Here is a 230,686-nt window from a genome sequence, read left to right on the forward strand (position 1 = left end):
TCTAATTTTGAGGTACTGCTGAGAGATGGTGGTGGGGGAAGGATTCGAACCTTCGAAGTCGATGACGGCAGATTTACAGTCTGCTCCCTTTGGCCGCTCGGGAACCCCACCACGGGGTAATGCTTTTTACTGGCCTGCTTCCTGTCGGAAGCGGGGCGCATCATATCAAATGAGACGCCCCTGTAAAGCATTCCTTTAGGGAAATGAAGTTGTTTGGCTGCTTTTTATCCGTAAAGGCGCAAAGCTAATCAATTCATTTTCCAAAAGATTAAAGAATGATAGTTCTGTTACCGTAGACGAAGACGCGCTGGGCAAGCACCTGATACAACGCACGGCTTAAGACGTTCTTCTCGACGTCACGTCCCGCACGCATCATGTCTTCTGCGGTATAGGTGTGATCCACGTGAATCACGTCCTGCATGATAATTGGACCTTCATCCAGGTTGTCATTCACGTAGTGCGCAGTCGCACCGATAATCTTCACGCCACGCTCGTACGCCTGATGATAAGGGCGTGCGCCAATAAAGGCTGGCAGGAACGAGTGGTGAATGTTGATAATCTTGTTTGGGAAACGCGCCACGAAGGATGGCGTCAACACACGCATGTATTTCGCCAGCACGACGTAGTCGGGATTATGCGCTTCAATGGCCTGCGCCATCAGGTCGTCGTGCTCTTCACGTGTATGACCTTCATGGCTCACCAGTTCGAACGGAATATCAAAACGCTCAACCAGTGTGCGCAGCGTCTCGTGGTTGCCGATCACGGCAGCAATTTCGACATCCAGGCCACCGTAGTTTGCTTTCATCAACAGATCGCCAAGGCAATGTGCTTCTTTGGTCACCAGAATCACGATACGGCGTCGACCTGCAGGCGTCAGTTCACGTACGGAACCTTCCGGCAACGCGCTGTCCAGATCGGCAAGCAGGGTAGTGTCGTTGAAAATACCTTCCAGTTCGGTACGCATAAAGAAACGACCGGTACGGTGATCAACGAACTCGTTGTTCTGCACGATATTCAGTTCATGTTTGTAACAAATGTTGGTAATTCGTGCGATCAGTCCTTTTTGATCGGGACAGATGGTGCGCAGAACTTTACGTTGTAGTGATTGCATCGCCGGGAAATCCTGTTTGTGTATTTGCGAAGTCTGGGTTGTCAGGCATTACTGCCCGCAACACTTTTTAAATTTTTTACCTGAACCACATGGGCAGGGATCGTTACGACCAAATTGTGGGCGCGTTCCGTCAATATAATACCATTGCCCGCTTTCCTTTAAGAACCGGGAACGTTCGATAATGGCCGCCGTTTTATCGCGCTCGACAAAGCGGGCAACAAAGCTGACGTAGCCTTCGTTGTCGTCGTTTCCGGCCGACGCTTCAAAAACGGTCAGTCCAAGCCACTGCGTGTTGGTGAAGCCAGCTTCAATGTCCTGGCGAAAATCGGCAGCATGGCATGACGGGTGCCTGGTTTTGATCAGATAGTCTGCGTCTTTGATCACAAAAGCAGTGTACCGTGAACGCATGAGGTGTGACGGGTCTGGTGCAACCTGATCGCCAGAAAGATATCGCTGGCAACATAGGCTATACTCCAGAGCGCTACCACAAGGGCAGAGTTGAGACACGATTCTCTTCCTGGAACAAAAAATAAGGGCGTAAAACGCTTCGGGTAGCACTATGTTAACTGAGCAGTTGCGTTGACGCTATGTCAGGAATCCAGGGGACGTAAAACAGGGCTAATGAGAAAGGTTAAAATTGGACTGGCGCTGGGCTCAGGTGCAGCCCGGGGATGGTCACATATCGGCGTGATTAATGCCTTAAACCAGATGGGCGTTGAGGTTGATATTGTTGCAGGGTGTTCAATAGGATCGCTTGTCGGCTCCGCTTACGCGTGCGGAAAGCTTCCGGAACTTGAAACCTGGGTACGTTCCTTCAGCTACTGGGATGTGCTGCGCCTGATGGACCTCTCATGGCAGCGTGGTGGGCTGTTGCGCGGCGAACGCGTTTTTAATCAGTTCCGCCAGGTTATGCCTCTTGAAGACTTCACTGACTGTCAGATGCCTTTCGGCGCTGTTGCGACGAACCTCAGCACAGGTCGCGAGCTTTGGCTTACCGAAGGTGATATCCATCTTGCCGTTCGTGCATCCTGCAGTATGCCGGGATTAATGGCTCCTGTACCGCATAACGGTTACTGGCTTGTCGATGGTGGCGTTGTTAACCCGGTCCCTATCTCCCTGACGCGCGCAATGGGTGCCGACATCGTCATTGCCGTGGATTTACAGCATGACGCCCACCTGATGCAACAAGACCTCATGCCGGTGAATCTCCAGAGTGAAGATGTCGAAGGTGAGAAACTGGCCTGGCATGAACGTTTGCGTGGAAGAATCGGGCGTATGGCCGCACGACGCTCTGTGACTGCGCCGACGGCAATTGAAATTATGACTACCTCTATCCAGGTTCTTGAGAATCGCCTTAAGCGAAACCGCATGGCCGGCGACCCTCCAGATATTCTGATTCAACCGTACTGTCCGCAAATATCTACCCTTGATTTCCATCGAGCTGAGGCCGCCATCGCAGCGGGCTCGATAGCCGTCGAAAAGAAAATGGACGAGCTGTTGCCTTTTGTGCGAACAGCACGTTAAGCACCTTTTTTTGATTACTTCAGCAAAATCTGACAGGCGGTAGTGCTGATAGCATGCCACTATTTAATTACTGTCAGCCAGGGGAGGAACCATGACGCAGCCATTGGCCGGAAAACACATTTTGATTGTTGAAGACGAGGTCGTTTTCCGATCGCTACTGGATTCGTGGTTATCCTCAATGGGAGCAATCACTTCGCTGGCTGAAGATGGTATCGACGCGCTGGAAAAAATGGTCAGCATCACCCCCGACCTGATGATTTGTGACATTGCGATGCCGCGTATGAACGGACTGAAGCTGGTTGAACATTTGCGTAACGAAGGCAATCAGACACCGATTCTGGTGATATCTGCCACAGAGAATATGGCCGATATTGCCAAAGCGCTGCGACTTGGGGTTCAGGATATCCTGCTTAAACCAGTCAAGGACCTGAACCGGTTACGAGAGACGGTGTTAGCTTGTCTTTATCCGAACATGTTTAATTCCCGGGTAGAGGAAGAGGAGCGTCTGTTTCAGGACTGGGATGCCCTGGTAAGTAATCCTCCTGCTGCGGCTAAACTGTTGCAGGAACTCCAGCCGCCCGTACAGCAAACTATTTCACATTGTCGAATAAACTATCGCCAACTGGTTGCGGCGGACCAACCTGGGCTGGTGCTGGATATTGCACCACTGTCTGATTCAGACCTGGCCTTTTATTCCCTGGATGTTACCCGGGCGGGGGATAATGGTGTGTTAGCGGCGTTATTACTTCGTGCGCTATTCAATGGTCTGTTGCAAGAACAGCTATCGCATCAGGGACAACGGCTTCCGGAACTGGGCAGTTTACTAAAACAAGTGAACCAACTTTTTCGTCAGGCCAATTTGCCTGGGCAGTTTCCGTTATTGGTCGGTTATTACCATAGTGGTTTAAAGAATTTGATCCTCGTTTCAGCGGGTCTTAACGCCTCACTGAATACGGGTGAACATCATATTCAGGTAAGTAACGGTGTGCCGCTTGGGACACTGGGAACAGCGTATCTTAATCAAATTAGCCATCGTTGCTCCTCCTGGCAGTGCCAAATTTGGGGTGCCGGGGGACGGTTACGATTAATGTTGTCCACGGAATAAGCAATTGGATCTTAATTTTAAGATTGCTTTACCTGTGTTTTGCGGGGAGTGCTACTATCCCTGCCCAGATTCATGCGTATTTATCCTAATTGATCGGCAACGCGTTCTTTTCAGACCCGAACTGTGGGGCGAGGCTGATATACTCAACGCGTTATTTATTGCATAAAAGTTCAAAACTTGAACAGCTCAGGAGAATTTGAATGGCTGCCCTAAATTCGAAAGTCAGAAAGGCCGTTATCCCGGTAGCGGGATTGGGGACCAGGATGTTACCAGCAACTAAGGCGATTCCTAAAGAGATGCTGCCTCTGGTTGATAAGCCATTAATCCAGTACGTCGTTAATGAGTGTATCGCAGCCGGCATCACTGAAATTGTGCTGGTTACGCATTCATCAAAAAACTCTATCGAAAACCATTTCGATACAAGTTTTGAACTTGAAGCCATGCTGGAAAAGCGCGTTAAGCGTCAGTTGTTACAGGAAGTGCAGTCTATTTGCCCTCCGCACGTGACTATTATGCAGGTTCGTCAGGGGCTGGCTAAAGGCCTGGGTCATGCGGTTATGTGTGCTCACCCTGTTGTCGGTGATGAGCCAGTGGCGGTAATACTGCCAGACGTAATTCTGGATGAATACGAATCAGATCTTTCTCAGGATAATTTGGCTGAGATGATCAAACGTTTTGATGAAACAGGTAGCAGCCAGATTATGGTTGAGCCAGTTGAAGACGTGACCGCTTACGGTGTGGTTGACTGCAAAGGCGTTAACCTTGAGCCTGGCGAAAGCGTGCCAATGGTTGGCGTTGTAGAGAAGCCAAAAGCCGACGTGGCGCCTTCTAACCTGGCAGTGGTTGGTCGCTATGTACTGAGTGCGGAAATCTGGCCTCTGCTTGCTAAAACGCCTCCAGGAGCGGGTGATGAGATCCAACTGACCGACGCCATTGATATGTTGATCGAGAAAGAGACCGTTGAGGCTTACCATATGAAAGGTAAGAGCCATGACTGCGGTAATAAGCTCGGTTATATGCAGGCGTTTGTTGAATATGGCATTCGTCACAATACCCTGGGTGAAGAATTTAAAACCTGGCTCAAAGAGAGCGTAGGTATTAAGAAATAACCAAGGCCGCAAATGTTTGAGACCGGTGAGGCGCTGCCCACCGGTTTTTTTATGCCCACAACAACCACGTATCCCGTTTGTTTGTAAGCGATGGCAATAGCCGAATAAGATTCTATGACAGAGTGTAAGGGGATGTTGGTGATAAAATTGTGGTTAAAAAAAATCCCGCATTAAGCGGGATTTTATGGAATGTGGCTTGATTAATCCTTGATCAGGAAGTCATCCAGCTGTTTACCTTGCTCATCCATAGCTTTCTTGATAACAGCAGGTGTACGACCCTGGCCAGTCCAGGTTTTAGTTTCGCCATTCTCGTCAACGTAGCTATATTTAGCAGGACGAGCAGCGCGTTTTGCTTTGGTGCCGGTTTTAGCTGCAGCCATGCTGTTCAGCAATTCATTCGGATCGATACCATCAGCAATCAGCATTTCACGATATTGTTGCAGTTTACGAGTGCGCTCTTCGATTTCAGCAGCAGCAGCGCTTTCTTCTTCACGACGTTCATTAACTACAACTTCTAATTTTTCCAGCATTTCTTCAAGCGTTTCGAGGGTACATTCTCTTGCCTGCGCACGAAGAGTACGGATGTTGTTCAGAATTTTAAGTGCTTCGCTCATTGTAGTAATCTCAAACTTATAATGGGGGGTGGTTTGTTGACCTAATAATAGAGCCATAAATTCAGTTGTGCAATAGCCAGGAATGTAAGGAATTCAAAAAATACTAAATAATGCCGCTATTATTAATTACGCTAACTTAAATTCCATCACCCAACAATCTTGCTTGTTATCAGCCCAGGCCTGCGCAACCTGCTCGATTGCATCTTTTTTTTGTGACATTTACCGCAGGAATTATAGTTGCTGCGGATAAATATCAGCCTTTCGTATTAGTTTCATTGAGTGATGTTAAGACAGTAATAGTTAATAAATAGTGAATTTTAATGAACATTGATTCCACTATAAAAAGAAGTGTTATGTTTGACTGACCTTATAACATATAGGCCTGACTGATAGCGTTTACTCTCTGTTTTAACGGATTATTTTCGTAGTCGAAGGGCGCTTAACTCCGCTCTGAACCGCATCGTCTGTGCGTTGTGTCGCTGTTGACCAGACAAAATATGGTACAATCAATCATCGGGAATATTACACATTGATTAGGGTTTTACGGCCAATGGCACAACTTTATTTCTACTATTCGGCAATGAATGCCGGCAAATCCACAGCACTGCTTCAATCCTCGTACAATTACCAGGAACGAGGAATGCGTACTGTTGTTTATACGGCCGAAATTGACGATCGCTTTGGTGCAGGGAAGGTGAGTTCCAGAATAGGCCTTTCGTCTCCGGCCCGGCTGTTTAACCCGCAAACTGACCTGCTGGAGGACATTCGTACTGCACATGCCGCACAGCCTATTCATTGCGTTCTGGTTGATGAGAGTCAGTTTCTGACGCGTGAGCAAGTTCATGCCCTTTCAGAAGTAGTAGACGAACTCGATATCCCTGTTCTTTGCTATGGGCTGCGTACAGACTTCCGTGGCGAACTATTTGCAGGGAGTCAGTATTTACTTGCCTGGTCAGATAAACTCGTTGAACTCAAAACTATCTGCTTTTGCGGCAGGAAAGCCAGTATGGTGCTTCGTCTCGACCAGGCCGGCAAGCCTTATGCAGACGGTGAACAGGTGGTGATAGGTGGCAATGAACGCTATGTTTCGGTCTGCCGTAAGCATTATAAAGAAGCGTTAACGACAGGCTCACTGACGGCGATTCAGCACGACAACAGAAAATAATCTTTACCTTGTTCTTCAGACATAAAAAAACCCGCCATTGGCGGGTTTTTTATCAGACTGTCAGTTAAGCGCTTTTCTTCGCTTTCTTGTCAGTTTTGATGGCAGGAGCTTCTGTTTTCACAGCCGCAACGTCACCTTCTTTGAACTCACGACCGTAGTAGGTATCCAGCAGAATCTGTTTCAGCTCGGAGATCAGTGGGTAGCGCGGGTTAGCACCAGTACACTGGTCATCGAAGGCATCTTCAGACAGTTTATCTACGTGGGCGAGGAAGTCAGCTTCCTGAACGCCAGCTTCACGGATAGATTTAGGAATACCCAGTTCAGCTTTAAGGCTTTCCAGCCATGCCAGCAGTTTCTCAATCTTCGCAGCAGTACGGTCACCCGCAGCGCTCAGACCCAGATGGTCAGCGATTTCAGCGTAACGGCGACGTGCTTGCGGACGGTCGTACTGGCTGAATGCAGTCTGCTTGGTTGGGTTGTCATTCGCGTTATAACGGATAACGTTGCTGATCAACAGGGCGTTCGCCAGACCGTGAGGAATGTGGAACTGAGAACCCAGTTTGTGCGCCATTGAGTGGCAAACACCCAGGAAGGCGTTAGCAAACGCGATACCGGCGATGGTTGCTGCACTGTGTACACGCTCACGTGCTACAGGGTTTTTCGACCCTTCATTGTAGGATGCTGGCAGGTTTTCTTTCAGCAGTTTCAGAGCCTGCAGAGCCTGACCATCAGAGAACTCAGACGCCAGTACGGAAACGTAAGCTTCCAGAGCGTGAGTTACCGCATCCAGACCACCGAATGCACACAGTGATTTCGGCATTTCCATGACCAGGTTGGCGTCAACAATCGCCATGTCTGGGGTCAGTGCGTAGTCAGCCAGTGGGTATTTCTGACCTGTTGCATCGTCAGTAACAACCGCAAACGGAGTCACTTCTGAACCGGTACCGGAAGTGGTAGTAACGGCGATCATTTTCGCTTTTACGCCCATTTTCGGGAACTTGTAGATACGTTTACGGATATCCATAAAGGGCAGCGCCAGTTCTTCAAAGTGAGTTTCAGGATGTTCGTACATCACCCACATGATTTTCGCGGCGTCCATTGGGGAACCACCACCCAGAGCGATAATCACATCTGGTTTGAAGGAGTTCGCCAGTTCAGCACCTTTGCGAACAACGCTCAGGGTTGGGTCAGCTTCAACTTCAAAGAAGACTTCAGTTTCGACGCCAGCCGCTTTCAGAACAGAGGTGATCTGGTCAGCGTAGCCGTTGTTGAACAGGAAACGGTCAGTCACGATGAGCGCACGTTTGTGGCCATCAGTAATCACTTCATCCAGCGCAATTGGCAGAGAGCCACGGCGGAAGTAGATAGATTTCGGAAGTTTGTGCCACAACATGTTTTCAGCTCGCTTAGCAACGGTTTTCTTGTTGATCAGGTGTTTTGGACCAACGTTTTCAGAGATGGAGTTACCACCCCAGGAACCACAACCCAGAGTCAGGGAAGGTGCGAGTTTGAAGTTGTACAGGTCACCGATACCACCCTGAGAAGCAGGGGTGTTAATCAGGATACGTGCAGTTTTCATCTTCTGACCGAAGTGAGCAACACGCTCTGGCTGGTTATCCTGGTCGGTGTACAGGCAAGAAGTGTGACCGATACCGCCCATGGCAACCAGTTTCTCTGCTTTTTCTACTGCATCGTCGAAATCTTTCGCGCGGTACATTGCCAGAGTCGGAGACAGTTTTTCGTGTGCAAATGGCTCGCTCTCATCAACAACTTTCACTTCACCGATCAGGATCTTAGTGGTTGCCGGAACGGTGAAACCTGCGAGTTCAGCAATTTTATACGCTGGCTGCCCAACGATAGCGGCGTTCAGTGCGCCATTTTTCAGGATGATGTCCTGAACGGCTTTCAGCTCTTTACCTTGCAGCATGTAGCCACCGTGGCTGGCGAAACGTTCGCGAACGGCGTCATACACAGAATCTACAACAACAACGGACTGTTCAGATGCACAGATAACGCCGTTATCGAAGGTTTTGGACATCAGAACAGAAGCAACAGCACGTTTGATATCAGCCGTTTCGTCGATAACAACAGGAGTGTTACCTGCGCCTACGCCGATTGCTGGTTTACCAGAACTGTACGCTGCTTTAACCATGCCAGGACCACCGGTCGCCAGGATCAGGTTAATGTCAGGGTGGTGCATCAGTGCGTTGGAGAGTTCAACAGAAGGTTGATCAATCCAGCCGATCAGATCTTTTGGTGCGCCCGCAGCAATAGCAGCCTGCAATACGATATCTGCAGCTTTGTTCGTTGCATCTTTCGCACGTGGATGTGGGGAGAAGATGATTGCGTTACGAGTCTTCAGGCTAATCAGTGATTTGAAGATAGCAGTAGACGTTGGGTTGGTGGTCGGAACGATACCGCAAATGATGCCGATAGGTTCTGCAATCGTGATAGTACCGAAGGTGTCGTCTTCAGACAGCACGCCACAGGTTTTCTCATCTTTATAGGCGTTGTAGATATACTCAGAAGCAAAGTGGTTTTTGATCACTTTATCTTCAACGATACCCATACCGGATTCGGCAACGGCCATTTTAGCGAGAGGGATTCGAGCATCTGCAGCAGCCAGAGCGGCCGCGCGGAAGATTTTATCAACCTGTTCTTGGGTGAAATTGGCATATTCACGCTGGGCTTTTTTAACGCGCTCGACGAGGGCGTTCAGTTCAGCGATATTAGTAACAGCCATAATGCTCTCCTGATAATGTTTAAACTCTTTTAGTAAACCAGCGCTCGATACGTCAGACAGTATAGACAGAGCTGATATGACTTGCGTAACACAAAATAAAACAAAGAGTTACTTTCTACACCAGCACACTAATTTACTAAAAGAGCCTTACCTTAGCATCATCCCTTTTTGTCAGGTGACCTCCCTGGGGTGTAACCAAGATTACTCACTTCTGAGTACGGAAATCATGATCTGCGTCAATTTTCCCCCAAGCTGATACCTTTCAGCAGGGTTATTTCTTTGAGATTTTTCCAGTGTTAAATAATTACGTAAGTATTGGAAGTGGCGCTATCATTGATTCTACATATGTTTAACATCCTGAAATGATAACGTTTTGGCACAGATTTCGAGTGAAGTATGCTAATAAAAAGGGTATCTTCAGCGCGATTTCACATGACAAATTGTCAGTCCCGGGCATGCGCACAAGCGGAGCAAAACGTGATCCAAACGCTCTTTGATTTTCCAACGTATTTTAAATTTTTTATTGGTTTGTTTGCCCTGGTCAACCCGGTGGGGATCATTCCTGTCTTCATTAGTATGACCAGTTACCAGACGGCGGCGGCCAGGAACAAGACCAACCTCACCGCTAACCTGTCAGTGGCTATTATATTGCTCACCTCCCTTTTTCTGGGGGACGCCATTCTTCAGCTCTTCGGGATTTCGATCGACTCTTTCCGCATTGCGGGTGGGATCCTGGTTGTGACCATCGCCATGTCTATGATCAGCGGTAAGCTGGGTGAGGATAAACAGAACAAACAGGAGAAGTCAGAAACCGCCATCCGTGAAAGCATTGGCGTGGTACCGCTGGCTTTACCGCTTATGGCTGGCCCTGGCGCCATCAGTTCAACTATTGTCTGGGGCACGCGTTACCATAGCTTGATGCATTTGATTGGCTTTTCCGTGGCCATTGCCATTTTCGCACTCTGCTGCTGGGGAGTATTCCGTATGGCACCCTGGCTGGTGCGGTTGTTGGGCCAGACGGGTATCAACGTCATAACGCGTATCATGGGCTTGCTGTTGATGGCGTTAGGGATCGAATTTATTGTCACCGGTATTAAAAGCATTTTCCCCGGCTTGTTACACTAATATTTCATATGAAAGAACGGAGCTATGGCTCCGTTTTTTTACGTGATTATCAGCAAATCATATAACTAAAGTTGAAATGCTCACATATCATAATAAATTCTACTAATAATGTTCATCTCTTGTATTTCAATAAGTTATTAATTCACGCCTAACCCGCCTGCGCAGAAAACCTTCGATCGCTCTGTTATTTTACTCACATGATACTCTGGGGCTTGCTGAGAGATAACCGAAATGATATTAGTAATTTCAACATTCCCCTAGATGAATGTGCTAAATAATAACCAGTTGTTAAATTTTTGTACAAAAACTCTCGATGATAGCGCAGCGACGCGCTTATAGAGAAGGTTTTCTCTATCTTATTGAATGTCATGATTTTTAGTGGCGTTTGATGTCTGGCAGGGCTGCCCTCAACGATACGGCTCTCACCGTAAAAGAGAATTGCTTAACAAATTTGCAAAATGTATTGGCGTGCGTTTACGCCATTTGATACTTTCCGGCCTACTATTTTGCAGCATAAAACAAGTAGATGAGAATTATTTTCATATGCTTCTCTTCTCAGATATCCAGCGCAGGTCTCAAACAGGGGAGGCCTGTAAAGAATCGACGCAAGACGGCCATACGAGCGGTCAGTAATAAAAAAGTCGGTGATAGCAAGAAGTAAAAAGAAGAACCTGGCAGCAGCAAAAAAAACTCCTGCGCTGTACAGGCCCCAACAGGGGATTACACAGCTGGCGAAAGCCAGTCATTATAATGAGTGGAGTACCAACACAATGTCCATCATCACAAAAAAAAATCTGGTAGCGGCGGGGATTTTAACTGCGCTAATCGCGGGCAACGCTGCAATGGCTGCGGACGTACCTGCAGGTGTTCAACTGGCTGAAAAACAAACGTTGGTTCGTAACAACGGTGCGGAAGTTCAGTCTCTTGACCCGCATAAAATTGAAGGTGTTCCTGAGTCTAACGTTAACCGCGACCTGTTCGAAGGTCTGCTGGTGACTGACGTAGACGGCCATCCTGCACCGGGTGTGGCAGAAAAATGGGAAAATAAAGATTTCAAAGTCTGGACCTTCCATCTGCGTAAAGATGCGAAATGGTCTGACGGCACGCCGGTTACCGCCGAAGATTTCGTTTATAGCTGGCAGCGTCTGGCGAATCCAAATACCGCCTCTCCGTATGCGAGCTACCTGCAATATGGCCACATTGCCAATATTGATGACATCATCGCAGGCAAAAAACCGGTCACCGACCTGGGCGTGAAAGCGATCGATGCGAATACTTTTGAAGTTACGTTGAGCGAACCTGTTCCGTACTTCTATAAGCTGCTGGTTCACCCGTCTGTTTCTCCAGTACCAAAATCCGCCGTAGAAAAATTTGGTGAAAAATGGACTCAGCCTGCCAATATCGTGACTAACGGTGCCTACAAACTGAAAGACTGGGTAGTCAACGAACGTATGGTTCTGGAGCGTAACCCGCAATATTGGGACAACGCGAAAACCGTGATTAATCAGGTGACCTACCTGCCAATTTCTTCCGAAGTGACTGACGTTAACCGCTACCGTAGCGGTGAAATCGACATGACCTATAACAACATGCCGATTGAACTGTTCCAGAAGCTGAAAAAAGAAATTCCTAAAGAAGTGCATGTTGATCCGTATCTGTGCACCTATTACTACGAAATCAACAACCAGAAAGCACCGTTTACCGATGTACGTGTCCGTACAGCACTGAAACTGGCACTGGATCGCGATATCATCGTGAACAAAGTGAAAAACCAGGGCGATCTGCCAGCATACAGCTATACACCTCCATACACCGATGGCGCAAAACTGACTGAGCCAGACTGGTTCAAACAGACGCAAGAGCAGCGTAACGCAGAAGCGAAGAAACTGCTTGCTGAAGCGGGCTACACTGCAGATAAGCCGCTGACTTTCAGCCTGCTGTATAACACCTCTGATCTGCACAAAAAACTGGCTATCGCTGTTGCCTCGATCTGGAAAAAGAACCTGGGCGTAAACGTGAAGCTGGAAAACCAGGAGTGGAAAACCTTCCTGGATAGCCGTCATCAGGGCACCTTTGACGTGGCGCGTGCTGGCTGGTGTGCGGACTATAACGAACCGACCTCCTTCCTGAACACCATGCTGAGCGACAGCTCAAACAACACCGCGCACTATAAGAGCCCGGCGTTTGACAAGCTGATTGGCGATACGCTGAAAACCACTGACGAAGCACAGCGTACTGAACTGTACTCTAAAGCTGAGCAGCAGCTGGATAAAGACTCCGCGATCGTTCCGGTTTACTACTACGTTAATGCCCGCCTGGTGAAACCGTGGGTAGGTGGCTATACCGGTAAAGACCCGATGGATAATATCTACGTTAAAAACTTGTATATTATCAAGCATTAATGGCAATGAGTGGGGCGAGTTTCCTCGCCCCACGGTGTCTAACCAACGTCACAATATATAGGCACACGCCAGAAGGTACGGGCAATGTTGAAATTTATCCTACGTCGCTGTCTTGAAGCGATTCCAACGCTGTTTATTCTGATTACAATTTCCTTCTTCATGATGCGTCTTGCGCCGGGAAGTCCATTTACCGGTGAACGTACGTTGCCGCCAGAAGTCATGGCGAATATTGAAGCGAAATATCACCTGAACGATCCTATCTCCACCCAATACTTCAATTATCTGAAGCAACTGGCTCACGGTGATTTTGGACCGTCATTCAAATATAAAGACTATTCCGTTAACGACCTGGTGGCTTCTAGCTTCCCGGTATCGGCAAAACTGGGTGCTGCGGCGTTCTTGCTGGCCGTTGTTCTCGGAGTATCTGCGGGCGTTATCGCCGCACTTAAACAAAATACTAAATGGGATTATACCGTAATGGGGGTGGCGATGACCGGGGTAGTCATACCCAGCTTCGTTGTCGCGCCGTTACTGGTGATGATATTTGCCATCACGCTGAAATGGCTACCTGGTGGTGGCTGGAACGGTGGGGCGTTAAAGTTCATGATTTTGCCGATGGTGGCATTATCTCTGGCGTACATCGCCAGTATTGCGCGTATCACCCGTGGTTCAATGATTGAAGTGTTGCACTCGAACTTCATTCGCACCGCGCGCGCAAAAGGGCTGCCGATGCGTCGGATTATCTTCCGCCACGCACTCAAACCAGCGCTGTTACCTGTGCTCTCCTACATGGGGCCGGCATTCGTCGGGATCATCACTGGCTCAATGGTTATCGAAACGATCTACGGTCTGCCGGGTATTGGTCAACTGTTCGTTAATGGCGCGCTCAACCGCGACTATTCGCTGGTACTGAGCCTGACCATTCTCGTTGGTGCGCTGACCATTCTCTTTAACGCAATTGTCGATGTGCTGTATGCCGTCATCGACCCGAAAATCCGTTACTAACTGGAGCACGCCATGATGTTGAGTAAGAAAAACAGCGAGGCGCTGGAAAACTTCAGTGAAAAACTGGAAGTAGAAGGTCGTAGCCTCTGGCAAGACGCGCGCCGCCGCTTTATGCACAACCGTGCCGCGGTTGCCAGTCTGGTTGTTCTGGTGATCATCGCGCTGTTTGTGACCCTGGCGCCGATGCTGTCGCAATTTACCTATTTCGACACTGACTGGGGCATGATGTCCAGCGCACCTGATATGGAGTCCGGACACTATTTTGGTACGGATTCCTCCGGGCGCGATCTGCTGGTGCGTGTTGCTATCGGAGGCCGTATTTCGCTGATGGTGGGTATCGCTGCTGCACTGGTGGCGGTGATTGTGGGCACGCTCTATGGCTCACTCTCTGGTTACCTTGGCGGTAAAGTAGACTCCGTGATGATGCGTCTGCTGGAAATCCTGAACTCCTTCCCGTTCATGTTCTTCGTTATCCTGTTGGTGACCTTCTTCGGCCAGAACATCCTGTTGATTTTCGTGGCTATCGGAATGGTTTCCTGGCTGGATATGGCGCGTATTGTGCGCGGACAGACACTGAGCCTCAAACGCAAAGAGTTTATCGAAGCCGCGCAGGTAGGTGGCGTATCAATCGGTAATATTGTGGTTCGTCATATCGTTCCTAACGTGCTGGGTGTGGTAGTGGTTTATGCTTCACTGCTGGTACCAAGCATGATCCTGTTTGAATCCTTCCTGAGCTTCCTGGGGCTGGGTACGCAAGAGCCTTTGAGCAGCTGGGGGGCACTCCTGAGTGATGGTGCAAACTCCATGGAAGTATCACCGTGGTTACTGCTTTATCCGGCGGGTTTCCTGGTTGTCACCCTGTTTTGTTTTAACTTTATCGGCGATGGCCTGCGTGATGCCCTCGACCCGAAAGACCGTTAAGGAGCGCCGTCATGACAATTATTGAAACGGCCACTGCGCCGCAGGCGCAACAGCAGAGCAAACTTCTGCTGGATGTGAAAGATCTCCGTGTAACCTTTAAAACCCCGGACGGAGACGTTACCGCCGTTAACGATCTCAACTTCGATCTGCGTGCAGGTGAAACGCTGGGGATTGTCGGTGAATCTGGATCCGGAAAATCCCAGACCGCATTTGCGTTGATGGGACTGCTGGCTGCAAACGGTGTTATCGGGGGTTCTGCGAAATTCAACGGACGTGAAATCCTCAACCTGCCAGAGCATGAGCTGAACAAGCTGCGTGCCGAGCAGATCTCGATGATTTTCCAGGATCCGATGACTTCGCTGAACCCGTACATGCGGGTTGGCGAGCAGTTGATGGAAGTCCTGATGCTGCACAAAGGTCTGGGCAAAGCGGAAGCGTTTGAAGAGTCAGTCAAAATGCTGGATGCGGTGAAAATGCCGGAAGCCCGTAAGCGCATGCGCATGTTCCCGCACGAATTTTCTGGTGGCATGCGTCAGCGTGTGATGATTGCGATGGCGTTGCTGTGCCGGCCAAAACTGCTGATTGCCGATGAACCCACCACCGCGCTGGACGTCACCGTTCAGGCACAAATCATGACCCTGTTAAACGAGCTTAAGCGCGAGTTCAACACAGCGATCATCATGATCACCCACGACCTGGGCGTGGTTGCGGGTATCTGTGACAAAGTGCTGGTGATGTATGCCGGCCGTACCATGGAATATGGCAACGCGCGGGATGTGTTCTATCACCCAGCCCACCCGTACTCAATTGGTCTGTTGAATGCGGTACCGCGTCTCGATGCGGAAGGGGAATCTCTGCTCACTATTCCGGGTAACCCGCCAAACCTGCTGCGTCTGCCGAAAGGTTGTCCGTTCCAGCCGCGTTGCCCGCACGCGATGGAAATCTGCAACAGCGCTCCGCCGCTGGAAGCGTTTGCACCAGGCCGTCTGCGCGCCTGCTTTAAGCCGCAGGAGGAGTTGGTATGAACGCATTAGATGAAAAACGTAATGTGCTGCTCGAAATTGCTGACCTTAAAGTGCATTTTGACATCAAAGACGGTAAGCAGTGGTTCTGGCAACCACCTAAGACCCTGAAAGCGGTTGATGGGGTCACGCTGCGTTTGTACGAAGGCGAAACCCTGGGCGTGGTAGGGGAGTCTGGCTGCGGTAAATCTACCTTCGCGCGCGCCATTATTGGTCTGGTAAAAGCCACTGGCGGCAAAGTGGCCTGGCTGGGTAAAGACTTGTTGGGGATGAAGCCTGACGAGTGGCGTGACGTGCGTAGTGATATCCAGATGATTTTCCAGGATCCACTGGCATCATTGAACCCGCGTATGACCATCGGTGAGATTATTGCCGAGCCGCTACGTACTTATCATCCGAAGATGGCTCGTCAGGAAGTGCGCGATCGCGTGAAGGCAATGATGATGAAAGTTGGGCTACTGCCTAACCTTATCAACCGTTACCCGCACGAATTCTCAGGCGGCCAGTGTCAGCGTATTGGTATTGCACGTGCGTTGATCCTCGAACCGAAGCTGATTATCTGTGATGAGCCAGTGTCTGCGCTGGACGTGTCCATTCAGGCACAGGTGGTTAACCTGCTGCAGAAACTACAGCGTGAAATGGGGCTGTCACTCATTTTCATCGCACATGATCTGGCCGTGGTGAAACACATTTCTGACCGCGTACTGGTGATGTATTTAGGCCATGCTGTGGAATTGGGCACCTATGATGAGGTGTACCACAACCCACTGCATCCTTATACCAAAGCGCTGATGTCTGCGGTGCCGATCCCCGATCCTGACCTGGAAAAGAATAAAACGATTCAGCTTCTGGAAGGGGAATTGCCCTCACCAATTAACCCGCCGTCGGGCTGCGTCTTCCGTACGCGATGCCCTATGGCCGGGCCGGAATGCGCGAAAACGCGGCCGGTTCTGGAAGGCAGTTTCCGCCATGCGGTTTCCTGCCTGAAAGTAGACCCGTTATAATCGCAAGGGCTGACATCATGTCAGCCCTTATTTTTTGCGAGGTTACTGTGTCGCTTTTATTCACGCCAGCCCGTCGGCGGCTTTACCATTTTTTATTCGATCCTGAAACAGTTTCCGGGAGACGCTTCGAAGGTCTCTGCGGTTTATTTGCGTTGCTCAGCGTGGTTGTGATCTTTATTGAGTCTGGTGTCGGGACGCAATATCACCTGACATTTGACGAATGGCATATTTTTGTCTGGCTTGAGTTAGCGATTACCCTGGTCTTTACCGCTGAATATTGCCTGAGAGTCATTTGCTGGCCCAACCCGGCCAGATACGTTTTCAGCTTTTGGGGATTTATTGATTTAGCGACCATCCTGCCGCTTTATGTGATGTGGCTGTGGCCGGAAATCAGCCTGAGTTACGTCTTTGCCTGGCGGGCGATGCGTGTCATTCGGGTATTACGTATCCTGAAATTACTGCGTTTTATGCCGTCATTGCACGTGTTCTGGCGCGCGATAGTCAGCGCACGTCACCAGCTTATTCTGTTCTATTCATTTATTGCCATCGTCATGATTGTTTTCGGTGCGCTGATGTATTTGATAGAAGGGCCAAAATATGGCTTCACGACGCTGAATGCCTCGGTCTATTGGGCCATTGTGACCGTGACGACCGTGGGTTATGGCGATATCACACCGCATACCCCATTGGGACGTATTGTGGCATCAGTGCTGATTTTGATTGGCTATTCGGTGATTGCCATCCCGACAGGGCTCATTACCACACATATGAGCAGTGCCTTTCAGAGTCGCAAACAGCAGCGCAAATGCCCGAATTGTCATCAGGGTGAGCATGAACACAGCGCACGGTTTTGTAGCCGCTGCGGAAGTGAATTACCGGATTAAATAAAAAAGGCTGCAATCGCAGCCTTTTTACTATTCGCGCCAGAGGATATGGCACAGTTTGTGGTCTTTCTCGCGGCACAGCAGGATGCGGGCGAAGATGTCGTTTATTTCGCCGCCATCTTCATCAGCCAGCCCAATCACCACTTCGGCAAAGAAGTCAGGATTAAGGTCGAAATCCACATGCTCAGCCCAGTCTTCTGAAGGGTCGAACAATTCGGCACCGCCACGCTCTTCGAACTGCAGATTAAAGAGGATCACGTCTGCGGGATCGAGGTTATCAACCGCCAGTTCGAGAAAAATGTCATAGGCCTGCTCGAGCGTTTCGTCTTCGGTCAGGCGATTGTTCAGATCCATTTCCATGATGACTACCTGTTTAACATCGTTGGGCACGTTTTACAGCAACGGACTAAAGAAGTAAAACAGTCGTTCGGCAATTCTCTGCCACAGCGGACGTTTTACCCACAGTCTGGCATCCAGCAGCCGCGAGCGGGAGATATAATCATCCTGCACCGCCGCCAGGTCACCGCCAAAACCGGCGTCATCAATCACCAGTGTGATTTCAAAATTGAGCCACAGACTCCGCATATCCAGGTTGACTGTGCCCACCAGGCTTAATTCACCGTCAACGAGGACACTCTTGGTGTGGAGCAATCCGCCTTCAAACTGGTAAATTTTCACGCCTGCGGCCAACAGTTCGCTAAAGAATGCACGGCTGGCCCAGCCCACCAGCAGTGAGTCATTTTTGCGTGGCAAAATGATACTCACGTCGACACCGCGTTGCGCCGCAGTACAGATTGCGTGCAGCAGGTCATCGCTGGGGACAAAGTAAGGCGTGGTCATGATCAGGTATTCACGGGCAGAGTAGGTTGCTGTCAGAAGCGCCTGATGAATCAAATCTTCAGGGAAACCAGGCCCGGATGCAATCGTATGAATGGTGTGACCACTGGCCTCTTCAAACGGCATAATATTGCCGTCTGGTGGTGGTGGCAGAATACGTTTACCGGTTTCAATCTCCCAGTCGCATGAGTAAACGATACCCATAGAGGTGGCAATCGGCCCCTCCATTCTCGCCATCAAATCAACCCATTGCCCAACCCCTGAATCCTGTTTAAAGAAGCGAGGGTCAACCATATTCATACTGCCGGTGTAAGCAATATAGTTATCGATCATGATCATCTTACGGTGCTGGCGGAGATCCATCCGGCGCAAAAACACACGCAGGAGGTTAACCTTCAGCGCCTCAACCACCTCGATACCGGCATTACGCATCATGCCCGCCCAGGGGCTGCGGAAAAATGCCACACTGCCTGCAGAGTCCAGCATCAGACGGCAGTGAATGCCCCGACGAGCAGCGGCCATCAGGGATTCAGCAACCTGGTCGGCCATACCACCGGGCTGCCAGATGTAAAACACCATCTCAATGTTATGGCGAGCCAGTTGAATATCGCGGATCAACGCCTGCATGACATCGTCAGAAGTGGTCAGCAACTGGAGCTGATTGCCTTTGACACCGCCAATCCCCTGACGGCGTTCACACAGCTTAAACAGCGAAGCGGCAACACTGCTGTTCTCCTCGGCAAAAATATGTTTGCAGGCTTTAAGATCGTTAAGCCACTTCGCGGTCGAGGGCCACATGGCGCGGGCACGCTCGGCGCGGCGTTTGCCCAGATGAAGCTCACCGAAAGAGAGATAGGCAATAATTCCTACCAGCGGGAGGATGTAGATTATCAGAAGCCAGGCCATGGCAGAGGGTACGGCTCTGCGCTTCATCAGGATGCGTAATGTCACACCCGCGATTAACAGCCAGTATCCCAAAATGACCAGCCAACTCACCACGGTGTAGAAGGTTGTCATAGGTTAAAAAATCCTTTTGAAAGCGTATTGTTATGAGTGTACGCATCAGGATTCATCTGGCAAATAAAAACGCCAGGTAAAAGCGCTGGTTTGCTGCAAGGTTGGGTTTATAATGGCGTCTCTGTTAGAGAAAGAGTTGTAGACATGAAGCGCAGTAGAACTGAAGTAGGGCGCTGGCGCATGTTGCGACAGGTGAGTCGTCGCAAGGCACGTTGGCTGGAAGCACAATCCCGCCGCAATATGCGTATACACGCCATCAGGAAATGTGGAATGACCCGGCACCGCAACGCGTTGCTGTTCGCAGTCCAGGATATCTGAGAAACATGAGGGCACCGCAAGGTGCCCACTGATTTTATAGCGTCTGATTTTTGGGAATAGCGTTTTTGCAGCGATATTCCCGTTGTTTCTAGCAAAAGGAGGGAGAAGTGTTTGCGGAGTTTGGTGTACTGAATTTCTGGACGTACGTTGTAGGCGCATTTTTTATCGTGCTGGTACCTGGGCCAAATACTCTGTTTGTGCTGAAAACCGGGATTGGTCACGGCGTTAAAAAAGGTTATCTCGCCGCGACGGGTGTATTTATCGGCGATGCGGTACTGATGTTTCTGGCCTGGGCGGGCGTCGCGGCATTAATCCAGACTACACCGGTACTGTTTAACATCGTGCGCTATCTCGGGGCTTTTTATCTGCTCTGGCTGGGGGGCAAAATGCTCTGGTCGGTGGTGAACCGTCAAAAAAACGCTCATGAGAGCGGGCCTGAACCTGCCAGTATGATCATGAAACGTTCGCTGGTGTTAAGCCTGACCAATCCCAAAGCGATTCTGTTTTACGTATCGTTCTTCGTTCAGTTTATTGACGTGAATGCGCAGAGCACCGGCACTTCTTTCCTGATCCTCGCGACGACGCTGGAGTTAATAAGCTTTACGTACATGAGCTTTCTGATCTTCTCTGGCGCGTTTGTTACGCGTTACCTGAAAACCAAAAAGAAACTGGCAAAGCTGGGGAACGGGCTGATAGGGCTGCTGTTTGTAGGGTTTGCGGCAAGGTTAGCTTCGCTACATTGATGTGAAGAAACAGAAAGGCTCCTGAGGGAGCCTTTTTAATGTTTGACAACTTCCCGCTATTTAGTTGTATAGTACAACTAAATAGCGGAGGCAATAACATGCACATCGAACCCCCTCTTGTCAGCGATATCCGTAGCGCCTCACGTTTGATGGTGCGCGAATTAGGTTTTATGGCCTCGACGCTGGCCTCAACGAATTATTCCCCCTCGGCGGTTCATACACTTGTCGAAATTGATTTGCGGAAAGAAATGACCGCAGGCCAACTGGTGCAACTGTTAGGCCTGGAAAAGTCCAGCGTCAGCCGGATGCTGGCACGCCTTATTGCAGCAGGTGAACTTGAAGAAGTCGTTTCCAGTGAAGACGCCAGAACGAAGTATCTACGACTGACGGCAAAAGGGCTGGAAACCGTCAGACAAATTAATACCTACAGTAGCGCTCGGGTGCTCACTGCAATAAAGCCACTGGATCCGTTGCAACAGAAAACAATATCTCAGGGCCTATCACTTTATGCCAGGGCGCTGCTGGCTGGCCGTGAAACACCGGTTGAGGTTCAATCTGACGTGCTGAAAATTGTACCGGGCTATCTGCCTGGCATGATTGGTCGTATCGCTGAGATGCATGCCAGTTATTATTCCCGGGAACATAATTTTGGTCGTTTCTTTGAGGCCAAAGTGGCTTCTGGGGTGGCCGAGTTTAGTGGGCGCCTGGAGAAGCCGTGTAATCAGGTCTGGCTGGCAATATTGAACGATAAAATTGTCGGCTCGGTGGCTATTGATGGTGAAGATTTAGAACCGGGGGAAGCTCACCTTCGCTGGTTTATTCTTGATGATGGTTGTCGCGGATATGGCGTGGGGAAAAAACTTCTGACCGAAGCTATGGGTTTTTGCGATAACGTGGGCTTTTCTGCTGTGCATTTGTGGACATTCAATAAACTATCCGCCGCACGACGTCTGTATGAATCATTTGGTTTCAGATTAGCCAAAGAGTGGGAGGGTGACCAGTGGGGAAGTCTTATAACAGAGCAGCAATTTACCCGGTGTAAAGACGTCTAACATATAAAAGGCTCCCTGCTGGAGCCTTTTTACATCAGAACACTTTCTTATAAGGGCGAACGGTCACCTTCGCATACACACCGGCCGCAACGTATGGGTCCGCGTCTGCCCAGGCGGTCGCCGTTTCCAGAGATTCAAACTCAGCAATAACCGTGGAGCCAGAAAAACCAGCGGCACCCGGGTCATTGCTGTCTACTGCTGGCATTGGGCCTGCGGTCAGTAATCGACCTTCATCCTGCAGCAACTGTAAGCGTGCCAGATGGGCAGGGCGAACAGACAGACGTTTTTCGAGGGAATCCGCGACATCTTCAGAGTAAATCACGTAAAGCACGGTGAAGCTCCTTAACCGTTAAAAGTGTCAGTTACGTTATGTGAAAGGGCAATTGACTGCAATGCAAAGATAAAAACAATGTTAATACCCTGATCTGAATGCGCCTTTTTTGGCCTCTCCTGCGCTTAAATTGCGCCAGAGCAAAGTGTCTTATTGAATATGATTGCTATTTGCATTTAAAATCAGTGTTCGGTTTTTTAACGTTGATGATTATGACTTCGATGACCCTTGATTTACCTCGCCGCTTTCCCTGGCCGACGCTGCTTTCTGTCGTTATTCACGGTGCTGTCGTGGCGGGTTTGCTCTATACCTCGGTTCATCAGGTTATTGAAATGCCCGCACCCGCGCAGCCGATTTCTGTGACGATGGTATCGCCAGCGGATCTCGAACCACCGCAGGCGGCGCCTGCACCGCCACAGCCAGTTGCTGAACCTGAGCCGGAGCCCGAGCCGATTCCGGAGCCGCCGAAGGAAGCACCGGTGGTGATCCACAAACCTAAACCGGAGCCAAAACCTAAGCCGAAGCCAAAACCGGTGAAGAAAGTTGAGGAACGTCCGAAACGCGAAGAGCGTCCGGTTGAACCGCGTGCTACCCAGGCAGTTGAGAATACGGCACCTTCACGTCCGGCAATGAATAACACGGCGACAACCGCTAAACCGACAGTATCGGCACCCGCGGGCCCACGAGCACTGAGCCGTAACGAGCCTCAGTATCCCCCACGTGCTAAGGCATTACGTATTGAAGGGCGCGTAAAGGTAAAATTCGACGTCACTGCGGATGGCCGTGTTGATAATGTGGAAATCTTATCTGCTCAACCTTCTAATATGTTTGAGCGAGAAGTGAAATCAGCGATGCGCAGATGGCGATACGAAGCCGGAAAACCGGGAAATGGGCTGATAGTGAATATTGTTTTCCGCCTGGATGGCGGGGCACAGATGGAATAAGAGAAGCCTCCGTATGGAGGCTTTTTTTCGGTCTATCAGGCTTGTGGAAGTTGACGAGGTTTCCCTTCACTATCCACCGCGACATAAATAAACAGCGCTTCTGTCGCTTTATAACGCTGCCCAATCGGCTCAGAAGAGACCTTCTTCACCCATACCTCGATGTTGATCGAAATGGAGGTGTTGCCGCGTTTTACGCAGCGCGCGTAGCAGCAAACCACATCTCCAACCGCAACAGGGCGCAGGAAGGTCATGCCATCCACTCTCACGGTCACTACGCGCCCGTGGGCAATCTCTTTTGCCAGAATTGCGCCGCCCATATCCATCTGCGACATCAGCCAGCCGCCAAAAATATCGCCATTGGCATTGGTATCAGCGGGCATTGCCAGTGTGCGTAAAACCAGTTCGCCCTGCGGGGCGTTAGTTGTTGTCATTGTATTAACTCGTAACGGAAGACTTCAGGCGGGATGCTACTATGATTTCACAGCGGAGAGAATAGACCAGAACGCCTGTCGTAGACGTTCTGGTCAGTCATTAATCAGTGCTTGTCGTCCTGCGGCATGTGACGATAGATGTATACACCGCTTAACAGCGTGAAGATAAGCGTCAGCGCAGTCAGGCCGAAGACCTTAAAGTTGACCCAGATATTCTGCGGCAGCCAGAAGGCAATATAGATATTGGCGAGGCCGCAGAGAATAAAGAAGACCGCCCAGGCAATATTCAGGCGAGACCATACTTCCTGCGGTAGTGTCAGCTCTTTGCCCAGCATGCGTTGGATCAGTGGTTTTTTCATTACCCATTGGCTGATCAGTAATGCACCTGCAAACAGCGCGTAAATCACAGTGACTTTCCACTTGATGAATTCATCGTTGTGGAAGAAGAGGGTTAGTCCACCAAATACGGCTACCAGGACAAACGTCACCAGTGCCATCTTTTCCACTTTGCGATAGCGAACCCAGCTGTAGATCAGCACAACAGCGGTAGCAATGATCAACGCCGTGGTAGCGGCATAGATGTCGTATAGCTTATAAAAAGCGAAAAAGACGACGAGCGGTAAAAAATCAAGAAACTGCTTCATTCTGTGATTCCATCTTCTGTGTTGAGCCGGGCCGGTAATGCGCCCGACATCAGGGTTACTGACGAATTAACATATACAGGCGGAACAGATAGACCAGCAGTACCGCTGAAATCAGGTTGCTCAGCGTATTCGCCACCACCGCACCTACATTTGGCGTTAATACTGCAAAATTCGGCGCAAACAATAACAAGAGCGTTTTAGCAAGCAGCCAGCCGATCACGGCCGGAGCGACCAGACGCATATTCGCCCATGCAAGTTTGATGCTGCTGCGCATCGCGGTAAAAATCCCCATTTTATCCTGCACAATCATCACAGGGGCAAAAGAGAGCACGATAGCCAGCAACACACCTGGTACCACGACCAGCATAATTCCCATCTGTACCAGCATGGTGGTTAAGAAGATCAGGATAAACAGTTTAGGCAAGACTGGCGCGCTGGCACCAATCGCCCGTAAAGCGCTGACCCGATGGCCCGCCGACACCAACTGAATCATTAGCAGTACGCCGCCCGCCAGCACTGCATTACCAATAAGACCTGAGAAAGTGGATGCAGCGGAAGCCCGCAGCAGAATTTGTTGTTGCTCAGGCGTCATGTTTTGTACCAGTTCAAACAACCCCACGCTGCCTGCAAGATGGTCGCCCTGGCTCAGGCTGGCAATTTGTTCTTCACTTGGTGAGAACGCATGACCAAGCACCACCGTGATAAAGGCGCATAGCAACGCGATCAGTAAAAAAGTAATGAACTGATTGCGGAAAAAGTTTCCCGTGTCACGGTAGACAGACTTCGCCGTGATAGACATGCACTCTCCTTGAGTATTGCAGGTGTTAATTAGCCGGCAATTGTACACCGGATGCACCTGCTGTGGCAGCATCAAGGCTTGTATGGAAAAGCATATCTTTGTAAAGCGGCGGTAATCCATAGCGAGCACGAGCACGATTACAGGCTTCGTTGACCTGCCCATCCTCTCCCGACAAGGCAAACTCCCGGCATGGGCTGGGGCGATCCTCGTAAATAGAACACCGGGTAGACACCCCGGGTTCCCCTTGTAATGCAGCACACCGGCTCTGTTTTTGGTTCGTGCCGCTCATGCAGCGCAGAAAGGGGGTTAACGGCTCAGTGAGATGAGCCGGAACAGTACCGCCGCCATCGCTGGCTTCGGCCCAGTAGAAAGAGACTCGAAAATACGCACAACAGGCTCCGCACGTCATGCACGGGTTAAGGTCACTCATGGCACACCTGCAAAAGAAGAACGCATCAAATCAACTTGTGAGAGGGTTAAATTATCCAGCCGCCGGAGGAAGGGCAAGAGGGGAAAATAGAAAAATTTTGGCACTGTGAAATGTCAAAAATTGACATGGAAACAACTTATTGCTTTTCAATGCTCCACAAAAAATTAACCCAGATCAATGAATGTTAAGTTATTGGTTTTAGTGTGATCTGTAGCAGATCACTTATTACTCATTTGTGAGTATATTCTCACCCGCGATTAAAACCACAACGATGGAGCGGATATGAAAAAATTAGCGGTGGCAGCCCTTGTATTAAGCAGTCTCTCTGGCGGCGCGTATGCGCATGAAGCAGGTGAATTCTTTATTCGTGCCGGTTCGGCGACGGTTCGCCCTACTGAAGGTTCGGATAATGTGCTGGGGATGGGCGGTTTTAACGTCAGTAATAATACCCAGTTAGGTTTAACGTTTACTTATATGGCGACGGAGAACATCGGTGTTGAGCTTCTGGCTGCAACGCCATTCCGTCATCGCGTTGGCCTGGGGCCAACCGGAGATATCGCCACAGTTCACCATTTACCACCAACGCTGATGGCGCAGTGGTACTTTGGCGATGCCAGCAGCAAAGTGCGTCCGTATATTGGCGCCGGTGTGAACTACACAACCTTCTTTGATGAGAAATTTAACGATACCGGTAAAGAGGCGGGTCTGTCAGACCTCAGTCTGAAAGATTCCTGGGGCATGGCCGGGCAGGTAGGTCTTGATTATCTGATTAACCGTGACTGGTTAATTAACGCCTCAGTCTGGTACATGGATATTGATACGGACGTACGCTTTAAAGCAGGCGGTCAACAGCAAAGTATCAGTACTCGCCTGGACCCGTGGGTATTCATGTTCTCCGCAGGTTATCGTTTCTGATTTCATCTCCTGAGACTGGCCAGAAAACGGCCAGTCTTTCTGCAGTATCTCCTCTAACGTACAACCAGCACCGGACATTTGGCGTGGCGCACAACGACTGCCGCATTTGAGCCTAACAGATAGGTCGTAATATCAGGCCGATGAGAGGCAATAATGATCAGGTCTGCGTTGATACTGTCGGCCAGTTTCAGGATCTGATCTTTAGGTGCGCCAGAAATGGCATGTGTCTGAACGCGGTCAGGTGGCAATTTGAACTGCTTAACCATCTCATTGAGTTTCTCCAGCGCTTCTTGCTGTATTTCCGCCAGTTTTGGCATCTCAACGGAATAGGCCAGCCCAAGAGAAGAGTAGTAGGGGAAAGAGGGAACGACCGTCAGAAAATGAACTTTACCGTTACTGATTGCTGCGTTTGCCTGTACATAAGGAATCACCTGTTCGGTCAGTCGACTCTCAGAGATATCGACAGGAACAAGAATCGAATTAAACATGCCACACCTCCTGTTTGTTTTTTATCCACTTAAAGTGTAGTGCTGTTGTAATGACATTCACTGTATTTGCGATCAAAGTGGGATATAAGGCAGATTTTGAGGCGGGAGAGACACCCCTGAAAGGGGCGTCCGTGGCAGCATTATTTCTGAATCAAATAGCGGATGGTTGGCCCGTCCTGCTGGATATCCAACACCGTGTAACCGTGGTTTTTGGCATCCAGCGGAATATTATTGATGGACTGCGGACAGTCACTCACTACTTCCAGAATTTCACCTTTTTTGAGCTGCGGTAACGCTTCAAGTGTGGCAACCGCCGGATAAGGGCAGGGTTCGCCGACCATATCCAGGCGATAATCAGGCACGATCTCTTTCATGCTGCATTCTCCTGCGTTTGGGTTTTAACAGTGGCTCTGCGAAAGAAACGTTTTTCCTGCGCGATAACCAGTATAAAGGCTGCCAGCAGCAGACCATAAGTGACCAGCAGACCACCGAGGGGGCCGAAGGTGTTCAGCAGGTTCACCTTGTCCCAGTTGGTGGCAAGCACAGGGGACAGGTCATCCCAGAAGTAGGCCAGTATTGTCGAGCCGATAACATTTCCCAGACCCACCCACCAGTAATGCACTTGCCCCTCAACAGCGCGGTACATCCAGCCGGTTTCACACCCGCCAGCAAGCACGATCCCAAAGCCAAACAGCAGACCGCCAATCACTGCATTAGGACCCGCCCACATAATTTTCGGTTCGACACCCAACTGGACATAGCTGAAGATGCCGATGGCACTGACCGCCATCCCGGCGATAATCGCTTTCGCCATCATTGTGCGGCCAGTGATCCACATATCGCGAAATGCCGAAGTAAAGCAGATCTGCGCGCGTTCAATGAGAAGGCCGAAACCCACGCCAAACAGCATCGCCAGACCGAGTTTAGGCTGGTTCAGGGCAGTACACAGCGCCCACGCCAGCATGGCGAAAAAGACCAACATACCCAGGCGGAAGCGGCGACGGGCCTGAGAGGGCTTTTGCGTCAGTGGAGAAGCCGCACTCACCTTGACCATTTTGACCGGAATACGGAACAGCGGGAGAAGGGTAAATTTTGCGCCAAAGTAAGAGCCTATGGCCGTGGCGACAGCAAAAAACCAGGCATGCAGTGAAAATTGCGGAATACCAGTAAAGAAGGCAGCAAGGTTACACCCCATCGCCAGGCGTGCGCCGAAGCCAGCAATCATGCCGCCGACAATCGCCTGCAGAATGCGGATTCGGCTTTTTGGTAGCCTCAGCTTGACGTTATTTGCCCACAACGCAGCCGCTAAACATCCGCCGAACATACCCATGATCATCATCCCGTCAATGCGGGTGAGCGGTGTGCCGTCCAGATGAATAAGTTTAAAGTAACCCCACTCTTCGGTATGCACACCAGCGAGTTGCAGCAGTTGCCCACCCCAGCGGGTAAACTCGCCGGTGACGGCCCAGAAGGTGCCGGTAATGCCGAAATAGTAGGTAGAAAGGATCCCCGCCGCGATGACGGCCGGTACAGGTGACCAGAACTTAACCAGGTAAGTCTGTTTGAAGTAGTGCCATGACATGAGTAAGCCTCTGAACTCAGAAGGTTTAAAGCCGAAAAGAGACCAAATCATACGCTTACGAAAAGGATTGAAAAGCCATTCACACCGAAAATATCGATGAGATCAATTTTGGCATAATCCTTTAGAGATAGCGGGAATGTAGGGGAGAAGACCGTCTGGCTGAATCGCCAGACGGTGAAGGGGTCAGGCTTTACGCGTCGCGGCTTTCATCGCCGTAACAAATGCTTTGAGCTCAGCCAGCATCTGCTCAGGTTTGTCCACGTTCTTCTCGATGATTTTGACAATAGCCGAGCCGGAAATCGCCCCTGCCGCTTTTGCTTCAATCGCTGCCGAGACCTGTTCAGGAGATGAGATCCCGAAGCCCTGCAGCGGTGGTGCAGCATGGTACTCCGCCAGCTTTTCCACCAGATGATGCAGCGGCAGTGCGGCTTTGTTTTCCGCACCAGTCACACCCGCACGAGAGAGCAGGTAGGTATACCCGCGACCGTAAGAGGCAATCTGGCGCAGCAGTTCGTCATCAGCATTCGGTGGGCAGATGAAAATCGGGGCCACGTTGTGGCGCATAGCTGCCTGACGGAACGGTGCAGATTCCTCAACCGGCACATCTGCCACCAGTACGGAATCAACACCAACGCGAGCGCACTCGGCATAGAACTCATCGATCCCACGGTTAAACACCAGGTTGGCGTACATCAGCAGGCCAATCGGAATGGTTGGATGCTTTTGGCGGATGGTAGCCAGCATCTCAAAACACTGGGTTGGCGTTACACCCGCTGCAAAGGCGCGCAGCGTCGCATTCTGGATGGTTGGGCCATCCGCCAGCGGGTCAGAGAAGGGGATACCCAGCTCCAGCGCATCGGCACCCGCTTCAATCAGGGCGTCAATAATCTTCAGGGACTGTTCCGGACCCGGGTCGCCCAGGGTAACGAAGGGAACGAACGCGCCTTCCTGGCGTGATTTCAGTTCTGCAAATGCGTTATCGTAGCGTTCCATCAGATTTCCCCTCGTGCTTTCAGAATATCGTGAACGGTGAAGATATCTTTGTCACCGCGACCGGAAAGGTTAACCACTAACAGCTGCTCTTTTTCCGGGTTTTCTTTCATCATTTTCAGCGCGTGTGCCAGTGCGTGAGAAGACTCCAGCGCCGGGATAATCCCTTCACTGCGACACAATGTTTTAAATGCTTCCAGCGCTTCATCATCGGTAATGGAAACATAATCCGCGCGACCAATGCTGTTCAGGTACGCATGCTGTGGGCCAACAGACGGGAAATCCAGGCCTGCTGAGATAGAGTATGACTCTTCAATCTGGCCTTCGTCGGTCTGCATCATCGGGGACTTCATGCCGAAGTAGATCCCAACGCGGCCATGCTTCAGTGGCGCACCATGCTCACCCGTTTCAATTCCATGACCAGCAGGCTCAACGCCAATCAGGCCAACGCGGGTGTCGTCGATGAAATCGGCAAACATGCCGATAGCGTTAGATCCACCGCCGACGCAGGCGATCACCGCATCCGGCAGACGACCCTCTTTTTCAAGGATCTGCGCTTTGGTCTCTTCACCAATCATACGCTGGAATTCACGTACGATAGTCGGGAACGGGTGAGGGCCCGCAGCAGTACCGAGCATATAGTGCGCCGTTTCATAGCTGCCAGACCAGTCGCGCAGCGCTTCGTTACAGGCATCTTTCAGCGTGGCTGAACCACTGTGAACCGGGATCACTTCCGCACCCATCAGACGCATACGGAACACGTTCGGCGACTGACGCTCAACGTCTTTTGCGCCCATATAAATGCGGCATTTCAGACCGAGCAGGGCGCTGGCGAGAGCAGAGGCCACACCGTGTTGACCCGCGCCGGTCTCGGCGATGATTTCGGTTTTACCCATACGTTTGGCGAGCAGCGCCTGACCCAACACCTGGTTAGTTTTGTGTGCGCCGCCGTGCAGCAAATCTTCACGCTTGAGATACAGCGTTGTTTTGGTGCCTTCGGTCAGGTTACGACACTTGGTCAGCGCCGTTGGACGACCAGCATAGTTTTTCAGCAGGTCAGTAAATTCAGCCTGAAATGCCGGATCCTTCTGTGCGCTGACAAACGCCTCTTCCAGCTGGTGCAGAGCGGGCATCAGGATTTGCGGGACGTACATCCCACCGAACTCACCAAAATAAGGGTTTAGTAATGTCGTCATCTTCTCTTCCTTAATATGCACGCAGAGTTTTAAATACCGAGGCCAGCTTGCTGGCATCTTTGATACCCGGTTGCGACTCTACGCCTGAATTGAAATCGAGGCCTGCGCAGCCCGTTTTGGCGGCTTCAACGCAGTTATCCGGGCTTAATCCGCCCGCCAGCAGGACGTTGTCCAGCTTTTCACCATTCAGCAGCGACCAGTCAAAACGCTGACCTGTGCCGCCCTGGCCGTTATCCAGCACGTATTTATCAACATGAGTAAGATTACGCGCTGGCAGGGTGTCGCCTACGCTCTGGGCTTTCCAGATCTGCACCTGCGGTGCCAGCACGGTTCGCAGAGCGTCTATATACGCCTGATCTTCATCACCATGGAGCTGGACTGCGCTCAGGGATAACGCATCGGCTTTTGCTGCCACATCCGTGATATCCGCATTGCGGAAAACGCCGACGAAACTGAGTGGTGCCGCCGCTATCACCTTGCGCGCCTGTTCTACGCTGACAGCACGCGGGGATGAATCGACAAAAATCAGCCCGCCGTAAATCGCCCCCGTGTCATACGCAGCCCGGGCATCCTGTTCGCGGGTCAAACCGCACACTTTGTTTTCACCCAGCAACACCCGGCGCACCGCCGCATTGAGATCGGCATGCTCCATCATGGCGGAGCCAATCAGGAAACCGTTAGCAAAGTGGCTCAACTCACGAACCTGAGCGTAGCTGTTAATGCCGGACTCGCTGATCACTGTTACACCAGAGCCCAGACGCGGCGCGAGCTGGCGGGTGCGGTTGAGGTCGATCGACAGGTCGCGAAGATCGCGGTTGTTAATGCCGACCACTCTGGCTTCCAGCGCAATCGCGCGTTCCAGTTCTTCTTCATTACTGACTTCTGTCAGCACGCCCATGTTCAGGCTGTGCGCCACGGCAGACAGCTGGCGATACTGTTCATCGTCAAGCACCGAGAGCATTAGCAGGCAGGCGTCAGCCTGGTAAAAGCGCGCCAGCCAGATTTGATACGGGTCGATAATAAAGTCTTTGCACAGAATTGGCTGTGGTGCGATGCCGCTAACAATGGGCAGAAAATCAAAGCTGCCCTGGAAATATTTCTCATCCGTCAGCACAGAAATGGCCGACGCATGGTGCTTGTAAATACCAGCGATACGCGCTGGGTCGAAATCGTCACGGATAACCCCTTTAGACGGGGACGCTTTTTTGCACTCAAGGATAAACGCAGTGCGTGCGCCCTGCAGGGCATCATAGAAACGACGGCTGCTTGGGACGACGTCATTCTGGAAACTGGCAAGCGGCTGTTGTTGCTTGCGGGCTTCCACCCAGATGGCCTTATCGGCAACGATTTTCGCTAAAACGGTCTGCATTCTTTACCCTCTTGCCGCAAGTGCGGTAACGCGATCGTAAGCTGCACCAGAGCGCAGTACATCCAGAACTTTTTGAACGTTGGCCTTCAGGTCTTCCTCACCGTGCAAACGCATCAGCATGGCGACGTTGGCAGCAACGGCGGCCTCATGAGCGACCTCTCCCTTACCTTGTAATAAGCGCGTCAGAATGTCACGGTTTTCTTCCGGCGTACCGCCTGCCAGCGCTTCCTGGTGATATGGCGCTAAACCGAAGTCGGCTGCTTCCAGCTGATAACTCAGGATCTCACCGTCGCGCAGTTCGGCTACCAGCGTTGGCGCATGCAGCGACACTTCATCCATTCCTCCACTGTGAACCACGGCGGCACGTTGATATCCCAGAACACGCAGTGTCTCAGCAATCGGCAGCACCAGTTCAGGGCTATAGACACCTATCAGCGCCAGTGGCGGATGAGCCGGGTTGATAAGTGGCCCCAGTACGTTAAACAGCGTACGGGTTTTGAGCTGCTGACGAACTGGCATCGCGTGGCGGAAACCGGTGTGGTATTTCGGTGCAAACAGGAAACAGACACCCAGGTCATCCAGTGCTTCACGGGAACGTTCGGCGTTCATATCAAGATTTATACCGAAAGCTGCCAGCAAATCAGACGAGCCTGAGCGGCTGGAAACGCTGCGGTTACCGTGTTTCGCGACTTTCAAACCACACGCCGCCGCCACGAAGGCGCTGGCCGTGGAGATGTTGATGCTGTTGCTGCCGTCACCGCCGGTGCCAACAATATCCGCAAACTGATAATCCGGGCGCGGGAACGGGGCGGCATTTTCCAGCAGTGCTGTGGCCGCACCGGCAATCTCCTGCGGGCTTTCGCCACGCACTTTCATGCTGACCAGTGCAGCAGCAAGCTGTTCAGGCTTCAGCTCACCGCGAACCACGGCTGAGAAGAGCTGGTGGCTCTCCTGCTGGCTCAGCGTCTGCGCCTGATACAGTTTTTCCAGAATCGGCTGCAGCGTATTGGTTTGCTCCAGCTTCTGTAACGCCCAGTCGAGAGTTTGTTCCAGCAGACGAGCACCGTTAGAGGTCAGAATCGATTCCGGGTGGAACTGCATACCGCAGACGCGGTCCGCATCATGACGCACCGCCATCACCATCCCTTCAAACGAGGCGTTAATGGTCAGTCCGGCTGGAATATTGCTCCCAACCAGCGAGTGGTAGCGCGCCACCGGGAGTGGGTTAGGCAACCCGGTAAACATCGCCTGACCGTCATGTTCGATGCTGGACGCTTTACCGTGCAGAATTTCGCCCGCCTGGCCGACGTAGCCGCCATAGGCTTCCACAATGGCCTGGTGACCAAGACAGATACCGATAATCGGCAGCTTTCCACGCATACGCGTCAGCAGTTCTGGCATACAGCCAGCTTCACTCGGTGCACCGGGTCCTGGAGAGAGCATCAACACCGGGTTTTGCATGGTGGCCAGTCGGTCAATCAGCGTTTGTGCTGGCACGTGGTTGCGGTAGATAACGACGTTATGACCATTCGCACGCAGCTGATCTGCAAGGTTATAAGTAAAGGAGTCGATATTATCGAGCAGCAGAATGTCAGCCATCAGAAAATCTCCTGTGCATGGTGTGCGGTAGCAATGGCGCGAAGTACCGCACGTGCTTTACTGCGTGTTTCGTCAGCTTCAGACTGCGGAACAGAATCAAGAACAATGCCTGCGCCTGCCTGTACGGTGGCAATACCGTCTTCGACATAGGCAGAACGGATTACGATGCAGGTATCGAGATCACCGTGGGCGGTAAAGTAACCCACCGCACCGCCGTAGCTACCGCGACGACGGCCTTCGGCACCGGCAATCAGCTGCATGGCGCGTACTTTTGGTGCACCACTCAGGGTCCCCATGTTCATGCAGGCGCGATAGGCGTGCAGCACGTCGAGGTCGCTGCGCAGTTCACCCACCACGCGGGACACCAGGTGCATCACAAATGAATAACGGTCGACTTTGGTGAGGTCCGCAACGTAACGGCTACCCGGGGTACAAATGCGCGCCAGGTCGTTACGCGCCAGATCGACCAGCATCAAGTGCTCGGAAAGCTCCTTGTGGTCGGTACGCATTTCGAGTTCGATGCGGCTGTCGAGATCACGATCCAGTGAACCATCAGCACGACGACCGCGTGGACGCGTCCCGGCAATGGGGTAGATCTCAATCTGACGGCTGGTGGCATCGTATTTCAGCGAGCTTTCTGGTGACGCGCCAAACAGGGTGAAATCGTTGTCCTGCATAAAGAACATGTATGGACTCGGGTTGCTTTTCTTCAGCACGTCGTAGGCGGCCAGCGGAGACGGGCAGGGCAGAGAGAAGCGACGGGAAGGGACAACCTGGAAAATTTCACCGGCACGAATCGCTTTTTGCATCTGGCGAACAACGGCACCGTACTGATCATCCGTCTGATTGACGTCGCATGTCATCTTCTCCACGCGCTGCACCGGAAGCGCAGGCGGTGCTTCGGTCATTTGCTGCTGCAGCTGGGTGATGCGATGTTCAAGGCGGTTTTTCTCTGCCGCAGACGGCGTGAACAGGCTAGCCTGAATGCGGGTATATTTTTTCTGATGGTCGATCACCAGCAAGGTTTCCGCCAGGTAGAAGCAGTAGTCAGGGCAGCGGTTGCCTTGCTCTGTTTCCGGCAAATCTTCAAAACCCGCGACCAGGTCATACGCAAACAGCCCACCGAAGAACATCGCCTCACGCTCATCTTCCGGTACGGACACCAGATTTTGCAGCAGGCGGAAAGCATCGAAAACGGACAGAGAACAGAGACGTGCGTCTTCGTCCAGCAACTGGCTGACCGGCGGGAAATGCAGAACCCGCATTTCCGGGTGGCGTTCATTTTCAATTCCGGCAGGCAGGGCGGCATCCAGCAGCGGCAGCAGCGACGCCCCATTTTCTGATAGCGCCTTAATGGTGACAGTGTCACCTAAAGCGGTAATGCGCAACGCGCTATCAACCAGCAGCAGGCTCTTGAGATCGTCTTTGCTGTCGATATCCGCAGACTCCAGCAGCAACGTCGCCGGACGGGCACCGCACACCTGGTGAAACAGCGCGGTGGGATTGTGGCGATAGGCCGCCTCGCGGGTTAGCAATTCGAGGTGTGGTTTGGCTGTTTGCATTATGTTGTTCTCATTTATTCTGTTCAAAAAAAAGCCCGCTTAGTAGCGGGCTGGGTATCTGTTTGCATTTCGCAGACGCGTGACACTGCCCGATGATCAGGAAGTGCGCCACCAACCGTGCAGAGTGAAATGTGCTGTCATTTTCAGATACCTTTCTCGTGTGAACTTGCGTACTAGTTAACTAGTTCGATGGCAGGTTGTCAACCCTTGATTTCAGAATTTCAATGTAAGTCGGTATCATAGGGGTTTTGGATGTCTCCAACCTGTGATGGGAAGTGCTTTGAGCGATACCACCTACGCCAATATTTACGATTTACACAGCCATACTCAGGCCTCCGATGGCCTGCTGACACCCGAAGCACTGGTTAATCGCGCCATTGAAATGCGTGTCGGCACGCTGGCGATAACCGATCACGATACAACGGATGCTATTCAGGCAGCGCGCGCTGAGATTGCCCGCAGTGGACTTGCGTTGAATCTGGTGCCTGGCGTTGAGATATCGACCGTGTGGGAAAACCACGAAATTCATATTGTCGGCCTGAATATCAATATCGAACATCCGGCAATGTGCGCGTTTTTGCAAGAACAAAAATCACGCCGCAATCAACGAGCAGAGATGATCGGTGAACGCCTTGAAAAAGCGCACATCCCCGGAGCACTGGAAGGTGCGCAAAAGCTGGCGAACGGCGGGGCGGTGACTCGCGGCCATTTTGCCCGCTTTCTGGTTGAAGCAGGCAAAGCGACGACAATGGCGGATGTTTTCAAAAAGTATCTTGCTCGCGGGAAAACCGGATACGTTCCGCCACAGTGGTGTACAATAAAACAAGCTATTGATGTGATTCATCATTCTGGTGGCAAGGCCGTGCTGGCCCATCCGGGGCGATATAATCTTTCTGCTAAATGGCTGAAAAGACTACTGGCACACTTTGCCGAATGCGGTGGTGAGGCGATGGAAGTCGCCCAGTGTCAGCAGGCGCCCAATGAGCGCGCACAGCTCGCAACGTATGCCCGCCAGTTCGGCCTGCTTGGGTCACAAGGGTCTGATTTCCATCAGCCTTGCGCGTGGATCGAACTGGGGCGCAAGCTCTGGCTACCCGCAGGTGTGGAACCCGTCTGGCAGCTCTGGGAACAGCCGCAGCAAATTGAAGAGAGGGAAGTATGAGTCAGTTTTTTTATATCCATCCGGATAACCCGCAGGCACGTCTGATCAACCAGGCCGTGGAGATCGTTCGCAAAGGCGGGGTCATTGTCTATCCGACCGATTCTGGCTATGCGCTGGGCTGCAAAATTGAAGACAAAGGGGCGATGGAACGCATTTGCCGTATTCGCCAACTGCCAGATGGCCATAACTTTACCCTGATGTGCCGCGATCTCTCTGAGCTCTCGACTTATGCGTATGTGGATAACGTGGCGTTTCGCCTGATCAAGAACAACACGCCGGGGAACTACACCTTCATCCTCAAAGGGACAAAAGAGGTACCGCGTCGTTTGTTGCAGGAAAAACGCAAAACTATCGGGATGCGTGTACCGTCGAACCCGATTGCACAGGCGCTGCTGGAAACCCTCGGCGAACCTATGCTCTCGACCTCGCTGATGCTGCCGGGAAGTGAATTTACTGAATCCGATCCGGAAGAGATCAAAGATCGTCTGGAGAAGGTGGTCGAGTTAATTATTCATGGCGGCTATCTTGGTCAGCAGCCAACCACTGTGGTCGACTTGACCGAAGATGCGCCAGAAGTGATTCGTGAAGGCGTGGGTGATGTTAAGCCTTTCTTGTAATGGTGTAAGCAGATATACTACGCGGCCATCAAAGTAGGGGTAAGCCCTCTTTTGACCTGATTCGACGCCTGTGAAGGCGACACCTGAGGAAGCTCAATGAGCGAGAAGTTACAGAAAGTGCTGGCGCGCGCCGGCCACGGCTCACGCCGTGAAATCGAAGCCATTATTGAAGCGGGCCGCGTGAGTGTGGACGGTAAAATCGCCACGCTGGGCGACCGCGTAGAAATTGTACCGGGGCTGAAGATCCGTATTGACGGTCATCTTATCTCCGTAAAAGAGTCCGCTGAACAAATTTGCCGCGTGCTGGCTTACTACAAGCCGGAAGGCGAACTGTGTACCCGCAACGACCCGGAAGGTCGCCCGACGGTGTTTGACCGTCTGCCTAAACTGCGTGGCGCTCGCTGGATTGCAGTAGGTCGTCTGGACGTGAATACCTGCGGTCTGCTGCTGTTTACCACCGATGGTGAACTGGCAAACCGCCTGATGCACCCAAGTCGTGAAGTGGAACGTGAATACGCTGTGCGTGTCTTTGGCCAGGTTGACGAGAATAAACTGCGCGATTTGTCGCGCGGCGTTCAGCTGGAAGACGGTCCTGCTGCGTTCAAAACGATCAAATTTACCGGTGGTGAAGGTATTAACCAGTGGTACAACGTGACGCTGACTGAAGGTCGTAACCGCGAAGTACGTCGTCTGTGGGAAGCCGTCGGCGTTCAGGTGAGCCGTTTGATCCGTGTTCGTTATGGCGACATTTTGCTGCCAAAAGGTCTGCCGCGTGGCGGCTATACCGAGTTGGATCTGACCCAGACCAACTATCTGCGTGAACTGGTCGGCCTGACGCCGGAAACCACCTCTAAAGTCGCGGTTGAGAAAGATCGTCGTCGGATGAAGGCGAATCAAATCCGCCGTGCAGTGAAACGCCATAGCCAGGTAAACAGCAACCGCCGCTCTGGCAGCCGTAATAACAACGGTTAAAAAGTGAAGCCCGGTTAATGCAACCGGGCTTTTTTCTTAGTAATCAATTCCAGCTTGCGCTTTGATGCCCGCATCAAACGCATGTTTCACCGGACGCAGCTCGCTGACGGTATCTGCCAGCGCCAGAATATCCCGATGACACCCGCGTCCGGTGACGATCACCGTCTGATGTACTGGGCGGTTCTTCAGAGCATCCAGCACGGCGTCCAGCGGCAGATAGTCATAGGCGACCATGTAGGTGAGCTCATCCAGCAGAACCATATGCAGTGAAGGGTCGGCAAGCATTCTTTTGGCATGTTCCCAGACGGCAAGGCAGGCTGCGGTATCGGTTTCCCGGTTCTGGGTATTCCACGTGAACCCGGTCGCCATCACCTGAAACTCAACGCCATGTGGTTCCAGTAAATTTCGTTCACCATTGGGCCATTCCCCTTTGATAAACTGAATGACACCGACATTCTGCCCGTGCCCGACGGCACGTGTAGCGGTACCAAATGCGGCAGTGGTTTTACCTTTACCGTTGCCGGTGAATACGATGATGATCCCACGTTCGTCCTGGGCTGCCGCGACGCGAGCATCGACCTGTTCTTTCAGACGCTGCTGGCGCTGCTGATGGCGTTCTTCACTCATTGGGAAATTCCTGGTTTACGGCCTGGCTGGGCGTCAAAGGTCATCCCTGTCTTGCGGCGGCTGTCATCGCCCATTAGCCAGAGATAGAGCGGCATAATATCAGCTGGAGTTTTCAGCTTCTGTGGATCTTCGGTCGGGAACGCACTGGCACGCATTTTGGTGCGCGTTCCACCGGGGTTAATGCAATTTACGCGCAGATGGCGGCTCTGATATTCCTCCGCCAGCACCTGCATCATGCCTTCGGTGGCGAATTTTGATACGGCATAAGCTCCCCAGTTCGCCCGGCCTTCGCGGCCCACGCTGGAAGAGGTAAAGACCAGCGAACCTGACTCGGATTTGAGTAATAAAGGAAGCAATGCCTGGGTAAGGAAAAACGTCCCGTTGACGTTGACCTGCATCACCTGCTGCCAGGTATCAGGATCCTGTTCATCCATTGGGCAAACATCCCCAAGCAAACCAGCGTTGTGCAGCACGCCATCCAGTACTGGGTAGCGGGTGCTGATGCGTTGGGCAAGTTCCTGGCACACTTCGGGAGTGCAGGTGAGTAAATCGAGCGTGTACCACGCCGCCAGTGTTCCACCAGCAGCTTCAATTTCCTGCGCGACACCTTTCAATTTCTCTTCGTTGCGGCCAATCAGAATAACGCTTGCGCCATATTCAGCGTACGTCAGAGCCGCCTCGCGGCCAATTCCATCGCTGGCACCGGTAACGAGAATGATCCGGTTCTGTAGCAGGTTTTTTTGTGGTTGATAATGCACGGTGACTCCTCAGGCGTACAGTGACGCGATGACGCCTTCATGATGACTTTTCGGCTTTATGCCCGAATTAGCATGAGAATTCAATCAGTCTACAGGACGCATTACTGTAAAATTAACAATTTGCAAATATTTAAACCACAAGCCGGGGATTCCTGAAGACGGCTCGCAGAGGTAATGTCACGAGCGAGACGCATGGGCAGGGCTGTTGTACACTGCCGTGAAAGATTCGTGGTTAAATCAAGGTGGAACGCGTGGAATTACTTTCTCAATATGGGTTGTTTTTGGCCAAAATCGCGACGGTTGTCATTGCCATCGCAGTGGTTGCCGTTCTGATTGTCAACCTGACGCAGCGCAAGCGTCAGCGTGGGGAGTTACGCATCACCCGTCTGAGCGAGCAGTATAAAGAGATGCAGGAAGATATGTCCCTGGCACTGCTTGATAGTCATCAACAAAAACTGTGGCACAAAGCGCAGAAGAAAAAGCATAAGCAGGAAGCCAAAGCGGCAAAAGCAAAATCGAAGCTCAATGCGCCGCGGGAGAAGGTCACGCCACGTGTCTATGTACTCGATTTTAAAGGTAGTATGGATGCGCATGAAGTTTCCTCTCTGCGGGAGGAAGTGACTGCCGTTCTGGCTGTGGCGACAACGCAGGATCAGGTTGTTGTGCGTCTTGAAAGCCCCGGAGGTGTCGTTCACGGTTACGGGTTGGCTGCCTCACAGCTGCAGCGTCTGCGTGAAAAGCAGATCCCATTAACCGTTGCTGTGGACAAAGTGGCGGCGAGCGGTGGTTATATGATGGCGTGTGTAGCGGACAAAATTGTTGCCGCGCCGTTCTCTATCATCGGCTCAATCGGTGTGGTCGCGCAGATCCCTAACTTTAACCGTTTCCTGAAGAATAAAGAGATTGATATCGAACTTCACACGGCGGGTCAGTACAAACGAACCCTGACGCTGCTGGGTGAAAACACGGAAGAAGGGAGACAGAAATTCCGTGAAGATCTCAATGAAACGCATCACCTCTTTAAAGACTTTGTGCACCGTATGCGGCCTACGCTCGATATTGAACAGGTCGCGACGGGCGAGCACTGGTACGGTATCCAGGCACAGGAGAAAGGGCTGGTGGATGAAGTGGGTACCAGTGACGACCTGCTGTTGAATCTGATGGACGGCCGTGAGCTGGTTGGTGTGCGCTTTACCCAGCGTAAGCGACTGCTTGACCGCTTCACCAACAGTGCGGCAGAAAGTGCGGACCGTCTGTTGCTGCGTTGGTTACAACGCGGACAAAAACCGCTGCTGTAAACAAAAACGCGAGGCATATGCCTCGCGTTTTGCATTAATCGACCAGGTGATATTTCTCTGAAAGCGTATGCGCCAGGTATTTAAACATGTTAAACACGGCGGTGCTTTTCGGGGTCGGTAACCCCTGTTCGTCAAGGAAGTATTCGCCACTGAAAATCAGCACGCCATTGCGCTGCTCCACACCAGTGGCTTCAATGCCCGCCAGCGTATCTTCATGGTCACGGATAAGCTTGTTTGCTTCGATAAGCAGAGAGGCTCGGTCAATAGGTTGGGTCGTATTCTGCATAATCCACTCCTTAAACAGTGACAATAGTCTACGCCGAGGGCGCTTTGGGGGCAAATTTTCCCTGTAATGTGAGGGGGTAAGGTGCAGGGGCCTGGCTGGCGGGATTTGCTTTTGCATGCTAATAAAGTTGCGTAACGAATTTTATCAGGTAGAGTGTGCGCTTTCGTCATTCTGGCAACAGAATTGCTTGACATTCGACCGGGAATTCGTCACGAATTATACGAAATGTGAGAAAAATACCCGATAACTCAATCACCTGGACGTATTTTCTTTGACGTCCGGTAAGACAAAGGGGTTGATATCTCCTGAGGTGGCCGCAATATCATTGGCTCGCCGTCAGCGGAAGGGAAATCAACGTGCGGCGTATTCCTGGAAGAATTAAATTAGGTAAAGGTGAATATGGGTAAAGCTCTCGTCATCGTTGAGTCCCCGGCAAAAGCCAAAACGATCAATAAGTATCTGGGTAATGACTACGTGGTTAAGTCCAGCGTGGGTCATATCCGCGATTTGCCGACCAGTGGCTCAGCCAGCAAAAAGAGCGCAGACTCTACCTCCACCAAAGGGGCCAAAAAGCCTAAAAAGGATGAACGTAGCGCGCTTGTCAACCGCATGGGTGTTAACCCATGGCATAACTGGGATGCACAATATGAAGTGTTGCCCGGGAAAGAAAAAGTCGTTAACGAGCTGAAGCAGCTTGCTGAAAAAGCAGACCACATCTATCTCGCAACCGACCTTGACCGCGAAGGGGAAGCCATTGCGTGGCACCTGCGGGAAGTGATCGGTGGTGATGACAAACGCTACAGCCGTGTAGTGTTTAACGAAATTACGAAGAATGCGATTCGTCAGGCGTTTGAGAAGCCGGGCGAGCTGAATATCGACCGTGTAAACGCACAGCAGGCACGCCGTTTTATGGACCGTGTTGTGGGCTACATGGTTTCTCCACTGCTGTGGAAGAAGATTGCCCGTGGTCTGTCCGCAGGTCGTGTGCAATCTGTCGCTGTACGTCTTGTCGTTGAGCGTGAACGCGAAATTAAAGCCTTCGTACCGGAAGAGTTCTGGGAAGTTGACGCCAATGTGACGACGCCAGGTGGTGATGCTCTGCCGCTGCAGGTGAGCCATCAAAACGACAAACCGTTCCGCCCTGAAAACCGTGACCAGACCATGGCCGCCGTGGCGCTGCTGGAAAAAGCCCGCTATCAGGTGCTGGAACGTGAAGATAAACCAACCAGCAGTAAGCCTGGGGCGCCGTTTATCACCTCTACACTGCAACAGGCCGCAAGTACCCGCCTGGGCTATGGCGTGAAGAAAACCATGATGATGGCCCAGCGTTTGTATGAAGCGGGTTACATCACCTATATGCGTACCGACTCAACCAACCTGAGCCAGGACGCGGTCAACATGGTGCGCGGGTATATCAGTGACAATTTCGGTAAGAAATATCTGCCGGAAAGTGCCAATCAGTTCGCCAGTAAAGAGAATTCTCAGGAAGCGCACGAAGCGATTCGTCCTTCAGACGTCTCTGTGTTAGCTGAGTCGCTGAAAGACATGGAAGCCGATGCACAGAAGCTTTATCAACTGATCTGGCGCCAGTTCGTGGCGTGTCAGATGACACCAGCGCAGTACGACTCAACCACGCTGACCGTAGGCGCAGGTGATTTCCGACTGAAGGCGCGTGGCCGTATCCTGCGCTTCGATGGCTGGACGAAAGTCATGCCAGCGTTGCGTAAAGGTGATGAAGACCGCACGCTGCCGGCGGTTAACAAAGGTGACGAGCTGTCTCTGGTCGAACTGATCCCGGCTCAGCACTTCACCAAGCCGCCTGCGCGCTTCAGTGAAGCCTCCCTGGTGAAAGAGCTGGAAAAACGCGGTATTGGCCGTCCGTCGACCTACGCGTCAATCATCTCGACCATTCAGGATCGCGGCTACGTACGCGTTGAAAACCGTCGTTTCTATGCAGAGAAAATGGGTGAGATCGTCACCGACCGTCTGGAAGCCAACTTCCGCGAATTGATGAACTACGATTTCACCGCGCAAATGGAAGACAGCCTCGACCAGGTGGCCAGCCATCAGGCAGAGTGGAAAAAAGTACTCGACAGTTTCTTCAGTGATTTTACCGGTCAGCTTGAAAAAGCGGAGAAAGATCCTGAAGAGGGCGGCATGCTGCCTAACCAGATGGTACTGACCAGCATCGACTGCCCAACCTGTGGCCGTAAGATGGGGATCCGTACTGCAACCACGGGCGTATTCCTGGGATGCTCCGGTTATGCGCTGTCGCCAAAAGAGCGCTGCAAAACCACCATTAACCTGGTACCTGAGAACGAAGTTCTTAACGTGCTGGAAGGTGATGACGCAGAAACCAATGCCCTGCGCGCCAAACGTCGTTGTAAAAAATGCGGAACGGCGATGGACAGCTACCTGATCGATCCAAAACGCAAGCTGCACGTGTGCGGTAATAACCCAACGTGTGACGGGTATGAGATCGAAGAGGGTGAATTCCGCATCAAAGGCTATGACGGCCCGATTGTGGAGTGCGAGAAGTGTGGTTCTGAAATGCACCTGAAAATGGGACGTTTCGGTAAGTACATGGCCTGTACCAACGACGAGTGTAAAAACACGCGCAAAATTCTGCGCAACGGTGAGGTGGCGCCGCCGAAGGAAGATCCGGTTCCGCTGCCAGAGTTACCGTGTGAGAAATCAGACGCGTACTTCGTGCTGCGTGACGGCGCCGCAGGTGTGTTCCTTGCCGCCAACACCTTCCCGAAATCGCGTGAAACGCGCGCACCGTTGGTAGAAGAGCTGCATCGCTTCCGCGATCGTCTGCCTGAGAAACTGCGTTATCTGGCCGATGCGCCACAGCAGGATCCGGAAGGTAACAAGACCGTGGTGCGTTTTAGCCGTAAAACAAAGCAGCAGTATGTTGCGGCAGAGAAAGAGGGTAAAGCGACCGGATGGTCAGCCTTCTTTGTCGATGGCAAATGGGTTGAAGGCAAGAAATAATCTTCCCTAACCGTAACTTACCTGTAAAAGGGCCGGATATCCGGCCCTTTTTTATTACCTTGTTATTATTTTTTGTTCCGTACTATACAGTCAGGCTATAAATGATATAGTGGTTATAGTTAATCTGTTTTTTATTATTAAATCGTCTTAAGCGATTGACCGCATGCGCTAAATCGGATGGTCTGGCATGAAATTACAGCAGCTTCGTTATATCGTTGAGGTGGTGAATCACAACCTTAACGTCTCATCTACCGCTGAGGGGCTCTACACCTCGCAACCGGGTATCAGCAAACAAGTGCGTATGCTGGAGGACGAATTAGGTATCCAGATTTTCGCTCGCAGTGGCAAACATCTCACGCAGGTAACGCCAGCTGGACAGGAAATCATCCGCATTGCGCGGGAAGTCCTCTCTAAAGTCGACGCGATTAAGTCTGTGGCGGGGGAGCATACCTGGCCGGATAAAGGCTCGCTGTATATTGCTACGACGCATACCCAGGCGCGTTACGCCTTGCCTGGTGTTATTAAGGGCTTTATTGAGCGTTATCCACGTGTCTCTTTGCATATGCATCAGGGCTCACCGACGCAAATTGCTGAAGCGGTGTCGAAAGGCAACGCGGATTTTGCCATCGCAACGGAAGCGCTTCACCTGTATGACGATCTGGTTATGCTCCCTTGCTACCACTGGAACCGTTCGATTGTGGTGACACCCGATCACCCACTGGCGGGTAAAGGGTCGGTGACTATAGAAGAGCTGGCGCAATATCCTTTAGTGACGTATACATTCGGCTTCACCGGACGGTCTGAACTTGATACCGCCTTTAATCGTGCAGGATTAACGCCGCGTATTGTCTTTACCGCCACTGATGCTGACGTTATTAAGACCTATGTGCGGCTTGGCCTTGGGGTGGGTGTTATTGCCAGTATGGCGGTTGATCCGGTTTCAGACCCCGATCTGGTGCGCCTAGATGCGCACGATATTTTCAGCCATAGCACAACGAAAATTGGGTTCCGACGCAGCACCTTCCTGCGCAGCTATATGTATGATTTTATTCAGCGCTTTGCTCCGCATTTAACACGTGACGTGGTTGATACCGCCGTTGCATTACGCTCGAATGAAGATATTGAAGAGATGTTTAAAGACATCAAACTTCCGGCAAAATAATCACTCCCGGTATCTTTCCCTGAGGGAAAGATACCGAAATACCGGCTCAAAGCTAAATTAGAATTATCATCATCTACGCTTCCCCTGCCATATAATGTCATTACCCATTTAATCCGCATGGTTATAATGTCGTGAATTGGCGACAAAAGTAGAAACTAATTTGACGCTTCGCAAATATTTCTTTTCAGTTATTTATTTCTGGTCAAAAGATTGAATATTTCATACCTTCCGATGCATAAATTCACTGGCTTTTCGGCTAAAGTTTCTTTAGGATTTATCTCAACAGATGATTAATTGTACCAATTGTTTGGTCCTAAATGATAAGCGATGTCGATTGTATGAGGTTAGCAATGCCTTCTGGAAGTGAAGAACCGCAAAGGGATCCTGCGCTCAAGCGTAAAGCCTGGCTGGCGGTCTTTCTCGTCTCCGCCTCCTTTTGGGCGGTGGTTGCTTTCCTGGCCTGGAAATATTGGGGTTAACTATGGCACTGACGGTACGAACAGAGACGGTTAAACAGATGCGTCAGCATCGTGACAATGGTCACAAGGTACGTAAAGCACCTGTGAATGCTGTACCTGCATCCTGGAAACTGACACCGCAGCAGCAAGCCTTTATTGATGTGTTCGCGGAAGACGAACCCAAAAAACAATAATTTAGTTGATTGCGTAATGATGCAAATAGTCTGAATAGTGACTCTGCATTTTTGTACTCTTTAATAAATACACATCAGCAATATAGAGCTGAGGGCGACCTCGGAAACTTTTATAAATAATGCCTGGTGTCCCTATGATGAATAACATGACGTCTCATAAATACTGGTCATGGATCGGCGTTTTTACCGTGTCGATTCTGTTCTGGAGTCAGCTTATCTGGTTGGCCTTCCACTAAATTGTAAAACCTCGCTACGGCGGGGTTTTTTGTTTACACCCTCTGAGCACGCCTGAATTTATCAATTCGGGTTGTTATCAAAACGTTACGACATCTTTGTGTTATCTTTAATTACAGCCCTGATGATTGTCAGGACATCTCTGTAATTAAGGAGGAGCTTATGTCGTTAACCCTACGCGAAGCCAGTAAGGACACATTACAGGCAGAAAATAAAACCTGGCATTACTACAGCCTGCCGCTGGCTGCCAGGACGCTTGGGGACATTTCGCGTTTACCCAAGTCCTTAAAAGTTTTGCTGGAAAATCTCTTACGCTGGCAGGATGGTGATTCTGTCACCCTCGACGATATCCAGGCGCTGGCAGGGTGGTTGAAACATGCCCACGCCGACAGAGAAATAGCTTATCGCCCGGCAAGGGTCCTGATGCAGGACTTTACCGGTGTCCCCGCTGTGGTTGATTTAGCCGCTATGCGTGAGGCCGTAAAACGCCTGGGTGGGGATACAGCAAAAGTGAATCCGCTTTCCCCTGTGGACCTCGTCATTGACCACTCCGTCACCGTGGACCACTTTGGTGATAACGACGCCTTTGGCGAGAACGTGCGTCTGGAGATGGAGCGTAACCACGAGCGCTACGTTTTCCTGAAGTGGGGACAACAGGCATTCAGCCGGTTTAGTGTCGTTCCGCCAGGCACCGGAATTTGTCATCAGGTTAACCTTGAATATCTGGGTAAAGCCGTCTGGAGTGAGCTGCAGGATAAAGAGTGGGTGGCATATCCGGACACTCTGGTGGGAACGGATTCACATACCACTATGATTAACGGCCTCGGCGTGCTGGGATGGGGTGTTGGTGGTATCGAAGCCGAAGCCGCCATGCTTGGCCAGCCAGTATCCATGCTTATCCCGGATGTGGTGGGCTTCAAGCTGACCGGCAAGCTGTCAGAAGGTATCACTGCCACCGATCTGGTGCTCACAGTCACTCAGATGCTGCGTAAGCATGGTGTGGTAGGTAAATTTGTTGAATTCTACGGTGATGGGCTGGATTCGCTGCCGCTGGCCGACCGTGCCACCATTGCCAATATGTCCCCGGAATATGGCGCAACCTGCGGCTTTTTCCCCATTGATGATGTGACGCTGGAATATATGCGTCTGAGCGGGCGCAGTGAAGAGCAGGTGGCGCTTGTAGAGGCGTACACTAAAGCACAAGGCATGTGGCGAAACCCGGGTGATGAACCGGTCTTCACCAGCACGCTTGAGCTCGATATGGGCAGTGTTGAGGCGAGCCTTGCAGGTCCGAAACGCCCTCAGGATCGGGTAGCACTGAATGATGTGCCGAAGGCCTTTGCCGCCAGTAATGAACTGGAAGTGAATGTGGCGCAAAAAGATCATCGCCCAATCGACTACGTCCTGAACGGGCATCAGTATCAGCTCCCGGATGGCGCGGTGGTTATTGCAGCCATTACCTCCTGTACCAATACCTCGAACCCCAGCGTATTGATGGCTGCGGGTCTGCTGGCTAAAAAAGCGGTAGAGCTAGGGCTAAAAACTCAGCCGTGGGTCAAGGCTTCATTGGCACCGGGATCCAAAGTCGTGTCCGATTATCTGGCGCAGGCCAAACTGACACCGTATCTTGACGAACTGGGCTTTAACCTGGTGGGTTACGGTTGCACCACTTGCATCGGTAACTCTGGCCCACTCCCTGAACCTATTGAAACGGCGATCAAACAGGGTGATCTGACGGTAGGTGCAGTCCTTTCCGGCAACCGAAATTTTGAAGGGCGCATTCATCCGCTGGTGAAAACCAACTGGCTTGCTTCACCTCCGCTGGTGGTGGCATATGCCCTGGCCGGAAACATGAATATCAACCTGGTGACCGACCCTATTGGTCACGATCGCAAGAATGACCCGGTCTACCTGAAAGATATCTGGCCGTCTTCGCGTGAGATCGCGCTGGCTGTTGAAAAAGTGTCAACCGAGATGTTCCGCAAAGAGTATGCGGAAGTCTTTGAAGGTACGCCGGAATGGAAAGCCATCAACGTCGCGGGGTCGGATACCTATGACTGGCAGGATGATTCGACCTATATTCGCCTGTCGCCGTTCTTCGATGAAATGCAGGCTGAACCTGCGCCGCTTAAAGATATCCACGGCGCGCGCATTCTGGCGATGCTGGGCGATTCTGTCACCACGGACCATATCTCTCCGGCTGGGAGTATCAAAGCCGACAGCCCGGCAGGCCGTTATTTGCAAAGCCGGGGTGTTGAACGGCGTGATTTTAACTCCTATGGATCGCGTCGCGGTAACCATGAGGTCATGATGCGCGGCACATTTGCCAACATTCGCATTCGTAACGAGATGGTACCGGGCGTGGAAGGGGGCATGACGCGCCATCTGCCAGGTACGGAAGTCGTTTCGATTTATGATGCGGCTGTCAAATATCAACAGGAAGGTACGCCGTTGGCGGTGATCGCCGGGAAAGAGTACGGTTCTGGCTCAAGTCGTGACTGGGCAGCGAAAGGCCCGCGCCTGCTTGGTGTTCGTGTAGTCATTGCCGAATCGTTTGAACGAATTCACCGCTCGAATCTTATTGGGATGGGGATCCTGCCACTTGAGTTTCCGCAGGGAGTCACGCGTAAAACGCTGGGCTTGAGCGGAGAGGAGCAGATTGATATTAGTGGTCTGCAAAATTTACAGCCTGGTAAAACGGTGCCAGTGAAATTAACGCGGGCAGACGGAAAAACCGAGGTACTGGAGTGCCGGTGTCGTATTGATACGGCAACAGAGCTGACCTATTACCAGAACGACGGTATTTTACATTACGTGATTCGTAAGATGCTGGATTGACGAAACCAGCCCGGCACATGTGCCGGGCTTTTTGATATTACTCTTTGAGCAGGTGGCCCATTTTCGCGGCTTTGGTATCAAGATAGTGGGCATTTTTAGGATTACGGCCCACAATCAGCGGTACACGCTCAACGATATTGATCCCCGCCTCGGTCAGTATTTCCACTTTTTTCGGGTTATTGGTCAACAGACGAACTTCATCTACACCCAAAAGCTTGAACATATCGGCACACAGGGTGAAGTCACGTTCATCGGCGGCAAAGCCGAGCTGATGGTTCGCTTCAACTGTATCGTAGCCCTGGTCCTGCAGCGCGTAGGCGCGGATTTTATTCAGCAGACCAATGTTACGGCCTTCCTGGCGATGATAGAGCAGAACCCCACGGCCTTCCTCTGCGATGTGAGTCAGCGCTGCTTCCAGCTGGAAACCGCAATCACAGCGCAGGCTGAACAACGCATCACCCGTCAGACACTCCGAATGTACGCGGGACAGAACCGGCGTCTGCCCTGAAATGTCGCCATACACCAGCGCGACATGATCCTGTCCGGTTGCCAGTTCTTCAAATCCCACCATCAGGAAATCGCCCCATGGGGTTGGCAGTTTGGCTTCTGCCACACGTTTAAGCTGCATGTGATTCTCCAGAGTAGGCTGACACGTGTCGTGCCTTTCGCCTGTTTTGCTTTCTGTATCAGTTCATTTTGCCACAAGCTCAGCATGTTCACCTAATGGGCACCATGCTATATGAACGTTAAACGCACGATCCGACATATCCACGTATCGAATAAATTTCAGTTATGATTGTGACGCTTAGCAAAAAAGGAGAAGACATGCTTTCAATCGCCAGACGTACGGCAGCAGGTGCGGCCATTTTACTGATTATGCCTATAGCCGTATGGGTTTCGGGCTGGATGTGGCAGCCCGGGCAGAATGCGACATGCCTGAAAACGTTATACTGGATAACGGAAACCGTCACCCAGCCATGGGGAATTATTACCCACATCCTTCTCTGCGCGTGGTTTCTGTGGTGTCTGCGTTTCCGACTGCGGGCGGCGCTAATGCTTTTTGTGATCCTCGGTGCTGCCATTGTTATTGGTCAGGGCGTGAAATCCTGGGTTAAAGATCACGTTCAGGAGCCACGGCCTTTTGTCGTCTGGCTGGAAAAAGCTCACCATATTCCTGTGGATGAATTCTACAATTTAAAACGTAAAGATCGTGGCGCACTGGTGAAAGAGCAGCTTGCTGAACAGCAGGATATTCCGAAGTTTTTGCGTAAACACTGGCAAAAAGAGACCGGGTTCGCGTTTCCTTCCGGCCACACCATGTTTGCGGCCAGTTGGGCCTTACTGGGTATTGGGTTACTCTGGCCGAGACGTCGAACAGTGACTATCGTGATTTTACTGGTCTGGGCGACAGGGGTGATGGGAAGCCGCTTATTGCTGGGGATGCACTGGCCACAGGACCTGGCGGTCGCTACGCTGATCTCATGGCTGCTGGTCACGCTGGCGACCTGGCTTGCGGAACGACTCTGCGGTCCTTTAACGCCACCGCCAGAAGAGAAAGAAGAAATTGCCGAACGGGAACAAAGTGACGGCTGACAGTTGATAATCCGTCTTTCGCCCATAAATCCATAGCTGGCGCGTTACTTTTTCCGTTTCGCGCTCGTCACTAAAATGGTAATTTATAAGACTGATTGCGGTGAATTGAACACACTTTATTCGCTTGAACCACATAACGGGAAGTAATGTGAAATATTTACTCATTTTCTTACTGGTATTGGCGATTTTTGTCATTTCAGTCACATTGGGTGCACAAAACGACCAACAGGTGACGTTTAACTATCTGCTGGCGCAGGGCGAGTATCGGGTATCGAGCCTGCTGGCGGTCCTGTTTGCTGCGGGTTTTGCCATCGGCTGGCTGGTTTGTGGTCTTTTTTGGTTGAAAGTCCGTGTTTCTCTTGCGCGCGCTGAACGTAAAATTAAACGCCTCGAAAATAACATTGCGCCTGCGTCCGACATTCCGGAAAGCTCTGGTGTACCGGTCGTGAAGGAATAATCGACTATGCTGGAGTTGTTGTTTCTGCTTTTGCCTGTAGCCGCAGCCTATGGCTGGTATATGGGCCGCAGAAGTGCGCAACAAACAAAGCAGGATGAGGCCAACCGACTCTCCCGTGACTACGTTGCGGGGGTTAACTTCTTGCTGAGTAATCAGCAGGACAAAGCGGTAGACCTGTTCCTCGATATGCTGAAAGAGGATACGGGAACCGTTGAAGCGCATCTCACCCTGGGGAACCTGTTCCGCTCACGCGGCGAGGTTGACCGCGCGATTCGTATCCACCAGACCCTGATGGAAAGCGCCTCCCTGACCTACGATCAACGACTCCTTGCGGTACAACAGTTGGGGCGGGATTACATGGCCGCAGGGTTGTACGATCGCGCTGAAGATATGTTCACGCAGCTGGTGGATGAAACTGATTTCCGCATCGGCGCACTGCAGCAGTTGCTGCAGATTTATCAGGCCACCAGCGACTGGCAAAAAGCTATCGATACCGCGGAACGTCTGGTTAAACTGGGTAAAGATAAACAGCGCGTAGAGATAGCTCATTTTTACTGCGAATTAGCCCTTCAGCAGATGGGCAGCGACGACATGGACAAAGCCATGACGTTGTTGAAGAAAGGCGCCGCCGCCGATCGTAATAGCGCCCGTATCTCGATCATGATGGGCCGCGTCTTTATGGCGAATGGCGATTACGCCAAAGCCGTTGAAAGCTTGCTGCGTGTTATCGACCAGGACAAAGAACTGGTCAGTGAAACGCTGGAGATGCTGCAAACCTGCTATCAACAATTGGGTAAGCAGGAAGAGTGGGTGGCATTCCTGCGTCGTTGTGTGGAAGAGAATACCGGTGCGACTGCAGAACTGATGCTTTCAGACGTGGTTGAGCAGTATGAGGGGAGCGACACCGCGCAGGTATATATTACACGTCAGTTGCAACGTCATCCGACCATGCGGGTCTTCCATAAGCTGATGGATTACCACCTGAATGATGCTGAAGAGGGGCGTGCTAAAGAGAGCCTGATGGTGCTTCGCGACATGGTAGGCGAGCAGGTGCGCAGCAAGCCGCGCTATCGTTGCCAGAAGTGCGGGTTTACCGCGTATACGCTCTACTGGCACTGTCCTTCATGCCGTGCATGGTCCACCATCAAGCCAATTCGCGGCCTCGACGGGCAGTAATTTTTTAAAACACCGCATTTTAGTTACAACATACTGATGGTTTTTACCACTTCCTGAACTCCGTGCGGTTTGCCAGCCTGGCAGGAAAGCAAATGGATTCTGTCAATTTGCGGCGGTGGCAGGTAGAATGCTCGCCGTTTATCTGTTCCGCGCCGCTGCGCGCCCATAGACGAAAAGGGCTGGTCATGACGTCTGTTACTTCCTCCACTTCCCGCGTAATTACGGATTCTCCTGTTGTCGTTGCGCTTGATTACAATAAGCGCGACGCTGCACTGGCCTTTGTCGACGGCATCGATCCTCGCGACTGCCGTCTGAAAGTTGGCAAAGAGATGTTCACGCTGTTTGGGCCGCAAATCGTACGCGATCTGCAACAGCGCGGCTTTGACGTTTTCCTCGACCTTAAATTCCATGATATTCCAAATACCACGGCACACGCTGTTGCTGCCGCTGCGGATCTGGGGGTATGGATGGTTAACGTTCATGCGTCGGGTGGGGCAAGAATGATGACGGCCGCGCGCGAAGCGCTTCTGCCGTTCGGTAGTGATGCACCATTACTGATTGCAGTCACCGTGCTGACCAGTATGGACGAGAGTGATTTACGCGACCTGGGTGTGACGTTGTCACCTGCGGAACATGCTGAGCGCCTCGCACGTCTGACACAAAATTGTGGTCTTGATGGTGTTGTCTGTTCGGCTCAGGAAGCGGTGCGTTTCAAATCAGTTCTGGGGCAGGATTTTAAACTTGTTACCCCGGGGATCCGTCCCGCAGGCAGTGAGGTGGGCGATCAGCGCCGTATTATGACGCCTGAACAGGCGCTGGCTGCAGGTGTTGATTATATGGTCATCGGACGTCCGGTGACGCAGTCAGCGAACCCGGCAGAGACCCTTAAGGCTATCAACGCGTCGCTGAAAAAGGGGGCGTAATGACCGATTCCAACAGCCGTCTTGTTTACTCTACCGAAAGCGGGCGTATAGACGAACCGAAAACGAAAGTGGAACGTCCGAAGGGGGACGGTATCGTTCGGATCCAGCGTCAAACCAGTGGACGAAAAGGAAAGGGGGTCTGCCTTATCTCCGGAATTGATCTGGATGATGCGGAGCTGACAAAGCTGGCGGCTGAGCTGAAAAAGAAATGTGGCTGCGGCGGTGCCGTAAAAGACGGCATTATCGAAATCCAGGGCGATAAGCGCGATTTAATTAAATCTCTGCTCGAAGCCAAAGGCATGAAAGTCAAACTGGCAGGCGGCTAATATAAATGAGCCACGGCAATTGCCGTGGCTCGTGTTATATACGTGCGTAAGTCAGACCTGAAAATGCGTTCAAAATATCGCAAGACGCAGGAGGCTTATAGAATGATTATTTGCCAACCTGATGACCGATAATACCGCCGACAGCAGCACCACCTAATGTACCCAGCGTACTACCATCTGTTAAAATTGCACCACCGAGAGCACCCGCACCGGCACCGATCGCGGTGTTGCGGTCACGTTTAGACCAGTTAGAGCAAGCGCTCAGGGACATTGCTACAGTGATTGCCAGAACAGCGGCGGCTAATTTTTTGCTGGTTAAGGTCATAATACTTTCTCCTGAATTATCAATTCACGGAAATAGGTACACATTAAGTTTAGGCGAATCGCATACTTAATTCTGTTCTCCGTGAAAGCTGGTCGCGCAGGTGTTACGTAATCACGCAGGTGATAGTCACTTCCTGTTATATCGCTAACATTAATTTTACGACTTTAGGGCAGCTTAAACAGGTAAAAAATCTTAAAGGGAGGTTAGGAATCATCTCAGAGAATGGGCTGCGTATGCGCCCGAAAGTCGGGCGCACAATGTGCTCAGGCGGGTGTTTTAATAATATTGACGATAAGTCCGTCATCTTCCAGTTTATTACGGTGCGTTTCGCTCAAACGTTCATCAGTAATGACCCGGCTAAAGCGGGAGACTGGCCCCATTGTATAAGGGTGAACAGCGCCAAATTTTGAGCTATCAGTGAGCACAATGGCTTCACACTCTTTTTCGAGTACCGCATTCACCACATCAGAACGCATCATATCCCGGCCGGTGAAGCCTGTCTCCGGTTGCCAGCCGTCGATCCCGATAAAAGCCTTGCTGAAATGGACCTGCTGGACATACTGACGTGTCAGTGGGCCTACCATGCTTTCACTTTTTTTCTGGTAAATTCCCCCCAGCAGAATCACTTCACAGCGTGTTTCTTTGAGTAAATGCGCGATATAGCTACTGACAGTAATGATGGTAACGTCTTTCTGATCGGCAAGCGTACGCGCCAGGAGGGCGTTGCTGCTGCCGTTTTCAATAAAAACGGTCTCACCATTATTCACTAAAGACGCGGCAAATTCCGCCAGTTCACGTTTAAGCGCGTAGTTATTCATCATTCGCGTTTCAACGTCTTCGCTATCCAGCGGGACAGCATATCCATGCGCACGACGCAGGTAACTCTGTTTCTCCAGCAGATTAAGATCCTGGCGGATTGTGACTTCAGAAACACCCGTGGTTTTAGCGAGATCGACCACACTTACGCGTCCCTGATCGATGACCATCTGCAAAATAATTTGTTGTCGGGAATTCATAGCATCCATTTAATAAAGCGAAACGAGGTCGGGAACGCTGGGGTTAAACTTCCCACGGCGCCTTTGGCTGTCGGTTTTCTGGCGCAATGTCGGCGCCATTCTGAGCAAGAAGTTCAGACTTCAGGATCTCAAGATTACGGATCGCAGAGTGATAATCGCCCGCCACCAGGATATCCAGCACGGTATCAATACGTTGTGCTACGGCTTGTGCATCAATAGTAGACATAATCTCACCCCAGGAGTGAAAAGTTAATATTTTCAATGATGCAGAAAATAGGATCAAAAGAGAAGGGAAAAAATGCAATAACTAAATTACATAAACAACAGTGATAAATTTATTCCCTCTCATGCAGTGGGCTTAATGAGTGGATTAGTCTAAAACTGCGCGCAAGGCGCTTTTTTATAAGAGGAATTAGACTATGACAGTTATCAATCAGCCTACATGCACACTCTTTACCGATACTAAACGTTTCACCCAGTTATCAGGGTACTACGAGGCGGAGCGCCATACCGTCTGGATGATGCTGCAGGCTCAGCCACGTCCTTGTTTCAACCATGCATTAATTGAGGAGATCATGAACCTCTCATGGTTGGTTCGTCAGTCCGGTTTTGAGGTCGATTTTTGGGTAACCGGATCGCTGGTTCCTGAAATGTACAATACAGGAGGTGATTTGCAGTTCTTCGTCGAGTGCATTCAAAACGGTCGTCGGGAAGCGTTACGGGCATATGCACGTGCCTGCGTTGATTGCGTTCATGCGGCATCACGCGGGTTTGATACAGGGGCTATCACTCTGGCAATGGTCGAAGGCAGTGCGTTAGGTGGCGGGTTTGAGGCCGCTTTGGCGCACCATTTCGTACTGGCTCAGCGCGATGCCCGTTTAGGTTTCCCCGAGATTGCCTTCAACCTGTTCCCGGGCATGGGAGGATATTCACTGGTCGCCCGGCGTTCAGGTATGAAACTGGCGGAGGAACTCATCTACAAAGGGGAGTCGCATACGGCAGAATGGTACGAACAGCATGGGCTGGTGGATGTGCTGTTTGAACCCGGACAAAGCTATGTCTCTGTCAGGACATTTATCGACACACTGCGGCCAAAACTGAACGGAGTAAGGGCAATGTTACGTGCCCGTACACGCGTTCTGCAGTTGCCCCGCAGTGAGCTGATGGACATTACGGAAGACTGGGTTGATGCCGCGTTCTGCCTCGAGCCGAAAGATATCGCCTATATGGAGCGTCTGGTTATGTTGCAAAACCGCCATCATGCGGCGGGTTTACGCAAAGCCAGTTAACGCAGTTTTCGCGATTGATATCGTTTTAGCCATCGCTCGAATACGGCAGCGGGCATCGGCTTAGCAAAAAGAAAACCCTGCCGTTCGTTGACGCCATTCTTAGTCAGAAAGGCGTCTTCTTTTGCACTCTCCACGCCTTCGGCGATCACCTGCAGGTTTAACGCCTGCGCCACCGCGACGATGGCACGTACCAGGGACTGGGAGATGGATTGCTTATGAATATCCCTGACAAAAGATTGATCGAGTTTAATGGCATCGATCGGGAACCGGGCCAGTTGGGAGAGCGAAGAGTAGCCTGTGCCAAAATCATCCAGATGAATTTGCGCCCCTAACTTGCTGAACTGCTGAATAACAGAGAGCGCCAGCTCTTCGTTCTCGATAAGACAGCTTTCGGTTAACTCAACGTCCACAGGGCAGTATTCAAAGTGCAGATCTTTTAGCGCCTGTTTTAAATCACTGAAAATAGTCTGATCGGCCAGCTGGCGCGCAGAGACGTTCACGGCCACGCGCAGATTAATCCCCTTGTCGCGCCATTTCGCGATCTGGCGAACCACATCCAGCATCACCCAGCGGCCCAGGGGCACAATCAAACCCGACTCTTCGGCATAAGAGATAAATTCCAGAGGAGGGATCAAACCACGTTCTGGTGACTGCCAGCGGACCAGTGCTTCAAGACTACGGACTTCCCCACGCCAGGTTATTTTGGGCTGGTAGTGGATCAGCAACTGATCGTTATCCAGTGCTTTACGCAGGTTGGTGTCCAGCCAGAGATATTCAAATACGCGCTGGTTCATCTCAGGTGAGAAGACACAAAACTTACCCCGACCGTTCTCTTTGGCGGTGTACATGGCAGTATCGGCATTACGAATAACACTTTCCCGGTCATTCCCATGCTGTGGCGCGAGCGCGATACCGAGTGAACAGCCGGTGTAAACCTCAATCAGACCGATTCTGAACGGCTGACGCAGACGGGTTAAAATGCGCGACGCCATCGCTTCCAGAGAACCCTGCGAGGTATTTGTGGCCATGACAATAAACTCATCACCGCCGAGCCGCGCCAGAACCTGGCCTTCATCAAGACAACTCAAAATAGCGAGTGCGACAGCCTGTAGCAGCTGATCGCCAAACATATGCCCGTAGGCATCGTTGACCTTTTTGAAGTTATCGAGATCGAGATAGACCACACCCACCTGCATTTCACCGCGATTGTCGATGGCGTCTGAAATCAGTTCGTGGATCGCATTGCGGTTTGGCAACCCGGTGATGGTATCAGTATTGGCCAGCACGCGCAGCCGCTCCTGAGCACGACGTTCCTCTGTAATATCGGTACCGGAACAGATAAGAAAAATTTCATTTTTACCGCTGCCGCTGTGAACAAATTTGTTTCTGAACAGAAACAATCTTTGTCCTTTGCGCGTTTTGATCCAGCGTTCGACTTCATATGAACTGCCGTTACGAAAGAAACCGGTAATGTTGCGCTTTGAAGCCGCTGCTTCGCTGCGGCTCATAAAGAGCTTAAACACGTTCTGGCCAATGACTTCCTGTTCTTTCAGGCCGGTGTACTCTTCACTCAATCGGTTAAAACGCTGGATATTACCGTTATGATCGAGAATAACGATGACGGAGTTGGCTTCTGAGACCACCTGTTCCGCAAAAGAGAGACCCTGTGCCAGATCGCGGGCTACGGAGGGCGTATCATTCCAGGAGGAGGCGGTGCCGGCCCACTCATTGCGGGTTATTTTGCGCCCGACAAGATGGACAGGGACATTTTCCCCGTACAAAGAGAGCGTCATTGAAATGCTGGAGGTTATGACAGTTAACTGACGGATGAGATCGGCCTGTTCGTCGTCCAGCGACACCACCTGAGTCACATCGGCATTTTCACTGGCGGCAAGGTGCAGAGCATTGCTGTCAGCTGATAATCGCCACCATGGGCTGTGAGTACCCATGTAACGAAACAGCAAATTCTGCTCCAGATCGTCCATCATGTATTCTCCCGCAGCTGCTCATTAGCGCACAAATTATTCATTTGCTGTCGACTTTTCCGTTGTGAAACAGCGGCAAAACCGAAGTGAACTTATTGTTTTTTCCCTGAATTCTTATAATAAAACGAGTCACGCTAAAAAGGATACGTAGCGTATAAAAATTCACGTAACCGAATATAACAACACTCTTTTACTGTAGATAATTATGGCGAGTTTGGGCGGAGGGAGACTGAAAATAGTAAGAAAAAATGATGATTTTGTGGTGGAAGATAAAAAGTAAAAATGTCGGCCTCTCCTGTAAAGAAAGGACCGACATTTTAACAGTTTATCAGGCGACAGGGCGCGCGATAATACTGCGGGTTTCCATGCGAACTTCAGCGATGTTTACGTCAATCACATCTGTGACTTTGTAAACTGTTTCACCTTTAATTTGCACAGTCCCATTTTCCTGACTACAAACCATTTCGTCACGAACAGCGTGCAGGAATGGGGCAGGAATAAAGGCGACAGCACCGTTATCCACCAGACGGACGCGCATACCGCCACGGCTGATATCAATGATCTCCGCAGCAAAGCGGGTATCTGTACCGGTTTTGTCCTGCAGGAAACGCGCGTACAGCCAGTCCCCAACGTCACGTTCTGCCATCCGGTTCAGACGGCGACGATCGGCCATTTGCAGGGTGGTGTCGTCCTGAGGTCGTGCAATCGTTTCGCCCTTGATAATCGCTTTCAGCAGGCGGTGGTTAACCATATCGCCATACTTACGGATTGGAGAGGTCCAGGTTGCGTAGGCTTCCAGGCCCAGACCAAAGTGCGGGCCTGGCTCTGTGCTGATTTCCGCAAAGGACTGGAAGCGACGAATACGGCTATCCAGGAAACCAGAAGGCTGTGCGTCCAGTTCGCGACGAAGCTTGCAGAAACCCGGCAGCGTCAGCACTTCTTCCGGATCAACATGCACATCGTGATTTTTCAGCAGAGCTGCCAGCGCTTCGGTATTGGCCGGATCAAATCCAGTGTGGACGTTGTAAATGCCAAAGCCCAGCTTGTCACGCAGCACGCGAGCGGCACAAATGTTGGCAGAAATCATCGCTTCTTCAACAATGCGGTTGGCAATACGTCGTGGCTCGGCCACGATATCCAGCACTTCGCCTTTCTCACCCAGAACAAAGCGATAATCCGGACGATCTTTGAACACCAGCGCATGGGTTTTACGCCATTCTCCACGGTTCAGACAGATACGGTGCAGCAGACGAATCTGAGCGGCAATAGCGTCTGATTCCGGTTTCCAGCTGCCGGTGTTCTCCAGCCAGTCAGAAACATTGTCATAAGCCAGCTTGGCTTTTGATTCAATGGTAGCGGCGAAGAACTCAATATCATCTTCAATCGTGCCATCTGCTGCGATAGTCATGCGGCAGGCAAGTACCGGACGCACTTCGTTTGGACGCAGTGAGCAGAGATCGTCTGACAGTTCGCGCGGCAGCATCGGGATGTTAAAGCCCGGCAGGTAGTTGGTGAATGCTCGGGTTTTCGCCGTATCGTCCAGCTTACTGCCTTCAGCAATCCACGCGGTTGGGTCCGCAATGGCGACAGTCAAATGCAGTTTGCCATCGGCACTCTCTTCAGCGTAGAGGGCATCATCCATATCTTCTGTACTGGCGCTGTCAATGGTGACAAATTCCAGGGCAGTGAGATCGCGACGAACCAGACCTTCATCCTGCATCTCAGTTGCAACGCCATTAGGCGCTTCTTTTTCAAGATTATGGCGTGCAAGCGTCACCCACCACGGTACAAAATGGTCGTCGCCAAAGGTGATGAACTGGGTCAATTCTGCATAAAAACCGCGATCGCCTTTCAGAGGATGACGGCGCATTTCTGCTACTGCCCAGTCACCTTCTTTAAAATCATGCTCAACGCCACGGGCGGCGCGGCAGGGAATAGCATCTTTCAGCAGGGGATGATCCGGCACAATAGAAAGACGATCCTCTTTTCTCTGTACCTTGCCCACAAAACGGGTCAGGAATGGTTCGATCAGTTCTTCCGGCTCGGCGGACTCACGATCCTTCTCGGTATGAATGACGGCCATGACGCGATCGCCATGCATCACTTTCTTCATCTGCGGTGGCGGAATGAAATAGCTTTTCTGCGCGTCAACTTCAAGGAAGCCAAAACCCTTTTCTGTGGCTTTTACGACCCCTTCTGCACGCGGCGTCTGGGAATGCAGTTGCTGTTTAAGCTGCGCTAGCAGCGGGTTGTCCTGAAACATAATGTTCTATTTTCGTAGCCATTGAGCGGCTGACAGTTTTACGCGATTCTCACTGTATCAGCAAGCGCTCTTTGGGTAATTAGTATGGTTATTCCTCTTTACCAAATGCGACGTTCAGGCGATTGAGCCAGCCATCAAATGCACTTTGGCCAAGCAGTTTGATCGCGCGTACGGCAGGGAGCCCTGCATCTGTGAGCGGGGTAAACTGTGCGGCGCTGAAGCGGTCAGGAGAGCGTGTCAGCAGTTCTGTTGCGGCAGAAAGAGCGGGAGATGTCAGAGAAATCTCCTCGCGAATGCTGATCAGGATTTCTCCCGTCAGGTCGAGTAGCGTCGGTTCATGGCAAAGGACGGGCGTCAGCGCTTCAAGTGCGGGTTCTGCCTGCCAGCGGGAGAGAGACTCAAGCTGATGCGCGCTTGCATAGCGCAGTTCGACGACGGGTAAAAGCGGTACCCACGCATCGTGACTTGTGGGCAGGGTGTGTGGCTGAATATGATGGCCCGGCAACCAGCGAACAGGGTGTCCCATTAGCGCCTGAAATACCGCGACTACGCGAGCCTGAAAACCAATAAAGCCGATAATCTGGTTAATCACCACAATGTCAAACGTTGACAAGCCCACTTCATCAAGCTGGTTCTGGGCTTTATCATCAATGACATCAGGAGAGCTGGCGAGCTGGCGGGCATACTGGGTGATTTGCGCCAGTCGTCGGTTGCTTTCACGCGAGGAGTCCGGGCCGGGAAGCGGGGCGAGGAGGGCAGCGTAATGGTTACAGAGCCGCTGGACGCCACAGGCCTGTGCGACCGTTAGCGCGGTACTGAGCCGATCGTAGGCGCTGAGCGTTTGCAGGCGATTCACGGGTATTGAGAGCGGAAACAGCAGGTGGCATAAGGTTCTGGCAGGAGTAAGCCAGCCAGTACAGGCAGCGACAATCTCATCAGGCAGGGCTAAATCGAGCAAAAAACGATCGTCGACGTTAGCGGCTTCGGGCACCAAAGGCAGAACATCTGTCTGCGCGTGGTTCGACTGGGTCTCGTGGTACCAGTGGCCTTTGCCGGAAAAACGGCGTTGTTCCATGTGCGTTCCTTGATCTCAAAATGGCGATCAATATCCTGGCGTAAGGCAGATAAAGGGAAAAATATTGTTAGGTGATAACAAATAGCAGAACGGAATAACGAAGGGGTGGTGCGGAGGGAAAAACTCTCTTCCCGTGCGGGAAGAGAGTCACAGCTTATTTAATTTCCAGCTCGTTCATTGCAGCGATGTTGAAGCCGCCGTCAACGTGAACCACTTCGCCGGAGATACCAGCGGAAAGGTCAGAGCACAGGAATGCTGCAGAGTTACCCACATCTTCAATGGTAACAGTACGACGAATCGGGGTAACCGCTTCGCAGTGTGCCAGCATTTTACGGAAATCTTTAATACCGGAAGCTGCCAGGGTGCGGATAGGACCTGCAGAGATGGCGTTAACGCGCACGCCTTCAGGACCCATTGCGTTCGCCATATAGCGTACGTTAGCTTCCAGAGACGCTTTCGCCAGACCCATAACGTTGTAGTTAGGGATAGCACGTTCAGCGCCCAGGTAGGACAGGGTCAGCAGAGCTGCGCCTGGGTTCAGCATCGCGCGGCAGGATTTTGCCATCGCAACGAAGCTGTAGGAGCTGATGTCGTGAGCGATTTTGAAGCCATCACGGGTAACCGCGTTCACGTAGTCGCCGTCCAGCTGGTCGCCAGGAGCGAAGCCAATGGAGTGAACGAAACCGTCGAATTTCGGCCATGCTTTTGCCAGTTCAGCAAACATGCCGTCGATGCTTTCGTCTTGTGCAACGTCACATTCCAGAACAATGCTGGAACCCAGCTGCGCGGCAAACTCTTCAACACGGCCTTTCAGCTTGTCGTTCTGGTAGGTGAACGCCAGCTCAGCGCCTTCGCGATGCATTGCCTGAGCGATGCCGTATGCGATGGACAGTTTGCTGGCAACGCCAGTCACCAGAATGCGCTTACCGGAAAGAAAACCCATAGCTTTAATCCTTATATTCATTGTTGTGGCGATTGCCATCATAACGGGACAATCGTCGTTAAAACGCGGCGATAATATCACGTGTCGCGTGCTTAGTTAATCCGACCACTCTTTCAACGCGCGGTTAGCGGTCTTTTCTCCACGCATCAGCCGTCAACGCTTCACCGAAATGACCGGCAATCAGCCGTTTTGTCAGCTCATGAAGCGGAGAGGCCATCACATCCGCCGTGCTGCCGCGCTCGACAACTTCGCCCTGGTGCATGACCATGACCTGGTCGCTGATGTGTTTCATCATTCCCAGATGTTGGGTGACGTAGATATAAGAGATACCCTGTTTTTCCTGCAATTCCAGCATCAGGTTAATTAACTGCGAACGCATCGACATATCCAGCGAGGCAAGAGCTTCGTCGGCGATGATCACTTTCGGGCGCAAAATCAACGCGCGCGCCAGGCCCAGACGCTGTTTCTGACCCGGGGCTAACATATGCGGGTAATAGCTTTCGTGATCGGGTAACAACCCAACCATACGCAGGGTTTCAAAGATACGTTTACGGCGCGCCTCTGGCTCCAGATCAGTATTCAGACGCAGCGGAAAATCCAGAATTTGCGAAATGCGCTGGCGTGGATTGAGCGAGGTCGACGGATCCTGGAAAATCATGCGGATGCGCTGGCTACGGAAAGAATAATCACCGAATTCCAGGGGGTGGTCGTCAATTAACACTTCCCCTGAGGTGGGTTCAACCATGCCGGCGAGCATCTTCGCCAGCGTGGATTTTCCGGATCCGTTTTCACCGATGATCGCCAGAGTCTGTTTTTCACGCAGTGTGAAACTTAGCGGTTTAACCGCTTCGACAGTCTGACGATGAAACAGCCCCGTCCGATAGCGAAAGGTCTTACTCAGGTTACGAACTTCCAGCAAAGTGTCGACCATTTCACTCTCTCTCCATGTTCAGCGGGAAATGACAGGCGTAAAGATGATTTTTGGCCCCGGTCAGACGTGGTGTCTCGATACATTTACGCTGAGCATACGGGCAACGCGGCCCCAGACGACAGCCTATCGGTAAGGATTCCAGCAGCGGAATCGCCCCTGGCAGGGTATTCAGGCGGCTCTTGTGTGGCATGGCACTGCCAAAATCAGGAATCGCACGGATCAGCGCCTGAGTATACGGATGATGCGGCGCGTTGATCAGATCTTCACTGGGTGCCGTTTCGACCGTTTGCCCGCAGTACATGACATCAATTTTGTCGGCCCATTTGCTGAGCATCTGCAGGTCATGACTGATCAGCAAAATAGTGGTGTTGTTATTCTGGTTCAGACGCGACAGCAAACGGAAAATTTGCGCCTGCGTGGTCGGTTCCATCGCGTTTGTCGGCTCATCGGCAATCAGCAAACGCGGCTGATTTGCCAGCGCGATGGCAATCATCACTTTCTGACATTCGCCGTCGGTCAGTTCATAAGGGAAACTGCGCATCGCATCTTTATGATCTTTGATCCCGACGCGGTGCAGCAGCTCAATGGCGCGACGTTTCCGCCAGCCAATGCGCTGCCACCAGCGGCCTTTATAGGTCCAGCCGGGAATGTTCTGCATCAGCTGTTTGCCCACGCGCTCGGACGGATCGAGACAGGATTGTGGCTCCTGGAAAATCATCGAGACGTTATGACCGACCAGCTTACGACGCTCGCGGTGGGAAAGGCGCAGCAGGTCAATATCATCGAACCGCATACGGTCAGCGGTCACGCGCCAGTTATCTTTTGCCACGCCGCAGATAGCTTTAGCAATCAGGCTCTTGCCTGAACCGGATTCTCCCACTAGCCCGCGAATTTCACCTTCAGCGAGTGTGATACTGATGCGATCGACGGCTTTAACCCAGCCTTCACCGGTTTTGAACTCGATAGTGAGGTTGCGAATATCAAGAAGCGGCATTATTGCACCCCCGCGTTAATTGCACGGCGAATACCGTCGCCCAGCAGGTTGATAAGCAGCACACTCACCATAATGGCCGCACCTGGCAGCATGACCACCCACGGTGCAACGTAGATGAGCTCCAGAGCATCGCCGAGCATCGCACCCCATTCAGGTGACGGCAACTGTGCACCGAGGTCGAGGAAACCGAGCGCCGCGATGTCCAGAATCGCCATCGACAGGGCGCGAGTGATCTCGGTGACCAGCCCGGAAGCAATGTTCGGCAGAACGGCGAACCACAGAATATTGAAGGTTGTTGCCCCGTCCAGACGGGCAGCGACGACATACTCTTTTTCCAGCTCATCATGCACCATGCTGTAAACCGAGCGAACGATGCGGGGCAGAATAGCCAGCCAGACGGCGAACATGGCATGCGACAGATGCGGACCCGCAAACGCGACGACAATGATCGCCAGCAGCAGAGACGGAATCGAGAGCAGCGTATCAAGAATGTGGTTCAACACCGCCGAACGCAGGCCATGGGTGGAACCTGCAAAAATGCCGAGCGCCAGACCACAGATCGTCGCCGCAAGGGTCACCACAAATGCGCCACCCACTGTTGGCGCTGCACCGCTCAACAGGCGGCTTAACACGTCGCGCCCAAGGTCGTCTGTGCCCAGGAAGAAAGAGACCTCACCGTAGCGTGACCATGAAGGTGGCAGCAGTTGATAGCCAAGGAACTGCTGGTCAATGCCATACGGCGCAAACCACGAGCCAAAGACGCAAAGCAATACCAGACCGGCGCAGCCATACAGACCGATCATTGCCGTGGTGTCACCATAGAATTTACGCCACACGGTACGCAGCACACCGGGCGTGCGCTTTTCACTGTATACGTTATCGTAAGGCATACCATTCCTTATGCTTCAATGGGTTAGCCATCGCACCCAAAATATCGGAGATCACGTTAACAATAATCACCAGCGAGCCAATCACCATGACACCTGCGGAAATAGCCGCATAGTCCTGCTGGCGGATGGCGTTTATCAGCCAGCGTCCGAGCCCAGGCCAGCTAAAGACCATCTCGGTGATCATCGCCAGCGTTAACATGGTGGAGAACTGTAGCCCCAGACGTGGGATCACAGGCGGCAGTGCATTGTGTAGCACATGACGGCGCAAAATGGTCAGACGTGATAATCCACGTGTGGCGGCGGCTTTGACATAGTTCTGATCAAACACCTCGATGGTGCTCAGACGCATGAGACGGATCACTTCAGTTGTCGGTGCCACGGCCAGGGTCAGCACTGGCAATACCATATGGCGCACCGCACTGACGATCATCTCATGACGCCATACTGAATCGGAGAGCCATGCGTCTATGATTGCAAACCCGGTCACCGATTTAACGGTATAAAGCAGGTCAAAACGGCCTGAGACCGGTAGCCAACCCATGGTCAGTGAGAAGAAAAGCGTCAGCAGTAGTGCCAGCCAGAAGATCGGGATTGAGAAACCGAGCAGAGCGAGAGCGCTAATAAACGTGTCCTGCCATTTGTTGCGGTAAATTCCGGCCAGCATGCCCACGGGAATGCCAACGATTAACGCAAAGCCAAAGGCCAGAATGCACAGCTCCATCGTGGCCGGAAATACCTCTTTCAGTTGATCGGAGATCAACTGTCCGTTAATGCTGGAGACGCCAAAATCCCAGTGCAGGAGACCGTTAAACCAAAAGATCCATGCATCCCACAGTGATGACCCCTGTAATGGGGCATGCGGTGTGAAATAGCTCAGGCTGAAGCCAACAAAATTCAGGAAAAAGAGCGTTACCAGCAACAGAAGAAGCCGACGTAAGGTAAAAATAATCATGGTTTTTTCACCTCTTGTTCTTTTTCGCGCGTCACGCCGGCGAACGAGGCGTTGCCAAACGGACTCAACACCAGACCTTTAATATCATAACGATACGCCTGGAGGCGCAGGGAAGAGGCCAGCGGCAATACGGGCAGCTCCTGAGCGAGGATCTTCTGTGCTTCATCATAGGCGTCAATGCGTGAGGCCAGTTGCTGGGAAGCCAGTGCTTTTTGCAGCACGGCGTCAAATTCCCGATTACACCAGTGGGCGTAGTTGGTTTGCGAGTTTATTGCCGCACAGCTCAGTAACGGGCGGAAGAAACTGTCCGGGTCATTACTGTCGGTGGCCCAGCCTGTGAGGGTTAAATCATGGTTCATGTCCATCAGACGCGCCTCCTGGAAACGCCCCTCAACCGGTACAATGATCACTTTCACGCCCACCTGCGCCATATCCGCCTGTAGCAGTTCGGCAGTTTTCAGTGGGCTGGGGTTCCACGCCTGTGAACTGGTAGGTACCCAAAGTTGCAGCGTCAGGTTTTCCGCCCCCAGCGCCTTCAATTGTTCACGCGCTTTTGCCGGATTGTATTCCGTAATTTTAGCCTCACCGTCATAGGCCCACGAGGCGCGCGGTAAAATTGAGGCGGCGGTTTCCGCCGTGCCGTAGTAGATCGACTGCATTAGTCGCTGATTGTTGATCGCCAGCGCAAGGGCATGGCGGACGGCAGGGTTGTTCAACGGCGGTTTGTCGGTGTTAAACGCCAGATAGGCGATGTTCATGCCCGGGCGCAATGTCAGACGCAGGCGTGGATCGTCGCGCAAAATGGTGAGCTGACTGGCAGCAGGCCAGGCGAGCACGTCGCATTCCCCGGTCAGCAGTTTTGACAGACGTCCCGTCCCGCCAGAACCGAGATCGACCACCACCTGCGGCATCAGCGGTACACCGCGCCAGAAATGTTCGTGGCGCTGCAGGCGAATATATTGACCTGCACGGTACTCGGCCAACTGGAACGGGCCGGTGCCGACCGGTTGACGATCAAGCATCTCCTGACGGTCAGATTTTGTCAGATTCGCGGCATATTCGGCAGACATGACTGACGCATAGTGAGTCGCCAGGTGCCACAGGAAGGAGGCATCCGGGCGCGTCAGCGTAAATTCAACGGTCCGGTTATCCAGCTTGCGTACGCTTTTAACCGTGTCGGCAAACTGCAGGCTATCGAAATAGGGGAAATTCCCCCCATTCACGTTATGCCACGGATAATTGCGGTTAAAGATCCGCTGGAAGGTAAAAACCACATCATCCGCATTCAGCTTGCGTGTTGGGGTAAACCACGGCGTTTTTTGAAACGCGACATCATCACGCAGACGAAAACGGTAGGTGGCGCCGTTATCAAGCACTTCCCAGCTTTCCGCAAGCTCAGGCACCAGACGGTAGGTGTAAGGATCGACATCCAGCAGACGGTCATAAAGCTGTGCGGCAAGCGTATCCACAATCAGACCACTGCCCGCTTTCTGCGGGTTAAAGGTATCCACCTGACCGCTTACGCAATAGACGAAGCCGCTGTCACGAATATCAGGCTGCGTAGTCAGCTCGGGCGCAGCAAAGGCCAGGCTGCTGAACAGGCCGAGTGCAAAAAAGGACGATAAAACCAGACGCATAATTTTTAAGGTTTTTAGGTTCGATCTGCAAAGTGTATCGCACTTACGCCTGCTTCGTAAAAATGTCTGCGGGTAAGTGCTGATATTGTCAGCGCATTTGATGCTTTTTGAGCAATGCCCTTAATTGATGGTAGGTCAGACCCAGGAGTTCAGCCGCTCGTTTCTGGTTATATTTCGCTGCCTTCAGACTTTGCTCAAGCAACTGCTTCTCCTGATGATGCTGAAACTCACGCAAATCAAGGGGAAGAGTGGGGGACTCGCTCGTTAACGACGGTGTGGAAACTGGCTGCATGTTGCGCTGGAAAGGATCGATAATGATGTTATCCAGCTCCGTCTCACTGCTGCCGTGGCGGTAAACAGAGCGCTCCACGACGTTTTTCAGTTCGCGGATATTTCCCGGCCAGTGGTAAGTAAGCAGCGTCTCCTGTGCATAATCGCTGAAGCCGGGGAACAGCGGCAGCCCGAGCTCGCGGCACATCTGAATCGCAAACTGGTCCGCCAGCAGCATGATGTCGCTTTTGCGTTCGCGCAGCGGAGGAAGCTGAACGACGTCAAAGGCCAGGCGGTCAAGCAGGTCGGCACGGAATTTCTCCTCCGCCACCATCTCCGGCAGGTTGGCGTTGGTGGCGCACACCAGGCGCACGTTAACCTGCAACGGCTGGCTACCGCCGACGCGTTCCAGCTCGCCGTACTCAATCACGCGGAGCAGCTTTTCCTGTACCAGCATGGGGGCGGTGGCCAGTTCATCAAGAAAGAGTGTGCCGCCGTCGGCGCGTTCAAAGCGTCCCGGATGGCGTTTTTGGGCCCCGGTAAACGCGCCTGCTTCATGGCCGAAGAGCTCGGTGTCGAGCAGGTTTTCATTCAGCGCCGCACAGTTAAGGGAAATAAAAGGGCCGTCCCAGCGCCCGGATAAATAATGCAGACGGTTGGCTATCAGCTCTTTCCCCGTTCCGCGTTCACCGATGATCAGCACCGGTTTGTTGAGCGGCGCCAGGCGAGAGACCTGTTCCAGCACTTCCAGAAAACTGTTTGCTTCACCGAGTAAATTGTCTTTGTATCCAGGCATGATGAAATTAACCACTCCTTAGCGATATTCACCAGGTAAGCATAGTTCTCTGTTGCATGAAAATCAATCAGATCAAGTAAAATCAATAAGATAAAAAACTGGCATGGTATTTGTATTATCTGTTCAGCAGGGCATTGCCCGATAACAGAAATATGAGGATTAGATTATGGGTATTTTTTCTCGTTTTGCCGACATCGTGAACGCCAATATCAACTCACTGCTTGAGAAAGCGGAAGATCCGCAGAAGCTGGTACGTTTGATGATCCAGGAGATGGAAGACACGCTGGTTGAAGTGCGTTCTACCTCCGCCCGTGCGCTGGCGGAGAAAAAACAGTTAACGCGTCGTATTGAGCAGGCTACCGCTCAGTTGAACGAATGGCAGGAAAAAGCCGAGCTTGCGCTGCGTAAAGATAAAGAAGATCTGGCCCGTGCTGCGTTGATTGAAAAACAGAAGCTGGCAGAGATGATTGCGACGCTTGAGCATGAAGTGACGCTGGTGGATGACACCCTCAACCGCATGAAGAAAGAGATTGGTGAGCTTGAAAACAAACTGAGCGAAACCCGTGCGCGTCAACAAGCACTGGCCCTGCGCCATCAGGCGGCAAGTTCTTCGCGAGACGTTCGCCGTCAGCTGGACAGTGGCAAGCTTGATGAAGCGATGGCGCGTTTTGAATCGTTTGAACGTCGTATCGATCAGATGGAAGCAGAAGCAGAAAGCCACAGCATAGGTAAACAGAAGTCGCTTGATCAACAGTTTGCTGACCTGAAAGCTGACGATGAAATCAGCGAGCAGCTGGCGGCATTGAAAGCCAAAATGAAACAAGATAACCAATAATAATTTATGCGGCACCTGAGCGTGCCGCCATGCATCGTAAGACAAGGAGTACACATGAGCGCGCTTTTTCTGGCCATTCCTCTGACTATTTTCGTGCTGTTCGTTTTGCCGATTTGGTTATGGCTGCACTATAGCAACCGTTCTTCACGGGGTGAGCTGTCCCAGAATGAACAACAGCGTCTGGTACAGCTGTCCGAACAGGCAAATAAAATGCGCGAACGCATTCAGGCACTGGAAGATATCCTGGATGCCGAGCATCCAAACTGGAGGGATCGTTAATGTCTGGACTGAATCTGAATAAAAAATTGTGGCGAATTCCGCAGCAGGGGATGGTGCGAGGTGTCTGCGCCGGGCTGGCCCATTATCTTGATGTGCCTGTAAAACTGGTACGTGTCGTCACGGTAATGTCTATTTTCTTCGGCCTGGCGTTTATCACCCTCGTGGCGTACATCATTTTGTCATTTGTACTCGACCCAATGCCGGAAGGTGAACTGGCTGCGGAAGGTGCGCCAACCAGCAATGATCTCCTGAATACAGTGGATGAACAACTGGCCGCAGGTGAAAAACGGTTGCGGGAAATGGAACGTTATGTCACCTCGGATACCTTTACGCTGCGAAGTCGTTTTCGTCAGCTTTAAGAGAGAGCTTACATGAAGCAAAACTGGCAACAGGCCGGTCAGAAGGTAAAACCCGGCCTGAAAATCGCAGGTAAACTGGTCCTGCTGACGGCGTTACGTTACGGCCCGGCGGGTGTGGCGGGTTGGGCGATCAAATCTGTTGCCCGTAAACCGGTCAGAATGTTGCTGGCCGTGGCACTGGAGCCTCTGCTGCAAAAAGTGGCAAAAAAGCTGTCACGTCGTTATTTATCCCTCTAGTAACCGCTCGTGTTAGCCCTTTCTCTCCCTCCGTGAGAGAGGGCTCGCGACGCTTCACGCTTTTCCCTCATTTTCTTGTGCTTTATTTGCGGCAGTTCACAATCCTGAACATCGCCGCTTTGTAATTGCATTTTTCAGCCTCCCGGTTCGTTGACAGATATTTTTCATGGGAGTAGATTTCCCTTCGTGGGACCGCTACCATGGAAAACTAAAGTGAACGAAAAAATTAAAAAACTCATTACTTATATTTACGGTGAATCATTTTCTGAGGCACATTTTAAAACGTTATTAACAAAGCTTGAGCAAGCTGCTGTTGCTATTACAGAAAAGCGTAAATCAGGATGGGATGAAAAAGATGTTGTCCTGATTACTTATGCCGATCAGTTCACCGCAGCAGGGAGGGACGCTCTGCCACTATTTACCCGCTTTTATAATGAGTGGCTTGTACGCTCGTTTTCCCATGTCCATCTTTTACCATTTTATCCGTGGTCTTCTGATGACGGTTTTTCCGTTATTGATTACCACAGCGTTGCGCCTGAAACAGGAACCTGGCAAGACGTTGCGGAATTAAAAAAATCAGCCAGCTTAATGTTTGATTTTGTATGCAACCATATGTCAGCGAAAAGTGAATGGTTTACTCATTATCTGGCGCAGAAACCAGGCTACGAAGATTTCTTTATTTCTGTTGATCCTGAAACCGATTTATCAGCAGTGACGCGTCCTCGCGCATTACCGTTGCTGACGCCTTTTACGCTGCATGATGGAAGTGTGCGTCATCTGTGGACCACCTTCAGTGATGACCAGATCGATCTCAACTTCGCCTCACCGCAGGTGCTGATTGCGATGGTTGACGTACTGCTTCATTACCTGGTTGAAGGGGCGAGTTATATTCGCCTGGATGCCGTCGGATTTATGTGGAAGATCCCAGGAACAAGCTGCATCCATCTGGAACAGACTCATTGCCTTATCCAGCTTTTCCGCGCGATAACTGAGGCGGTGGCACCGGGCACGGTGATCATTACCGAGACAAATGTCCCACACAAAGACAATATCTCTTACTTCGGTGACGGTGAAAACGAAGCCCAGATGGTCTATCAGTTCTCCTTACCGCCGCTGGTGCTGCATGCTGTTCATCGCCAGGATGTCAAAGCCCTCTGTCAGTGGGCTGGGTCGCTGGTGCTACCTTCGACAAAAACAACCTGGTTCAACTTCCTGGCCTCTCACGATGGTATCGGTCTGAATCCGTTACGCGGTATTCTTCCGGAATCAGAAATACTTTCACTGGTTGAAAAACTTCAGCAGGAAGGGGCGCTGGTCAACTGGAAAAATAATCCGGACGGAACGCGCAGCCCTTACGAAATTAACGTGACCTATCTTGACGCGTTAAGCTCGCAAAACAGTTCGGACGATGAACGCATTGCACGCTTTATTCTGGCGCATGCGGTGTTGTTAAGTTTCCCTGGCGTACCTGCCGTTTATATTCAAAGTATTCTTGGCTCTCGTAACGATTATGAAGGGGTTGAACGCCTCGGATATAACCGTGCGATCAACAGAAAGAAATACGGCCCGGGTGAGATTGATTTTGAACTTAGTAATAAAAATAGCCTTCGTCATAAAATCTATTCCCGCTTAAGCGAACTTATTGCAATTCGTCGTGGGGAGAGTGCATTTCATCCGGATACGCAGGCATTTTTTGAATCATTGGATGAGCAGGTTCTTAAAATTGTTCGCGTTTCTGAATCGGGTGAAAAAATTACAGCGCTATTTAATTTTAGTCATAACGTTCATACCGTTTATGGGGAAACGCTTTCCGGTCTGGAATTACTCTCCGGACAGGTGGTTAACGGTAAGGAATTAACCCTCAATCCATGGCAGGTGATGTGGATTAAAGAAAACTAAAAAGGACCCTAAAATGAAAATGCCCAAAATTGTGCTGTTATCAGCACTGGTTTCGTGCGCCCTGTTATCAGGTTGTAAGGATGATAAAGCGTCTGCGGTGACCATCGAGTTTATGCACTCGTCCGTAGAGCAGGAGCGTCAGGCGGTTATTACGAAACTGATCGAAAAATTCGAGAAAGAGAATCCTGGCATCACGGTGAAGCAAGTTCCGGTAGAAGAGGACGCCTACAACACCAAGGTGATTACGCTCGCCAGAACGGGGGCACTGCCTGAGGTGATTGAAGTCAGCCATGATTACGCGAAGGTCATGGATAAGGAACAATTGCTGGATCGCAAGGCTATCGGCGAAGTCATTAACGCGGTAGGCGAAAACACCTTCTATGACGGGATCCTCCGCGTTGTGCGAACGGAAGACGGCAGCGCCTGGACGGGGGTACCAATGAGTGCCTGGCTGTCTGGCGTCTGGTATCACAAAGATGTGCTTGCGGCAGCAGGTATTGAGGAGCCGCATAACTGGGAGCAACTGCTGAACGCCAGTCAAAAACTGAGCGACCCGGCCAATAAACATTACGGTATTGCGCTGCCTACGGCGGAAAGCGTGATGACTGAGCAGGCCTTCTCCCAGTTTGCGCTTTCCGGCGGTGCGAATGTTTTTGACGCCAGCGGGAACGTCGAAATTGATACCCCTGAAATGGCAAAAGCGCTGGCGTTCTATAAAGCGCTGGCGACGACTACCATGCCGGGCTCGAACGATGTCATGGAGATCAAAGATGCCTTCATGAACGGTTCTGCACCGATGGCCGTTTATTCCACTTACATCCTGCCGGCGGTATTCCAGGATGGTAACCCTGCCAATCTTGGCTTTGTCGTTCCTACAGAAAAATCCTCCGCCGTTTACGGCATGGTCACGTCCCTGACGATCACAACCGGTCAAACCGAAGATGAAACCAAAGCGGCTGAGAAGTTTGTGACCTGGATGGAGCAGGCTCAGAACGCAACCGACTGGGTCATGATGTCACCTGGAGCAGCGCTGCCGGTGAACAAGTTGGTGGTGGGCACGGATACCTGGAAAAACAACGATGTGATTAAAGCGTTCGGGCAACTGCCTTACGAGTTGATTGCTCAGTTCCCGAATGTTCAGGTCTTTGGTGCAGTAGGGGATAAAAACTTCACTCGTATGGGCGATGTTACCGGGTCGGGCATTATCAGTTCCATGGTGCATAACGTCACGGTGGGTAAACAAGATCTCAGCGCCACGCTTAGCAACTGCCAGAAGCGACTGACTGACCTGATTTCACAACGATAGGAGCGCTCTGCGGAAGGAAATTATGAAGACGTTGTTTTCTGGTCGTTCAGATATGCCTTTCGCCATGTTGCTGTTGGCCCCCAGCCTGATTTTGCTGGGGGGCCTGGTGGCCTGGCCAATGATTTCCAATATCGAAATCAGTTTTTTACGTCTGCCGCTTAACCCGCGCATTAGCGCGGTGTTTGTCGGGCTGGACAATTATATTCGCATCCTCAGTGATGCAGCATTCTGGCACTCGCTGTGGATGACGTTCTGGTATACGGCGCTGGTCGTGCTCGGCAGTACAGGGCTGGGACTCGCCGTCGCCATCTTCTTTAACCGTGAATTTCGCCTGCGGAAAACGGCACGTTCGCTGGTGATTTTATCCTACGTAACGCCGTCTATTTCCCTGGTGTTTGCCTGGAAATACATGTTCAACAACGGCTACGGGATTGTGAACTATTTGGGCGTTGACCTGCTGCATCTCTATGACCAGGCACCACTGTGGTTCGACAACCCTGGCAGTAGCTTTGTGCTGGTGGTGCTGTTCGCTATCTGGCGCTACTTCCCGTATGCCTTTATTTCATTCCTGGCGATTTTGCAGACCATTGATAAATCGTTGTACGAAGCGGCAGAGATGGACGGAGCCAATGCCTGGCAGCGTTTTCGTATCGTCACGTTGCCCGCCATCATGCCTGTGCTGGCAACGGTGGTGACGCTACGAACCATCTGGATGTTCTACATGTTTGCAGATGTCTACCTGTTAACGACCAAGGTCGATATTTTAGGCGTCTATCTCTACAAAACTGCATTTGCTTTCAACGATTTGGGTAAGGCGGCGGCAATCTCTGTGGTGCTGTTCGTCATCATCTTTGCTGTGATCCTGCTGACCAGAAAAAGGGTGAACCTCAATGGCAACAAATAAACGCTTACTGGGCCGCATTGGTTTTTATCTGGGACTGGCGGTATTTCTGATTATCACGCTGTTCCCGTTCTTCGTGATGCTGATGACGTCGTTTAAGAGTGCGAAAGAGGCCATATCGCTGAACCCGACTATTCTGCCGCAAGCGTGGACGCTTCAGCATTACGTTGACATCTTTAACCCGCTGATCTTCCCGTTTGTGGACTACTTCCGCAACAGCATGGTGGTGTCGCTGACATCGTCGGTAATTGCGGTGTTTCTCGGCACACTGGGTGCTTACGCGTTGTCCAAACTGCGTTTTAAGGGACGCACGACGATCAATGCGAGCTTCTACACCGTCTATATGTTCTCCGGGATTTTGCTGGTGGTACCACTGTTCAAAATCATCACCGCGCTCGGCATTTATGACACTGAAATGGCGCTGATTATCACCATGGTGACCCAGACGCTGCCGACAGCGGTATTCATGCTGCGTAGCTATTTCGACACCATTCCGGACGAAATAGAAGAGGCTGCGATGATGGATGGTCTGAACCGGCTGCAAATCATCTTCCGTATTACCGTGCCACTGGCGATTTCCGGCCTCGTGTCGGTGTTTGTTTACTGCTTCATGGTGGCGTGGAACGACTACCTGTTTGCCTCCATTTTCCTGTCCAGTGCCAGCAACTTTACTCTGCCGGTCGGGCTGAACACGCTCTTTAGCACGCCAGATTATATCTGGGGTCGCATGATGGCGGCATCGCTGGTGACGGCGCTTCCGGTGGTCATCATGTACGCACTCTCTGAACGTTTTATTAAAAGTGGTTTGACCGCCGGTGGCGTTAAGGGCTAAGGCGGCCAATTTTTTACCAGGAGCAAGTTATGAAAAAGTTAGTTGCGACAGCGCCACGCGTGGCGGCGCTGGTGGAATATGAAGACCGTGCTGTTGAAGCACATGAAGTAAAAATTCGCGCCCGCTTTGGCGCACCCAAGCACGGTACAGAAGTTGTGGATTTCCGCGCAGCAAGCCCGTTCATTGATGAAGAGTTCAACACGGAGTGGCAGATGTTCACCCCGCGTGAAAAGGGCGCAGCACGCGGTATCGAGTTCGGTAAGTTCCAGTTGGGTAACATGATCGTTGGCGACATTATTGAATGTGGTGCAGACGTCACTGAATACCAGATTGGCGACAGCGTCTGCTGCTACGGTCCACTGCAGGAGACTGTGATCGTTAACGCGGTTAACAACTATAAGCTGCGCAAAATGCCGCAGGGCGCGTCCTGGAAAAATGCCGTTTGCTACGATCCGGCGCAGTTCGCCATGAGCGGCGTGCGTGATGCCAACGTGCGAGTGGGGGATTTCGTTGTGGTTGTGGGCCTGGGGGCGATTGGTCAGATTGCTATCCAGCTGGCGAAAAAAGCCGGTGCATCCGTTGTTATCGGTGTTGATCCTATCGAACACCGCTGTGAGATCGCGCGCCGTCACGGTGCGGATCACTGCCTGAACCCGATTGGTACCGACATTGGTTTGCAAATTAAAAACCTGACCGGCAAACAGGGTGCGGACGTGATCATCGAAACCAGCGGTTTTGCTGATGCGCTGCAGTCTGCTCTGCGCGGACTCGCCTACGGCGGCACTATCTCCTACGTAGCCTTCGCAAAACCGTTCGCGGAAGGCTTTAACCTCGGCCGTGAAGCGCATTTCAATAACGCGAAGATTGTCTTCTCACGCGCCTGCAGCGAACCCAACCCGGATTACCCGCGCTGGAGCCGCAAGCGTATTGAAGAGACCTGCTGGGAACTGCTGATGAACGGTTATCTGAATTGTGAAGATCTGATCGACCCGGTCGTGACTTTCACCACCAGCCCGGAAAGCTACATGACGTATGTCGATCAGCACCCGGAACTCAGTATCAAAATGGGCGTCACTTTTTAAGCTAAGGACAGCAAATCATGAAAATCGCAACACAAAACCAGGCCTTTTTCCCAGCCAACATCATGGAAAAATTCGAGTACATCAAAGCGATGGGGTTTGATGGCTATGAAATCGACGGCAAACTCCTGGTAGAAAATCTCGACGAAGTAAAAGCCGCAATCAAAGCCACTGGTCTGCCGGTAACAACTGCGTGCGGCGGATACGATGGTTGGATCGGTGATTTTATCGAAGAACGCCGTATGAACGGCTTACAACAGATTGAACGCATTCTGGAAGCACTGGCAGACGTGGGTGGAAAGGGCATTATTGTGCCTGCTGCGTGGGGGATGTTTACCTTCCGCCTGCCGCCAATGACCTCCCCACGTAGCCTGGACGGCGATCGCAAAGCGGTTAGCGCCTCGCTGCGTTGGCTGGATGAGGTGGCTGCGCGCACCGGTACGACCATCTACCTGGAGCCGCTGAACCGCTACCAGGATCATATGATCAATACTCTGGCCGACGCGCGTCGTTATATCGAAGAAAACGGTCTGAAGCACGTGCAGATCATCGGTGATTTCTATCATATGAACATCGAAGAGGACTCACTGACGGATGCGCTGCATCAGAACCGCGATCTGCTGGGGCATGTGCACATTGCTGATAACCACCGCTATCAGCCGGGCAGCGGAAGCCTCGATTTTGCCAGCCTGTTCGATCAGCTGCGTGCCGATAACTATCAGGGGTATGTAGTGTATGAGTGTCGCGTTCGTGCCGACGATCCGGCTCAGGCCTATCAGGACTCACTCACTTATTTGCGTGAATGCTAAGGATGACGAGCGTGATGAGTGCTTCTACACCGTCGCCTCTGCGTGTCGCCATTATTGGCGCCGGACAGGTCGCGGACAAAGTGCATGCCTCGTATTATGCCACGCGCAGTGATGTTCAAATGGTGGCTGTCATGGACAGCCGCCTTGAACAAGCACAGGCGTTAGCGGAACGTTATGCTATTTCATCGGCATGGCAGGACGCTCACGAGATGTTGCAGGCAGTAAAACCGGATGTGGTGAGCGTCTGTTCGCCTAACCGGTTCCATTTTGAACATGTGATGGCGGCCCTCGACGCGGGTTGCCATGTGATGTGTGAAAAACCCCCGGCGATGACAGCGCTGCAGGCTGATGAGATGCGCATTGCGGCGCGCAAGGCAGGAAAAGTCCTGGCCTATGATTTTCACCATCGCTTCGCCCTGGATACCCAGCTCCTGCGTGATGCGGTAATGAACGGAACACTCGGTGAGGTTTACTTCACGTCGGCGCAGGCGCTGCGTCGTTGCGGTGTGCCGGGGTGGGGCGTTTTTACCAACAAATCGTTACAAGGCGGTGGACCGCTGATTGATATCGGCATTCATATGCTTGATGCCGCCATGTATGTTCTGGGTTTCCCGGCGGTAAAACGGGTGACCGCGCACAGCTTCCAGAAGCTGGGAAACTGTAAAAGTATCGGTCAGTTTGGCGAGTGGGATCCCAGGCTGTTTACCGTTGAGGATGCCCTGTTTGGCACGATTGAATTCTGTAACGGCGGCATTCTGCGTGTGGACACCTCTTTTGCGCTTAACATCCGTGAGCAGTCCATCATGAACGTCTCTTTCTGCGGTGAAAAGGCGGGGGCAACGCTGTTCCCGGCGCACATCTACAACGATGAAGCCGGTGCTTTAGTCACCATCACACAACGTGAAGAGGCTGATGACCAGCGCCATTTACGCAGTATGGAGGCCTTCGTGCGTCATGTGCAGGGAGAGCCCGTGATGATCGCTGATGCAGAACAGGGGCTGGTTATCCAGCAGCTTGTGGCCGCGCTTTATGAATCAGCAGAAACAGGGGAAAGCGTGACATTATGCTGAACGTCTCTGGATTAACCGACCCGGGCTTTTGTCCACACAGTCTGAATAAATACGCCTCTGTCATGGCCTGCGGCAATGGCTATATGGGCATTCGCGCTACGCATGAAGAAGATTATACCCAGCAAATCCGGGGCATGTATCTCGCGGGTCTGTATCACTGTGCCGGGCGCAATGAGACCACTGAGCTGATCAATCTGCCAGATATCACCGGCATTGATGTTGAGCTGGACGGTGTAAATTTGACCCTCCTGTCAGGAGAAATACTTGAGTGGCAGCGCGAGCTGGCCTTTGCCAACGGCGAACTGCATCGTAACGTTGTCTGGCGTTCGCCTGACGGGAAACGCTATCGGCTGGAAAGTCGTCGTTTTGTGTCGCTGGACCAGTTGCCCTTAGTGGCAATGCAGTTCTCGATCACACCGCTTGATGGCGCTGCGCAGGCCGTGCTGAAAACCGGCATAGATGCGACACAAACCAACAGCGGCAGGCAGCATCTGGATGAACTCTCGGTCAGAGTCTTTGACCAGCACTACATGCAGGGTGTGTATGAAACGCAGGACCGGGCGTCTGAGGTTATTATTTCGGCATATTGTCAGCTCTCAACAAAGAGCGACAGCTGTTTCACCGCCAAAAATCGTCGTCTCAGCGTTCATCATTCACTGAAAATTGCTCAGGGTGACACTGTCACGCTTGAGAAAATTGTCTGGGTGACGCATCGCAGCGATAAAGCACTGTCGCAGGCGTCTTTCGCGCACAACGCGCTGGCCGATCTCAAAGTCTGTGCGGCAAGGGGCTACGATGCGTTGCTTGAGAGTTCAGCGTATGCCTGGAAAGCGGTCTGGCGTGATGCCCGGGTGGAAGTCACTTCTGCGGAACATCAGGATCAGATGGCACTGGATTATGCTGTCTGGCATCTGACCGCGATGACGCCAGCCCATGACGAGCGAAGCAGTATCGCCGCAAAAGGGCTGACCGGAGAGGGGTATAAAGGACACGTCTTCTGGGATACCGAAATTTTCCTGCTGCCTTTCCATCTGTTCACCCGCCCACAGGTTGCCCGCAGCCTGTTGCGCTATCGCTGGCTTAATCTTTCAGGCGCTCGGGAAAAAGCCCGGCGTAACGGCTGGCCAGGCGCGTTGTTCCCGTGGGAAAGTGCCGCAAGCGGAGAGGAAGAGACACCAGAATTCGCGGCTATCAACATCCGTACCGGGGTTCGCCAGAAGGTCGCTTCCGCACTTGCTGAACACCACATCGTGGCAGATATTGCCTGGGCCGTGGTCGCTTACTGGCAGGCGACAGGCGATGATACTTTTATGCGTAATGAAGGCCTGACGTTGTTGATAGAAACCGCCTCGTTCTGGATAGGACGCGCGACGGAAATCAATGGGCGTCTGGAAATCCATGACGTGATCGGACCGGATGAATACACCGAGCATGTGAATAACAATGCCTACACCAACTATCTGGCCTGGTACAACGTTGCCTGCGCGCGCCGGTTTATGACGATGTTCGGACGCGAAGATGCGTGTTTTACGGATAATGCCACGCAGTTCCTGTCGCGCCTGTGGCTGCCAGAAGCCAATGCTGACGGTGTGATCCCACAGGATGATACCTTCATGGCAAAACCTGCTATTGATCTGAGCCGCTATAAAGCCAAAGCGGGTAAGCAGACCATTCTTCTCGATTACTCCCGCGCGGAAGTGAACGAAATGCAGATCCTTAAGCAGGCTGATGTTGTGATGCTTAACTATCTGCTGCCGGAACGGTTTACGCCGCAACAATGCGCTGCCAATCTGGCGTTCTATGAACCCCGTACCATCCATGATTCGTCGCTAAGCAAAGCCATTCACGGGATTGTGCTCGCGCGCTGTGGTGACACTGAAGGAGCCTATACCTTCTGGCGTGACGGCATCAGCATTGATTTGGGTGATGATCCGCACAGCAGCGATGAGGGTATACATGCTGCGGCCACTGGTGCGATCTGGTCTGGCGCGATTCAGGGATTCGCTGGCCTGCAAATTATTGAAGGGGAATTGCATCTTGCGCCGAAACTGCCTGCTCACTGGCAGAAACTCGCATTCCCGCTGCGGTGGCGGAATGCAACCATGCACTTCACGTATGAAAACGCAGTGTTAACCCTTGAAACGTCGGAACCTGTCACGCTGACGCTGTGGGACAAAACACTACGTGTATCGGGGCGGAAAGTTTGCGCTTATAAGGATTTTCTTGCATCCGTTGATGGGACCGCTACCACGAAGGTGAGTCATGATGCTTAAGGCTGTTGTTTTCGATCTGGATGGTGTGATCACCGATACCGCACACCTCCACTTTCTGGCCTGGCGCGCCGTGGCGGAGGAAATTGGTATCGGCTTCGATGAAATTTTTAACGAACAGCTGAAGGGGATAAGTCGTATGGATTCTCTCCTGCGCATCCTGAAGCATGGCGGGAAAGAGGGGATGTTTAGCGATGAGCAGTGTCTGGCGCTTGCGACGAAAAAAAATGCGCTTTATGTCCAGTCGCTGGCATCCCTCACGCAGGATTCGCTGCTTCCGGGTATTCGCGAGGTGCTGGCGGAGATCCGTGCGGCGAAGGTCAAAATTGGGCTGGCATCCGTATCGCTCAATGCCCCAGGGATCCTGAACGCGCTGGGTATTCATCAGGCATTCGATTTTTGTGCCGATGCTTCCCGCATTCACCGCTCAAAGCCAGACCCGGAGATCTTCCTTGCCGCCTGTACAGGGCTGAATGTGCGTCCTGAAGAGGCCATCGGTATTGAAGATGCCGCCGCAGGCGTTGAAGCAATCAACAGTGCGGGGATGCTGTCGGTAGGTATTGGGCCTGGTCTCAACCATGCGGGATTACAACTTCATTCAACGCGGGAACTGACCTGGAAATGCCTGACAGAATTCTGGGCGTCCCGGGCGTATTGATAAGGAATAAATTATGGCTCAACTGTCTCTGAAACATATACAGAAAATCTATGATAACCAGGTCCACGTGGTTAAAGATTTCAACCTCGAAATTGAGGACAAAGAATTCATTGTCTTCGTCGGTCCATCGGGCTGCGGTAAATCGACCACCCTACGAATGATTGCCGGTCTTGAGGAGATCAGTGCAGGTGAACTGATTATCGACGGCATTTGCATGAATGATGTGCCAGCTAAGTCACGCGATATCGCAATGGTGTTCCAGAACTATGCGCTTTATCCGCATATGACGGTCTACGACAACATGGCGTTTGGCCTGAAAATGCAAAAAATAGCGCCTGCGGTGATTGAGGAGCGCGTTAACTGGGCGGCGCAGATTTTAGGCTTACGTGAATACCTGAAGCGTAAGCCAGGCGCTTTGTCCGGCGGTCAACGCCAGCGTGTGGCGCTGGGCAGGGCGATTGTGCGCGAAGCGGGCGTCTTTCTGATGGATGAGCCGTTATCCAACCTTGATGCCAAGCTTCGTGTACAGATGCGCGCTGAAATCAGCAAGTTACATCAGAAGCTTAATACCACCATGATTTATGTCACGCACGACCAGACGGAAGCGATGACGATGGCGACCCGCATCGTGATCTTAAAAGACGGCATTATTCAGCAGGTGGGGGCTCCGAAGCAGGTGTACAACGAGCCGGCAAATATGTTTGTCGCAGGGTTCATTGGTTCACCGGCGATGAACTTCATTCGTGGTGCTATCGACGATCGCTATTTCGTGACAGAAACACTACGCCTGGAGATCCCACAGAATATACTCGACATACTGAATGCGAAAGGATACCAGCGCAAAGCGGTGGTATTTGGGATCCGTCCGGAAGACATACTTGCCCTGCAGAGCAGCGGAAATGACATCACGGCGAAGGTCAGTGTTGCAGAATTGACCGGAGCCGAATTTATGCTTTATGCCACCGTGGGTGGACATGAACTGGTTGTCCGGGCTGGGGCGGCGAATGACTACGTTGCTGGAGATAATATCGGCATCCAGTTCGATATGAATAAGTGCCATTTCTTCGACGCCGATACCGAAGCGGCTATTAGATAAGAAGAGTGTTTGCCGGGAATGCAAATTTCCGGTTTTTGTTTGTTAATTATAAAGGGAATATTTAATGAGTACTCTACTAAGAAGTGCTGCGCTTATCCTATGCGCAGGGATTAATTACGCACAAGCTACAGAAACGACAAAGCAGTGGGAATTTAATATCGGTGCAATGTATGAAATTGAAAACGTCGAAGGTCAGGGCGATGATAAAGATGGATTATATGAACCTTCCGTGTGGTTTAATGCGACATGGGATGCGTGGACTATTTCACTAGCGATGTACCAGGAAGGTCCAGTTGATTACAGCAGCATGACGCGCGGCACCTATTTTGATCGCCCGGAATTTGAATTACGCTACCGATTTATCGGCACCGATGATTTTACTTTCGGTCTGACCGGTGGTTTCCGTAATTATGGTTATCACTTTAAAGATGAACACGGCGCCAAAGACGGCAGCGCTAATATGCAGCGCTACAAAGTTCAGCCTGACTGGGATATTAAATTAACCGACGACTGGCGTTTTGGCGGCTGGTTTGCCATGTATCAGTTTGCCAACGATCTCGAAAAAACCGGTTATGCTGACAGCCGCGTTGAAACCGAAACGGGTTTTACGTGGACCATTAACGAAACCTTTGCAGCTAAAGTGAATTACTATTTAGAGCGCGGTTTCAATATGGACAGCTCCCGTAATAACGGCGAGTTCTCCACCCAGGAAATTCGTGCATATCTGCCCATTTTGTTAGGCCAGACCACCTTAACGCCATATACCCGTCTTGGCCTCGATCGCTGGTCAAACTGGGACTGGCAGGACGATCCTGATCGAGAAGGACATGATTTCAACCGATTGGGTATGCTTTATGCCTATGATTTCAATAATGGTTTATCCATGACACTGGAATACGCCTATGAATGGGAAAACCACGACGAAGGTGAGAGCGATCGCTTCCACTATGCGGGTGTCGGTGTGAATTACGCGTTCTGATAATGATCTACCAGGGGCGTTTGCCCCTGGTTTTTAGCGCAAGGAAGCCGCATCCGAAAAATGCGTTTCAACCAATACCTTATGCGGCGCAGGTTTACCCGCAATACGCTGAAACAGCACGTTGCAACTCTCTTCGCCCAGCTTTCTCGTTGGAATATCAAACCCGCCTGGCGCAGGGCTTAAAACGAGAGACAGCATTGGGTCGCTGTATCCCGCCATGGCAACCTGCTCGGGGATCATCAGATTTAACTCATCCGCTGCACGATAAAGGCTTAACAATTTCATGCTGTCAGTGGCGAAAACGGCATCGGGCGGGTTGTCCGATGAGAGAAGTTTGCAGGCCGCCTTTAGGGCACTGTCATGAGTATATCCGCCATCAATGACCCAATCCGGGTTAATAGTTATGCCCTGTTTTTCAAGGCTGGATTTATATCCAGCAAGACGATCGATAGAAACGTGATAGTCTAGCGGAGCATGCAAACAGGCAATTTTTGTGCGTCCATGTTTAATAAATGAATCTGTCAATATGGCGCTGTCGTGGAAATTGTCCGTATCGACAGAATAAATATTCTGATATTCACCTTCCACTTTTCCAATAACGACCACCGGCACTCCGTATTCGTCAAGCGTGGTGAAAAAGGATTCGTTTGCCGGTGAACTCAGCATGATAATCCCTTTGATCATCTTCTGTTTAATTTTACTCACACATTTCAGCAGATCATCTTCACTGCTTTTTGAGGTTTGCAAAATAACGTCAAAACCTTCCTCTTCCGCCTTTGCCGTAATGGCATGAAGGACATCGGAGAAAAAAGGGTTACCGGCAGTGGTTTTGGCCGAGCGGGTCGAAATAACCATAATGGCATCGAAGCCAGAAGAGGTCAGGGCGCGGGCCAGTTTGTTGGGCTGATAATTTAATTCGTCTATTGCCTTCAGCACTTTGTCACGCGCTTCAGGAGAAATATTCGTTTGTTTATTCAGAACGCGGGAAACGGTTGATTTCGATACGCCCGCAACCCGTGCGATATCATAGATGGTGGGTGACATACACCTTACTCACTCCAGACTGACAGCAATACTGTTCATCTTACTGGAGAGAAAACGGCAATAGCAATAAATAAGAATTGATAATCAACGATCTGCCCCCATTTATTGTATTCTGAAGCCATGAATTCCAGTCTTCCGGACAAAAAGGACGGCAATGAAGCGACTTAAAAACGAATTCAATTCACTGGTGAACCGTGGCGTTGACCGTCATCTGCGTCTGGCGGTGACAGGGTTGAGCCGCAGTGGTAAGACGGCATTTATCACCGCCATGGTGAACCAGCTACTTAACCTGCACGCCGGGGCACGCTTGCCTTTGCTTAGCGCCGTGCGGGAAGAGCGTTTGCTGGGCGTTAAGCGCGTGCCTCAGCGCGATTTTGGCATTCCACGTTTCACGTATGACGAAGGGCTGGCACAGCTTTATGGCGACCCACCCACGTGGCCGACACCAACGCGAGGGGTAAGTGAAATTCGACTAGCGTTACGCTTTCGTTCTAATGAATCCCTGATGCGCCACTTCAAGGATACCTCAACACTGTATCTTGAAATCGTCGATTATCCTGGCGAATGGCTGCTCGATTTACCCATGCTGGCACAAGATTATCTCAGTTGGTCTCGTCAGATGACGGGGTTGTTACAGGGGCAACGCGCCGAGTGGTCAGCAAAATGGCGGCAATTGTGCGAAGGTTTAGATCCACTCGCGCCTGCTGATGAAAACCGTCTGGCAGCTATTGCGGAAGCCTGGACGGCGTATCTGCATCAGTGCAAACAGGAAGGGCTGCATTTTATCCAGCCGGGGCGTTTTGTCCTGCCGGGTGATTTAGCCGGAGCGCCCGCGCTGCAGTTCTTCCCGTGGCCGGACGTGGATGGTACCGGAGAGTCAAAACTGGCTCAGGCCGACAAGCACACAAATGCAGGGATGCTGCGCGAGCGTTACAATTACTACTGCGAAAAGGTGGTCAAAGGTTTCTACAAAAACCACTTTTTACGTTTTGATCGTCAGATAGTGCTGGTGGATTGTCTTCAGCCCCTTAACAGCGGGCCGCAGGCATTCAACGACATGCGCCTCGCGCTGACACAGCTGATGCAAAGTTTTCATTATGGTCAGCGGACGCTATTTCGGCGCTTGTTCTCGCCGGTGATCGACAAGTTGCTGTTTGCAGCCACCAAAGCCGATCATGTCACGGTCGATCAACACGCCAATATGGTGTCGCTACTGCAACAACTGGTCCAGGATGCCTGGCAAAATGCCGCTTTCGAAGGGATCAGCATGGATTGCCTCGGGCTGGCGTCCGTGCAGGCGACGCAAAGTGGGCTGATTGACCTTAACGGCGAAAAAATTCCGGCATTACGCGGGAACCGTCTCAGCGACGGCGAGCCACTTACCGTGTATCCGGGCGAAGTACCTGCACGGCTTCCAGGCCCGGCGTTCTGGCAGAGCCAGGGCTTCCAGTTTGAAGCTTTTCGCCCGCAGGCCATGAGTGTCGATCAACCGTTACCGCACATTCGTCTGGATGCGGCACTGGAGTTTTTGATTGGAGATAAATTGCGATGACGGAACCGTTAAAACCACGCATAGACTTTACCGGAACGCTTGAGCAAGAGGATTTGGAAGCGTTTAAAACCGCGCAAACGTTCAGTGGTACGCAGGCTGAGAACTTTGCCCCGGCAGTGACGGAAGAGCCGGGTGTAGAGGAAGGCCTGGCTGAAGCTGTCGTCGAGGCCGCTTTGCGCCCAAAACGCAGTCTGTGGCGCAAGATGGTCACCGCCGGTCTGACGCTGTTTGGCGTTAGTGTGGTTGGGCAGGGCGTACAATGGACGATGAATGCCTGGCAAACCCAGGACTGGGTCGCGCTCGGCGGGTGTGCTGCGGGTGCCCTGATTGTGGGGGCGGGGATTGGGTCGGTTGTAACGGAGTGGCGTCGCCTCTGGCGTCTGCGGCAGCGCGCGCATGAGCGCGATGAAGCCCGGGATCTGCTCCACAGTCACGCTACCGGAAAAGGTCGCGCATTTTGTGAAAAGCTCGCCAGTCAGGCAGGAATTGATCAGTCGCATCCGGCACTTCAACGCTGGTATGCCGCCATCCATGAAACCCAGAATGACCGCGAAGTGGTCACGCTCTATTCTCATATGGTCCAGCCGGTGCTGGATGCCCAGGCACGGCGCGAGATTAGCCGCTCTGCGGCGGAATCCACGTTGATGATTGCCGTCAGCCCTCTGGCGCTGGTCGATATGGCATTTATCGCCTGGCGTAACTTGCGCCTGATTAACCGTATCGCGAGTCTTTACGGCATCGAGCTGGGTTATTACAGCCGACTCAGACTGTTTAAACTGGTTTTGCTCAATATCGCCTTTGCTGGTGCGAGTGAGCTGGTGCGCGAAGTAGGAATGGACTGGATGTCGCAGGATCTGGCGGCCAGGCTCTCAGCCCGTGCTGCTCAGGGTATTGGGGCGGGTTTATTGACGGCGCGTTTAGGTATTAAAGCGATGGAAGTCTGTCGTCCGCTTCCCTGGATTGATGACGACAAGCCGCGGCTGGGAGATTTCAGGCGCGAGTTGATCGGTCAGCTCAAAGAAACGCTCAATAAAAAACCTGCCCCGTGAGGTTTTGTTCATTAATCGTGCTGGCTGTCAATATTTGTTGACAGCCATCTTCCGGATCACCGTGTTCTGACATATCATTTTACTGTTATTGGCTTAAAACGGTGAATTTCCCATGCGTCTTGAAGTCTTCTGCGAAGACCGTCTCGGTCTGACCCGCGAATTACTCGATCTTCTTGTTTTACGTAGCATTGATTTACGTGGCATTGAGATCGACCCTGTCGGGAAAATTTACCTCAATTTTGCCGAAATTGAATTTAATACCTTCAGTAGCCTGATGGCCGAAATCCGCCGTATCGCTGGCGTTACGGATGTACGCACTATCCCCTGGATGCCCTCTGAGCGTGAGCATCTGGCGCTGAGCGCACTGCTGGAAGCGATGCCAGAGCCTTTCCTCTCTCTGGATTTGAAAAGCAAAGTAGAACGCGTTAACCACGCCAGTTGCCAGCTTTTTGCGCAGAGCCAGGAAAAGCTCAGCCACCATAACGCCATGCAGTTGATCCCCGGTTTTAACTTCCAGCGCTGGCTGGACAGCAACCCGCAGAACACCCATAGCGAGCACGTGGTGATCAACGGACAGAATTTCCTGATGGAGATCACGCCCGTCTATCTGAAAGGGGAAAGCAATACCCGCGTGCTGACTGGCGCGGTGATCATGCTGCGATCAACATTACGTATGGGACGTCAGCTGCAAAATCTCTCCAGTCAGGATGTGGGAGCATTCAGCCAGATTATTGCCGTCAGCCCGAAAATGCGTCATGTGATTGACCAGGCCCGCAAGCTCGCGAGTTTGACTGCTCCGTTGCTGATTACCGGCGATACCGGAACCGGAAAAGACCTGCTGGCTCACGCCGTGCACCTGGCGGGCCCGCGTGCAGCAAAACCGTATCTGGCACTTAACTGCGCATCCATCCCGGAAGACGCCGTTGAAAGCGAGTTATTTGGTCACGCCCCGGAAGGCAAAAAAGGGTTCTTCGAGCAGGCCAGTGGCGGTTCCGTGCTGCTGGACGAGATCGGGGAAATGTCGCCACGCATGCAGGCTAAATTGCTCCGTTTTCTTAACGATGGAACGTTCCGCCGCGTGGGTGAGGATCATGAAGTGCATGTGGACGTGCGTGTCATCTGCGCCACCCAGAAAAACCTGGTGGAACTGGTGCAAAAGGGGATCTTCCGCGAGGATCTCTATTATCGCCTCAACGTCCTGACACTCAACATTCCACCGCTGCGCGATTGCCCGCAGGACATCATGCCGTTAACCGAACTGTTTGTGGCTCGCTTTGCCGACGAGCAGGGCGTTCCGCGTCCGAAGCTCTCTGCCGATCTCGGCACGGTATTAATGCGCTATGGCTGGCCGGGTAACATTCGTCAGCTCAAAAACGCCGTTTATCGTGCTCTGACGCAGCTGGATGGATATGAATTACGTCCGCAGGATATCCTGTTGCCAGATTACGACGCCGGGTCAGTATCTGTCGGTGAAGAGGCGATGGAAGGTTCACTGGATGAGATCACCAGCCGTTTCGAGCGTTTAGTGCTGACACAGCTTTATCGCAGCTATCCAAGTACCCGTAAACTGGCAAAACGTCTTGGTGTCTCGCATACGGCGATAGCGAATAAGCTGCGTGAGTATGGTTTAAATCATAAGAAAGGTGACGAATAAACAAAAAGCCTCTGTAAAGAGGCTTTTTACTTTACGCTTATTCCTTAGCAAGAGGCGTGGTTACGATTTCTGTTTTGGTGTCACCCTGAATCGACGCAATTCTGTTTTCCACATCTTTCACCTGTTGCGGGTTGTGGAGCAGGGTATAGGTCAAATCAAACTGCGTGCTGGCTCCAGGCTGCAACTGCTTAACGCGTTTCTGCTCGCGTTCGATGGTGACGGGATACGCGTAGCTGGTACCTGGCTCAATACCTGTGACATAACCCTGTTTCATCGTGTCGGTGTTTTTCCAGAGAGTCAGCACGGGCAACTGGCGAGTATCAAACTGAATTGACGCACCTTTATCACCGGCTTTATTGATCACTGCCGCAAGCGTTTCGTGGTTATTATCCGCGAGCGGTTTGATATTAAAGACCATCTCATCAAAGCCTTTTGTTGGCCCTGCGTAGGTTTGCCATTCGTTAACACCCGCTTTGGCGTAGTCGTTGAATGGGCTCACGCTTACCGCCGGGGCAAGGAATCGCGCGCCTTCTTCGAGGATTGGTGTTCCAAAGTTACTGTGATAGATGATTTGATAATCATGAGGATAATCAGCATGGTTGGTCAGAACATCATGCAGGCTGAACTGGTTGCTTCCTGGAACATAACGCAGTTCGGTCATCGTCTGCAGATCGGCTTTCTTGAACGTGCTCTCTTTGATTAAACCGCGAATGCGAATCTCATGTGGGGCAGCATCAGCAACTTCCACTTCCACCTGCGAGGCAGGTGTATTACCCACCTTACCGTGAAGGGTATAGATTTGTCCATCAGCGGTGACCGGATGGCCTGTCCACTCATAGCCACACCGCACCATCATCTCGTTGAAACCTTCCAGCCAACCGAGCCCGTTTCGACTTTCCAGATTGATATAGGCCGGGTTGACGACCTCTTTGACAGGGGAATTCCACCCCAGTTTGGTACCAAACCCTTCAACATGCAGGAGATCCATGCCACGGGTAGGGCTTAAGGCAATTGTCAGTCCATTTTTGCTGCTAATGATGATGACTTTACTGCCTTCCTGTTTGCCTCCATGTAAGACTTTTTGCTCAATGCTGAACGTTTGCCATTTAACGTTCAGCTCATCGCTCGAAATTTTCCAGTTTCCTTTCTCCACGCTGCTTTCAGCGCTTGTCAGCACCCAAGTTTTAGCCGCGGCTTGGCCAGAGATCAGTACTGCGAGTATCGTAAACGCCAGTTTAATTTTCATATTCCTCCCTTTTTGCTGAAACGATTATTTGTTTTCGTAAGGAAATCTAATGTCTTAACAAAAATGGAAATGTGATGTGCTTCACCAGGCGCAAAAATAGGAGTTTTTGAAGATTATTGTGGGATTATGATCGCTTTATTGATAAGTATAGAGGAGGTTGTTGCACAATAAATGTGAATTGTGACAAGTATAGCTTTAACGATTCAGCTTGTTGGGTAATAAAAAACCCCGCCATCGCGAGGTTTAGAACGTACTGTATAGATTGCTAAGCAATTATTATGCTTTCAGCACGTCCAGCGCAGCAGTGTAATCCGGCTCGGTGGTGATTTCGTTAACCAGCTCGCTGAATACGACATTGTCGTTTTCATCAATAACCAGTACAGCGCGTGCTGCCAGACCTTTCAGTGGGCCTTCCGCGATGCTAACGCCGTATTTCTCAAGGAAATCCTGGCTGCGCAGAGTGGAGAGGGTGATAACGGTGCTCAGGCCTTCGGCACCGCAGAAACGAGACTGGGCAAACGGCAGGTCAGCAGAAATGCACAGCACAACCGTGTTGTCCATTTCAGTCGCCAGCTGGTTGAACTTACGCACAGATGCAGCACAAACACCTGTATCAATGCTTGGGAAAATGTTCAGTACTTTGCGTTTACCCGCAAACTGAGCCAGTGTGACGTCAGACAGATCTTTAGCCACCAGAGTAAAAGCCTGAGCTTTGCTGCCAGCCTGCGGAATGGAACCAGCAACAGCAACCGGGTTGCCCTGGAAATGAACGAGTTGTGACATAGATATCTTCCTGTTTACATATAGTTAACGTCGGGGCTAGTGTATGCCATCAGCGGATAACACGGCAAACCAAATTTTTCGCCTTTCCAGGCCGCAAGGAGTCAGTGATGAGAAGCGTTAAAGTCTATGAAGAAGCCTGGCCATTGCATTCCCCTTTTGTCATCTCTCGCGGCAGCCGAAGTGAGGCCGGTGTGGTGGTGGTTGAAATTGAGGAAGAGGGGGTTAAAGGCACGGGAGAATGCACGCCATACCCACGCTATGGAGAAAGTGCTGCATCAGTGATGGCGGCTATCATGACCCTGGTACCTGATCTGCAAAAAGGGCTCTCGCGCGAGGCATTACAGCAGCGTTTACCCGCCGGGGCGGCACGTAACGCCATTGATTGCGCGCTCTGGGAGCTTGAAGCCGCTAAACAGCAAACATCTCTGACGTCGTTGCTGGGCGTGACCTTGCCGCAATCGGTTATTACGGCGCAAACGGTCGTCATTGGCGAGCCGGAACAAATGGCAGCCAGTGCAAAAGCGCTTTTTGATGCAGGGGCCACCCTGTTAAAAGTGAAGCTCGACGATCGTCTGATTAGCGAACGAATGGTTGCCATTCGCGCGGCAGTGCCGTTGGCTACACTGATTGTTGACGCGAACGAATCATGGCATCCCGAAGGGCTTGCCGCGCGATGTCAGCTGCTGGCTGACCTGGGCGTGGCGATGCTGGAACAGCCTCTTCCGGCGAAAAATGACGCGGCGCTGAAGAATTTTATCCACCCGTTGCCTGTCTGCGCGGATGAAAGCTGCCATACCCGTGAGAATTTGAGTGAGCTGCAGGGCAGCTATGAGATGATCAACATTAAGCTCGACAAAACCGGCGGGCTTACCGAAGCACTGGCCCTGGCGGCCCAGGCCCGGGCTGAGGGTTTTTCATTGATGCTGGGATGCATGCTTTGTACATCCCGGGCAATCAACGCGGCATTACCGCTGGTCAATCAGGTCAGTTTTGCCGACCTGGATGGCCCGACATGGCTGGCGGTTGATGTTTCACCCGCGCTCAATTTTACCAGCGGTGTTCTTCATCTTTGAGGCTGCCAGCGCAGAAGTTCCACCATCGCTTTTAAGTATTTTTCGCTGGCTTCATCGGAAGAGATCGCCGGGAATTCCGCGGTGATACACGGTAAGCTCAAATCGGCGCACCAGCTTCCGAATGAGCCGGGTGTTTCATAGCCAACGCTGGTAACCAGCGGCAGGGCGAAAGCCTCTGCCAGCCACGCACCCAGTTCGGTGTGACGTGGATCTTCAATACAGGCCAGCGGATCATGGAAGGAGACAATCCAGGCAGGGTGGATCTTATGGATAAGCTGGCACAGCGCTTGTGTTTCCGGCTCTGAACCCGGGGTGTCTCCCGTTAGCAGGACCACATCCCGCTCTTCGGCGGCGCTGTTCCAGCGATACACCGTTTCCCCGGCATGCCAGTTTGCTGCCGGGAAATTACGGTTTAAATCGACTCCTCTCGCATTCGCGCGTAATCCAAGCTGGCAGCCATCCGGATTCACCGCCAGAATGACGTGATGACGCCGTAGTTTGGGTGTCAGTGTTCGCAGCGCACATGAAAGCGTGATGATGGAGGAATTCTCATCGCCATGCGTACCGGCAATGATCAAACCGCTGTTGCGATCGGCATCGGGTGCCGGGAACCAGATCAGTGATGCGCCTAAAAATGAGCGGCCATATTGCTCTGCGCCCGGCGGAAAGGCGCCTCGTTCCGCTCTTGGTCGGGTGATTGCCATACGAAATCCTGATAAAGAAGTCTCTACAGGCAGTGTTGTGCAAAATTCGCTGTTAATCAAATAGTTTCCTTATCGGTTGAGAATTGTCGCAAATCACTTTTCCGGACGAAGGGATTTGCATTTCTCTTTTTCGAAACAAATAATTACGCATCTGCTTGTTATCTGAATTCATTAAAGGGGATCGTATGAAGCATCCTGTCTCGCGTCTTTGTGCTGCACTGTGTCTGTGCGGACTCTCAACACTCTCGTATGCTGCTGATGTGCCACAGGGCACGGTACTGGCGCAACAACAGGAGCTGGTCAGACATATTAAAGATGAGCCTGCCTCGCTCGATCCGGCAAAAGCAGTGGGGTTGCCAGAGATTCAGGTGATTCGCGATCTCTTCGAAGGACTGGTTAATCAGAATGAGAAAGGGGAGTTGACTCCGGGGGTGGCGACGCGCTGGCAGAGTAACGAAAACCGTATCTGGACGTTCACCTTGCGCGATAACGCCAAATGGTCAGACGGTTCCCCTGTCACTGCGAAGGATTTTGTCTACAGCTGGCAGCGTCTGGTTGACCCGAAAACCACGTCTCCGTTTGCCTGGTTTGCGGCGCTGGCAGGTATCAACAACGCGCAAGCGATTATTGATGGTAAAGCGGCACCGGATACGCTGGGCGTGACGGCGGTCGATGACAGAACGTTACGCGTTCAACTGGATAAGCCACTCCCGTGGTTTAGCAACCTGACGGCTAGCTTTGCGTTCTACCCGGTGCAAAAAGCCAACGTTGAAAGTGGTAAGGAATGGACGCGTCCCGGAGCTCTGGTTGGAAATGGCGCCTACGTTCTTAATGACCGCGTGGTAAATGAAAAACTGGTTGTCGTTCCAAATACGCATTACTGGGACAATGCAAAAACTGTCCTGCAAAAAGTGACCTTCATTCCAATCAATCAGGAGTCGTCTGCCACCAAACGCTATCTGGCGGGAGATATTGATATTACCGAATCGTTCCCGAAAAACATGTATCAGAAACTCCTGAAGGATATACCGGGGCAAGTTTATACCCCGCCTCAACTGGGTACCTATTATTACGCGTTTAACACGCAAAAGGGTCCGACAGCGGATGCCCGCGTTCGTCTGGCGCTGAGTATGACCATCGATCGCCGCATTATGGCGGAAAAGGTATTAGGGACCGGTGAGAAGCCAGCCTGGCATTTTACCCCTGACGTGACGGCGGGCTTTACCCCGGAGTCTTCACCGTTTGAGCAGATGTCACAGCAGGAGCTGAATGCTCAGGCAAAAACCTTGCTGCAGGCTGCGGGTTACGGCCCTCAGCGCCCGCTGAAGTTGACCCTGCTGTATAACACATCCGAAAACCACCAGAAAATCGCCATTGCGGTGGCTTCCATGTGGAAGAAAAATCTCGGTGTGGATGTCAAACTGCAAAACCAGGAGTGGAAAACCTATATCGATAGCCGTAACACCGGTAATTTTGACGTGATCCGCGCCTCATGGGTCGGTGATTACAACGAACCCTCGACGTTCTTGTCGCTGCTGACGTCAACTCATACCGGCAATATTTCGCGTTTTAATGACCCCGCTTACGATAAGATTGTCCACCAGGCGACGCTGGAGACGACAGCAAAAGCGCGTAATGCGGACTACAACATGGCGGAGAAAATCCTCATGGAGAAAGCCCCCATCGCGCCAATTTACCAGTACACCAATGGTCGTCTGATTAAGTCCTGGGTGAAAGGGTATCCTATCAATAACCCGGAAGACGTGGCGTATAGCCGTACGATGTATATTGAGAAGCACTGACGTATAACCATTACCTAAGTGAAACTGGCGCTAAACTGCGCCAGTTTTTACTTACAGCACTATTCTAACAATGCATTAAATTTCGCCAGCCACTGGGGATGCGCAGGCCAGGCGGGAGCAGTAACCAGATTACCGTCCACATGTGCTTGATCGATGCCAATATTCGCGTAGTGTCCGCCGCTGAGACGGACTTCAGGTGCACAGGCCGGGTACGCGCTACAGGTACGTCCTTTCAGAACACCGGCAGCAGCGAGCAGTTGCGGGCCGTGGCACACGGCGGCAATCGGTTTACGCGCGGCGTCAAATGCCTGTACCAGCTTCAGCACGTCATCATTTAACCGCAGATATTCGGGGGCTCTCCCGCCGGGGATAAGTAGCGCGTCATAATCCTGCTCTTTTACTGCGGAAAAGTCGGCATTGAGCGTAAACGGTGACCGGGTTTCTCACTATAGGTCTGGGCACCGTCAAAATCATGGATTGCCGTCATGATATAGTCGCCCTTTGATTTATCGGGGCAGACAGCATCAACCTGATGACCAATCATCTGTAAAGCCTGAAAGGGCACCATCGTTTCGTAATCTTCGGCGTAATCGCCAACCAGCATCAGGATCTTCTTGCTCATCATTCCTCACCTTTATGTATAAAGATGATTAAGATATAGCCTGGTATGGCTGGAATGCCGGAAATAAAAAAAGCCCGTCAGAGCACGGGCAACATAAGCAAATGATTTAGTGATTTGTTATCAACGTTATTGGATGATAACGCCGCGTATTTTACGTGGCATTCAGGGATTCAGATAGCTGACAAATTCGGTAGGTGAAACAAGAAATTAAACGTGGTTTATAACGCATCGAAGGTGGGGTAGAGACTGTTTTCCAGAATTTCTACGAGATACCAGATTTCACCACTAAAAATAAACCAAAAACCAAATATAATAAGGCTCAAAATAATTAAGATGAGTATTATTTCTGTTTTACTCATTGAAGATGTTACCCACCACTATTCGGTTTATTCGAGGTGGGCATTGTAACGGGGCTTTTCTGGATACTCCAGTTTCATGCTGCAAGGACCTTGTTGCGCCCATCATTTTTCGCGCGATACAGCGCATCATCTACACGCTTAAACAGGTCATCAATACTCTCGCCCGGGCTATGTCGTGCCACGCCAATGCTGACGGTAAACCGAGGTAAACCCGGAATAGTGATACGGGAAACGGCAGAGCGGATTGATTCGGCAATCAGCAAGGCGGTTTCGAGGGAGGTGCGCGGTAGCAGGATGACGAACTCTTCACCACCCCAGCGGAACACCAGATCATCTTTCCGGCCACAGGCTTCCAGCGTTCGGGAGAGGGCGATAAGTACTTCATCACCTTTCAGATGACCAAAGAGATCGTTAATGTTCTTAAAATGATCGGTATCCACCAGCAGCAGACTAAATTGCTGTTGCGCAGGAAGATGATTCTGGCTGGTTTGATCGGTGAGGGTGTAGAACTGGCGACGGTTGAGCAGACCCGTCATGGCGTCACGTGATGCTGCGTGTTCCAGCTCTTGTTCCAGCCTTTTTTGCTCGGTGATATCGTGGATGATGCACAGCATAAGCTTGTCACCGTAGATCTCAATAGGCCCGGCATACGTCTGTACATGGCGGGTGGAGCCATCGGCAAGACGGTGAACGAAGTTGAGAGGTTTATGACCACCGGGCAGCGCGGCGATTTCGGTCATAATGGGTATAACATCTCTTCCCAGAGTATTTATTTCCCAGGTGTGTTTACTGCACATTTCATCATGTGAATAACCATAAAAATTGAGTGCCGCCAGGTTTGCATCAACGATTTGGCCATCCCGAGCAGGATCGATTAACAGCATCGGTGCGCTGTTGGTCAGGAAAAAGCGCGCGTAAAACCCCTGTTTTTTGCGCCGGTAGGTTGCAGAACGGCTGGCTTTCAGCCCGGAGACGATTTGCGAAGAGATCCCTTCGAAAACAATCACATCACCATAGGGTGAGTAGTGGGCCAGCGAGAGTCGACAACTCAGTGGAGCATCTTGTCCATCCCGGTTTATGGTCCAGATTTCGACGATCTCCTGCTCCGTTTTGAGTTCAGAAACGTACATCGACAGCACAGTTTGCGCACTCGCGGAATAAATTCCTTTGCGCAAGTCATCCAGTGTTTTGTCACCCATTACCTGAGCTGCGGCCACATTCGCAAAAATGATCTGTTCCGAAACAGCTGAAATAAGCCACACGGGTGTTTTTATTACATTCAGCGCATCAAAACCATTTTGCGACATAGGCATTTCCTGTTCATCGGCACATTGTGCCTGACAATCATGATCGGATTGACTCGTGCGTGCTCTTTTGAAACATACTCTACTTAACCTCGTCAGGCATGATTTTTTTGCGAAATAAATACGTGTTCTGAATGAATTTTACCAATTGGTATAATTTGTTTGTCTGAGTTCTTCTGCAACAGCAGCCACGGCACTTGTTCGGCAGGTAAAGGACGGGAAAAAAGGAACCCCTGCAGATAATCGCAGCCGAGGCTGGTCAGTACCGCTTGCTGCTCTTCTGTTTCGATCCCTTCTGCAACCACATTCATCTCCATGGTCCGAGCGATGTTGATAATGGTTTCAACCAGCTTGCGGCTTTTTTCATTTTCCAGCATCGACATCACAAAGCTTTTATCAATTTTGAGTTCTTTTGCCGGAAGAACGCTCAGCATCAGCAGGTTTGAATAGCCAGTCCCGAAATCATCAATAGAGACGGTGATCCCCGCATGATTAAACGCATTGAGTAACTCGATACTGCGGTCGAGATTTTTGAGCGCGGTGCTCTCAGTCACCTCAAGGATCAGCCGGGAAGGAGACAGGTTATATTTTTCCAGCATCGACGATACGATATAAAAGATGTCCGGTTGCTCGAACTGAACAGGGGATAAGTTGAATGACAATGTCCACTGGCTAAAACCTTGTTCTGTCCAGAAATGAAGCTGTCGGCATGCTGCTTCAATGGCCCAGTTGCCAACGGGAATAATTAAACCTGTTTGTTCCAGCGAGGGTAAGAACAGATTAGGCAGTAACACCCCTTGCTCAGGATGTCGCCAGCGGAGAAGCGCTTCAAAACCGTGAATCGTTTTCTCTTCGGCATGCCAGGTTGGTTGGTACCAAAGTTCAAATTGATCGCGTTCAAGTGCCTGGGTGAGTTCTTGCAAAAAGCCAGGTTTAGCCGGAACCGCCGTCGACATTTCAGTCCGGTAAATTGCCCAGCCATTACGGCCATCCTCTTTAACGTGATGTAAAGCCGCATCCGCCTTCAGTTTAAGCTCATGCAACGTTTCTCCATCCTGCGGGTAGAGGCTAACCCCCGCGCTGACGGTTGTACTTAACGTGTGTCCACAGATTGAAAGAGGACGACGCATATCCCCGAGTAACGTGGCGAGCAGTGAATTGAGTTTGTCGTCGTCGCATTCAGGAACCAGTAAGATAAAGGCATCCCCTCCCAGCCTGGCCAGGGTCATCTCACGCGTGAGCCGGGCCGTGATGCGTTGTGCAAGCGTGATTAACAACTCATCACCAACGTTATGACCCCAGGTATCGTTGACGCGTTTAAAGTGATCGACATTCAGGAAAATCACGGCAAATTGCTTCTTACTCAGCAACGCGCTGCGCAGACAATCCTGCATGCGGATATCCATCTGGTGGCGATTGGCGAGCCCAGTGAGTGCATCAAAGCGAGCCTGTAGCTCTAACTGGCGGTTGAGTTGTCGCAGATTTTCCGTCAGACGATTGGTGCGCCAGTGAGAATCTACGAGCGAGATAATCAGCATTACGCCGAGCAGGGTGAGCGTAGTAACCGAAACCCAGATAGATAATCCCAGTTCGCTGATCCCGCCCGGGAGGGAATGTGACATTTCAAGAAAATGCGCGGCACTCATACCGGTATAGTGCATTGCACAGATGGCGGCACCCATAATAAAAGCGGCAAGAATGCGACTCACAAAAACCCCTTTGTGAATATCACGCAGGCGGAAAGCCAGCCATAATGCCACGCCGGATGCAATAACGGCTATCAGTACAGATAAACCCACAATGCGCTGATCCCAGACGATGCTGCTGTCCAGCATCAATGCGGCCATACCGATATAGTGCATAGACACCACGCCCGCACTCAGGATCACCGTGGCGAGGGACAGTCGAAAGGGAGAAAGTTTTTTGCCGGTGACGGCAATATTAATGGCCGTGGTCGATGCAACAACTGCCGCACCAAGAGAGGCAAGGGTTAACCAGAGATCGTAGCTCATCATCATTGGCATTTGCATCGACAGCATGCCGATGAAGTGCATGGACCAAATCCCGATACCCAGCGTGACGCCTCCGGCAATGCGCCAGAACATTGCTGCCTTTCGGCTGGAAAGGGGAATTTTCCCGGCGCTGTCCAGGGCGACAAAAGAGGCGATAAAAGCCACCAGATAAGAGACGGCGATGAGTACAGGGTCCCACGATATACTGAGCATTATGCAATCCCACTCCTGAGAGGGTTACCGATTTCGCCTGCCGGACACATCTTTATCTGGCAGCGAACATGCGCATTAAACAATATTAGTTATTTATCGTGAAAAATGGCCAGTCATATTAAAACTCTAAAATAGTAAAGAATATAAAATATATTCCATTTATTAACAAAATTAGCGTTGCTAAACAAATGCGAATAACTCTAGCAAAGCTCCTTAAATATGAGGGCAAACAGAACCCTTCACCGCAGGGGATGGTATCGCTTAACGTGGCAGGAGACCAGTATTGCAGCATGCCACGCAGAACATTTTCACTAATACACTCTTTTTGTCTGACTTAAGCCAAATCTCAGGTAGCTAACGGTAAAACAAAAAACCGACGGTGTTTGTGAGGACAAATTTCAGAGCCGATGCTATAAGTCTAAATGCCGACCAAAATATAAAACGTGGGTATAATCATGCTAAGAAATATTAGTGTCAGAACCTTCATTGCCTGGTTCCTTTTTTGTCTTTTTTTGGTTAATGCAGGTGTCGTTGTTCTATTTTCCAGCAATGTCTCTCTTTTCGTTTCACTTAATTTATTAAATTTCGTTGCGCTATTTTTACTTTGGAGCTATATGACCAGGTATCTTGTGACACCGATCAATACTGTGAAAAAAAGTATTGAAGAAGTGACCGCAGGCAATCTTGGTGTGTCTATTCCTGAGTTCGGTAATAACTGTGCAGGCAGATTAATCCCAGGGATTAATAGCCTGTCCAGCAACATTGCCACGCTTGTCCGCGAGATCAGAGCATCGTCGCAAACCGCTATGACGTTATCGGATCAACTTTCCTCCCGAAGTGCGCAACTCTCGGTGAAAACGGAGCAACAGTCTGCATCTCTGGTGCAAACTGCGGCCAGCATGGAACAGATGGCTGCGAGCACCAAAAACAATGCCGATAACACCCGGCTGGCGAGTGAACAGGCGAATGTGGCGACGTTACAGGCTCGCAAGGGAGGAGAGTTAATGGGGCAGGTCGCCACCAATATGCAATCCATTACCGAATGCGCGCAACAGATGACAGAAATTATCTCGCTCATCGATGGTATTGCGTTTCAGACGAACATTCTGGCGCTTAACGCGGCCGTCGAGGCGGCGAGGGCGGGAGACCATGGAAAAGGCTTCTCTGTGGTTGCGGAGGAGGTCAGAAACCTGGCACACCGTAGCGCGGAGGCCGCGAAAAATATCAAAACGCTGATTGAAGTCACCAGCAGTAACGTCACGCAGGGTGCCACTGTTGTGTCTCAGGCAGAAAAGAATATGCATGAAATCGTGGCGGGGTCGGGTAATGTCAGCCGGTTGATGGACGAAATTTCCGCGTCCACATCAGAGCAGGAGAAAGGCATTTCTCAGATCACCCTGGCGTTGTCCGAGCTTGAACGGGTCACGCAAAGCAATGTGGCGATGGCTGAGGAACTCAATGGTTCATCTGATGTGCTGCGTAATCAGGTGATTGAACTTCAGACCCGGACACGTAACTTCCGGCTGAATAACAGTGACGAGGCAGGCATCACGTTGCCATCACATGCGGGTAATTTGTCGTTCCACCCGCGACCCGGTCACTCCCTGTGACGGAACAATAGAGCCTGGTATGCCAGGCTTTTTTTTATGCTTCTACCCAGCGATTACGTCCTTGCAGCTTCGCCATGTACAGTGCTTTGTCCGCACAGCCAATGACGGATTGGGGCGATTGCCCCTGTGTCCAGAGCGTCAGACCCTGGCTCACCGTTACGTGAGGACTAACTGGGGAAAGGGCGTGAGCGAATGCCTGGCTTTCCAGCATGCGGGAAATGCGTTCCGCAGTCGACCGCACCATGCTGTCATCGGCCTCGGGGAGTAAGACCACAAACTCCTCGCCACCCACCCGGCCAACAATGCCTTCATTTTCCCGGCTCGCCAATTCAAGTACACCCGCAATCATGATCAGACAGCGATCCCCTTGTTGATGCCCGTAATGGTCGTTGTAGAGTTTAAAATGATCGACATCCAGCATAATCAATCCAAATCCTTTTCCATCCTGCTGGTGACTGGCGATTTCCTGATCCATACGCGCTTCAAAACTTCGGCGGTTGGCTAGACCGGTTAGTGGGTCTTTGTTGGCGAGCAGACCTAGCTGATGAATAAGATCGGCGTTTTCTTGTTCACGTTGCAGCGCGAGAATAAACCAGCGGTTAAGGATCCGTCTCCCGGATTCAATTAAACCCGCCAGTAAGACCCATTGCAGGGCGCTCAGGACGGTGAGCTGAGTGGGGTGAAAGAGTGTGGTAACCAGAATCGTCACCCACACTGGGACGATAAAACTTAATAGCACTCTGGGGTCAAAATAGAGGGAAATGAGAGAAGCAAACAGAAGGAGTGCAGCAAACGGGAAGATGATCCGAATATCTTCGCTGGCAATCAATACATAAAAGCACGTCGCCCAGCAGAGGCTTAACCCAACGACAACACCTCTGGCCAGGCTTCTGAGCCAGGGGGCATTTTGCAGTGGTGCCATTCGCAGTATAAAAAGTACGCCAGCCGAGAGGGTAAGAATGATAACCATCATGCCTTCCAACAACCCTGCTGGATGGAGGGAAGGTGTTAACACACCGATCGGTGCAAAGTAACGTCGCCCCAGAATAAACAGCGAGAACAATATGTTCACCCACAGGAACCAGGTCATGCTGGTTTTTATCGCTATTGCGCGCATTTCTGCCAGGCGCAAATCGAATGCGACGCAGTTCTTTTTTATGGTCACGCACTTACCCCAGCATATTTTTAGATCAATCTAGCAGCATTTCATTAACTCTAATGATTTGCCTGCGTCTGTCTACAGGAACCTGTTGCAATACGTTCAATTCCTGAGCGATTTCAGGGCGATGCAGCACATAGTTGTTGCTTAACCCCTGATGAAAGCTAGACTGACATCGAAAGAGCTAAAAAGGTGGAGGCGCTGTGGAGAGCATTAAAGGATCTGAACTTAACGTTCCTGACGCAGTATTTGCGTGGGTGCTGGATGGACGCGGCGGTGCCAGACCGCTGGAAGATAGCGATGTCATTGATAACGAACATCCTTGCTGGCTACACCTGAACTACACCCACCCGGACAGTGCTGACTGGCTGGCCTCGACACCGCTCTTGCCTAACAATGTGCGCGATGCGCTGGCGGGGGAAAGCCTGCGACCTCGCGTGAGCAGAATGGGAGACGGAACGTTGATCACTCTGCGCTGCATTAATGGCAGCACGGATGAACGTCCTGACCAGCTGGTTGCGATGCGCGTCTATATGGATGATGGTCTGATTGTTTCCACCCGTCAGCGTAAAGTCCTGGCGCTGGATGACATTGTTAACGATCTGAAAGAAGGTACCGGGCCGATCGACTGTGGCAGTTGGCTGGTGGACGTCTGCGACGCCCTTACCGATCATGCGAGCGAGTTTATCGAAGAGTTGCACGATAAAATCATCGATCTTGAAGATAACCTGCTCGATCAGCAGATCCCACCGCGTGGATTTCTGGCGTTATTGCGTAAGCAGTTGATCGTAATGCGTCGCTATATGACGCCGCAGCGTGACGTATATGCCCGTCTGGCAAGCGAAAGACTTACCTGGATGAATGACGATCAGCGACGCAGAATGCAGGATATCGCCGACCGGCTGGGCCGCGGGCTGGACGAAATTGATTCCTGTATTGCCAGGACGGCAGTGATGGCAGATGAAATCGCCCAGGTGATGCAGGAATCCCTTGCGAGAAGAACCTATACGATGTCTCTGATGGCGATGGTATTTTTACCCAGCACGTTTCTGACCGGCTTGTTTGGTGTGAACCTGGGCGGAATTCCAGGGAATGCTTATCGCTACGGCTTCACCGCGTTTTGCGTCATGTTAGCTGTTGTGATTGGTGGTGTTGCATGGTGGTTACATCGCAGTAAATGGCTGTAAATTTTCGTTTTTTTCACGTTTTACGCAGTTCAAAACGCTCTTTTAATTGAGCGAAGTCAATAAACATCTACCCCGTAAGGTGCATTATTACTCCCGCAGGTGAATGCAACGTCAAGCGATGGGCGTTGCGCTCCATATTGTCTTACTTCCTTTTTTGAATTACTGCATAGCACAATTGATTCGTACGACGCCGACTTCATAGTCGGCTTTTTTTTGCCTCCTGTTTGCCAGCGACTAACCTAAAAGAGACGACAGCAACTTCTGGAGGGAATGATGAGCATCTTACTCGCTCTTCAACTGCAACAATCGCGTCAGCCTGATCCCATCCCCACCGATCCTGTACCGATGCCCGATCCCATTCCGCGTCCGCAGCCAATGCCGGACCCACCGCCAGATGAAGAACCGATTAAAATGTCGCATCAAACCCCGAGATCTGCGAGGATACGCGCCATCTGACTGCGAAGATGACCACGAGAGATTATTGTGACTGCTTTTTCTACCCTGAATGTTCTGCCTGCCGCCCAACTCGATAACCTTAACGAGTTGGGATATCTCACTATGACTCCTGTCCAGGCGGCCGCGCTGCCAGCCATCCTTGAAGGCCGTGACGTACGCGTGCAGGCAAAAACGGGCAGTGGCAAAACGGCAGCATTCGGGCTTGGGTTGTTGCAGCACATTGATGCTGGTCTGTTCCAGACTCAGTCAATGGTTCTGTGCCCAACGCGCGAGCTGGCAGATCAGGTCGCGGGAGAGCTGCGTCGTCTGGCGCGTTTTCTGCCCAATACCAAGATCTTAACGCTATGCGGCGGACAACCGTTCGGTGCACAGCGTGATTCGCTCCAGCATGCGCCACACATTATTGTCGCGACGCCAGGTCGCCTGCTGGATCACTTGCAAAAAGGCACCGTTTCGCTGGATGCGTTACAAACGCTGGTGATGGATGAGGCCGACAGGATGCTGGATATGGGCTTCAGCGATGCGATTGACGAGGTGATCCGTTTCGCACCGTCCGATCGCCAGACGCTGTTGTTCTCTGCCACATGGCCGGAAGCCATTGCCGCCATCAGCGGCCGCGTGCAGAAAAACCCGCTTACCATTGAAATCGACAGTGTTGATGCCCTGCCAGCCATTGAACAGCAGTTCTTTGAAACTTCGCAGCAGGGAAAAATCCCGCTACTGCAGAAATTGCTTAGCCAGCATCAGCCTGCGTCCTGCGTGGTGTTCTGTAATACCAAAAAAGACTGCCAGTCAGTCTGCGATGCGCTAAATGCGGCGGGGCAGAGTGCATTGTCGCTGCATGGCGATCTGGAGCAGCGTGACCGCGATCAGACGCTGGTCCGTTTTGCCAACGGTAGCGCCCGTGTCCTGGTTGCGACCGACGTGGCGGCGCGTGGTCTGGATATCAAATCGCTTGAGCTGGTGGTGAACTATGAGCTGGCGTGGGATCCTGAAGTCCATGTCCACCGTATCGGCCGTACGGCACGTGCAGGAAACAGCGGACTGGCGATCAGCTTCTGTGCACCGGAAGAGGCGCAACGCGCCAATATTCTCTCAGAAATGCTGCAGATTAAACTGAACTGGATGACCCCACCTGCCGGTGTCAGTCTCGTGCCGCTGGAGGCTGAAATGGCGACGCTGTGCATTGATGGCGGTAAAAAAGCCAAGATGCGTCCAGGTGATGTATTAGGTGCGCTGACCGGAGATGTGGGGCTGGATGGGGCGGATATCGGTAAGATTGCGGTGCATCCGGCACATGTTTATGTGGCGGTTCGCCAGGCGGTTGCTCATAAGGCCTGGAAGCAGCTGCAAAACGGGAAAATTAAAGGGAAAACCTGCCGCGTTCGTCTGCTGAAGTAAAGGATATAGCGTCTCAGAATCTCTTTCTGAGACGCTATCATTTTATTTCACTTCGAGTACGTTGAGACGCAGTTCTTCGAACTGATTGTCATCTTCTTCTGGCTGCCAGCCAGCAGGCTGCATAGGGATCTCTTCCCGATCGAACGCCAGATCACCGCCATTCACCACGTCTGAATCGTGGTTGATACCTTTGAAGTCGAACAGCTCAACATCCGCGAGGTGGGACGGCACAACGTTCTGCATCGCGCTGAACATGGTTTCGATACGACCCGGATAACGTTTGTCCCAGTCACGCAGCATGTCGCCAATCACCTGGCGCTGCAGGTTCGGCTGAGAGCCACAGAGGTTACATGGAATGATAGGGAATTCTTTGGCCTGAGAGAAACGCTCAATATCCTTCTCGCGGCAGTAGGCAAGAGGGCGGATGACAATGTGCTTGCCGTCATCGCTCATCAGTTTTGGTGGCATGCCTTTCATCTTGCCGCCGTAGAACATGTTCAGGAACAATGTCTGCAGGATATCGTCGCGGTGATGGCCCAGCGCAATTTTGGTCGCACCCAGCTCCCTTGCGGTACGATACAGAATGCCGCGACGCAGACGTGAGCAGAGAGAGCAGGTGGTTTTGCCTTCCGGGATCTTCTCTTTCACGATACCGTAGGTATTTTCTTCGACGATTTTGTACTCTACGCCCAGCTTCTCCAGATATTCCGGCAGAATGTGTTCAGGGAAGCCCGGCTGTTTCTGGTCAAGGTTGACCGCCACCAGGGAAAACTTCACTGGCGCGCTTTGCTGAAGATTACGCAGGATCTCCAGCATGGTGTAGCTGTCTTTACCCCCTGAAAGGCAAACCATAATACGGTCACCGTCTTCAATCATGTTGAAGTCTGCAATGGCCTCGCCCACGTTACGACGCAGTCGCTTTTGCAGTTTATTCAGGTTGTATTGCTCTTTCTTTGTATTTGATTGATTTTCTTGCATTTATTACTACCTTCGGAGCCAATAGGGGCATAATAGGGGCAAAATTTTTCAGCGTGCCAGCTTATCGTTAAGCATCAACACCTGTTCGCCATTCATTTCTTCAATCCACGCACCGTAGACTTCATAAACCATTTGCGCGTTTTCATGCCCCATCTGGCTGGCTATGAAAGACGGGTTAGCGCCGGCAGATAAAAGCCAGCAGGCAAAAGTATGCCGCGTATGGTACGGATTCCGGCGGCGAATACCAGCACGTTTTACAGTTGCGTTAAATCTGGAGCCGATACTCGATAAAGAGTAGTAGGCCTTCTGTATGCCCTTGCTCATCCTGGGCATGAAAACAAATCGCAGGCTCTAGCAGATCGCTTCGCCAGTGGCGAGACTTTTAGTATCCATGGAAGAAGTAGCGAATCTTCAAGCCGATAAACTTCAACACTGGCCAGACATAATGCTGGATGAAATATAGGGCAGGTGGAACAACCAATGCCGCACCAGTTGCGCAGATTGCGTATACTGCCGAGTCCTTTGCAATTAATGAATAATTTAGGTTAAGTGTTTCAAGGTTAATTGCATTGGTTGTACTGGAACCTACAAATCCAGAGCCAAAAACAACCAGGAACACATAAAGTGATGCTGTTATGAGCTTTAAAATTAGCCGAATGTATTTCACGATGAACACCTACTGAATGAATCCCCCTTTTTACACATAAGCACCGTGTTTAGCTAGCTCATGGTTTACGTTGTTCTAAATGGTATTCTGAACTTTACACCCGAACCCACAAAGGCTGGCTGTGTTGACCTGTTCTCGCGCAAAGTTATTGGCTGGTCAATGCAACTCCGAATGACAAAAGATAAATATCCTGAGCCTGATACATGCGTGATATCGCGTATAATGCTTCTTCAAAATCGCTTAACATCCACTGGCTTGTACTATGACTCTCAATCGTTTTTGTTATTTACTCCTGATCCTCGCTGCGGTCGGCAGCATTCTTACCTCGTATCCAGTGGTGATGTGGTTGCTGCTGATCAATGTGCTGACGATGGTTATGTATGGCGCAGATAAAATGGCGGCGCGTAAAGGTATGCGCAGGGTTCCGGAAGCGACGTTGCTGGTATTTGGTGTGACAGGGGGCTGGCCAGGGGCCATTTTGGGACAACAACTCTTTCGCCATAAAACCCAAAAGCAACCCTTCAAAACGTATTTTATTATCAGCGTTATTGTCAGCATCGCCGTGATGGCGGCAGCTTACCATTTCTCTCCTTTTGTCTCTTCATGAGCGCAGGCCGGCACGGGTGAAATGCCTGTTGACATCAAGTTAACTTGAGCTTTTAAGATGACTGCCACAAGTTGATAAAGGAGTAACATCTTAATATGAAAGATATTGATGTCGGTTTTACACATGTCGCGTTCATGGTCAGGGATCTTGAGAAGAGCATTGCTTTCTATCGTCGTTACGCGGGTATGGAGGTAATTCATTCCCGTGAACCTGATATTCCTGATGCCCGAAAAGTGGCGTGGCTAAGCGACCATACTCGTCCTTTCGCCCTTGTGCTGGTGCAGGCGGACAACGTAACCGATACACCGCTGGGCTCATTTGGTCATCTGGGGATTGCCTGCGCCACTCGTGAAGAACTCGACAGGAAAACGGAGATAGCAACCGCTGAAGGTGTGTTAAGAAAAGCGCCGGAAGAGCTGGGTGATCCCGTCGGTTACTATGTTTTTTTTGCCGACCCTGATGGTAACACGTTAGAACTGTCTTTCGGGCAGCGCGTTGGGCTTGAGGTAATCCGAACGGCTCATCCTGAAAATAAAGATAACGGGATATAAGAGAGAAAAAATGGAATACAGATTGCCATTACAAACCTCGCGTTTGTTACTACGGCCACTGGCATCCGCCGATTTGCCGGAAATTGCGTGCTACCGCAACCAGCCTGAGGTCGCCCGTTTTCAGAGCTGGGATCGTTACACGATGCAGGATGCAGAAAAATTATATGCTCAGCAGAACTCCCTTGCGTTTAACAGCGATGACACGTGGTATCAGATTATCGTTGAACGGCAAATGGACGGGGCTGTGATTGGTGACATTGGTATTCATTTTTTTGATGAGGGCAGGCAGGCTGAACTGGGTATGACCTTTGATATGAAATATCAGAGTCAGGGTTATGCCCGGGAAGCGATCAGTGCCATAATTACACTGTTATTTACGCACTATAAAAAGCACCGGCTTATCGCCGTTGTGGATACACGCAATATTCGCGCTGTAAACCTTCTGGAAAAACTCCATTTTCGACGGGAAGCCCATTATCTGCAGAACATCTTTTTTAAGGGGGAATGGGGTGATGAATATTGTTATGCCTTGTTAAAAGAGGAACATCTCCAGCATTAACAGAGCGTCAAAAATTTCTAAATACTGGTACCTGCACCGCTAATAGTAGTAGGTTTATTCTCAATGGCTTGCTGTTTTTTGCACAATCTGAATAATAAGTGCAACAACACATAAGACAACATCCCATGAAAATTCAATATATTACACTGGTGGTGATGGCGTTCATCTCTGCGCCTGCCTGGTCCGCGTTTCAGGAGAGGGAATATAATACATGGTATATAAAAAATGCCGTTCTTTATGATATGACACAGACTTCAGAGGGTTTTCCTGTCATGGTGAGTATATCCCAACCAGAGCGGCGTTCTGCCAATCTGCTGGTGTCATATATTTCTGAAGGACAATGTGGTGGAGACAGGAAAGAGCTTAACGTCAATGGCAAAACACTGCCTGCACAATATCACTGCGTTCAGGTGGGTGTGAGCAAAATTGAACATTTTTCAGTGATTGATGCTGATAGTGTGAATGGTATGGTGAATCATCTGAAGGCAGATTTCACTCTGCTTGTGCAAAATGATATTAAGGTATGGGCGGCAAACATCAAGACCCCAAAATATGGGATGACCCCGAGATTCTAAATAATCACTTTACCCATCTGTTTGATACGTTCAACAGATATTAACCAAATCAATCAATGCCGTTCTGTTTTACCGTATTCCTGCTACGCTTTTCTGTTGTAAAAGGGAGCGCGAGTATGCAAAACAAAGATGAACAAACAGGTTTAGTGGGGCTGGCAATTGGTGCCGCCGTCATTGGGCTGGTTTCAGCGCAGAAACCGATTGATCGCGTTAGCATCGTCAATGAACTGGTCAGGCTGGGCAGGCAGAAAGGTGATGGTGTTGAGGATGAAGTTTTCGTCAAAGCTGCCGCACTTGTGAGGAAAGGGGTGTAACCGATGGGTGAAATTCGTCATGCGCAGTGCCATTGTGGCGCGGTGGTATTCACCGTCGAGCTTTCTGATGGCTTTAATACTGCGCGGCGCTGCAGCTGTTCTTTCTGCCGAATGCGGGGGGCTGTGGCGGTATCCGCGCCGTTATCGGGGATTACTGTAACCAAAGGTGAGGATAAGCTCACGGAGTACCGATTTAACACGGGTACGGCCCGGCATTTTTTCTGCTCAATATGCGGGATTTATACGTTCCATCAACGGCGTTCCAACCCGAACGAGTACGGTGTGAATGTTGCCTGTTTTGAAAACGTATCGCCGTTCGACTTCCCGGAGGTTACGGTGATGGACGGAGTTAACCATCCTATGGACGGGGGGAGCGGAGTTTTTGGCTATCTCTCTTTTCGCAAAATCTTTTGACAGGTCTCAAAAAACAGTGAGCCCGCATAATTATGCGGGCTCGGACAATCAGAACTGGTATACCAGGCCTAACGCAAGAACATCATCGGTACCGATGCCGTTGTTCTTGTAGAAACTTTCATCTTCGTCCAGCAGGTTGATTTTATAATCAACATAGGTGGACATGTTTTTGTTGAAATAATAGGTAACGCCGACGTCAGCATATTTAACCAGATCCTGATCGCCCTGACCGTTGCCCAGGTCCTTACCTTTAGACTGCAGGTAGGAAAGGGTTGGACGCAGACCGAAGTCGAACTGGTATTGTGCGGTGATTTCGAAGTTCTGAGTTTTGTTCGCCACGGCGTCGGTATTATCACCATAAGGCGTCATGTTACGGGTTTCAGAATACATTGCCGCCAGGTAGATATTATTGGCGTCATATTTCAGACCAGCAGTCCAGGCATCGGCTTTGTCACCACCAGCCGTGGTATTCATAACCTGTTCATTGGTACGGTCAGAAGAGGTATAGGCCGCACCTGCGCTGATCCCCATACCAAAGTCATAGGTGGTAGAGATACCGAAGCCGTCACCGTTTTCATGGCGTGTGTCACGGCCATTGTTAGTACCTTCCTGGTTGTTGCTGGCGTCTTCATTCTTGCCCTGATACTGCAGCGCAAAGTTCAGGCCCGGTACCAGTCCGTAGAAATCGGTGTTACGGTAGGTTGCTACACCGTTCGCACGACCGGTCATAAAGTTGTCAGCTTTGGTGTAGGAGTCGCCACCGAACTCTGGCAGCATATCCGTCCAGCCTTCAATGTCATACAGAACACCATAGTTACGGCCATAGTCGAAGGAACCGTAGTCACCGACTTTTACACCCGCGAAGGCCAGACGTGTCCAGGACTGGTTATCTGAGCCTTCAGTGTTGTTCGCCTGAATGTTGTATTCCCACTGTGCGTAACCGGTCATCATGTTGTTGATCTGGGTTTCACCCTTGAAACCCAGACGCATGTAGGTCTGATCGCCATCAGCACCTTTATCGTCGGAGAAGTAGTGCAGGCCATCTACTTTTCCGTACAGATCTAATTTGTTACCGTCTTTATTATAAATTTCTGCTGCATGTGCAGCACCAGCCATTAACAGAGCCGGAATCATCAGAGCCAGTACTTTTCTTTGCATTGTGATATTCCTTTGCAGTTGTTTTTATTTAATTACCTGTTGAACTTTCAGAATGAGAAAGTTGTCTCATGCTAAATCACTCCTGTGTAAGAGTAATAAAATATAATTGTTACGAATTAAGTAAAATCTAAACCAAATAAAACCACGGAAATAGTCATTGGTTGTATGAATGATTCGCGGTGAATTATACAAAATAAAAATTATTAATAATGAGTTAAGTAAGCTAATCTCTGTGTCGTTATATGCCTTTAAGATTATTTATCCATAATTTGCATGAATGCTATTTACTCTGCTAAATAGATATTTATTAATTAACTGGATTAGCCCGATGTGAATACATCGGGCTTTTTTTATGGCAAAAAAATGCCCGGGTTTACCGGGCAGGGGGAATTAATCGCTGGTTGATTTTTCGGCTTTACCTGCCATCTGAGCCAGAAAATCATACCGTTTTTGCAGGTCTGCTGCGGCATCTTTCCACAACTGTTCAGCTACCTCAGGCTGTTGCGCATTGAGGCGGCGGAAGCGTTGCTCCTGCATTAATGTCTCGGCCAGGGCATCTGACGGTGGACGTGAATCCAGCGCCAGCGGTAACTTACCCTCGTCCGCACGGCGCGGGTCGAACCGGTACAGAGGCCAGAAACCGGTAGCCGTCAGCTGACGCATCTGATCGTGGCTGAGTGCCAGGTCGTAGCCATGCTCTTCACATGGGCTGTAAGCAATGATTAACGACGGGCCAGGATACGCTTCCGCTTCCTGGATGGCTTTCACCGTCTGGTTAAGTTGCGCACCCAGTGAGATTTGCGCGACGTAAACGTGGCCGTACATCATCATGCTCACACCGAGATCTTTGCGTGCCTTACGTTTCCCGTGTTCACCAAATTTTGTAACGGCGCCCAATGGCGTAGCCTTCGACGCCTGGCCGCCAGTATTGGAATAACACTGTGTATCCAGAACCAGAATGTTGACGTTTTCGGTCAGGCTCAACACGTGATCCAGACCGCCAAAACCAATATCGTAAGCCCAGCCGTCACCGCCGATAAGCCAGATCGATTTTTCAACCAGGGCGTCAGCGTCAGTCAGAAGTTGTTCTGCACCCGCCACCCCCTGAAGGGCATGTCGCAGCTCAGCAACTTGCTCGCGACGAACTTCTGGTGTGGCTTCTGTGTGTAGCGCGTCATTGAGCTCTGCAGGGATCTGCCCGGTAAATTGTTCCAGTAAACGCATCACCCGCGCGCGATGCTGGTCGACGGTCAGACGGAAGCCGAGACCAAATTCGGCATTATCTTCGAACAATGAGTTTGCCCATGCCGGACCTCGACCATTCGCGTCGGTGGTGTACGGCGTGGAGGGCAGATTACCGCCGTAGATTGATGAGCAGCCGGTGGCGTTGGCAATCAACATTCGGTCGCCGTAGAGCTGCGTCAGCAGTTTGATATACGGCGTTTCACCACAACCAGAGCAGGCACCAGAGTACTCGAACAACGGAGTGATAAGCTGCGACGTTCGAATATCAATACGCTCCAGCTTGCTACGATCGATTTCCGGCAAATTCAGGAAGAAGTCATAGTTTACTTTTTCTTCTTCAACGTGCTCCAGACGCGACATCATATTGATGGCTTTGATATTCGGGTCCTGTCTGTCTTTCGCCGGGCACACCTCAACGCACAGATTACAACCGGTACAATCTTCAGGTGCGACCTGCAGAACGTATTTCTGTCCGCGCATATCACGCGATTTCACATCCAGAGAATGGAGACTGGCCGGAGCATCCGCCATTGCTTCCGGGGAAACCACTTTGGCGCGAATGGCCGAATGTGGGCATGCCGCAACACAGTGATTGCACTGGGTACACAGATCTTCTTTCCAGATGGGAATCTCTTCGGCGATGTTGCGTTTTTCCCAGCGCGTGGTCCCCATTGGCCAGGTCCCATCTGGCGGTAGAGCAGAGACGGGAAGGGCATCGCCCAGTCCGGCCAGCATTGCCGCCGTCACGGTCTTAACGAAATCAGGCGCCGCATCAGAGACCACCGGAGGACGATTTGGGCTTGCAGCATTCACCGGTTGCAGCGCTACCTCAAACAGAGATTCGCGAGCGAGTGCCAGCGCCTGCCAGTTGCGTTCGACCAGTTCCTGGCCCTTGCTGCTGTAGCTTTTGGCAATTGCACCCTGCAGTTCCTTGAGTGCACTGTCGCCAGGCAGGATATTGGTCAAATGGAAAAAGGCCATTTGCATCACGGTATTAATACGCGCAGCCAGACCACATTCGCGGGCAATTTTCGCGGCATTAACCACATAAAAACGGGCTTTCTTCTGGTTGAGGACCGCCTGTACTTCCTGCGGCAGACGCGACCAGACTTCGTCTGCACTGTATGGCGTATTCAGCAGGAAAATACCACCGGGTTTCAGGCGCTCAGCCATCTGGTATTTATCAATAAACTGCAGCTGGTGGCAGCCAACAAAATCAGCCTGCGAAATAAGATAAGCCGAGCGGATGGGGTGTTCACTCACACGCAGGTGGGAAACGGTCAGACCACCGGCTTTTTTGGAATCATAGACGAAGTATCCCTGGGCATACCACGGGGTAGAATTGCCGATGATTTTGATGTTGTTTTTGGTCGCCGAGACGCTGCCGTCGCTGCCCAGACCATAGAAAAGTGCCTCAAGTTTGGCATTCGATGGCAACGTGTTTTCTGGCAAAACCAGGGAAAGGTTAGTCACATCATCATAAATGCCGACCGTAAAGCGAGGTTTCGGTTTCGCTTCATTTAACTCGTTAAATACCGCCAGCACGCAGTCCGGTCCAAACTCTTTGGAGGACAAACCATAGCGGCCGCCGATCACGCGCGGTAGCGTTTCACGTTCGCCGTTATTAAATGCTTCAGCCAGCGCGGTCATGACATCCAGATACAGGGGTTCCGCGTGTGCGCCGGGCTCTTTGGTACGGTCCAGTACCGCCACAGCACGTGCGCTTTCAGGTAAGGCAGAAAGCAGATGTTTAGCTGAGAATGGACGATAGAGACGCACCTTAAGCACGCCAACTTTTTCGCCGCGCGTCAGCAGCTCGTCAACCACCTCTTCACAGGTTCCAATGGCGGATCCCATCAGCACAATCACCCGTTCTGCCTGCGGGTGGCCGTAGTACTCGAACGGTTTGTATTCTCGTCCGGTTGCGGCAGCAAAGTCAGCCATCGCCTGTTCAACGTGGTCGTAAACCGCGTTGTACCATGGGTTCGTGGCTTCACGGGACTGGAAATAGGTATCTGGATTCGCGGATGTCCCACGGATCACCGGATGCTCCGGGTTAAGGGCGCGGGCGCGATGCGCGTCGATTTCCGCCTGCGGCAGAAGATTCAGAATTGTGTCGTCAGCCAGCGGGACGATTTTGTTGATTTCGTGAGACGTGCGGAAACCATCAAAGAAGTGAATAAATGGAACGCGGCTTTTCAGCGTGGCGATATGCGAAATTAAGGCGAAGTCTTGTGCTTCCTGCACGCTGCTGGCACAGAGCATCGCGCAACCGGTCTGACGCACGGCCATTACGTCGGAGTGGTCACCGAAGATGGACAGGGCGTGGGTGGCAATGGTTCGTGCCGCAACATGCAGAACGAAGGGGGTGAGTTGACCAGCGAGTTTGTACAGTGTCGGGATCATTAACAACAATCCCTGAGAAGAGGTAAACGACGTGGAGAGCGCACCAGTCTGAAGCGCACCATGTACCGTGGCAATCGCACCGGCTTCAGACTGCATTTCAACCACTCTTGGGACATCGCCCCAGACGTTTTTTAACCCGTTACCCGCCCAGGCGTCTGCCTGCTCAGCCATGGTTGAACTTGGCGTGATTGGATAGATGGCGATAACTTCGCTGGTGCGAAACGCGACTGAGGCAACAGCCCCATTACCGTCAATAGTTTGCATAGGACGACACCCTTACATTGCGCAAAAATAGAGGGGCTGTCATCAGACGACGAGCCCTGAATATTATCTCTTTAGTCTAGCAAACAGGGGATTCGACGATTTTCGCTTTTGTGTCCTCGGTATTCCTGGTATCAATGAGTAGATCAAACTTTTGCCAAAAAAATTGCGAGAAATTGTTTCCGGGGCGCATAAATACGCACTTCCGCTCTCGACGACACGGGATGTGATGCCTATTATGCATAGGTTTCGCATTATTCATGGGGGAGAGAGCATGCGCTCAGCATTTTTGGTAGGGTGTGCCGCGTTATTATTGTCGGCATGTAGCAGTGAACCAGTCCAGCAAGCAACAGCGGCACACGTGGCGCCCGGAATGAAAGCGGCGATGTCCAGCTCCGGTCAGGCCAACTGCGCGATGATTGGTGGTTCGTTGTCTGTTGCCCGCCAGCTTGACGGTTCTGCTATTGGGATGTGCGCCTTGCCAAACGGCAAACGCTGCAGCGAACAGTCGCTTGCCGTTGGAACTTGCGGTAACTACTGATTATTCTGCACGCTTAAACAACAGCGTTTTATCGGCTGTCGCCAGCGTTAACTGGTCTTCTGTCAGGTCGACCTGCGCCCCTTTGCGCAGCATGTCGCCGATGGCGTGATCCAGCTCGTTAAGCTGCGGTTCAGTACAAAGTTTACGTGTCATGGCCAGACCGCTGACTTTAAGTTCGCCTTCGGACAATTTCCCTTGCCCATTGAAGCGATTACACATCTGGCCTGAAACGCGAATGTTATTAACCAGGCTAATATCTGGCAGGGCGCTAAAGCTGATCTCAGGTTGCGTTGTTGTGGCCTTCACGGCTTTGCCGTCCACATTTTCCAGAACAAAACGATGGTTCTTCAGTTGCTCCGGCTGAACGGAAGCTTTCCCCGGATTAACACAACCGGTCAGGACAAGGCTAATAACACTTAACGCAATGAGCTTTTTCATTTTTCTTCTCAAACTATAAATATCGTGAATCTTTTTACAGTGTAACGATACGCTGCCTTGCGTTAATGGGGTTTATCTGAAAGTGCGAGGCGGGTGTCGGGCAACGCAGCGGTTGCCCGACATGAAGATTAGTGAGACTTAAACCCTGCGGCTGTCATCAACATACGAAACAGCATACTGACCGCAGCCAGCGCCAGCACGCTTCCGCCCCAGATAATGGCCAGCCACATCAATCGTTTCCAGACAGGTTGTTGCATCAGTGATAACCCTCCCCATGCTGAACTTTTCCGCGAAACACGTAGTAACTCCAGAAGGTGTAGACCAGAATAATGGGAATGATCAATAACGCGCCCACCAGCATAAAGCCCTGGCTTTGCGTCGGCGCGGCGGCCTGCCACAGGGTGATTGACGGTGGAATGATATGCGGCCAGATGCTGATCCCAAGACCGCTAAAGCCGAGAAATATCAATCCTAACGTCAGGATGAATGGACGATTATGGCTTGCAGGATTATTGAGGCAACGCCACTGATACAGGCTCAGGAGCACCACCAGCACCGGAACAGGCAACAGATAGAACAGATTCGGCAGCGTGAACCAGCGCGCGGCGATGGCTGGTTGCGCCAGCGGTGTCCAGATACTGATTGCGGCAATGAAGGCCAGAAGAGCGATTAACAGTGTTCTGGATACCCCACGCATCCGCTGCTGAAGGGCATTTTCACTTTTCATCACCAGCCATGTAGAGCCTAACAGTGCATAGGCCACCACCAGACCGGCACCGCAGAACAGGTTAAACGCGGTGAACCAGTCAAAGGGCCCGCCAGTATAGGCCCGGCCAGTCACGGTAAAACCGTTGATCACTGCGCCCACCGTTACACCCTGGGTAAACGTAGCCAGAATTGAACCGCCAATAAACGCTTTATCCCAGAACGGGCGGTGGGCCGGCGTCGCTTTAAAACGAAACTCGAATGCTACGCCACGGAATATAAGTCCGATCAGCATTAATGTCAGCGGGATGGTGAGGGCATCAATGATCACCGCATAGGCCAGTGGAAATGCACCGAACAGGGCCGCACCGCCGAGCACCAGCCAGGTTTCATTTCCGTCCCAGACCGGGGCGACGCTGTTGACCATCACATCGCGATCGTCGGCGTTTTGTGTCGCCGGAAACAGGATACCTATCCCGAGATCAAAACCGTCCATCACGATATACATCAGTGTGGCGAAGACGATGATGACAAACCAGATAATGGAAAGATCGATACCCATTATGGCTGCTCCTTATGTTCAGTTGTGACGGCAGAAAGTGGGCGCGCCGGACGTCCATCTGATTCGGTGGCATAAGATTCATGAGGCTGCGGACCTTTCCTGATAAGGCGCACCATATAGCTGTAACCCACGCCAAACACCGAGGTATAAACGACGAAAAAGGCCAGCAAACTCACGCTCATATGCAGGTCACCATGCGCTGAAACCGCATCTTTCGTTCGCTGCAGACCGTAAACAACCCACGGCTGGCGGCCCACTTCGGTGGTGATCCATCCGGCCAGAATCGCAATCAGCCCGGATGGCCCCATCAACAGGGCAAACCACAGGAAAGGGCGAGAAGCGTAAACGCGCTTTTTATAGCGTAACCACAGAGCCACCACGCCAAGCAGAAGCATCAGCATGCCTAAGCCGGCCATAATGCGGAATGACCAAAAGACGATGGTCGAGTTCGGGCGGTCTTCCTTCGGGAACTCCTTGAGAGCCGGTACCTGTTTATCAAAGCTGTGCGTCAGGATAAGACTCCCCAGCGCCGGGATCTCAAGACCAAAGCGGGTGCGCTCCTGTTCCATATCAGGCCAGCCAAACAGCAGCAGCGGGGTGGGTTCACCTGGCGGATTTTCCCAATGGCCTTCAATGGCGGCGATTTTAGCGGGCTGGTGCTTTAGTGTGTTCAACCCGTGCATATCACCGACCATGGCCTGGATGGGGGCGACAATTAACGTCATCCACAGCGCCATAGAAAACATCGCCCGGATGGCAGGAGTATTATTCCCACGCAGCAGATGCCATGCCGCGGAAGCGCCGACAAACAACGCGCTGCTGAGGAACGCGGCTATCGACATATGCAGCAGGCGGTAAGGGAAGGAGGGGTTAAACACCACGGCGAACCAATCCACCGGCACGACCTGCCCGTTGACGATCTCATAGCCTTGCGGGGTCTGCATCCAGCTGTTTGATGAGAGGATCCAGAAGGTGGAGATAATGGTCCCCAGTGCCACCATGCAGGTGGCGAAGAAATGCAAACCAGGCCCGACTTTGTTCCAGCCGAAAAGCATCACGCCAAGGAAACCAGCCTCCAGGAAGAAGGCGGTCAGCACTTCATAGGTTAGTAGCGGGCCGGTAATGCTGCCTGCAAACTGCGAAAAACCACTCCAGTTGGTACCAAACTGGTAGGCCATCACCAACCCGGAGACAACGCCCATACCAAAGTTAACGGCAAAAATCTTCGACCAGAAATGGTACAGCGAGCGCCAGACCGGATTTTTGGTTTTCAGCCACAGGCCCTCCAGCACAGCAAGATAGCTGGCCAGACCGATGGTGATCGCCGGGAAAATGATGTGAAAGGATACGGTAAAAGCAAACTGTATCCGTGCAAGGTGAAAAGCATCCAAACCAAACATGCAAAACTCCGCGATGTAATTATGTCGATGCCATTCTAAGCCGCGCCAGCTCTGGGTTGCAGAAACAGACCTGACCTATTTACCTATAACAGTTTGCCCTACGTAAAATCTAATGTGCTTAGAGCCCACTTTCGGCAGCCGACCTCGCACGGGCAATTGCTCCGGCATTAAATATGGGATGCTCATAGTTATCAGTTACGTCACGTACGCGATAGATTTTCCACTTCCCATCTTCACGACGCATATACACTTCAAGATTAAGAAAGCCGGCATTCTCAATGCCAATTCTGACCGGAAGAACTACTCCATTCATGAATTGACGCGACACACCAACGGCAAGCCCCTTCACCCAGGACGGATCATAATCCTGAATATAGGCGTAATAATCTGACTCCACTATTTCCTGCTCAGGGATAGACTCTATCTCTTTAAGCCGATGCAGAGTATCAGCCGCAACGTACTCTCTCAGCTGAGGATATTCCCCATCACTTTCCGAAAAAAACATAAGATATGAAGAATAAAATTCCTGTGCCCGATCCGCAGCATTCTGCTGAGGCACAGACGTACAGGCGGACAATAATAATGCCAGAGTGATAATAATCCTCCTCATCATCGACTCATCCTGTAAATCTTAAAGGCGGGTTGTGCGCGGCGGTAACCAGGCCCGGGGTACATACTGAGCTGGTTAAAATCAGATATCCACTGTGTGCCGTCATACATGGTCATATGCCCGCTAGAGTTTCCTCCAGAATAAGGCTGAATCACAGCGACATCTCCGCTAAGCAGGGTCGAACCGGAAGGAACCTCTCTAAAACCAGCACGCAAAAGTATTGGTCCGTAATCCTTCGCATCATGTGTACGTTCAAGCTTAATGCCGCCAGCTACTATGGCTCGACGGGTAAACTTTGCGCATTCGTTGTGAGAGTGTCCAAACGCATGCGAACGGAGATAAGAAATAGCCGTGTCTTTATTCCAACTCATTCTTAGTTATCTCAAGTAAAGTAAGAACGAAATTCTTACGTGATTAGTGTTAAACCGCAGGGGTTAAATCGCTTCTGTTGATACTCCATTTTTTGTAAGGGCAGTAGGCAAGAAATGTTATTCAAAATGTTTGTATTTCATGGGGTTATGTTAGTATGAGTGGGGATTCTGTACATCAATATTTAAACCAGGGCTGAGCGTTACGGAATAAAAACACTATTTTTATGAATTTTCCGCATTAAACTGCTTGCTTTGTCTTCAACGTCATGCGTTAATGATCTTCTGGTTTTGAGTCCAAAAAAATATCTGACGTAGTTTTATAAAGCAGTCCTCATCACGTTGTGCCTCTCCGCAGCCGCTCCTGGTTCTCTTTCTACACTCCGATTAGTTTTTGTTTCAAACCACTATCGCCTGAAAGGCCCATTAGCAATTTACGTTTTAACGTTCACAGGAGAATCCTATGACTTCTTACATTCATTTCCGCTGCCCATGCTGTCATGGTTCGCAGTACCGTACCTCAGCCTTTGATGTGTCTGAGAAAAACCCGTTTGGCGCGAAATGCATTTTTTGCAAATCGCCGATGATTACGCTCGATCACCTGGCCGTTGCACATTCAGCCCAGAGCCACGTTATCGAGTACCGCAAGTAATCAACACCGCTTTTCATAACAGTTAGCAAAAACTTCTCTTTTTCTCCTGCTGATATACACTGTCGGCATTAAGGAGAATCTGATGAAAAAATACCAGCGTCTGGCGCAACAAATTATCTCGCAGATTGAGCTTGGCGTATGGTTGCCGGGCGATAAGTTGCCCTCTCTGCGCGAACAGGTGGTGAGCAGCGGCATGAGTTTTATGACCGTTGGCCACGCGTACCAGATGCTGGAAAGTCAGGGGCGCATTGTCGCCAGACCGCAGTCGGGCTATTACGTTGCCTCGCGCCCGACGACACAACAGCCTGCGCCGCCTGCCCAGGTGATGCGTGACGAAGTGGTCGATATCAATACCTATATCTTCGACGTATTGCAGGCCAGTCGCGATCCATCTGTTGTTCCTTTTGCTTCCGCGTTTCCCGATCCCCGACTTTTCCCGCTTCAGCAGCTTAACCGCTCGCTGGCGAATGTCAGTAAAACGGCGACCGCAATGAGCGTCATTGAAAATCTTCCTCCGGGTAATGTTGACCTTCGCCACGCCATTGCCCGGCGCTATGCCCAGCAGGGGATGAATATCTCACCTGAAGAGATCGTCATTACCGCTGGCGCGCTTGAAGCACTGAATCTCAGTTTGCAGGCAGTGACTGAGCCTGGGGATTGGGTGATCGTCGAGAATCCCTGTTTCTACGGCGCATTGCAGGCGCTGGAACGCCTGAAACTCAAGGCACTGTCGATTGCGACGGATGTCCGCGAGGGGATCGATCTGAATGCGCTTGAGCAGGCGCTGAATGAATACCCGGTAAAAGCCTGCTGGCTCATGACCAATGGGCAAAACCCGCTTGGCTTTACGCTGAGTGCCGAGAAAAAAGCGCATCTGGTTGCACTGTTAACGAAACATAACGTCACCCTGATTGAGGATGATGTCTATAGCGAGCTTTACTTTGGTCGGGAAAAACCGCTTCCAGCGAAGGCCTGGGATCGGGAGGACATGACGCTGCACTGCTCATCGTTTTCGAAATGTCTGGTGGCGGGGTTTCGTATCGGCTGGGTGGCGGCGGGAAAACATGCGCGACGCATTCAGCAGTTACAGCTGATGAGCACGTTATCGACCAGTTCTCCGATGCAACTGGCGCTGGTGGACTATCTGGCGACTAAACGTTACGACGCTCATCTTCGTCGCCTGCGGCGCACGCTGGCCGAGCGAAAGCAGCAGGCCTGGCAATCCCTTTTGCGGCATATGCCTGCCGGGGTCAAAATTCACCATAATGATAGCGGCTACTTTTTATGGCTGGAGCTTCCGGCGCAACTGGATGCAGGGCAGCTTAGTGAAAAGGCCTTAATTCACCACATTAGTATTGCCCCGGGAAAGATGTTTTCCACCTCTGACGCCTGGACGCCATTCTTTCGTTTTAATACATCCTGGGCATGGGGGGAGCGTGAAGAACAGGCGGTTATTCAGTTGGGGAAATTAATTAGCAGTATGCTGGAATAAACTTTTCTTACCTTCATTTAAATAATCATTCCTTATTCGTATGGCGGCACGACAAATATTTCGTGGCGCCATATCCCAGTAAATCCGCAAACCGTATGGCATTGCTAACTCCTTGTCTATAATCCAGTTAACGGGGAATGCGCCCTCGGTCACACCTTGATGAAATTTCCTTAAGCCGCACGGTGCGGCGCATTTACGCGGTCTACGTTTAATAAGGGAGATATTTTTACGGCACGGCTGCCGCTAAATTCCATTGCCACTGGAGTAACCCTTATGAGCAAAAAATTTACCCGCAGCAGCCTGTGTGCGCTCGGCATGACTATCATGACAGCGCAAGCCGCAGAACCACCAAAGGCTATCGGTGACGGGGAAGGACGACTGGATATTATTGCCTGGCCGGGATACATCGAACGAGGACAGACGGACAAAAATTATGACTGGGTAACCCAGTTTGAAAAAGAGACCGGATGCGCGGTCAACGTCAAAACGGCGGCCACGTCGGATGAAATGGTGAGCCTGATGGCGAAAGGGGGATACGACCTGGTCACCGCGTCGGGTGATGCTTCACTGCGTCTGATCATGGGGAAACGCGTTCAACCCATTAATCCCGACCTCATTGCCAACTGGAAAACCCTCGATTCACGGATTGTGAAAGGAGAATGGTTTAACGTAGGAGGCAAAGTCTACGGCACACCCTATCAGTGGGGGCCAAACCTGCTGATGTACAACACCAAAACCTTCCCGACACCGCCGGACAGCTGGAGTGTGGTCTTTACCAAACAGGATCTCCCGGACGGTAAAACCAATCAGGGGCGTGTGCAGGCGTATGACGGTCCGATTTACATCGCCGATGCCGCGCTGTTTGTCAAAGCCACTCAACCGCAACTGGGTATCACCGACCCGTACCAGCTCACTGAGAAACAGTATGCCACCGTACTCAAGGTGCTACGCGATCAGCATGCCTTAATCCACCGTTACTGGCATGACACGACCGTACAAATGAGTGACTTCAAGAATGAAGGCGTCGTTGCCTCCAGCGCCTGGCCTTATCAGGCGAATGCCCTGAAAGCTGAGAACCAGCCGATTGCCACCGTCTTCCCGAAAGAAGGGGTCACTGGCTGGGCGGATACCACCATGCTTCACGCCCAGGCAAAACATCCGATGTGCGCCTACAAATGGATGAACTGGTCGCTGACACCGAAGGTGCAGGGCGATCTGGCGGCATGGTTTGGCTCACTGCCTGTGGTTCCTGAGGGCTGTAAAGCCAGCACGCTGCTGGGTGAGAAAGGTTGCGAAACAAACGGATATAACGAGTTCGACAAAATCATGTTCTGGAAAACCCCTATCGCTGAAGGCGGCAAATTTGTGCCATACAGCCGCTGGACGCAGGATTACATCGCCATTATGGGCGGCCGTTAATCGCCCGGGAGCAGAACATGACGTATGCCGTAGAGTTTAATAACGTTTCCCGTCTGTACGGCGACGTACGGGCGGTGGATGGGGTTACCATTGCGATTCGTGACGGAGAATTTTTCTCTATGCTGGGGCCTTCGGGCTCCGGCAAAACCACCTGCCTGCGTCTGATAGCCGGTTTTGAACAGCTTTCGGGTGGTACGATCGCCATCTTTGGCAAAGAGGCGAGCGAACTTCCCCCGTGGGAGCGGGATGTGAACACCGTGTTCCAGGACTATGCGTTGTTCCCGCATATGTCGATCCTCGATAATGTCGCCTACGGGTTGATGGTCAAAGGTGTCGACAAGAAAAAACGCCATGCACAGGCCAGGGATGCTCTGGAAAAAGTAGGTTTAAGCTTTGCCGTAGCCCGTAAGCCCTCGCAACTTTCTGGTGGACAACGCCAGCGCGTTGCGATTGCGCGCGCGTTGGTTAATGAACCACGCGTCTTGCTGCTGGACGAACCTTTAGGCGCACTTGACCTCAAATTGCGCGAGCAGATGCAGTTCGAGCTGAAGAAGCTTCAGCAGGAACTGGGTATCACCTTTATTTTTGTCACCCACGATCAGGGTGAAGCCCTTTCCATGTCAGACCGGGTGGCAGTGTTCAATAACGGACGTATTGAGCAGGTCGATACACCACGCGATCTCTACATGCGCCCGCGCACCCCGTTTGTGGCAGGTTTTGTCGGGACCTCCAATGTCTTTGATGCTTGCCTGGCGCATAAAGTCTGTGGCCTGGAAGGCACTTACTCGCTACGTCCTGAGCATATTCGCCTTAATGAGAGTGGTGAAGTTCAGGTTCAGGGTGTCGTACAGGCGGTACAGTATCAGGGGGCGGCAACACGTCTGGAGCTCAAACTCGCTGATGGGGCAAAACTGCTGGTGAGCCAGGCCAACCTCAGTGATATCACGATGCTGAGTGGAGTTGAGCCGGGGCAGGCAGTGATGGCGTCGTGGTCACGGGATGCCATGATCCGTCTGTCTGAGGAGAGGTGAAATGGATATGAGTGTCGCTCATCCTCCCGCACCACGCAGCCGCTTAAGCCGTATCACGGCCCTGTTCTGGCGAAAGCCATCGCTCGGCTTGTTCCTGCTGCTGCTTGCTCCGCTGATGTGGTTTGGCATCGTCTACTTAGGTTCGCTCCTGACCCTGCTGTGGCAGGGGTTTTACACCTTTGACGACTTCACTATGGCGGTCACGCCGGATCTAACTCTGGCTAACATCCAGGCACTCTTCAACCCGGCAAACTACGATATCATCCTGCGTACGCTGATGATGGCAATAGCGGTCACCATTGCCAGTGCAATCCTGGCATTCCCGATGGCCTGGTATATGGCGCGTTATACGAGTGGTAAGTGGAAAGCATTCTTCTATATCGCGGTGATGCTGCCGATGTGGGCGAGCTATATTGTTAAAGCTTACGCCTGGACTTTACTGCTGGCGAAGGATGGCGTGGCGCAATGGTTTCTCAGCCATTTGGGGCTGGAGCCGATCCTGACCTCAGTGCTTACGCTACCGGCGATCGGTGGAAACACGTTGTCCACCTCCGGGCTCGGGCGGTTTCTGGTCTTCGTCTACATCTGGTTACCGTTTATGATCCTGCCCGTACAGGCAGCGCTGGAAAGGCTACCCGCTTCTTTACTGCAGGCCTCGGCCGATCTCGGTGCGCGTCCCCGTCAGACCTTTCGTTATGTCGTTTTACCGCTGGCAATCCCGGGCATTGCTGCAGGGTCAATATTCACCTTTTCCCTGACGCTGGGGGATTTCATTGTTCCACAGCTGGTGGGGCCGCCAGGCTATTTCATCGGGAACATGGTCTATTCCCAGCAAGGGGCGATCGGCAATATGCCCATGGCCGCGGCGTTTACACTGGTTCCCATCGTGCTTATCTCTCTCTATCTGGCGTTCGTGAAACGTCTGGGAGCATTCGATGCACTCTGAACGCGCACCGCTGTTCCTGAAAGTGGCAGCGTGGGGCGGGGTAATCTTCCTGCACTTCCCGCTGCTGATTATTGCGACCTATGCCTTTAACACCGAAGACGCTGCGTTCAGTTTCCCGCCACAAGGGCTGGCGCTGAAGTGGTTTAGCGTGGCGGCAGGGCGTGGCGATATCATTGAGTCAGTGACGTTGTCACTTCAAATTGCTGCCTTATCTACCGCAATTGCCCTCGTGCTTGGCATGCTTGCTGCAGCGGCACTGTGGCGCAGTGAGTTTTTCGGCAAAAACGCGATCTCGTTGCTGTTGCTGTTGCCGATTGCGCTACCGGGGATCATCACCGGTCTGGCGCTGCTGACAGCATTTAAGGCTATCAACCTCGAACCGGGATTTTTCACCATCGTGGTCGGACACGCTACCTTCTGTGTGGTGGTGGTGTTTAACAACGTCATTGCCCGGTTCAGGCGCACCTCCTGGAGTCTGGTTGAAGCGTCGATGGATCTGGGGGCTGATGGCTGGCAAACCTTCCGGTATGTCGTGCTGCCCAATCTAGGCTCAGCGCTATTGGCCGGGGGCATGCTGGCGTTTGCGCTATCGTTCGACGAGATCATTGTCACAACATTTACCGCGGGACACGAGCGTACGTTACCGCTGTGGTTACTCAATCAGCTCGGGCGTCCACGTGACGTGCCGGTCACCAACGTTGTTGCACTGTTGGTGATGCTGGTGACGACCATCCCCATTCTGGGAGCCTGGTGGCTAACCCGCGACGGTGAGAACATTGCCGGTAGCGGGAAATAACTTTAATTTCAACAGGATAATGCTATGCAAAAACATCTGCTGATAAAGGGTGAACTGGTTGCCGGAGAAGGAGAAAAACAGCCGGTTTATAACCCTGCCACCGGAGAGGTACTGCTGGAGATTGCTGAAGCCTCACCTGCTCAGGTTGATGCGGCCGTTCAGGCTGCGGATCGTGCTTTCAGCGACTGGGGGCAAACCACACCTAAAATGCGTGCTGAGTGCCTGCTGAAACTGGCTGATGTCATTGAGGCGCATGGTGAAGAGTTTGCCCGGCTTGAATCTCTCAACTGTGGCAAGCCGCTGCACTGTGTTCTGGGTGATGAAATTCCGGCCGTCGTCGACGTTTTTCGTTTCTTTGCCGGGGCCGCGCGTTGCCTGAACGGACTGGCCGCCGGGGAATATCTTGATGGCCATACCTCGATGATCCGTCGCGACCCGATTGGTGTTGTCGCCTCTATCGCACCGTGGAACTATCCGCTAATGATGGCTGCATGGAAGCTGGCACCTGCGCTGGCGGCCGGTAACTGTGTGGTAATCAAACCCTCTGAAATTACGCCACTGACAGCTTTAAAACTGGCAGAACTGGCGAAGGATATCTTCCCGGCAGGCGTTCTGAACGTGCTGTTTGGTCGTGGTAAAACGGTAGGAGACCCGCTGACCGGGCATGAAAAAGTGCGCATGGTCTCACTGACCGGCTCGATTGCTACCGGGGAACATATCATCGGGCATACCGCGTCTTCGATTAAACGCACCCACATGGAGTTGGGGGGTAAAGCGCCAGTTATCGTCTTTGATGATGCCGATCTCGATGCCGTTGTCGAAGGTGTTCGTACTTTCGGTTTCTACAATGCCGGACAAGACTGTACGGCAGCCTGTCGTATTTATGCTCAGAAGGGGATTTATGCCCGGCTTGTTGAAAAACTGGGTGCAGCAGTAGCCAGCCTCAAGATGGGTGCCCCGGAAGATGCCTCTACCGAGCTTGGGCCGCTGAGTTCGGCAGCCCATCTTTCACGGGTCTGTAAAGCTGTTGATGAGGCGAAAGCGCTCGGCCACATCCGTGTTGTCACGGGGGGCAGCAAAAAAGAGGGGACTGGCTACTACTTCCAGCCAACCCTGCTGGCGGGTGCAAAACAGGAAGACGCCATTGTCCAGCGCGAGGTGTTTGGTCCGGTGGTGAGCGTGACCGAGTTTGATGATGAAGCGCAGGTGCTGGCATGGGCCAACGACTCGCAATATGGTCTGGCATCATCAGTCTGGACTAAAGATGTCGGGCGCGCCCATCGCCTGAGCGCACGCCTGCAGTACGGATGCACCTGGGTGAATACCCACTTTATGCTGGTGAGCGAAATGCCACATGGCGGCATGAAATTGTCCGGATACGGAAAAGACATGTCGGTTTACGGGCTTGAGGATTATACGGTTGTCCGGCATGTCATGATTAAACACTAGCCACCATGCCCGGTCGCTTGCGCGGCCGGGTGTACTCTCATTTCGCCATTAATGTTGCGTAAAATACCCAATTGTTATTAGCCATGATTTTTAAGTGGTTATTCTGTAACGAAAAAACTTGATCTGTATCAACATATGACGCATATTGCGTGCGGTTATTTTTTCGGCTCTGGTATACAGAATGACGTTGTATCAAAAGATGTTGGTTTTTTACGCAATCATGGCTTCCATCTGCGCATTAATTACCTGGTTCCTCTCTAAAGACCGTAAACGTATACGCCTGCTGAGTGCTTTTCTGGTGGGGTCTACCTGGCCAATGAGCTTTCCCGTTGCGCTGCTGGTCTCGCTTTTCTGAAGCACGCTTCCAATTTTAAAAGATGAACATAGCATTCCAGATGTGATGACTGTATAAATACACAGCGCGTCATAAAAGGAGTGCTTATGAACAGTTTTTACTCACACCAGGCTGGTTGCACTGTGCGCTGGCACGATTTGCCGGGTGCTGACGATCCCGTCGTGTTCATTCACGGGTTGGGTTGCGCCTCTTCCTATGAATACCCCCGAGTCGTTCGTGATCCATTATTTAGCGCGCGCAGAGCCATTCTTATTGATTTGCCCGGTAGCGGTTACAGCGATAAGCCTGAGCACTACAGCTACAAAACCACTGACCAGGCGCGCGTAGTGGCGGAACTGATTGACCATCTTAAACTGAATGCCTTCTGGCTCTATGGTCACAGCATGGGTGGCAGCATTGCTATCGAAGCAGCGGGGCTGCTGGCACCGCTCGTCAGAGGGTTGATGGTGTCAGAACCCAATTTTCACGCAGGTGGCGGAGTGTTCAGCCGGTCTATCGCAGTGCAAACCGAGCAACAGTTTCTGGAGCGGGGTTATGATGCCATGCTCAGCGCAGAAACGACGGCGTGGGCGGGGTGCCTGCAGAGTAATGCCCCTTATGCCGTGTGGCGGGGCGCATCAAGCCTGGTGGAAGGTGTTGAACCCGAATGGGAAGCACAATTCCTGTCTCTGACGTGTCCGGTGACGTTGATTTTCGGCGAGCTGTCGCTGCCAGATAACGATGTGGATAATCTGAAGCAGAAGGGCGTTGAAGTGAAAATCATCCCTGCTGCCGGGCATTCAATGTCCTGGGAAAACCCGTCCGCGCTGGCACAGGCATTAGCAGAGTGCGTGGCAGCGTGATAATAGCCCGCATTGCTGCGGGCTAAAAAGATCAGCGCAATAATGCCTGCAGTGCCTGACGAGAGGCGGGCTGAACATCATGCGGATGCTGGTAATCAATGTTCTCTATCGCGCGGCTATAGAGTGCAACCAGCCAGTCGTAAACATACGCGGTAGCCGCATGTATGGGCTGTTCCCCCAGTCGGGTCAGACGGGGCTCTGCACTGTTCACCACTGGTGTGACAAAGATGGCCTGACCTTTACGGATGCGGCTTGCCGGACGTGCTGTGACAGGTGTCTGGTCGTAACCCAACCAGCCAACGAAATTACCCATCACGGCATGCAGTTGTGCGGCGCTACTTTTATCCGTTTCAACAATGCGCTGAAGTTGCTGAGGCAGGTTAAGCCGGTAGCTGGTTACCACCAGAACATCTGCGATTTGCTGCAACACCCCGGGATCCAGTCCAAGACGGGCAGCCGTGGCCTCATTGCGGCTCCATTGACGCAGATGATTTATCCACACTCTGTGTGCCAGACGCGCTTTGTCTTTTGTCTGGAACATGCCGGCACTTTCCTGCGCGTTATCGGCAAACAGGTCAATGGAATCCGTAAACAACCCATTAACTTGCTCCTCACGGGGTTGCTGAACGGCCAGCAGAGTTTCAAAGGCTTTAAGCGGAGGCAGAAGACCATCCAGCAGTTCGCCGTGGCGGGCGGCGCAGCCCTGTAGAGTACGCACCATACTTTCTGCACGGGTTCGTCTGGCTCCGGGGGCCTCAACCAGTGGCGTCAGATAGCTTTGCATCAGAGACGAAAGCTCCTGCTGCAGCAAGTTTTTCAGCGTACTGAGACGCTTCTGCCGCTGGGCGGGTAATGTGGCCTGAGACAACCACTCGATCACGCGCTGCATGCTGTGGCTGTCCAGTGCCTGGAGAGTGCCCCAACGTAAACCCGGTTTACCGAGCAGATGCTGTACGGCTTCATCGAGATTCTGCCGGGTGGTAAAACGAGCGTCATGAGGGGTAATTGCCCACACCAGACCCGGCAGGGCAGATTCTTCAGCAGGCTGTGTCTCTTTAACCCAGTTAATTAGCACTTTTGCTTTTTTGGCCGTCTGCTCGTGCTGAGCGGTGGCATTGCAAATAACCAGAACATCTGGCTGTAGCTGTTGACGGTAGTGCTCAAGCAGCCACTGTGATTTAGCCTGGCGTAACGGGTCGGCATTATTTTCTTCAAATACCGGGATATCGATAATATCCACATTATCCAGGGCGCTGTTCTCAACCGGTAACACCAGCTCACGGGTCAGGAAGGCAAGCACATCGACGGGTATGCTGATGGCATTGAGCATCTCACCGTTATTCAGTGGATGTAGCAGTGTCTCCTGCGCTTCCTGAAGGGTTAACGTACCGTCGTGCGTCAGGAACCCTTCACCGGGCAGGCCGAAGCTATCCACCAGCAGGCTAAGAGGCGCGGCAAGTTCGCTGGCATGGCTGGTCTGATGCAGCACATGGGCGAGTTTTAACCACTGTTGGGTCAACTCCTGTTGCTCACCCCAAAGCAGTGACCAGACACTGGCTCGCGTGCTGAGATCAAGGGAGGGTACCAGTTGGGCAAACTGATGCCACAGGGCATCATCAATTTGCTGTTTTGCGGCGGGTACCGTGTTCTGCCAGAAGCGGGCAATTGCCCCCACTTCCTGAGTCGTGATGCCAGGCACGCCCTGCGGCTGACGCAGGCCGCGCCATTTCTCCAGGCGCGTCTCAATGACAGCTTTATCCACCGCGCGCATCTGCGGGTGCAGCGTCGTGCGGGCAATAAACAGCTGTACCAGTTCGGCCTCGGTGACCAGGCTCAGACGCAGCGGAAACGCCTCGTCAAAAACATCTGCATGTTCCCGGGTGAAGCGGACGGCCATGTTTGTCAGGGCATGTCCCGGATTGATATGCGAAAAATAGTCAAAGGTACGCTGGCCCGGTGTCACGTTCAGGCGTCCGTTACCGCTACCGCACAGAGACAAAAGCAGGTGTGCTTTGGCACTCTGAGAATGGCCATAAAGCCCAATGCTGCTCTGGCGGGTCAGGGCATGTTCAATGGCTTGTTCCCGCACCTGCACCGCGTTGATGCGAGCAAGTAGGGCGTCGGCATCGTTATCCAGCACAGGGGCGTTCAGGCGCGTCTCATTAATCCACCCGATTAGGGCCTGAGTGGTGGTGATCGTCGCTGTCATTTCAGGTATACGCTCCCGCTGTCGATCCAGTAGTGGCTACCGCTATGACGGCGATCGGCCAGAGTATTCAGTTTGAAGGTTAACGCGTCAGGGGCAACCGGAGTTCCGTCCTGGAGCCAGGCATCGCTCAGCTCGAAGGACTCCGGGCCTTCCTGCTTGCTGCCACCGCAGAGTTTAAGCCGCACATTCAGCACACCATCACCTGCAATCGCTTTGGCCAGTTCAGCCGAGTTGATGCTGAGTGTATAGAGCGGCGTAGCCGGCCAGCGTGCGTTTGCCAGTTGGCGGAAGCCGAGGGTGACGTTACCGCGCAGCGGAAAGTGCAGACGCGCGTCGAGTTTCGCACCGGGTTTATCGAGATCGATATCCTGATACCAGACGTTCTCTTCGCGCAGGGTGTTGACCGTATTATCCAGCACACCCAGATACCGCACGGTTGAATACGCACCGATGTCTGCGGCTTTAAAGTTGAAGCGCGGCAGACGCAGATCAAGCGCCAGGCTGCAAAGCATCGCTCCCACGGCGGCGGTTGATTTGGGGTTGCCAATGCGCCCCTGCTGGCTGAACGGATACCACTCATGAACCTGGTATTTATCCAGCCAGACGATGCGATTGACTGGCACCGGCTGAAGATGACGAATCAACGCCTGAACGCCAGGCAGACAGCCAGGACGTCCGGTGATCAGCAGAATATCGCAGCTGTAATGGGATATCGCCTCACACACCGCGTGGAGCGGTGAGGCCAGCGTAAACTGGCCAGCCAGCATCGCATCCTGCATTTCACGGAAATTCACGTGCAGCGGAACGGTGAACAGATCGAACGTTTCAGAACCCGCTGGCAGGGCATGATCGATCGCCTGTTGCAGATAATTCATCACGTTGCGGGTCGGTTTTTGCGGCAGGAGATCACCAAAGGTGGCATGCAGGCCAGCCAGCGGATCGTCAATATCGCTCGATTCCCACGCGGCAAGAATGGCATGGCCAATCGGCATAAAGAGCTGAAGCGCCGTTTGCTGGCGTAATACTGCCTGGGTGTCAATTCGACCGGAGTCACCGAAGAGTGAAGCCATCAGCAGCGAGGCATCCGCAATACCCGATTTCTGCAGTTGCGTTTGCAGGGCGGGCAGTACATAGCGCTGAATCACATCAAGCAGGGTATCGTCACCCGCGACTTTAAACCCTTCACGGAACAGCAGTTGCGGCGTGATTTTAACGTTGTTACCCGAGCCATCATCAAGCTGATAATGGGTGATCGCCATATCCGTTGTGCCGCCACCAATGTCGATGGACGCGACGCGCAGTGAACGCCCCGGCTGAGCGCCAGGCTCAGGTTCACGATCCGGGCGGGCGAGGGAGGCAAAGAACGCCTCCGTCTGGCCGCCAAAACGAGAAATGGCTTCGTTATACAACCAGACCAGTTGACCGCAGCTGGCTTCATCCCACTCCATCTGGATTTCAGGAACCGGCACCACACTTTTTTCCTGCTGTTTACGGGTGGCGAAATCTTCATCCTGCGGGTGCCATCCCATTGCTTTCCAGACAATGGCGATCGCTTCGAACATGCGACGACGGAAAATCTCCCGCTCCTGCTTTGGCATGGCCGACGGCAGGGTCAGGATCAGGGTTCGTAACTGGCGCGGAGACGCCGGGAAGCCCAGACGTAAGCGCGTGGCGACGCTATTGATCTGCCCAAGTGCCTGCGCCAGCAGCTCGCACAACATGTGTGTCATCAGCGTGCTACGGCTGTACTGCGGTGAGAAGACTGGCAGTCGCTCGTCCTGCGGCAGTGTAAAGAGCGGCTCACCGTCATCGTTCATCAGGTTCATCAGCGGAAACGCGGTCGCCAGAGGTTCACGCTGGGTTTTGCTGTTCATCTGGCTAAAGCGCCAGTCCTGTACCACCGGTGTTTCATCCCACAGGTAGCGACGCGGGCTGGAGATGCCGCTGTTGCCTTCGGTTCCCAGGCGCTGGGTAGCCAGTTTCCGTGCTTCATCGCCGACACGGACAATCGAAGGCCAGACAAAGGCATCTTCACGACCGCTTTCAACCGAGAAGTGCTGCTTGCCAAAACGCGCTTCTGAGAACTCCAGGCGGCTGGTGAACAGGGGTTCATTGAGGAATTGTGGCTCGCTCAACGAACGGACCTGCAGCTCAGCAGTCTGGCGTAAACCATCGTTCGCATCCCCGTGGTCTTCAATAATCACGCCACAGGTATGGGTATTGCCGACATCGAGTATCAGGTCGACCGGAATAGCAGGAGTACTGAGCGTATGAGTGACAAATTTCACTTCCGGCACGGTAAGCTGCTCACCGAGCATGGTCAGCAGGTTGAGCCAGTGGGCCTGATATTCAAAACTACGCATTGCCTGTTGCAGGTCACGTTCAGAGCGGTTTTCAACACCGTCGGCATACTGGGTAAATGCCTCACGCAGCCAGCCGTCAATCCAGGTCTGGTCGAGGAAACTTTCCACTTCGTTATCCCGCCAGGCCAGAGCGAAGCGGGTTCCGTTCAGAATGTCGTTTTCGACCGGGGACAGCGCGGACGTGGCATGTTCGGCAATCTGGCTGTCAAGCGCAAGGGTAACGCGATGCGTGTGACCTGCCGTGTCGGGTTTATCAAGCTTACGCACCTGAACGCGAGCCCAGTTATCCGGGCCGTCGACAAAGGTCCGTGGCGGGTTGAAGCGCAGGAACGGAACAGGAAGCCAGACACCATCAAGGACCGCCAGTGACTGATGTAGCGCAATGGTGGTTTCCGGTTTCACCACTTCAGGCTGTCCACCGTTCATCCCGGGCAGAGTATAACGCCCGTTGACCAGGTCGAAATCGAGTCGCAAAAGGGGGCCGTTCGCGGTTTTCCGTACGAAGCGCCCGTTGCTGGCGGTGTCCTGCGGCGTCAGCCCGAAATCAAGGAACTGCACGCCGCTGTTAGCAATAAGCGTGACGCTTTGTTTATAGTCGCAAAGATTTACCAGCATAGGATCAGGCACCTGCTTTCTTGAACGTCAGTGGGACGACGGTGTTTGCATCATAACGAGCACGACATTCTGCGATATCGCTGGTGCCTGCTTTACAGGAAACTTCCGGCATCGGGTAGCGTGAACCGTCGGTGCAGCGGGCATTACCGCGACTCTTAATCATCAGTTCACCATTGCTGTGCAGCCCGGAGAAGATCTCTGCGCGGCAGACAATGTTGTCGCCATGTACCACACGGGCGAAACCTTTGTTGTTCTGGATCTGATAGCGCAGTGACGGTGGCTTACCGGTCACCGGATCTTTCACATCGAGGATGGCGCGCCAGGTCCCGTTGAGGAAGCGCGTCGATCCCGCTTTCACTTGCTGACCTTCCATGACCATCGCATCTTTCGGGATCGCGACGATAACGACCGGGGCGGGCGCTGGTGCAGGAGCAGGAGCAGGTTCTTTTTCTTTGCTTGCCACTACTTCAGCCTGATGCAACGGTAATTTCATCGCCAGTGGTTCAACCGCTTTGATCGGTTTCGGCGCAATTTCTACAGGCGCTGGCATAGGTGCAGGTGCTGGCTGCGCGGAAGGGGCCTGTTTTGGCCACAGCAGCGGTGCGGTAATGGCGGCAACGATCACGGCGGCAACGGGCAGCGTCCACAGCGGGATACGACGCTTTTTCACAACGGTTGTCGGGGCTGGTTCCTGTGCAGGTTGTGGTTGTGTCGCGACTGGAGCTGGTTCTGGCTCATACAGATCCTCCGGCGTAATGCGCACCATCGTTGACGGTGCAATCAGTGGCTCGTCTGCTTGTTCGAAGGTGATGACCGGTTCCGGCTCAGGTTCTGGTTCAGGATCTTCAATCACAACGGGGGCGGGCTCAGGGATCAGTGATTCGCGCAGGCAGTCGAGGACATCGTCGCGCGCATTTTCGTTCAGGTTTACAAAACCCCAGAAGCTAATGACCGGTTTTCCCTCGACCAGGAAGAGAAAGTTTTCCCCTGGAAACTGGAACGCTTTTGACAACAGTGAGCCAAAAAGCTGCTGTGCTGTTTTCGGTGACTGGAGGCACTTCTTACTCAACGACTCGACGCTGGCAAGCGTATTTTCCAGATAGCGCAGGGCGCGAAAACGGTCGTCTTCATCGGCCGCTTTCCAGCTGGTAACACTCCCCTCTATCGGGGAATACCAGTCTACACGGTCGCCGTTATCGTTGACCTGTGGAATGGCCAGACAGTCGACAATGGCCTGTTGTTTGCGCAACCGGAGCGCTTCCCGGATTTGTAACGCTGATTCAAAAACGGCTTGTCCGCCGCCGCCAACGGCCTGAAAGTCATCCAGATTACCGCTGCGTAAAAGAGTTTTTGCCACGATTTGATCCCATATACTTCTTCACACCGTTACTTTAACGAAATGAGGAAGCAAACAAACGGAGGAAGAGACGCTAAAAGCGCCGATTTCTTGCGGCATAGAAAGTGACGGTTGTGCTTGACGGATATTGGCACTTAAGGCAAATCAACCATTTCTGCATTGACTGCAAAACCAGCGAAAAACGCGACTTTAGAATAACCTGATAGTGTTTCGTTATTTGCCAGGTCATAAAGGCTGTGCTGTTATTACTGTCCAATATAATAAAACATCCAGGGTTATAACCATGTCTACAGGGAAAACACTGCTCGCCCTTGCGCTGAGCACTCTTTTACCAGCAGGTGCAGCATTGGCGGCAAATAATGACACCATCATTTACTGCTCTGAAGCCTCACCCGAGTCATTCAACCCGCAAATCGCCAGCTCCGGCCCGTCTTTCGTGGCCAGCTCTCAGGTGTTGTATAACCGCCTGATCAATTTCGACCCGGTGAAAAATACGCCGGTTCCGTCGCTGGCGGAGTCCTGGACCATATCACCGGACGGTAAGACCTATACGTTTACTCTGCGTAAAGGGGTGAAGTTCAACAGCAATAAATACTTCAAACCGACCCGTGACTTTAACGCCGATGACGTCATTTTCTCCGTCATGCGTCAGAAAGACCCTAAGCATCCTTTTCACAACGTCTCGCAGGGCAACTACGAATACTTTAATGACGTCGGCCTCGATAAACTGATTCAGGATGTTAAAAAGGTCGATGATTACCATGTTCAGTTCACCCTGAGTGAGCCCAACGCCGCATTCCTTGCCGACTGGGGAATGGATTTTGCCTCGATTCTCTCCGCTGAATACGCCGACGCGATGCTGAAAAAAGGCACGCCGGAGAACGTGGATACCTGGCCGATCGGTACCGGACCTTATGTGCTGCAGCAGTACAAAGTGGATTCACTGATCCGCTATGTCGCTAACCCTAACTACTGGGAGGGTGCAGTTCCGACCAAACACCTGATCTTCTCTATCACACCAAATGTGGAAACGCGTCTGGCGAAATTGCAGACCAACGAATGCCAGATCATTCCTGCACCGTCCCCGGTACAATTTGATGTGATTAAAAACAACAAAGACCTGACACTGCACTCTGTTGATGCGTTGAACGTCGGCTATCTGGCGTTTAATACCGAGAAAAAACCGTTTGATAATGTGCTGGTTCGTCAGGCGCTGAACTACGCAACTGACAAGAAAGCCATCGTCAATGCGGTCTTTATGGGCTCGGGTACGGTGGCAAAATCACCAATTCCGCCAAACATGATGGGCTTTAATAAAGACCTGAAGGACTACAGCTACGACCCTGAAAAAGCGAAAGCTCTGCTGAAACAGGCCGGGCTGGAGAAGGGCGTGGAAGTGACGCTGTGGTCAATGCCGGTGCAGCGTCCGTATAACCCTAATTCACGCCGTATCGCGGAGATGATCCAGAGCGACTGGGCGAAAGTCGGCGTGAAGGCCAAAATTGTCTCTTACGAGTGGGGCGAATACCTCTCCGGCATGCGTAAAGGTGAGCATGACTCTGCGCTGTTCGGCTGGATGTCCGATAACGGTGACCCGGACAACTTTGCCGACGTACTGCTGGGGTGCAATAGCATTAAAACGGGGTCAAACGCAGCACGCTGGTGCGATAAGGGGTATGATTCCCTGGTGCAAAAAGCGAAGCTGACCAGCAACCCGGCTGAGCGCGCGAAACTCTACGGGCAGGCGCAGGAGATTTTCTACCAGCAGGCACCGTGGATCGCACTGGCGAACGGGAAAACGTTCTACGCAACCCGCAGCAACGTGACGGGTTACAGCGTGAGCCTGATGGGCAGTGATTTCTCTAAAGCGAAGCTGAACTAAGCGTTCTATTGCCGGGTGGCGGCTATGTCTTACCCGGCCTACCTTTGGCACCTGAAAGGAGTGACAATGTCACATTTAAACGAAGTGATCACCCGTGTGGATGCCGCGATCGACGAAGGCGTTATCACCCACATGAATGAACTGCTCATTACACTGAGCGATGACGATGAGCTGAGCCGTGAAGATCGCTACACCCAGCAGCAACGTCTGCGTACCGCGATTTCACACCACGGTAAGCAGCATAAAGAGGAGCTGGAAGCGCGACAGGAACAACTAACGAAAGGCGGCACCATTCTGTAGCGATCAAAACTGGCGTCGCGCGACCAGCCAGGCACCCACGACCAACATCACCGCGCCGCACACCGGGCCGATCAGGGCGCGTAGTGGTATGCCGTTGCTTCTCAGCACGTCCATCACCAGCCCGCCGATCAACTGGCTTGCCACCAGCACAGCGATGGTCGTCGCCGCGCCTACGTTCTGGTATCCGCTGATACTGGCAAACACGAAAAACGAACCCAGCAACCCCGGGATCAGCGTCCACCAGCGCACCGTTGCGGCCAGCTCGCTAAATCCGGCGAAGCCCTGTTTCAGCAGCAGAATGCTGACAAACAGCACAATGCCGACCAGTGAATTCAGCAGCATCGCGATAAGAATAGTGGAGGAGGACTGGGTGATGCGCACCATTAAGGTATTTTGCACCACCAGACCGATTCCCGCCGCCACCAGAAAAGCCAGCGTCAGAGATTGATTCATGAGATTGCGTCCGGGTCGCTGCGCTCATCCAGCTGCAGCTGCATAAAGGTTAAGTCCAGCCAGCGACCAAACTTGGTACCCACCTGCGGCATTTGACCCGTCGTCACAAAACCGAGCGTTTCATGAAGATGAATCGAGGCATGGTTTTGCGCTTCGATGCCTGCGACCATAACGTGTTTGCCGATGGCACGGGCTTCGTTAATCAGCGCTTTCATCAATGTGCGACCAATCCCTTTGCCCTGATGGTCCGGGTGAACATAGACCGAATGTTCTACCGTATGACGAAAACCGTCAAAGGCGCGCCAGTCACCAAAAGAGGCATAGCCCGTGATAACACCGTCTTCTTCACTGACCAGTACCGGGTAACCTGCAAGCGTGCGTGCCTCAAACCAGGCAATACGGTTATCGGTATCGACGGTCTTATCGTTCCAGATCGCGGCAGTGTGCAACACCGCGTGGTTGTAAATTTCTCCTATCGCAGCGCAGTCTTCTTTGCAGGCATGACGAACGATCATGATGAAACCTCTGTGTGTTGTTTACTATAGTGTTACGGTGTGGCTACGATATTACACAACTGTATCGCCAGATAGCTACGACATAAGCCATATTTTTTTGTTATCAAAAGCCCATTGAAATGCCGTCCATACACTATAGTATGACGTCATGAACACCATAACAGACACCATGAATCAACGGATTAGCGCAAGAATTCGCCTTGAACGCGAGTCTCGCGGATGGTCTTTGAGCGAGCTTGCTGACCGGGCAGGTGTTTCGCGTGCCATGATCCACAAGATAGAACGTGGGGACAGTAGCCCTACGGCAACGTTGCTTGCCCGCTTGTCGGGGGCTTTTGGCATCAGCATGTCGACGCTGATTGCCAGAGCCGAGATGCAAGAGGGAAAACTACTGCGCCTCGCCAACCAGCCCGTCTGGCGCGACCCACAAACGCATTACCTTCGTCGCCACGTTTCTCCCCGCACTGATCTTCCCATCGACCTTGTTCAGGTTGAACTCCCGGCGGGGAGCGATGTGCCTATGCCAGCATCTTCTTATGCGCTGGCTCGTCAACTTATCTGGCTACAAACGGGTGAGCTGGTGTTCCAGGAAGGCGATACGCGCCACGAAATGCAGGCCGGTGACTGCCTGGAACTGGGGCCGCCTAATGACTGTCGGTTCATCAACGAAACGAATGAAACCTGCATCTATCTGGTCGTACGGCTTAACCAGTCTGGCTCGTAATGTTAAAGCGATAACGCCGATCGTGAGCCAGGCTGTAATGACATTTGAACCAGAAGGAGTTTCTGATGAATCAATCTGTGTCGCATAACCGCCGCTGGGTACTGGCCTCCCGTCCGCAGGGTGCTCCGGTCGCGGAGAATTTTCGTCTGGAGGAACAACCCGTTCCTGCGCCTGTTGAGGGGCAGCTTTTGCTCCGTACGGTCTGGCTGTCGCTGGACCCTTACATGCGTGGCCGCATGAGCGATGCACCATCCTATTCACCGCCAGTTGAGATTGGTGCGGTGATGGTAGGGGGGACGGTCAGCCGCGTTGAGCAGTCAAACCATCCCGACTTCAAAGCCGGAGAATGGGTGCTGAGCTACAGCGGCTGGCAGGAGTATGAACTCTCGGACGGCAGCGGTCTGGTCAAACTGGGTGAAAATCCGTCTCATCCTTCCTGGGCGCTGGGTATTCTGGGTATGCCAGGCTTTACTGCCTACATGGGGTTGCTGGATATCGGGCAACCTGAAGCGGGTGAAACGTTGGTGGTTGCTGCCGCGACAGGCCCGGTTAGCGCGACCGTTGGACAGATTGGCAAAATCAAAGGTTGCAGGGTGGTCGGCGTGGCCGGCGGTGCAGAAAAATGCCGCCATGCGGTTGAGGTCCTCGGGTTTGACCTCTGTCTGGATCACCACGCTGCGGATTTTGCCGATCAACTGAAAAAAGCCTGCCCGAAAGGGATTGATGTTTATTATGAAAACGTCGGCGGGAAAGTCTTTGACGCCGTGCTGCCGTTACTGAATACTTCCGCGCGCGTACCGGTGTGTGGTCTGGTAAGTGGCTACAATGCGACGGGCCTGCCTGACGGACCGGATCGTTTGCCGCTCCTGATGGCGACCATTCTGAAGAAACGCATTCGTATGCAGGGCTTTATCATTGGCCAGGACTATGGGCACCGTATTAAAGAGTTCCAGCAAGAGATGGGGCGCTGGGTGCAGGAAGGTAAAATTCACTATCGTGAACAGGTGACCAACGGGCTGGAGAACGCGCCTGAGGCGCTGATTGGCCTTCTCGAAGGGCGAAACTTCGGCAAAGTCGTGATTCGCGTCGCGGCCGACAATAAATAAACCACACTATGGCGGGGTTTCCCGCCATATTTATTTGTGAAGATACGATATATTGTCTTTAATTAACTGACATGGCTTTTCGCGCCATCATCCCGGATGAGCCCGAAAACGAAAAAAACAAATTTTGCACGTTTTGATGTTTTTACGTACTTCCCACCACCAGGCATGACGATACAGGATATATCGGACCGGCGTCGTTTTATTAAAACTGACGTTTAAAAAATAGCATTGAGCTTTAGCTACAGGAATTGAACATGCTTGATTTGGATCATTTAGAAAAAGCGCAAAGGATCAGTCTTACCATGCAAGTTGAACTCAGTTTGAAAGGAGCGTTAATTACAGGCTCACTCAAACCTGGGGCACGACTGATTACCAAAGAGATCGCCGATAAATTAGGCACCAGTATTACCCCGGTTCGTGAGGCGCTTTTGCGTCTGGTATCATCAGGGGCGTTACATGCCACGCCTGCACAGGCATTTCTGGTGCCTGAGGTGACGCTGGAGCGTTATAACGAGATCAATGCCATCAGAAAACAACTTGAGCCGATGGCGGTTGCCGCAGCGTGTCAGAATATGTCTGACGGCAAGCTGGACGTGCTGCACAAATTGTCGGACGATTTTCATAACGCAATGCGCAATGGTAACGTTCAGCAGGCATTGCATGCGAATCGTATCTTCCGGTTTACGCTTTATCAGTATGCGGAAATGCCTACGCTCAATGCCTTAATTGAACAGTTGTGGGTCCGCATCGGGCCGTGCATTAACTATCTGCACCAGGAACTCAACGACATCAAGGTGTCGACATATCACTATGATGAGCTACTTGCGGCCCTTGAGCGACGGGATGTGGGTGACTGCCAGAAGGCGATTGATAAGTTGATTGATGAAGCAAATTCTCTTTTACAGCGACAATATTTTAACTAAGAGATTATTTAACACAGCGACTATATACCGCAGCTAATTATTTATTCGGTTAATAACTCCTGATGGCTTATTGCCATCAGGAGGCTTATTTCATTAATAAAATAAACTTTTCTTTTTGCTTACTCGAAGCGATAAGAGATTGACATTCCTACGCCATAGTTACGCCCGGGTGCAGGCTCGTAATAACGTCCATTGGATTCGTTAACAATAACCGAGCCGACATACTCTTTGTCGAACAGGTTATCTACGCGGCCAAAGACGTCCATTCCCCATTTGCCATAGTTGAATTTATACCCGGTATTCAGCCCGACCACTGTGTACGACGGGGCTTTTGCCGTGTTTTCGTCGTCGGCCATGATATCGCTCATGTAGCGGACATCTGAACCCGCGTACCAGCCTTCCTCCGGCTGCCAGCCAAACGAGGCATAACCCATGTTACGGGCGATACCTGGCATGCGGTTTCCATTACAGTCTGTGTCGCTGCATACATTGGTACGGTAGGTGGCGTCCAGATAGGTCCACGCCATTTTCAGCTTCCAGTTTTCAGCAAACTGCTGGTCCAGGGAAACTTCCACCCCCTGACGACGGGTTTTACCGGCATTTTTATAACTTGTACGGCCGCCGGAACTGGAATCGACCACGATCTCATCATCCGTATCCGTGCGGAACAGCGCGGCCGTCAGCAGACCATTGCCGATACGGGTTTTGCTCCCCACTTCATACGTATTGTTGGTGGAAGGTTTCAGGCCAATATTCAGACCGCCCTGGTTATCCGCACGATACGAGAGTTCGTTGATTGTTGGTGTTTCGAATCCGCGCCCTGCAGCAACATAGAGATTCCACGCGTCCGTCACGGCATATTTCACGGAACCCGCTGGAAGCCACTTGTGATAGCTCGCGTCACCGCTGTCATCGCCGTTACCCGGCGTAATGTAATGATCGTTGGAGTCGAACCAGACCGAACTGTAACGCACACCCGCATCCACAGAGAGCTTCTGTGTCAGTTGCCAGCTGCTTTGCAGGTAAGGGTCGACGTTCCACATCAGGTTACGCTCGTTACGGCGCTTATCACCCTTCACACCGTATTCCGGTACGCCGTTATTCATCACGAAGTTCTCATACCCGCGACGATCTTCGCTCAGGTTTTCATAGTTCAGGCCGGTGGTAAAGGTCACCGGCACCAGCAGCTCGCCACGGTGAGTCCAACGGGTATCAACGCCCTGGTAATGGCGCTGCATGTCAATCACACCGCCGGAGTGAGATGGCTTAAGCTGCGGTTGATAAGGTATTGACTGGTACTGCGTCATTTCACGCTCACCGGCATACATCATCACGCTAAGGTCGTCCTGGGTGCTGAGCTGGCGATCGTAACGCAGTCCGGCCTGAGTCTGTTTGATGGTCTTACGCGTGTTGTACTGATCACCGCGAGGAGACTGGCGTGGGTCTTCCCGCCACTCCTGGTAATCCAGTCCACCCGGATCGTTAGCCTTCATGTCCACGCTGTTAACGATCAGCGTAAGCTTACTGACATCATCTATACGCACACCCAGTTTGGCATTGGCGAGATTTTTTCGCGCACCGCTGTGGTCACGATAACCTTTAGTGGTGAAGCGGGTGGTGGAAACGGTGTAATCCACATCGCCTGCGTGTGTCCGTCACCCATTGCGCCAGTGGCTTTCATGCCATAGCGCCAGGTACCGTAACTGCCGTAATAGCTGCTGGCCTCAATGGTCGGCGGCTGCTGTCCGGTCTGGGTGTTGATGTTAATCACACCGCCAGAGGCGTTGCCGTACAGGGCAGAGAAGGGGCCGCGCAGCACTTCAACGGTGTCCACGCTGGAAAGATCGATGTTGGAGGTTTGCCCTTGTCCGTCCGGCATGGTGGCTGGAATACCGTCGACATACATGCGGATACCGCGTACGCCAAAGGTTGAACGGGCACCGAATCCACGTATCGAAAGCTGCAGATCCTGCGCATAGTTCTGGCGGTTTTGAATTTGCAGACCCGGGACGCTACCCAGCGATTCAGACAGGTTGATGCGTGGCGTGGCCTGACGCATATCATCGCCATTCACGACGCTCACCGCTGCTGGAGTATCGAGTTCCGATACAGTTTGCGGTGTCGCGCTGACGATCATGGTCTGTTCATCCGCACTCATCGCAGTGAGTGGCGCAACAATAACAGGAACCAGCATCAGAGATGCCTTACGGGCGGAAATGATTTTCATGAGTAAAACCGGTTGTGGTATCTAAACGAACCAAATGGAACATGTGCCTATATGTTAAAGGTTTTGTAAATGTTTTGAAAACTTTAACCGCACATTGCGTTAATGAATGTAGGCGAGGGAAAGAAAAACTCCACATTCCGTTGATTAATGATTACTATTCTCATTATCAAAAGGCAATGCCAGGACGTTGCCTGCCGGAAGTGATGTCAGCAGAAAACCCTCTTTTCAGAAAAGGAATTGTTATGTCTTTACGTCATCTGTGCTCGCCGCGACTGAGCCTTTCTCTGCTGTCTGCTACGTTACTGTTTGCCAGCACCTTCCAGGTGCATGCCGCCGAAGAGATCCTGCGTAAAGCGGTGGGGAAAGGGGCGTATGAAATGGCGGTAAGCCAGCAGGAGAATGCGCTGTGGGTTGCGACGTCACAAAGCCGTAAAACCGATAAGGGCGGGGTTATCTATCGCCTTGACCCGGTCACGCTGGACGTGACGCAAGCGATTCATAGCGATCTCAAACCTTTCGGCGCCACCCTTAACAACGCGAGCCAAACGCTGTGGTTTGGTAACACCATCAACGGTGCGGTGACGGCGATTGATGCCAAAACAGGCGACGTGAAGGGGCGGCTGGTACTGGATGGTCGTCAACGCAGTGAAACCGTCAAACCGCTGCAGCCGCGCCAGCTGGTGGCTGATGACAGCACTAACACCGTCTATATCACTGGTGTAGGTAAAGAGAGCGTGATTTGGGTCGTGGATGGCGCAACGCTGAAGCTGAAAGAGACCATTACCAATACCGGTACCTACAGCACTGGCCTGGCGCTTGATACGCAGGCAAAACGTCTGTACACCACCAATGCCGATGGCGAACTGGTGACGATTGATACGGTGACGAACAAAATCTTGAGTCGCAAAAAAGTGCAGGACGACGGGAAAGAGCACTTCTATCTGAATCTGAGCCTCGACACCGCCGGCCAGCGCGCGTTCCTGACCGATTCAAAACAGCCTGAAGTACTGGTGGTGAGCCTGAAAGACGGCAGCGTGATCGAGAAAATCTCTGCACCGGAATCACTGGCCGTGCTGTTTAACCCGGCACGCAATGAAGCGTATGTGACGCACCGTGAAGCCGGTAAGGTGAGTGTGATTGATGCGAAATCTTACAAAGTGACGAAAACCTTCGACACGCCGGTCTATCCGAACAGCCTGGCGCTCTCTGCGGATGGCAAAACCTTGTATGTGACGGTAAAACAGAAATCTACCCGTCAACAGGAAGCAACCCAACCTGACGACGTGATTCGTATCGCGCTGTAAATAAAAAAAGGGAAGGCATTTGCCTTCCCTTTTTAATGCTTACTGGATGCTTAACGCGAGGTTTCTTCCACCAGCGGTGCGTCGTGTTTTTCATCGTCGTGATGAATTGGCGCAGTGCTGTGAATTTCGTGAACGCGCTTACGTACGCCGAACCAGCCGGCAATCAGCAGCACGGCCAGCAGCGGAATGGTCGCGATGGTGTAGGTGCCGTTCGGGTAATCGAACGCCATCAGCACCAGCACGCTGAACAGGAAGAGCAGGGTGAGCCAGGAGGTCACCGGCGCGCCAGGCAGCTTAAAGCTCACGTCAGCGGCTTTACCTTCTTTAATGGCTTTGCGCAGACGCATCTGGCAGACCACGATAAAGGCCCAGGATGCGATAATACCGAGCGCAGCCACGTTCAGAACGATTTCAAAGACCCGAGACGGGACCAGATAGTTCAGGAACACCCCGAAGACATAGACCACCAGCGTGGCCAGAATACCCGCGTACGGCACGTGCTGCTTGCTCATTTTTGACATGAACTTCGGCGCAGAACCACCCATGGACATGGAGCGCAGGATACGGCCGGTAGAATAAAGACCGGAGTTGAGGCTGGAGAGCGCCGCCGTCAGTACCACGATGTTCATGATGCTGCCTACATAAGGCACGCCCAGCTTAGAGAAGAAGGTCACAAACGGGCTCTGACCCGCCTGATAGGCGTTCCACGGCAGTAACAGAACCAGCAGTACCACAGAACCGACGTAGAACAAACCGATACGCCAGATCACGCTGTTAATGGCTTTTGGTACCATTGTCTGCGGATCTTTACATTCACCTGCAGCAGTACCCACCAGTTCGATAGAGGCAAAGGCAAACACCACACCCTGAACCAGTACCAGCGCAGGCAGCAGACCGTGCGGGAAGAATCCGCCGTTATCGGTTATCAGATGGAAGCCAGTGGCATTACCATCCAGTGGCTTACCGCTGCCGAGGAAGACAGTACCTACGATCAGGAACACGACGATAGCCAGCACTTTGACCAGTGCAAACCAGAACTCCATCTCAGCGAACCACTTCACGCCGATCATATTCATGGTGCCGACAATGGCTAACGCGCCAAGGGCAAAGACCCACTGCGGCACATCACCAAATGCGCCCCAGTAGTGCATATACAGCGCCACGGCGGTGATATCAACGATACCGGTCATCGCCCAGTTGACGAAGTACATCCAGCCTGCAACGTAAGCCGCTTTTTCACCGAGGAATTCACGGGCGTAAGAGACGAAGCTTCCGCTGGAAGGGCGATGCAGTACCAGTTCGCCCAGCGCACGAAGAATGAAGAAAGAGAAGATCCCGCATACCAGATAAACCAGAGCGAGAGCCGGGCCAGCCATCTGCAAGCGAGCGCCTGCACCTAAAAACAGACCCGTACCGATAGCGCCGCCGATGGCGATCATTTGAACCTGACGGTTGCCCATCGCTTTGTGGTAGCCCTCTTCGTGGGAGTTCAACCAGCGACGTTTAGCAGCATGATGATCGGCTGCGCTTTTATTGCTTGTTTTCATTGAGTTACCTGTTTGCCTGTCTGAACCATTATCGTGATAGTCCTGCCTGGCAGAACGCAATACAAACGATTGCGTCTGCGCAAACACATGTCGCCTTTCCAGTCATTCTGTGTATGGATAAGGCGAAACATGGCGAGGCATCCTACCTGCAATTCATAAGCGACGCAAAATATAACCGTGCCGAAAGTGATGCAAGTCGAAGGAAATCGTGTGGTCAGAGCAGACGTGGATCACAACGCGCTGAATCGTGATGACTTTTTAGACAAAACCGTCAGTGACCTGCTGTTTTAATCATCAGAAGCGCTTAATAGTTGCTCAGTGGAACAAGCGGAAGGTAAACGTTATGATTGATTTGGTTTTTATTCAGCTAAATGAGGCTAAGGGTGAGAATTAATGTAATCGGCACCAGCGGAAGTGGAAAAACCACGCTGGCAAGACGGATCGCTGATGAACTGGCTATTCCCTATATCGAGATGGACAGACTCTACTGGCGACCTGACTGGCAGGGAACGCCAGACGATGTATTTCAGGAAAAGCTGGAGCAAGCGCTACATGCCTCGCCAGATTGGGTACTTGACGGCAACTATAACCGCACGCGGCCTGTGAAATGGCGTGATGTCGACGTTGTAGTGTGGGTGGATTACGGGTTTACCCGCACACTCTGGCAGGCCATCACCAGGGCAATCAAACGGGCCTGGCATAAACACGAACTCTGGGCCGGAACCGGGAACAAAGAGAGTTTTCGCCGCGCATTCCTGAGCAGAGAGTCCATTATCATCTGGACGGTGAAAACGTGGCGTAACAACCGCACGCGTTATGAAGCCGATCTGCAAAACCCGCAATATGGGCATATTCGTTTTGTTCGCATTACCCGTCGGCAGGAGGCGGAGGTGCTGATTTCATCGCTTAAATCACATCGTTAGCAGGGGTTACATATCTGATTTCCGGCAAACTAAATGTAAATTAATTGTTTCTCAGAGGTTAATCGCGCCTTTAATAATGACGACATGTTAAGTCAAATGAGAACGCAACATGTCATGGCGAATCAGCATTCTGGATAAAAGCCCCGTCGCAGAACACGAAACCGCCGCCGATGCGCTGGCACGTACCTTAACACTGGCGCAGCAGGCGGAAACGCTGGGTTATCACCGCTTCTGGATTGCCGAACACCACAACACACCTCAGCTCGCCAGCCCCTCGCCGGAACTGCTGATTGCCTGGATCCTCGGGCAAACTAAGCGCATCCGTGTGGGGTCGGGCGGCGTCATGCTTCAGCACTATAGCCCGTATAAAGTTGCCGAGAATTTTAACGTTCTGGCCGCCCTGGCGCCGGGTCGCGTTGATCTCGGCGTCGGAAAAGCCCCTGGCGGGCTGCCACTCTCGACCCGCGCGCTGCAGCAGGGTCTGAATCAACAGGAAAAGGGCAGCTTTGCCGAACAGCTGGCTCAGCTTAACCACTGGATCCGCCCAGAAAACCAGGCTGCGGAAGAGGTTGTTCGTGCTACGCCGCTACCGCCCGTACCTGCACAGGGTTTTCTGCTGGGCGCGAGTGCTGAAAGCGCGCTACTGGCCGCAACACTCGACTGGCACTTTGTTTTTGCTGCGCACTTGAATGGCGATCCTGACCTGCTGCGCGAGGTTATCACCATCTGGCGTGAAAACAGTGTCCGCGACGTGATGGTGGCGGTGCAGGCGATTATTGCGCCGACGCAGGCCGAAGCAGACGCGCTTGCGCAGAAGGTGGAGGTGTGGGGCGTTGAGCTGGCAAACGGTCAGCGTGTCACCGTGGCCAGTGAAGAACAGGCTTACGCCTTTGCACGCCAGGCGGGCAGCGAACCCGTGCGTATTGCCCGTCGGGCCCAGTCTCTGCTGGCCGGTACGGCTGAATCGGTCCTGGAACAACTGAACACCCTGCACGAAAAGTGGGGTATTGACGAATTCATTATTGATACCCCGGTTGCGGATGGCGTCGCGCGCGTGCAGTCCCTGCGTCTGCTGGCCCAGGCGCGGTTTAACAAGGAGGTTACGGTATGAGCTTTGGCGAACAGCTGATTGCCTGGCGGCGCGAGCTGCATCAGAACCCGGAATTGTCAGGTCAGGAAGTAGAAACCACCGCCCGACTGCACCAGTGGCTGACAAAGGCGGGCATAACGCCGTTGCCTTACGCACTGCCAACCGGTCTGGTGGCGGAAATCGGGACCGGTGACAAGCTGATTGCGCTACGGGCAGATATAGACGCTTTGCCGATTGAAGAGCGCAGCGGCGTGCCGTTTAGCTCACAGCGTGCAGGCGTGATGCATGCCTGCGGGCATGATATCCACACCAGCGTGATCCTTGGGGCCGCGTTAAAACTCAAAGAACGGGAAGCCTCGCTCAACGGACGGGTGCGTATCCTGTTCCAGCCTGCGGAAGAGAACTTTGGTGGCGCGAAAAGCCTGGTGCGGGCCGGGGCATTGCGTGGTGTCAGCGCGATTTTCGGCATGCATAACGAACCTTCACTGTCGGTCGGCGAGTTCGCCACCCGTGGCGGGCCATTCTATGCCAACGTCGACAGATTTGTGATTCGCATAACCGGTAAAGGCGCGCATGCTGCCCGTCCACACGAAGGCAACGATGCCATTGTACTGGCGAGTCAACTGGTGACGGCGCTGCAAAGCGTCGCCAGCCGTAACGTTAATACGCTGGATTCGGTGGTGCTGAGCGTTACGCGTATTGCGGGTGGGAATACCTGGAACGTGTTGCCAGAAAACGTCGAGCTGGAAGGCACACTGCGCACTCATCGTACGTCGGTGCAGCAGAATGTTAAAACCCGTGTGGAAGAAATCGCCGCCGGGTTTGCCAGCGCCTTCAGCGCACAGATTGATATTACCTGGTACGCCGGGCCCACCGCGCTGGTGAATGATGAACGCTGGACAGATTTTGCCACCTCGGTCGCCCGGGAAGCGGGATATGAAACCCGGCATGCGGAACTGCATATGGGTGGAGAAGATTTCGCCGTCTACTTGCAGCAGATCCCGGGGGCATTTGTCAGCATTGGCAGCAATAGTCCCTTTGGTTTGCACCACCCGGCGTTTAATCCGGATGAAGCCTTAATTGAGCCGGCTGCCCGCTATTTTGCACAGCTTGCGGAAAAAGCCCTGCAACACGTTTAAATCAGAAGAGGTAAATATGTCTGCAACCCGACAATTGCGGCTGGGGACCATTTTGCATGGTGCATCCGGAAACATGTCAGCCTGGCGCCATCCGGCGGCCACCGCTGATGCCAGTATTAATTTTGAATTTGTAAAAGCGACGGCATTAAAAGCGGAAGAGGGGAAGTTCGATTTCTTATTTGTTGCCGATGGTCTTTATATCAACGAAAAATCGATCCCGCATTTTTTAAATCGTTTTGAACCGCTGACGGTATTGTCCGCGCTGGCGAGCATCACCTCACATCTGGGGCTGGTGGGAACCTTATCCACCTCTTACAGCGAGCCCTTTACCACTGCGCGCCAGTTTGCCAGCCTCGATCACCTGAGCAACGGGCGTGCGGGCTGGAACGTGGTGACCTCCCCGCTGGAAGGTTCTGCGAAGAATTTTTCCCGCGAAAAGCACCCGGAACATGCGCTACGCTACCAGATTGCGGACGAGTATCTCGACGTGGTGAAGGGGCTCTGGGACTCCTGGGAAGGTGACGCCTTTGTTCGCAACAAAGAGAGCGGTCAATTTTTTGACCCGGCCAAACTGCATACGCTGGATCATCGCGGCGATTTTTTCCAGGTCGCCGGGCCGCTGAATATTGGGCGTACACCACAAGGGCGTCCGATTGTCTTTCAGGCGGGCGCCTCGGATGACGGAAAAAGACTGGCGGCGAAACATGCCGACGCCATTTTTACCCATCATGAGACGCTCGACGAGGCAAAAGCCTTTTACCGCGACGTAAAACAGCAACTGGAAAGTCACGGTCGCCGCGCGTCTGATCTGCATATTTTTCAGGGTGTCAGCGTCATCGTCGGAAAAGATGCCGATGATGTGGAAAACCAGTATCAAACGACGGCGGCGCTGGTGTCGATTAACGATGCTCTGAACTACCTCGGACGTTATTTCGAGCACCACGATTTCAGCCAGTATCCCCTCGACGAACCGTTCCCGGATATCGGTGATTTAGGCAAAAACAGCTTCCGCAGTACTACCGATGAAATCAAACGTAATGCCCGGGAGCGCAACTTAACCCTGCGTCAGGTGGCGCTCGAGACGGCTTCCCCGCGCCCGCGTTTTTCCGGTACGCCGGAGCAGGTGGCGGACGGCCTGCAAACCTGGTTTGAAGGTTATGCGGCTGACGGTTTCATTATTCAGGGTGGAACGCCGGACACCTTCCCGCGTTTTGTTGACCAGGTGGTGCCTGTTTTACAAGCCCGCGGCCTGTTCCGCACTGAATACCCGGGCAGCACGCTGCGCGAAAGTCTGGGCTTAGACGAACCCAAAAACCAGTTCATACAACAATAAAAGAGAACCCCGCTATGCAGAAAAAAACGCTTATTCTGGCGCTTGCGCTGGCCTTTACCCCTGCAGTCTGGGCAGAGAATGTGAACATTAACGGCACTGGCGTCAGCATTGAGGCCAATAAAACGCCGATCAACACGACCAAAAACAGTGATGCTGTGGCAAAGCTGCCTAAGGATTATCAGTTTGCTGTGCCGGGGAAATTTACCGTCGCAGTGGCGGGGCTGAATCAACCGCCGCTGACGGTATTTTCAGATGACAACAAAACGCTGCTGGGCAGTGAGGTTGATGTCGCCCGTCTGGTGGCCGACAGCCTGGGTCTGGAGCTGAATGTGGTGCCCACCTCCTGGGAGGACTGGCCGCTGGGCGTGGCCTCCGGGAAATACGATGCGGCCATCAGCAACATCACCGTCACCAAAGCGCGCAAAGAGAAGTTTGATTTTGCCACCTACCGTAAGGATTCCCTCGGCTTTTACGTGAAATCGACCAGCCCGCTGAAGTCGATAGAGAAAGCAGAGGATATTGCCGGGCTAAAAATTATCGTCGGATCAGGCACCAATCAGGAGGCCATCCTGCTGGCATGGAATGACGAAAACCTCAAAAAAGGGCTCAAACCCTTTACCCCTGTCTACACCAAAGACGATGCGGCGCAAACGCTGGCCCTCCAGTCAGGACGTGCGGATGCCTATTTTGGCCCAAACGTGATTGGTGCGTGGAAAGCAGCGTTAACCGGTAAAACCAAACTGGTGGGTAGCGTCGACGGTGGCTGGCCGAAGGCTGCACACATTGCCGTGACATTGAAAAAAGGCAGTGGACTGGTTGAGCCAGTGCAAACCGCACTTAACGGCGTCATCAAAAACGGTGATTACGACAAAGTGCTGAACCGCTGGGGGGAAGGGGTGGAGCGCATCCCGCAATCTGAAGTGAACCCGGCAGGTCTGGGTGACTAAGGAGGGGCTATGAGCGAACAATTCCGGGACGTATCACCAGAAGATGCCGATCTTCAACCTGTTATCGAGGGGCTGTTTGGTGAATATGCGGCCCGCTACGGTGACTACTTCTCTAAAGACGCTGAAGTGGAACTTACCGAGTGGTACTTAGCGCCGCAGGGGCTGTTCATCGTGCTGGAGCGCGACGGTGAGATTATTGCCACCGGCGCATACAAACCCTTTGACGAGCGTACCGCTGAAATTAAACGTATCTGGACAAATAAATCCCTGCGTCAGCAGGGACTTGCTGGCCGGATAGTGGGTGAACTGGAGCGCAGGGCGGTGCTCGCTGGTTACAGCCAGATCTACCTCACCACCGGTTTTCGTCAACCGGAGGCGGTCAGGCTCTATCTCAGTCAGGGGTATCAGCCCCAGTTCGATCTCAACCGCGACCCGGAAGAGTACAGTCAGCCACCATTTGATGGTCGGCTGCGTTTCACCAAAACGCTGGTACGCGAAGCGTTCAGTAAAACCGCATGAGGAACGACGATGAGCAACGTTGAAACCATTAAGGTGGTCCCGGCGCGTTACCCGCTGCGGACCGTTGGCGCCGCGGTAGCGCTGTTTGTGCTGGCGGTTGTGATTCAGTCCGTGGCGTTTAACCCGCGCTGGGAGTGGGCGGTGTTCGCCCGCTGGTTCTTTGACCCGGTGATCCTTGAAGGTGTAGGGCAAACGCTTCTGCTAACGCTTATCGGCACCGCGCTAAGTATAGTGATTGGCGGCATGCTGGCGCTGGCGAGACTCTCTTCATCCTGGCTGTTGCGCAGCCTGGCGTGGGGTTACATCTGGCTGTTTCGGTCGTTACCACTGATCGTGGTACTGATCATCCTTTACAACTTCTCCTATCTTTACGACACGCTCTCTCTCGGCGTGCCGTTCACCGGCATCACCTGGGGCCACTTTGAAACCATCAACGTGCTGGGGCAGTTTTCCACCGCGGTAGTGGGGTTAACCCTTGTACAGAGCGCCTATACCGCAGAGATTATTCGCGGCGGATTTCTCGGCGTTGACCACGGGCAATACGAAGCGGCCGCTGCGCTCGGTCTGCCCGCATGGCGACGCACAGTGCGCATCATTCTGCCCCAGGCACTGCGTACCATTCTGCCGTCGGGGTTCAATGAAATCATCAGTCTCGCCAAAGGTACGGCGATGGTTTATGTCCTCGCGATGCCGGAGCTGTTTTATACCATTCAGATGATCTACAACCGTACGCAGGAGGTGATCCCCCTGCTGATGGTGGGGGCTGCCTGGTATCTGGTGATTACCACCGTGTTGTCTGCTATTCAGCATATCGTTGAGCGCGGTCTTGCCCGCAGTGAACGCCGCTCTGCCGTGAATCAGAACCGTGCGGCTAGCCGTACCCGGTCTGTTACCACCGCGCCAGCACAGGAACCCATCCATGCAAGCCTCTCCTGAAGGACACATTTCCATTACCGGCGTCAGTAAGTTTTTTGGCCGCCACAAAGCGCTCGACAACGTCACGCTTGAGATCCCACCGGGATCGGTCACGGTGATCCTCGGGCCGTCCGGCTCGGGTAAATCGACCCTTTTGCGCACCATTAACCATCTGGAGCGAGTCGACGAGGGGTTTATCCAGATCGACGGGGATTACATTGGCTATCGCCGTCAGGGAGACAAACTCTACGAGCTGAAGGAGAAAGAGATCCTCAAGCAGCGTGTCAACGTGGGTTATGTCTTCCAGAACTTCAATCTCTTTCCGCATCTCACGGTGCTGGAAAATTTAATTGAGGCACCTGTCGCGCACAAGAAACTCAGCAAAAAAGAGGCGGTAGAGCACGCGTGGAACCTGCTTGATGTCGTGGGTTTACGCGATAAAGCCGATGCCTGGTCGCGTCATCTCTCCGGCGGTCAGCAGCAGCGCATTGCCATTGCCCGTGCGCTGGCGTTACGTCCTCGCGTGATGCTGTTTGATGAACCCACCTCGGCTCTCGACCCGGAGCTGGTGGGGGAAGTGCTGGATGTGATCAAAAAACTGGCTCGCTCCGGCACTACGCTGGTGGTGGTGACCCACGAGATCGGTTTTGCCCGGGAGGTGGCAGATCAAGTGGTGTTTATGGTCGACGGTAAAATTGTAGAACAGGGCAGCAGTGAAGAGGTTCTAAACCGCCCGTCACACCCGCGAACACGCCAGTTCCTGTCAAAAGTGCTGTAAGGCGCGCCGATGAAACAGGGACTTCTGGCTGGGTGGGGCATGACGACAGCAAGCCAGTTGGCGGTGTTCTACACTTAGGGTTTTTATCCCTGAGGGGGGAACATGATAAAACTTTATGGCGTACCCGGCTGGGGTTCGGCAATCAGTGAAGCAATGCTGACCCTGGCTGATATTCCTTATCAATTTATCAATGTGGATGGATTCGACCAGCCCGGTCCGCAGCGTGAGCGGCTGCAAAAAATCAATCCGCTGTGTCAGGTGCCGACGCTGGAACTGGAAAATGGGACCATCATGACCGAAACCGCGGCGATTGCTCTGATGGTTCTCGATAAATGTCCCGATCTTGCGCCATCTCCAGATCAGGCCGAACGCCAGCAGTTTCAGCGTTTATTGATCTGGTTTGTTGCCAACGTGTATCCCACCTTCACGTATGCCGATTATCCCGAGCGCTGGGCTCCCGATGCGCCGGAGCAGCTGCAGAAAAATTGCATTGAGTACCGTAAATCGCTCTATCAGTGGTTCGACAGCCAGCTCAAGGCGAGCCCCTATGCGTTGGGTGAACGCCTGACGCTGCTGGATGTGTATATTGTGGTCACGCGTACCTGGGGACCTCGTCATGAATGGTTTGCCGCGAATACCCCGAAGATAACAGCGATTGCGGACACGGTTTCTCAGCTTCCGAAACTGCACAAGGTGTTAAAGGCAAACAATATTATCTGATAACGTGGAACCCTGGCTCATAACTGGAAACCTGCACATGCCACATGTAGACATCAAATGTTTTCCCCGTGATTTTAACGACGAACAAAAAGCTGCGCTGGCGGCGGATATTGCCGACGTCATCATTCGCCATTTCAACAGCAAAGACAGTTCCGTATCGGTTGCGCTGAACCAGGTGGCTCCTGAAGACTGGAAAGCGCAGGTCTGGGATACCGAGATAGGTCCGAAGCTGGATGAGCTGATTAAGAAGCCAGGGTATTCGATGTAAGAGAAGCCCTCACATCCTGTGAGGGCAAAACTGTTGTTACAACGCCGACCTGCGATATGGCGCGTAATCCGCTTGCCACCAGGTCTGCTCGATGCGCGTCAGTAAGATTTCGTCGTCTATCGCCGGGGCTACGCCCTGATCAATCGCCGCACGGGCAACGGCGAGGGCAATCTGGCGTGATACCGTTTCAATGTGATCGACCGGTGGCAACAATCCCCCTTTCTCGGTGGTAACCAGTGGAGATTGCGCGGCCAGGCTGCGGCTTGCCGCCATCAACATCTCTTCCGTAACCCTGCGCGCGTTGCTTGCCAGGATCCCTAATCCCAGACCCGGGAAAATATAGGCGTTGTTACACTGGGCGATGTCGTACTGCTCATTCTGCCAGAACACCGGGGCAAACGGGCTGCCGGTGGCTACCAGCGCGGTACCCTGGGTCCACGCGATAAGGTCCTGTGGTTGCGCCTCCGCTCGTGATGTCGGGTTCGAGAGCGGCATGATAATAGGGCGCGGGCAGTGACGATGCATCTCTTTCACAATCTCTTCACTGAAGAGCCCAGGCTGACCTGAAACGCCAATCATCACCGTCGGATGCGCGTTCTTTACCACCTCCAGCAGGGAGATATTATTGGCTTCTACCTGCCAGTGGCCAATGGCATCACGCGCGGTGAGAAGGTTTTTCTGGAAGTCGAGCAGGTTGGTCATATCGTCGGTCAGCAAGCCAAAGCGGTCGACCATAAAGATCCGGCTGCGGGCTTCGGATTCGGTCAGACCATCATCAACCATCAGTGCCACAATTTTTTCTGCGATTCCGCATCCGGCGGAACCGCTGCCGAGGAAGACGACACGCTGATCGCGAATGCGTGTCCCCGCTGCATGGGCTGCTGCAATCAGCGTACCTGCGGTGACGGCTGCCGTTCCCTGAATGTCATCATTGAAGCAGCACAGCTGGTCGCGGTAACGCTGGAGCAGTTTAGTTGCATTTTTCTGCGCGAAGTCTTCAAACTGCAGAAGAACATTTGGCCAACGTGCTTTGACGGTGCTGACAAACATGTCCATAAATTCAGCGTACTGATCATCGCTGATGCGCGGATGGCGCCAGCCCATATACATTGGGTCGTCCAGGTGTTGCTGATTATTCGTCCCGACATCCAGCATAATGGGCAGGGTGGAAGCCGGATGGATCCCGCCGCAGGCGGTATATAACGACAGCTTACCAATCGGAATACCCATTCCCCCTATACCCTGATCGCCAAGCCCCAGAATACGTTCCCCGTCGGTCACTACAATCACTCGAATATCGTTGCGCGAGAAACTTTGCAGCATCTCATCAATACGATGGCGGTTAGGCCATGAAATAAACAACCCACGAGCCCGGCGGTAAATGGTGGAGAAATGCTCGCAGGCTTCACCTACCGTCGGAGTATAGATAATCGGTAATGTCTCTTTCAGGTGCGAGCGTAAGAGATTGTAAAACAAGGTCTCATTGGTATCCTGAATATTACGCAGATACACATGACGGGAAATATCACTTTTAAAATGACAGAATTGTACCCAGGCGCGTTCCGTTTGTTCTTCAATGGTTTCAACGTTGTGAGGCAATAAACCATGCAGGTTAAAATTATCACGTTCTTCTTTGATGAATGCGAGGCCTTTATTTAATAACGGGTTTTCCAGTAATACGGCCCCGTTATAGGGAGTGTACAGAACTTCTTTGCGAGACATGGTTGACTCCTGAATTTTTTAAATAAAACAGATTAAGAGATTAAATAGATCATAATGCCTTCAGTCAGTACGCCGACGGCAGTGCCAATTAATATGGAGGACGAGGCAGTATCAATATAGGTATCGCTACGTATAGCAAACATGCCTGCGGCGATAGCGGAAGGCGTCGCACCAATAATAACAACCTGCTGGAGTAAGGTATGGCTAAGACCAAATGCGATACCGGCTACGGCCATAATGGCGGGTTGAATGAGGTTTTTAATACTGATATTGGTAAATGTCTGCACATTCAGTTGTGGACGTTCACCGTAAAATAACAGGCCGAGAGCAAACAGAGACAGTCCACCGGAGACTTTGCCAACCATCTCAATGGGCATACTGAGAATTGACGGGATCTGTACGCCAGCAAGGCTTAGCAATACACCCGAAACGGGTATCCAGACGATAGGATTACGTGCTGCTTTGATGAGGTTTTGTATCACCATCGCACCAGGATGCAGCGCGTCCAGGCCATCATTACTGTTCTTATCTCCCATACGAATCAGGACGATAGTCAACGGGATCATGATAACGCTGGTGATGATGTTGCCAATCAGTACGCCAATGAAACCTTCCGGCCCAATCAACACCGCAAGCACGGGTGCCCCAAAGTAGGCCATATCCGGAAAGGCACAAACCAGAGACTGAATGGCACTGGTTTTGATATCGTGGCGAAAAACAAAACGTGAAATAAATAATGTCAGTAAATACGAACCCATTAAACCGACAACCAAAACCGCCATAAACGTCAGGTTCTTAATTTTGCCCGGGTCGGTATGCAATGCGCCAATAAAAAGATGAAAAGGAAGTGCAAAACGGATCACCACGGTCGCCATAACGTTTGCATCTTCACGTCGGGAATATCCGAGTTTCCCGCTTAGCCATCCAAGTAGCATTATAAAGACGAGCGGAAACAGCGACTGTAATAGTAATGAAGGCATAGTATTTCCTGTAGGGTATTTTATGTGTTTTGTTGCAGCGCTAATCTAGCGGTTAGATAGCAGGGTAAGAGTGACAATGGTCACACTCTCTTTGGTTTTATTAATTTCAAAATGATTGCATTAGTTGGATAAGTAATAGGGCCGGCAAAAATTGATTAGGCACAAGAAAATGACAAAGCCTGACGCCAGTAACTTTAGTTACTTAATAATGAATAAAGTTACTTAACGGGAAAGGGTTGTATTGTTCACACTTCTCTCAGACCCCGCATGTTATTTTTTACACTGAGCCTGTTTTTAGAAAAGGCCACGTAAGTCTTTAATTGATATTTAAGAACATTTATCCGTACTGGAATAATTCCGCGTTTATTCCTTTTCTTTGCATGTCCGAACACAATTATCAGGTGATTATATGAAAGATAATCCTGTACCGACTTCTGAGTTGTCGTCCACGCGTTTTGCCTTTGGGCTTTACAATACCGAGGTTGGCGCAGTCCCGCTGATGCTATTCGTCGGGATCGCTGCCATTGTGGCGACGTCTGCCTGGGCAGGCTTGCTGCCGAAAAATATGATCGGTGGACTCGCAGTCATCATGACCCTTGGTTTTGCGTTTGCGAAAGTGGGGCGGCAAATCCCGTTGCTGAAAGATATCGGCGGCCCGGCAATCCTGTGCCTGATGGTTCCCTCCGTACTGGTCTATTTCGGTGTCTTTGAAAAACATACGCTGGATACGGTGCATCTGTTGATGAAAGAGGCAAATCTGCTCTATTTCGTCATCGCCTGCCTGGTGGTAGGGAGCATTCTGGGGATGAACCGGATACTGCTTATCCAGGGGATGATGCGCATGTTTATCCCGCTGGTGGCCGGGACTTTCATGGCGGTACTGAGCGGGCTCATCGTGGGTTCACTGTTTGGCTATACCCCGTACCACACGTTCTTTTTTATCATCGTGCCGATCATTGGTGGTGGGATTGGTGAGGGGATTTTGCCGTTGTCCCTGGCCTATTCGGCAATCCTTGGTCATACGCCGGACGTCTATGTTGCTCAACTGGCGCCCGCCGCAGTGGTGGGAAATATCTTCGCCATTATTTGTGCAGGCTCGCTGGCGCGTCTCGGAATGAAACGTCCTGCACTGTCGGGAAATGGCATGTTAACCCGTAGCAAAGAAGACAGCAGCCTCTTTGCGGGCGCGGACAGTGCTCAGCAGACAGATTTTCATCTGATGGGGGGCGGGTTACTGATGGTGTGCGCATTTTTCATCGTCGGCGGGTTGTTTGAAAAACTGGTACACATTCCCGGCCCGGTGCTGATGATCCTGATAGCCGTACTGTGTAAATACTTTAAGGTGATCCCGGCCTCAATGGAGCAGGGCGCACACAGTTGCTATAAATTCGTCTCGGCTGCGCTCGTCTGGCCACTGATGATTGGTCTGGGAATGTTGTATGTGCCGCTTGAGAGCGTGGTGTCCGTCTTCTCAGTGGGCTACGTGGTGGTATGTGGTTCGGTGGTGATTGCCATGGCGCTGAGTGGCTATTTTATTGCCTCGCGTCTGAATATGTATCCTGTGGAAGCGGCCATTGTCACCTGCTGCCATAGTGGTCTGGGCGGGACAGGGGATGTGGCTATTTTGTCTGCCTCTAACCGGATGTCGCTCATGCCGTTTGCACAGATTGCCACCCGTATCGGCGGCGCATCGACGGTGATCATCGCCACGCTGCTGATGGGCTGGATTATGTAACGTAGCAGGGGTAAGCCGGGTAACACCGCCGGGCTTACTCCATTTTTGTCGGAACAATCTGAACATGGTTTTGTTTCACCTCATGACCCTGCGCATTCACATAACCAATATGAACCGGATCGCCGCTTTCTTTGTCCACCAGGGTTAAATGCGGTGCGGTGTGTAAAACATGTTTGTGTCCCCATTCCATCAAAGATAAAAGCACCGGGGCAAGGGTGCGGCTTTTGTCGGTAAGCTGGTATTCATACCGTTCCCGTGATCCCTCTTCCCGGTAAGGTATACGGGAAAGCAACCCCAGTTCTGTCATCAACTTTAAACGTGTCGCTAAGGTCTGTTTCGTTATTCCGGTATGCATTCGCATGGTTTCGAAGCGCGTCACGCCGTAAAACGCCTCTCTCAGGATCAATAAAACCCATTGATCACCCACGATTTTTGCCCCTTCAGCCAGACCGCAAAGTTCGGGCGAGAGGTAAGGCAACAATTTATCTTTTGACACAGAATGTTTTCCTTTCTAATCTAAGTATGATTTTTAGACCTTGCTTATAGGGAGAATACAATGCCTTTTGTAAATGTACAAACGATTAAAGGGATAATGGATGCTGAACAGAAGAGCGAGCTGTTGCGCCGAATGACGGACTTAATGGTGGAAATCGAAGGGAAAGGGGATCCGGAGTTCCGGCGCTCAGTCTGGATCCGTATTGATGAGCATGACCCGGAGCAATGGAGCCTGGGGGGATTACAGCCAACCGCTGAAATGATTGCGAAGAAATTCGCGTCAACGCGGGCGTCCTGATAAGAGGCCGGGAGGGACACAGTACCTCCCGGTGAAGCCCTGTTTACAACCGGGTTCGCCCGGAACGTGTATCGACCAATGAATAGTCGACAGCTTCAAACAAGACGGAAAATTGCGGCCAGTTTTTTTACTGCGTCTTCGATTTCCCTCTCCGTATAAGCGGCAAAACCCATCAAAAAACCGCTGGTCAGGGGTCTGTCTGCATATAAACTGGTAAGCCCTAATATATCGACATTTGCGCGGCGGGCGGCGATGGCAATCTCCTTCTCGGAGATCCCGTGCCTGAGGTGACAAGGCATCTGCATTCCACCTGTTGGTATTACGCACTCAACATAATCAGAAAGGTACTCATCCATCAGACTAGCCAGTTTGTTGCGGCGAGTAACATAAATGCTCCGCATCTTGCGAATATAGGCACCAAAATGCCCGCCCTCCAAAAACTTCGCCAGCGTCAGTTGGGGTATTGAGGCGGTATGGCCGTCCATTAATGTCCTGGCCATGGTCATGGACTCTACCAGTTCTGAGGGAACGATCATGTACGCAATACGTAGCCCGGGGAACAGGGACTTGGTGAACGTCCCGATATAAATTGTCCGGTTGTAAGCATCAAGCCCCTGCAAACAGGCCATAGGCTTCCCTTCGTAGTGAAACTCACTGTCATAGTCATCTTCAATGATCCAGGCGGAGTGACGATTTGCCCAGTCAATGACCGCCAGTCGTCGGTCAAGAGAGAGCGTCACCCCGGTAGGATATTGATGAGAAGGCGTAAGGTAGATAGCCCTGGCAGGCCGGGTCAGAGCATTCAGCGCGTCAATTGAGATGCCTTTATCGTCAAGAGGAACCGGAAGACAGTTCAGTCCGGCAGATTTAAACGCTTTGTATGCCCCTTGATAGCAGGGATCTTCAATGGCAATGCCATCCTCTGCGTCCATCAGCACGTGAGAACAGAGAGCAAGCGCCTGTTGAGAACTGGTCAGAATGATGATCTGTTCAGCCCTCGCACGCGTCCCGCGCTCAAGATTGACATATTCCGCGATTGCTCGCCGTAGGCGTTCCATGCCCTGCGGAGGGCTTTGCTCTAATATCTGGTGTTGATATTCCTTAAGAACCTGCCGCTGAAGCCGCTCCCAGGTTGGAATGGGAAACATGCGCGTCTCGGGGATACCCGGTGCCAGTGGGCGGGGGGAGGAAAATTCGCGGATCCCGCCACTTTCATAGATGATCTTTCCACGAGAGCTGAGTTTTGCTTTTCGTCTATCAACGGCTGGATGATGCTGCAGGGAATGCGGTCTTAAAAAACGGGCGCTGGAAGAGACAAAGCTTCCTCTGCCTGTTTGCCGCTCAATAAAACCTTCTGCATGCAGGCTGGAATAAGCTGCTTCAATCGTATCCCGGGAAACTCTCAGTGAACTGGCCAGCGCGCGTGAAGGAGGAAGGGCCTTACCGTGAGATAAGATCCCTTCCAGTATCAGTGTCCGTATTGCTCTCTGGATCCTTTCATGCAGGGGCAGCGATCCGTTGGAAGGATCAATAATCCATGCCTTAACCGTTTCAAGTTGTGCGTGCTTAAACATCTTTTTCCACTCTCCCTCGTGTGGCCACCATTATAAAACAACACGGTAAAATTGGTCTGCTTCACTTGCAAAAATTGGCGGGGCTAAACGTGCCATTTAGCACATACACTCATCCCGAAACCATAAATGAATAAGCGAAGAGGCTATTATGAATAATACGATTGTGACCATTGAGGCTGTTCAGGAAAGTGATTATGAGAGCTGGATGCCACTGTGGGGTAAATACCAGGAATTTTATAACGTCGATCTCTCCGGGGCAGTCACTCAGAGTACCTGGCAACGATTTTTCAGCCCCATTGAGCCACTATTTTGCGTAGTGGCAAGATATAACGGAGAGGTGGTGGGTTTTGCGCATTATCTTTTCCACCGTTCAACCTGGGCGGAGAGCGATTACTGTTATCTGGAAGATCTATATGTTTGTGATGCTGTCAGGGGCAAACACATTGGTAAACAGTTAATAGAATATGTTCAGCGAGAAGCCAGAAAACATCATGCGCGTCATCTTTACTGGCATACACATGAAACCAACTACCGCGGACAACGATTGTATGACTGGGTTGCGAAAAAAAGCGGCATGATTGAATATCGTATGCACGTTAGATAAATCCCTTCGCCGACGTGATGCCCCCTCAAATGTTGACGGGGCGTTTTCAACCTATTATTTAGCCTGCAAAAGTATGTCCATCAGCCCCGGGAAACGGGCATCAAGATCGTCTCTACGCAAAGAAATCATGTTCTCTCGTCCCTGTGGACGCTGCCAGATCACACCGCTGTCACGCAATACGCGCCAGTGATGTGTCATCGTGGACTTCACCACATCCTCCGGGCGAAGTGCGTTACAGCTTAGCTCGCAGCCATCGGCCAGCCTGCGGATAATCGACAGCCTGAGCGGGTTGCCGAGGGCAAACAACACATTTTCCAGCAGTATCTGTTCAGTTTCGGGGTGGTTTGGGATCATCGTTTTCCTGCGTCTGGTGTCAGATTGAGCTATATCAACAATAGGTCAATCGTTAAAAAATAGTTCGATAATACTCGTACAATAGGACTATTATAGCAAACGAACGAATACGCGACCATCCTGGTCGTCACAACCTGTCTTACTGACTAAGGAAATATTATGCCCCGACCCATCCCACTCGAACGTTATCGCAACATCGGTATCTCCGCGCATATCGATGCCGGTAAAACAACCACCACTGAGCGTATCCTGTTTTACACCGGGATGAGCCACAAACTGGGTGAAGTACACGATGGCGCGGCAACAACTGACTGGATGGCGCAGGAGCAAGAGCGCGGGATCACCATTACGTCCGCGGCAGTCAGTTGCTTCTGGCCGGGTATGGACAGAGGGTTTGAACCCCACAGAATAAACATCATCGACACCCCGGGGCACGTAGATTTCACCATTGAGGTGGAACGTTCAATGCGTGTACTCGACGGTGCCGTGATGGTGTATGACTCCGTGGGCGGCGTTCAGCCACAGTCAGAAACCGTCTGGCGTCAGGCGAATAAATATCACGTGCCGCGGCTGGCCTTCGTTAACAAAATGGACCGTCCGGGTGCCGATTTCTTCCGCGTCGTACGCATGATGCAGGAACGTCTGAAAGCGAACCCGGTGCCGATTGTTATTCCGGTTGGCGCGGAGGAACACTTCACCGGTGTGGTGGATCTCATCAAGATGCGCACCATTTTGTGGGACGATGCCACTCAGGGCATGGTGTTCACCTATGCGCCTGTTCCGGATGATTTACTGGCTACCGCGAAGGAATGGCGGGAAAAAATGGTCTCTGCAGCGGCGGAAGCCAGCGATGAGCTCATGGATAAATACCTGGAAACCGGCGATCTGGACGAAGCGGAAATCATCAGAGGGCTGCGAATTCGCACTATCTCGGGTGAAATCCAGCCGATGTTGTGCGGCAGCGCGTTCAAAAACAAAGGTGTGCAGCGCATGCTTGATGCGGTCATTGAGTTGATGCCGTCACCATTGGATGTGCCAGCCATTGATGGCGTGGATGAAAAAGGCCAGCACGCTGAGCGTCATCCCAGTGATGATGAGCCGTTCTCCGCTCTGGCGTTCAAACTGATGAGCGATCCGTACGTCGGGCAACTGACCTTTATCCGCGTTTACTCTGGCGTGCTGCGTAAAGGCGACGCGGTGTATAACCCGGTGAAAGGAAAGAAAGAGCGCATCGGGCGTATTGTGCTGATGCATGCTAACGATCGTCACGAGGTGGATGAACTGCGCGCCGGTGATATCGCGGCCTGCGTTGGGTTGAAAGATGTGACAACCGGTGACACGCTCACTGACCCGAATGCCGTCATCACGCTTGAACGCATGGAGTTTCCGGATCCGGTTATCTCCCTTGCTATCGAGCCGAAAACCAAAGGCGATCAGGAGAAAATGGGGATCGCGCTGCAGCGTCTGGCGGCGGAAGATCCCTCTTTCCGCCTGCATACTGACGAAGAGTCCGGCCAGACGATTATCTCCGGGATGGGTGAGTTACACCTTGAGATTATCGTTGACCGCATGAAGCGTGAGTTTGGCGTCGAGGCAAACATCGGTCGTCCGCAGGTAACCTACCGGGAAACCTTGCGTAAAGCGGTGAAGGACATCGAAGGTAAATTTGTCCGTCAGTCCGGCGGTAAAGGACAGTACGGTCATGTGGTACTGAGCCTTGAGCCGACAGAACCGGGCAGTGGATTTACGTTTGAAGATGCCACCAAGGGCGGCGTGGTACCGCGCGAGTATATTCCGTCCGTTGAGAAAGGGCTTCGGGAAGCGATGAACAGCGGCGTGCTGGCGGGGTATCCGGTGGTCGATGTCAAAGCGACGCTGACGTTTGGTTCGTATCACGATGTCGACTCCTCGGAGATGGCGTTCCGCATGGCAGCGATCCTTGGCTTTAAAGAGGGCGCTCGCAGGGCGGATCCGGTTATTCTTGAGCCGATCATGCATGTCGAGGTGGAAACACCGGAAGAGTACGCCGGTAACATTATGGGCGATCTCTCTTCTCGTCGTGGCATGGTGCAGGGGATGGAAGAGCAGTACGGTAGCCAGATTATTCGCGCTGACGTGCCGCTGGCAGAGATGTTTGGTTATGCCACCACGCTGCGCTCGATGTCACAGGGGCGTGCGACGTATACGATGGAGTTCCATCATTTTGCGGAAGCACCGCGAAATGTTGCGGATGAGATTATTTCACGACGTGCGAAGAGTTAATTAATTGCACATGGTAGTCGTTGGGCTACCATGTGTTTTTCTATTTAAGATGTTCGTTGCGCTGAATTGCTTGTCCTGAAACAGACTGAATCTTCCAGATACCTTTTTCTTTAACCATACAATCGATCACCGTATACTCCTCTTTCTTCCCGAACGACACATAAATATTGGTGCAAACGGGATCGTATTCGGATGAAACCACCGTCACATTATCTGCCCAATCTTCCTCAATATCCTGCGACTTCAGAAAGAAATCAGCATCATAAAACTCTTCATCAGCAAAGCGAGGATCCTGAGCATGACGCAATTTTTTCATGGTACTTGCTGTGACGTATTTATTTATTTCAGGATTGTCCGTGATGGGGAATTTGTTTTCAGCATATTGCGCAATGTACCATTTATTGAAATTTAACGCTGCTTTTGCCGCATTATCACTATAGCCTGCGCAGGCCGAGTAGGTTATTAATAAGGAAAGAATGGGTATGATTTTCATATCAATAATGCCTGTAAAGCTGATAAGAAGGGTGGGATTTTCTATATCCTGAACCAGGATACATAGTACGTTGCGCGAAGTCGCTTAGCCATTGATGGCCATCATAAATACAAACATGACCATCTGGATGGTTTGCAATGGACTGTATAACTACCACATCGCCTAACTGCGGGGCTCCGATAACTTTTTGGAACCCAACCTGAGACAAAGTTAGACCCATGTTCTTTGCCGAACCTATTCCATGAATAGGCAAACCGCCAGCAATTATCGCGTTTTTCACAAAAAGCTCACATTTTCTGTGACTTTCTCGATAAACATGATTTTTGGCATATTCAACAGCGGCATATTTATTCCATGACATTGATATTTCCTTAGTGTGGGAGTGCTAATGCAGCAACTCCAGAAATATCCTCCGTTTTACCACGTCATGGTAAACATAAAATGCCATAAAAATTTAATATAATTCAGTAGGATATGATTATTTAAATCAATCCAGCGCCTTCACTATCTTCCCGCTAGCCACAAACGTCCCCGCACCAAGATGATGCAGCGTATTCAGCTTATCTCCGTCAAACTGCCAGCGTCCGGCGACAAACGCACGCTCATCTGCTGCGGCAGAAACCACTTCACCAAACAGCGTGTCATATTTTTCAGCCGCTGCGGTCACCGGGAGTAAACGACATTCCATCCACGCCAGACATTTTTCTTCAATGACGGGCAAACCGAGTTCCGGACCGTTCACTACCGGGATCCCGTAGCAGTTGAATTTGTCTTCATCGCGCCCGCTTACGCTACCGACTGCCCAGGTCCAGTTGGCCGCTGCTACGCCGGGGATGACGATGCCGAATTTTCCACTGCGCTCTATCAATTCGCGCGACCAGGCGCTTTTATCCACGACGATGGCCACCCGGGGCGGCGAAAATTCAACGGGCATCGACCATGCTGCCGCCATCACATTGCGACGGTCGATGTGCTCGTCCCGGCTGGTAATGAGCACGGTTGGACCATGGTTCAAAAGACGGCTGGCATGATGTAATTCAACGGGGCGAAAATAGCTCATAGGGTCTCCTCATGTACAACGATGAGTATGACGAAAAAGCACGTAAATCAAAGTGGGCGCGTAGAATTAGTTTATAAACAAAACATCACTATCAAAGGAAACTGATGCATGTCCCCATTTCTGACGGCCTATTTCGCCCGTATCGGCTGGAATCAACCGACTGGTGTTAATATTGACACCCTGCGCGCGCTGCATTTACACCACAACTGTGCGATCCCTTTTGAGAATATTGATGTCGTCCTGCCGCGTGAAATCCATCTTGACGATCAGTGTCTGGTCGACAAACTGCTAACAGCGCGACGTGGGGGATATTGTTTTGAGCAAAACGGCTTATTCGAACGCGTGCTGCGCGAAGTCGGTTTTACGGTACGCAGTGTGCTCGGGCGCGTGGTATTAGCGAGTCCACCACAAATGCCGCCGCGAACACATCGCTTGCTGCTGGTTGAGCTTAACGGTGAGCGCTGGATTGCGGACGTAGGCTTTGGCGGACAGACGCTGACGGCGCCGATTCGGTTGCTCGCTAACGAAGAACAGACAACGCCGCACGGGGCGTATCGTCTGCTGAGCGAGGGCAATGACTGGGTATTGCAGTTCCGGCACCACGAGCACTGGCAGTCGATGTACCATTTTGATCTGACGACGCAATATTTCAGTGATTATGTCATGGGCAACTTCTGGTCAGCACACTGGCCGCAGTCGCATTTCCGTCATCATCTGCTGATGTGCCGCCACTTGCCGGACGGTGGCAAGCTGACGCTGACCAACTTCAACTTTACCCACTGGCAGAATGGCCATGCTGAGGAACAGATCCATCTTCCCGATGCTGCGGCGCTCTATCAACTGATGCAGACGCGGTTTGGGTTGGGCATTGACGATGCGAAGCATGGCTTTTCGCTGGCTGAGTTAACAGCAGTGATGGCCGGTTTTGAAACTCACGGGAAATAACGCACTTTGCTATCGGCCGCGAAACTCACGCCGATAGCGAGAAGGCGAGGTATTAAGCAGCTTGTGAAAGTGGCGGCGCAAGGATGTTGTTGAGGGGAAACCGACACGCTCTGCAATGTCGTCCACTGGCTGGTCAGTTTTTTCGAGATAGCGTTGCGCGACAATAATGCGCTGGTTTAGCAGCCAGCGCGAAAAACTCTCACCGGTGGTTTGCTGAAAACGCCGGGTAAAGCTACGACGACTCATGCAGGCTTTTTCCGCCACACAGTCCAGCGTGAGCGCAAGCTGGAGGTTTTCTGTCGCCCAGGCTAGTGCATCGGTGAAGTTATCTCCACGACGCGTGTTCTGAACCGGCAGCTCTACATATTGACGTTGTCCACCCTGGCGATGGGGCGGCACAACCAGTAATCGCGCCACGCTGTTTGCCACTTCAGCACCCCACGCCTGACGCACCAGATGCAGACAACAGTCAATACTGGCTGCCGTTCCTGCAGACGTGACAACGTCACCGTTATCAATGTAAAGCACGTCTTTATCGAGATGGACAGAGGGATAAAGACGCTGAAAGTCAGATGCCCAGCGCCAGTGCGTCGTCGCAGGGCGGTTTTCAAGCAGCCCGGCAGCGGCAACCACAAATGCGCCCATACACAAGCCCACAATACGCGAACCTGAGGCATGCGCTTTTTGCAGTGCCTGCAGGAGATCGGGGGCTGGGGTATGGTCGGGAGTGTCCCAGCTTGGGACAATTACCATATCCATTCCGGTCAACTCATCAAGTCCGCGCTCGACAACGATAGAAAATCCGGCATTGGTTTTAAGCGCGCCAGGCGTGGTGGCGCATACTACAAGCTGGCATAGAGGCTCGCCCTGAGGCGTTAGCGCTTTCTCAAATACGGCATAGGGCACCGAAAGGTGAAAGGGGATGATGCCATCAAATACCACAATACCAATTTTAAGCGTCATGTAAGCCTCCGTGTGCCAGCCAGTATAGAGGCCCGGCTGGCGGCAGGGATCAAGCCTGGTCTTATTCTGTGACTGGCAACGCCATAACGTCTCTGGTGGTCATAATCTCGGCAAACACATCGGCAACACCCGCTATTGCCGCGCGTTGCAGCGTTTTGTGATCAACCAGCCCACCCTGACCATCATCCAGATCGCGTGTTGCTGTCGCATCTTCAGGAATAATCACACTGTAACCCAGTGGTACGGCATCACGTGCGGTAGATGAAATACACATGTGAGTCATCAGGCCAATCACAATCACTTTTTTAATGCCCTTTTTCTTTAACTGGCTATCCAGATCGGTGCCGACAAAAGAACTCGGTGTCGCTTTAGTGATAATGGCGTCTTGTGCTGAAGGCTGTAGATCTTGATGGAACTGGGCATAAACAGACTCTTCGGCAAACAACGGGCTATCTTTCGGCCCCATATGGCGCACGAAGTATACCGGCATGCCTTTTTGATGGGCGTAGCTAACCAGCTTTTGGCTGTTCTTCAGTACCTTATCGCCATCCGGGATCACCATCTGACCACGAAAATCTTTACCTGCGTAATATTCGTTTTGAATATCCACCACGATTAATGCTGTTTGTGAGGCGGATAAAGACGAGGTCGCCGTTGCGCCTGTCATTGCACGAATGGTTTTGCTATTTCTCCCGGTAGTTTCCTGCGCGGCAGAATAAGTTGAAAAAGTGCTCATCATGCCGATCAGCAATGCCGTACGAAAAAATGGTTTCATCACGCGAACTCCCTCTGTGTTGTGTTCGGGAGCCATTATTCCGCACAGTCGCTAAAGGCATGAGTCACCTGGAGAACCAATAACAGTACTTTTGGGCCAATATGAGAAGACACATTACATCAGCGTGAATTTGCTTATCCATGGACTGTTATTGTCGCCGGACCATAACCGAATGACGGGCTCAATCAGTGGACGACTGACCAGCACGGCATGCTGCAGTCCTGACGAACCTGGGGACGGTGAAACGCAAGCCGGGTGAGGCGAAGCCGCCACCCGGCGACATCATTACTGCGATAGGGAATTAAATAATTCGAGCGTAATTAATTTATCAAGATGGTTGTTAAATGCAGCTTCGTCCATTTCGGGCATGTTTAAGATATACATCCCGTCCAGACCGCACACCAGCCCAATTAAACGCCAGGCAATGTTTTCTGCCCGGTCATCAGGGCTAAATACCCCGGCCTCAGTGCCTGCTCTGATAAGGGCGACCGTTTCCTGGTGCCACATTTCCATGGTCATGATATAGGCACCTTTAATGTCTGCATCGCGGTTGGCCAGGATCTGCGCTTCACGCCACAGGCGAATGTAAGGTTCAAACCTGCCATCATCGCTCCCGAGCATGGCATGAAGCTGCTCCCGCCAACCAGCCTGCTTGCCGACGACATCGGCATCCAGCAGTTCACGGATCAACCGAACAAAAGCCAGCGATTTTAGCTCCCCGCCGGAGGTAAAATGATGGTGAACCTGTCCGGTCGCGACCCCGGCTTCAGCCGCAACGCGGCGTACCGTCATTGCCGCGAGTCCTTCGGTCAGCGCCACGCGCATGGCGGCCTGTAAGATGTCTTCCCGCCGTTCATCCTTGCTCAGATATCGCATTTCTACTCACTCTCAATAGGAATGAAACGAGTGTAACAAAAAGCTGGACATGTGTTCAACTTTACGTAGGATCGTATCCTGGACATGTGTCCATGATTTAAAAGAAAAGGAAATTTATGTTTCGTCAGTGGTTAGCGTTAGTGATTATCGTGCTGGTGTATATCCCGGTCGCGATCGACGCAACGGTGCTGCACGTGGCGGTGCCGACATTGAGTATGACGCTGGGGGCCAGCGGTAACGAATTACTGTGGATCATTGATATTTACTCGCTGGTGATGGCGGGGATGGTGCTGCCGATGGGGGCACTGGGTGATCGCATTGGTTTCAAACGACTGTTAATGATCGGCAGTACGTTGTTTGGCTTGTCATCGCTGGCGGCAGCGTTTGCCCCGTCTGCAGGATGGCTGATTGCGGCGCGCGCCTCGCTGGCGATTGGTGCGGCGATGATTATTCCGGCTACGCTTGCGGGGATCCGTACGCTGTTTACCGACGCACGGGATCGCAATATCGCCCTTGGTGTCTGGGCAGCGGTGGGATCCGGTGGCGCAGCATTTGGTCCGTTGATTGGCGGTATGCTGCTCGAACATTTTTACTGGGGATCGGTGTTTTTAATCAACGTCCCCATTGTGTTGCTCGTGGTATCGCTGGCCGCACGTTTTGTGCCGCGTCAGCAAGGTCGCCCGGAACAACCGCTTAATATTAGCCATGCCATCATGCTGATCGTGGCGATTTTACTGCTGGTCTACAGTGCGAAGACCGCGCTAAAAGGCGTCCTGTCACCGGCGGTAGTCGTGTCTGCGCTGGTTACCGGCTCGGTGCTGCTGTTCATCTTCGTGCGCATTCAGCTCCGCGCACGCGTCCCGATGATCGACATGCGTCTCTTTTGCCACCGTATCATTTTGAGTGGTGTTGTAATGGCGATGACCGCGATGATTGCGCTGGTCGGGTTTGAGTTGTTGATGGCCCAGGAGCTGCAGTTTGTTCACGGCTTTACGCCGTTTGAAGCGGGCATGTTTATGCTGCCACTGATGGTTGCCAGCGGGTTCAGTGGGCCGATCGCCGGCGTGTTGGTTGAGCATCTGGGGCTACGCATCGTCGCGGCTGGCGGAATGGGGTTGAGTGCCGTCAGTTTTATGGGGTTATCGCTGCTCGACTTCAGCACCCAGCAGTGGCAGGCGTGGGGCCTGATGGTGTTGCTGGGCTTCAGTGCCGCCAGCGCGCTGTTGGCTTCAACTTCAGCGATTATGGCTGCTGCGCCAAAAGAGAAAGCCGCTGCCGCGGGGGCGATTGAAACCATGTCGTATGAACTGGGTGCCGGTCTGGGGATCGCCATTTTTGGTCTGCTGTTGACCCGTAGCTTCACGGCGTCAATTGAATTGCCACAGGGGCTGAATGCTTCTCTCGTCGACAAAGCGTCATCATCCATTGGTGAAGCGATGAAGGTGGCGCAGGATCTAACACCAACCATGGCGGAATCACTGATTGAAGCAGCGAAAAGCGCGTTTATCACTTCGCACAGCGTGGCGCTGGGAAGTGCAGGGGGAATGCTGCTGTTGCTGGCCGTTGGCGTCTGGTTTAGCCTGGCTAAGGTCAACCCGCGGTAAATAGAACCGGAAAACCTGGCGTACGGTTGGCGTCAGCAGGGCAGATGCACTATGTTTTTTAAAGGATTATCTGACTCTTGCTGGAAAATATGAGCCTGCTCCACCGCAGTGAATCGCTCCAACCATTCTCCCGGTTAACCCTGCTTGCCGGCGGTGCGCTGGGTGTCGTTTTTGGTGATATTGGCACCAGTCCGCTCTATACTTTCAGGACCGTGCTGTCGCTCTCTGAGCATGATCCTACACCCGCAGTGGTTCTGGGCCTGCTCTCGCTGATTACCTGGACACTCATCCTGGTGACATCCATAAAATATGCCGCTTTTGCCATGAGAATCGATAATCATGGTGAAGGCGGCATCATGGCATTGATGTCGCTTCTGGTGGAGAAAGGGAAAGGTGGGCGCTGGGTCATTTTTTCCGCACTTATCGGCGCTGCGTTGATTTACGGTGATGGTGCGATAACTCCGGCAATCTCCGTACTTTCCGCTCTGGAAGGGCTGGAGATTGTTTTTCCTGAATCGCAGCCGTACATATTGCCGCTAACAGTCATGGTTTTGCTGGCGCTTTTTCTTATCCAGCCTTTTGGTACCGCCCGAATAGGAAAGATATTTGGTCCGGTCATGGCGCTGTGGTTTTTTGCGATTGCAGCCCTGGGCGTATGGGGGATCATTCAGCATCCATCGGTATTGCTGGCACTGAATCCTGCGTATGGCATCGCATTTTTGTTTTCGAACGGGTACACCAGTTTTCTGGTCCTGGGAGGCGTTTTTCTCTGCGTGACCGGTGCTGAAGCGCTGTATGCCGATATGGGGCATTTCGGGAAAAAGCCCATCTGGCTTGCCTGGTACGGTGTCGTATTTCCCGCATTGCTGCTCAATTATGCGGGGCAATCCGCGCTGATCCTGGCTGGTGCCGACAGTAAACAAAACCTTTTCTTTATGCTGTGTCCGCCTGTGATCCAGTTTCCGCTCATTATTCTTGCCGCACTGGCGACGATAATCGCCAGTCAGGCGATAATTACGGGCGCTTTTTCCATGACGCGTCAGGCCATTCAACTCGGCTGGTTACCCCGTTTACGGATCAAACAGACGGCGGCAGAAAGCTACGGTCAAATCTATATAGGCACAATCAATTGGCTGCTTATGGTGGTAACGATTGGGCTGGTGGTGTTCTTCAAATCTTCCGACAAGCTTGCTGCCGCATACGGTATTGCCGTTTCATTAACCATGCTGATGACGACGGGCCTGCTGTTTGTGGCGATGCGGGAAGTGTGGCGCTGGGGGCAGGTCAGTAGCGCAGCTATCGCCCTCTGTTTCCTGGCGATTGATGCCACCTTTTTATTTGCCAACCTGATTAAAGTCCTTGAAGGTGGTTATATTCCGCTGCTGATGGCCGCAGCTATTTGTACGGTTATGCTGATCTGGCACCGCGGCGTTAAGGCGGTATCCGCATCGGTGGGTGAGAAGGGCATCAGTGTGGACGCGTTCTTTACCCAGCTTCAGCAAAAGACGGTACCCAGAGTGGCCGGTTCCGCCGTTTTTTTGACCCGTACACAGAACAATATCCCGCCGGTTATGCGCTGGCATGTTGCGCGCAACAAGGCGCTACAGCGAGATGTGTTATCTCTGACCATTGATATCCTGAATGTGCCCTATGTGGGGGAAGAACAACGTATCAGGGTGGAGCAACGCGCGCCAGGTTACTGGCACGGTGTGGCGCAATACGGATTTATGGAACACCCGGATATCCCACATTTGTTGCAGAGTGTCAGTGAAATCAACGTGCTGTTCGCGAATGAAGATGCCACCTGGTATGTTGGACATGAAACTATCGTGGCAGGTGATGGCACGGCGGGTATGGCTGCATGGCAACGGCATATTTTTGCTTTCATGAAGCGCAACTGCACGCATGTGATCAATCACTATCACCTTCCCAGCGACAGGGTTGTCGAAATCAGCCGACGCGTTGCCGTCTAGTTTCTGCTCACGGTTCTGTCTTTCCTTCGCATCAGAAATTTCGATAGTGCGCTATTACAACTATGCTGATTACTGCGTAAGAATTTCATTATCCCTGACCCGGTAGATAAAACTATGAAAAAAGTGGTTCTTCTTAGTACAGGACTGGTGTTTTCCTCTGTGTCTCAGGCCAGTGCGCTCTATTTCTACGAAATCGGTACCGAAGATACGGCGCTTGCGGGAGCCGGGCAGGCTGCCCGCGCGCAGGATGCCTCAACAATTGTCACCAACCCTGCAGGGATGACCCGGCTTCCGGAACATATGTTCACCGGCGGGTTGCAGGCTCTGGGCGGTAATATTGATTACCAGCTCGATAACGACCGTTTGCAGAGCCCGGGCAACGTCATGAAGCTTACACCGAATGCCAGCGCGTTCTATAGCCAGAAAGTCAACGAGAGTCTGTATGCCGGTATTGGTCTGTACGGTAACTATGGTCTGGGTATTGATTACGGTAACTGGGCGGGTGAGCGCCTGATCAAAAAGAGCACGATGGTGGCAATGACCCTGAGTCCATCACTTGCCTGGAAGCTTAGCGACCGGGTGTCGGTGGGCGGTTCGGTGAATCTTAATTATGGTTTTTTATCACTCACCCGCACCGTTGATGGTGATGACCACGACGACAAGGACCACGACTGGGCGATGAGTTACCGTCTTGGGTTGTTAATGCAACTCACAGAACAGACCCGGGCCGGGATCACCTGGAACAGTAAAGCCGAGTACGACTTCAACGTGAACGGTAAAGCACGTTTCCCGAATCTACCTAATGTCGAGTACAACCTGCCCATTTCTGCACAGGTTCGCGCGCCGCAACAGCTGATGTTAAGCCTGGTGCATGACATTAATACTCAGTGGTCAGTAATGGGCGATCTGGGCTGGCAAGACTGGAGCCAGTTTGGCGCACCACAAGTTACGGTAAGCGGCAATACGCTTGATAAAACCAACCGCATGAAGGATACCTGGCATACCGCGCTGGGCGTGCAATATCGACCCACTCCGCAATGGCGCCTGAACGCCGGGGTCGCGTTTGATAGTTCGCCTTATCGCAACCAGAGCGATGTCGCAATGACGTTGCCAACTGGAGATGAATGGCGCTTCGGGACCGGGGCACAATATCAGTTAACGCCAGCCAGCAATATCGGATTTGCCGTCGAATACCTGCATATGCAGTCTTCGAAGGTGCAATCCCCTGGGCTGCTGAGTGGTGACTATAATCACCCATATCTGTGGTTTACCAGCGTTAACTACAGCTACCAGTTTTAATAACAGAAAGGAAGGTATGCGAAAAACGCGGCCTACGTGGTGAGCAGGCAGTGCTTATCCATGGCTTCAATTTCTGAACCGCTATAGCGCGCGTATTGTCCGGTCAGACCAAAGAATGCGGGCTGGGTTTCGGTATAGATTTCAGCGGCGAGCACCAGTCGACGTCGTTCATCTTCGCTCATCTCAAGTAATGTCCATGGAATAAAATAGCGTGCTGTTGAGGTCAGCTTGAACCACAGTGGACAACCACATCCCGGACAGAACCAGCGTTCTCCGCGCGCAGAAGACGAGAAGTGAGAAGGGGCAATCGAGTCTTGCTCCACAAGCGGTTTACCCGCGGCTTCCAGATACATGGCAATACCACCTGACCACTTCTGACATTGTGTGCAGTGGCAGGCATAGACGTCGAAATTGTTGAGGGAAACGCTGAATTGGCTCATCCCGCATAAACAGCGTCCTTTGAATATGTGCATGGCGTGCTCCTTTATTACGCCAGTCAAACTGTATAAAAAAAGCCAGCCACGAAGGCTGGCCTTTTTATACTGACAAATCTTAGAACTGGTAAGTCAGACCCAGTGCAACGATGTTGTCGGTAGCAATACCTGCAGCTTTGGTGAACTTGTTGTCGTCCAGCAGGTTGATTTTGTAATCAACGTAGGTAGACATGTTCTTGTTGAAGTAGTAAGTCGCGCCAACATCAACGTATTCAACCAGGTCCTGGTCGCCATAAGTACCGATTTCTTTACCTTTGGATTTCAGGTAAGCAACGGATGGACGCAGGCCGAAGTCGAACTGGTACTGAGCAACAACTTCAAAGTTCTGAGCTTTGTTCGCGATATAACCATCACCGAAGTTGGTCATGTTGCGAGTTTCAGAGTAGGTGCTTGCCAGGTAGATGTTGTTTGCATCGTATTTCAGGCCAGCAGCCCAAACTTCTGCGTTGTCACCGCCAGCGTTCATGGTGTCAACTACGCGGCCATCACGGACCTGACGGTCAGTACGGTCAGATTTCGCGTAAGTTGCACCAACACCGAAACCATTCATTTCATAGGTAGAAGACAGGCCCCAACCGTCACCGTTCGCTTCGGTGATGTCATCGCGGTCGTTTTTACCCTGGTACTGAGCAGCAAAGTTCAGGCCGTCAACCAGACCGAAGAAGTCGGTGTTACGGTAGGTTGCAACGCCAGTGGCACGCTGAGTCATGAAGGCATCAGACTGCGTCCAGGTATCACCACCGAACTCTGGCAGAACGTCAGTCCATGCGCCGATGTCGTAAGCAACACCGTAGTTACGACCGTAGTCGAAAGAACCGAATTCGTTGAATTTCAGACCAGCGAAGGCCAGACGCGTCTTGTTGCCTTTGTCGCCGTTGCTTTCATCGTTGTTGCCTTTGAATTCATATTCCCACTGACCGTAACCGGACATCTGGTCGTTGATCTGAGTTTCACCTTTGAAGCCCAGACGCACGTATGTTTTATCGCCGTCGTTGCTGGTGTCATCAGAGAAATAGTGCAGACCTGTTACTTTACCGTACAGATCCAGCTTGTTACCGTCTTTGTTATAAACTTCAGCCGCGTTAACAACGCCTGCTGCCAACATGGAAGTCACTGCCACTGCCACTAATTTAAGTTTCATCTTAAATATTCCTTATAATTTTCTTAAGTATTTCCTGAGCCACTTCGAACGATTTCTAAACGAGGCTGTTCGTCAATGGCATGCTATTTTTAAAAATGTTGTAGTTGCCTTTCAATAATAAGTTTCAAATTATTGCTAATAATTTCCTTTAGTGTGATCGAGATCGGATAAATGGTCGCTAAACAGAATGAAATGGCGGGTATTTGATCATTTTTTGTATATTTTCTCATCAGATCTATTATGCGCAATATAGTTATTAACCGGTTTAGTTGACATTGGTTATTATCAGTTTTTATGGTTTGTTAATCGGGTTTTATCTTAACTGGATACCATAAATCATCGCGTTACGGAGTGAACTATACGTAATTACCGTGGTATTGGTTGAAATACACAGAAACATACTATTGCGCTTTGTGCTATTAACATCGTTAATATTCGCAAGGAAGTAATTACTGCACGGTGTCAATTTATGTCAATGAGGAGGGAGGGGAGGATTAAAAACAGCGATAATATAAACAGAATTTAAACGCGTACTCTAATGTGCGGATGAATATTTTGACGTGCGATCACATATTAAATTTATGTTAAGTTTCTGCCGGGTTGTGCACCTCCCGGCAGAACAATGAGGCTTTATTTTCGTGTCGCGTACCAGCAAAGCAGCGACCCGGCGCAAACCATCAGTGCACCTTGCCAGAACGAGAAAGAGAGTGGGGAGCTCAGCACTGCGGCAGCCAGAGCGGCAGAGAGTACGGGGGTAAAATAGGATACGGCGGCAAGTACAGTGACGTTGCCATGGAGGATCCCGATATTCCATGAGGCATAGCCGAAACCCAGAGCAACGCCGCACATTAATAGCTTCACGACAACCGGCACGCTGAATACCATTTCAGGCTGCTCGCTCAGGGCATATTTCACCCAAAGACTCAACGCAGTCAGCAAAACAAAAAGGGTAATGCCGTTTTGCCCTTTGGCAAATTTGCTGGTTACGGTGCAGTATGCCGCCCAGATAAAGGCCCCGGCAAACGCCAGCGCATAACTCAGTGGGCTGGACACGATATTGCGGGTGATCTCCTCAAGATGTAATCCCTGTTCACCGCCTAATACCCAGCAGACGCCCAGCAATGAGATGGCTAACCCGGGGATCACCCACAGAGTTGATTTTTGCCCGTTGAACAAAATGGCAAATACAATCGTCAGGCTCGGCCACAGATAATTGACCATACCGACCTCAATGGCCTGCGATCGCGTTGCGGCATATCCCAACGACAGCGCCAGGCAAATTTCATAACTGACAAACAGTACGCTACCTGCAATAAGATAGCGTGGCGAGAATTTACGAATATCAGGGAATCCCACCGTCACCAGACACAATAATCCACTGACGGTGTAGATCATTGCCGCACCGCCTACCGGCCCCAGCCCCTCGCTCACGCTGCGAATGAGCCCAACCATCGTGCTCCATAACAGTATTGCCGCCAGTCCAATGAGCGTTGCTCTCTTTCTGTCCATTACCTTGCCGTCGCCATAAAAATCAAAGGAAAAATTTATAGCATTAATCCTGCCGCTACCGCGAATGATTATCTTAAGTCTTTAATCAAAAAGAGGTATTTGAAAGTATCGGGAGTGACTATTTAGGGGGGGAAGACAAGCGACCTTGATTTGACGCAAAAAAATCAACTGCTTTACTGCTAGTTTGCGGCGCGAAGTCTTATACGAAAACGAGGACAACAATGGACGTCAGCCGCAGACAATTTTTTAAAATCTGCGCGGGCGGTATGGCCGGAACCACAGCCGCAATGCTGGGATTTGCCCCCAAAATGGCGCTGGCTCAGGCACGCAACTATAAACTGCTGCGTGCGAAAGAGATCCGTAACACCTGCACATACTGCTCCGTAGGTTGTGGGCTTTTGATGTATAGCCTGGGCGATGGCGCGAAGAACGCCAGAGAAGCGATTTATCATATTGAAGGGGATCCGGATCATCCGGTGAGCCGTGGGGCACTTTGCCCCAAAGGGGCGGGCCTGCTGGACTATGTTCACAGCGAAAATCGCCTGCGTTACCCGGAATATCGTGCGCCAGGTTCCGACAAATGGCAACGTATCTCCTGGGATGAGGCCTTCTCCCGTATTGCCAAATTAATGAAAGCCGACCGCGATGCCAACTTTATTGAAAAGAATGCGCAGGGCGTAACGGTTAACCGCTGGCTTTCCACCGGGATGCTGTGTGCCTCCGCAGCCAGCAATGAAACCGGCATGCTAACGCAAAAATTTGTGCGATCCCTCGGCATGCTGGCGGTAGACAACCAGGCGCGCGTCTGACACGGACCAACGGTAGCAAGTCTTGCTCCAACATTTGGTCGCGGTGCGATGACCAACCACTGGGTTGATATTAAAAACGCTAATGTCGTGGTGGTGATGGGCGGTAACGCCGCTGAAGCACACCCTGTCGGTTTCCGCTGGGCGATGGAAGCGAAAAACAACAATGATGCAACGCTTATCGTCGTCGATCCGCGCTTTACGCGTACGGTTTCGGTGGCTGATATCTATGCACCCATCCGCTCCGGTACGGACATTACGTTCCTGTCCGGCGTGCTGTTGTACCTGATCGAAAACAACAAGGTTAACGCGGAATACGTTAAACACTACACCAACGCGAATCTGCTGGTGAGGGATGATTTTGCCTTTGATGACGGGCTGTTCAGCGGCTATGACGCCGAAAAACGTCAGTACGACAAGTCCTCCTGGAACTACCAGTTCGATGAAAACGGCCACGCGATGCGTGACGAAACGCTGACGCACCCGCGCTGTGTGTGGAACCTGCTCAAGCAGCATGTTTCCCGCTATACGCCGGACGTGGTGGAAAATATCTGCGGTACGCCAAAAGCGGACTTCCTGAAGGTGTGTGAAGTGCTGGCCTCAACCAGTGCCGCTGACAGAACCACCACGTTCCTGTATGCACTGGGCTGGACGCAGCACACCGTTGGTGCGCAAAACATCCGTACCATGGCGATGATCCAGCTGCTGCTCGGCAATATGGGGATGGCAGGGGGCGGCGTGAACGCCCTGCGCGGTCACTCCAATATCCAGGGCTTAACAGATCTTGGTTTGCTGTCGACCAGTCTGCCGGGCTACCTGACTCTGCCGTCCGAAAAACAGGCCGATCTGCAAACGTATCTGGCGGCCAACACGCCAAAAGCGACGTTACCGGATCAGGTGAACTACTGGAGCAACTATCCGAAGTTCTACGTCAGCCTGATGAAATCTTTCTACGGTGATGAGGCGCAGAAAGAGAACGAATGGGGCTTCGAGTGGCTGCCGAAGTGGGATCAGGCTTACGACGTCATCAAGTATTTCAACATGATGGATAAGGGCAACGTCACGGGCTACATCTGCCAGGGCTTCAACCCGGTGGCCTCGTTTCCGGACAAAAACAAGGTTGTGCGCAGTCTGAGCAAGCTCAAGTACATGGTGGTTATCGACCCGCTGGTCACTGAGACCTCTAACTTCTGGCAGAACCACGGCGAGATGAACGATGTCGATACCGCATCCATTCAGACCGAAGTGTTCCGCCTGCCGTCCACCTGCTTTGCGGAAGAAGACGGATCTATTGCTAACTCGGGCCGCTGGCTACAGTGGCACTGGAAAGGCCAGGACGCACCGGGCGAAGCGCGTAACGACGGCGAGATCCTGGCCGGGATTTATCACCAGTTGCGTGAGAGGTATCGCACCGAAGGTGGCATAGGCGCTGAGCCGCTGCTGAAGATGAGCTGGGACTACAAACAGCCGGACCATCCTGAGTCTGAAGAGGTCGCGAAAGAGAACAACGGCGTGGCGCTGGCGGATCTCTATGATGCCAACGGCACGCTGGTAGCGAAGAAAGGTCAACTGCTGAACAGCTTTGCACTGTTGCGCGATGACGGTACAACGGCCTCTTCCTGCTGGATCTACGCCGGTAGCTGGACGGAGCAGGGTAACCAGATGGCTAACCGCGATAACGCTGACCCGTCCGGGCTGGGCAATACGCTGGGCTGGGCATGGGCGTGGCCGCTGAACCGTCGTGTGCTCTACAACCGTGCCTCGGCGGATATCAACGGTAAACCGTGGGATCCGAAACGGATGTTGATCCAGTGGAATGGCACGAAGTGGGCGGGGAATGATATCCCCGATTTCAACACCGCAGCCCCAGGCAGTAAAACCGGGCCGTTTATCATGCAGCCGGAAGGTCTGGGACGTCTGTTCGCTCTCGACAAGCTGGCAGAAGGGCCGTTCCCGGAACACTATGAGCCGATGGAAACGCCGCTGGGTACGAATCCGCTGCACCCGAAGGTTATCTCCAGCCCGGTGGTGCGTATCTACGAGGACGATGTGCTGCGTTTAGGTAAGAAGGATACATTCCCGTATGTGGGGACCACCTATCGCCTGACCGAGCACTTCCATACCTGGACCAAGCATGCGCGGCTTAATGCCATCGCCCAGCCGGAACAGTTCGTGGAGATCAGTGAAACCCTGGCGAAAGCGAAGGGCATAGCCAACGGCGACCGCGTGAAGGTGAGCAGCAAACGTGGTTTTATCCGCGCAGTGGCGGTAGTCACTCGCCGTTTGCAGTCGCTGAACGTGAATGGTCAGCAGGTGGAAACCGTCGGCATCCCACTGCACTGGGGCTTTGAAGGGGTGGCACAGAAAGGCTACATCGCCAACACCCTGACGCCAAACGTCGGCGATTCCAACTCGCAAACGCCGGAGTACAAAGCGTTTCTGGTCAACATCGAGAAAGCGTAAGGAGCGATTAAATGGCGATGGAAACACAAGACATTATCAAACGCTCCGCGACGAACCCGATTACCCCCGCGCCACGTGCGCGGGACTACAAGGCAGAAGTCGCTAAGCTTATCGATGTCTCTTCCTGTGTGGGCTGTAAAGCCTGCCAGGTGGCCTGTTCGGAGTGGAACGATATTCGCGACGACGTGGGGCACTGCGTTGGGGTTTACGATAACCCGACGGATTTGAGCGCCAAATCCTGGACGGTGATGCGCTTTAGTGAAACCGACCAGAACGGCAAGCTGGAATGGTTGATCCGCAAAGACGGCTGTATGCACTGTGAAGAGCCTGGCTGTCTCAAAGCGTGTCCGTCTGCCGGGGCGATCATTCAGTACGCTAACGGCATTGTCGACTTCCAGCAGGACAATTGTATTGGCTGCGGCTATTGCATTGCGGGCTGTCCGTTTAATATCCCGCGCCTCAATAAAGAAGATAACCGGGTATACAAATGCACCTTATGTGTGGACCGCGTCAGCGTCGGGCAGGAGCCAGCCTGCGTGAAGACCTGTCCGACCGGCGCTATCCACTTTGGCACCAAAAAAGAGATGCTGGACGTGGCGCAGGCGCGGGTAGACAAGCTGAAAGCACGTGGTTACGACAAGGCCGGTATTTACAACCCGCAGGGTGTGGGCGGTACGCACGTAATGTACGTACTGCACCACAATGACCAGCCAGAGTTGTACCACAATCTGCCGAAGGATCCGGCAATCGACACCTCGATCAACCTGTGGAAAGGGGCGCTTAAACCGCTCTCCGCGGCGGGCTTTATCGCCACCTTTGCCGGGCTGATTTATCACTATATTGGTATTGGGCCGAACAAAGAGGTGGATGACGACGAGGAGAAGCATCATGAGTAAGACATGGATTGTGCGTACAAAATTTGTCGATCGAGCCTGTCACTGGACGGTGGTCATCTGCTTCTTTCTGGTCGCGGTGTCGGGGATTTCCTTCTTCTTCCCAACGCTGCAGTGGTTGACCGAAACCTTCGGTACGCCTCAGATGGGGCGTATTCTGCACCCGTTCTTCGGCGTGCTGATTTTTGTGGTGCTGATGTTTATGTTCGTGCGCTTTGTCCATCACAACATCCCCGACAGGCAGGATATACCGTGGGTGAAAGGGATTGTTGAAGTCCTGAAAGGTAACGAGCACAAGATCGCGAAAGTAGGCAAATATAATGCCGGGCAGAAGATGATGTTCTGGACCATTATGAGCATGATTTTTGTGCTGCTGGCTACTGGCGTGATTATCTGGCGACCGTATTTTGCACACTTCTTTCCGATTCAGGTGGTGCGTTATGCGCTGCTGATCCACGCGACGTCAGCAATCATTCTGATCCACGCCATCCTGATCCATATGTATATGGCATTCTGGGTTAAAGGGTCGATTAAAGGCATGATTGAAGGGAAGGTGAGCCGCCGTTGGGCGCAGAAACATCACCCACGCTGGTATCGTGAGGTGGAACGACAGGAAGCGAAACAAGAAAGTACGGAAGGATTGTAAGGCCTGCGCCGTCGGCTTTGCCCGGCGGCGCTGCGCAGGGGTTATGTATTAGTAATGAGTGCATCAATCCCTGCAATCACATTGCTTCTTGCAGTGCGCAGATTACATACAAAATTTTTATTACTAAGTTTCTTCTTCTCCACATAGGTTATTGCTGATGTATTCAGGAAAAATGTTTGGAAATCAATATTCACCAGGGGCGTTGCGGCATTAAAATAACCTCTCAGATGGTCATGATAGCTCAGCGGTAAAATAAGCCGCGTTGATAAATCATCGTAAAAGTCATGCTGAATAATCATAAAATAGGGATGGTATTCACGTGTCCTTTCTGAAGGATTTCGATAAACGTCAAACTGGAAGCACATCAAACCCCTCCAAAATAAGGGTCATCTGATAGTAGCCCTGCTTTTGTTGTTAATTCATTCATGGCTTTTATGAATTCCTTATCCTGCTGATGCTGCCGTGCTCGCTCTTCTTTCGATAACGATGGGTGAGGTATTGTCTCGGTAAGTTGCTCTTTTCTATGACGGTTTATCACTCGGTTTGATTTCATGTCTATCCTCCTTTGTTGGTGCGGTCATTATCAACCGCAGCCAACAAAAGACAATACTGGTTCGTTCTGAGATTTAAATTATGCGAGCCGTCTTCCAGTAATGTTAAAACCGCTCTTCCACATACCGGAACGGGTATTTAGTGGGTTTCACTTTTCCGATTTTACGTTTCGGTAAATCCACCTTGTCGACGTGAATTTCTTTATACGAGATTTGCGTAAGTAGATGCGAAATAATATTCAGCCGCACGCGTTTTTTATCTTCTGAGCGTGCCACAAACCATGGCGCCCAGGCGGTATCGGTGGCTTCAAACATTGCGTCGCGCGCAAGGGTATACTCGTCCCACAGGTTAAAGGATTTAATATCCATCGGTGAGAGTTTCCAGATTTTACGACCATCGTTAATACGGTCACGCAGACGGCGCTCCTGCTCTTTCGGCGTCACCTCAAGCCAGTACTTCAGCAGGATGATCCCCGCATCCACCATCGCTTTTTCCATCACCGGCGCGCCATCAAGGAACTTCTCAACTTGCTCGGGGGTGCAGAATCCCATTACCCGCTCGACACCTGCACGGTTGTACCAGCTTCGGTCAAATATGACGATCTCCCCGGCGGCAGGCAAATGGGGAACATAACGTTGAAAATAGAGTTGGGTTTTCTCTTTCTCGGTTGGCGCAGGAAGGGCAACAACGCGAAATACACGTGGGCTGACACGCTCGGTGATTGCTTTAATGGTACCGCCTTTGCCGGCGCCGTCGCGTCCTTCAAAAACAATACACACTTTTAGTCCTTTGGCGACAACCCATTGCTGGAGCTTAACCAGTTCAACGTGGAGGCGACGAAGCTCTTGCTCATACTCTTTGGTTTTTAGCGGTGCATTTTTTACGACATCAACAGTGGCACTGGTTTTCTTTTTGCTTCCCATGATTGTCATCCTCAGGTTGTCCGGCGCGGGAAAAAAAGCGAGGCCGCACTTAGAAGTGTAATCCACCTGAATTAATGGATTAACGTGTCAGCCAACTGATTTGAACTGGCTCACCATACAAGATTATTCAATAATGCCCGTCGCGAGTGATTAACCAGTGGTTGAAGTATGAAAAAGACAATTTTTTCGTTGGCGCTGAGCACCTTTGGCCTGGGAATGGCTGAATTTGGCATTATGGGGGTTTTAACCGAGCTGGCACATGACACCGGCATTTCAATTCCCTCCGCCGGGAATATGATCTCGTTTTATGCCTTCGGCGTGGTGATTGGCGCTCCGATTATGGCGCTGTTCTCAGGCAAGTTCTCGTTAAAAACCACACTGCTGTTTCTGGTGGCGATGTCGGCAGTCGGAAATGCAATATTTACGTTTTCAACGTCTTACTTCTGGCTGGCACTGGGGCGTTTGATTTCTGGTTTTCCGCACGGGGCCATTTTTGGCGTCGGGGCAATTATCCTTTCTAAAATTGCGCCACCGGGGAAAGTGACGGTCGCGGTGGCCGGGATGATCGCCGGTATGACCGTAGCCAACCTGGTGGGTGTTCCACTGGGGACCTGGCTGGGGAACGAATTCAACTGGCGCTATACCTTTTTCCTGATTGCCGTGTTCGATGCGCTGGTGATCCTCTCCGTTCTGCTCTGGGTGCCGGATATCCACGACAAATCAGAAATCAAATTGACCGAGCAGTTCCACTTCCTTAAAAAACCAGAACCCTGGCTGATTTTTGCTGCCACTATGTGTGGCAACGCCGGGGTGTTTGCGTGGTTCAGTTTCATTAAACCATTTATGGTCAACGTCTCTGGCTTCACCGAAGGGGTGATGACAGCCATCATGATGCTGATGGGCCTTGGCATGGTGTTGGGCAATCTGTTGAGCGGTAAACTCTCGGGCCGCTTTAGCCCGCTGTGCATTGCGGCCACCACCGACATGGTGATTGTGACTTCTCTGCTGCTGCTTTTCGCTTTTGGAGAACTGAAAACGGCCTCATTGGTCATGGGGTTTATCTGCTGTGCCGGGCTATTCGCGCTCTCTGCGCCGCTACAAATTCTGCTTCTGCAGAATGCGAAGGGCGGTGAGATGCTGGGCGCAGCAGGTGGTCAGATGGCATTTAATCTCGGCAGTGCGATTGGTGCCTTTTTCGGCGGCATGATGATTACGCTTGGCTTTAGCTGGAGTTATGTCACGTTGCCTGCCGCACTCCTTTCGTTTTCGGCCATGAGTTCGCTGCTGATCTACGGCCATCTGCGGGCCAGACAGGCTCAGGCTAACGCTCGCGCGCTAGCCTGATTTTGTTCAGGCAAGCCAGGGTTCGCCCAGGGTCAGCATCAGACGGTTGGCCCAGGCAAAGAACGCTGTGGATTGCACCAGGTCCAGCTGCGCTAAGGTATCCAGCCCCTCTTTTTCCAGCGCGGCAAGGTGCAGCGGCGTGGCGGCTGGCGGCGTGACCGACAGCGCCGCCGCAAAATTAATCTCCGCCTGCCAGCGTGCTGACTGCCCCTCGCTCAGGGATTGCCCGGGACGTACCGCCAACAGGGCCTCTACCGCCGCGTCATCCTTAGACAGCTGGCTGGCTTTCCGCGCATGGACAGATGCGCAGTAAATGCAGCCGTTGATTTTACTGGCGACCGTTGCGGCCAGCTCGCGCTCGGCGCGCGGCAATCCCCCCGATGTATAAAAAATTCCTTTATCCGTCAAAGTACGCTGTTCAAGCACCAGCAGGTTGCGCCCCAGCAGGCGGAAGTAGTCGGAGTCGGTATGCCCAAATTTCGCCAGAATAGCGACCTCATCGTCACGAAAATCCTTCAACGGTTTGGCCGCTATCCACGGTTCCCAACCTAGCTCCTGCTGGGTGAACACGACGGGGGCCGCTTTACCGGTGACCGTTGTTGCGGTCGTGTGCCAGATGCCTGCCGCCACCGGCACATCGCTTTTGGCGACAGGTTTGTCGTTCAGAAGCCGCAACCCGGTGATGAGTCGGCTCTGGAAGCTCACAAACGCGACGAGTTGCGCCAGGGTAACAATGCCTTCCTTGCTCCATCCCGCCTGGGTCAGCGCCTTTAACGCTGCAGGCGTCGCTTCGATGGGGGAAAATGTCAGCAGGCGCGCAAAACTCAGCGCCGGGGTCAGGCGTTCTGAGGTGGGGTCGGCCAGGCCAAACCCCGCGTAGTGCGCGGCCAGCGCCTCCGAGTTGTGCCAACGGGCGATTTTTGCCGCCACGGTGAAGCGCTCGTTGAGTGCAAAATCATTATCCTGCTGGCTAAACAGGATTTCGTAGCTGCCTTGCGCGTGGCGCGTGGCGGCATCACGTGTGGCGCGCGCCTGCGCGAGAGGGGAACCGGGGGTAATTTCCGCCAGCTCGGCGAGAATGTCCTGACTTAATGACATGGGTGTCTCCTCAAAGGATGTGGGGGGCTATATGTTCGGCGATCAGTTCGATGGAGCGCAGCGTGTCGCGATGCGAAGGCTCGACCGAATGGACCTGGAATGAGATATCCGTGGCGCGCCTGAGAATGGAATCCGCATTAAGTGAACGCAGCACCGTTTCAGGCGAGCCGATATGGGCATCGAACTGGCGACGATAATCAGTGACGGTGTCACCTTTAACCGTATGTCCGGCAGCGCGATGCTGCTGAGCTTGTTTAGCGAGACCCGGCGTCGCGACTCTGAGCGCATAGTCATCGCTGTCAGCGACGAAGGCAGTACGGGAGGCCAGAATGCGCGGTGGAGTGCCCGAAGGTAGCGCCTCAAGGTAGGCATCCACAATCGGGTTCTGGATTGCGTCGAGCGTTAAATCCAGCTGATCCGCCGGACGCGGCTGCGTGCGGGAAAGCATTAAACCGTGTCCGGCCTGTGCGGCGCGAACGGCACCGTCAACTGAGAAGGTGGCAATCCAGATGCGGTCGGCCAGCTGTGGCGCAGGCGGGTAAAGGTGGTTATCCGGATGGGTAAGCGAATCGCCGCGCCAGGCGCTTTGGATCACATGCAGGTTCTCGGCAAACGCGGTCGCACGTTCTTCAAACGTCAGGCCGAACGGCAGAAAAGAGGTCGGCGTGCCGCCTGAGCCAAAACCGACTTCCAGGCGTCCGTCTGCAAGCAGATCCAGCACGGCGGCATCTTCCGCCACGCGCAGTGGGTTTTCCATCGGCAGGGTGATGATGGCCGTACCCAGGCGAATGGTTTCGGTATGCGCGGCGACGTGCGCCAGAAACAGCAGTGGCGACGGCAGGCCACCTTCACTTTCGTGGAAGTGGTGCTGTGCAATCCAGGCGCTGTCAAAACCGTGGCGTTCGGCGTGTCGGATATGTTCAGTTGCCAGACGGTAGCGCTCCTTCGGCGTAGCGTCGTCAAGCAGGCGGGTGAAAAACCCCAGGCGTTTTCGCGTCATGCGAACTCCTCCGTAGCGGGTGAAAAATGGGGAATGGCGTCAATCAGCTCGCGGGTATAGTCGTTCTGCGGTGACGCGAATAAGGTTCCGACGTCGCCCTGTTCGACCACCTGACCGCTGCGCAGCACCGTGACGCTGTGGGCGATCCGGCGAACCGTGGACAGATCGTGGGTAATAAAGAGATAGGTCAGCCCCAGTTGCTGCTGCAGCTGCTGAAGCAGAGCCAGAATCTGCGCCTGCACGGTGACGTCCAGCGCGGAGGTGGCTTCGTCCAGCACCAGAATAGTCGGCTCCAGGATCAGTGCCCGGGCGATGGCAACGCGCTGACGCTGTCCGCCTGAAAGTTCCCGGGCGGTACGGCTAAGAATATTGACGGGCAGAGCAACCCGCTGCACCACTGTCTCCACCCGGACCTTTCGCTCCGCCTTACCGAGGCGAGAAAAATTCTTCAGGGGCTCTTCGATGATCTCGAACAGCGTCTGACGTGGGTCGAGAGAGGCAAACGGGTTCTGGTAGACAAACTGGATCTTCTGGCGCAGCTGGCGACGGGCCTCGCGGCTAAGTGTGGTGGCATCAATATCATCAATAATGACCTGTCCGCTATCGGCCTGTTCAAAACCCAGCAAAATACGGGCGAGGGTGGTTTTTCCGGAGCCGGACTCACCCACCAGCGCATGCGTGCTGCCTCGCCTGACGTCAAACGTCACCTGATCAAGCGCCTGAAGCTGATTCCCTTTGCCCAGGGAGAATTGTTTGCTGATGGCGCGGGCGCGAATGGCCGGTGACGCGAGCGGCCGACCGGCCACCGGGGCGATGGTCAGGCGCTGGCCCTGGAGATCGCTTAACAGCTGGCGGGTATAGGCGTGCTGCGGCGTGCGCACGATATCGGCGGTGTTTCCTTGCTCCTGAACCTCTCCATCGCGAAAAACCAGCAGCCTGTCCGCGCGCTGTGCGGCCAGCGCCAGATCGTGGGTGACAAACAGAACGGCGGTATCTGATTCCCGCCGCAGGATATCCAGCAGATCGAGAATGCGTTTTTGCACCGTCACATCCAGCGCACTGGTGGGTTCATCGGCAATGATCACATCCGGGCGCAGGGCAATGGCGATGGCAATCAGCACGCGCTGTTTCATCCCGCCGGAGAGCTGATGAGGATACTGGCTCATGCGTTGTTCGGGGTGGCTCAGGCCGACCTTTACCAGCAGGGCGAGTACCTGCTCGTCGCGCTGAGCGCGAGTCACTTTCTGGTGTAACTGAATAATTTCTCCAACCTGCGCACCGATGGTCTTCACCGGGTTGAGCGAATTACCCGGATCCTGCGAAACCAGGCTAATTCGCGCCCCGCGAAGGGTATCGAGACGCTTAGCGGACCATCGGCTAATCTCCTCGCCGTTGAGCACTATTTTTCCTGCATCGCGCCGGGCGTTATCGGCCAGCAGACCGATAATCGCCTGCGCCGTGGTCGTTTTGCCTGAACCGGACTCGCCGACAAACGCCAGCATTTCTCCTCGCCCGAGCGTGAAGCTGACGTTATGCACCACCTCTCGCCACTGGCGCGCGGTGCGGTAGCTGATGGTCAGGTTTTCTACCGAGAGTACGGTCATTTCAGGCCTCCGCTGAACTGTTGGCTGATACGGTTGGTTGCCAGCACCACGGCGATAACGGCCAGGCCGGGGAAGGTGGTTAACCACCAGGCGGTAGAGAGATAGTTACGGCCTTCGGCAATCAATAAGCCCCATTCCGGCACGGGCGGCGGGGTGCCGTAGCCGAGAAAGCTCAGGATAGAAAGCGCCAGGATGGCCTGACCAAACTGCAGCGTGGCAAAGGCGAGGACGGTAGTTAAGGCGTTGGGCAGGATGTGTCGCCACAGCACCGCAAAGAAGGTCCCGCCGCTGCCATACGCCGCTTCGACATAATCCGTATGGCGGATGCACACCACTTCACCGCGCGCGAGGCGGGCGAAGCTGGCTATTGAGGCCACGCCTACGGCAATTGCGGCGTTAACGGTGCCAAACCCGAGCAGAATAATCACCGTCAGCGAGAGCAGCAGTGACGGGATGGAGAGCAACACGTCGACGAAACGCATCAGGAGAGACTCGATGCGTCCGGCGAACGCTCCGGCAACCACTCCTAAGCCGGTGCCTGCCAGTAGACCCATCGTAACGGCGGCCAGCGCCGCGGCCAGGGAGTGGGACGCACCATACACAATACGGGTGTAAACATCGCGGCCAAGCTGGTCGGTGCCGAGCCAGTGGCCCGCCTGCGGTGCCAGGCGCTGTGCACCCGCGATACCTTCAATCGGGCTGTAGTGAGTTAACAGGCCGGGTGCCACGGCGGCAAAAAGCGCAATGATAATTACTGCCCATGCCAGCCACAGCCCCGGTTGCCACTCGACTCCCTGCCAGGTGGGAACGCGTTTTCGCGCGGCGGCGGCGTAATCAACCAGACTCATGATGCACCTCCGGTTACGGTTTGCAGACGGGGATCCAGCAGCGGCATCAGCAGATCCACCAGCAGATTGATCAGGACAAAACCGAACGCGGAAATCATCACGACCGCCTGAAGCACGGCGATATCCTGGTTATTCACCGCCTGTTGGGTTAGTTGCCCGAGTCCGCTGCGGCCAAAAACAGTTTCCGTGATCAGCGCCCCGGCAATCAGCTCGCCGAGCAGCAGCCCGGCAATATTGAGCACCGGCAGCAGGGCGTTGCCGGTCACGTGACGCCACAGGACGGCGGTTTCACTCAACCCTTTGGCCCGGGCGACAGCGACAAACGGCTGTGCCGCCACCTGGTCCAGACTGCGCATCAGAATTTGTGCCAGCGGGGCGGAGATCGGGATCGCGATGGTTACGATCGGCAGGATCAGCCCCTGCAGCGGCGTCGGGTTAATCACCGGGATCAGCCGTAGCTGAAAAGAAAAAAGCTGGATGAGGGCAATGCCCAGCCAGAACGTCGGTAAGGAGATAAACAGAACCGGCAGAGACTGGAGGGTATTACTCAGCCAGCGCAGACCGGGCAGACGGGATGCAAACGCCAGCGAAAACGCCAGCAGGACCGCGAGCACAAATGCGGGCAGGGCAAGACTCAGGGTATCCGGCAGATTGCTGGCAATCAGCTCGCTGACCGGCACCCCGGCCTGTAGCGAATAGCCGAAGTCACCGCGCAGCATCGCTAGCAGCGTGTGGCCGTATTGCTGCCACAGCGGGCTGTCCGCGCCGTAGGCCACGCGCATCTCCTTGATTTGCGTCGGGCTTAAGCCCAGGTCCGGGTTCTGAAATTTAATCAGTACCGCGTCGCCCGGCAGCACCTGGAGCAACACGAACGAGAGGGTAAAGGCGGCCCACAGTACCAGCAGCCCGTGCCCAAAGCGTTGAAGAAGTGCGTGGCGCATCGTCAGCTCCTCAGTGTTTCTCAATCCACGCACCGTAGAACGACGGGCGGCCTACCGCTTCAAAATTGACACCTTTCAGCCACGGCGCACCGGCAAAGACCTGCGGCTCCTCGAAAATCGGAATGACGTAGGCGTTATCCAGCAGGTAGCGTTGGGCGTCTCCTGTCAGTTGCAGGCGTTTTTGCGGATCAACCTCAGCAGAAATGTTCACCAGCAGTTCATTTAACTTATCGTCACGGAAGTTTTTGACCTTGTTGCTGGATCCCCCTTTTTGCAGCAGCGCGTCGCGGTTAGCCGGGTAGAACATACTTTTCACCACGTCCGGATCGGCGCGACCCACTTCGGAGACGGTTAAAGGAGTTTTCAGCGGGTCAAGGTTATCCAGCGTACGGCTGCCTGCGTCGCCCGCTTTAACGCTCAGCGCCACGCCCACCTGTCGCCACTGCTGGGCAACCAGCTGCAGCACCTCTTTGTTTTGCGGCTGCGGCAGGGATTCATACACCGTCAGTGCCAGACGTTGGCCGTCTTTGGCGCGTATCCCGTCGCTGCCTGCTTTCCAGCCCGCGTCGTCCAGCAGTTGGTTGGCTTTTGCTGGATCAAAGGTCAATTTGTCGCTGAGATCGACAAAGCCAGCGGCGGAATCGGCAATCACTGACTTCGCCTGTGGATAGTTGGCCGAGAAGAGGGTCTCGACCACCTGTTTTGCATTGGTAGCGTGCAGGAGCGCCTGACGAACCCGAATGTCGGAGACCAGCGGGTTATCCGGGCGGAAGCTGATGCTGTCGTTCACGCCACGCGTCGGCGCGGCGTAGATCTTATAGCCCTGGTCGGTCGCCTGCTTTTCGTCATATGCCTGCACCTGGCGAATAAAGTCGGCCTGACCGGCCAGCAGGGCGCCCACGCGCACGCTGTCTTCCTGGGTCACGATAAACTTGATGCCATCGAGATTGGCTGGCCCCTGTTGCGGCAGATTTTTGGGCCCCCACTGGTAGTCCTTACGCGCTTCCAGCGTTACTTCACGACCCAGTTTCTCGTCCTTCACCACAAACGGGCCAGAGCCAATGATATGACGGGCATCCCCCAGCTCTTCAAAGTTGCGCTTCAGCGTGCTGAGCGAGACCAGACCCGAGCCAATGGTGGCGGTGCCTTGCAGGAACCCCGGTGACGGTTTTTTGAAGTAAAACTTCACGGTCAGCGGGTCGACCACTTCACTGCGATCGTAGCTATTAATCACTTCTGACACCGGAAGGCGCTGCGCTTTATTGCCTAAACCGTAGGTATCAAAGTTTTTTGCTACGGCGTTGGCATCCAGCGGCGTGCCGTCGGAGAAGGTAATACCGGGACGCAGTTTAAAGGTGTATTCGGTTTTATCGGCGTTGGTTGTCCAGCTTTCTGCCACCCAGGGTTCCACCTGCAGCGTCCTGGGGTTCTGCCACGTCAGTTTGTCGGTGATTTGATTCAGAATGCCGCCGTTCGGGTAAAAACCACCGGCAGGCGGATAAAGGTTAGTGTGTGCCTGTTGCTCCAGATAAATCAGCGTACCGCCTTTGACGGGCGCATCGGCGGACCAGGCTGCGGTTGTCGCCAGAATCAGCGCCGTCAGTAACGGCAGACGAAATGGGATTTGCATGGTGAATTCCTTTGTTATCTTCTTGTTAGCGTCGGATTCATCATCAGGCGCTGGGGAAAACAAGGGAACAAAGGAATTAAGATAAGGATTGCCGGAAAATGGCTATAAAAACCGCCCCTGTCAGGAGCGGTAATTGAACGGTGGGTGATTATGAACGCAGGTCAATCACCATACGGCCACGGATCTGACCCTGTTCCATCTCTTTAAAGATGGCGTTGATGTCTTCCAGCGGACGCATCGTGACTTTCGGCACGACCTTGCCTTCTGCCGCAAACTGGAACGCTTCCTGCAGATCCTGGCGGGTACCAACCAGCGAACCGACGACCTGAATACCGTCCAGCACCAGACGTGGAATGTCGAGGTTCATTGCTTCCGGTGGCAGGCCAACCGCGACCACACGGCCACCGGCACGTACGGCATCGACCGCTGAGTTGAATGCTGCTTTTGCGACGGCAGTGACGACTGCGGCATGCGCGCCGCCGGTTTTTTCCTGCACAATTTTCGCTGCATCTTCGCTGCGGGAGTTGATTGTTAAATCCGCACCCATGCTTGCCGCCAGCTTCAGTTGTTCGTCATTAACGTCAAGAGCGATGACTTTGGCGTTAAAGACGTTTTTAGCGTACTGCAGCGCGAGGTTACCCAACCCACCCAGACCATAGATTGCAATCCACTGACCCGGTTTGATACCAGACACTTTTACCGCTTTATAGGTGGTAACGCCGGCACAGGTGATGCTGCTGGCAGCAGCCGAATCCAGACCGTCCGGCACTTTTACCGCGTAATCCGCGGTGACGATGCACTCTTCCGCCATCCCGCCATCAACGGAGTAACCGGCATTTTTCACATCGCGGCACAGGGTTTCGTTGCCGGTATTACAGTATTCGCAGTGACCACAACCTTCAAAAAACCATGCCACGCTTGCGCGATCGCCGACTTTCAGCGATTTCACGCCAGGGCCGATTTCTTTAACGATCCCAATCCCTTCATGTCCCAGGATAACCCCGGTTTTATCGCCGAAATCACCGTTCTTCACGTGGAGGTCAGTATGGCAGACGCCACAGCACTCCATCTTCAGCAGTGCCTCCCCATGCTTTAACGAACGTAATGTTTTTTCGGTGACATTGACCTGGTGATCCTGAGTAACAACAGCAGCCTTCATGTGTATCTCCTTGTTCATGATTAGAATGTGCGTAGCAGGTGTAATGCCCATTAAGGATTAATTCATTAGCCAGGTAATGCAAGGCTACGGCAACATAATGTCATCATTTGATTCGATTTAAGATTAAGAATACGGCGATCCCTCTAATAATTAAGAGGAAAAGACTGACCCGACGAGCGACTCGCCGGGCGCAGTTTTACAGCTGTGCTTCTATATCTTTAATCTCTTTACGCCATTGCGCCTGAAGCTGTGGCTTCTGATGCTTCGGCTTCCGTGCCAGATCGTCTTCCAGCAGCGTTTCCAGCGCGACCAGCCGTTCAAGCAGATCGTCATACGGCGAGGGTTGAACCATCGCGGCAGCAGCGGGCGCTGCTGATGTCACCAGCCCAGCGCTTTCACGCAGACGCTCAAACACCGCTTCTGCATCGTGCCACTCGCTCAGCTTTCCCTCTTCAATCAGCCAGAAACGGTTGCAGCTTTCGCTAATTAACTGGCGGTCATGGCTGACCAGCAGAACACCGCCTTCGAACTGCTGAAGAGTTTGCGCCAGCGCCTCTTTGCCTTCCATGTCCAGATGGTTGGTGGGTTCATCCAGCATCAGCAGGCTGTAGCGGGCAAGCGTCAGGCCAACGAACAGCAGGCGCGAGCGTTCGCCACCGCTGAGCGTGCTGACCGTTTGCCCGTGACGTGCCCACGGGAAACCCGCGCTTATCAGTGCCATTTTGCGAGATTGCGGGTCGGGTGCGAAAGGCTCCAGCGCGTCGAGCAGCGTGGCGTTGTCCGCAAGCTGATGAAGCGTCTGGTCGTAATAGCCTGGCGACACGCGCGGGTGCAGCTTCAGTCCGTCGTGGGCCAGTTCATCGGTAAACTGTCGCCAGATAAGCTTCATCAGTGACGATTTGCCGCAGCCGTTACGACCGACAATCGCCACACGATCGCCGCTTTTCAGGCGCGCTGTCTCAATGCTGAACAGGCTGGGTAGCCCAGGAGCAGGGGGGACGCCGAGATTTTCAATCTCCAGCAGACGGTCGGCCCGCAGCGCATCACCACGCAGGGTTAATGTCCACGGACTGCCTGCGGTGAGCTCCGTCTGGCTCTCCCTGAGCCGTTCGACCTGTTTTTCCATCTGTTTGGCTTTGCGGGACAGATCTTCGTTGTCGTAAACCTTACCCCAGGTTGCCAGCCGTTTTGCACTGGCAGTAACACGGTCGATCTCCTTTTGCTCCGCCTTATGGCGCAGCGCATCGCTTTCGTCTTTGGCTTCCAGCGCTTTACGTGCTGCCGTGCAGGGAAGGGCAAAGTAGTTCAGCGTCTTATCACGCAGGATCCAGCTACCGTTGGTGACGGCATCCAGTAACTGTCTGTCATGTGAAACCAGTACGAAACTGCCTGACCAGTTCTGCAAAAATTGCTCAAGCCAGAGCATGGTGGGTAAATCGAGATGGTTACTCGGTTCATCCAGCAAAAGCAGATCCGGCTCGTGAATCAATGCCCGCGCCAGCAGCAAACGAGTGTGTTGCCCGCCGCTGAGGGTGGCGGATTGCAGCATCATATCTTGCGGAGTGAAGCCCATGGACGCGAGCAACGTTTCGGCTTTCCAGCGCAGGCTGTCACGTTCAGCTGAAGGTAACTGCGCCAGCACGGCATCCAGCATGGTCAGCGGAAAAATAGCGTCCGGCAGGTGTTGTTCTACCCGTGCCATCAGGCAGTGTCCGGCCAGCGCAACCGTTCCGGCAGCAGGGGAATCTGTGCCGTCCAGCACCTTCAGCAGCGTACTTTTGCCACAGCCGTTGTCGCCCAGCAAACCGATGCGGTCGCCTTTTTTCAGCGTAAAGGAGAGTGAGTCGAAGAGCGTGCCAAACGCCGTATCAACACGTAAAGATTGTGCAGTGAGTAAAGTGCTCATTGTTGCTTACCCAAGAGTTACAGGCATGTTCATGCCTCGTCAAACATCGCTGACGATAACTCAGTAAGCCCGAGAGAAAGGATTTCAGGGGGTGGTGTCTTCGCTCAAGCAGAAGTTATCGCAGCACGATACCGATAACGCTTGAGCTGGTGCGATCACCAAATGTATGTGAAACATTGAAAATTTCACAGTACAGCATAATTGGCCTCCTTATTTGTTATGAGTTTACAATTAAATAACACTATACAATTTTTTTCAGTACTTACCAAGCAGAGAGGTAATATTGCTTTCAAGGATATAAGCAAACACAAGGTTTCATTTTCGCCACTTGTCACTGCTCTGTGATGAAATTGACCATTTCCTCTCTTTGTTAAGGTCAAAGGAGGCGAAGCCTCCGCTGGCACCTGGTCATCATGCGCAACAACGATCGTTCCATGAATCACGATAGATAATATTACCCTCTGTATACTTCCAGGTAATCGCTTCATAACGTAATTCGAGCGTTTCAAGGTGCGTACTGCTTATACCGTTAGGAGACAGGTAGGGTGCAACCGTTGTAAACTTGACGTTTTCCAGAATGATATTGAAATACTCGGCCTCAATACCTGATTCCAGAATACGGTACATTTTAATTGTGGCCTTCTTCATGGTTCGGCCTTCACAGACAGCGCGGTACAAAAGTGGTGTTGTTTGATCAAATTCCTTCACTATTGTGATAGGGCGATGGACACGCGTTCCTGTTAATTTTCCCCAGCTTGGGTCGACCGGGATAGTGACACCGTGAGAGAAGGATTTTAACTCGATAGACCCCAGCCGAAGTGGCATAAGGCAACTGCCAACGATCGGTGAACCATTTTCATCTTCAAGCCATAAGTGTGCGGGTATAGACATAATATTTCCTTATGCATAAATTTACGATAATGCTAACGTTTGAGTCTTGCAATTTCATATATTGATAAAACAACCATCACAAACACAAAGAATAATGGGGTCAGCCAGATTGGGGTATCAGGGAATAATGAGCCCTGAATCAAGGCGAATACTACTGTCAGCGCTGATGGGCCATAATACGAAACTAACGACCTGAACATTCGCCTGAAAAATCTTTTAATAAGATTCATCATGGTTATCGAACCATCCTGGTTATGATATCCGCAATTTCATCATCCGATGCCCATTGTGCTGTAAGCGCCTTAGCCCGCTCAAACACTGGCTCTATCAGGAAATACATCATTTCCAACTCTTGAACGTATAGCGCTGAGTAGTATGCGGGATAAGTAATGTGAAGACGATACGCGCTGTCTGCCGCTTTTTGGACAATGCCGTATATGCCAATAATTCCAACAGCCTGTCCCGCTCTTCGCCCTGCCAGGGCACTGATTTCAAGGTTTAGATTCATGCCTGCTGCGACAAATGATGCCGTTGCTAAAGCAAACCCCACGTTTGTGAGTGAGCTTGCGGCAATATGGATATTAACAGCCATAAGCATTTGTTTGATACGTTCAAGCTGTTCTGTGGTTTTATCTTTAAATATTTCTTCGAAATAAATTTTGAACATGTCATACGCAACATTGTTATGTCGAAGAAGATAAATAACACCGTTTCTAAATCGAATGTCTTCAGTTTTTTGTTTCTTGCATACGTCCTGATATTCATCAGTAAAGCAGGACGTATAATACAGCGCGCGCGTTGCACCTGCGCCGATCGTTTCAATCTGATTTGATACGGCTTTTCCTACACCCGTTAATGCGTGGTCGAGTTTTAACGCAAGAATTTTATTCGCCTGCAAGTAACTTATCACTTCATTTCTGTAGTACATGACCGCTCCTTGCTTCCCTCGCGATCTTGTACATCAACAGCGCCTTTGATATCTGCGCCGCCGTCATCTTTTAGCCAAAGATATGCCGGAATTGCCATTTTAATACCCTTTTTCAATTAATGAGTTTAGTGATGTGGAACGTTACTAAACCCTTAAAAGAATTTGTTTATTAGGCAAAAAGTGTTATACGAAAACTTTATATTTCAACGAGATATGGATTATTGTTGAATTATTGATTTTTTAAATAAGGGGTAGGGGAACGCCGTTGTAGCGGCTAAGAAAATAAAGAGAGGAGGGTGTTCACGTTCCCTCTCCCTTTTGAGGAGAGGGAACGGTTGGGGCGCAGAGTTAAATCGACGTCCGGCGATAACTCCGGTATTCAGGCTTCCAGAAGTTATCGTCGATGGCCTGTTGCAGCGCATCGGCAGAAGTTTTCACCGCCACGCCCTGCTGCTGCGCCATTTTACCTACCGCAAACGCGATAGCGCGCGACACCTTGTGGATATCTTTTAGCTCTGGCAGCACCAGTCCTTCACCGTTGTTGACCAGCGGCGAGTAGCCTGCGAGGGTTTCGCTCGCCGACATCAGCATTTCATCGGTGATGCGAGATGCGCCGGAGGCGATCACGCCCAGACCAATGCCCGGGAAGATGTAAGAGTTGTTGCACTGGGCAATAGGATAGGATTTATCCTTCCACACCACCGGATCAAACGGGCTGCCGGTGGCAACCAGGGCGTTACCTTCAGTCCAGGCGATGATGTCCTGCGGCGTCGCTTCCACGCGGGAGGTCGGGTTAGAGAGCGGCATCACGATAGGGCGCTCGCAGTGCTTTTGCATCTCGCGAATGATCTCTTCAGTGAAGAGACCGGTTTGCCCGGAAACGCCGATCAAAATATCCGGCTTCACGTTGCGCACCACGTCCAGCAGGGAGAGCACTTCGTTGTCGGTATCCCAGTTTTTCAGGTTTTCACGTTTCTGCACCAGCTTGGTCTGGAACGGCAGCAGGTTTGGCATACCGTCGGTCAGCAGGCCGAAACGGTCAACCATAAAGACGCGAGAGCGCGCCAGCTCTTCGCTTAACCCTTCACGCTGCGTCTGCGCGATAATCTGCTCGGCAATACCGCAGCCGGCAGAGCCTGCGCCGAGGAAGACAATTTTCTGATAGCTTAACTGGCTGCCTGCCGCGCGGCTGGCGGCGATCAGCGTACCCACGGTGACCGCTGCGGTGCCCTGGATGTCGTCGTTGAACGAGCAGATTTCGTCGCGATAGCGGTTCAGCAGCGGCATAGCGTTTTTCTGCGCGAAGTCCTCAAACTGCAGCAGCACGTCCGGCCAGCGGTGCTTCACGGCCTGGATGAAATCATCGACAAACTGATAGTACTCATCGTCGGTAATACGTGGATGACGCCAACCCATATAGAGCGGATCGTTGAGCAACTGCTGGTTGTTGGTGCCGACATCCAGCACCACCGGCAGGGTATACGCCGGGCTGATACCACCGCAGGCGGTATACAGGGAGAGTTTGCCGATGGGGATCCCCATCCCGCCAATGCCCTGGTCGCCGAGGCCGAGAATACGCTCACCGTCGGTCACCACGATCACTTTGATATTGTGGTTAGGTACGTTTTGCAGAATGTCGTCCATATTGTGACGGTTCTGATAAGAGATGAAAACGCCGCGGGAACGACGGTAGATCTCAGAGAAACGCTCGCAAGCCGCACCCACCGTCGGGGTGTAGATCACCGGCATCATCTCTTCGAGATGATTCTGCACCAGGCGATAGAAGAGGGTTTCATTGGTATCCTGAATGTTACGCAGGTAGATATGTTTGTCGATTTCAGTTTTGAAGCCCTGATACTGGATCCACGCACGCTCTGCCTGTTCTTCAATGGTTTCAACCACTTCCGGTAACAGACCCAGCAAATTAAAGCTGCTGCGCTCTTCCATGCTGAAGGCACTGCCTTTATTCAGCAAAGGAAATTCGAGTAAAACTGGCCCGGCATAAGGGATGTATAAGGAACGATGTTTTTTCAGTTTGTTGTCCATGTCACTCACTCTTTTTTGAAGATCCGTCCCTGACACTGCTGTTTGTCATCTTTCTGGCCTGTGCTACGGGATGCGGTCAGGCGGTATTATAAAGGAGCTAAATATGAATTACCGCAACACATAAACAAAAACACCATCGGAAGACCGATGGTGTTGAGGTTCTGTTTCTGGAACTTACTTGCCCGCGTGGCGTTTTCTGCCGGTGGCGTGGGTGACTTGCGTTTCATGGTCGCCTTCAATCACCACTTTACGTTGGTTAGAAAGCTTGTAGTTCAGCCCCAGAATGTGGCGTGCCTGACGGTTCGATTTCATGTTAACTCCTCAATCCTGTTGATAGTTTTAAGGACCAGTTTGCTCACGCAAACGAAATGTAACCCCTTAGGTTGCACATCCAGCATAGCAGGTTTTTACATTACCACTTCATTTCGCCGGTATTCACTTTGGCGCTCAGCTCCAGCGAACTGACTTCAGCAAGGTTCGGCCACTGTTTTTTCATCGTGTCGATTACGCTGGCTGAGTTTTTATGTTGACCCAACGCCAGTTCGAACTGCTGAAGGTACTGACGGGTAAAGTCGATAGCTCCGGTTCCGGTTGGCGGCGTACCGAGATAATGCCCCGGAATGACGCGCTCGGGCTTATGTGCGGCCATATCATCCAGCGTTTCTTGCCACTGCTTACGGCTCGCTGCTGTCTGGGTGTCTGCTGTCCAGACGTGAATGCCCCAGGAAACCCCGGTACCGCCAAGAATGGTTTTCGCTGACGGGATCCAGACATAGGCCGCGTAGCTGTCTGGTTGCTCAATATCAATCTTTTCCCCGTCAACCATAAACGTGGTGGAGGTAAGCACCTGCGGCACAACCAGCTCAGTTGGCGCGCCGTCTTTCATCTGTGGACCCCAGAAGGCGAGCTTGGCGTCTTTGGTGGCTTTAATGTGGTCAACGACATGCTGGGTTGCCACCACTTTGGCATTCGGGAAGGCTTTCACCAGTGGCTGCAGACCGAAGTAAAAATCGGGGTCGCCAGAGGTAATCACAATCTTATTCAGCGTCTTACCGCTGTGGCGAATTTTCTCTACCAGCGCTTCGCCATCTTTCACACTGAACTGCGCGTCAAACAGAACCGCTTCTTTCGGGCCGGAGACCAGCGTTGAGGAGACCGCGAAAATGCCTTTTTCTTGCGGGTTATAGGTATCAATGGTCAACGGCGCGGCAAAAGCAGCCGGAGTGAAAAGGGTGGAAAGCAAAGCAAGGTGAGTGAGTTTCATACTGTTGTCTCTGTTGTGCAGGAAAGTCTCTATTGTACGGATATTCTTATTTGCCAGAATTCCTGAAACAAGACATGCTTAGTTTCATAAATCGAGCAAATGGAGCTTATATGGATCGCGTTATTGCCGCTCAGGTCTACAACCGGATCTGCGAGCTGGGAAGTTTGAGTGCGGCGGCCCGCGCGCTGGGGATTTCCCGACCGATGGTGAGCCGATATCTTGAGCAAATGGAGAAGTGGGCGGGAACACGGCTGGTTAACCGCTCAACACGCAAGTTAACCCTGACCGCGGCAGGGGAAAAGGTGCTGCAAAAAACGCGGACACTCTCGCAGATCTCACAGGAAATTGAAGGTCAGTCAGAGAAAGATCTTCCCTCTGGCACTTTGCGGGTGGCCTGCGCGCACTTTACCGCCATGCACCTGATTGCGCCGGTACTGCCCGGTCTGCTTTCGCGCTATCCGCAACTGCGCATAGAGCTGGATGTGAACAACCACCCGGTCAGTCTGGTGGGCGAGCGTATTGATGTCGCCGTGCGTATTACCGACAACCCGGAGCCTGGCATGATTGCCCGTCGGCTGGGAGAATGTCGCTCAGTCCTCTGTGCCTCACCCGATTACCTTGCTCTGCACGGGACGCCCGTCAGCCCCGAAGAATTAGCACAGCATAACTGCCTGCACTACAGCTTTTTCGCCGGGCAGTCCTGGAACTTCCTGACGCCGGAAGGCGAAAACCTGAGCGTGGCCGTCAGCGGCAATCTGAGCGCCAGTATCTCTTCGCTGCTGATGGACGCGGCGATCAAGCACTGCGGTATCGCTATGCTGCCGGAGCGTGAAGTGTCTGCCGCGCTGGACCAGGGCTTACTGGTGCCGGTGCTGAGCGCGCTGGAGCCAAAACCGCTTGCCATCCATGGCATTTATCAGTCCCGGGAATATCAGCCAGCAGCACTGCGCGTGTTCCTCGATGCACTGGCCGGTTATCTGGCATGAATGTCGCCCCTTTTTGTTGGTACAGCAGGTATAAGACCCGGAATTGTCTGTGTTCCAGGGGGGAACAGGGGCGTAGTCTATACTTAACCCTTTGTAAGCCAAAAGGAGAGCGAGAATGACGATTCATAAGCACGGTTCGGCACACTGGTCCGGTGACATCAAGAACGGAAAAGGCACGGTATCGACTGAAAGTGGCGTCCTGAATCAACAACCTTACGGCTTTAACACCCGTTTTGAAGGTGCTAAAGGAACGAACCCGGAAGAGTTGATTGGCGCTGCGCACGCCGCCTGTTTCTCAATGGCACTTTCGCTGATGATTGGTGAAGCGGGTTACACCGCAGATTCCATTGACACTACGGCGGACGTGTCGCTGGATAAAACTGACGGCGGCTTTGCGATCACCAAAATAGCATTAACGAGTAAGGTTACCGTACCTGGCATCGACCCGCAGAAGTTCGATGGCATTATTCAGAAAGCGAAAGCGGGCTGCCCGGTGTCGCAAGTACTGAAAGCGGAGATCACGCTGGACTATAAACTCAACTAAGTCTGAGCCGGGCTAATGTCCGGCTATTCCTTTAATACATCGAGATATTCACAGTATTTCATCTGCAAAGAAAACACAGCTTAAATTAGTTCCACTTGATATTATGTAAATGTGTAATAATCGGTTTGGTATATTCCCCCGGCTTAATAAAAAATATTTCATTCGCAGTGTTGAGTGTTATGTATGATATATTTTAATTTCACCCCGCCAATCATTTCAAGGTAAGGCCTAAATGAAGTTTCCTGGTGTTTAATTTTTAGTTGTATTTTTATTATTGGGTCTATACTGACATTGCGGTTGTTAATGCATTAAATTACCACAAGGTGAGTGTTATGAAATATTCAGCTCTGACTATTGGTTATATTATGATGTTTTCTGGTTTCAGTTCGTTTTCCATGGCTGAAGATGCAAAAAAGGTTGAGGCGGTACCCGCACCAAGACACGGCACATCAGAAATGCCACCTTCCCGGCAGTATTATTGTTACAGTCAACAAGATTACGGCGGGGGTAGCGAGGGGATAAAAAATGCTGCATGCAAGGCGGCATACGAGGCAGCAGGCAGTGAAAACTGGGAAAGGGAACGGTTATTTAATAACTGGAATGCTTACTCTCAAAATGCCCCGAAAGATCAATGGCAAACCAAGGTGCCCGACGAACAATTATGTTCAGCGGGCATTGAAAATTACAAAAGTATTAATCTGCCCAGTGCGGATTGGTACACAACGGAACTGGAAGTAAAAGAGGGTCGCGTCATGCTAGATTATAAAGCCAGCCAGATGCACGACCCCAGCGAATTTACAGTCTATTTAAGCAAACCCGATTTTGACCCTGCCGCCAGTAAGCTGAAATGGTCGGATTTGCAGGAGTCCCCCGAGGTGAAATTTGTGGGTATTCCAGATAGTAAGAACCCTGTACCCGGACATTATAAACTCGATGTCAAATTACCGGAAGGTTATACCACCGGCAAGAAAGCCATCATATATATTGCCTGGGCACGTCATGAAGATCCCGCCCGCGAGACCTTCTTCAGTTGCAGTGACGTGATCCTGAAAAATACAGCCGGGTAAAATTGCCACACTACGTGGCAATTAATCCACATTACGCCAGCAGCGCACGCTACATTCCGCGACTGAAGGCTGTAGCGGCTGCGGGCGTTCACACCCTTGTGTGGCCATCGGGCAACGGTCACGGAAAAAACAGCCAACAGGCAAATGACGGTTTCCGGGAAGTTCAGTCTTACGCAGCGCCAGCCCTTCATCCAGCGGTTGACCTGTTCTGGGAACGGAGTCAAGCAGCAGCCGGGTGTAAGGATGGCGCGGCTCCCCCAACACCTGTTCGGCACTGCCCAGTTCAACAATCTGACCCAGATACATCACCGCCACGCGGTCGCTCATGTGCCTGACCACCGAAACGTTATGGGAGATCAGAACAAAGGTCAGATTACGCTGCTGTTGCAGTTTTACCAGCAGGTTGAGGATTTGCGCCTGCACCGAGATATCCAGCGCGCTGGTGGGTTCATCGAGCACTATAATATCCGGATCAGACGATAGCGCCCGGGCGATAGCAATGCGCTGACGCTGTCCACCGGAAAAGGCGTGAGGGAGTCGGTCGAGATATTCCGGTCGAATACCTACCAGCAGTGCCAGGTTTTCAGCAAGCTGGCGGCGTTCGCGCTCACTGCTGCGTTTTTGCACCCAGACGGGTTCGGTGATAATGCGCCAGACCGGCAAACGCGGATCGAGTGAGGAGAGCGGGTCCTGGAAAACCATCTGCATGCCGCCCGCGTGCTGTGTCCGCTGGCAGGCACCGGTGCTGGGTTTAAGCATGCCCATCAACAGTTGTGCCAGCGTGCTTTTCCCGCAGCCGGACTCACCGACAATACCCAGTGTTTCCCCCCGACGGATCTGTAAATCAAGCCCGTTCAGGGCATGTACCTGCTCCGTTACGCGACCCAGCCAGTTTTTGCGTGCCGGAAAATTCACGTGCACGCTATCCAGTTCCAGTAGTACATCAGACATGGTGTTGCTCCCGTTGTGGATACCAGCAGGCAGCCTGTTGGCCTTCTGCGCCATTGAATTGTAAGCGCGGTGTTTCACTGCATTTCACCCCGGCGGCAAAGCAACGCTCGCGGAAAGCGCATCCTTGTGGAAGCTGGCTGAGATTGGGTACCGTGCCGGGGATCGCCGGAAGCATGTCGCGCGGCAGACCATTTTCAGGTGCACACTGCAACAGACCGATAGAATAAGGATGCACGGGATGGTGGATTAGCGTTTGCGTGGAGCCGCTTTCTATCACGCTACCCGCGTACATCACATACATGCGATCGCAGAGTTGCGACACCACAGCCATATCGTGGCTAATAAACAGCACCGAGGTACCGCTGGCGCGTGCTTTGTGCTTCAGCAGCCGGAGCACCTGTAACTGAACGGTGACATCCAGTGCCGTGGTGGGTTCGTCGGCGATGATAAGTTCAGGCTCGCAGGAGAAGGCAAGGGCGATCATCACCCGCTGACGCATGCCGCCTGATAGCTCGAACGGATAACGCTCCATGACCTGCTTCGCGTCCGGGATTTGCATCTCCTCCAGCAGAGTAATCGCCTTCTGCTGCGCCTCGCGCCGTGAAAGCGGCTGATGCTGGCGGATCACCTCCACCATCTGTTTGCCAATCTTCCGCGTCGGGTTGAGTGCGGTCATCGGCTCCTGAAAAATCATTGCCACTTTTGCGCCTCGCCACTGGCGAAGCTGTTTCTCGGATGCCGTCAGGACATTTTCACCCAGTAACTTCACCTGACCGTGATGGATGTGGTAGCTGCCTTCCGGCAGCAGGCGCATAGCCAGCATGGCGGTAACCGATTTTCCCGAACCCGATTCACCGACTACGCCAACGATTTCACCTCGTTTGATCTCCAGCGAGACGTTGTTGAGGGCATGGACCTCACCGCGAAAAATCGGGAAACTCAGATGTAAATCTTCAATGGTTAATACTGATTCGGTCATGACTGCTTCCCTCCCGATTTCGGATCCAGCAGATCGCGGATACCGTCACCAAACAGATTAAAGCCCACAGCAGTAATCAAAATGGCCGCACCAGGAAAGGCGCAATACCACCACTGGTCGAGTACGTAGTTACGGCCAACAGCCACCATTGCGCCCCATTCGGCGGTCGGTTGCTGAGCACCCAAACCAATAAAGCCCAGTGTGGCGGCCATCAGAATGGCGCTACCGATATCCAGTGAGGCCTGCACAATCAGCGGTGGCAGGGCATTGCGCAGGATATGCCAGCGGATTAAATGCCAGCGCGATGCGCCAAACGTGCGGGCGGCCTGGACATAGGTAAACTGACGTACCACCAGCGTTTGCCCGCGCGCCAGGCGGACGTAGAACGGAATGCGGACAATCGCAATCGCCAGCATGGCGTTAAACAGGCTCGGGCCCAACGCGGCGGCCAGCGCCATGGTGAGTACCAGGGAGGGAATAGAGAGCATAATGTCCATCACCCGCATAATAATGGCGTCGCCACGTCCACCCAGAACACCGGACAAACAGCCCAGCAGCGAGCCAATCCCTCCTGCAATGACCACAACGGCCAGCCCGGCGGTAATGGATTGCTGACTGCCTGTCAGTACGCGGCTGAACAGATCGCGTCCCACCTCGTCAGTGCCAAACCAGTGTTGTGCCGACGGTGCCTGTAGACGGGCGGTGAGATCCAGCGCATTCGGGTCGTGCGGCACTATCCACGGTGAGGTCACCATCAGAAGCAGCATGGCGATCATAATGACGCCACCAACGATCGTGAGCGGGCTTTGACGCAGCATCCAGAAGAGCTTGGCCCAGTTGATGCGCTGTTTCACTGGTTTTACGGGGGCGGTCGTTTCCTGGGTTAACATCATTCGGCACCTCCGCGCCCGATTCGTGGGTCAATCCACAGGTAAAGCAGATCGACCACCAGATTAACCAGCACATATGCCAGCGAGACGACGACCGCGAAACCCATTACGGCAGGGAAATCGAGCGCCTGGATAGAGGTCACCACCCAGGCACCCATTCCCGGCCAGGCGAAGACGGTTTCGGTAAGCACGGCACCATAAAGCAGGTCGCCCAGCGCCAGTCCGAGTACGGTAATTGACGGGATCATGGCGTTAGGTAAGGCATAGCGCAGTACGATATACCAGCCCGGCAACCCGCTGGCGCGGGCAGTACGAATGTAATCTTCGCTAAGCTGCTCCAGCATCGCTGAACGTACCTGCCGCGCCACAATGCCCAGATGCACAAACGCCAGCGTCAGTGAGGGTAAAATCAGATGCTGCAGGGTGTTCAAAAACACCTCGCCATTGCCTTCCAGCAGGGAATCGATCAGATAAAACCCGGTGACATGAGCAGGCGGGTCAAGCCAGTCGTCCAGCCGACCGCCACCGGGAAGAATTTGCAGATGGCCATAGAACAGCACAATGACGCCCAGCCCGAGCCAGAATGCGGGGGTGGAGATCCCGGTCATTGCCATTAAACGCACCAGATGATCCAGCCAGCGGTTACGATACACCGCCGACAAAATCCCCAGCGGCACGCCAATCACCAGGGCCAGCAGCAGGGAACAAAAAGCCAGTTCCAGCGTGGCGGGGAAAAAGGCCTTTAAATCTTCCGCAACCGGACGCCCGGTGCGAATCGACGTCCCTAAATCACCGTGGGCGAGAGCCTCCACGTAGCGGCCAAACTGGATATACAGCGGTTGATCCAGCCCCAGTTGCTGGCGGATGCCCTGTACAATTTCGTCGCTGGCACGGTCACCGGCCAGCAGACGGGCCGGATCGCCGGGGATCATGTGTGAAATAATAAAAGTAATAATACAGACACCGGCCACCACCAGGAGTAACCCCCAGCAGCGCTGGCGCACAATGCTCCAGAACGTCATACACTTTCCCCCGGCGAGAACCGTTACTTACTCATGGTGGCGATGTTGAACACCTGCTCGAGCATCGGATTAAAGGTGAAGCCTTTAACGTCTTTGTTCATCGCCAGCTGGTAATTCTTCTGGAACAGATAAACGTACGCGGCTTCGTCGATCACCACTTTTTGCGCCTGCTGGTAATCTTTGGTGCGCTCCGCCTGATCGGTAGTTTTCAGCGCCGCCTGCAGCAGCGAATCCACCTCTTTGTTCTCATAGAACGAACGGTTACCTGGCAGCCCTTTTTTGTCCGACTCGAACCAGTAGTTCATGAACATATACGGATCGGCAAAATCCGGGCTCCAGTTGCCGATGGCAATGTCATAATCACCTTTACCGACACGGTCACGCATGGTGGCGTTTGCCAGTTTTTCCAGCTTGACGTTAATGCCGAGCTTGCCGAGACTGGCCTGGGTGGAGAGGGCGATAGGCTCCCAGTTCGGGTCGTTGTCCGAGTAGAGGAAGGTCAGGCTGGCCGGTTTGTCTTTCACCTTCTCCAGCGCCGCTTTGGCTTTGGCCTCGTCAAAACTGTACTGCATGGCAGTCGCGTCAAAGCCCCACATACCGTCCGGGATCGGGCCACGCATCTGTTTGCCATTGCCGCTCAGAATGCCTTTCACCATTCCCTGATAATCAGTTGCCCAGGAGACAGCCCGGCGTAAATCCACCTGATTAAGCGGAGCCTTACTGTTGTTAAGATACAGGTAGGTCACACGCAAAGAAGGGTATTCTGCGACGGCCACTTTGCCTTCCTGTTTCAGGGCGGCCAGTTGATCAACCGGCAGAGAGTCAGCAATGTCCAGATCACCACGGGAAAGCTGCAGTCGGCGGGAGGCGCTCTCACCGATTATTTTCACGGACACGCGTTTAAAGTGCGGTTTATCACCCTGCCAGTGAGGGTTTTGCACCAGTACCAGTTGCTGACCTTTCTGCCAGCTTTTCAGCATGAACGGGCCTGAGCCAGCGGTGTTTTGCGCCAGAAAACCGCGCGCATCGTCCGCCGCATTCGCTTTCAACACCGCCGGGTTAATGATGGAGGCGCCGTCGTTCGCCAGCGTGTAGAGGAACGGGGCGAACGGCTGGCTGAGCGTGAATTTCACCGTATGGTCATCAACGGCATCAATTTTCAGGTCTTTCGGGAAGGCTTCTGACGGCCCCTGGCTGAGTTTCAGCAAGCGTTCGAACGAAAGCTTGACCGCTTCGGCGGTGACCGGCGTACCGTCGGAGAATTTCGCATTGTCCGTCAGGGTAAAGGTCCACTCTTTCTGATCGTCGGAGGCTTTCCATCCTGTTGACAGATCACCTTCCACTTCGGTTGTACCGGGCTTGTATTTCACCAGTCGTTGATAGGACGGATAGGTGACGGTCCAGTCGTTGTTATCAATCGTCACGGCAGGATCGAGTGTTTGCGGGTCAGCCGCTTTACCGATCACCAGCATGTCTTTCGGGACGGCAGCCAGTGCAAGTGGGGCGCTCAAAGCCAGCGTCGCGGCAATCAGGGTCGTGAGTAGCGTTGTTTTCATGGCAGTGCTCCAGGTTTAAAGAGGGGTGTGCGTCAGTGGAAAACAGGCAAAACGGTCATCAAGCAGCGGATAGCTGGCGGCGTTCGGCAGTTCGAAATGCCACCATTCGCTGCTGATCCCCACAAAACCGCCACCGAACATGATGGCGTTCAGCAACAGACGGTTGCGCTGGGCGTGCGGTGGCACGGAGGGATGATACGGATGCGAACGGTCATGCATTTCGTCAAAACCGGCCCCCATATCCAGCACGGTGTTATGTTCATCCATCAGCGTGACGTCGATGGCTGTACCGCGGCTGTGATTGGAGCCAATCGCCACATCCACCACATATTCCGGATTCGGGCAGGCATCCCACAGTTGAGCCTGCGCCTGTTGTGGTCGATAAGCGTCGTACACCACCAGTTTCAACCCGGCCAGCGTGGCAATACCGATGGCTTTCGCCAGTGCAGTGGCAGCATCGGTATGCAGTAGGCACTGCGCCTCCTGATAGATCGGACGGCCAGTAATGTTATCGGCGGTGGCGTACTTCAGATCGATATGCAGCGTGGGAAACGCTTTCGCCACATCAATCAGTTCACTCTCTTCGGGCATAGCTCCGCTCCTTTAGCGTTCGAATTGGCCAAACTCTTGTTGTAATTGTCGGTTTACGGCCAGGCGCGCCGGAAGCTCGTCACCTAACGCTTCCACCACGCCCGACAGCAGCAGGTTGAACAGACAGCTCACGGGGGCAAGCGAATCCCAGAAATGGCCGGTATCGGTTTTCACTTGCAGTAAATCAATCGGATAATCGCGTGCCCACGGACACCAGATATCAGTGATCAAGGCCAGGGGGATCTGTTTCTCGCTTGCAACACGGCAGTACTGACGGGCGACAGCGGAGTAGGTACGGGTATCTGTCAGCACCACATAGGGATGCGAAAATCCGGAGTTCAGAGATTCAACCCAGCTCCCGGATGCCCCCTCGGAATAACTGACGCCCGGGCGGAGGTACTCGAGGTGGCTGAAGAAGGCGTTGGCGATCCCGCGGGTCGACTGAATTCCCAGCACAAAAACGGCCTCTGCGTGAGCCAACTGATGCACCACCTGACGGAAGGTGTCCGTTTGCGCCAACTGATACACCTGGGTGATGGCATCCACTTCCAGCGACAACGCGTGCTGAAGGCGATTGGGCAGGGGGCGCTGCTGCTGCCAGGAGTCCAGACGCTCATTCATGCCCCAGGGCTGGTAAGGGTCGCGCAGGCTTTTTTTGGCATCTTCCAGGTTGCGATACCCAAGCTTGCGCAGGAAACGTCCGACGGTTATGCCGCTGGTGCCAGTGGCCAGACCGACGCTCTCAGCCGTTTCAAACGGAATTTGCGCGGTGTGCGCCAGTAGCCAGCTGCCAACCCGCTTTTCACTGGGCGTCAGTTGGCTGAAGGTCGCTTCGATACGGCTCAACATCTCGGGTTTTGTCGTCATACCGCCTCGCTGTTAACAGGCTGTCAGTCGCCAGAATTGTGTTACCTGATTAACAATGCATGACGCGTGCCAAAGGCACAGGGTGGTGAGAACACGCTATGCTGCAAACTTCATGCAATATTTAATTAACCAATGATCAACATTTGTGCAGCCTAGTTCACTTTTGGTGCACTGTCTGAGCGGGCAGGGATGAATTTGTTGAATACGTCAGCCTCTTCACATTTTTGGTAAGATATAGACACTGCGAATATGAAAGGGATACCGGCATGGCGAATTTGCCCTGGCGTGTCAGCGTGCGCCTGATGGTTCTCGCAAAGAAAATGGCGATGGTTGTGGGGATTGTCCTCGTCGTTCTGCTTGCTGTGCGGGTGTATCTCTCTCAACAGGGCCCGGAACTGCACCTCTGGCATACCTGGCGTGCAGATGAGATGTCCGTCCGTGAACTGGATAAAGCGGATTTCGCCGGATATGTCGCCCGGGAAAATACCATTTTCACCGATCTTGATAACGCGGTGACGGCGGAAACAGAGGGTGAGGAACGCACGTCGTTAAACCGCTATTACCGCCAGAGCCTGGTGTGGCCCGGTCAGTTTTCACCTGATGCCAATCGCTCATTTGTGCTGATGCCTGCCGGAAAGCCGCGCGGTGCGGTGGTGCTGCTACACGGATTGACGGACTCGCCATACAGCGTCAGACACCTGGCTTTGCATTATCAGCAGCACGGCTTTGTGGCAGTTGTACCGCGTCTACCCGGACACGGCACCGCGCCCGGCGCGCTGACGGATGTTGACTGGGAGATGTGGCTGGCGGCGACGCGCCTTGCCGTACGGGAAGCCACGCGTCTGGCGGGAGAGAAAGTCCCCCTGCATCTGGTGGGGTACTCCAACGGCGGGGCGCTGGCACTGAAATATACCCTTGATGCACTGGACTCCACTGCGCTTCATCGACCACAGCAGGTGATATTGCTCTCACCGATGATTGGCGTAACGGCCTTTGCGCGGTTTGCCGGTTTTGCCGGGTTACCGGCGCTACTACCGGCGTTTGCCAAAGCGGCGTGGCTAAACATCTCACCGGAATATAATCCGTATAAATACAACTCGTTCCCGGTAAATGCCGCTCGCCAGTCATGGCTGTTGACGAAGACTCTGCAGGAACAGCTTGGCCGTGCTGCACGGGAACACAAACTGGGACAGTTGCCACCGGTTCTGGCATTCCAGTCGGTGATGGATTCCACTGTCAGCACCCGCGCGGTGGTCACCGGGTTATTTGATCAGCTTCCTGCAAACGGCAGTGAACTGGTGGTGTTTGATATCAACCAGGCGGCGAGTTTCCGCCCGCTATTTAAGCCATCGTCCTGGACAGCAACCTCGGCGCTGCTGCCCGTCGAACAGAGGCGTTACAGTGTCACTATTATCACGAATGCTGACGCGCACAGTTTCTCGACGGTGGCGAAAACAACCCCGACAGGCAGCACGCAGGAGACGGTCGCGCCGCTTGCGCAATCCTGGCCGAAGGATATCTATTCTCTGTCGCATATTGCTGTGCCGTTCCCACCGGATGACGATCTGTATGGCCGCGAACCTGGTGTGAAAAACCACTATGGGATTAGCCTGGGGACGATTGCGCTCTGGGGAGAAACCTCTGTGTTGAGCGTCGGGAAAGAGGCGCTCATGCGAGTCACCTCAAACCCGTTCTACGACTACATGCTGGAGAGGATCGACAGCCGGATCGGGGAACAATAAAAAGTAAAGAACCCTTGTGGCGTGAATATGTTAGGTCGTACTGATTAATTATGATAAACAGTAGGTTCAAGGCACTTTTCTCTCTCATTGGAACCTGCTCTTGTGCTGACAACGCTCATTTACCGAAGCCAGTTGAATTTATCCCACCCGTCCAGTGAGCTGCGGGAGCTGGTCGAGCGGGCTAAGCTCCGTAATTCAAAACTGAGTATCACAGGCGTTCTCCTCTCAAGAGGGAGTGAAATTCTGCAAATTCTTGAGGGTTCGGAAGAGAGCGTTGTTAAGTTGTTCCATAAAATCCGTGATGACAAACGGCACAGTGGCGTAGTTGAACTGATGCGGGACTATGGCCCACGCAGACGGTTCGAAAATGTCGGTATGCTGCTCTTCGACCTGCAGATCCAGTCGCCGAAAGAGGTGCTACAGTCGGTTCTGCGTTACAGCAAACTGGACAGTTATCTCGTCTCTGATGATCGGGTATTCAAATTTATTCAGACGTTTATTACCGATCAACGTCCGTCCTCGGTTGAAGAACGTTACGACCCGACAAAATGGACGCTTACGACGGAAACATTACCGCCAGGAGCGAGTCTGGGCCTGCTGGCTAATCAACCTTGCCAGTTTGCGCTCCAGCCCATTGTTGAACCCTCTGAAGGGAAAATCAGTTCATTTGAAGCCCTCATTCGCGGTAATGACGGTGGAAGCCCGGAACATTTTTTTAGTTCCCTCGAGCCGGATAAAATCTACGAAATTGATCTCCAGACGAAAGCCTATGCCTTTGCGCTGGCCCAAAAACTGGGTATTGGCAGCCATAAAATTGCGGTAAATCTGTTGCCGATGTCGCTGGTCAATGTCCCCGATGCCGTAGCGTTCCTGGTGGATCAAATTAAAAAACATGGGCTTCAGCCGGAGCAGGTGGTCATTGAAGTCACTGAAAATGAGATGATTTCCGGTTTCAACCAGTTTAATAGCGCCATTAAACAACTTCGTGCCGAAGGTATTGGCCTGGCGATTGACGATTTTGGCTCCGGTTATGCGGGGCTTTCGCTGCTGACCAGATTTCAGCCGGATAAAATTAAAATCGACCGGGAAATTGTCAGCAATATTCATCTTAGCGGCCCGAAACAGGCGATCGTGCGGTCGATTGTCAGCTGTTGCTCCGACCTAGAAATCACTCTGGTGGCTGAAGGCATCGAGAAATTAGAGGAGTGGTGCTGGCTTGAATCCGCCGGGATCCGCCGTTTTCAGGGGTTCCTGTTTGCCCGTCCCCAGCTCAATGGCACAGGCGATATTCACTGGCCACATCTGGTGCGTTAAACCAATTTTCCTCCCACATTGTTTCCCCTTTGCCTGGCCTGTGCTTAAATAGCTAAAACGGTTTAACATGGTTTAGCTAAGAGGATCACATGAAAAAAATCTGGGTACTTGGCGATGCGGTAGTGGATTTACTGCCAGATGGAGAAGGCAGATTATTGCAGTGTCCCGGTGGCGCACCGGCAAACGTCGCGGTCGGTATTGCCCGGCTGGGCGGCCAGAGCGCCTTTATCGGCAGGGTTGGCGATGATCCTTTCGGACGTTTTATGTCTAAGACATTAGCTGACGAGCGAGTCGACGTGGAGTGGATGCACCTTGACCCGGCGCACCGCACCTCAACGGTGGTGGTCGATCTCGACGACCAGGGCGAACGCTCTTTTACTTTCATGGTGCGTCCGAGTGCCGATCTGTTTCTGGAACCCGCCGATCTGCCAACGTTCAGCGCCGGGGAGTGGCTGCATGTCTGTTCTATCGCGTTAAGCGCAGAGCCGAGCCGTTCTGCGACATTTCAGGCGATGGCCGCCATCCGGGAGGCGGGCGGTTACGTCAGTTTCGATCCCAATATTCGCCCGGACCTCTGGCCGGATGAGAACGAACTGCGTCGCTACCTTGAACAGGCCCTGCAGAGCGCAGACGTGGTAAAACTCTCCGTCGAAGAGCTGGCGTTTTTAACCGGAGAAATGCAGGTAAACGTCGGTCTGGATACGCTGATGCAACGTTGCCCGGCGCATCTGGTGCTGGTCACCCAGGGTAAAGAGGGCGTTATCGCCTGGCATGAGGGCACCGTGAAACACTATCCGGCCACGCCCGTGAAATGTGTCGATACCACCGGCGCAGGCGACGCCTTCGTGGCGGGTTTGCTGTATGGGCTTGCTGCAGGTCAGGCGCTGACGCCCGTTATCGCTTTAGCTCAGCGCTGCGGTGCGTTAGCCACCACGGCGAAAGGGGCAATGACTGCTCTGCCATATCAACACGCACTGTAATTTCTCCCTTCACTGGCCGCCCTTGGGTGGCCTGAATTGTCGCCCCGATCACACTTACTAAAACGGTTTAGCAAAAAAGATTGCCGATCCAAAATTCGGCGGTTTAGTATCAGCAACCTAAACCGGTTTAGCAATTTAGCACTATTAATGACTTCTTTTAGGGATGCGACAAAATGTATAAAAAACGCAGACTTGCCGTGATGATAGGCATGCTGGCCGGAAGTACCTCTGTTTTTGCCCAAACGGATATGACAAGCATCGAAGCGCGACTTGCGGCGATGGAACAGCGTCTTCAGGATGCGGAGACGCGTGCGCAGGTTGCTGAGAAACGTGCGACAGATGCAGAACAAAAAACGCAGCAACTGGTTGCGGCTCAGCAGCAGGCGCAAACGACAACTCAGGAAGTGGCTCAACGCACTACCGCGCTGGAGAAGAAAGCGGACCAAAGCAGCGGGTTTGAGTTCCACGGCTATGCCCGTTCTGGCCTGCTGATGAACGATGCGGCCTCCAGCAGCAAAAGCGGCCCTTACCTGACGCCAGCCGGTGAAACCGGCGGTGCGGTAGGGCGTCTGGGTAACGAGGCTGACACCTACGTTGAGCTGAATCTGGAGCATAAACAAACCCTGGATAACGGGGCGACAACGCGCTTCAAAGCAATGCTGGCCGACGGTCAGCGAACCTATAACGACTGGTCTGCCGATACCAGCGATCTCAATATTCGTCAGGCCTTTGCGGAGCTGGGCAACTTGCCTGATTTTACCGGTGCGCTGAAGGGCAGTACCTTCTGGGCGGGTAAACGCTTTGACCGCGACAACTTTGATATTCACTGGCTGGATTCCGACGTCGTGTTCCTTGCGGGTACCGGTGGCGGTGTTTATGACGTGAAATGGAACGATTCGCTGCGCAGCAACTTCTCCATTTACGGCCGCAACTTCGGTAGCGTTGAGCAGACCGACAATAACGTTCAGAACTATATCCTTAGCATGAACCACTTCGCCGGACCGTTCCAGCTGATGGTCAGCGGTCTGCGAGCGAAAGATAACGACGACCGTAAAGACACCAACGGGGATCTCATCAAAACCGATGCCGCCAATACCGGCGTTCATGCTCTCGTTGGGTTGCACAATGAGAGTTTCTACGGACTGCGTGAAGGGACAGCCAAAACGGCGCTGCTGTACGGTCACGGGCTGGGTGCGGAAGTGAAAAGTATCGGTTCCGATGGCGCATTGCTGTCTGAGGCGGATACCTGGCGCTTTGCAAGTTACGGTGTCACGCCAATTGGCGGGAGCTGGAGCGTTGCGCCTGCTGTCCTGGCGCAAAGCAGTAAAGATCGTTACGTCAAGGGCGATAGCTATGAGTGGGTGACGCTCAATACCCGTCTGATTAAAGAGGTGACTCAGAACTTCGCCCTGGCGTTTGAGGGAAGCTATCAGTACATGGATTTAAACCCGGAAGGCTATAAGGACCGCAACGCCGTCAACGGCAGTTTCTACAAGCTGACCTTTGCGCCAACGTTAAAAGCGAGCAAAATCGGCGATTTCTTCAGCCGTCCGGAGCTGCGCCTGTTTGCCACCTGGATGGACTGGAGCAGCAAACTGGATAACTACGCCAGCGATGATGCCTTTGGCAGCAGCGGTTTCAACGCAGGCGGGGAATGGAACTTTGGGGTCCAGATGGAAACCTGGTTTTAACCCATCACGCTCCCGCCTGGCGGGGGCGTTTCGCACATCATAAAAAGAAGTCAGGCAGAGGTATCTATGGATTTTAATCAAATCGCCCGCGAGCTTATTCCGCTGCTCGGTGGCAAGGAAAATATCGCCAGCGCGGCGCACTGCGCAACCCGTCTTCGTCTGGTGCTGGTCGATGACGCGCTTGCCGATCAGCAAGCCATCGGTAAGGTCGAGGGCGTGAAAGGCTGTTTTCGTAACGCCGGGCAGATGCAGGTGATTTTTGGCACAGGCGTGGTCAACAAGGTTTACGCCGCGTTTATTCAGGCGGCGGAGATCAGCGAATCAAGTAAATCTGAAGCCGCGGATCTGGCGGCGCGCAAGCTGAACCCGTTCCAGCGCATTGCCCGTCTGCTTTCAAACATCTTTGTTCCTATCATTCCCGCAATTGTTGCCTCTGGTTTGCTGATGGGCCTGCTCGGTATGGTGAAAACCTATGGCTGGGTCAATGCGGATAACGCCATCTACATCATACTGGATATGTGCAGCTCGGCGGCGTTTATCATTCTGCCTATTCTGATTGGTTTTACCGCGGCGCGGGAATTTGGCGGTAACCCGTATCTCGGTGCGACGTTGGGTGGCATTCTGACGCATCCGGCACTGACCAACGCCTGGGGCGTGGCGTCCGGTTTCCACACCATGAATTTCTTCGGCCTTGAGATCGCGATGATTGGCTACCAGGGCACAGTATTCCCGGTACTGCTCGCCGTCTGGTTTATGAGCATCGTGGAGAAAAACCTGCGCCGCGTGATCCCGGATGCGGTAGACCTGATTCTGACACCGTTCCTGACGGTCGTTATCTCCGGTTTTGTCGCCTTACTGATTATCGGTCCGGCTGGGCGTGCGCTGGGCGACGGCATCTCCTTTATTCTGAGCACATTAATTGAACATGCAGGCTGGCTGGCAGGGCTGCTGTTTGGCGGGCTTTACTCGGTGATTGTCATCACCGGTATTCACCACAGTTTCCACGCGATTGAAGCAGGTCTGCTGGGTAACCCGTCGATTGGTGTTAACTTCCTGCTGCCGATCTGGGCGATGGCGAACGTAGCACAGGGCGGCGCCTGTCTGGCGGTGTGGTTCAAAACCAAAGATGCGAAAATCAAAGCCATTACCTTACCGTCGGCGTTCTCTGCCATGCTCGGTATCACTGAAGCGGCTATTTTTGGTATCAACCTGCGTTTCGTAAAACCGTTTATTGCCGCATTGATTGGCGGCGCGGTGGGCGGGGCCTGGGTGGTCTCAGTGCATGTTTACATGACCGCCGTTGGGTTGACCGCTATTCCGGGTATGGCCATTGTGCAGGCAAGCTCTCTGCTCAACTATATTATCGGCATGGTGATTGCCTTCGGCGTGGCGTTTACCGTCTCGCTGCTGCTGAAATATAAAACGGATTCAGAATAATGACGTTTCCTTCACGCTGGCCTGCGATCCTGCAGGCCGTTATGAAAGGCCAGCCGCGCGCGATTGCAGACAGCCATTATCCACAATGGCACCCTGCGCCAGCGACAGGGCTGATGAACGATCCCAACGGATTTATCTGGTTTGCCGGGCGTTATCATCTGTTTTATCAGTGGAACCCGCTGGACTGCGAACATCGGTTTAAATGTTGGGGGCACTGGAGTTCTGCGGATCTGGTGCACTGGCAGCATGAACCGATGGCGTTAATGCCCGATGAAGAATATGACCGCAACGGTTGTTACTCCGGTAGCGCTGTGGATAACGAGGGCGTTTTGACCCTGTGTTACACCGGCAACGTCAAATTCGATGACGGCAACCGCACCGCCTGGCAGTGTCTGGCCGTGGAACAACCGGACGGCAGCTTTAAGAAACTTGGCCCCGTGCTTGCACTACCGGAAGGGTACACCGGCCACGTGCGCGACCCGAAAGTGTGGAAACATGAAGGGCAATGGTACATGGTGCTGGGTGCGCAAGATCTGCAAAAGCGCGGCAAAGTGCTGCTGTTCAAATCCGCTGATTTGCACGACTGGGTGTCCTGCGGCGAGATCGCCGGTCACGGCGTTAACGGCCTGACGGATGCAGGGTATATGTGGGAGTGCCCGGATCTGTTTGCGCTCGATGGGACGCATGTTTTGATCAGCTGTCCGCAGGGGCTGGCGCGCGAACCGCATCGCTATCTCAACACTTACCCGGCCACATGGATGAGTGGGGCATTTGACTATGCGCGCGCTGCGTTTGAACACGGTGAGCTGCATGAGCTGGATGCCGGGTTTGAATTTTACGCGCCGCAAACGACGCTGGCGGAAGATGGTCGACGCATTCTGATCGGCTGGATGGGCGTGCCGGACGGAGAAGAGATGCTTCAGCCAACGCGAACGCATGGCTGGATGCACCAGATGACCTGTCCGCGAGAATTACGCTACCACGACGGCAAGCTCTGGCAGACCCCGGCTCGTGAACTGGAAGCGTTGCGTGAAGGAGAGCAACGCTGGCAGGGGAGCGCCAGTGATGCGCCAGAACTGGATGCGACGCGTCTGGAGTTTGAACTGAACACATCGCATGTGAACGTTAATTTTGGTGGAACTTTGCGTCTCACGGTCGATGACCAGGGGCTGCGTCTGGAACGCGCCAGTCTGAAAACCGGAGAAACATTGACCCGCTACTGGCTGGGGGATGTCAGCCATTTACGCATTCTGTGCGACCGCTCCAGCGTCGAAATTTTCATCAATCACGGTGAAGGGGTGATGAGCAGCCGCTATTTTCCTGACCATCCGGCCCGGGTACGATTCGAAGGTGCGTCCGACATCACATTACGCTACTGGTCGCTGCGCGCCTGCATGATAGAATGAGGGTTTTGGCAGCCGGATCTAAGTCGTTGTGAGAAAAACAAAACGCGTCACCATAAAAGACATCGCGGAACTGGCGGGGGTGTCAAAAGCCACCGCCAGCCTGGTCCTGAACGGGCGCAGCAAAGAGCTGCGCGTAGCGGAAGAGACGCGTGAACGCGTGCTGGCGATTGCAAAAGAGCACCACTATCAGCCCAGCATTCATGCCCGGTCGCTGCGTGATAACCGTAGCCACACCATTGGCCTGGTGGTTCCTGAAATCACCAACTACGGTTTTGCCGTGTTTTCTCACGAGCTGGAGACGCTGTGCCGTGAGGCTGGCGTTCAGTTGCTGATCTCCTGTAGCGATGAAAATCCGGGGCAGGAGACGGTAGTGGTGAATAACATGGTGGCGCGTCAGGTGGACGGGCTGATTGTGGCTTCCAGCATGCTCAATGATGCGGACTACCATAAACTGAGTGAACAATTACCCGTTGTCCTTTTTGACCGCCATATCAACGACAGCGCGCTGCCGCTGGTGATCACCGATTCCATTACCCCGACGACGGAACTGGTGGCTGACATTGCGCGTCAGCATCCTGATGAGTTCTACTTCCTCGGCGGTCAACCCCGTCTTTCCCCAACTCGCGACCGCCTGGAAGGGTTTAAGCAAGGTTTGCGTGAAGCCAATGTGACGCTGCGCCCCGAGTGGATCATTCACGGCAACTATCATCCAAGTTCCGGATACGAGATGTTCGCTGAACTTTGCGCTCGCCTGGGGCGGCCGCCGAAAGCGCTTTTCACCGCCGCCTGCGGTCTGCTGGAAGGGGTGTTGCGCTATATGGGCCAACATAACCTGTTGCAAAGCGATATCAGGTTAGCCAGTTTTGACGATCACTATCTCTACGATTCGCTGACGATCCCTGTCGATACTATTCGTCAGGATAACCGTCAGCTGGCCTGGCACTGCTTTGATTTAATTAGCAAATTGATCGAAGGGGAGACGCCTCAGCCCTTGCAGCGCAAGCTGGATGCCACCCTGCAACGACGCTATAAGTCAGCAGTATAGCTCTGCCCGATACATCAATAACTTTAATTAATTTAAGTTTTGGAAGCGCCGATAACCATAAGGAATAATTCTCCTTGAGGTATTGGTCTATGTCGTTGAAAAAGTCGTCCCTGATTGTCCTGTTCTCACTGCTTTTCTTCTTTGTTGTCAGCACCGTCACCAGCGTTGGCCTCATCATTAAAAGTAATAATTCCCTGGATAACGTGAACAAAGAGATCCAGGTTGTGCTGTCGATTATTGACCCCATCAACCACAGCCGTACCCTGCGTGTTCGGGTCATGGAGTATGTGAAGATGGTGGAGGCGGGCAACTCGGCAGACGAGTCTGCGAAGCTTGCCGCAGTGAAAGAGGCGCTGACCAAAGCGGATCACGCCTTTGCGGCCTTTATGGATTCGCCGCGTCTGACGGATGAAGCGCCGCTGGTGAGTGCCTATCAGGATGGCTGGCAAAACTACCGCAACCAGGGACTGGTACCGCTGATCAATGCTGCCGAAGCCCACGATGTTGCCAAATTTAACGCCCTGATCCCGGAAGTGTCCCGCCTCGACCGCCAGTACGAGATTGTTCTCGACCAGGTGCTTTCCGTCCACCAGAAATATGCCAAAAGCCTGAACGAAGATGCGAGCAGCAACTTCGTTTCAGGTCTGGTGATGATTGCCGCAATCGCCTGCCTGTTTGTGGTGGTGATTGTCGCGGTCAGCCTGCTGATGAAGCGCTTTGTGTTTGCCCCGGTAAACCTGGCGCGCGAACACTGCAGCCAGATTGCGGCAGGCAAGCTGGACATCCCGGTGCCGGTGAAGGGACGCTCCGGCAACGAAATCGATCATCTTATGAGTTCGATGGAGCAGATGCGTCAGGCACTGCTTGCGACCATCGCCCAGGTGCGCGATGCGAGCCATGCCGTGACCCACGCAGCGCAAGAGATTGCCTCCGGGAATATTGACCTGGCGTCACGTACCGAGCAGCAGGCTTCCGCGTTGACTCAGACAGCGGCCAGCATGGAAGAACTGAGCGCAACCGTGGCGAACAATACCGATAACGTCTATCAGGCCGGAAAACTGGTGCAGGACGCGGTGAAAAATGCCCATACCGGTGAAGCGGTGACCCGTGAAGTCATCGACACCATGAATACTATCGCGGCAAACTCGAAGCGTATCGAAGACATTACCAGCGTCATCAACAGCATCGCTTTCCAGACCAATATTCTGGCGCTGAACGCGGCAGTTGAAGCGGCGCGCGCCGGTACGCAGGGACGCGGTTTTGCGGTTGTGGCAAGTGAAGTACGCACCCTGGCGCAGAAAAGCGCGGTGGCGGCCAAGGACATCGAGAGCCTGATTGCGCAGTCGGTTTCCAGCGTGAAAAACGGCGCCGAACTGGTGAACCGTTCGGGCGAAGTGATCGATTCCATTATCGGTTCTGTTAATAAAGTGAATACGCTGATGGAGCAGATCTCCGTCGCCTCTGAAGAGCAGAGCCGTGGGATCAGCCAGGTCGGACAGGCGGTAACCGAGATGGACGGCGTGACCCAGCAGAACGCCGCGCTGGTGCAGCAGTCCGCCGCGGCCGCGGCATCGCTGGAAGAGCAGGCGCAGCAGCTTTCGAGAAGTATTTCGAGTTTTAGTTTGCCGGTGCAGGCTTGATTGAATGGAAGTAGGCTCCTGCGGGAGCCTTTTTTGTGTATGGCGTAATTCGGGCAAGCCTGCCGATTGCTATCCGACCAGGATAATCTGCCATGCCGGAAGATTGACCGTACTGAGATAGCCCCCGCCGGCAGTGAGCACAATGTATTCAAATCCGTCAGCACAAAAATTTTTTTATTCACCCCAGCAATATTTCCCTCCCTCATTCGTCTACCTCATCACAAGCCATAATCAGTTACTGTAAACGAGGTAAACACCATGAGAGATTTTGATATGCACGAAAGAGGTCACGGACGCGGATTCGGTCGCCACCGTATGGGCAAGGGTTTAGTCATCGGCGCAGTGATCTTCGTTGCACTCGGCCTGCTGGTAATGTCCCTGTGGAACGCCTTGCTTCCGGCGATCCTCGGCGTGAAAGCCATCGGGTTCTGGCAGGCGCTGGGCATACTGGTGCTGAGCCGCATTCTGTTTGGCGGGCTGGGTTTTCGTCCCGGGATGTTTGGTGCACACCGCCGGATGCACGAGCGCTGGATGAACATGACCCCCGAACAGCGCGAGGCGTTTATTCAGCAGCGTCGTGAAGGGTTTGGTCGTCATGGGCGCGGACACTGCGGCTGGCACGGCCATCGTGACGAAAAACGCGATGACAACGCGCCAAAAACGCCGGAAGCAGAGTGAGCGAAATGAAAGCCGGGGAGGCGGGCGGATCCATGCTGATGTCGGCGCTCAATGCCTGTCGCGCCCGGCTGAAAGCCTTCATTCGCGGGCGCACGTCCGTCCGTGATGATGCCGACGACATTTTGCAGGAAGTCACGTATCAGCTGATGAAAGTGGAACAGCCCGTCGAGAACGTTGCTGCGTGGCTGTTCCGCGCGGCGCGTAATGAGATGACTGACCGGTCGCGGAAAAAACGCGAGGTTTCGCTCTCCGGCTATTTTACGGGTGACGATGAAGACAGTTTTCCGGAAGACGAACTGGCCGAAACCCTGTTTGGTATACCGCAGACACCGGAAGAGGAGTATCTCAAAACGCTGTTGTGGGAAGAACTGGAACAGGCGTTGTCTGAACTTCCACCGCCGCAGCGGGAGGTATTCGAAAAGACCGAGCTTCACGGGTACAGCATTAAAATGCTGGCAGAGGAGACGGGTGCCAGCGAGCAGGCGCTGTTATCCCGTAAGCACAAGGCGGTGTTGTTTCTGCGTACGCGGCTGCGGGATGTTTATGACGCGCTGACCGGTGAATAGCGGCGACAGACAAAACCTTACACTTCCGGAGCTTGTAGATTCATCACTATCGTTTATGATCGGGGCGTCTTGTTACTCTGGAATGTTATGCGCAACCGTCAGCTTCTCGGAAAATGGCTTTTGATCATCACCTGTCTCGCGATGGCACTTTGTCTCGTGCAGCGTGCGGTGTATCTCAACCATTTTTTACAGGGACTGGATCCGCAAACGTCCCAGATGGCTGACGCCCCAGCTCAAAACAGCAACACTGAACAGCCCGGCCCGTCACCTTGTCAACTGGGCGCACACTCGCTTCTCTGCGCGCAGCCACTGTTTTTCGATGGCGCACTGCCAGCCATTATTATCTTCTTTGCCCTCCTGCAACTGTTAACGCAGGGGCGGGTATTTGTTTCCAGAGAACAACCCGTTCAGGCACCTCCTCCCCGAATACATCTTAAAAACTGCGTTTTCCGTGAATGAAAAACATCGTCACCACACGATAATTTTCACTATTCACGGAGTAAAACATGTTTAACCTTTTCAGGGGGTTCGTCTTCCTGTGGCTGTCCTGCATCGGTATTACCCATGCGGCAGACACTGGCTGGCAGGTCTCCCCACAAAATGATCATGCCCGTATCCGCTTTCAGGCGGAAAGGGATCAAAACCGCATTCAGGGCTTGCTCACTGTCGAGCTAAAGCTTGGCTGGAAAACCTACTGGCGTTCGCCGGGAGAGGGCGGCGTTGCACCGAAAATCAGCTGGCCGGAAGGCGTAACGGACAGCTGGTCCTGGCCGGTCCCGTCGCGCTTCGATATCTCCGGCATGACCACGCAGGGTTATCACGACAAGGTCACGATCCCGATTGTCCTCGACGGGGTGAAGGGAGACGCGCTCGACGGAACGCTGACGCTTTCCACGTGCAGTAACGTCTGCCTGCTGACGGACTACCCGCTACATCTCGATTTTAATCAACCGGTCGATGCCGGTTTTCGTGATGCCTTCGACCACGCAATGCGTTCCATTCCTGGCTCGTCAGGCGTTTCATCTGACCTTACTGCCTGGCTGGCGGACGGCAATCTGGTCATTACAGGGACAACGGAAGGAAAGTGGGACAATCCGGGGATCTATTTTGACCCGCTGGAGGGGGATATTCTTCCGGGAGAACCCGTCATTAAACACGACGGTCATCAGCTTCGGGTGACCGTTCCTGTCACCGATGAGTGGGGAGATAAGCCCACCTCGCTGGCAGGTAAAACTCTGTCTTTTGTGTTGACCAATGGCAGTAAAGCCCAGCAAACCGTAATGACGGTTGGAGCAACGCCTGCTGCGTCCGCAGCGCCCGGCACGGGAAAAATGGTGTTCTTTGCGCTGTTGGGCGGGTTGATCCTGAACCTGATGCCCTGCGTATTGCCGGTGATGGGCATGAAGCTCAACAGTATCCTGCATGCGGGCTCAGACAGACGAACGATCAGGCTGCGTTTTCTGGCAACCAGCGCCGGGATCCTCACCTCCTTTATGCTGCTTGCCGCGATGGTGACTGCGCTTAAGCTGACCGGGGCATCGCTGGGTTGGGGCATTCAGTTCCAGAACCCGTGGTTTATCGGTCTGATGGTCGCCGTGACTTTCCTCTTCGCGCTGAACCTGTTTGGGGTGTTTGAGATGCTGCTGCCTTCTGCCGCCGCAGGACGCCTGGCCGCGACGGGCGGTACGGGGCTGGGTGGCAGTTTCTGTGAAGGGATGTTCGCCACGCTACTGGCCACGCCGTGCTCCGCACCATTCCTCGGTACTGCCGTGGCGTTTGCCCTCGGCGCACCGTTGCAGACCCTGTGGCTCATTTTCCTGATGCTCGGCGTGGGAATGAGTTTGCCGTGGCTGTTTGTTGCCCTGGTGCCAAAAACGGCCACGTTATTGCCGAAGCCCGGGCGCTGGATGAACACCCTGAAGATCATCCTTGGCCTGATGATGCTGGCCTCCAGCCTCTGGCTGGCGACGCTGTTTAACCTGCATCTGGGTGAAACGGTTGGTCAGATCGTAATGCTGGTTCTGATTGTTATTGCGCTGGCGCTCTTCACAATGAAGGGGCAAACGTCCTCGCCACTGTTCTGGTTGGTAGTGATCTCCCTGTCGGTATTTGGCGGATACCAACTGCGCGGGTTGCTTAACGCACCACCTGTCCTCGCAACGCAAAATGTGCAGCAGACGATCCCGTGGCAGCCGCTCAGTGAAGAGGCTATCGAGCATGCGCTTGCGCAGGGGAAACGGGTGTTTGTAGATATCTCTGCCGACTGGTGTGTGACCTGTAAGGTTAATGAGCATCGGGTACTGAATCAGCCGGACATCATTGCCGCACTGAGTCAGCCGGACGTGGTGGCCCTGCGCGGAGACTGGAGCCAGCCTTCCGCGCTTATCGCTGCGTTTCTAGAGAAGCGAAACCGCTATGCCATTCCGTTTAATGAGGTGTATGGCCCCGGTATCCCGGACGGGGAGATCCTCTCGCCGCTGCTGGATAAGCGCACCCTTGTCGCCACCCTGAACAATGCAAAAGGCTAACTGTGTCATGAAAAAAATCTTTATTACGCTGCTGCTACTTCTGGCCTCCATTCAGGTGATGGCGGCAACACCCCTGACGACGGACCAGGAACAACGTGCGCAGAAGATGATCTCTGATTTCCTGTTTAATGATCCGAACTCCCCGCGCATCGGCGCGAAAAACCCAAAACTGACCCTGGTGGTCTTTACGGACTACAACTGCCCGTACTGTAAGAAATTCGACCCGTACCTGGAGAAAATTGTCGAAAAATACCCGGATGTCGCAGTGGTCTTTAAGTTTTTGCCTTTCCGCTCGGAAAGTTCGCTGACCGCAGCGCGTGACGCCTTAACACTCTGGCGCGCGCATCCGGAGCAATTTATGAAATTGAACCATACCCTGATGGTCAGAAAGGGGTACCACGATGAAGCCAGTATTCAGGAGGCGCAAAAACGGGCAGGGGTGAGTGTCACGACGCCTGATGAGGAGAGCCTGATGACGATTAAGCGCAGCCTGATCGTCGCAGAAAAAATGGGGATTCAGGGAACACCCGCGACGCTTATCGGCGAGGGATTGCTTCCCGGCTGGGTCCCGTTTGAACAGTTCGATGAAATGGTCAGTGACGCACTGAAAAACCGCTAACCTGAAAGGGGGCTTGATGCCCCCGATAAACCGGAGAGGGAAATGAAAAAATTACTGTTACTTTCGGCGCTGGTATCGTCAGGGCTGGCGCAGGCGGCTGAAGCCATACCGGATGTGGTAAAACACTTTAGCGAGCAGCAGGACATTAAAATCATTAAGAAACTGGATGCACCTGGCGGTGTGCCAGCCTGGCTTGGACAATATCAGGATATGGGCGTGACGCTCTTTTTAACGCCGGACGGCAAGCACGTGATCTCGGGGTATCTGTACGATGACAAAGGAAAAAACCTCAGCGAAGGATATTTCCAGAAAGAGATCTATGCCCCGATGGGACGCGAAATGTGGAAAAAGCTTAACGCGGCGTATCCCCTGAAAGAAGGGGCGGAGAACGCCCCGCGCAAAGTCTTTGTGTTTGCGGATCCGTTCTGCCCGTACTGCAAACAGTTCTGGTCAGAGGCGCAACCGTGGGTGAAGGCCGGTAACGTTCAGCTCAATACGCTGCTGGTGGCGTTTCTCAACCCCAACAGCGGACGTAATGCCGCCGCCATACTGAATGCGAAAGATCCGGTCTCGGCCTGGCGTGATTACGAATTATCTGGCGGCAAAAAATTGCCAAAACCGGAAGGCAGCGCATCCCGTGAAACCGTTGAAATACTGCAGAAACACCAGACATTAATGGACGCTCTGGGCGCTAACGCCACGCCAGCTATTTATTATCTGAATGCGGAAAATGAGCTTCAGCAGGTGGTGGGTATGCCGGATGAAAAACAGCTTGAGGCGATGTTCGGGCCGAAGCCGTAAGCGAAAACAGGCAGAAACGGAACGTTTCTGCCTGATATTCTCTTAGCTACCCCAGCGCCCCCTGAGGTAGTTGACTGCTTGCTGGGTCTGCGGCTGGTTCAGGTAATCTTCCCGGAACAGGATCGTTCCATTCACATTGGGCAGCGAATCGTTCAGATCGAGCTGTTTTTTCAGCTCCGGTACACCGCCCTGAACCATCCAGTCCGGTTCATTTTTCGACGGTTCACCCACTTTGTAGAACGCAACGCCGATATACAGGCGAGTGTGAGTCGATTTCACGACATCTGCCCACCATTTGGTCAGCACGTCGTAGCGCGCAGCATCCCGGGAGAAGGGCCAGTAAATCTGCGGGGCGATGTAGTCGAGTAAGCCTTGTTGTACCCACTGACGTGTATCCGCGAAGGATTCATCATAGGCCGCAGCTCCCCGGGTGTCCGACCCTGCCGGGTCAAATGAACGGTTACGCCACACGCCAGCCGGGCTGACGCCAAACGCAACGCCGGGTTTTGTCTGTTTAACTGCGTGGGAAACCTGCACGATCAACTGCTGCGTGTTATGTCTTCGCCAGTCAGCTTTTGAGGCAAATCCCTGGCCGTACTGCCGGTAAGTCTGCGCGTCATTGAGCGCCGAACCGGGTGATTCGGCATAAAAGTAATCATCAAACTGCACGCCGTCTATCGGGTAGTTTGCCACCACTTCGGTGACCACTCGGGTGATCCAGTCGCGCACTTCCGGAATGCCCGGGTCGAGTACGAAACGATCGCCTGAAATGCGTACCCACTCCGGGTGCTGAACATAGACACTGGACGGAGTCTGGTATGAGGTCCGGTTCAGGGCGGCGATGGTTGACGGCTTAGTGTTGGTCGATACGCGGTACGGGTTGAACCAGGCATGCACTTTCATGCCGCGCTTGTGCGCTTCATCGAGCATGAACTGCAGCGGATCGTATCCAGGATATTCGCCGATGTTACCTGTCAGCATATCTGACCACGGTAAGATTTTTGACGACCAGAGGGCCGTGCTGTCCGGTTTCACCTGGAAAAAGACGGTGTTAATCCCGAGATGCTTAAGATTGTCGAGCTTGCTGGTCAGTGCCTGTTTTTGCATCGCGATGCGTTGGTCAGCGCTTCGGCCATTCACTGATGCGACAGGGGGCCAGTCGAGGCGGGAAACGGTCGCCAGCCAGATCCCGCGCATCGGCTCGTTGGCCTGCTGCGTTGGTTCGCTCACGCCAGGAAGAGGAGTAACCAGTGATTTCGGTGGTTTTGAGGAGCAGCTCACAAGTAAAAGTGCGCAGCCAGCCAGCGCACCAATCCGTTTTACATGTCGCGTCATTTGCGTATTAGCTCTTGATAATCCGACTGTTAGCCCAGGGATTAAAGGCGGGCGTTTCCTGTTCTGCGTGTCCTTCATCGTTGAGGGAGTCCAGATACAGGGCTTCGACTTCCGCGCGTGCCCAGGGTGTACGGCGCAAAAATTTCAGGCTCGATTTAACGCTGGGATCTTTTCTGAAACAGTTAATTTTGATTCGGTCGCCCAACTCGTTCCAGCCATATCGTGCCACCAGGGCGTTGACCATCATCTCCAGCGTTACGCCATGCAAAGGATCGTTAGAAATGTGTGCAGTCATAAGCGTCCGAATGTCTCAATTTTAATGGGATTGGGTTAACCGGTGAAAGGGTACAAGAAAGCACGGGAAGCGGCAATGACATCCCGCGCTGATGCTTATTCCGCACTGCTGGCGTCCCGATTGGTATAGGTGACAGGCACCCACGCATAGCCGCCATGTTCACCTTTGGTGACATAGCCGATACCCGGGAATGGGAGATGGGGGGCTGCAACCAGGTCTTTATTTCTCACAAAGTCCGCAAACGCCTCTTCGCGCACGCGTGCCGCTTTGTTCTGATCTTCATCGTAGGTGATGGTCACGTCGGGCTGCGGGAACTGGACCGCCGCGGCATGAATAATATCGCCCACGAAGGTGATCTTCTCGCCTTTACTTGTCAGCGTATAGAAGGCTGATCCCGGTGTATGGCCGGGATGTACCGTGCCGGTAATGCCTGGAATAAGCTCGGAAGTGCCAGAAAAAGGCACGACTTTGCCTGCATCAAGGTAAGGTTTTAACGTTTTCTGAGCGACGTCAAAGTAATTCTTGCCGTAGCCTGTTTTTTTCTGATTATCGTCATTAAAGAAAAAGTCGATATCCGGTTTGCCAACGAAAACGCGCGCATTGCTGAACACCGGCTTACCGTCTTTCACCAGGCCACCAGCATGATCGGAGTGGACGTGAGTGAGCAGGATTTCGGTAATGTCCTGCGGCTTAATACCTTGCGAGGCAAGGCTCTCAATCAGACGTCCGCCGTTACCCGGGCCAAAGAGCTGGCCTGAGCCGGTATCCACAAGAATTTTGTGTCCGGGCATCGCTATCAGGAAAGCGTTAATGGAAACTTCGGCCGGGTTGGTCTGGAAATTCTTCGCGAGCAAAGCATCAATTTTTTGCGGCGTTGTCCGGCGCAGTAATTTATGCAGATCCTGAGCGACGCTCCCGTCTGTAAACGAAGTGACGATAATATCGCCGACCTGTACGCGGTATCCGCCAGCTGGTTGTTCAACAACGTGCTGAGGTGTAACTGCCAATACCTGTAATGAAGGGTAGAGAAGTAATGCACTGGATATCAGCGTGGACAGAGCAAGTTTTTTCACGGTAAGCATAAGAGTCTCCTTTGAAAGCGCTCATCTTACTTCTCCGTAAAAATAGAAGAACCTACCTAATAATGACAGGAGCCAGCATAATAGCCGGGTGGTGCAGGTCCCATTCCCGGCTCGTAAGGTGTTATTTTTTCAGCGGTGCGTTCCAGCTATCCGGCGTGGCTTTTGACCAGGAGCCGTAAGCGGCATTAGGCAGCACAATCCAGTCATTGCCGAAGTGTTCAGCGCTGGCCTCAACCAGCTCACGTTGCTGCTCGCTCGGTTTTTTGTTTTTAAATTGCACGGCGAAATCTGGCAGACTGTCGCCGAACAGCATCACGATCTGCTGCTTTTTGAGGATACTCTGGCGACGTTCTTCTTTGCTGACCGTATCCAGAAGTACGCTCTCATCTGAAACCTGCGGAAGTCCCAGAGATTTTAACGTATTGAGCGTGTCGGCTTTGTTTTCCTGCATACGATCCGAAACATAATAAATACGGACTTTGCTTTGATTCACGTGGTCAAGAAAGGCTTTCGCGCCAGGGATCAAACCCGGTTTACCCTGTTTCTCCCAGTCACTCCAGGTGTCCCATTGGGTAAAATCGTGACACTGTTCCGTATCGCGCACCAGTAAAGGGGTGTTATCGAGGACAGTTTCATCCAGATCCATGACGACGGCGTAATTTTCCGGCGTCTTCAGATCTTTTAATTTTTCATTGAAACGTTCAGTGGCAAACCGATACGTCTGCATCTGAAGCGCCATAATCTCGGCCGATTTCTGCTGATAGCGCAGCGCCATTTCATACGCTTTGGGTTCACACAGGTCACGATTAGCCGCCATTGCCGTTGCACTGAATACGGGTAATGCCAGCAGTAATACCTTAGCCATTGAATTCACACTTCTTTCCTCAACACCTTGTTAAAATCACGAAAGCGTAATGGAGTTCAATGACAGAAAAATGAACCTTATGTGGCAACTCAACTTACAGTGAGGCTGCCGCCCGGGCCGCAGTGTCATACAGTGATGATATCGTGCGTAACAGTTGTGCGGTGTCTCCAATCGATGCCCCTGAAATACCACTCTCTGCCTGAATATTGATAAGGCACGCTTCCCGCACATCACGGTATTTCATGCATAACGCTTTACCTTCCTCTGTGGTGGAGAAGAAGAGCTCTTTACCCGCTTTCTCGCTCGTCACGTAGCCTGCTTTGACCAGCTTTTTTAGGGCATAGGTCACTACGTGGGTATCTTCCACGTTGAGGACGAAACAGATATCGGCCAGCTTTTTCTTGCGGTTGCGGTGATTCACATGATGCAGCAGTGAGACATCAAACGCCCCCATATCAGGCTCACCAGCTGCGGCCATACAGCGCACCATCCATTTGTTAAACGCGTTACTGGTCATGATTAATGCGTACTCCAGTTCCGATAATTCTGCACAACGCGCAGACACCAGATGATGGGAGGAGACGATACGGCCATCATTGCTGTCGTCGTGAGGTGTTGAAGCACTCTTTTTTGTGGTCATAAGGTTCCTTAGCCAGAAATGTAAACTCGTCGATAAAATAAGAACATTTTATTGATAATTTGTTTACATGTTTTTGAGGTTCAGATATAGCTTTTTAGCGCAGGTTTTGCGAAGCCTGCCAACAAAACACAACATCGCTCGCCGCAAATTAAAAAAATAGCCGTCGGCGTGCAACGCTCACTTTCGATAGGGTAAACGTTTATGGACGGTACTACGCTGTTACCGCTGATCGGGATACCGATCGTGGTTATTGGTTTTGCACTGCGCTTCAACCCGCTACTGGTGGTCGTGGTGGCGGGGCTGGCGACGGGTCTGCTGGTCGGTATGGATTTCGGTATGCTGCTGGAAACCTTCGGCGAGAAGTTTGTGAATAGCCGATCGCTGGCGACTTTCATTCTGATCCTGCCCGTTATCGGTTTGCTGGAGTACTACGGACTTAAAGAACGCGCTCAGGCCTGGGTGGCGAAGATCGCCAGCGCGACCTCGGCGCGTATTCTCATGCTTTATTTTGTCGCCCGTGAGGGTACGGCTGCACTGGGTCTGATGTCGCTGGGCGGTCATGCGCAGACGGTGCGCCCGCTACTGGCACCAATGGCCGAAGGGGCGGCACTGAACGAATATGGCGAACTGCCGCAGCACATTCGCGACAAAATCAAAGCCCATGCCGCTGCGTGCGACAACATCGCGGTCTTCTTTGGGGAAGACATCT

General features: G+C 52.5%; 220 protein-coding genes, 1 tRNA gene, 4 pseudogenes and 1 other annotated feature (1 of these 226 only partly in view). Of the genes and pseudogenes, 118 read left to right on the top strand and 107 right to left on the bottom strand.

Annotated features, from left to right (window positions below):
* Positions 1–26 precede the first annotated feature (26 nt).
* From HED65_RS00825 to HED65_RS00835, 3 genes are all read right to left on the bottom strand, one after another.
* Positions 27–111, bottom strand: a tRNA-Tyr gene (locus HED65_RS00825).
* Between the two features lie 157 nt (positions 112–268).
* Complete coding sequence (purU, locus tag HED65_RS00830) at positions 269–1,111, bottom strand: formyltetrahydrofolate deformylase (protein WP_023312104.1); 843 nt, start codon at positions 1,109–1,111, stop codon at positions 269–271.
* A gap of 48 nt (positions 1,112–1,159) precedes the next feature.
* Complete coding sequence (locus tag HED65_RS00835) at positions 1,160–1,618, bottom strand: YchJ family protein (protein ID WP_114977015.1); 459 nt, start codon at positions 1,616–1,618, stop codon at positions 1,160–1,162.
* Positions 1,619–1,732: 114 nt separating this feature from the next.
* On the opposite strand from HED65_RS00835, the gene rssA reads away from it, so the two are divergent.
* The 3 genes from rssA to galU all read left to right on the top strand — a co-directional run bounded on the left by rssA (position 1,733) and on the right by galU (position 4,849).
* Entirely contained in the window at positions 1,733–2,635 is a 903-nt protein-coding gene (gene rssA, locus HED65_RS00840; RefSeq protein ID WP_114977016.1) for a patatin-like phospholipase RssA, read from the top strand.
* 91 nt (positions 2,636–2,726) lie between these two features.
* The gene (gene rssB, locus HED65_RS00845; RefSeq protein WP_114977017.1) at positions 2,727–3,740 is read left to right on the top strand and encodes a two-component system response regulator RssB; all 1,014 of its coding nucleotides are present in this window, start codon (positions 2,727–2,729) and stop codon (positions 3,738–3,740) included.
* A gap of 200 nt (positions 3,741–3,940) precedes the next feature.
* Complete coding sequence (galU, locus tag HED65_RS00850; RefSeq protein WP_028018769.1) at positions 3,941–4,849, top strand: UTP--glucose-1-phosphate uridylyltransferase GalU; 909 nt, start codon at positions 3,941–3,943, stop codon at positions 4,847–4,849.
* Between the two features lie 200 nt (positions 4,850–5,049).
* On the opposite strand, the gene hns is transcribed toward galU, so the two are convergent.
* A complete protein-coding gene (hns, locus tag HED65_RS00855) occupies positions 5,050–5,463 on the bottom strand; it encodes a histone-like nucleoid-structuring protein H-NS (RefSeq protein WP_008502781.1) in 414 nt (137 codons plus the stop codon).
* Between the two features lie 550 nt (positions 5,464–6,013).
* Between hns and tdk the strand changes: the two genes are divergently transcribed.
* Positions 6,014–6,628: a thymidine kinase gene (tdk, locus tag HED65_RS00860; protein ID WP_114977018.1), complete on the top strand. Its 615-nt coding sequence runs from the start codon at positions 6,014–6,016 to the stop codon at positions 6,626–6,628.
* A gap of 64 nt (positions 6,629–6,692) precedes the next feature.
* Here tdk and adhE read toward each other — a convergent pair whose 3' ends face one another.
* The gene (adhE, locus tag HED65_RS00865) at positions 6,693–9,371 is read right to left on the bottom strand and encodes a bifunctional acetaldehyde-CoA/alcohol dehydrogenase (protein WP_114977019.1); all 2,679 of its coding nucleotides are present in this window, start codon (positions 9,369–9,371) and stop codon (positions 6,693–6,695) included.
* Positions 9,372–9,848: 477 nt separating this feature from the next.
* Between adhE and HED65_RS00870 the strand changes: the two genes are divergently transcribed.
* The 7 genes from HED65_RS00870 to HED65_RS00900 all read left to right on the top strand — a co-directional run bounded on the left by HED65_RS00870 (position 9,849) and on the right by HED65_RS00900 (position 17,734).
* Positions 9,849–10,496, top strand: a complete 648-nt coding sequence (locus HED65_RS00870) for a YchE family NAAT transporter (protein WP_021240330.1) — start codon at positions 9,849–9,851, stop codon at positions 10,494–10,496.
* 770 nt (positions 10,497–11,266) lie between these two features.
* A complete protein-coding gene (gene oppA, locus HED65_RS00875; protein ID WP_114977020.1) occupies positions 11,267–12,898 on the top strand; it encodes an oligopeptide ABC transporter substrate-binding protein OppA in 1,632 nt (543 codons plus the stop codon).
* 84 nt (positions 12,899–12,982) lie between these two features.
* Positions 12,983–13,903, top strand: coding sequence for an oligopeptide ABC transporter permease OppB (gene oppB / locus HED65_RS00880; protein WP_114977021.1), 921 nt, complete (start codon positions 12,983–12,985; stop codon positions 13,901–13,903).
* Positions 13,904–13,915: 12 nt separating this feature from the next.
* Positions 13,916–14,824 carry an oligopeptide ABC transporter permease OppC gene (oppC, locus tag HED65_RS00885; protein WP_114977022.1) on the top strand — a complete coding sequence of 303 codons (909 nt, stop codon included), beginning with the start codon at positions 13,916–13,918 and terminating at the stop codon, positions 14,822–14,824.
* Between the two features lie 11 nt (positions 14,825–14,835).
* Entirely contained in the window at positions 14,836–15,849 is a 1,014-nt protein-coding gene (locus HED65_RS00890) for an ABC transporter ATP-binding protein (protein ID WP_028018775.1), read from the top strand.
* Positions 15,846–16,850, top strand: coding sequence for a murein tripeptide/oligopeptide ABC transporter ATP-binding protein OppF (oppF, locus tag HED65_RS00895; protein ID WP_114977023.1), 1,005 nt, complete (start codon positions 15,846–15,848; stop codon positions 16,848–16,850). Before HED65_RS00890 ends, oppF begins: the two co-directional genes overlap by 4 nt.
* Positions 16,851–16,897: 47 nt before the next feature.
* Positions 16,898–17,734, top strand: a complete 837-nt coding sequence (locus HED65_RS00900; RefSeq protein WP_114977453.1) for an ion transporter — start codon at positions 16,898–16,900, stop codon at positions 17,732–17,734.
* Positions 17,735–17,764: 30 nt separating this feature from the next.
* Here HED65_RS00900 and HED65_RS00905 read toward each other — a convergent pair whose 3' ends face one another.
* On the bottom strand, positions 17,765–18,094 hold the full coding sequence (locus HED65_RS00905) for an HI1450 family dsDNA-mimic protein (RefSeq protein ID WP_114977024.1): 330 nt from the start codon (positions 18,092–18,094) through the stop codon (positions 17,765–17,767).
* 33 nt (positions 18,095–18,127) lie between these two features.
* Positions 18,128–19,588: a cardiolipin synthase gene (gene cls / locus HED65_RS00910; protein WP_049006868.1), complete on the bottom strand. Its 1,461-nt coding sequence runs from the start codon at positions 19,586–19,588 to the stop codon at positions 18,128–18,130.
* A gap of 144 nt (positions 19,589–19,732) precedes the next feature.
* Here cls and HED65_RS00915 point away from each other — a divergent pair, with 144 nt between their 5' ends.
* The 3 genes from HED65_RS00915 (at position 19,733) to HED65_RS00925 (ending at position 21,701) form a co-directional block, all read left to right on the top strand.
* Positions 19,733–19,906, top strand: coding sequence for a YciY family protein (locus HED65_RS00915; protein WP_021240326.1), 174 nt, complete (start codon positions 19,733–19,735; stop codon positions 19,904–19,906).
* 107 nt (positions 19,907–20,013) lie between these two features.
* Positions 20,014–20,649 carry a leucine efflux protein LeuE gene (gene leuE / locus HED65_RS00920; protein ID WP_032642206.1) on the top strand — a complete coding sequence of 212 codons (636 nt, stop codon included), beginning with the start codon at positions 20,014–20,016 and terminating at the stop codon, positions 20,647–20,649.
* A 98-nt stretch (positions 20,650–20,747) separates the two neighbouring features.
* The gene (locus tag HED65_RS00925) at positions 20,748–21,701 is read left to right on the top strand and encodes a bifunctional helix-turn-helix transcriptional regulator/GNAT family N-acetyltransferase (RefSeq protein ID WP_114977025.1); all 954 of its coding nucleotides are present in this window, start codon (positions 20,748–20,750) and stop codon (positions 21,699–21,701) included.
* 34 nt (positions 21,702–21,735) lie between these two features.
* Here HED65_RS00925 and HED65_RS00930 read toward each other — a convergent pair whose 3' ends face one another.
* Positions 21,736–22,032 carry a YciI family protein gene (locus HED65_RS00930; protein ID WP_114977026.1) on the bottom strand — a complete coding sequence of 99 codons (297 nt, stop codon included), beginning with the start codon at positions 22,030–22,032 and terminating at the stop codon, positions 21,736–21,738.
* Between the two features lie 221 nt (positions 22,033–22,253).
* On the opposite strand from HED65_RS00930, the gene tonB reads away from it, so the two are divergent.
* Positions 22,254–22,976, top strand: a complete 723-nt coding sequence (tonB, locus tag HED65_RS00935; protein ID WP_114977027.1) for a TonB system transport protein TonB — start codon at positions 22,254–22,256, stop codon at positions 22,974–22,976.
* Positions 22,977–23,011: 35 nt separating this feature from the next.
* On the opposite strand, the gene yciA is transcribed toward tonB, so the two are convergent.
* The 4 genes from yciA to HED65_RS00955 all read right to left on the bottom strand — a co-directional run bounded on the left by yciA (position 23,012) and on the right by HED65_RS00955 (position 25,280).
* The gene (yciA, locus tag HED65_RS00940) at positions 23,012–23,407 is read right to left on the bottom strand and encodes an acyl-CoA thioester hydrolase YciA (protein WP_008502796.1); all 396 of its coding nucleotides are present in this window, start codon (positions 23,405–23,407) and stop codon (positions 23,012–23,014) included.
* Between the two features lie 104 nt (positions 23,408–23,511).
* The gene (locus HED65_RS00945) at positions 23,512–24,051 is read right to left on the bottom strand and encodes a septation protein A (protein ID WP_061097985.1); all 540 of its coding nucleotides are present in this window, start codon (positions 24,049–24,051) and stop codon (positions 23,512–23,514) included.
* Positions 24,052–24,106: 55 nt separating this feature from the next.
* Entirely contained in the window at positions 24,107–24,850 is a 744-nt protein-coding gene (locus HED65_RS00950) for a YciC family protein (RefSeq protein WP_114977028.1), read from the bottom strand.
* A gap of 25 nt (positions 24,851–24,875) precedes the next feature.
* Positions 24,876–25,280: a YkgJ family cysteine cluster protein gene (locus HED65_RS00955; protein ID WP_114977029.1), complete on the bottom strand. Its 405-nt coding sequence runs from the start codon at positions 25,278–25,280 to the stop codon at positions 24,876–24,878.
* Positions 25,281–25,562: 282 nt separating this feature from the next.
* On the opposite strand from HED65_RS00955, the gene ompW reads away from it, so the two are divergent.
* Complete coding sequence (ompW, locus tag HED65_RS00960; RefSeq protein WP_114977030.1) at positions 25,563–26,195, top strand: outer membrane protein OmpW; 633 nt, start codon at positions 25,563–25,565, stop codon at positions 26,193–26,195.
* A gap of 53 nt (positions 26,196–26,248) precedes the next feature.
* Here the strand turns inward: ompW and uspF are convergent, their stop codons facing one another.
* The 9 genes from uspF to trpL all read right to left on the bottom strand — a co-directional run bounded on the left by uspF (position 26,249) and on the right by trpL (position 35,122).
* On the bottom strand, positions 26,249–26,683 hold the full coding sequence (gene uspF, locus HED65_RS00965; protein WP_114977031.1) for a universal stress protein UspF: 435 nt from the start codon (positions 26,681–26,683) through the stop codon (positions 26,249–26,251).
* A gap of 140 nt (positions 26,684–26,823) precedes the next feature.
* Positions 26,824–27,057 (bottom strand): sulfurtransferase-like selenium metabolism protein YedF, encoded by a 234-nt coding sequence (gene yedF, locus HED65_RS00970; protein ID WP_003856774.1) that lies wholly within the window; start codon positions 27,055–27,057, stop codon positions 26,824–26,826.
* Complete coding sequence (yedE, locus tag HED65_RS00975) at positions 27,054–28,265, bottom strand: selenium metabolism membrane protein YedE/FdhT (RefSeq protein WP_114977032.1); 1,212 nt, start codon at positions 28,263–28,265, stop codon at positions 27,054–27,056. The genes yedF and yedE overlap by 4 nt, the downstream gene beginning before the upstream one ends.
* A gap of 183 nt (positions 28,266–28,448) precedes the next feature.
* Entirely contained in the window at positions 28,449–29,258 is an 810-nt protein-coding gene (gene trpA, locus HED65_RS00980) for a tryptophan synthase subunit alpha (protein ID WP_114977033.1), read from the bottom strand.
* A complete protein-coding gene (trpB, locus tag HED65_RS00985) occupies positions 29,258–30,451 on the bottom strand; it encodes a tryptophan synthase subunit beta (protein WP_114977034.1) in 1,194 nt (397 codons plus the stop codon). The genes trpA and trpB overlap by 1 nt, the downstream gene beginning before the upstream one ends.
* Positions 30,452–30,461: 10 nt before the next feature.
* Positions 30,462–31,820 carry a bifunctional indole-3-glycerol-phosphate synthase TrpC/phosphoribosylanthranilate isomerase TrpF gene (gene trpCF / locus HED65_RS00990; protein WP_114977035.1) on the bottom strand — a complete coding sequence of 453 codons (1,359 nt, stop codon included), beginning with the start codon at positions 31,818–31,820 and terminating at the stop codon, positions 30,462–30,464.
* Positions 31,821–31,823: 3 nt separating this feature from the next.
* Positions 31,824–33,419: a bifunctional anthranilate synthase glutamate amidotransferase component TrpG/anthranilate phosphoribosyltransferase TrpD gene (trpD, locus tag HED65_RS00995; RefSeq protein WP_114977036.1), complete on the bottom strand. Its 1,596-nt coding sequence runs from the start codon at positions 33,417–33,419 to the stop codon at positions 31,824–31,826.
* Positions 33,419–34,981 (bottom strand): anthranilate synthase component 1, encoded by a 1,563-nt coding sequence (locus tag HED65_RS01000; protein WP_114977037.1) that lies wholly within the window; start codon positions 34,979–34,981, stop codon positions 33,419–33,421. The genes trpD and HED65_RS01000 overlap by 1 nt, the downstream gene beginning before the upstream one ends.
* A gap of 25 nt (positions 34,982–35,006) precedes the next feature.
* Positions 35,007–35,101, bottom strand: a sequence feature (Trp leader region).
* Positions 35,078–35,122 carry a trp operon leader peptide gene (gene trpL / locus HED65_RS22895; protein WP_106993556.1) on the bottom strand — a complete coding sequence of 15 codons (45 nt, stop codon included), beginning with the start codon at positions 35,120–35,122 and terminating at the stop codon, positions 35,078–35,080. (Overlaps the previous feature by 24 nt.)
* Before the next feature lie 139 nt (positions 35,123–35,261).
* Here trpL and rnm point away from each other — a divergent pair, with 139 nt between their 5' ends.
* The 3 genes from rnm (at position 35,262) to rluB (ending at position 37,732) form a co-directional block, all read left to right on the top strand.
* Positions 35,262–36,143, top strand: coding sequence for an RNase RNM (rnm, locus tag HED65_RS01010; protein ID WP_114977038.1), 882 nt, complete (start codon positions 35,262–35,264; stop codon positions 36,141–36,143).
* Positions 36,140–36,760, top strand: a complete 621-nt coding sequence (locus tag HED65_RS01015; protein ID WP_114977039.1) for an L-threonylcarbamoyladenylate synthase — start codon at positions 36,140–36,142, stop codon at positions 36,758–36,760. Before rnm ends, HED65_RS01015 begins: the two co-directional genes overlap by 4 nt.
* A 96-nt stretch (positions 36,761–36,856) precedes the next feature.
* The gene (rluB, locus tag HED65_RS01020; RefSeq protein WP_028013408.1) at positions 36,857–37,732 is read left to right on the top strand and encodes a 23S rRNA pseudouridine(2605) synthase RluB; all 876 of its coding nucleotides are present in this window, start codon (positions 36,857–36,859) and stop codon (positions 37,730–37,732) included.
* 36 nt (positions 37,733–37,768) lie between these two features.
* Here rluB and cobO read toward each other — a convergent pair whose 3' ends face one another.
* Together cobO and HED65_RS01030 are read right to left on the bottom strand one after the other, a co-directional pair.
* Entirely contained in the window at positions 37,769–38,359 is a 591-nt protein-coding gene (gene cobO, locus HED65_RS01025; protein WP_114977040.1) for a cob(I)yrinic acid a,c-diamide adenosyltransferase, read from the bottom strand.
* Positions 38,356–39,117, bottom strand: a complete 762-nt coding sequence (locus tag HED65_RS01030; protein WP_028018798.1) for a YciK family oxidoreductase — start codon at positions 39,115–39,117, stop codon at positions 38,356–38,358. The genes cobO and HED65_RS01030 overlap by 4 nt, the downstream gene beginning before the upstream one ends.
* Before the next feature lie 251 nt (positions 39,118–39,368).
* On the opposite strand from HED65_RS01030, the gene sohB reads away from it, so the two are divergent.
* Complete coding sequence (gene sohB / locus HED65_RS01035) at positions 39,369–40,415, top strand: protease SohB (RefSeq protein ID WP_114977041.1); 1,047 nt, start codon at positions 39,369–39,371, stop codon at positions 40,413–40,415.
* A gap of 34 nt (positions 40,416–40,449) precedes the next feature.
* Here the strand turns inward: sohB and HED65_RS01040 are convergent, their stop codons facing one another.
* Positions 40,450–40,701: a YciN family protein gene (locus tag HED65_RS01040; protein WP_023312072.1), complete on the bottom strand. Its 252-nt coding sequence runs from the start codon at positions 40,699–40,701 to the stop codon at positions 40,450–40,452.
* A gap of 399 nt (positions 40,702–41,100) precedes the next feature.
* Here HED65_RS01040 and topA point away from each other — a divergent pair, with 399 nt between their 5' ends.
* The 6 genes from topA to acnA all read left to right on the top strand — a co-directional run bounded on the left by topA (position 41,101) and on the right by acnA (position 48,584).
* Positions 41,101–43,698, top strand: coding sequence for a type I DNA topoisomerase (topA, locus tag HED65_RS01045; RefSeq protein ID WP_114977042.1), 2,598 nt, complete (start codon positions 41,101–41,103; stop codon positions 43,696–43,698).
* A gap of 187 nt (positions 43,699–43,885) precedes the next feature.
* Positions 43,886–44,860: an HTH-type transcriptional regulator CysB gene (gene cysB, locus HED65_RS01050; protein ID WP_006175683.1), complete on the top strand. Its 975-nt coding sequence runs from the start codon at positions 43,886–43,888 to the stop codon at positions 44,858–44,860.
* A 338-nt stretch (positions 44,861–45,198) separates the two neighbouring features.
* Positions 45,199–45,339, top strand: a complete 141-nt coding sequence (locus HED65_RS01055; protein WP_223256796.1) for a YmiA family putative membrane protein — start codon at positions 45,199–45,201, stop codon at positions 45,337–45,339.
* A 2-nt stretch (positions 45,340–45,341) separates the two neighbouring features.
* Positions 45,342–45,512, top strand: coding sequence for a YciX family protein (locus HED65_RS01060; RefSeq protein ID WP_165383583.1), 171 nt, complete (start codon positions 45,342–45,344; stop codon positions 45,510–45,512).
* A gap of 137 nt (positions 45,513–45,649) precedes the next feature.
* Positions 45,650–45,748 (top strand): small membrane protein YmiC, encoded by a 99-nt coding sequence (gene ymiC / locus HED65_RS22585; RefSeq protein WP_223256802.1) that lies wholly within the window; start codon positions 45,650–45,652, stop codon positions 45,746–45,748.
* A gap of 160 nt (positions 45,749–45,908) precedes the next feature.
* A complete protein-coding gene (acnA, locus tag HED65_RS01065; RefSeq protein ID WP_114977044.1) occupies positions 45,909–48,584 on the top strand; it encodes an aconitate hydratase AcnA in 2,676 nt (891 codons plus the stop codon).
* Positions 48,585–48,621: 37 nt separating this feature from the next.
* On the opposite strand, the gene ribA is transcribed toward acnA, so the two are convergent.
* The gene (gene ribA / locus HED65_RS01070) at positions 48,622–49,212 is read right to left on the bottom strand and encodes a GTP cyclohydrolase II (protein WP_028013401.1); all 591 of its coding nucleotides are present in this window, start codon (positions 49,210–49,212) and stop codon (positions 48,622–48,624) included.
* A 197-nt stretch (positions 49,213–49,409) separates the two neighbouring features.
* On the opposite strand from ribA, the gene pgpB reads away from it, so the two are divergent.
* The 5 genes from pgpB to yciH all read left to right on the top strand — a co-directional run bounded on the left by pgpB (position 49,410) and on the right by yciH (position 53,059).
* Positions 49,410–50,177, top strand: coding sequence for a phosphatidylglycerophosphatase B (gene pgpB / locus HED65_RS01075; protein ID WP_114977045.1), 768 nt, complete (start codon positions 49,410–49,412; stop codon positions 50,175–50,177).
* Between the two features lie 148 nt (positions 50,178–50,325).
* Positions 50,326–50,634 (top strand): LapA family protein, encoded by a 309-nt coding sequence (locus tag HED65_RS01080; protein WP_023312067.1) that lies wholly within the window; start codon positions 50,326–50,328, stop codon positions 50,632–50,634.
* A gap of 6 nt (positions 50,635–50,640) precedes the next feature.
* Positions 50,641–51,810: a lipopolysaccharide assembly protein LapB gene (gene lapB, locus HED65_RS01085; RefSeq protein ID WP_114977047.1), complete on the top strand. Its 1,170-nt coding sequence runs from the start codon at positions 50,641–50,643 to the stop codon at positions 51,808–51,810.
* 185 nt (positions 51,811–51,995) lie between these two features.
* Positions 51,996–52,733 (top strand): orotidine-5'-phosphate decarboxylase, encoded by a 738-nt coding sequence (gene pyrF, locus HED65_RS01090; RefSeq protein WP_114977454.1) that lies wholly within the window; start codon positions 51,996–51,998, stop codon positions 52,731–52,733.
* Positions 52,733–53,059 (top strand): stress response translation initiation inhibitor YciH, encoded by a 327-nt coding sequence (gene yciH / locus HED65_RS01095; RefSeq protein WP_008501215.1) that lies wholly within the window; start codon positions 52,733–52,735, stop codon positions 53,057–53,059. The genes pyrF and yciH overlap by 1 nt, the downstream gene beginning before the upstream one ends.
* 106 nt (positions 53,060–53,165) lie before the next feature.
* On the opposite strand, the gene osmB is transcribed toward yciH, so the two are convergent.
* From osmB to HED65_RS01110, 3 genes are all read right to left on the bottom strand, one after another.
* On the bottom strand, positions 53,166–53,384 hold the full coding sequence (gene osmB, locus HED65_RS01100) for an osmotically-inducible lipoprotein OsmB (protein WP_114977048.1): 219 nt from the start codon (positions 53,382–53,384) through the stop codon (positions 53,166–53,168).
* Between the two features lie 263 nt (positions 53,385–53,647).
* A complete protein-coding gene (gene yciT / locus HED65_RS01105) occupies positions 53,648–54,400 on the bottom strand; it encodes a DNA-binding transcriptional regulator YciT (RefSeq protein ID WP_114977049.1) in 753 nt (250 codons plus the stop codon).
* A gap of 43 nt (positions 54,401–54,443) precedes the next feature.
* Positions 54,444–54,626 carry a YciZ family protein gene (locus HED65_RS01110; protein ID WP_114977050.1) on the bottom strand — a complete coding sequence of 61 codons (183 nt, stop codon included), beginning with the start codon at positions 54,624–54,626 and terminating at the stop codon, positions 54,444–54,446.
* Positions 54,627–54,819: 193 nt separating this feature from the next.
* Here HED65_RS01110 and HED65_RS01115 point away from each other — a divergent pair, with 193 nt between their 5' ends.
* Positions 54,820–55,689 carry a crotonase/enoyl-CoA hydratase family protein gene (locus tag HED65_RS01115; RefSeq protein ID WP_114977051.1) on the top strand — a complete coding sequence of 290 codons (870 nt, stop codon included), beginning with the start codon at positions 54,820–54,822 and terminating at the stop codon, positions 55,687–55,689.
* Here the strand turns inward: HED65_RS01115 and pdeR are convergent.
* From pdeR to pspF, 10 genes are all read right to left on the bottom strand, one after another.
* Positions 55,686–57,677 carry a cyclic di-GMP phosphodiesterase gene (gene pdeR, locus HED65_RS01120; RefSeq protein ID WP_114977052.1) on the bottom strand — a complete coding sequence of 664 codons (1,992 nt, stop codon included), beginning with the start codon at positions 57,675–57,677 and terminating at the stop codon, positions 55,686–55,688. The genes HED65_RS01115 and pdeR overlap by 4 nt on opposite strands.
* Positions 57,678–58,002: 325 nt before the next feature.
* Positions 58,003–59,937 (bottom strand): exoribonuclease II, encoded by a 1,935-nt coding sequence (locus HED65_RS01125; protein WP_114977053.1) that lies wholly within the window; start codon positions 59,935–59,937, stop codon positions 58,003–58,005.
* A gap of 88 nt (positions 59,938–60,025) precedes the next feature.
* On the bottom strand, positions 60,026–61,012 hold the full coding sequence (locus HED65_RS01130) for a CMD domain-containing protein (RefSeq protein ID WP_114977054.1): 987 nt from the start codon (positions 61,010–61,012) through the stop codon (positions 60,026–60,028).
* Between the two features lie 154 nt (positions 61,013–61,166).
* The gene (gene fabI, locus HED65_RS01135) at positions 61,167–61,955 is read right to left on the bottom strand and encodes an enoyl-ACP reductase FabI (protein WP_003856831.1); all 789 of its coding nucleotides are present in this window, start codon (positions 61,953–61,955) and stop codon (positions 61,167–61,169) included.
* Positions 61,956–62,079: 124 nt separating this feature from the next.
* Positions 62,080–62,886, bottom strand: coding sequence for a putrescine export ABC transporter ATP-binding protein SapF (sapF, locus tag HED65_RS01140; protein WP_114977055.1), 807 nt, complete (start codon positions 62,884–62,886; stop codon positions 62,080–62,082).
* Between the two features lies 1 nt (position 62,887).
* Positions 62,888–63,880 carry a putrescine export ABC transporter ATP-binding protein SapD gene (sapD, locus tag HED65_RS01145; RefSeq protein WP_028018818.1) on the bottom strand — a complete coding sequence of 331 codons (993 nt, stop codon included), beginning with the start codon at positions 63,878–63,880 and terminating at the stop codon, positions 62,888–62,890.
* Positions 63,880–64,770 (bottom strand): putrescine export ABC transporter permease SapC, encoded by an 891-nt coding sequence (gene sapC, locus HED65_RS01150; protein ID WP_114977056.1) that lies wholly within the window; start codon positions 64,768–64,770, stop codon positions 63,880–63,882. The genes sapD and sapC overlap by 1 nt, the downstream gene beginning before the upstream one ends.
* Positions 64,757–65,722 carry a putrescine export ABC transporter permease SapB gene (sapB, locus tag HED65_RS01155; protein ID WP_114977057.1) on the bottom strand — a complete coding sequence of 322 codons (966 nt, stop codon included), beginning with the start codon at positions 65,720–65,722 and terminating at the stop codon, positions 64,757–64,759. Before sapB ends, sapC begins: the two co-directional genes overlap by 14 nt.
* A complete protein-coding gene (gene sapA, locus HED65_RS01160) occupies positions 65,719–67,359 on the bottom strand; it encodes an ABC transporter substrate-binding protein SapA (protein WP_114977058.1) in 1,641 nt (546 codons plus the stop codon). The genes sapB and sapA overlap by 4 nt, the downstream gene beginning before the upstream one ends.
* A gap of 88 nt (positions 67,360–67,447) precedes the next feature.
* Positions 67,448–68,425 carry a phage shock protein operon transcriptional activator gene (pspF, locus tag HED65_RS01165; RefSeq protein WP_114977059.1) on the bottom strand — a complete coding sequence of 326 codons (978 nt, stop codon included), beginning with the start codon at positions 68,423–68,425 and terminating at the stop codon, positions 67,448–67,450.
* A 166-nt stretch (positions 68,426–68,591) separates the two neighbouring features.
* On the opposite strand from pspF, the gene pspA reads away from it, so the two are divergent.
* The 15 genes from pspA to HED65_RS01240 all read left to right on the top strand — a co-directional run bounded on the left by pspA (position 68,592) and on the right by HED65_RS01240 (position 83,034).
* The gene (gene pspA / locus HED65_RS01170; protein ID WP_114977060.1) at positions 68,592–69,260 is read left to right on the top strand and encodes a phage shock protein PspA; all 669 of its coding nucleotides are present in this window, start codon (positions 68,592–68,594) and stop codon (positions 69,258–69,260) included.
* Between the two features lie 54 nt (positions 69,261–69,314).
* Entirely contained in the window at positions 69,315–69,539 is a 225-nt protein-coding gene (gene pspB / locus HED65_RS01175) for an envelope stress response membrane protein PspB (RefSeq protein WP_028018824.1), read from the top strand.
* Complete coding sequence (gene pspC / locus HED65_RS01180; RefSeq protein WP_114977061.1) at positions 69,539–69,898, top strand: envelope stress response membrane protein PspC; 360 nt, start codon at positions 69,539–69,541, stop codon at positions 69,896–69,898. Before pspB ends, pspC begins: the two co-directional genes overlap by 1 nt.
* Positions 69,899–69,910: 12 nt before the next feature.
* On the top strand, positions 69,911–70,135 hold the full coding sequence (gene pspD, locus HED65_RS01185; protein WP_114977062.1) for a phage shock protein PspD: 225 nt from the start codon (positions 69,911–69,913) through the stop codon (positions 70,133–70,135).
* Positions 70,136–70,348: 213 nt separating this feature from the next.
* On the top strand, positions 70,349–72,034 hold the full coding sequence (locus HED65_RS01190; RefSeq protein ID WP_114977063.1) for a sugar phosphorylase: 1,686 nt from the start codon (positions 70,349–70,351) through the stop codon (positions 72,032–72,034).
* A 13-nt stretch (positions 72,035–72,047) separates the two neighbouring features.
* Positions 72,048–73,340, top strand: a complete 1,293-nt coding sequence (locus tag HED65_RS01195; RefSeq protein WP_114977064.1) for an ABC transporter substrate-binding protein — start codon at positions 72,048–72,050, stop codon at positions 73,338–73,340.
* A 22-nt stretch (positions 73,341–73,362) separates the two neighbouring features.
* Entirely contained in the window at positions 73,363–74,244 is an 882-nt protein-coding gene (locus HED65_RS01200) for a carbohydrate ABC transporter permease (RefSeq protein WP_114977065.1), read from the top strand.
* Positions 74,231–75,073, top strand: a complete 843-nt coding sequence (locus HED65_RS01205; protein ID WP_114977066.1) for a carbohydrate ABC transporter permease — start codon at positions 74,231–74,233, stop codon at positions 75,071–75,073. The genes HED65_RS01200 and HED65_RS01205 overlap by 14 nt, the downstream gene beginning before the upstream one ends.
* Positions 75,074–75,102: 29 nt before the next feature.
* Positions 75,103–76,155: a D-guloside 3-dehydrogenase gene (ycjQ, locus tag HED65_RS01210; RefSeq protein ID WP_114977067.1), complete on the top strand. Its 1,053-nt coding sequence runs from the start codon at positions 75,103–75,105 to the stop codon at positions 76,153–76,155.
* 17 nt (positions 76,156–76,172) lie between these two features.
* A complete protein-coding gene (gene ycjR, locus HED65_RS01215) occupies positions 76,173–76,961 on the top strand; it encodes a 3-dehydro-D-guloside 4-epimerase (protein ID WP_114977068.1) in 789 nt (262 codons plus the stop codon).
* A gap of 11 nt (positions 76,962–76,972) precedes the next feature.
* On the top strand, positions 76,973–78,031 hold the full coding sequence (gene ycjS, locus HED65_RS01220) for a D-glucoside 3-dehydrogenase (protein WP_114977455.1): 1,059 nt from the start codon (positions 76,973–76,975) through the stop codon (positions 78,029–78,031).
* Positions 78,025–80,304: a glycoside hydrolase family 65 protein gene (locus tag HED65_RS01225; protein WP_114977069.1), complete on the top strand. Its 2,280-nt coding sequence runs from the start codon at positions 78,025–78,027 to the stop codon at positions 80,302–80,304. Before ycjS ends, HED65_RS01225 begins: the two co-directional genes overlap by 7 nt.
* Positions 80,294–80,959: a beta-phosphoglucomutase gene (gene pgmB, locus HED65_RS01230; protein ID WP_114977070.1), complete on the top strand. Its 666-nt coding sequence runs from the start codon at positions 80,294–80,296 to the stop codon at positions 80,957–80,959. The genes HED65_RS01225 and pgmB overlap by 11 nt, the downstream gene beginning before the upstream one ends.
* Before the next feature lie 13 nt (positions 80,960–80,972).
* A complete protein-coding gene (locus tag HED65_RS01235; RefSeq protein ID WP_114977071.1) occupies positions 80,973–82,055 on the top strand; it encodes an ABC transporter ATP-binding protein in 1,083 nt (360 codons plus the stop codon).
* Positions 82,056–82,119: 64 nt separating this feature from the next.
* The gene (locus HED65_RS01240) at positions 82,120–83,034 is read left to right on the top strand and encodes an OmpG family monomeric porin (RefSeq protein ID WP_114977072.1); all 915 of its coding nucleotides are present in this window, start codon (positions 82,120–82,122) and stop codon (positions 83,032–83,034) included.
* Between the two features lie 33 nt (positions 83,035–83,067).
* Here HED65_RS01240 and HED65_RS01245 read toward each other — a convergent pair whose 3' ends face one another.
* A complete protein-coding gene (locus HED65_RS01245) occupies positions 83,068–84,078 on the bottom strand; it encodes a LacI family DNA-binding transcriptional regulator (protein ID WP_114977073.1) in 1,011 nt (336 codons plus the stop codon).
* A gap of 154 nt (positions 84,079–84,232) precedes the next feature.
* Between HED65_RS01245 and HED65_RS01250 the strand changes: the two genes are divergently transcribed.
* The 3 genes from HED65_RS01250 to tyrR all read left to right on the top strand — a co-directional run bounded on the left by HED65_RS01250 (position 84,233) and on the right by tyrR (position 88,333).
* Positions 84,233–85,630 (top strand): YcjX family GTP-binding protein, encoded by a 1,398-nt coding sequence (locus HED65_RS01250; RefSeq protein WP_114977074.1) that lies wholly within the window; start codon positions 84,233–84,235, stop codon positions 85,628–85,630.
* A complete protein-coding gene (locus HED65_RS01255) occupies positions 85,627–86,679 on the top strand; it encodes a YcjF family protein (RefSeq protein ID WP_114977075.1) in 1,053 nt (350 codons plus the stop codon). Before HED65_RS01250 ends, HED65_RS01255 begins: the two co-directional genes overlap by 4 nt.
* 112 nt (positions 86,680–86,791) lie before the next feature.
* Positions 86,792–88,333, top strand: a complete 1,542-nt coding sequence (tyrR, locus tag HED65_RS01260; RefSeq protein WP_114977076.1) for a transcriptional regulator TyrR — start codon at positions 86,792–86,794, stop codon at positions 88,331–88,333.
* A gap of 37 nt (positions 88,334–88,370) precedes the next feature.
* Here the strand turns inward: tyrR and HED65_RS01265 are convergent, their stop codons facing one another.
* Both HED65_RS01265 and tpx read right to left on the bottom strand, forming a co-directional pair.
* Positions 88,371–89,579, bottom strand: coding sequence for an aldose 1-epimerase family protein (locus HED65_RS01265; RefSeq protein ID WP_114977077.1), 1,209 nt, complete (start codon positions 89,577–89,579; stop codon positions 88,371–88,373).
* Between the two features lie 276 nt (positions 89,580–89,855).
* Positions 89,856–90,362 (bottom strand): thiol peroxidase, encoded by a 507-nt coding sequence (gene tpx / locus HED65_RS01270; RefSeq protein WP_114977078.1) that lies wholly within the window; start codon positions 90,360–90,362, stop codon positions 89,856–89,858.
* Positions 90,363–90,469: 107 nt separating this feature from the next.
* Here tpx and ycjG point away from each other — a divergent pair, with 107 nt between their 5' ends.
* The gene (gene ycjG, locus HED65_RS01275) at positions 90,470–91,435 is read left to right on the top strand and encodes an L-Ala-D/L-Glu epimerase (RefSeq protein WP_114977079.1); all 966 of its coding nucleotides are present in this window, start codon (positions 90,470–90,472) and stop codon (positions 91,433–91,435) included.
* Here ycjG and mpaA read toward each other — a convergent pair.
* Positions 91,426–92,139 carry a murein tripeptide amidase MpaA gene (gene mpaA / locus HED65_RS01280; protein WP_114977080.1) on the bottom strand — a complete coding sequence of 238 codons (714 nt, stop codon included), beginning with the start codon at positions 92,137–92,139 and terminating at the stop codon, positions 91,426–91,428. The genes ycjG and mpaA overlap by 10 nt on opposite strands.
* Before the next feature lie 185 nt (positions 92,140–92,324).
* On the opposite strand from mpaA, the gene HED65_RS01285 reads away from it, so the two are divergent.
* Complete coding sequence (locus tag HED65_RS01285; protein WP_114977081.1) at positions 92,325–93,941, top strand: peptide ABC transporter substrate-binding protein; 1,617 nt, start codon at positions 92,325–92,327, stop codon at positions 93,939–93,941.
* Positions 93,942–94,000: 59 nt separating this feature from the next.
* On the opposite strand, the pseudogene HED65_RS01290 reads toward HED65_RS01285, so the two are convergent.
* The 4 genes and pseudogenes from HED65_RS01290 to HED65_RS01305 form a co-directional block, all read right to left on the bottom strand.
* Positions 94,001–94,563, bottom strand: a pseudogene (locus tag HED65_RS01290) (DJ-1/PfpI family protein).
* Positions 94,564–94,781: 218 nt separating this feature from the next.
* On the bottom strand, positions 94,782–94,922 hold the full coding sequence (locus HED65_RS01295) for an Ecr family regulatory small membrane protein (RefSeq protein ID WP_147279777.1): 141 nt from the start codon (positions 94,920–94,922) through the stop codon (positions 94,782–94,784).
* Positions 94,923–94,996: 74 nt separating this feature from the next.
* On the bottom strand, positions 94,997–96,229 hold the full coding sequence (locus HED65_RS01300) for a sensor domain-containing diguanylate cyclase (RefSeq protein ID WP_114977082.1): 1,233 nt from the start codon (positions 96,227–96,229) through the stop codon (positions 94,997–94,999).
* A gap of 92 nt (positions 96,230–96,321) precedes the next feature.
* A complete protein-coding gene (locus HED65_RS01305; RefSeq protein WP_114977083.1) occupies positions 96,322–98,451 on the bottom strand; it encodes a putative bifunctional diguanylate cyclase/phosphodiesterase in 2,130 nt (709 codons plus the stop codon).
* 455 nt (positions 98,452–98,906) lie between these two features.
* On the opposite strand from HED65_RS01305, the gene HED65_RS01310 reads away from it, so the two are divergent.
* Entirely contained in the window at positions 98,907–100,061 is a 1,155-nt protein-coding gene (locus HED65_RS01310) for a methyl-accepting chemotaxis protein (RefSeq protein WP_114977084.1), read from the top strand.
* A gap of 34 nt (positions 100,062–100,095) precedes the next feature.
* On the opposite strand, the gene HED65_RS01315 is transcribed toward HED65_RS01310, so the two are convergent.
* Positions 100,096–101,226, bottom strand: a complete 1,131-nt coding sequence (locus HED65_RS01315) for a GGDEF domain-containing protein (protein WP_114977085.1) — start codon at positions 101,224–101,226, stop codon at positions 100,096–100,098.
* 197 nt (positions 101,227–101,423) lie between these two features.
* Here HED65_RS01315 and zntB point away from each other — a divergent pair, with 197 nt between their 5' ends.
* From zntB to dbpA, 3 genes are all read left to right on the top strand, one after another.
* Positions 101,424–102,407 carry a zinc transporter ZntB gene (gene zntB, locus HED65_RS01320; protein ID WP_114977086.1) on the top strand — a complete coding sequence of 328 codons (984 nt, stop codon included), beginning with the start codon at positions 101,424–101,426 and terminating at the stop codon, positions 102,405–102,407.
* Between the two features lie 273 nt (positions 102,408–102,680).
* Entirely contained in the window at positions 102,681–102,863 is a 183-nt protein-coding gene (gene ynaL / locus HED65_RS22980) for a proline-rich small protein YnaL (RefSeq protein WP_114977087.1), read from the top strand.
* 27 nt (positions 102,864–102,890) lie between these two features.
* Positions 102,891–104,264, top strand: a complete 1,374-nt coding sequence (gene dbpA, locus HED65_RS01325) for an ATP-dependent RNA helicase DbpA (protein ID WP_114977088.1) — start codon at positions 102,891–102,893, stop codon at positions 104,262–104,264.
* A 42-nt stretch (positions 104,265–104,306) separates the two neighbouring features.
* On the opposite strand, the gene ttcA is transcribed toward dbpA, so the two are convergent.
* On the bottom strand, positions 104,307–105,242 hold the full coding sequence (ttcA, locus tag HED65_RS01330) for a tRNA 2-thiocytidine(32) synthetase TtcA (RefSeq protein ID WP_114977089.1): 936 nt from the start codon (positions 105,240–105,242) through the stop codon (positions 104,307–104,309).
* A gap of 48 nt (positions 105,243–105,290) precedes the next feature.
* Positions 105,291–105,590, bottom strand: a pseudogene (locus HED65_RS01335) (tyrosine-type recombinase/integrase); the annotation flags it as partial.
* A gap of 581 nt (positions 105,591–106,171) precedes the next feature.
* On the opposite strand from HED65_RS01335, the gene HED65_RS01340 reads away from it, so the two are divergent.
* The 6 genes from HED65_RS01340 to HED65_RS01365 all read left to right on the top strand — a co-directional run bounded on the left by HED65_RS01340 (position 106,172) and on the right by HED65_RS01365 (position 108,929).
* Positions 106,172–106,516, top strand: coding sequence for a DUF1294 domain-containing protein (locus HED65_RS01340; RefSeq protein ID WP_114977090.1), 345 nt, complete (start codon positions 106,172–106,174; stop codon positions 106,514–106,516).
* Between the two features lie 95 nt (positions 106,517–106,611).
* A complete protein-coding gene (locus HED65_RS01345; protein WP_114977091.1) occupies positions 106,612–107,067 on the top strand; it encodes a VOC family protein in 456 nt (151 codons plus the stop codon).
* A gap of 10 nt (positions 107,068–107,077) precedes the next feature.
* Positions 107,078–107,626, top strand: coding sequence for a GNAT family N-acetyltransferase (locus tag HED65_RS01350; protein ID WP_114977092.1), 549 nt, complete (start codon positions 107,078–107,080; stop codon positions 107,624–107,626).
* Between the two features lie 125 nt (positions 107,627–107,751).
* Positions 107,752–108,201: a hypothetical protein gene (locus tag HED65_RS01355; protein WP_114977093.1), complete on the top strand. Its 450-nt coding sequence runs from the start codon at positions 107,752–107,754 to the stop codon at positions 108,199–108,201.
* Between the two features lie 116 nt (positions 108,202–108,317).
* Complete coding sequence (locus HED65_RS01360; protein WP_114977094.1) at positions 108,318–108,515, top strand: hypothetical protein; 198 nt, start codon at positions 108,318–108,320, stop codon at positions 108,513–108,515.
* Between the two features lie 3 nt (positions 108,516–108,518).
* Entirely contained in the window at positions 108,519–108,929 is a 411-nt protein-coding gene (locus HED65_RS01365) for a GFA family protein (protein WP_114977095.1), read from the top strand.
* Between the two features lie 48 nt (positions 108,930–108,977).
* On the opposite strand, the gene ompC (HED65_RS01370) is transcribed toward HED65_RS01365, so the two are convergent.
* Positions 108,978–110,087, bottom strand: a complete 1,110-nt coding sequence (gene ompC / locus HED65_RS01370; RefSeq protein WP_114977096.1) for a porin OmpC — start codon at positions 110,085–110,087, stop codon at positions 108,978–108,980.
* 390 nt (positions 110,088–110,477) lie between these two features.
* Entirely contained in the window at positions 110,478–114,002 is a 3,525-nt protein-coding gene (gene nifJ, locus HED65_RS01375; protein WP_114977097.1) for a pyruvate:ferredoxin (flavodoxin) oxidoreductase, read from the bottom strand.
* Positions 114,003–114,273: 271 nt separating this feature from the next.
* Here nifJ and HED65_RS01380 point away from each other — a divergent pair, with 271 nt between their 5' ends.
* Positions 114,274–114,540: a putative hemolysin gene (locus HED65_RS01380; RefSeq protein WP_025759109.1), complete on the top strand. Its 267-nt coding sequence runs from the start codon at positions 114,274–114,276 to the stop codon at positions 114,538–114,540.
* Here the strand turns inward: HED65_RS01380 and hslJ are convergent, their stop codons facing one another.
* The 6 genes from hslJ to HED65_RS22590 all read right to left on the bottom strand — a co-directional run bounded on the left by hslJ (position 114,541) and on the right by HED65_RS22590 (position 118,626).
* Positions 114,541–114,978, bottom strand: a complete 438-nt coding sequence (gene hslJ / locus HED65_RS01385; protein WP_114977098.1) for a heat shock protein HslJ — start codon at positions 114,976–114,978, stop codon at positions 114,541–114,543.
* A gap of 128 nt (positions 114,979–115,106) precedes the next feature.
* Positions 115,107–115,235, bottom strand: a complete 129-nt coding sequence (locus HED65_RS01390) for a DUF2474 domain-containing protein (protein WP_114977099.1) — start codon at positions 115,233–115,235, stop codon at positions 115,107–115,109.
* Entirely contained in the window at positions 115,235–116,245 is a 1,011-nt protein-coding gene (cydB, locus tag HED65_RS01395; RefSeq protein ID WP_114977100.1) for a cytochrome d ubiquinol oxidase subunit II, read from the bottom strand. Before cydB ends, HED65_RS01390 begins: the two co-directional genes overlap by 1 nt.
* Positions 116,245–117,645 carry a cytochrome ubiquinol oxidase subunit I gene (locus HED65_RS01400; RefSeq protein WP_114977101.1) on the bottom strand — a complete coding sequence of 467 codons (1,401 nt, stop codon included), beginning with the start codon at positions 117,643–117,645 and terminating at the stop codon, positions 116,245–116,247. The genes cydB and HED65_RS01400 overlap by 1 nt, the downstream gene beginning before the upstream one ends.
* A gap of 118 nt (positions 117,646–117,763) precedes the next feature.
* A complete protein-coding gene (locus HED65_RS01405) occupies positions 117,764–118,258 on the bottom strand; it encodes a DUF3828 domain-containing protein (protein ID WP_223256797.1) in 495 nt (164 codons plus the stop codon).
* Positions 118,255–118,626 (bottom strand): hypothetical protein, encoded by a 372-nt coding sequence (locus tag HED65_RS22590; protein WP_114977102.1) that lies wholly within the window; start codon positions 118,624–118,626, stop codon positions 118,255–118,257. The genes HED65_RS01405 and HED65_RS22590 overlap by 4 nt, the downstream gene beginning before the upstream one ends.
* Before the next feature lie 460 nt (positions 118,627–119,086).
* Between HED65_RS22590 and ymcF the strand changes: the two genes are divergently transcribed.
* The 9 genes from ymcF to HED65_RS01450 all read left to right on the top strand — a co-directional run bounded on the left by ymcF (position 119,087) and on the right by HED65_RS01450 (position 127,605).
* Positions 119,087–119,275 (top strand): cold shock small protein YmcF, encoded by a 189-nt coding sequence (ymcF, locus tag HED65_RS01410; RefSeq protein ID WP_114977103.1) that lies wholly within the window; start codon positions 119,087–119,089, stop codon positions 119,273–119,275.
* A gap of 82 nt (positions 119,276–119,357) precedes the next feature.
* Complete coding sequence (locus tag HED65_RS01415) at positions 119,358–120,767, top strand: aminotransferase-like domain-containing protein (protein WP_114977104.1); 1,410 nt, start codon at positions 119,358–119,360, stop codon at positions 120,765–120,767.
* Between the two features lie 273 nt (positions 120,768–121,040).
* Complete coding sequence (gene ydcS / locus HED65_RS01420) at positions 121,041–122,186, top strand: putative ABC transporter substrate-binding protein YdcS (RefSeq protein ID WP_114977105.1); 1,146 nt, start codon at positions 121,041–121,043, stop codon at positions 122,184–122,186.
* Positions 122,187–122,203: 17 nt separating this feature from the next.
* The gene (locus tag HED65_RS01425; RefSeq protein WP_114977106.1) at positions 122,204–123,217 is read left to right on the top strand and encodes an ABC transporter ATP-binding protein; all 1,014 of its coding nucleotides are present in this window, start codon (positions 122,204–122,206) and stop codon (positions 123,215–123,217) included.
* 1 nt (position 123,218) lies between these two features.
* Positions 123,219–124,163, top strand: coding sequence for an ABC transporter permease (locus HED65_RS01430; protein WP_114977107.1), 945 nt, complete (start codon positions 123,219–123,221; stop codon positions 124,161–124,163).
* Complete coding sequence (locus HED65_RS01435) at positions 124,153–124,959, top strand: ABC transporter permease (protein WP_114977108.1); 807 nt, start codon at positions 124,153–124,155, stop codon at positions 124,957–124,959. The genes HED65_RS01430 and HED65_RS01435 overlap by 11 nt, the downstream gene beginning before the upstream one ends.
* Before the next feature lie 24 nt (positions 124,960–124,983).
* Complete coding sequence (gene patD, locus HED65_RS01440; RefSeq protein ID WP_114977109.1) at positions 124,984–126,408, top strand: aminobutyraldehyde dehydrogenase; 1,425 nt, start codon at positions 124,984–124,986, stop codon at positions 126,406–126,408.
* Between the two features lie 181 nt (positions 126,409–126,589).
* A complete protein-coding gene (locus HED65_RS01445) occupies positions 126,590–126,763 on the top strand; it encodes a GhoT/OrtT family toxin (protein ID WP_013096478.1) in 174 nt (57 codons plus the stop codon).
* Positions 126,764–126,849: 86 nt separating this feature from the next.
* Positions 126,850–127,605: an alpha/beta fold hydrolase gene (locus HED65_RS01450; protein WP_114977110.1), complete on the top strand. Its 756-nt coding sequence runs from the start codon at positions 126,850–126,852 to the stop codon at positions 127,603–127,605.
* Between the two features lie 31 nt (positions 127,606–127,636).
* Here the strand turns inward: HED65_RS01450 and HED65_RS01455 are convergent, their stop codons facing one another.
* From HED65_RS01455 to HED65_RS01465, 3 genes are read right to left on the bottom strand one after another with little or no spacing between them, the layout of a single operon-like run.
* Complete coding sequence (locus tag HED65_RS01455) at positions 127,637–129,814, bottom strand: virulence factor SrfC family protein (protein ID WP_114977111.1); 2,178 nt, start codon at positions 129,812–129,814, stop codon at positions 127,637–127,639.
* Positions 129,811–132,792 (bottom strand): virulence factor SrfB, encoded by a 2,982-nt coding sequence (locus HED65_RS01460; protein WP_114977112.1) that lies wholly within the window; start codon positions 132,790–132,792, stop codon positions 129,811–129,813. Before HED65_RS01460 ends, HED65_RS01455 begins: the two co-directional genes overlap by 4 nt.
* A gap of 4 nt (positions 132,793–132,796) precedes the next feature.
* Entirely contained in the window at positions 132,797–134,149 is a 1,353-nt protein-coding gene (locus tag HED65_RS01465) for an SrfA family protein (RefSeq protein ID WP_114977113.1), read from the bottom strand.
* 283 nt (positions 134,150–134,432) lie between these two features.
* On the opposite strand from HED65_RS01465, the gene HED65_RS01470 reads away from it, so the two are divergent.
* Together HED65_RS01470 and HED65_RS01475 are read left to right on the top strand one after the other, a co-directional pair.
* Positions 134,433–136,031, top strand: coding sequence for an ABC transporter substrate-binding protein (locus HED65_RS01470; protein ID WP_114977114.1), 1,599 nt, complete (start codon positions 134,433–134,435; stop codon positions 136,029–136,031).
* Positions 136,032–136,097: 66 nt separating this feature from the next.
* Positions 136,098–136,331, top strand: coding sequence for a YdcY family protein (locus tag HED65_RS01475; protein WP_114977115.1), 234 nt, complete (start codon positions 136,098–136,100; stop codon positions 136,329–136,331).
* Positions 136,332–136,334: 3 nt separating this feature from the next.
* On the opposite strand, the gene HED65_RS01480 is transcribed toward HED65_RS01475, so the two are convergent.
* Both HED65_RS01480 and HED65_RS01485 read right to left on the bottom strand, forming a co-directional pair.
* Entirely contained in the window at positions 136,335–136,784 is a 450-nt protein-coding gene (locus HED65_RS01480; RefSeq protein ID WP_114977116.1) for a DMT family transporter, read from the bottom strand.
* Positions 136,781–137,299 carry a GNAT family N-acetyltransferase gene (locus HED65_RS01485; RefSeq protein ID WP_114977117.1) on the bottom strand — a complete coding sequence of 173 codons (519 nt, stop codon included), beginning with the start codon at positions 137,297–137,299 and terminating at the stop codon, positions 136,781–136,783. The genes HED65_RS01480 and HED65_RS01485 overlap by 4 nt, the downstream gene beginning before the upstream one ends.
* Positions 137,300–137,447: 148 nt before the next feature.
* Here HED65_RS01485 and HED65_RS01490 point away from each other — a divergent pair, with 148 nt between their 5' ends.
* The 3 genes from HED65_RS01490 (at position 137,448) to HED65_RS01500 (ending at position 140,052) form a co-directional block, all read left to right on the top strand.
* Positions 137,448–138,023, top strand: coding sequence for a helix-turn-helix domain-containing protein (locus HED65_RS01490; RefSeq protein ID WP_114977118.1), 576 nt, complete (start codon positions 137,448–137,450; stop codon positions 138,021–138,023).
* 65 nt (positions 138,024–138,088) lie between these two features.
* On the top strand, positions 138,089–139,129 hold the full coding sequence (curA, locus tag HED65_RS01495; protein ID WP_114977119.1) for an NADPH-dependent curcumin/dihydrocurcumin reductase: 1,041 nt from the start codon (positions 138,089–138,091) through the stop codon (positions 139,127–139,129).
* 254 nt (positions 139,130–139,383) lie between these two features.
* Positions 139,384–140,052 carry a GntR family transcriptional regulator gene (locus tag HED65_RS01500; protein ID WP_114977120.1) on the top strand — a complete coding sequence of 223 codons (669 nt, stop codon included), beginning with the start codon at positions 139,384–139,386 and terminating at the stop codon, positions 140,050–140,052.
* A gap of 119 nt (positions 140,053–140,171) precedes the next feature.
* Here HED65_RS01500 and pqqU read toward each other — a convergent pair.
* A pseudogene (gene pqqU, locus HED65_RS01505) lies at positions 140,172–142,279 on the bottom strand (TonB-dependent receptor PqqU).
* Between the two features lie 242 nt (positions 142,280–142,521).
* Between pqqU and yncE the strand changes: the two are divergent.
* The gene (gene yncE, locus HED65_RS01510; protein WP_114977121.1) at positions 142,522–143,583 is read left to right on the top strand and encodes a 7-bladed beta-propeller protein YncE; all 1,062 of its coding nucleotides are present in this window, start codon (positions 142,522–142,524) and stop codon (positions 143,581–143,583) included.
* Between the two features lie 50 nt (positions 143,584–143,633).
* Here yncE and ansP read toward each other — a convergent pair whose 3' ends face one another.
* The gene (gene ansP, locus HED65_RS01515) at positions 143,634–145,130 is read right to left on the bottom strand and encodes an L-asparagine permease (RefSeq protein ID WP_114977122.1); all 1,497 of its coding nucleotides are present in this window, start codon (positions 145,128–145,130) and stop codon (positions 143,634–143,636) included.
* A gap of 383 nt (positions 145,131–145,513) precedes the next feature.
* Here ansP and HED65_RS01520 point away from each other — a divergent pair, with 383 nt between their 5' ends.
* From HED65_RS01520 to pptA, 10 genes are all read left to right on the top strand, one after another.
* Positions 145,514–146,053, top strand: coding sequence for an AAA family ATPase (locus HED65_RS01520; protein WP_114977123.1), 540 nt, complete (start codon positions 145,514–145,516; stop codon positions 146,051–146,053).
* Between the two features lie 109 nt (positions 146,054–146,162).
* Positions 146,163–147,164, top strand: coding sequence for an MsnO8 family LLM class oxidoreductase (locus tag HED65_RS01525; RefSeq protein WP_114977124.1), 1,002 nt, complete (start codon positions 146,163–146,165; stop codon positions 147,162–147,164).
* Positions 147,161–148,282 (top strand): amidohydrolase, encoded by a 1,122-nt coding sequence (locus HED65_RS01530; RefSeq protein ID WP_114977125.1) that lies wholly within the window; start codon positions 147,161–147,163, stop codon positions 148,280–148,282. The genes HED65_RS01525 and HED65_RS01530 overlap by 4 nt, the downstream gene beginning before the upstream one ends.
* A 16-nt stretch (positions 148,283–148,298) precedes the next feature.
* Positions 148,299–149,615, top strand: a complete 1,317-nt coding sequence (locus tag HED65_RS22985; RefSeq protein WP_114977126.1) for an LLM class flavin-dependent oxidoreductase — start codon at positions 148,299–148,301, stop codon at positions 149,613–149,615.
* Positions 149,616–149,629: 14 nt separating this feature from the next.
* Positions 149,630–150,562 (top strand): ABC transporter substrate-binding protein, encoded by a 933-nt coding sequence (locus HED65_RS22990; protein WP_114977127.1) that lies wholly within the window; start codon positions 149,630–149,632, stop codon positions 150,560–150,562.
* A gap of 9 nt (positions 150,563–150,571) precedes the next feature.
* Positions 150,572–151,081 carry a GNAT family N-acetyltransferase gene (locus HED65_RS01545; RefSeq protein ID WP_114977128.1) on the top strand — a complete coding sequence of 170 codons (510 nt, stop codon included), beginning with the start codon at positions 150,572–150,574 and terminating at the stop codon, positions 151,079–151,081.
* Positions 151,082–151,090: 9 nt separating this feature from the next.
* Positions 151,091–152,017: an amino acid ABC transporter permease gene (locus HED65_RS01550; protein ID WP_114977129.1), complete on the top strand. Its 927-nt coding sequence runs from the start codon at positions 151,091–151,093 to the stop codon at positions 152,015–152,017.
* Positions 152,001–152,774, top strand: coding sequence for an amino acid ABC transporter ATP-binding protein (locus HED65_RS01555; RefSeq protein ID WP_114977130.1), 774 nt, complete (start codon positions 152,001–152,003; stop codon positions 152,772–152,774). The genes HED65_RS01550 and HED65_RS01555 overlap by 17 nt, the downstream gene beginning before the upstream one ends.
* A gap of 102 nt (positions 152,775–152,876) precedes the next feature.
* The gene (locus HED65_RS01560) at positions 152,877–153,494 is read left to right on the top strand and encodes a glutathione S-transferase family protein (RefSeq protein WP_114977131.1); all 618 of its coding nucleotides are present in this window, start codon (positions 152,877–152,879) and stop codon (positions 153,492–153,494) included.
* 37 nt (positions 153,495–153,531) lie between these two features.
* Complete coding sequence (pptA, locus tag HED65_RS01565) at positions 153,532–153,762, top strand: tautomerase PptA (RefSeq protein WP_114977132.1); 231 nt, start codon at positions 153,532–153,534, stop codon at positions 153,760–153,762.
* A 36-nt stretch (positions 153,763–153,798) separates the two neighbouring features.
* Here pptA and HED65_RS01570 read toward each other — a convergent pair whose 3' ends face one another.
* On the bottom strand, positions 153,799–155,484 hold the full coding sequence (locus HED65_RS01570) for an NAD-dependent malic enzyme (RefSeq protein WP_114977133.1): 1,686 nt from the start codon (positions 155,482–155,484) through the stop codon (positions 153,799–153,801).
* 32 nt (positions 155,485–155,516) lie between these two features.
* Complete coding sequence (locus HED65_RS01575; RefSeq protein ID WP_114977134.1) at positions 155,517–156,464, bottom strand: AEC family transporter; 948 nt, start codon at positions 156,462–156,464, stop codon at positions 155,517–155,519.
* A gap of 409 nt (positions 156,465–156,873) precedes the next feature.
* Between HED65_RS01575 and HED65_RS01580 the strand changes: the two genes are divergently transcribed.
* Positions 156,874–158,199: a 2-hydroxycarboxylate transporter family protein gene (locus HED65_RS01580; RefSeq protein WP_028018889.1), complete on the top strand. Its 1,326-nt coding sequence runs from the start codon at positions 156,874–156,876 to the stop codon at positions 158,197–158,199.
* 34 nt (positions 158,200–158,233) lie between these two features.
* Here HED65_RS01580 and HED65_RS01585 read toward each other — a convergent pair whose 3' ends face one another.
* Positions 158,234–158,695 carry a winged helix-turn-helix transcriptional regulator gene (locus HED65_RS01585; protein WP_114977135.1) on the bottom strand — a complete coding sequence of 154 codons (462 nt, stop codon included), beginning with the start codon at positions 158,693–158,695 and terminating at the stop codon, positions 158,234–158,236.
* 60 nt (positions 158,696–158,755) lie between these two features.
* Between HED65_RS01585 and HED65_RS01590 the strand changes: the two genes are divergently transcribed.
* On the top strand, positions 158,756–158,992 hold the full coding sequence (locus tag HED65_RS01590; protein ID WP_114977136.1) for a tautomerase family protein: 237 nt from the start codon (positions 158,756–158,758) through the stop codon (positions 158,990–158,992).
* Positions 158,993–159,087: 95 nt separating this feature from the next.
* On the opposite strand, the gene pdxR is transcribed toward HED65_RS01590, so the two are convergent.
* Complete coding sequence (gene pdxR / locus HED65_RS01595) at positions 159,088–160,566, bottom strand: MocR-like pyridoxine biosynthesis transcription factor PdxR (protein ID WP_114977137.1); 1,479 nt, start codon at positions 160,564–160,566, stop codon at positions 159,088–159,090.
* 148 nt (positions 160,567–160,714) lie between these two features.
* Here pdxR and HED65_RS01600 point away from each other — a divergent pair, with 148 nt between their 5' ends.
* Positions 160,715–161,170 carry a GNAT family N-acetyltransferase gene (locus tag HED65_RS01600; protein WP_189338736.1) on the top strand — a complete coding sequence of 152 codons (456 nt, stop codon included), beginning with the start codon at positions 160,715–160,717 and terminating at the stop codon, positions 161,168–161,170.
* Positions 161,171–161,224: 54 nt separating this feature from the next.
* Here the strand turns inward: HED65_RS01600 and HED65_RS01605 are convergent, their stop codons facing one another.
* The gene (locus HED65_RS01605) at positions 161,225–161,524 is read right to left on the bottom strand and encodes an ArsR/SmtB family transcription factor (RefSeq protein WP_114977139.1); all 300 of its coding nucleotides are present in this window, start codon (positions 161,522–161,524) and stop codon (positions 161,225–161,227) included.
* Positions 161,525–161,683: 159 nt separating this feature from the next.
* Here HED65_RS01605 and fusA point away from each other — a divergent pair, with 159 nt between their 5' ends.
* Positions 161,684–163,786, top strand: a complete 2,103-nt coding sequence (gene fusA, locus HED65_RS01610) for an elongation factor G (protein ID WP_114977140.1) — start codon at positions 161,684–161,686, stop codon at positions 163,784–163,786.
* Between the two features lie 40 nt (positions 163,787–163,826).
* Here fusA and HED65_RS01615 read toward each other — a convergent pair whose 3' ends face one another.
* The 3 genes from HED65_RS01615 to HED65_RS01625 all read right to left on the bottom strand — a co-directional run bounded on the left by HED65_RS01615 (position 163,827) and on the right by HED65_RS01625 (position 165,339).
* The gene (locus HED65_RS01615; RefSeq protein WP_114977141.1) at positions 163,827–164,279 is read right to left on the bottom strand and encodes a DUF3828 domain-containing protein; all 453 of its coding nucleotides are present in this window, start codon (positions 164,277–164,279) and stop codon (positions 163,827–163,829) included.
* Between the two features lies 1 nt (position 164,280).
* Positions 164,281–164,640, bottom strand: a complete 360-nt coding sequence (locus tag HED65_RS01620; protein ID WP_108089823.1) for a CHAP domain-containing protein — start codon at positions 164,638–164,640, stop codon at positions 164,281–164,283.
* Positions 164,641–164,766: 126 nt separating this feature from the next.
* On the bottom strand, positions 164,767–165,339 hold the full coding sequence (locus HED65_RS01625) for a flavin reductase family protein (protein WP_114977142.1): 573 nt from the start codon (positions 165,337–165,339) through the stop codon (positions 164,767–164,769).
* 108 nt (positions 165,340–165,447) lie between these two features.
* On the opposite strand from HED65_RS01625, the gene nhoA reads away from it, so the two are divergent.
* Complete coding sequence (nhoA, locus tag HED65_RS01630) at positions 165,448–166,284, top strand: N-hydroxyarylamine O-acetyltransferase (protein WP_114977143.1); 837 nt, start codon at positions 165,448–165,450, stop codon at positions 166,282–166,284.
* Positions 166,285–166,293: 9 nt separating this feature from the next.
* Here the strand turns inward: nhoA and HED65_RS01635 are convergent, their stop codons facing one another.
* The 3 genes from HED65_RS01635 to HED65_RS01645 form a co-directional block, all read right to left on the bottom strand.
* Positions 166,294–167,247 (bottom strand): GlxA family transcriptional regulator, encoded by a 954-nt coding sequence (locus HED65_RS01635; protein WP_114977144.1) that lies wholly within the window; start codon positions 167,245–167,247, stop codon positions 166,294–166,296.
* 61 nt (positions 167,248–167,308) lie between these two features.
* Positions 167,309–168,022: an isochorismatase family protein gene (locus HED65_RS01640; RefSeq protein ID WP_114977145.1), complete on the bottom strand. Its 714-nt coding sequence runs from the start codon at positions 168,020–168,022 to the stop codon at positions 167,309–167,311.
* Positions 168,023–168,307: 285 nt separating this feature from the next.
* Positions 168,308–168,898: a TetR family transcriptional regulator gene (locus HED65_RS01645; protein ID WP_114977146.1), complete on the bottom strand. Its 591-nt coding sequence runs from the start codon at positions 168,896–168,898 to the stop codon at positions 168,308–168,310.
* Between the two features lie 116 nt (positions 168,899–169,014).
* On the opposite strand from HED65_RS01645, the gene HED65_RS01650 reads away from it, so the two are divergent.
* From HED65_RS01650 to HED65_RS01660, 3 genes are all read left to right on the top strand, one after another.
* Positions 169,015–170,502: an MFS transporter gene (locus HED65_RS01650; RefSeq protein WP_114977147.1), complete on the top strand. Its 1,488-nt coding sequence runs from the start codon at positions 169,015–169,017 to the stop codon at positions 170,500–170,502.
* Positions 170,503–170,591: 89 nt separating this feature from the next.
* Entirely contained in the window at positions 170,592–172,475 is a 1,884-nt protein-coding gene (locus tag HED65_RS01655; protein ID WP_114977457.1) for a potassium transporter Kup, read from the top strand.
* Between the two features lie 114 nt (positions 172,476–172,589).
* On the top strand, positions 172,590–173,774 hold the full coding sequence (locus HED65_RS01660; protein ID WP_114977148.1) for an OmpP1/FadL family transporter: 1,185 nt from the start codon (positions 172,590–172,592) through the stop codon (positions 173,772–173,774).
* A 32-nt stretch (positions 173,775–173,806) separates the two neighbouring features.
* On the opposite strand, the gene HED65_RS01665 is transcribed toward HED65_RS01660, so the two are convergent.
* The 3 genes from HED65_RS01665 to yddG form a co-directional block, all read right to left on the bottom strand.
* Complete coding sequence (locus HED65_RS01665) at positions 173,807–174,247, bottom strand: GFA family protein (protein ID WP_114977149.1); 441 nt, start codon at positions 174,245–174,247, stop codon at positions 173,807–173,809.
* A gap of 79 nt (positions 174,248–174,326) precedes the next feature.
* The gene (gene ompC / locus HED65_RS01670; protein ID WP_114977150.1) at positions 174,327–175,409 is read right to left on the bottom strand and encodes a porin OmpC; all 1,083 of its coding nucleotides are present in this window, start codon (positions 175,407–175,409) and stop codon (positions 174,327–174,329) included.
* A gap of 630 nt (positions 175,410–176,039) precedes the next feature.
* Positions 176,040–176,918: an aromatic amino acid DMT transporter YddG gene (gene yddG / locus HED65_RS01675; protein ID WP_114977151.1), complete on the bottom strand. Its 879-nt coding sequence runs from the start codon at positions 176,916–176,918 to the stop codon at positions 176,040–176,042.
* Positions 176,919–177,139: 221 nt separating this feature from the next.
* Between yddG and fdnG the strand changes: the two genes are divergently transcribed.
* Genes fdnG through fdnI form a run of 3 tightly spaced genes read left to right on the top strand, consistent with a single transcriptional unit; the run spans position 177,140 to position 181,726 of the window.
* On the top strand, positions 177,140–180,187 hold the full coding sequence (fdnG, locus tag HED65_RS01680) for a formate dehydrogenase-N subunit alpha (RefSeq protein WP_147279778.1): 3,048 nt from the start codon (positions 177,140–177,142) through the stop codon (positions 180,185–180,187).
* Between the two features lie 11 nt (positions 180,188–180,198).
* Entirely contained in the window at positions 180,199–181,083 is an 885-nt protein-coding gene (fdxH, locus tag HED65_RS01685) for a formate dehydrogenase subunit beta (protein ID WP_114977153.1), read from the top strand.
* On the top strand, positions 181,076–181,726 hold the full coding sequence (fdnI, locus tag HED65_RS01690; protein ID WP_114977154.1) for a formate dehydrogenase-N subunit gamma: 651 nt from the start codon (positions 181,076–181,078) through the stop codon (positions 181,724–181,726). The genes fdxH and fdnI overlap by 8 nt, the downstream gene beginning before the upstream one ends.
* Before the next feature lie 41 nt (positions 181,727–181,767).
* Here fdnI and HED65_RS01695 read toward each other — a convergent pair whose 3' ends face one another.
* From HED65_RS01695 to ppk2, 3 genes are all read right to left on the bottom strand, one after another.
* On the bottom strand, positions 181,768–182,091 hold the full coding sequence (locus HED65_RS01695) for a CcdB family protein (RefSeq protein WP_114977155.1): 324 nt from the start codon (positions 182,089–182,091) through the stop codon (positions 181,768–181,770).
* A complete protein-coding gene (locus tag HED65_RS01700; RefSeq protein WP_114977156.1) occupies positions 182,091–182,279 on the bottom strand; it encodes a type II toxin-antitoxin system CcdA family antitoxin in 189 nt (62 codons plus the stop codon). The genes HED65_RS01695 and HED65_RS01700 overlap by 1 nt, the downstream gene beginning before the upstream one ends.
* A gap of 103 nt (positions 182,280–182,382) precedes the next feature.
* Entirely contained in the window at positions 182,383–183,201 is an 819-nt protein-coding gene (ppk2, locus tag HED65_RS01705) for a polyphosphate kinase 2 (protein ID WP_114977157.1), read from the bottom strand.
* 168 nt (positions 183,202–183,369) lie between these two features.
* Between ppk2 and araJ the strand changes: the two genes are divergently transcribed.
* Positions 183,370–184,545, top strand: coding sequence for an MFS transporter AraJ (gene araJ / locus HED65_RS01710; protein WP_114977158.1), 1,176 nt, complete (start codon positions 183,370–183,372; stop codon positions 184,543–184,545).
* Positions 184,546–184,551: 6 nt separating this feature from the next.
* Here the strand turns inward: araJ and HED65_RS01715 are convergent, their stop codons facing one another.
* From HED65_RS01715 to HED65_RS01780, 14 genes and pseudogenes are all read right to left on the bottom strand, one after another.
* Positions 184,552–185,643, bottom strand: coding sequence for an alkylhydroperoxidase domain protein (locus HED65_RS01715; RefSeq protein WP_114977159.1), 1,092 nt, complete (start codon positions 185,641–185,643; stop codon positions 184,552–184,554).
* A 10-nt stretch (positions 185,644–185,653) separates the two neighbouring features.
* Entirely contained in the window at positions 185,654–186,643 is a 990-nt protein-coding gene (locus HED65_RS01720) for a putative FMN-dependent luciferase-like monooxygenase (RefSeq protein WP_114977160.1), read from the bottom strand.
* A complete protein-coding gene (locus tag HED65_RS01725) occupies positions 186,640–188,247 on the bottom strand; it encodes a dipeptide ABC transporter ATP-binding protein (protein ID WP_114977161.1) in 1,608 nt (535 codons plus the stop codon). Before HED65_RS01725 ends, HED65_RS01720 begins: the two co-directional genes overlap by 4 nt.
* On the bottom strand, positions 188,244–189,095 hold the full coding sequence (locus HED65_RS01730) for an ABC transporter permease (protein ID WP_114977162.1): 852 nt from the start codon (positions 189,093–189,095) through the stop codon (positions 188,244–188,246). The genes HED65_RS01725 and HED65_RS01730 overlap by 4 nt, the downstream gene beginning before the upstream one ends.
* Positions 189,092–190,036 (bottom strand): ABC transporter permease, encoded by a 945-nt coding sequence (locus tag HED65_RS01735; protein WP_114977163.1) that lies wholly within the window; start codon positions 190,034–190,036, stop codon positions 189,092–189,094. Before HED65_RS01735 ends, HED65_RS01730 begins: the two co-directional genes overlap by 4 nt.
* A gap of 10 nt (positions 190,037–190,046) precedes the next feature.
* Positions 190,047–191,666: a TIGR04028 family ABC transporter substrate-binding protein gene (locus tag HED65_RS01740; RefSeq protein ID WP_114977164.1), complete on the bottom strand. Its 1,620-nt coding sequence runs from the start codon at positions 191,664–191,666 to the stop codon at positions 190,047–190,049.
* Between the two features lie 148 nt (positions 191,667–191,814).
* Positions 191,815–192,825, bottom strand: a complete 1,011-nt coding sequence (gene adhP / locus HED65_RS01745; protein WP_114977165.1) for an alcohol dehydrogenase AdhP — start codon at positions 192,823–192,825, stop codon at positions 191,815–191,817.
* Positions 192,826–193,021: 196 nt separating this feature from the next.
* A complete protein-coding gene (locus HED65_RS01750) occupies positions 193,022–194,731 on the bottom strand; it encodes an ABC-F family ATP-binding cassette domain-containing protein (protein WP_114977166.1) in 1,710 nt (569 codons plus the stop codon).
* A gap of 411 nt (positions 194,732–195,142) precedes the next feature.
* Complete coding sequence (locus HED65_RS01755) at positions 195,143–195,622, bottom strand: Hcp family type VI secretion system effector (RefSeq protein WP_049006491.1); 480 nt, start codon at positions 195,620–195,622, stop codon at positions 195,143–195,145.
* A gap of 235 nt (positions 195,623–195,857) precedes the next feature.
* Positions 195,858–196,550: a hypothetical protein gene (locus HED65_RS01760; RefSeq protein WP_114977168.1), complete on the bottom strand. Its 693-nt coding sequence runs from the start codon at positions 196,548–196,550 to the stop codon at positions 195,858–195,860.
* Positions 196,551–196,555: 5 nt separating this feature from the next.
* Positions 196,556–196,648 (bottom strand): annotated as a pseudogene (locus tag HED65_RS01765) (type VI secretion system tube protein Hcp); the annotation flags it as partial.
* A gap of 250 nt (positions 196,649–196,898) precedes the next feature.
* Positions 196,899–198,596, bottom strand: coding sequence for an NAD-dependent malic enzyme (locus tag HED65_RS01770; RefSeq protein WP_114977169.1), 1,698 nt, complete (start codon positions 198,594–198,596; stop codon positions 196,899–196,901).
* A 174-nt stretch (positions 198,597–198,770) separates the two neighbouring features.
* A complete protein-coding gene (sra, locus tag HED65_RS01775; RefSeq protein WP_008501714.1) occupies positions 198,771–198,908 on the bottom strand; it encodes a stationary-phase-induced ribosome-associated protein in 138 nt (45 codons plus the stop codon).
* Between the two features lie 100 nt (positions 198,909–199,008).
* Positions 199,009–199,860, bottom strand: coding sequence for a Vmh family MBL fold metallo-hydrolase (locus tag HED65_RS01780; RefSeq protein ID WP_114977170.1), 852 nt, complete (start codon positions 199,858–199,860; stop codon positions 199,009–199,011).
* Between the two features lie 110 nt (positions 199,861–199,970).
* Here HED65_RS01780 and HED65_RS01785 point away from each other — a divergent pair, with 110 nt between their 5' ends.
* The 3 genes from HED65_RS01785 (at position 199,971) to HED65_RS01795 (ending at position 202,457) form a co-directional block, all read left to right on the top strand.
* Entirely contained in the window at positions 199,971–200,846 is an 876-nt protein-coding gene (locus tag HED65_RS01785; RefSeq protein ID WP_114977171.1) for a LysR family transcriptional regulator, read from the top strand.
* A gap of 115 nt (positions 200,847–200,961) precedes the next feature.
* Positions 200,962–201,390 carry an OsmC family protein gene (locus HED65_RS01790; RefSeq protein WP_114977172.1) on the top strand — a complete coding sequence of 143 codons (429 nt, stop codon included), beginning with the start codon at positions 200,962–200,964 and terminating at the stop codon, positions 201,388–201,390.
* 332 nt (positions 201,391–201,722) lie between these two features.
* The gene (locus tag HED65_RS01795; protein WP_114977173.1) at positions 201,723–202,457 is read left to right on the top strand and encodes a lytic polysaccharide monooxygenase auxiliary activity family 9 protein; all 735 of its coding nucleotides are present in this window, start codon (positions 201,723–201,725) and stop codon (positions 202,455–202,457) included.
* 21 nt (positions 202,458–202,478) lie between these two features.
* Here the strand turns inward: HED65_RS01795 and HED65_RS01800 are convergent, their stop codons facing one another.
* From HED65_RS01800 to HED65_RS01830, 7 genes are read right to left on the bottom strand one after another with little or no spacing between them, the layout of a single operon-like run.
* The gene (locus HED65_RS01800; RefSeq protein WP_114977174.1) at positions 202,479–203,408 is read right to left on the bottom strand and encodes an oligopeptide/dipeptide ABC transporter ATP-binding protein; all 930 of its coding nucleotides are present in this window, start codon (positions 203,406–203,408) and stop codon (positions 202,479–202,481) included.
* Positions 203,401–204,387 (bottom strand): ABC transporter ATP-binding protein, encoded by a 987-nt coding sequence (locus HED65_RS01805; protein ID WP_114977175.1) that lies wholly within the window; start codon positions 204,385–204,387, stop codon positions 203,401–203,403. The genes HED65_RS01800 and HED65_RS01805 overlap by 8 nt, the downstream gene beginning before the upstream one ends.
* On the bottom strand, positions 204,384–205,280 hold the full coding sequence (gene ddpC, locus HED65_RS01810; protein ID WP_114977176.1) for a D,D-dipeptide ABC transporter permease: 897 nt from the start codon (positions 205,278–205,280) through the stop codon (positions 204,384–204,386). Before ddpC ends, HED65_RS01805 begins: the two co-directional genes overlap by 4 nt.
* Positions 205,277–206,299 (bottom strand): ABC transporter permease, encoded by a 1,023-nt coding sequence (locus HED65_RS01815; protein WP_114977177.1) that lies wholly within the window; start codon positions 206,297–206,299, stop codon positions 205,277–205,279. The genes ddpC and HED65_RS01815 overlap by 4 nt, the downstream gene beginning before the upstream one ends.
* Before the next feature lie 23 nt (positions 206,300–206,322).
* Positions 206,323–207,855 (bottom strand): ABC transporter substrate-binding protein, encoded by a 1,533-nt coding sequence (locus HED65_RS01820; RefSeq protein ID WP_114977178.1) that lies wholly within the window; start codon positions 207,853–207,855, stop codon positions 206,323–206,325.
* Positions 207,856–207,870: 15 nt separating this feature from the next.
* Positions 207,871–208,446: a D-alanyl-D-alanine dipeptidase gene (gene ddpX, locus HED65_RS01825; RefSeq protein ID WP_028018944.1), complete on the bottom strand. Its 576-nt coding sequence runs from the start codon at positions 208,444–208,446 to the stop codon at positions 207,871–207,873.
* Between the two features lie 12 nt (positions 208,447–208,458).
* A complete protein-coding gene (locus tag HED65_RS01830) occupies positions 208,459–209,313 on the bottom strand; it encodes a MurR/RpiR family transcriptional regulator (protein ID WP_114977179.1) in 855 nt (284 codons plus the stop codon).
* 266 nt (positions 209,314–209,579) lie between these two features.
* Here HED65_RS01830 and HED65_RS01835 point away from each other — a divergent pair, with 266 nt between their 5' ends.
* From HED65_RS01835 to dsbG, 14 genes are all read left to right on the top strand, one after another.
* Positions 209,580–211,055: an alpha/beta hydrolase gene (locus HED65_RS01835; RefSeq protein ID WP_114977180.1), complete on the top strand. Its 1,476-nt coding sequence runs from the start codon at positions 209,580–209,582 to the stop codon at positions 211,053–211,055.
* 102 nt (positions 211,056–211,157) lie between these two features.
* Positions 211,158–212,369, top strand: coding sequence for a diguanylate phosphodiesterase (locus tag HED65_RS01840; protein ID WP_114977181.1), 1,212 nt, complete (start codon positions 211,158–211,160; stop codon positions 212,367–212,369).
* A gap of 89 nt (positions 212,370–212,458) precedes the next feature.
* Positions 212,459–213,349 (top strand): fructokinase, encoded by an 891-nt coding sequence (gene cscK, locus HED65_RS01845; RefSeq protein WP_114977182.1) that lies wholly within the window; start codon positions 212,459–212,461, stop codon positions 213,347–213,349.
* A gap of 173 nt (positions 213,350–213,522) precedes the next feature.
* Positions 213,523–215,040 (top strand): carbohydrate porin, encoded by a 1,518-nt coding sequence (locus HED65_RS01850; protein ID WP_114977183.1) that lies wholly within the window; start codon positions 213,523–213,525, stop codon positions 215,038–215,040.
* A gap of 66 nt (positions 215,041–215,106) precedes the next feature.
* A complete protein-coding gene (locus HED65_RS01855; protein ID WP_114977184.1) occupies positions 215,107–216,477 on the top strand; it encodes a sucrose-specific PTS transporter subunit IIBC in 1,371 nt (456 codons plus the stop codon).
* Entirely contained in the window at positions 216,477–217,883 is a 1,407-nt protein-coding gene (locus HED65_RS01860) for a sucrose-6-phosphate hydrolase (RefSeq protein WP_114977185.1), read from the top strand. The genes HED65_RS01855 and HED65_RS01860 overlap by 1 nt, the downstream gene beginning before the upstream one ends.
* A gap of 28 nt (positions 217,884–217,911) precedes the next feature.
* Positions 217,912–218,928, top strand: coding sequence for a LacI family DNA-binding transcriptional regulator (locus HED65_RS01865; RefSeq protein WP_114977186.1), 1,017 nt, complete (start codon positions 217,912–217,914; stop codon positions 218,926–218,928).
* An 89-nt stretch (positions 218,929–219,017) separates the two neighbouring features.
* The gene (locus HED65_RS01870; RefSeq protein WP_114977187.1) at positions 219,018–220,568 is read left to right on the top strand and encodes a methyl-accepting chemotaxis protein; all 1,551 of its coding nucleotides are present in this window, start codon (positions 219,018–219,020) and stop codon (positions 220,566–220,568) included.
* A gap of 258 nt (positions 220,569–220,826) precedes the next feature.
* Positions 220,827–221,246, top strand: a complete 420-nt coding sequence (locus HED65_RS01875; protein WP_114977188.1) for a hypothetical protein — start codon at positions 220,827–220,829, stop codon at positions 221,244–221,246.
* Positions 221,247–221,251: 5 nt separating this feature from the next.
* Positions 221,252–221,812, top strand: coding sequence for an RNA polymerase sigma factor (locus tag HED65_RS01880; RefSeq protein WP_114977458.1), 561 nt, complete (start codon positions 221,252–221,254; stop codon positions 221,810–221,812).
* 87 nt (positions 221,813–221,899) lie between these two features.
* Positions 221,900–222,271: a hypothetical protein gene (locus HED65_RS01885; RefSeq protein WP_114977189.1), complete on the top strand. Its 372-nt coding sequence runs from the start codon at positions 221,900–221,902 to the stop codon at positions 222,269–222,271.
* A 47-nt stretch (positions 222,272–222,318) separates the two neighbouring features.
* The gene (locus HED65_RS01890) at positions 222,319–224,340 is read left to right on the top strand and encodes a protein-disulfide reductase DsbD family protein (RefSeq protein WP_114977190.1); all 2,022 of its coding nucleotides are present in this window, start codon (positions 222,319–222,321) and stop codon (positions 224,338–224,340) included.
* 7 nt (positions 224,341–224,347) lie between these two features.
* Positions 224,348–224,959: a DsbA family protein gene (locus HED65_RS01895; RefSeq protein ID WP_114977191.1), complete on the top strand. Its 612-nt coding sequence runs from the start codon at positions 224,348–224,350 to the stop codon at positions 224,957–224,959.
* Positions 224,960–225,001: 42 nt separating this feature from the next.
* Positions 225,002–225,760 (top strand): thiol:disulfide interchange protein DsbG, encoded by a 759-nt coding sequence (gene dsbG, locus HED65_RS01900; protein ID WP_114977192.1) that lies wholly within the window; start codon positions 225,002–225,004, stop codon positions 225,758–225,760.
* 42 nt (positions 225,761–225,802) lie between these two features.
* Here the strand turns inward: dsbG and HED65_RS01905 are convergent, their stop codons facing one another.
* From HED65_RS01905 to HED65_RS01925, 5 genes are all read right to left on the bottom strand, one after another.
* The gene (locus tag HED65_RS01905; RefSeq protein WP_114977193.1) at positions 225,803–227,095 is read right to left on the bottom strand and encodes a glycoside hydrolase family 10-like protein; all 1,293 of its coding nucleotides are present in this window, start codon (positions 227,093–227,095) and stop codon (positions 225,803–225,805) included.
* A gap of 7 nt (positions 227,096–227,102) precedes the next feature.
* Positions 227,103–227,390 carry a VF530 family protein gene (locus HED65_RS01910; RefSeq protein ID WP_114977194.1) on the bottom strand — a complete coding sequence of 96 codons (288 nt, stop codon included), beginning with the start codon at positions 227,388–227,390 and terminating at the stop codon, positions 227,103–227,105.
* Between the two features lie 95 nt (positions 227,391–227,485).
* Positions 227,486–228,472, bottom strand: coding sequence for an MBL fold metallo-hydrolase (locus HED65_RS01915; RefSeq protein ID WP_114977195.1), 987 nt, complete (start codon positions 228,470–228,472; stop codon positions 227,486–227,488).
* Positions 228,473–228,593: 121 nt separating this feature from the next.
* Entirely contained in the window at positions 228,594–229,337 is a 744-nt protein-coding gene (locus HED65_RS01920) for a 5'-nucleotidase, lipoprotein e(P4) family (RefSeq protein WP_209313266.1), read from the bottom strand.
* Positions 229,338–229,431: 94 nt separating this feature from the next.
* Positions 229,432–229,977, bottom strand: coding sequence for a winged helix DNA-binding protein (locus HED65_RS01925; RefSeq protein WP_114977197.1), 546 nt, complete (start codon positions 229,975–229,977; stop codon positions 229,432–229,434).
* Positions 229,978–230,178: 201 nt separating this feature from the next.
* On the opposite strand from HED65_RS01925, the gene HED65_RS01930 reads away from it, so the two are divergent.
* A protein-coding gene (locus tag HED65_RS01930; protein ID WP_008501655.1) for a DUF969 domain-containing protein crosses the window boundary here: on the top strand, positions 230,179–230,686 show its 5' portion. The gene runs 215 nt beyond the window's last position; 508 of the gene's 723 nt are visible here — the first part of the coding sequence; the start codon lies at positions 230,179–230,181; the stop codon falls past the right edge of the window.

It is taken from the genome of Pantoea sp. LS15, assembly GCF_012241585.1.
Taxonomy (GTDB): Bacteria; Pseudomonadota; Gammaproteobacteria; order Enterobacterales; family Enterobacteriaceae; genus Enterobacter.

What these genes read in the sequence shown, in the direction of transcription:
- ddpX (WP_028018944.1), bottom strand. Translation starts at nt 208,446, where the DNA reads ATGCCCGAAGAGAGTGAACTGATTGATGTGGCGAAAGCGTTTCCCACG.
- HED65_RS22990 (WP_114977127.1), top strand. Translation starts at nt 149,630, where the DNA reads ATGCAGAAAAAAACGCTTATTCTGGCGCTTGCGCTGGCCTTTACCCCT.
- HED65_RS00925 (WP_114977025.1), top strand. Translation starts at nt 20,748, where the DNA reads ATGCACATCGAACCCCCTCTTGTCAGCGATATCCGTAGCGCCTCACGT.
- ycjQ (WP_114977067.1), top strand. Translation starts at nt 75,103, where the DNA reads ATGAAAAAGTTAGTTGCGACAGCGCCACGCGTGGCGGCGCTGGTGGAA.
- HED65_RS01580 (WP_028018889.1), top strand. Translation starts at nt 156,874, where the DNA reads ATGAAAGATAATCCTGTACCGACTTCTGAGTTGTCGTCCACGCGTTTT.
- ydcS (WP_114977105.1), top strand. Translation starts at nt 121,041, where the DNA reads ATGAGCAAAAAATTTACCCGCAGCAGCCTGTGTGCGCTCGGCATGACT.
- cysB (WP_006175683.1), top strand. Translation starts at nt 43,886, where the DNA reads ATGAAATTACAGCAGCTTCGTTATATCGTTGAGGTGGTGAATCACAAC.
- HED65_RS01530 (WP_114977125.1), top strand. Translation starts at nt 147,161, where the DNA reads ATGAGCTTTGGCGAACAGCTGATTGCCTGGCGGCGCGAGCTGCATCAG.
- sapC (WP_114977056.1), bottom strand. Translation starts at nt 64,770, where the DNA reads ATGCCTTACGATAACGTATACAGTGAAAAGCGCACGCCCGGTGTGCTG.
- HED65_RS01600 (WP_189338736.1), top strand. Translation starts at nt 160,715, where the DNA reads ATGAATAATACGATTGTGACCATTGAGGCTGTTCAGGAAAGTGATTAT.
- rssA (WP_114977016.1), top strand. Translation starts at nt 1,733, where the DNA reads ATGAGAAAGGTTAAAATTGGACTGGCGCTGGGCTCAGGTGCAGCCCGG.
- HED65_RS01625 (WP_114977142.1), bottom strand. Translation starts at nt 165,339, where the DNA reads ATGAGCTATTTTCGCCCCGTTGAATTACATCATGCCAGCCGTCTTTTG.
- HED65_RS00890 (WP_028018775.1), top strand. Translation starts at nt 14,836, where the DNA reads ATGACAATTATTGAAACGGCCACTGCGCCGCAGGCGCAACAGCAGAGC.
- HED65_RS01740 (WP_114977164.1), bottom strand. Translation starts at nt 191,666, where the DNA reads ATGCAAATCCCATTTCGTCTGCCGTTACTGACGGCGCTGATTCTGGCG.
- trpD (WP_114977036.1), bottom strand. Translation starts at nt 33,419, where the DNA reads ATGGCTGACATTCTGCTGCTCGATAATATCGACTCCTTTACTTATAAC.
- HED65_RS01635 (WP_114977144.1), bottom strand. Translation starts at nt 167,247, where the DNA reads ATGACGCTTAAAATTGGTATTGTGGTATTTGATGGCATCATCCCCTTT.
- HED65_RS01015 (WP_114977039.1), top strand. Translation starts at nt 36,140, where the DNA reads ATGAGTCAGTTTTTTTATATCCATCCGGATAACCCGCAGGCACGTCTG.
- HED65_RS01735 (WP_114977163.1), bottom strand. Translation starts at nt 190,036, where the DNA reads ATGCGCCACGCACTTCTTCAACGCTTTGGGCACGGGCTGCTGGTACTG.
- HED65_RS01830 (WP_114977179.1), bottom strand. Translation starts at nt 209,313, where the DNA reads ATGACGACAAAACCCGAGATGTTGAGCCGTATCGAAGCGACCTTCAGC.
- yedF (WP_003856774.1), bottom strand. Translation starts at nt 27,057, where the DNA reads ATGAAAGAGATCGTGCCTGATTATCGCCTGGATATGGTCGGCGAACCC.
- HED65_RS01340 (WP_114977090.1), top strand. Translation starts at nt 106,172, where the DNA reads ATGACTCTCAATCGTTTTTGTTATTTACTCCTGATCCTCGCTGCGGTC.
- HED65_RS01855 (WP_114977184.1), top strand. Translation starts at nt 215,107, where the DNA reads ATGGATTTTAATCAAATCGCCCGCGAGCTTATTCCGCTGCTCGGTGGC.
- HED65_RS01835 (WP_114977180.1), top strand. Translation starts at nt 209,580, where the DNA reads ATGGCGAATTTGCCCTGGCGTGTCAGCGTGCGCCTGATGGTTCTCGCA.
- HED65_RS01805 (WP_114977175.1), bottom strand. Translation starts at nt 204,387, where the DNA reads ATGACCGAATCAGTATTAACCATTGAAGATTTACATCTGAGTTTCCCG.
- HED65_RS01850 (WP_114977183.1), top strand. Translation starts at nt 213,523, where the DNA reads ATGTATAAAAAACGCAGACTTGCCGTGATGATAGGCATGCTGGCCGGA.
- HED65_RS01525 (WP_114977124.1), top strand. Translation starts at nt 146,163, where the DNA reads ATGTCATGGCGAATCAGCATTCTGGATAAAAGCCCCGTCGCAGAACAC.
- fabI (WP_003856831.1), bottom strand. Translation starts at nt 61,955, where the DNA reads ATGGGTTTTCTTTCCGGTAAGCGCATTCTGGTGACTGGCGTTGCCAGC.
- HED65_RS01755 (WP_049006491.1), bottom strand. Translation starts at nt 195,622, where the DNA reads ATGTCTATACCCGCACACTTATGGCTTGAAGATGAAAATGGTTCACCG.
- HED65_RS01920 (WP_209313266.1), bottom strand. Translation starts at nt 229,337, where the DNA reads ATGGCTAAGGTATTACTGCTGGCATTACCCGTATTCAGTGCAACGGCA.
- HED65_RS01060 (WP_165383583.1), top strand. Translation starts at nt 45,342, where the DNA reads ATGGCACTGACGGTACGAACAGAGACGGTTAAACAGATGCGTCAGCAT.
- cls (WP_049006868.1), bottom strand. Translation starts at nt 19,588, where the DNA reads ATGACAACCTTCTACACCGTGGTGAGTTGGCTGGTCATTTTGGGATAC.
- pdeR (WP_114977052.1), bottom strand. Translation starts at nt 57,677, where the DNA reads ATGATGGACGATCTGGAGCAGAATTTGCTGTTTCGTTACATGGGTACT.
- nhoA (WP_114977143.1), top strand. Translation starts at nt 165,448, where the DNA reads ATGTCCCCATTTCTGACGGCCTATTTCGCCCGTATCGGCTGGAATCAA.
- yciH (WP_008501215.1), top strand. Translation starts at nt 52,733, where the DNA reads ATGACCGATTCCAACAGCCGTCTTGTTTACTCTACCGAAAGCGGGCGT.
- ddpC (WP_114977176.1), bottom strand. Translation starts at nt 205,280, where the DNA reads ATGATGTTAACCCAGGAAACGACCGCCCCCGTAAAACCAGTGAAACAG.
- HED65_RS01860 (WP_114977185.1), top strand. Translation starts at nt 216,477, where the DNA reads ATGACGTTTCCTTCACGCTGGCCTGCGATCCTGCAGGCCGTTATGAAA.
- tpx (WP_114977078.1), bottom strand. Translation starts at nt 90,362, where the DNA reads ATGTCACAACTCGTTCATTTCCAGGGCAACCCGGTTGCTGTTGCTGGT.
- HED65_RS01285 (WP_114977081.1), top strand. Translation starts at nt 92,325, where the DNA reads ATGAAGCATCCTGTCTCGCGTCTTTGTGCTGCACTGTGTCTGTGCGGA.
- ycjG (WP_114977079.1), top strand. Translation starts at nt 90,470, where the DNA reads ATGAGAAGCGTTAAAGTCTATGAAGAAGCCTGGCCATTGCATTCCCCT.
- HED65_RS01720 (WP_114977160.1), bottom strand. Translation starts at nt 186,643, where the DNA reads ATGACGCGAAAACGCCTGGGGTTTTTCACCCGCCTGCTTGACGACGCT.
- oppB (WP_114977021.1), top strand. Translation starts at nt 12,983, where the DNA reads ATGTTGAAATTTATCCTACGTCGCTGTCTTGAAGCGATTCCAACGCTG.
- pgpB (WP_114977045.1), top strand. Translation starts at nt 49,410, where the DNA reads ATGCTTTCAATCGCCAGACGTACGGCAGCAGGTGCGGCCATTTTACTG.
- oppC (WP_114977022.1), top strand. Translation starts at nt 13,916, where the DNA reads ATGATGTTGAGTAAGAAAAACAGCGAGGCGCTGGAAAACTTCAGTGAA.
- HED65_RS01380 (WP_025759109.1), top strand. Translation starts at nt 114,274, where the DNA reads ATGCGCTCAGCATTTTTGGTAGGGTGTGCCGCGTTATTATTGTCGGCA.
- yciA (WP_008502796.1), bottom strand. Translation starts at nt 23,407, where the DNA reads ATGACAACAACTAACGCCCCGCAGGGCGAACTGGTTTTACGCACACTG.
- HED65_RS01425 (WP_114977106.1), top strand. Translation starts at nt 122,204, where the DNA reads ATGACGTATGCCGTAGAGTTTAATAACGTTTCCCGTCTGTACGGCGAC.
- HED65_RS01890 (WP_114977190.1), top strand. Translation starts at nt 222,319, where the DNA reads ATGTTTAACCTTTTCAGGGGGTTCGTCTTCCTGTGGCTGTCCTGCATC.
- fdnI (WP_114977154.1), top strand. Translation starts at nt 181,076, where the DNA reads ATGAGTAAGACATGGATTGTGCGTACAAAATTTGTCGATCGAGCCTGT.
- pptA (WP_114977132.1), top strand. Translation starts at nt 153,532, where the DNA reads ATGCCACATGTAGACATCAAATGTTTTCCCCGTGATTTTAACGACGAA.
- HED65_RS01605 (WP_114977139.1), bottom strand. Translation starts at nt 161,524, where the DNA reads ATGATCCCAAACCACCCCGAAACTGAACAGATACTGCTGGAAAATGTG.
- HED65_RS01795 (WP_114977173.1), top strand. Translation starts at nt 201,723, where the DNA reads ATGAAATATTCAGCTCTGACTATTGGTTATATTATGATGTTTTCTGGT.
- nifJ (WP_114977097.1), bottom strand. Translation starts at nt 114,002, where the DNA reads ATGCAAACTATTGACGGTAATGGGGCTGTTGCCTCAGTCGCGTTTCGC.
- HED65_RS01905 (WP_114977193.1), bottom strand. Translation starts at nt 227,095, where the DNA reads ATGACGCGACATGTAAAACGGATTGGTGCGCTGGCTGGCTGCGCACTT.
- HED65_RS01615 (WP_114977141.1), bottom strand. Translation starts at nt 164,279, where the DNA reads ATGAAAATCATACCCATTCTTTCCTTATTAATAACCTACTCGGCCTGC.
- HED65_RS01665 (WP_114977149.1), bottom strand. Translation starts at nt 174,247, where the DNA reads ATGCACATATTCAAAGGACGCTGTTTATGCGGGATGAGCCAATTCAGC.
- HED65_RS01660 (WP_114977148.1), top strand. Translation starts at nt 172,590, where the DNA reads ATGAAAAAAGTGGTTCTTCTTAGTACAGGACTGGTGTTTTCCTCTGTG.
- HED65_RS01730 (WP_114977162.1), bottom strand. Translation starts at nt 189,095, where the DNA reads ATGAGTCTGGTTGATTACGCCGCCGCCGCGCGAAAACGCGTTCCCACC.
- HED65_RS01445 (WP_013096478.1), top strand. Translation starts at nt 126,590, where the DNA reads ATGACGTTGTATCAAAAGATGTTGGTTTTTTACGCAATCATGGCTTCC.
- curA (WP_114977119.1), top strand. Translation starts at nt 138,089, where the DNA reads ATGAATCAATCTGTGTCGCATAACCGCCGCTGGGTACTGGCCTCCCGT.
- HED65_RS01760 (WP_114977168.1), bottom strand. Translation starts at nt 196,550, where the DNA reads ATGTACTACAGAAATGAAGTGATAAGTTACTTGCAGGCGAATAAAATT.
- HED65_RS01880 (WP_114977458.1), top strand. Translation starts at nt 221,252, where the DNA reads ATGAAAGCCGGGGAGGCGGGCGGATCCATGCTGATGTCGGCGCTCAAT.
- HED65_RS01355 (WP_114977093.1), top strand. Translation starts at nt 107,752, where the DNA reads ATGAAAATTCAATATATTACACTGGTGGTGATGGCGTTCATCTCTGCG.
- HED65_RS01875 (WP_114977188.1), top strand. Translation starts at nt 220,827, where the DNA reads ATGAGAGATTTTGATATGCACGAAAGAGGTCACGGACGCGGATTCGGT.
- HED65_RS01300 (WP_114977082.1), bottom strand. Translation starts at nt 96,229, where the DNA reads ATGTCGCAAAATGGTTTTGATGCGCTGAATGTAATAAAAACACCCGTG.
- ttcA (WP_114977089.1), bottom strand. Translation starts at nt 105,242, where the DNA reads ATGCAAGAAAATCAATCAAATACAAAGAAAGAGCAATACAACCTGAAT.
- HED65_RS01815 (WP_114977177.1), bottom strand. Translation starts at nt 206,299, where the DNA reads ATGACGTTCTGGAGCATTGTGCGCCAGCGCTGCTGGGGGTTACTCCTG.
- HED65_RS01195 (WP_114977064.1), top strand. Translation starts at nt 72,048, where the DNA reads ATGAAAATGCCCAAAATTGTGCTGTTATCAGCACTGGTTTCGTGCGCC.
- mpaA (WP_114977080.1), bottom strand. Translation starts at nt 92,139, where the DNA reads ATGGCAATCACCCGACCAAGAGCGGAACGAGGCGCCTTTCCGCCGGGC.
- HED65_RS01500 (WP_114977120.1), top strand. Translation starts at nt 139,384, where the DNA reads ATGCTTGATTTGGATCATTTAGAAAAAGCGCAAAGGATCAGTCTTACC.
- ymiC (WP_223256802.1), top strand. Translation starts at nt 45,650, where the DNA reads ATGAATAACATGACGTCTCATAAATACTGGTCATGGATCGGCGTTTTT.
- HED65_RS01345 (WP_114977091.1), top strand. Translation starts at nt 106,612, where the DNA reads ATGAAAGATATTGATGTCGGTTTTACACATGTCGCGTTCATGGTCAGG.
- HED65_RS01235 (WP_114977071.1), top strand. Translation starts at nt 80,973, where the DNA reads ATGGCTCAACTGTCTCTGAAACATATACAGAAAATCTATGATAACCAG.
- adhP (WP_114977165.1), bottom strand. Translation starts at nt 192,825, where the DNA reads ATGAAGGCTGCTGTTGTTACTCAGGATCACCAGGTCAATGTCACCGAA.
- HED65_RS01430 (WP_114977107.1), top strand. Translation starts at nt 123,219, where the DNA reads ATGGATATGAGTGTCGCTCATCCTCCCGCACCACGCAGCCGCTTAAGC.
- trpA (WP_114977033.1), bottom strand. Translation starts at nt 29,258, where the DNA reads ATGGAACGCTACGATAACGCATTTGCAGAACTGAAATCACGCCAGGAA.
- sapD (WP_028018818.1), bottom strand. Translation starts at nt 63,880, where the DNA reads ATGCCGCTTCTTGATATTCGCAACCTCACTATCGAGTTCAAAACCGGT.
- HED65_RS01115 (WP_114977051.1), top strand. Translation starts at nt 54,820, where the DNA reads ATGACAGTTATCAATCAGCCTACATGCACACTCTTTACCGATACTAAA.
- HED65_RS01200 (WP_114977065.1), top strand. Translation starts at nt 73,363, where the DNA reads ATGAAGACGTTGTTTTCTGGTCGTTCAGATATGCCTTTCGCCATGTTG.
- HED65_RS01790 (WP_114977172.1), top strand. Translation starts at nt 200,962, where the DNA reads ATGACGATTCATAAGCACGGTTCGGCACACTGGTCCGGTGACATCAAG.
- rluB (WP_028013408.1), top strand. Translation starts at nt 36,857, where the DNA reads ATGAGCGAGAAGTTACAGAAAGTGCTGGCGCGCGCCGGCCACGGCTCA.
- pspF (WP_114977059.1), bottom strand. Translation starts at nt 68,425, where the DNA reads ATGCCTGGATACAAAGACAATTTACTCGGTGAAGCAAACAGTTTTCTG.
- HED65_RS01460 (WP_114977112.1), bottom strand. Translation starts at nt 132,792, where the DNA reads ATGCTGGTAAATCTTTGCGACTATAAACAAAGCGTCACGCTTATTGCT.
- HED65_RS01245 (WP_114977073.1), bottom strand. Translation starts at nt 84,078, where the DNA reads ATGTCACCCACCATCTATGATATCGCACGGGTTGCGGGCGTATCGAAA.
- HED65_RS00945 (WP_061097985.1), bottom strand. Translation starts at nt 24,051, where the DNA reads ATGAAGCAGTTTCTTGATTTTTTACCGCTCGTCGTCTTTTTCGCTTTT.
- HED65_RS01435 (WP_114977108.1), top strand. Translation starts at nt 124,153, where the DNA reads ATGCACTCTGAACGCGCACCGCTGTTCCTGAAAGTGGCAGCGTGGGGC.
- uspF (WP_114977031.1), bottom strand. Translation starts at nt 26,683, where the DNA reads ATGTTTAATTCGATTCTTGTTCCTGTCGATATCTCTGAGAGTCGACTG.
- cydB (WP_114977100.1), bottom strand. Translation starts at nt 116,245, where the DNA reads ATGGGTATCGATCTTTCCATTATCTGGTTTGTCATCATCGTCTTCGCC.
- pyrF (WP_114977454.1), top strand. Translation starts at nt 51,996, where the DNA reads ATGACGTCTGTTACTTCCTCCACTTCCCGCGTAATTACGGATTCTCCT.
- pgmB (WP_114977070.1), top strand. Translation starts at nt 80,294, where the DNA reads ATGATGCTTAAGGCTGTTGTTTTCGATCTGGATGGTGTGATCACCGAT.
- HED65_RS01915 (WP_114977195.1), bottom strand. Translation starts at nt 228,472, where the DNA reads ATGCTTACCGTGAAAAAACTTGCTCTGTCCACGCTGATATCCAGTGCA.
- cobO (WP_114977040.1), bottom strand. Translation starts at nt 38,359, where the DNA reads ATGAGTGAAGAACGCCATCAGCAGCGCCAGCAGCGTCTGAAAGAACAG.
- HED65_RS01555 (WP_114977130.1), top strand. Translation starts at nt 152,001, where the DNA reads ATGCAAGCCTCTCCTGAAGGACACATTTCCATTACCGGCGTCAGTAAG.
- HED65_RS01205 (WP_114977066.1), top strand. Translation starts at nt 74,231, where the DNA reads ATGGCAACAAATAAACGCTTACTGGGCCGCATTGGTTTTTATCTGGGA.
- HED65_RS22985 (WP_114977126.1), top strand. Translation starts at nt 148,299, where the DNA reads ATGTCTGCAACCCGACAATTGCGGCTGGGGACCATTTTGCATGGTGCA.
- ymcF (WP_114977103.1), top strand. Translation starts at nt 119,087, where the DNA reads ATGACTTCTTACATTCATTTCCGCTGCCCATGCTGTCATGGTTCGCAG.
- HED65_RS01295 (WP_147279777.1), bottom strand. Translation starts at nt 94,922, where the DNA reads ATGAGTAAAACAGAAATAATACTCATCTTAATTATTTTGAGCCTTATT.
- HED65_RS00955 (WP_114977029.1), bottom strand. Translation starts at nt 25,280, where the DNA reads ATGAGTGACCTTAACCCGTGCATGACGTGCGGAGCCTGTTGTGCGTAT.
- HED65_RS00905 (WP_114977024.1), bottom strand. Translation starts at nt 18,094, where the DNA reads ATGGAAATGGATCTGAACAATCGCCTGACCGAAGACGAAACGCTCGAG.
- HED65_RS01400 (WP_114977101.1), bottom strand. Translation starts at nt 117,645, where the DNA reads ATGTTTGGTTTGGATGCTTTTCACCTTGCACGGATACAGTTTGCTTTT.
- tyrR (WP_114977076.1), top strand. Translation starts at nt 86,792, where the DNA reads ATGCGTCTTGAAGTCTTCTGCGAAGACCGTCTCGGTCTGACCCGCGAA.
- pdxR (WP_114977137.1), bottom strand. Translation starts at nt 160,566, where the DNA reads ATGTTTAAGCACGCACAACTTGAAACGGTTAAGGCATGGATTATTGAT.
- HED65_RS01250 (WP_114977074.1), top strand. Translation starts at nt 84,233, where the DNA reads ATGAAGCGACTTAAAAACGAATTCAATTCACTGGTGAACCGTGGCGTT.
- topA (WP_114977042.1), top strand. Translation starts at nt 41,101, where the DNA reads ATGGGTAAAGCTCTCGTCATCGTTGAGTCCCCGGCAAAAGCCAAAACG.
- acnA (WP_114977044.1), top strand. Translation starts at nt 45,909, where the DNA reads ATGTCGTTAACCCTACGCGAAGCCAGTAAGGACACATTACAGGCAGAA.
- rssB (WP_114977017.1), top strand. Translation starts at nt 2,727, where the DNA reads ATGACGCAGCCATTGGCCGGAAAACACATTTTGATTGTTGAAGACGAG.
- araJ (WP_114977158.1), top strand. Translation starts at nt 183,370, where the DNA reads ATGAAAAAGACAATTTTTTCGTTGGCGCTGAGCACCTTTGGCCTGGGA.
- yddG (WP_114977151.1), bottom strand. Translation starts at nt 176,918, where the DNA reads ATGGACAGAAAGAGAGCAACGCTCATTGGACTGGCGGCAATACTGTTA.
- HED65_RS01925 (WP_114977197.1), bottom strand. Translation starts at nt 229,977, where the DNA reads ATGACCACAAAAAAGAGTGCTTCAACACCTCACGACGACAGCAATGAT.
- dsbG (WP_114977192.1), top strand. Translation starts at nt 225,002, where the DNA reads ATGAAAAAATTACTGTTACTTTCGGCGCTGGTATCGTCAGGGCTGGCG.
- HED65_RS01305 (WP_114977083.1), bottom strand. Translation starts at nt 98,451, where the DNA reads ATGCTCAGTATATCGTGGGACCCTGTACTCATCGCCGTCTCTTATCTG.
- patD (WP_114977109.1), top strand. Translation starts at nt 124,984, where the DNA reads ATGCAAAAACATCTGCTGATAAAGGGTGAACTGGTTGCCGGAGAAGGA.
- ribA (WP_028013401.1), bottom strand. Translation starts at nt 49,212, where the DNA reads ATGCAGCTTAAACGTGTGGCAGAAGCCAAACTGCCAACCCCATGGGGC.
- fdxH (WP_114977153.1), top strand. Translation starts at nt 180,199, where the DNA reads ATGGCGATGGAAACACAAGACATTATCAAACGCTCCGCGACGAACCCG.
- HED65_RS01910 (WP_114977194.1), bottom strand. Translation starts at nt 227,390, where the DNA reads ATGACTGCACACATTTCTAACGATCCTTTGCATGGCGTAACGCTGGAG.
- pspC (WP_114977061.1), top strand. Translation starts at nt 69,539, where the DNA reads ATGTCTGGACTGAATCTGAATAAAAAATTGTGGCGAATTCCGCAGCAG.
- HED65_RS01550 (WP_114977129.1), top strand. Translation starts at nt 151,091, where the DNA reads ATGAGCAACGTTGAAACCATTAAGGTGGTCCCGGCGCGTTACCCGCTG.
- HED65_RS22590 (WP_114977102.1), bottom strand. Translation starts at nt 118,626, where the DNA reads ATGAGTTGGAATAAAGACACGGCTATTTCTTATCTCCGTTCGCATGCG.
- HED65_RS01225 (WP_114977069.1), top strand. Translation starts at nt 78,025, where the DNA reads ATGCTGAACGTCTCTGGATTAACCGACCCGGGCTTTTGTCCACACAGT.
- HED65_RS01575 (WP_114977134.1), bottom strand. Translation starts at nt 156,464, where the DNA reads ATGCCTTCATTACTATTACAGTCGCTGTTTCCGCTCGTCTTTATAATG.
- HED65_RS01785 (WP_114977171.1), top strand. Translation starts at nt 199,971, where the DNA reads ATGGATCGCGTTATTGCCGCTCAGGTCTACAACCGGATCTGCGAGCTG.
- HED65_RS01820 (WP_114977178.1), bottom strand. Translation starts at nt 207,855, where the DNA reads ATGAAAACAACGCTACTCACGACCCTGATTGCCGCGACGCTGGCTTTG.
- lapB (WP_114977047.1), top strand. Translation starts at nt 50,641, where the DNA reads ATGCTGGAGTTGTTGTTTCTGCTTTTGCCTGTAGCCGCAGCCTATGGC.
- HED65_RS00950 (WP_114977028.1), bottom strand. Translation starts at nt 24,850, where the DNA reads ATGTCTATCACGGCGAAGTCTGTCTACCGTGACACGGGAAACTTTTTC.
- HED65_RS01390 (WP_114977099.1), bottom strand. Translation starts at nt 115,235, where the DNA reads ATGCAACAACCTGTCTGGAAACGATTGATGTGGCTGGCCATTATCTGG.
- HED65_RS01645 (WP_114977146.1), bottom strand. Translation starts at nt 168,898, where the DNA reads ATGCGATATCTGAGCAAGGATGAACGGCGGGAAGACATCTTACAGGCC.
- osmB (WP_114977048.1), bottom strand. Translation starts at nt 53,384, where the DNA reads ATGACCTTAACCAGCAAAAAATTAGCCGCCGCTGTTCTGGCAATCACT.
- HED65_RS01715 (WP_114977159.1), bottom strand. Translation starts at nt 185,643, where the DNA reads ATGTCATTAAGTCAGGACATTCTCGCCGAGCTGGCGGAAATTACCCCC.
- cscK (WP_114977182.1), top strand. Translation starts at nt 212,459, where the DNA reads ATGAAAAAAATCTGGGTACTTGGCGATGCGGTAGTGGATTTACTGCCA.
- sapA (WP_114977058.1), bottom strand. Translation starts at nt 67,359, where the DNA reads ATGCGTCTGGTTTTATCGTCCTTTTTTGCACTCGGCCTGTTCAGCAGC.
- oppA (WP_114977020.1), top strand. Translation starts at nt 11,267, where the DNA reads ATGTCCATCATCACAAAAAAAAATCTGGTAGCGGCGGGGATTTTAACT.
- ompC (WP_114977150.1), bottom strand. Translation starts at nt 175,409, where the DNA reads ATGAAACTTAAATTAGTGGCAGTGGCAGTGACTTCCATGTTGGCAGCA.
- ycjR (WP_114977068.1), top strand. Translation starts at nt 76,173, where the DNA reads ATGAAAATCGCAACACAAAACCAGGCCTTTTTCCCAGCCAACATCATG.
- HED65_RS01870 (WP_114977187.1), top strand. Translation starts at nt 219,018, where the DNA reads ATGTCGTTGAAAAAGTCGTCCCTGATTGTCCTGTTCTCACTGCTTTTC.
- ompC (WP_114977096.1), bottom strand. Translation starts at nt 110,087, where the DNA reads ATGCAAAGAAAAGTACTGGCTCTGATGATTCCGGCTCTGTTAATGGCT.
- HED65_RS01490 (WP_114977118.1), top strand. Translation starts at nt 137,448, where the DNA reads ATGAACACCATAACAGACACCATGAATCAACGGATTAGCGCAAGAATT.
- sapB (WP_114977057.1), bottom strand. Translation starts at nt 65,722, where the DNA reads ATGATTATTTTTACCTTACGTCGGCTTCTTCTGTTGCTGGTAACGCTC.
- HED65_RS01750 (WP_114977166.1), bottom strand. Translation starts at nt 194,731, where the DNA reads ATGAGCACTTTACTCACTGCACAATCTTTACGTGTTGATACGGCGTTT.
- HED65_RS01545 (WP_114977128.1), top strand. Translation starts at nt 150,572, where the DNA reads ATGAGCGAACAATTCCGGGACGTATCACCAGAAGATGCCGATCTTCAA.
- oppF (WP_114977023.1), top strand. Translation starts at nt 15,846, where the DNA reads ATGAACGCATTAGATGAAAAACGTAATGTGCTGCTCGAAATTGCTGAC.
- HED65_RS01780 (WP_114977170.1), bottom strand. Translation starts at nt 199,860, where the DNA reads ATGAAACTCACTCACCTTGCTTTGCTTTCCACCCTTTTCACTCCGGCT.
- HED65_RS01695 (WP_114977155.1), bottom strand. Translation starts at nt 182,091, where the DNA reads ATGTGCTTCCAGTTTGACGTTTATCGAAATCCTTCAGAAAGGACACGT.
- sapF (WP_114977055.1), bottom strand. Translation starts at nt 62,886, where the DNA reads ATGGTCGACACTTTGCTGGAAGTTCGTAACCTGAGTAAGACCTTTCGC.
- HED65_RS01455 (WP_114977111.1), bottom strand. Translation starts at nt 129,814, where the DNA reads ATGACAGCGACGATCACCACCACTCAGGCCCTAATCGGGTGGATTAAT.
- HED65_RS01770 (WP_114977169.1), bottom strand. Translation starts at nt 198,596, where the DNA reads ATGGACAACAAACTGAAAAAACATCGTTCCTTATACATCCCTTATGCC.
- tdk (WP_114977018.1), top strand. Translation starts at nt 6,014, where the DNA reads ATGGCACAACTTTATTTCTACTATTCGGCAATGAATGCCGGCAAATCC.
- HED65_RS01475 (WP_114977115.1), top strand. Translation starts at nt 136,098, where the DNA reads ATGTCACATTTAAACGAAGTGATCACCCGTGTGGATGCCGCGATCGAC.
- ompW (WP_114977030.1), top strand. Translation starts at nt 25,563, where the DNA reads ATGAAAAAATTAGCGGTGGCAGCCCTTGTATTAAGCAGTCTCTCTGGC.
- HED65_RS01655 (WP_114977457.1), top strand. Translation starts at nt 170,592, where the DNA reads ATGAGCCTGCTCCACCGCAGTGAATCGCTCCAACCATTCTCCCGGTTA.
- HED65_RS01485 (WP_114977117.1), bottom strand. Translation starts at nt 137,299, where the DNA reads ATGATCGTTCGTCATGCCTGCAAAGAAGACTGCGCTGCGATAGGAGAA.
- HED65_RS01255 (WP_114977075.1), top strand. Translation starts at nt 85,627, where the DNA reads ATGACGGAACCGTTAAAACCACGCATAGACTTTACCGGAACGCTTGAG.
- HED65_RS01590 (WP_114977136.1), top strand. Translation starts at nt 158,756, where the DNA reads ATGCCTTTTGTAAATGTACAAACGATTAAAGGGATAATGGATGCTGAA.
- HED65_RS01800 (WP_114977174.1), bottom strand. Translation starts at nt 203,408, where the DNA reads ATGTCTGATGTACTACTGGAACTGGATAGCGTGCACGTGAATTTTCCG.
- HED65_RS01620 (WP_108089823.1), bottom strand. Translation starts at nt 164,640, where the DNA reads ATGTCATGGAATAAATATGCCGCTGTTGAATATGCCAAAAATCATGTT.
- HED65_RS01640 (WP_114977145.1), bottom strand. Translation starts at nt 168,022, where the DNA reads ATGAAACCATTTTTTCGTACGGCATTGCTGATCGGCATGATGAGCACT.
- pspD (WP_114977062.1), top strand. Translation starts at nt 69,911, where the DNA reads ATGAAGCAAAACTGGCAACAGGCCGGTCAGAAGGTAAAACCCGGCCTG.
- pspB (WP_028018824.1), top strand. Translation starts at nt 69,315, where the DNA reads ATGAGCGCGCTTTTTCTGGCCATTCCTCTGACTATTTTCGTGCTGTTC.
- HED65_RS01405 (WP_223256797.1), bottom strand. Translation starts at nt 118,258, where the DNA reads ATGATGAGGAGGATTATTATCACTCTGGCATTATTATTGTCCGCCTGT.
- HED65_RS01885 (WP_114977189.1), top strand. Translation starts at nt 221,900, where the DNA reads ATGCGCAACCGTCAGCTTCTCGGAAAATGGCTTTTGATCATCACCTGT.
- trpCF (WP_114977035.1), bottom strand. Translation starts at nt 31,820, where the DNA reads ATGCAGACCGTTTTAGCGAAAATCGTTGCCGATAAGGCCATCTGGGTG.
- tonB (WP_114977027.1), top strand. Translation starts at nt 22,254, where the DNA reads ATGACCCTTGATTTACCTCGCCGCTTTCCCTGGCCGACGCTGCTTTCT.
- HED65_RS01040 (WP_023312072.1), bottom strand. Translation starts at nt 40,701, where the DNA reads ATGCAGAATACGACCCAACCTATTGACCGAGCCTCTCTGCTTATCGAA.
- HED65_RS01570 (WP_114977133.1), bottom strand. Translation starts at nt 155,484, where the DNA reads ATGTCTCGCAAAGAAGTTCTGTACACTCCCTATAACGGGGCCGTATTA.
- HED65_RS01415 (WP_114977104.1), top strand. Translation starts at nt 119,358, where the DNA reads ATGAAAAAATACCAGCGTCTGGCGCAACAAATTATCTCGCAGATTGAG.
- pspA (WP_114977060.1), top strand. Translation starts at nt 68,592, where the DNA reads ATGGGTATTTTTTCTCGTTTTGCCGACATCGTGAACGCCAATATCAAC.
- galU (WP_028018769.1), top strand. Translation starts at nt 3,941, where the DNA reads ATGGCTGCCCTAAATTCGAAAGTCAGAAAGGCCGTTATCCCGGTAGCG.
- HED65_RS00915 (WP_021240326.1), top strand. Translation starts at nt 19,733, where the DNA reads ATGAAGCGCAGTAGAACTGAAGTAGGGCGCTGGCGCATGTTGCGACAG.
- HED65_RS01360 (WP_114977094.1), top strand. Translation starts at nt 108,318, where the DNA reads ATGCAAAACAAAGATGAACAAACAGGTTTAGTGGGGCTGGCAATTGGT.
- HED65_RS01265 (WP_114977077.1), bottom strand. Translation starts at nt 89,579, where the DNA reads ATGAAAATTAAACTGGCGTTTACGATACTCGCAGTACTGATCTCTGGC.
- HED65_RS01470 (WP_114977114.1), top strand. Translation starts at nt 134,433, where the DNA reads ATGTCTACAGGGAAAACACTGCTCGCCCTTGCGCTGAGCACTCTTTTA.
- sra (WP_008501714.1), bottom strand. Translation starts at nt 198,908, where the DNA reads ATGAAATCGAACCGTCAGGCACGCCACATTCTGGGGCTGAACTACAAG.
- HED65_RS01055 (WP_223256796.1), top strand. Translation starts at nt 45,199, where the DNA reads ATGAGGTTAGCAATGCCTTCTGGAAGTGAAGAACCGCAAAGGGATCCT.
- ppk2 (WP_114977157.1), bottom strand. Translation starts at nt 183,201, where the DNA reads ATGGGAAGCAAAAAGAAAACCAGTGCCACTGTTGATGTCGTAAAAAAT.
- HED65_RS01125 (WP_114977053.1), bottom strand. Translation starts at nt 59,937, where the DNA reads ATGTTTCAGGACAACCCGCTGCTAGCGCAGCTTAAACAGCAACTGCAT.
- HED65_RS01560 (WP_114977131.1), top strand. Translation starts at nt 152,877, where the DNA reads ATGATAAAACTTTATGGCGTACCCGGCTGGGGTTCGGCAATCAGTGAA.
- HED65_RS01480 (WP_114977116.1), bottom strand. Translation starts at nt 136,784, where the DNA reads ATGAATCAATCTCTGACGCTGGCTTTTCTGGTGGCGGCGGGAATCGGT.
- purU (WP_023312104.1), bottom strand. Translation starts at nt 1,111, where the DNA reads ATGCAATCACTACAACGTAAAGTTCTGCGCACCATCTGTCCCGATCAA.
- HED65_RS01700 (WP_114977156.1), bottom strand. Translation starts at nt 182,279, where the DNA reads ATGAAATCAAACCGAGTGATAAACCGTCATAGAAAAGAGCAACTTACC.
- yciT (WP_114977049.1), bottom strand. Translation starts at nt 54,400, where the DNA reads ATGAATTCCCGACAACAAATTATTTTGCAGATGGTCATCGATCAGGGA.
- HED65_RS01895 (WP_114977191.1), top strand. Translation starts at nt 224,348, where the DNA reads ATGAAAAAAATCTTTATTACGCTGCTGCTACTTCTGGCCTCCATTCAG.
- ansP (WP_114977122.1), bottom strand. Translation starts at nt 145,130, where the DNA reads ATGAAAACAAGCAATAAAAGCGCAGCCGATCATCATGCTGCTAAACGT.
- hslJ (WP_114977098.1), bottom strand. Translation starts at nt 114,978, where the DNA reads ATGAAAAAGCTCATTGCGTTAAGTGTTATTAGCCTTGTCCTGACCGGT.
- HED65_RS01650 (WP_114977147.1), top strand. Translation starts at nt 169,015, where the DNA reads ATGTTTCGTCAGTGGTTAGCGTTAGTGATTATCGTGCTGGTGTATATC.
- HED65_RS01110 (WP_114977050.1), bottom strand. Translation starts at nt 54,626, where the DNA reads ATGTCTACTATTGATGCACAAGCCGTAGCACAACGTATTGATACCGTG.
- HED65_RS01450 (WP_114977110.1), top strand. Translation starts at nt 126,850, where the DNA reads ATGAACAGTTTTTACTCACACCAGGCTGGTTGCACTGTGCGCTGGCAC.
- adhE (WP_114977019.1), bottom strand. Translation starts at nt 9,371, where the DNA reads ATGGCTGTTACTAATATCGCTGAACTGAACGCCCTCGTCGAGCGCGTT.
- HED65_RS01310 (WP_114977084.1), top strand. Translation starts at nt 98,907, where the DNA reads ATGCTAAGAAATATTAGTGTCAGAACCTTCATTGCCTGGTTCCTTTTT.
- hns (WP_008502781.1), bottom strand. Translation starts at nt 5,463, where the DNA reads ATGAGCGAAGCACTTAAAATTCTGAACAACATCCGTACTCTTCGTGCG.
- fusA (WP_114977140.1), top strand. Translation starts at nt 161,684, where the DNA reads ATGCCCCGACCCATCCCACTCGAACGTTATCGCAACATCGGTATCTCC.
- HED65_RS01130 (WP_114977054.1), bottom strand. Translation starts at nt 61,012, where the DNA reads ATGGAACAACGCCGTTTTTCCGGCAAAGGCCACTGGTACCACGAGACC.
- HED65_RS01725 (WP_114977161.1), bottom strand. Translation starts at nt 188,247, where the DNA reads ATGACCGTACTCTCGGTAGAAAACCTGACCATCAGCTACCGCACCGCG.
- yedE (WP_114977032.1), bottom strand. Translation starts at nt 28,265, where the DNA reads ATGTCATGGCACTACTTCAAACAGACTTACCTGGTTAAGTTCTGGTCA.
- trpB (WP_114977034.1), bottom strand. Translation starts at nt 30,451, where the DNA reads ATGACGACATTACTAAACCCTTATTTTGGTGAGTTCGGTGGGATGTAC.
- HED65_RS01000 (WP_114977037.1), bottom strand. Translation starts at nt 34,981, where the DNA reads ATGCAAACAGCCAAACCACACCTCGAATTGCTAACCCGCGAGGCGGCC.
- HED65_RS01350 (WP_114977092.1), top strand. Translation starts at nt 107,078, where the DNA reads ATGGAATACAGATTGCCATTACAAACCTCGCGTTTGTTACTACGGCCA.
- yncE (WP_114977121.1), top strand. Translation starts at nt 142,522, where the DNA reads ATGTCTTTACGTCATCTGTGCTCGCCGCGACTGAGCCTTTCTCTGCTG.
- ynaL (WP_114977087.1), top strand. Translation starts at nt 102,681, where the DNA reads ATGAGCATCTTACTCGCTCTTCAACTGCAACAATCGCGTCAGCCTGAT.
- HED65_RS01365 (WP_114977095.1), top strand. Translation starts at nt 108,519, where the DNA reads ATGGGTGAAATTCGTCATGCGCAGTGCCATTGTGGCGCGGTGGTATTC.
- HED65_RS01240 (WP_114977072.1), top strand. Translation starts at nt 82,120, where the DNA reads ATGAGTACTCTACTAAGAAGTGCTGCGCTTATCCTATGCGCAGGGATT.